The following is a 230,686-nucleotide window of genomic DNA, read 5'->3' as shown; positions in this document are numbered from 1 at the left end:
GGCACGTATTTGTTGGTGCAAACGTCCCATTCGGAGCAGTTCAGTTAGGCCCCACAAACATTTTTGAAGGTTGGGACTGGTGCAGTGGTTATCACTATTCCAGCAATACAATTGTAGGGTTTACCCATACACATTTGAGTGGTACCGGAATTGGTGATCTGAATGATGTACTGATTATGCCGGCTACAGGTAAAGTGCAATTGGATAAAGGGACTAAAACTGACCAGAAGAACGGCTATGTTTCTACTTTCTCTCATGCCAATGAGGTGGCTAAACCAGGATATTATAGTGTTATTCTGGATAAATATAAAATCAAAGCAGAGCTTACTGCTTCAGAAAGAGTTGGTTTTCACCGTTACACATTTCCTGCAAAACAAGATAATCCACATGTAATGCTGGATTTAAGTGATGGAATAGGGTGGGATAAACCAGTTGAAACCTATATCAAACAGGTAAACAGCACAACTCTGGTCGGTTATCGTTTATCTACAGGATGGGCTAAAGACCAGCGTTTATACTTTGCTGTTAAATTATCACAGCCTTTAAGCAGCATGTCACTTTATGACAGCACGCAGGTCGCTAAAGGTATCGAAGGAAAAGGCAGAAAAATGAAAGCTGTGTTGAATTTCAAAGCTATTGAGAAAAATGTCCTGCAAATGAAAGTGGGTATTTCTCCGGTTAGTTATGAAAATGCATTGGCAAATATAGCTGCTGAGATTCCAGCATGGGATTTCGCGAAAGTAGTAGCATCGGCCGATGCCAAATGGAATAAAGAACTGGCAAAAATTCAGATCGAAGGAAGTAAAGAGACTAAAAAGGTTTTTTATACTGCTTTGTACCATACGATGATTGCGCCTACACTATTTAATGATGCGAATGGTGATTACCGTGGAACAGATAAGAAAGTTTATCACAAGCCCGGATTTGATAACTATACCACCTTTTCACTGTGGGATACCTACCGTGCTTTTCATCCTTTATATACTATTATTCATCCGGATAAAGTATCAGACATTATCAGTTCATTCCTGGCAATTTATAAACAACAGGGCAAATTGCCTGTATGGCACTTAATGGGTAATGAAACGAATACGATGATTGGATACCATGCCGTACCGATTATTGTGGATGCTTATCTGAAAGGTTACAGAAAGTATGATGTAGAGCTTGCTTATGAAGCGATCAAACATTCTGCAATGCAAAAAGAAGACGGGATCGAATACGCGCAAAAATTGAAATATATCCCTGCTGATAAAGTAAATGAAGCTGTTGCAAAAGGGCTGGAATATGCGATTGATGACTGGTGTATTGCCCGTATGGCAAAAGCAATGCATAAAGAAGAAGATTATGTTTATTTCAGCAAAAGAGCGAAGTTATATGCAGAATATTTTGATCCGCAGGTAGAATTTATGCGTGGTAAACTTGCAGATGGCAGCTGGCGCAAACCTTTTGACCCGGTAGCTTCTAAACACCGTGAAGATGATTATACTGAAGGAAATGCCTGGCAGTATACCTGGTTGGTTCCACAAGATCCGGAAGGTTTAATTCACTTATTTGGCGGCGAAGCTGGTTTTACAAGAAAACTTGATTCTTTATTCAGCATCAGTTCAGTAGTAGAAGCAGGTGGTTCTCCGGATATCAGTGGTTTAATCGGTCAGTATGCACAAGGAAATGAACCTAATCACCATACACCCTATATGTATGCTTATGCTGGCAAACCATGGAAAACTGCACAGGTAGTACGTCAGATTACAGATTCATTGTACACTGCTAAACCTGATGGTCTTTGTGGTAACGAAGATTTAGGACAGATGTCTTCCTGGTATGTATTCTCGGCTCTAGGATTTTATCCTGTAAATCCAGCTAACGGAGCTTATGTATTTGGTTCTCCACTAGTAGATCATGCAATCATTAATCTTCCGGGAGCAAAGAAATTTGAACTTAAAGTGATTGGCAACAGTCCGAAAAATAAGTATATCCAGAAGGCTGTTTTAAATGGCAAGCCTTATACTAAGAATTTTCTCTTGCATGCAGCTATTGTTGCAGGAGGGGAACTCACCTTGTACATGGGCGATCAGCCTTCTGCTACATGGGGAGTGAGTTTGGCAGACCGGCCAAAATCTGCCGGAGCTGAATAAGCTATATATCATTTAATAAAAAAGGCGACCCTTTAAAAAGGTCGCCTTTTTTATTAAATGATACTATCTGGTTATTTTACCTCGTTATAGCTGATGTTTAGTTTCTCCAGTTCAGCAGCTGCAATATTGCCCTTTTCTATATAAATATTAAAGACAGCTTTATTTCTGAAGTCTTCTTCTCCCGGATAGTTAGGTACATTGTCCCATTGTTCGGCTACATCATTCAGTAAACCCAGCAAATTAGTCTTTCTGGCCGGGTTCTTTTCCTCACATAAGAAAAAGGAATAATTACGGACTACAATCGCAAACTGGGTTTCTTTCAGCCAGCTTAAATCATTAAGCAATTCTTCCAGTGAATCCAGGCTGCTGCTATAATAATCCGGGAAGTCAAGCTGTCTGGCTAATTCGTGAATAAATTCATCCACGGTAACAATTTCACGTCCGTTTATATTGACGATACGTGTGTTGTCTTTAATCAAATCCTTTTCTTTTCCAGCTTCAAAGAGGCAATATCCGTTCATGTCTTTAAAATTTTGTAAATGTTTTATAATGATCCCCGGTATAATAACGGATACCATCTGCTCCAATTATAATTCGTTCTGTCCCCCGGTTCTGTCCTTTGACTTTAGGGTTAACATCATACTCCTTATAAGCTATACCCTGAGGTAATAACCCTTCCCGGTTCTTAAAAACTGTTCCGCCAACATAACCTTGTGGAGCTTTGTTGTTTTTAGCTATATAAGCAGCAACGGTATAAGCCTTTTGCGGAACGCCCGCTACCTTGACATTATCCTCTGTATCTGCATCAGTTGAGGATGAACTATCAACGGCTGTTTTTTCCTGTTGGGCTGTTGCCTGATCAGTTACCGCATGAGATCCTTTGCAGGAAAAAAGCAGGAGACAACAAGTAATTAAAGCAAGTAGAATTCTCATAATTTAAACGGTCTCCTTAAATATCAGTGATTTATGTGATAAATTTATAAGATTCTGAAGAATTAATAAAATGATAATCCCAATAAAACATTTATAGCTGTGATACTTAATTTACATCAAACCAAAGTTTTGTAGTTAAAGCATCTGTTCCCTGGTGTGCCACTGCCGCTTTATAACCATCAGGGTTTAAAGACTGCTCATTGCCCGGATAAATAAACCTGACCGGTATCTTACCATTCAAAGCACCAGCAACCGGAGGCGTAAGAATTGGATAATCCAGTCTTCTCCATTCTGCGAAAGCTTCCAGCCCCTGACCAAACAAGGCAATCCACTTCTGGTTTCCAATTGATTTTTTATAATTTGAAGCATCATACTGAACATCTGCTCTTGCTTTATAAGTCGCAATATCCGTTGCCGGAATACCATATTGTAATAAAGAAGCCTCTACTGCCTGACTATAAAGTGCAGCTGCATTCTCACTTGTAAAACCTCTGGCAGCAGCTTCTGCGCGGTCAAATAATATTTCTGCATAACTGATAATTACAGCAGGCGCAGTTGGTGCAATAAAATAAGCACCAGGTTTTGAAGTACTGGTTAATCCCAGTGCCGCAGCATCGCCTGTAAGCAAGCCATTAGGTACGCCAGTATAAAGTTGTGTCTTTACTGCTTTACTTGCATATACAGGCAGGCGAGGGTCATTTAAAGCAGTTAACTGATCTACTATTGTTTTACTCACCCGGTAATCATCACGGGTATCAAACAGATTGCTGATTGGATTTTGATTTGGAGAAGCTTTATAGTTCAATTGTGCATTTTCAGCATTCGAACTGATATAAGTTCCGCCTTCTGCTTGAATATCTGCAATTACCTGTTTCGCTAAAGCTGGTTCACGGTCCGCAATACGTAAAGCGATTCTTAAACGCAGAGAGTTCGCGAATTTTTTCCAGTTGGCAATTGAATTGGCATAAATAACATCACCTGAAATTGCTTTTCCAGCAGGGTCCAAACTCGCTTGCGCAGCTTTCAAATCACTTAATATGCCCAGGTATACGTCTCTTTGCGCATCATATTTTGGTGTCAGAAATTGAGTGATATCACCAGCCTGTGAATAAGGAACGTCGCCATAAGCATCTGTTTCCAATGCGAATATCCATGATCTCAACACGAGCGCAACACCTTTGTAGTTGGTATTCCCTTGCGCATCTGCCAGTTTAATCAGCTGGTTCAGGTTCACAATTCCCTGGCGGTAACCAGTTGTCCATAAATCCTGAAAAGCGGTATTGCTGAAAATATATCTGTCCGGATCTGTATATTGAATTTTTGCCCAGTGCTGTACAAACAGTAAACTTGAATTCATATTATTGGTTGTGCCCCAATAAGTATCGGATGTGTTTTTAATGGCAGCCGTTAACAGGAATTCAGGTTGTGCATTCTGTGAGTTATTCGGGTCTATGTTTGTGTCTGTCAGATCTTTCTTGCAGGAAGCAGCGGTGATCAGTAATAAACCAGACAGTAAAAGGGGTATATATTTTGTTTTCATGGAAATTAGAATTTGAAATTAAGATTGAAACCGATAGTACGTACAGTTGGCAATCCAAGATCTTCAAGACCTTGACCATTACCTGTGTTAAACGCAGACTCAGGATCTATATTAGGTACATTCTTATGCAGGATGAATAAGTTTCTGCCAACTGCTGAGATCGTTGCGCTTTGCAGACCAATAGATTTTATCCATTGATCAGGTAAAGTATAACCTAATTTGATTTCCCTCAGTTTGATATAAGTAGCACTGTAAACAGACGCCTCATCGATGTTGTTCAAAGATTTATAATATTGACTGGCCGATATGATCGTATTGTTCTGAGAGGCATCTGCTAAAGAACCTTTGAAAATCATACCATCATCATAGATGGTTGCACCTGCCGGCGCACCAGTACCAGGGGTAATCTGTACCGCTTTACCGGCAGCATTCTTATAATAAGTTAATCCGCCGTTTTCAGCGCCACGACCCGGAAGGGTAGAAGCCAGTACGCCTGTATAAGTTCCGGTCGCATTGGTTCCTGAGTAAATTTTACCACCAACATGTGCATCAACCAAAACGCTTAAATTAATTCTTTTGTAAGTGAAACTATTGGTAATCCCGCCTAACCAGTCTGGAGTATATTTTCCAAGGTTCTTTTTAGAAGGGCTTGCCTGTGGTGTTCCATCTGCGCCAACAATAATATCTCCGGCAGCATTCCTGTCATAAGCAGTCCCGAAAATTGTACCATAAGGTTGTCCCACGGCAGCCAGAATCTGCACTGACCCGTCAACTCCCAACTGATAACTTTGTACACCCTGATAAAGATCTTTTACTTTACTGCGGTTCTTTGAATAGTTCACAGTGATATCCCAGGTAAAGTCTTTTGTTTTGACAGGTGTTACCCCAAGTTGCGCTTCAAGTCCTTTGTTGTTAATCGTACCCCCATTCACCAGTTTCTTAAGGAAACCTGTAGTCGGGCTTACATCCAGACTTAAGATCTGGTTGATACTGTTAGTATTGTATACACTGAAATCAAGACGAACTCTGTTTTTGAACAAGCCAACTTCAAAACCTGCTTCCGTAGACTTGGTTGTCTCTGGTTTCAGATTCGGATTCAAATCTGTATCACTCAGGTTTTGTTGTGGATTACTATCAAATGGAGCGGTGAAAGAATAATTATTAATCAATTGATAAGGGGAAGCATCTTTACCAACCTGCGACCAGCCACCACGAAGTTTGGCAAAGTTCAGCACATCACTTTTGATATCAAATGCTTCGGTAAGGATTAAACTCGCATTAACCGAAGGATAAAAATAAGAACGGTTTTGAGAAGGCAGAGTCGATGACCAGTCATTTCTGGCTGTAAGGTTCAAATAAGCATAATTTCTGAAGCCCAGTTGAGCAGAACCGAATGTACTGTATACACGTTGTTTACTGTAAATGTTAGAAGAAATTAGTGGATCACGTGAATTACTAAGCGTGTAAAGGTTATTAACAGCTAATTTAGGAGCTTTCTGATCATTGCTCTCAAAAGTAGTCGTTCTTATATTCCCACCCAATAAGAGATCAAGATTAAAATCAGCATTTAATTTTTTGGTGAAATCCAGTCTTCCTTCCGTGTTGTTCTCGTTGAAAGTATAGGCGTCTTCTTCATACGAACCAAATGGAGTACCGTTCGTTCCATAAGCGATTCTGATCTTTCTGCGATCGTTGTAATAATCATTACCTGTTCTGAAATTTGCAGATAAACCATCTATTATTTTATAGTTCAACTCTGCACTTCCGATCAGTCTGTTACGAACCTGGCCCACTGTGTTTTCGTAAGCAACGAAATATGGATTACTGTAATAGCTATTGTTCCAGTTGATATCTTTTCCATTCGCGTCTTTGTAGGTTTTTAATTGGTCTACATCAACCTGACGGCCAAACCAGGTGAACTGCAACATCGTGCTGCTTGCTCTTTTTCCACCTGAACCAGGAAGGTTTGCACTCGTATTTACATAATTAGCTGAGGCATTAAAAGTCAGCTTTGGCGTTATTTTATAAGTGGTATTCAGTAAGAATGAGTTTTTTGATTGAGAAGAATTTGGAATAACACCTTTCTGATCCAGGTTATTATAAGAGAAACGTAAATCATATTTATCTCCTGATCCTGAGATCGCAATTCCATTGTTCAAGGTGTAACCTGTGTTAAAGAAGTCACGTACATTGTTTGGATGTGCGATAAAAGGAACAGCTACTCCGTTAGAATTAAATTGAGGGATTAAACGACCGTCTAATCTTGGGCCCCAGCTTTCATCTACTCCATCATTCAGGCCTCCGCCTTTACCATCTACATAGCTGAATTGACCGTTAGCCCCTTGTCCGAATGAATTCTGATAAGATGGAATGGTTAACAAAGTAGAGAAAGTCGCATTGGAGTTCACACTGATTCCTAAACCCGGAGAGTTTTTACCTTTTTTAGTGGTAATCAAGACCACACCTGCCGCAGCACGGGAGCCGTAAAGTGCAGCTGCGTTAGGGCCTTTTAGTACACTCATCGATTCAATATCCTCCGAATTGATGTCTGAAATCGTATTAGCAAAATCCCGTGAGCCGCCTGATCCTAAATTTTGTGAGTTATCTACTGGTACTCCATCGATCACAAACAGTGGTTGATTGTTTCCTGAAATAGAAGTTTCTCCACGGATAATAATCCTGGAAGAACCCATATCTCCCTGGCTATTGGTAATCTGTACACCAGCTACCTTACCAGAGATAGAATTCAGCAGGTTAGTTTCTTTCGCTTCGGAGATATCTTTTGATTTTAACTCCTGCACCGAATAACCTAATGATTTTTTCTCCTTAGGAATATTCAAAGCCGTCACTACGACTTCACTTAATTCATTAGAAGATTCATCCAGTTGTATAGCTATTGGATTTGCTGAAGTTACTTTGAGTTCTTGTGTGGCATAACCAATAGAGATGATTTTTAAGATATCATTTGGTTTGGCGATGATGGAGAACTTACCATTTCCATCAGTTTGTGTACCCGCATTTGTTCCTTTAACAGAAATGCTTACGCCAGGTATAGGTTGCCCGTTAGATTTCTCGGTGACCACGCCGGTAATTTTAGCGGTTTGTGCCGCAGCAGTCTGTACGATTATAAAGGATAGCAGGATCCCAAATAAGTATTTGTAAGTTTTATACATATTAATGGTCTAGTTATATAATTGGTGTGTTTAATTCAATTTATTAACATAGCATTCTTTGAACAGCTCTATTTATCAGGAATAATTAAGGGAACAGATGACAGTAACCATTTTTTTGAAGGTATATCTGTCACTTATCTTTTCCGCTTAAAGTGGATAGGAGTTAGCACCTTTTACATATTTGGGATGTATAGGTTGCTAAGACTTCATAGGGCCTTTCCCTCGGTCTTTCTTGATAAGTAGAAATCAATGAACAGCTAATTGTCGGGCAAATATATAAATAAACTACTAAATCTATAGTATATATTTTATTACTAGGATATTCTGAGATTTAACAGACAATTCGTCAATTGTTTTGCTCAGATTGACGGCATATAAAAGGCCATTCCTTGTTTAAAGAATGGCCTTTTATTAGAAATTGGAAAATTTTATATCTTATAGTGTTTGTGAAAATTAACTGATCGCAGCAGCGATTATGTTTTCCTGGTAACCTGTTTCCAGGTTTGCGTTCAGTCCCATTGCTATGTTTTCTGCGCAGGGAAAGATCAATAATGGTAAATTGGTATTTGCCGCCATCTTTTGTGTGTTGCTTAAATTGAAAAGCTGTTCCAGAAAAGTTTTATGGCGATGTACCATCACGAACAGGTTACAAGTCACATTTTCTGCCAGCCATTTTAAACCAGTTTTAACAGGAGCATGTTCTACCGCCCGGTAATAAATTTTAGGATAGTTTATTTTATTGGCTACATCTTCCAGAAAACTGGTAACCAATTTTTTTGTATCGTTTTCAGGAGTATCCGGATGTTGTATATGTGCTAACGTGATCTCTGCATGAGATGGTTTTGCAAATGCTGTAAGTGCCTGAATAACCTCCAGATCGCTATCCTCCATATCCGTTGCGAAAACAAGCTTATCCAGCTTTTTAAAGGTTTGGTTTTCAGGTATGATCAGCACTGGCAGGGGTACAGCACCTATAATTTCGCGCATATGATTGCCCATAATTATGGAACCTAAACCTTTCCGGTGCGTACCCATCACCAAAAGCATCAGATCTCTGTCTGCTGATAATCTATTGATATATCTATATAAAGGCCCTTCCTGGCATTTGAAATCTATAACAGGTCTGAAAGCGTTAATTGGAAGTGTAGAGAGTTCTTCCTCTAATCTGGCGCCCAGTGCACGTAACTGCTCTTCACTGTCTTTCTGTAAAATATTGTAATCTTCCATAGACCAGTAAACCTGCCCACCTAAAGGTTCGGCCATGGGTACTAAAAAGGAATTATAAAGGGTAAGATTTGTCTGAAGATGTTGTGCAAGGCGTACAGCATAACGTGCTGCATTTTCTGCATTGGCGGAAAAATCGGTTAGTACAGTTATCGTTTTCATAGCAAAAGATATTTGTGTTTACTAAAGTAAAAGTGATGATAAACAGGGTGTTTACCTGTGATGCCCGTCATATTATCCGATGACATTCGTCACCAGAATCACAAATTTTCACCACTCATATTTTGAATTATAAAAATACTTGCTACATTTACGTAATCAGTTACGTAAATAGGTATACACAATGGAGTTTTTCAATCAGGTAGGTAAAAAAGCAATAGGGAGCAGGTTACGGATGTTGACAGAGAAGATCACAGAAGATGCAGCTCAGATTTATCAGTGTTATGATATCGATATGCAGCCCAAGTGGTTTCCGGTTTTTTATGTGCTTTCACAGGGAGAAGCGATGACTATTACTGCAATCGCTAAAGAAATTGGTCATTCCCATCCTTCGGTGAGTAAGATTATTGGAGAGATGGCAAAAAAAGGTTTGGTTGACGAGAAAAAAGACGAAACCGATGGTAGAAGGAACATGGTGAGCCTTTCCCCAAAAGGAGACGAAATCACCGTAAAAATACAAAATCAATATGCTGACCTGGATCAGGCAGTAGCAGATATAGCAGCACAATCCAGAAACGATTTATGGAAAGCTATGGAAGAGTGGGAATTTTTATTGGGACAGAAAACACTTTTACGTCGTGTGCAGGAGATTAAAAAAGAACGGGAAAGCAAAGAAGTTACTATCGTGAACTATGTGCCGGAATATCAGCAGGCCTTCAGGGCACTCAATGAACAATGGATCTCCAACTGGTTTAAAATGGAGCAGGCAGATTATAATGCGCTTGATGATCCGCAAGGTTATATCCTGGATAAAGGAGGCTATATACTGGTTGCGTTGTATCAAGGTGAGCCCGTAGGCGTTTGTGCACTCATTAAGATGAATGATCCGGACTATGATTACGAGCTGGCTAAAATGGCAGTATCTCCGGCTGTACAGGGAAAAAGTATTGGGTGGTTACTGGGAAGTGCCATCGCTCAGAAAGCAAAAGAATTAGGCGCTCAGAAAATATACCTGGAGAGTAATACAATCCTGAAACCTGCTATTAACTTATATCATAAGTTAGGTTTTGTAAAAGTAGCTGGCAGGATTACGCCTTATGAACGCTGTAATATTCAAATGGAACTTGTGCTGAGCTAGATTTTCTGCTGTGCTTTAATAGCCAGATAACGGTTAACCACATTGACCGTTAAATTTTCTGGTGAAGTCAGGATACTGAGAATACCATGTTTTGCCAATTCTTTGACCATAAGCCGCTTTTCGTAGACAAACTTTTCTGCGATGGTTTTAATATAGATGCCTTCTACATCCTTGGCGGGCAGATCACTCATTGATTTGACGGCTGTATTTTCGAAGAAGACAATCATCAGCAAATGAAATTTGGCGATATGTTTTAAAAAAGGAAGCTGTCTGTGTAAGGCAGACATGCTTTCGTAATTTGTGAAAAAGAGAATCAGGCTCCGCTGTTTGATTACACTGCGGATAGCCAGATGCAAGGCTTCAATATTGCTTTCCAGGTATTGCGTTTTTTCTTTGTACAAAACTTCCATTATTTTGCCCAGCTGGCCCGGCCTGCGGTCTGCGGGAACAACGCTCCCTACCTTTTCTGAAAGCGTAATCAGCCCTGCTTTATCCTCTTTTAACAGGGCCACATTAGACAGGACTAAACTTGCGTTAATTGCGTAATCCATTAAACTTAACCCGTCAAAAGGCATTTTCATTACTCTCGACTTATCAATGATACAGTAAATATGCTGCGCCTTTTCCTCCACAAAAGAATTCACCATCAGCTCACCCTTTCTGGCCGTCGCTTTCCAGTTCACCGTGCGATAATCATCGCCCTGCACATAGTTTTTTACCTGATCGAATTCCATGCTGTGTCCAACACGCCTGATTTTTTTAATCCCTATTTCCGTCAGCCTGTTAGATATGGCCATCAGCTCATATTTACGCAGCTGAAGAAAAGAAGGGTAAACAGGAACAGTATATGCAGTTCCGAAATTGAATCTGCGGGAAACCAAACCCAGTGGTGATTTGACATAGAGGCGCGTCTGCCCAAAGGTATATTCACCTCTTTTGACTGGTCTTAGTGCATAAGTAATTGTTTTCTGTTCCCCGGCTTTTAACCTGCTTGTAAACCATAAATCTCTTTTTTGAAACTGAAAAGGGATTTCATCAATAATTCCAATCGCTATAGGGAAGGTAAAAAAGCTTTCCACATAAATATGAAGCTCGTTGTCATCTCCATTACTTAGTCTTTCGGGAAGATCACGGCGTAAAAACACACCTTTACCGCTAAACAATAAGGCCAGGTCAATAAATACCAATAGCAGTAGTGCCCAAAAGCAGATATAAGGCAAGTCACCCAGCCAGGGCAAAAAGAAAGCGAACAGAAATAGGCTGATACAAAAGCCTAAGCCAGCAAACAGTCTTTTACCCAGAAAAAGGTCTTTGTAATATTTGATGAATAAGTGTTTCAATCTTTTTATGGTTTACCTTGGGATCTCTATTTTTTGAATAATCTGGGCAACGATATCACCAGGTGTTAAACCCTCCATTTCTTTATCAGGACTCAGCATAATCCGGTGTGCAAGTACAGGGGCTGCGACTTTAATGATATCTTCGGGGGTTACAAAATCACGGCCCTGCATTGCGGCAATGGCTTTTGCCCCATTGATTAATGCTAAAGAAGCGCGTGGTGAAGCACCCAGGTACAGCGACTTATTATTCCTGGTTTCATGAACAATCTTTGCCGCGTATTCAATTAATTTGGGTTCTACATGTAATGCTTTGATCAGCGCGCGGCAAGTCTTGATCTGTTCTATACTTAAAACGGCCTTAATCTCCTTTAGTTCATCTTCCAGTTTCTGCTGATGTTGTCTGGACAGAATAATGATCTCTTCTTCAAGCGTAGGATATTTAATCTCTATCTTAAATAAAAACCGGTCTAACTGCGCTTCGGGCAATCTGTAAGTTCCTTCATGTTCCACTGGATTTTGTGTAGCCAGTACCATAAAAGGTTCGTCCATTGCGTAGGTATGGCCATCTACAGTGACCTGACGTTCTTCCATGACTTCAAACAGTGCTGACTGTGTTTTTGCAGGTGCACGGTTGATCTCGTCAATCAGGATAATATTTCCGAAAACAGGGCCCTTTCTATACTCAAAAGATGCTGATCTGGGGTCGAATACAGAAGTCCCCAGCACATCCGAAGGCATGAGATCGGGTGTAAACTGAATTCTTGAAAAGACAGCGTCGATACTTTTTGCAATTAGTTTGGCACTGAGTGTTTTAGCAACTCCCGGAACGCCTTCCAGTAAAAGGTGCCCATCGGCCAGAATACCGGCAATCAGGAAGTCAATAGTATCTTTCTGGCCTACAATGATATGGCCAATTGATTCCCTGATCTGCTCTACTGCCAAATTAAGCTGTGTAAGGTCGGTTCTTTGATTAGCTGTTTCCGCTTCCATTGTTATTTCGCTTGATTATAAAATTTCTCTATTAATTTGTTTAGTTCAATCAGGAGTGTGTCGGTAACTTTACTTCCATGATGAATTGTATTGATGACTGTAAATAACTGCCTTGTTGTTTCCTCCTGTGCGCCCGATATCAGTATTAAAGAGGAAATAAACTCTTCGTCCGTTTTTAAAGTTTTCAGGCGGTAGGTTAAACGGATATATTCTAAAAAATAATTGATCTTCTTTTGTGCAATATCACTATTGTTGCGCTGCTGATAATATACTTTTCCAACGACCGTCACAAACTCAGCAGAGGAATTTTTTAAGGGCAGTAAAACAGGAATAATCCGCTGTCTGCGTTTCATCTCAAACAGGACAAAAACCAGTAAGCCGGTCAGTGCCAGGCAATAGGCCCAGCGTAATTGATCGTGTTTGAAAAAGACCCTTAAAATAGAGCCGTTTTCTATATTACCCTTTGTGCTGTTTTCATCCCAGATCAGCGTTTTACCGGTTTGCAGATAAGAAAGAGCTTTAGCAGCATAGGCTGCACCCGCAGGTTGAAGTAAACTATAATTAGTTAATAGCTGTGGATTAGGTAAGATGTATAATGCGCCTTTACCAAAAGTATATTTTATAAAATTTACCTCTCCATTGTTGTTCCTTCCCAAAACTGTACAGCGGGAAGTGTCAACATTTGTGAAATACTGGTCTCCTAATCCCTTGTCAAAAACATAACCGCTTTTTGCTTTCAGCGCCGGGTTTACAAAGTTGATGGAACCAGGTTTTACGGTGGCAGATAAAATCGTGCTTGTTTCTAGTTTAAGGGTGTCGCTCAGTACTTTTCCCAGGTTAAAAGCGGCAATGAATACCTGGTTTCCTGCATTCATAAATTTCACCAGCTCCTGATAGTCGGGTTTATCAAATTGCAGACTGCTGGCTATGAAAAGATAACTGGTCTTTTGATAATGCTGATCCTTTAAAGTATTATATACAGGCAGCCTGCTTGTTTTAAGTTGTGCACCCGGGAAAATAGTTTCCTTTTCCTGATTTAAAACATAAAGCCCGTAAGGTATTTTATCTTCTTTGAGATAGGTGGGGCTCCAGTCAGTTGGTTTTGGCTTATAATACTGTGCAACCAGGTATAAAATTAATACAGTGGCACTGCCGATCAGATATAATCTCATCCCTGTCATGACAGTGCTGTATTAAACTGGTCATAACTATTTCGTACTTGCTTAAAGTTTTCATGATCAATAAAGAATTCGCCGTACCAGATATATTCAAACTGCGTGGTCAGCAAGCTGAACTGCGCTCTTTGCTGCGGATCAGCAATTTCCCTGATATAAGTTTGATTGGTCTTTTCAGGCTGCCAGTTAATCAGGTTTCTGCTGTTCAGTTTTTTCAGGGAAAGTAAATACATCAATCTTACTGCAAGTCTGTAATTGGCACTTTGAATAGCTTGATCTATTTCTGTGTTAAAGTCTATCTCATGAATATTATCAGTGGACTCTGCATAAGGAATAGCTACCGCTTTCGATTTGCCTATAAAAAGTTTGAAATCGACACCTGTAAATTTAATGACCACAAAGACAATTAAAGCGATGAAAGCTGCGATTATAATATATCTGAAGAAGTTTACTGAATAGTTGATTCTTGCAACCCCCGAAAGCTTTCTCCAGAACCATGCCCAGAACCGATCCCATAAACTGGCATCAATTGGTGCTGGCTGGTCATATTTAAAATCCGTTTGCTGACTGTAAGACTTCAGCTTTTGCGCATCGAAACTTCTGAGTTGTATTTTACTGCTGTCACTCCTGAGCGGTTTTACTTTTGCCGGAACAGCCAGACTCACTTTCGCCGGAACAGCCAGGCTAGTCTTAACAGACTGCTTCGCCTGAACAGGAAAAAACTGTACAGTTAATACAAAGAGAAAAGCGACCAGGTATTTGAACATGTTAGTATTCTTCTTTGTTAGGGAAAGGATTTCCCTCTTGTCCCATCTTTTGAATACGGTCCATTAAACCCGTACTATTCTTGCGCTCAGAAAGATTAAAATAACAAAGAGAGATACCAATAATCGGAATAATCATAAAAACCTGGCAGAGATACTGAATGACAGTAGAAATAATAATTACAGTATTGCTTAGCCCTTTTGGCCCATTAGTCAGCGCGCTGACCATAGTTAAAATAATAGCAGGTAAAGAAGCCAGGGACGACGTCGCATAAGTAATTACCCAAAGGATAAGTAACGTGGCTGCGGTAATCCACCAGTTTTCTTTCAATAACCTGAAAGACTGATTAAAGGCATAGCCCAGACTTGCATTCTCAAAAATCATGATGGGGATCATCAGTGAGATGGCAGGAAACATGTAAAAACCAGGAATCAGACATAAAGAAAAACTAACAATCAGGAGAAGTCCAAGCAAGAAGCTACTGCCAAATACCCGGAGAAAGTAATACTTAAAATAACCCCATACTTCTTCTACTGTAGGCGCTGCATTCCCTTTCTCTATATATAAAGCTATAAAGCTTAAAATAGAAACGTTTAAAGCCGTGTAACCTAGTATTCCGATCAGCGCAACAAAGAAATAAGCAATAGAGAACAGGCCGGCCAGTTTGCCGTAAGTATTTGTTACATCCATATTTCTGATGGCACGCTGCATACCAATCTGCTGAAAGATGGCCGCAATCATTCCGGCTACAATGAATACACCGCAAAAATAGACGAACACTTTTAATAAAGGTTTGAAATTCTCTTTGAAGAATTTGATGGTATCGTTAATAATATCTCCAAATTCACGGAGCTTTTTGAATTCTACTTTTTCAGACATTTTGGGATGGATGATTGCGTTTGGAAAGAGTTAATGGGTATAAAATGACATACCAGATGATAAAAATAAGTGACAGGGCTAAAATACCTGTACTCATCCATACCGGCATTTCTGTATGGCGGGTAATAAAACCTTCAAAAAAGGCGGCAACTAACAGGATCGGGACAATGCCCAATGCGATTTTAGTACCATCTCTGGCACTTTGTTTAAAGGCTTGAAAGCGCGTATATGTTTTTGGGAAAAGCAGACCATGGCCAAGAACCAGGCCGGCGGCCCCTGCAATAATAATGGCCGAAATTTCTAAAGTACCATGAATCCAGATCACTAAGATGGATTCTATGCCCAGACCTCTGCTGAAAAAATAATATTCAAAAGAACCCAGCATGATCCCGTTTTGTAACAGGTAGAAAATCGGGCCGATGGATAAAAATATACCGCTTACAAACATCAATAGCGACACATAAATATTATTTGCTGCAATAGAGAAGAACATGGGGAATTCTGAAGTCTGCTTATATACACCAAAAGGATCGCCTTTGGTAATGTTCTCATTGGTCATATTTACATAGCTGTCACCGAGAATCAGCCTGACAAACTGGTCATCATATTTTGCTGACAGAACGCCTATGGACGCTGAAATTGTAAAAAACAGGAAAGCATATAACAATTGCATCCGGTAAGTATAAAACAGCAAAGGCAGTTCAAACTTCCAGAAATTAACAAACCTGTTTTTATCTTCTTTTTTATTCTTATAAATAGATTGGTGCAGCGTTGAAGCTAAACCATTCAGATAACTGGTCGTTTTAGATTTGGGATAGAATGTTTTAGCATAAGAGAGATCGTTTGTGATGTCTATAAAACGGTCTGCGATCTCGTCCGGGTGAGTCGCAGGTGAATGCTCATAGGCCTTCCACTTTTCGGAATTCTGTTTAACGAACAAGGCCTCCCTCATAGCGAATCTAATTTTCGGTTAAAATACTGACAAAAAGTGATTTTGCAATAATTAATTAAATATCAATATTATATTTGTTTTTTATGGAAACAATAAAGGTAAACACCACTCAGCATGTGGATATTGACTATCCTGTTGCTGGTTTAGGCGAACGTATAGCGGCAAGGATGATAGATTTTGGCGTGCTGTTCGCAGTGCTTTTATTGTTTATATTTTTTATTGGTGTCATTGCTATTCCTAAGTGGAATGTGGTATTTATCGGTCTGTATGTTCTTTATGGTATCGCCTTTGTTTTCTATCACCTGATCTTTGAGATTTTCTTTAACGGTCAGAGTCCCGGGAAAAAGTTAATGAAAATTAAAGTCATCAGCCTGGATGGCGGACAGGCCGGTATCGGCCAGTACTTTATCCGCTGGTTATTCAGACTGGTCGATTTTTGGCTGACCGGACAAATAGGAGGCTTGCTTTGTGTCACTTTATCTGAGCGTAAACAAAGGATCGGAGATCTGGTTGCAGCAACTACTGTGATTAAAACTATTGGGCGTACTACACTCGAACAAATTGCTTTTGCACCAGAAGCAGAGGAATATATACCTGTTTTTACCAACGTTCACCTGCTCAATGATCAGGAAGCTGAGCTGATCCATGAAGTGCTGACAACTTATTACCAGACCGCACATTATGAACTGGTTTATGCGATGGCAGATAAAATCAAAGCACGTTTAGGGGTGAGCTTACCCGCAGGGATGCATGAACTGGATTTCTTAAATACGATACTTAAAGACTATAACCAAGTGACTTCTGTTGCGCAGTAAATCCTGTTTAAAAAGAAACCCGGCCGGATTATAATCCGGCCGGGTTTCTTTTTAAACAGGTATTTCTGGTTACTTTTTACCGATATTGAAACGAAGATTAATTTCGAAATCCCCACCCGTATAACCTTTTAAAGCAGAAGTGGCTGTATTGTAATAGGCCATAATGTATAAGCTTTTCAGATAATTAATCCCAAAGCCTACTGTCGCATTTTCCGTACTGTGATACATGCCCATTACAGATAACTTATCATCAGCGAAATTGGCGTTTACACCCGCATCCCATAAATTTTTATAGTTCTTTATTCCTCTGTACACCGCTTTAGGCTCCAGATTGATGCCATCCAGACCACTGCCAAAAGCAAGCTTATAGCTGATCGCCGTATAAAAAGTCGGTTTGTCGGCATAATTTGTATCATCCTTTCTCAGTACAGATCTCATGTTGGGCAAAGTTGCCTCCACATTTAATCCGTTAGAAGTATAAGAAGCACCAAAATCTCCATCAAAATAGTATCCCCTGTCATTGAAGCGGGCTATAGAAGGATCATTACCATCACTGTTTTGTATACTGCCTCTATCGAACCGCTCGCGGCTGGTTCCGAACGAAACACCAAAATTCAATTGCTGGTCTTCTCCATTGACAGGTAAATGATAGGCAAAAGTCGCCACCGCTTTGGTGATTTGTATACCTCCGGCCTTCTCATTGTATACATTCACACCCAAACCAACTTTATCTAATTGCTGATCTAAAGTAATGCCCTGCGTTAGCGGTGCACCCGGTATATTAGACCATTGTTTGCGCAAGCTGGCATTGATATTCAGGCCGCTGTTAATCCCCGCCATAGATGGGTTCGCGAAGTACTTATTTTGGAAATATTGCGCATTAAGTGGTAGTATCTGACCCTTGGCAGTATTCAGGAACAGAACGGTAGTTCCGGCAAATAAGCAGATGGCAATACGGCTGATTTGCTTTATATATATAATTAATCTCATGTTTCTAGCGTAAATTAGTCTCTTAAAATATTGATATAACCTTTCAAAGTCCCTAAGCCAGGCCCCAGGTCCAGGATGTAGTAATAGGTACCTTCCGCTAGCGGACTACCATTCACCGTACCATCCCAATCATTCGCATAAGCGCTTTTAGTATAAAATACGCGGCCCGCTTTATCAAATAATTTAAGCGTGTTATTCGGGTAATAATCGATATTCTTAATCACGAACTTATCATTGATACCATCACCATTCGGGGTAACTAAAGTTCCGGCTTCCAGTTTATAATCATCCACAACAGTGATGTAAACAGACTGATCCGCAGTACAGCCACTGGCATTCGTAACTGTCACTTTATAAGTGCCGCTTTGTTTCGGCCTGATCGCTACTGTTGCCGTATACTGTCCGCTCAGGATTTCGCTGCCCGTCCAGCTATATTTCGCGCCTCCGGTTGCAGTAAGCTGCAATACGCTCCCTTTAGAAATGCTTTCTCCTTTGTCACTGATGATTTGTACAGCTGGTAAATCGTTGATTGTAATTACTGTATTTCCAGTTTGAACCTGTGTTCCATAAGTATCCGAAACACTTAACAGCGCATAGGTAAATACACCTGAATAGTTGGAAGGAGCCTCTACAGTTGCGATAGCTGAACTGGTCGTAATCGTTTTACTGCTTCCATTCAAATTATAAGTAAAAGTATATGGAGCAGTTCCGCCAGTCCCTGTAAAAGTGACTATTGGTGCTTTACCGTTGATACATACATTACCCGTACTTGTGATTTGAGCGGCTGGCAAAGTATGAACAGTAACCGTTGACGATAAATTTTGTACTTCGGCACTATTCGCATCGGTAATTTTGGTCAGTGTATAAACATAACTTCCTGCGGTTGCGGTTGGAACATTGAGTGTAGCCGTACTTCCGGTGGTAGTTACCGTCTGATCCGCTCCCGTATTGATATGGTAAGTAAATGTAAATGGCGCAGTCCCTTTCTGTGCAGTGAAAGTAACTACAGGTGATGGCGCATTAACACTGGTATGGATATCACCACTGATCTGAGCTGAAGGTCTGTCCAGAATCTTTAATGCGGCAGGCGTATAATTGATCAGGTAGTTGGAATCTAAAGCAAGTGTACCCTGTGTGATTGCATAATTTCCAGGAGTTTCTCCTGGTGCCCTGGTCAGACTTCCCGTAAAAGCAGCCGAATCCAGTAAAGTTGAAGTCGTGGTATAGGTGAATACAGGATCTGCCATACCTGTCAGTTTTTGTTTGCCTTCTGCTTTAACAAAGATGGATTTTGGAATGATCGTCAATACCTGGCTTGCTGTACCAGCACTAAAGTAAGCGTCACCTTTTTGATTTGCTGTCAGTGTAACTTTACCCGCACTATGGATTTGTATTTTGCCATCTGTGATGGTCGCCTTTTTAGGGTCGCTGGTTGTATAAGTTAGCTTAATAGCTGGGTTATCACTGCTTGCACCGATTTCCAGGTCAGGGTCTCCGTAAGTTGCGCTTCTTTCAGGAGCAAAAGTGATCGTCTGTGTTTTTTTAACATAACTGTCATCACGGCTATACCAGATTGGGGAAGTAATGATCCTGCTGCCATCAGCTTCTACAATATCTGCATAATAATAACCCGTTGCCAGATTTGCTAAAGCTTCATGCTTGAAACTTAAAGTTCCAGAACTGCTGCTGGTTACCTGAACAGGGTTCACACCCGTGCCCGGTGTACCATAAAATAATTTAATACTGGAAACAGGACTTGTAGTTGCTGTACTCACAGAAATCTCTGGTGTCCCTACACCTGTAAATACACTGCCTACCGGCTCTTTATTCAATAAGAAAGTGACTTTTGCAGCTGAATCTTCAGAAGCGTAAAAGCGCATTTTCTTCATGGCGTCCAGCAAATCATTTTCTGTTAATGCTGGTGCCAGTACAACTAATCTGGCGCGTGTATGGCGTCCAAAAGTCATATTGTGGTTATCATGATCTATAGTTGCACCCAAATGATATCCTCTGGCAAGCATCCTGTTATAATAACTCAGGTAGCTCATTGAACTGGCCGGGTCAGAATAAGTAAGGTTGGTTGAAAATGCAGGCCCGCTTTCTAAAGCAGCGCCTACAATTGCACTATCTGCACTCAGGTCATAAGTAGCTGAAATATTGTTGTAATCCGTTGTATTCGGGTGAGCAAGTGTTGCAATCGCATTCAGGCCATGACGGTTAATAACTTTAAATAAGCCATTATTACCTGTATAGGTGCTTTTAGGAACAAAGATCTGGTTCTCGCCAGCTTCCCATCCGATCAAAGAATCGATACCATAAACGATCACGTGGCCACCGCCACTAATTACACCCCATTCCATTCCATGCAGGGCAAGGAAAGTTGAAGTTGTTGCATTTTTGGCAGCTTCGATACCGGGCTTCCAATAAGCGAGTGACATGCCTGCTTGTGTATGGTTATGCTCAGAAATCCCTAAAAAGTCCATTTTCATGGAGTTCTTGGCAAATGCATAATCGTCTTCAGGTTTTTTAGTTTTGTCGTCTTTGTTTCCATCAGAATAACTGCTGTGACTATGCAGGTTTCCATAATAGAAATTTAAGTTGTCTGCATCTAAGACACCCGTTTTTTGCATGCCGGTAAGCGGAGCAGCCGTTAAATAAAGCGGGCCGCCACTGCAACTGCTGTTCAGGGCAAAAATGTAAAAATAATAAGTTGTGTTTTGGGCAAGTCCGCTTCTGATGAAACTATTGCCTGTCCCTCTTTTAATAACTGTCCCTCCGCCAAGCTGATCACCAATATTGTAAATAGTTTGATTCAGTGGATTGGCGGTCAAATTACTGCTGGTACTCATCACCACCAGATATTCGTCCGCCGCTGCTGCGGGCTGATAACTACCCTGGATAAAGTTATAATTAGAAGAAGTTACCGTAAAGTCCGAAGGCTGGCTAACTGGCGTTGCACAAACTGATAAGGTCGCTGTAGTCTGGTTTGCGGTCAGATAGTTTGTAAACAGATATTTTGGCCCACCTGTACAGGAAACATTGTTTAATGGGAAAATAAAATAATAGTATTTAGTAGAGCTGGTTAAGTTGAGGTCAGTTAAAGTTGTATTAACAATACGACCTGCAACCGTACCGCCGCCTATTGCAGTGCCCGGGTTGTAAACAGTTCCATCCTGTGGCATTGCTGTTAAAGTGCTGCTTGTGCTGCGGATAATCAGGTACTCATTTGCAGCTGTAGAAGCCGTAAAAGATAAAGTAATACTACTGGTATTGACCTTGCTGAAAGTTAAATCAGCCGCAGCTACAGTTGGTGCAGCACAAGGCGATAAGTTAGGTGGAAAATGTACCCCTAAACCATTAAGGTCATCATCATCACTCGCATTCTGAACAATAGCAAGTGGTAATCTTGTCCAGTCCTCAACGATAAAAGTTGGGCTGGGTGCTGTGACAGTGATATTTCTAACATAAGAGACATCTTTTGCATTTACACCCTGTCCAAATGCATCTATAATATTGTTGGACGCATCCAATAACGCTACACCATCATTTCCATTAAAATTAATGACAGCATTACTGGTTTGTGCTGCACTGGTTGCTGTTAAATAAGGGACTTCATTTCCATTACCGGTATTTCCGATCAATACAGAGCCCTGAGCGGGAATAATCACATTCAGATCCATTGTTTGGGATGGGGCAGGTGTGATATTAATATTTCCTGCATCGCCCGAAATATTATACAGCGCCAATTTTAACTGCGGGGAAGCAGTATTTACAGGTGCATTGCTCAGGTTAGTTAATTCGATCCATTTATTGACAGATGTACCTTCATAATATTGACTGATGATAACCGGGGCGCTGACCAGTGGCGTACCAATAGTTGTTGCAGTAAGTGTAGTTATCGTAGTTTGCAGGTTCGGGGTAGAAGCTGCATCTGCTGCAACTACATAAATCTTGTAAGCAGTAGATGAACTTAATCCAGCCAGGTTTGCTGAAACTTCAGTATTTGGTGTATTGGCAAAAGATCCGGCTTTGAAAGCAGGGCTTCCAGTACCGTCCAGGCCATTTTTAACCTGTACGGGAGTTAATGGTGCTGTTCCCGTAGCAGGAGTTACTACATAATATGTTGTTCCTGTTTCATTGATATTGCTGAGCAGCGTAATTGAATTGGCTGCAATATTACTCAGTTTCGGATAAGTTGCTGTAAAAACAGGAGGTGTTAAATCGGCAGTGCCTGTGGTGACATTCAGCGTAGTAAAAGTAGTCTGGATGTTTGGTGTGGTTGCGGCATCGGCCGATATCACATATATTTTATAAGCAGTAGCGGCATTTAAACCATTTAGTGTAACGACCGCATCTGAATTTGGTGTATTGATTAAAGATCCGGATTTAAATGCAGGGTTTCCGCTTCCATCTGTACCCGCTTTAATTTGAGCGGCCGTTAATGGTGCTGTTCCTGTAGCGGGGATTAAAACATAATAAGTAGTTCCATCTTCATTGATATTGCTTGACAGGTCAACAGCGGTTGAGGTAATTGCGCTGGTTTTAGGATAACCGGAAGCATTGACCGGAGGAGTGGTATCTGTACCGCCGCCAAGCGCAGTAATCGTACCTCCAATTTTTAATCCCTGGCTGGCGTCAGGGGAGAAGAAGCCCCATCCGCCTGTAGAGGTTTGTCCACTGGCAAAATAACGAAAAGTGACCGTCATTCCCGCAGGTACATTTTGCAATGCAGCAATGCCTGAGATATCGATAGTCGGATAAACTACCGGGGCAGCACCTGTTTTTGTAATGATAGTTGGTGAGCCAATCAAAGTGAATGTCGTGTTGTCCAGGCTATAGGCGAATTGATTGGACGCGCCTGCACCTGCAAAATAACCCGCAGTACCCTGATAGGCAGCATCTATGGTGGATAAAGACATCTTTTTACCGGCAGCAGCAGAGAGTGTAAACTCAAAATAGTTGGGGCTGGTAATTGAAATACCTGTATTTCCGAATTTAACTGTTCTGAAAGAGTTGGCACCTGCGCTGGCAACTGCTGCTGTAGAACGTGTCAATATTGGGGTAAAGGAAAGTCCGGGGTCAGCTACATTAGCTGTGGCAGTGTTTAAAGAACCAGGCCCTGTAAAGTTCCAGCTGACCAGCTGAGCGAACAGCTGGGCCGGGAGAAAAAGGCCTGAAAACAATAAGATTAAGAGTAGCGTTTTTTTCATATCTGAAATTTTTGTTTAACGGACAAAAATATAAGGATTAAAAAGCTCTCGTGTTAGGATAATATTAATTATTGTATTTGTGGAAAACTAACCTGCGGACATAAATTGAAATATAAAATCAGGGAGTAATTAGCTTATTAAAGAACCGTAACCATCTGCTTTGAACTAAGAAAATATCAAACCCAAAACTTGAAATTTAATCCCTGATCCACAAGTTTATGAATTGATCCGCATATAGCTTGAAATGCCTTGGAGATCCAGAATTGATAGGTAACAAAAAAGCCTTTCAGTATTACTGAAAGGCTTTTTGAAGTGGGAGATACTGGGTTCGAACCAGTGACCCCCTGCTTGTAAGGCAGGTGCTCTGAACCAGCTGAGCTAATCTCCCTTTGGTTCTTGCCATGTAACAGCCTGGCGGGCTTTTTTGGTGGGAGATACTGGGTTCGAACCAGTGACCCCCTGCTTGTAAGGCAGGTGCTCTGAACCAGCTGAGCTAATCTCCCCTTGGTTCTTCCCTCATTGTTTTCTGCTATTTGAATAACCTTCTTCGTTGTTGGGAGTGCAAATATACACCTCTAAACTAAAACTCCAAAACTTTTTTAATATTTTTAAGATAAGATCTCTTCCAATACCTGGTGAGATTTTATTTCGCCAAAAGAAGCGGTATGTAAGGTGTAGTATATCAGTATTTTATCGAGAACAAGTCTTCTTGTCGCGTTGTCTATTTTTATTTCATTTAATTTTTCAAAAGGAGTCGTGAACAAAGAAATAAATAATTCTGCCGCTGTTTTTTCTATAAAATAGGGGTGAACAGGAGGCAAAGACTTGAATTCACCTTCCTGCAAATCGAAATAACTCTGGTCACTTTTAGTCTCTGTGCTTGGTGCAAAACCTAAAAACCGGGATAACTTCAGTAAAAAAGCAAGATGGAAGTTCGCACTTGCCGCATCTGTTTCATCAAACCAGGAAACCGCATTGAAAATGTAATCAAAGATATTCTCATCCGCATGTTGCTGACGGATACTTTTATAAAGCACTTCGTTCAGGAACATCACGATCGTACTTTTGATAATATCATAAGGAATAGTCCGGAATACAGGAGAAGGCCTGAGTTCAGAAATCCGCTGAATACTGGAATTTGTTTTATGGTAAACTACCATATCGACCAGATGAAGTGCCTGTAGCATATTCATCCGGATCTTCGCCTTTGGCTTCTTTACCCCATTAACCATATAAGACTGAATGCCGAATTTAGCCGTAAATATTTGTACCACTACACTGCTTTCGCTGTATAAAGTTGTTTTTAAAACTATTCCACGGGTTTTGTGGAGCATATCAGATCAATTTTGGGATAAAAATAATAGCTGCTATAATTACAGAAATGAAAGCCGCAACAATGACAGCTCCCGCAGCCACATCCTTGACTTTTCCGGCCTGAACATTGAAATCCGGCGAAACCAGGTCAACCAATAACTCAATTGCTGTATTTAAAAGTTCGGCAACTAAAACAAGTCCTATCGCCAAAACAATCCATAGCCACTCATTGCCAGATAATTGCAAATACCACCCTGCAATTCCAACCAGTATCGTTGCTACCAGGTGAATTTGAAAGTTCATTTGCGTTTTTACCGTATAAGCGATTCCGGATAACGCATACCCAAAACTCTTGATTAATCTTCGCATAGTATCAGCTTATCATCAAACTTATAAAGAAAAACTAATATTTGACTTTAATACCCGCTTACATCGTTATTTTTACCTAATCAACACAATTTCTTATTCAAGAAACAGTTTATTTTCCTTTATTTGCTGATTCGATTTAGGAGATATTAAACAAGGCCTTTTCGCTTTAACTAATTCAGATATTTTAATCAAACATGGAAACCACTACTCCCGTTAAAAAAAATAGTTCTATTATCCCGCTTGTTACAATGACGCTCCTTTTCTTTATGTGGGGATTTATTACCTGCATGAATGATATTTTAATCCCGCACTTAAAAGTTCAGTTTAATTTAAACTTTCAACAGTCAATGCTGGTACAGTTCGCCTTTTTTGGTGCTTATTTTATCGGATCATTAATTTACTTCCTGATCTCCTACTTTAACGGAGATCCTGTTAACAAAGTCGGTTATAAAAAAGGAATTATTGCAGGAGTGCTGCTTTCTGCTGTCGGCTGCTGCTTATTTTATCCCGCCGCAACCCTTTCTATTTATGGCGTCTTTTTAGCTGCCTTATTTGTACTGGGCTTAGGGTTTACAATCTTGCAGATCACTGCAAATGCTTATGTAACTTTATTAGGGCCAGAAGAAAGTGCTTCCAGTCGTTTAAACCTGACTCAGGCCTTTAACTCATTCGGAACAACTATTGCCCCAATTCTTGGTGGCCATTTAATATTTACCCTGTTCCTGGAAAAAAATGGTACTGCATCGGCAGATTCTACCCGTATTCCTTACCTGATTTTTGCTGGTATCCTTGTCGTGCTTGCGCTGATCATCAGCCGGGTTAAATTGCCATCTTTCAGCAGCGAAGAATCTTCAGAAAGAGGCCTGGGCGCATTGAAATTCCCGCAATTAAAAATGGGGATATTTGGGATTTTCTGTTACGTAGGTGCCGAAGTAGGTATAGGAAGTTTGCTGATTGCTTTTATGGAGCAACCAGATGTAACCAACCTGACAGAAGTAGTCAGTAAAAATTACCTTGCCCTGTATTGGGGAGGAGCAATGATCGGAAGGTTCCTGGGCGCAATTTCTTTAAGTGAATTGCCACAAACCAAAAAGTTTATTTATATGGTTCTTGCCGCTGCTGCTGTCTATTTATTAGTCTTCAGTATCGTTGACCTGACCTTTGCACAAACCAGTTTCTTTATCGTCTTTATTGTATTGAATATTGTGGCTTTTGTGATCGGTAAATCTGCTCCTGCACGTACACTGGTAATCTTTGCAGCCGTGAATATCGCTTTATTACTTGTTTCTATTTTCAGCAAAGGCAACATGGCCTTATACCCTATTTTAGGAATCGGGTTATTTAACTCGATTATGTTCTCCAATATCTATACCCTGTCAATTTCGGGATTAGGAAAATACGTGAGTCAAGGGTCTTCTTTGCTGGTTATGGCGATTTTAGGAGGTGCTTTATTGCCACTGGTTCAAGGTAGTATTGCCGATTCAATGGGTATCCAAACCTCATTCATTCTACCAGCATTATGCTATTTATATATCCTGATTTTCGGATTATACTGCGCCAAACGTGGCCATGGTGCAGAAGGCGGTGTCGTCCGTACAAATCACTAATCAACTCATATTAAGCTTGAAACCGCCTGTTTTTTAGAGAAACAGGCGGTTTTTTTGTTTTTATTAACAATATGGTAATGCCAGGTTCAAGTTAAGCGCATAGGTGAAAGATACTTTTGCTGTCACTAATTGCACACACACATGAACAGAAGATCACTATTAAAAGGAGGTTTATTAGCCGGAATAGGCTTGCCTTTTTTATCACCAGCAGATTTGCTGGCCCAATCGAAACCATTTGCAAAAAAAGCGAAGAACATTATTATGCTGGTGAGCGATGGAATGAGTATCGGGACTTTAAACATGGCGGACCTTTATGCAAACCGCACCTTTGGTAAAAGCACAAACTGGATACAATTATATAAAGATTCAAAAGTTACCCGTGCCCTGATGGATACGGCCTCAGCAAGTTCACTGGTTACAGATTCTGCTGCTGCGAGCTCTTCGTGGGGCGGAGGGATGCGTGTTAAAAACGGATCTTTAAACGTGGGCCCGAAAGGAGAAATGCCACAGCCAATTTTACAGAAATTTAAACAGAGTGGTAAAAAAGTGGGCTGTGTAACTACCGTACCAATTACCCATGCTACACCCGCAGGATTCTGTGTCAATATAGACAGCCGTGACGGACAGGATGAAATCGCAGAAATGTATCTGAAACTAAAGTTCGATGTGATGCTGGGCGGTGGTGCAGAACACTTTGATGCGAAGAGAAAAGGTGGAAGTATCATTCCTCAGTTCCAGGCTCAGGGCTTTAAAGTTGCCCAAAACAGAGACGAGATGATGGGCCTTAAAAACTCAGGCCCGGTGCTCGGTATCTTTGCGCCAGATGGCTTGCCTTATGAATTAGACCGGAAAAACTCTCCGGAGCTGATGAAAAGTACACCTTCACTGGCCGAAATGATGAGCAAAGCTATTTCACTGATGAAAGATAACCCGAAAGGGTTTGCCTTGCAGGTAGAAGGTGGAAAAGTAGACTGGGCAGCACATGGTAATGATACAGGAGGTTTGATCTTTGACCAGCTGGCCTTTGATGAAGCCGTAGGCCAGGCAATTGAATTTGCAGAGAAAGATGGGGAAACACTGGTGATCATCACTACAGATCACGGTAACGCGAACCCCGGTTTATTCTATGGAGACAGTAATAAAGACTTTGACCGGATTCAGCATTTCAAACACAGTAACGAGTGGATTCTAAACCAGCTGAACAATTCATCAAGCGAGAAAAATGTTGCCGAATTAATTGAAGCAGGAACGGGTATCGGAGTTACCTCTGCCGAAGCGAAACAATTACTCGCACACTTCTCTGACATCATTCCCGGTCAGTTGTACAATGCCGCTAACCTGCCATTTAATGAACTGGCAAAGATCCAGGCAAAATATACACTGGTACAATGGGCAGGAATGAACCATACCGCAGACTATGTAGAACTGACCATGTTCGGCCCGGGAAGCGAATTATTAAAGCCGTTTATTAAAAACTATGAGCTGCATAATTTCATGTTAAACGCAGCTGCACTTTCTTCAGAATTCTTAGCGCCGGTAGTTAAATCTTAGCAGTTATTTCAGCTTTTCCGGAGTAAAATCCCCTATATGTATCAATTAACGCTTACCTTTGAGGTAAGCGTTAAATTATGTCCGTTGAAAAACTAGTACTGCATCCCCGAAATCTACACCGTTCAAGGTATGATTTTCCACAATTAATTAACAGTTGTCCGCAACTGGAGCAATTTGTCTTTATTAACCCTTATGGTGATCAATCTGTTGATTTCTCAAACCCTGAAGCGGTAAAAACTTTGAATAAAGCCTTATTGATCTATTTTTATGGATTATCAGATTGGGATATTCCTGAAAACTATTTATGTCCGCCAATTCCCGGCAGAGCAGATTATATCCATTACCTGGCAGATTTACTGGCGCTGGCTAACGGGAACGAGATCCCTAAAGGAAATTCAGTGAAAGTGCTGGATATCGGTGTCGGTGCAAACTGTGTTTATCCGATTATCGGACATCAGGAATACGGCTGGTCATTTGTTGGTTCAGATGTAGACAAGCGTGCAATCAGTTCGGCAGAGAATATTGCTGCAATTAACCCGCCGCTGGCTAAGGATTTAACTTTCAGATTGCAGAGCTCTGCTTCCAGTATATTCAAAGGGGTAGTTAAACCCGGAGAATTATTTGACCTGACTTTGTGCAACCCGCCTTTTCATGCTTCGGCAGAAGAAGCGCAGCTGGGCAGTCAGCGTAAAGTGCGTAACCTGGGCAAACAAAAAGGAAGAGAAGTTGTCCTTAATTTTGGTGGTCAGAGTTCGGAATTGTGGTGCAAAGGCGGCGAAGTAGAGTTTATCCGAAGGATGATTGAAGAAAGCGCGCAAATCGCTAAACAATGCGCCTGGTTTACTACTTTAGTGTCAAAAAGTGCACATTTATCAACTGTTTATTATGCACTGGATAAGGTTGGCGTTAAAGGCGTAAGGACTGTAGAAATGGCTCAGGGACAGAAACAAAGTCGTTTTGTAGCCTGGACTTTTTTAACAGCAGACGAGCAGTCGGAATGGAGTAAAAAGCGATGGAAAAAATAATTTAATATCTTAACTTTAAGCCATGATCTATAAACCCACTTATCAGGCAGCTCAAATTATCGCTCCTAAAGTTGAAGCCATCTTTGCGCAGCATCTGGCTGCGGCAAGGGAAAGTGGAGAGGAAGATCTTGCTCCTTTGCCCTCGGCAGAGATTGTTGAGGCGATTATTGATGCCACCTTTTGGGCGAGTATCCGTAAGGAAGAAGGTCATTCTCCAAAGATATCACTGGCTTTTCTGCCACCTGCACAAGGAGGGAGCCCATTGTTGTTTAAAAACCGTTTGCCACTTAACCCGACCATCTTAACCAAGATTGCTCCCGGTGTGGAACGCGCTGGTATTCATATCGGTGTATGGCAGGAAGATGGAGAACTTTATATCTGGGGGACAACGACCAGTATTCCTAATTTTTGTTTCGTATTAGATGTCTCTGAACCCGCACTGCTGGTGATTAAACACCGCAGGATTTATGGGTTCGGAAAATTTACCAATATAGCCGTACTCAAAGGCGACCAGATTAAGATTGTTGATGTGAACAGTGCAAGGCATCCGGATTGTCCGCCCATGTTATTGTCACTGCTGGATCTTACAGCCCCTTCTTACTGGAATGATACGGTAAATGTGCTGATTCAGCTGGCGGTATCTATGCGCTCTCATCAGCGTGGAGGAACTTTGCTGGTTGTGCCTAATGGGACTAAGAACTGGCTGCAATCGATTATCAAACCCATTCAGTATGCGATACAACCTGCATTTTGTGGATTATCTAATTTACTGAAGCAGGACCGGAAACAAGCGAGCCAGATCTTTTGGCAAACTGTGTTGAAGAGGGAAGTAGAACATCTGGCTGGTTTAACGGCTATAGATGGAGCAACTGTGATCAGTGCTGACTATGAACTTTTGGCATTTGGTGCAAAGATTGGCCGTGCAAAAGGTAAAGAGCTGATTGAAGAGTTATCATTTATAGAACCTATTGCTGGTGGTGGGGCGGTGGTGATGCACCCGGCCAAGGTAGGGGGGACACGTCACCTTTCTGCTGCACAGTTTATACAGGATCAGAATGATGCAATAGCGCTGGTAGCCTCACAGGATGGACATTTTACCATTTATTCCTGGTCACCAATACAGGAAAGAGTGATGGCACACCGGATTGATACGCTACTGTTGTAGGCATAAAAAAAGCGTTCATGTAAATGAACGCTAAAAAATTAATATATTATTTAGATTCTTATTTACGAGAATATAATTGCTCCGGCAATTACGCCAAGAAACAAAATTAACATCACTATTCTATCCAGAGTAATCCATTGTTGCCGGGTCACCGCTTTTTCTTGTTTCTCGCGCTCTGACCTGGCAAAGACTTGAGTAATCAGATTCAATTTTATTAGCATAACTGGAAGATTTAATGTTGCTTAACCTAAAACAAACCCTGCGCCAAAAAACAGAATTGTGTTAAAATGTTGATAATTATTTCTTTCTGTTGACAAGGCTTTTTTATTTTATAGCCAGGGGTTGTTTTTGTGAATGTATTGTTCATGCAACCATTTGTCTCTGTACTAATTAGCAAACATTCTCTGTCTTGAAATCTTTGGTTGGGATTTCGCCGTATATTTGAAATATCAATCTGCCCTTTTATGATCTCGCTACCGGTTATTATTTTTCTTATTGTCTTTTTAATTGGCTGTGCCATTGCCTATCCATATGTGTTTAAAGGAGCAGATCAGCCGGCTATGTCAACCTTTGATATACTCAAGCTCAACGCAATTCTTATCGTTGTAGGTACGGCTGCAACCCTATGGTATAGTGTAGGTGCAGAAATTATTGTAGCTGGTCTTTACTTCGTTGCCTGCGTGTTGATTGCTATCGCTTCCCGAAGATGGATCTGGTTAGCCGGCGGTGTAATTGGCCTGATCCCTGGTCTCATTACCTGGTGGTTTTTTATCAGTAATCTGGCTGGCGGACGCGTTTAGTCTCCCAAAACCATTCCTGAAAATTATTTACATTAAAATTATTCACCTTTAAATCAGGATGTTATACTCATTTTTGTATTTTATACAGTACTATGTATTGCATATTACTATATAAAACACATAACTTTGAATTATGATAGCAGAAAATACACAAACGCAAATGCGGAAGGGCATACTGGAATATTGTGTGCTCCTGATTATATCAAGAGGAGAAATTTATGCCTCTGATATCATCTCTGAACTAAAATCAGCTAAACTACTGGTAGTGGAGGGGACGCTTTATCCGTTATTGACCAGGTTGAAAAATAACGGGCTACTGAGTTATAACTGGGTAGAATCGACCTCAGGACCTCCCCGTAAATATTATACACTCACCCCTTTGGGCACTGCAATGCTGGCTCAACTGGATGGAACCTGGCAAGAGTTATCATTCGCTATTGCAAAATCAAAGAACCAAACTAACCCTTAAACCATGAAGAAGACACTCAACATAAATATTGGCAATTCTATCATTCACATCGAAGAAGATGCCTACGAACTGCTCACCACTTATCTGATTGAGGTTAAACAACATTTCGGAAAAAGTGTAGACGACTTTGAAATCGTTTCTGATATTGAGAACCGCATTGCAGAAATGTTTACGGAGATTCTGCATACGCAGCAGAAGCAAGTCATTGAACTGGAAGATGTGCAGGTAGTGATTGGTTTAATGGGATCTGTTAAAGATTTCGAAGAGCAGTCTGATGAAGAGCCAGCAGCAGAGTACAATAACGCCTATTCTTCCACATTTGCTGAACGTAAAATTTACAGAGATACTGAAGAGGCAATGGTTGCAGGAGTATGTTCTGGTTTGAGCCATTATCTGAATATGGATGTGAGTATTATCCGTATTGTGGCTGCTTTATCGGTAATGTTAGGGGGCTCAGGTTTGGTTGCTTATCTTGTTTTATGGGTTGCGATCCCTAAAGCTTCTACCCGGGCAGAACGTATGGCTATGAAAGGGGAGGCTGCAAACCTGCAAGGATTTAAAAGAAGTTTTGAAGAAGAGTTGTCCAGCTTAAAAGATAACCTGAAAAGCGCGAATGAGCACTTCCGCCCTTTCGTGAAACATTCCGGTAACTTTATCACAGAGTTCATCACTGTTTTAGGGACTTTTTTACAAGGCTCCGGAAAGATTATTTTTAAGTTCATTGCCATTATCCTGCTAATTATTGGTTCCATATTTTTACTGAGTGATTTTGTGGCACTGGCTTCGATTCTTGGCGTATGGTATTCAGGAGCAGCGCAGGTATTTCCTTTTAACATTGTCAACGGATCTTATCTGACTATTTTTACCGTAGCAGCTTTCTTCGCGATAGCCATTCCTTTATTGGGCATGATTTTGCTTTCAGTGCGAATTATATTTAACAGCCGTCCTATCCATCAGATGTTGGCTTACGGGTTGCTGTTAATCTGGTTATGTGCACTCTCAGTTGGCATTTTCTTTATCGCAAAAACCGGGACTGAATTTAAAGAGGAAGCAAACTTTACACAGACTTTACCGCTAAAGACTTACCCGGTTTATACGCTGGAAATTGATAAAACGATGTTTTTCAGCAAAGAAGATAGTTTACAATACCGTTTAAATTCATCTGATTTTATCGGAAAGATTATTCAGAAAGATCCTGAAAGATCTTCTGCTGCACCGAGAAATGTAACGATCAGAATAGAGAAAAGTGAAGGGAATGTACCGACACTGATCCAAAGCTACAGTTCACAGGGAAGAGATTTTGCTATGGCTTTAAGTCATGCAAAGAATATCCGTTACGATTTTGCACAGCAGGATTCCCTATTGAAATTTAGTCCGGAAGTACATTTGCAAAAAAAGGAATACTGGAGAGATCAGCGGGTTGAATTACTGATTAAACTGCCGGTAGGTACTAAACTCCGCATCAATAAAAACCTCGATCGCTATCTGAATGGCTATTCTCTTTGGGATTGTGACGAGGAAAATTTTGTAGATGACCGGTACGAAGGGGTGATGACTGAGGAAGGATTGAAGTGCCAGATGGAGAAAAAATAGGTCAATAATAAAGAGTTAGCTTCTGAATATTTTTTAGTAAATTTAATTAGCTAACTCTTAACATCTTATGAAAACCGTAAAACAACTACTCAGCACTAAATCAGCACAGATCTTTTCGGTTACGGCAGAAACATCTGTTCTGGATGCCCTGAGCGTAATGATGGAGAAAAACATCAGCGCGCTGCTTATTCTGGAAGGCACTCAGTTATCAGGAATATTTACTGAGCGGGACTACGCCAGGAAAATCGTTCTTCAGGGAAAAACTTCAGCAGATACACCTTTAAGCGAAGTTATGACCGGCAATCCGATTACAGTTGCCCCGGATGATAGTCTGGATCGTTGTATGGAGATTATGACGGATAAACACATCAGGCACTTACCAGTTCTGGCTGACCATCAGATTATTGGGATGGTTTCGATTGGCGATGTGGTTAAATTCATCATTGAGGATCAAAAGCAGACCATTTCCCAATTAGAAGGTTATATCAACAGCTAGAAATTCCAGCTGCTGATTTAACTTATACTATTTAACGGTATACCGGTATACATAACGACCAACATTACCATTGGCATCTACGCCCTCAATTACTGCTCTGTAGGTTCCTTTACCGTCTGCGTTATAAAACTCAAGTACGGTGTCACCAGTAGCATTGGTTACGATTTTAGGGTTCCAGTAAACAGTGGTCCTCAAATCGTTTCCTGTATAAGAGCTGGTTTGCGTCAGGTATTTAGGGGCATAAAACTCTCTCACTTTCGTATATCCTTTAGGGGTAAACTTAAGCATGTTGCTTTGTGGCATCATTTTCTTTAAGTCGGCAAGGCTCATATTTGACTTAGGAATCTTTTTTGTGTTTACGACCAATACGCCATTACAGTTGTAATTCTTGAAAACAAGCCCAAGCTGATCTTTTAAGAAAATTTCTATAGACTCTACATCTGCTGGCTGAACACTGCCCAGGTTGATCGCATCTACTGCATTTCCATTAATGAATACCTGTACTGGTGTGCTTTTATTACCCTGCATATAATCACGGGTAATGAAAAATCTGTCTGTATCGAAGGTAAGTCCCATGGCCATAGACTTAAGGCACGTTAAGAGGTCATTACAGCCACTTAATCTTTCTCCCTCAATCATATGATCTGGCATCAAACTTAATCCTGTTAAGGCAGTATAATCTGTATGACTTGGTTTTTTAACTGTTGCTCCGGTAATTTTGACTTCCTTAAGCGTACGCAGATTGCTGTATTGTTTTTTACTGTTATCAAGGTAAGCTGAAAGTGTACTGTCAATATTGATAACTTCAGTAGCCGGATAAGGATTGCTGGTCACCTCCGGGGATGGCGGATTATCCAGGACAATCATCATGTTACTTCCTGCTGCATTATATTTTGCATTAATCAGTAATTCTGCGCCATCTTCGAAAACCAGGTTAGGGAAGGCGAAAAGACCAGAGTTTGTAGTCAGTGTTTCTGAAGAAAGCGTTCTCCCGGGACTGGTTAAACGTAAGGCTCCTTTTCTGACCGGCATTCCAGTTCTGTCTCTCAGGATACCCGTGATACTCATTCCCTGTTCAGGAAGATAAGTGTTTGCAGGGAACCTGTTTGCCATGATTTCTTTGTAAGAGAAGCGGCGGTAACCCTGAGTCAGCATTAGAATATCAAGTTCTGCACGTTTCTTTTCATCAGTTTTTACGAAATAATAATTTGGGCGCTCTACAAAGCCCTGTAAATCTGAGGTCAGTAATAAGGAACTTAATATCGTAGTTTCTGTAGTTTCATCTACCGGAACTTTCTGCTGATCGGTTACACTGAGTGAGAAATTCCCTACTAAACGTTGTGTAGAATCTTTGGCAGAAACAGTCATTCTTACTTTTTGTCTGACTTTATAAGCAGGAAGATCTGATTTTAAAGTCAGGTTCATTGCATTTTTATGCAGTACAAAAGCTAAACGCTCACTGATTGGTTCTCCTGTTGCAGAGAAAAGTGTAAGCTGAACAATTCCCGAAGGAAATTTATCGGTTGGTATTTTTGCTGCGGTAACCTGTGTCTGTAATTTGGTTTGTGCTGCATAGTATACCTGACCAGCATTTTGTGCGATTAAATAAACACTTTTACCTTGATTTTGCTGGAAGTAGGTATCGCTGGCTACGATCTTGAAATTGATCACATCAGGATTCGCAGTATTTGCCTGTACCGAAATTCCGGATTCAACTGGTTTTGGCAGGTCAACCACTTTCTTAGAGCCATCACTGAAAGTAACAGTTGCTTTATAAGTTTTACCACCTTCTGCATTCAGGTAGAAAGCGCCCATTCCAAGGTGGCCAGAACTAAAAGCAGTAATCTGGTTCCCATCACTGTCTGCAATAGTTCCTTTGACTTCTATCCCCATTCCGTCTTGTTTAATGGCTTTAAAAGCGATTTGTGTCGGGATACCTTTCACAAGTTCCCCGCCTTCAGGGAAAAATTGGATATCTGTACTTGTTGCTTTTGGTTTAAGTACAAAAGAAGAGTTCAGCACTTCCTGGTTGCCCATGTTGAGCTCAGTAGTCAGATCGCCTTTAGTGATGAATTCATTCTTTTTAGGAGTAATACTTATTTTTAAAATACCGTTCTGGTCTGTGACTCCTCTGCCTTTACTCACCACCTCATAATTTGACATGACGCTCCAGTTGACTGGTTTATTGGCAAGGATAGCCTTGTCGAGATTCTTAAACTGAATCTGCGCATTGATGACCTGGCTTTTATCGGTTTGTACGTTATTGTAGGTTAAATGGGTAATCAATTTCTTGTCTATGGCTTCTCCGATCGGAATAGTCTTGGTGAAGAAATAATCCGGACTGGAGTTGAACATCCAGACGGTATAAGCTCTCACATAATAATTGCCTTGTTTAAAGTTCACCATGTCAAGCTCCAGACTTCCGTAAGCTACGCTGTTGGTGACTGGTAATTTGAGTGATTTGACCAGTGAATCCTGGCTGTTGATCACATCTACATAAACTACTTTACTCAATGGCGAAGGAATATTCTGTTCAAAAGTAAGATAGGCTTTGAAGAACATGGTATCTGCAACGCTGTAGTATGGTTTATCAAAGTGGAGATAGACTTTTTCTACAGGGTGCTGTTCTGCAATGATCTTTGATTTATTAAGAATATTGCTGAGCATAACGGTATCCTGTTGTGCTGATGCCTGGAATCCCAGTGTGAAGCAAAGTATAAATAATGCAAATGATATTTTAAAGTAGTTCATGAATAGCGGGTGATACAAGATTAATCTCGCTAATATATTGAATTATGCAGGAGCTTCCATAACCTTCAGGAACCTTTAACATATTTTGACATTTCCTCAGGGATAACTTGTGGGACAGGTAGTGGCCTGAGCAGGTTATCTATGAATCCACTTCAAGTACAACCTGGCTTCATAGTGAGTCCACCTATTTACGGGAAAAGGTGGACTCAATGTGGACTCACAGAGAAGTCAACCCTTACACTGACTTAAGTTATTATACCAGGAAACCAGTTTTTTATGCCAAAAAAAAGGAGCCTGGTTTCCCGGGCCCCTTTTTCATTGACTGCTTAAATTTAAACAGGTATTATTTTAGTTATATTCGATAACGAATTCATTTTTTGGTGTACGCACTTTTTTCAGGTTCACTAACCAGTCTTCGCTTTCGCTTCTGTAACCTAATGGTAACAACGTAACGCTGCGAAGGCCTCTTTGTCTTAAACCTAACAATTCGTCAAGTTCTGCTGGGTTAAATCCTTCCATTGGCGTTGCATCTACTTTTAACAAAGCAGCTTCTGCAAGTGCTACACCAAAACCAATATATGCCTGTCTTGCGGCATGGTTAAAGTTCACTTCTTCAGTTCTTGTGGTATAGTTTGAACTTAACTGAATTTCATAGTCTGAAGGTGTTTCATCAGGAAGACCACGTTCTGCATTATTACGGGCAAAAGAAGCTCTGATGTTTTGTTCCGTATAGTTTTCCCATGCTGCAAAAATAAGCAGGTGTGAAGAATCAACGATTTGAGATTGTCCAAAAGCAATAGTCTGGATTTTTGCCTTCAATTCCTGGTTTGTCACTACAATTACTTTAAATGGCTGAAGGCCAGATGAAGTTGGTGCAAGACGTGCAGCTTCAATAATTTGGTCAACCTCAGCTTGTGGGACCTTTTCTCCGTTCATTTTTTTTGTTGCGTACCGCCATTTAAGCGCATCTATTAAGCTCATAATTTTTTACTTTTAATTGTATATGTTTGTTCTAACATCTAATTAATAACAGTGTTAACAAATGTAAGCATGTTATTTAGGTTTGATCAAAACCTCCGTTGATTTTACTTTTGTGTGATATTGAATTAAATGAACGAAAAGAAATCTCCCTTAAGATTTGGATAAGTTTTGTTTTTTTAGTAAAATCGTTAATTGTTATGCTTGCATAAAATAAATGAGCAATCCGAATTTTTACATCAACAAGCAAAACGTCAATTTAATACCAACCAAATATGAAAAAGATTTTACTAAGTTTTTTACTGGCGGTGCCTATTCTGGGCTACTCGCAATCCTATCAGGTTAACCTTCAGGGACAAAAGCAGACCGCAATGGGCGGTGCAGGTACAGGAGTTGCTTTAGATGAAGCGGCTGTTTTTTTTAACCCTGGTGCAGTGTCTTTCCTTAAAAAGAATGGTGTACAGGCTGGTGGAAGTGCAATTTTCCTGAAAGCAGCTTTTAGAGAGAATGGCTCGAACATTACAGAATATACAAAAGAAAAATTAACAGTAGACCCATCGGTTTATGCGGTGTTCGGTAATCCGAATAACAGACTCCGTTTTGGACTGGGTGTTTATGTACCGTTTGGTGGTGCTGTACACTGGGACCCAAACTGGACTGGTAAATATACAGTGACTTCATTAGACCTTCAGGCTATTTACGTACAGCCTACTTTGAGTTACAAGATCACTGATCATATTGGTATCGGTGCTGGTTTTGTTTATACCAATGGAAAAGTTGATTTAAAAAGAGGTGTGCCACTTACTTTAAACGACGGTACTTCGGGTACTGCCCAGCTTAAAGGTCATTCCAATGATTTCGGCTGGAATGCAGGTATCTATGTAGAGACTGTGTCTGGCGTAACCATCGGGGTAACGCACCGTTCACAAGTAACTGCACAGGTAAAAGACGGAGATGCTATATTCAGGGTTCCACAAGCATTACAAGACGGGTTTCCTACTAAATTCAATGCGAGCCTGCCTTTACCAGCAACATCTTCTATTGGTTTAGGATTTTATCCATCTTCAAAAACAATTATTGCTGTGGATGCAAACTGGGTTCACTGGAGTAAATACAAAGTACTGGCCTTTGATTATAACAACAATTCAAGAATTCCAAACACGAGTTCTCCAAGAAATTACCATGATGGAGGTGCTTTACGTGTAGGTATTCAGAATATGGCTACCGAGCGTTTAGCTTTAAGATTAGGTGCGGCGTATGCATTTACACCTGTTGGAAAAGGATATGTAACACCAGAGGTTCCGGATGCTAACCGTATTCTGCTAAGTGCAGGTTTAGGTTACAAGGCATCTGAGCGTTTCAGTATTGATTTATCTTTCTTGTATGAAAATGTTAAATCAAGAAATGAAACGAATATAGAGACCAATTTAAGCGGGGATTTCAAAACCGTTGCTTATATCCCTGGCATTGCTTTATCTTATAAATGGTAATCACCTTTCAGCAAAACATTATGAACTCGAAATTTATATTCAAAAGTATTCTTGCAGTAGCTGTTGTTACAGCTGCATCCTGCAAGCCAGAATTAAAAACAATAACCCCCAGTAAAGGGAGTGCAGATTTTACAAGATATATTGCAGTCGGAAACTCTTTAACTTCGGGTTTCGCCGATGGCGGATTATACCTGGAAGGTCAGCAGAATGCATTTCCATTGATGATTGGTACGCAGATGCAAACCGTTGGTGGTGGTACTTTCAGCATGCCTTTTTTCAATGCAAACCAGGCTGATGGGTCAGGTTATAAAAAATTATCAAGCTTTACAGCTACCGGAGATCCGGTGATTACGGATGTACCTGCGCAGGCAGTGATCGGTTCGGCAAATGTTCCGGGTTTCGGAACAGTTCCTCTTTTTACAAAATATGCGGGTGATCTGAACAATTACGGTGTACCGGGAATCAGGTTAAACAATATTACGCTGACTTATTACGGAAATCTAAATCCTTATTTCGAGCGTTTGTTGCCAAATACTTCACCAGCGAATACAACGTCATATCTTAGTTTTGTGAATGCTAAGCCTTTTACTTTCTTTAGTATGTGGCTTGGTAACAATGACGTGTTGGGTTATGCAACTGGCGGGGCTGCTGTTGCAGCAGATTTTCCTACTGATAAAGCGTTGTTTACGCAATTGTATAATCTTGCTGCAAGCACAATGATTAAAGGTGGAGCTGGTGGTACTGGTGCGAAAGGTGTAGTCGCTACTATTCCTGATGTTTTAAGCACACCTTATTTCACTACAGTTACTTTAAAAGCATTGTTAACAGCTGTTCAGGCTTCTGCGCCTACTGTTCAGGCCATCTTTATTCAGCCTGGTACAGGAGCTCCGAGACCTGCTACGGCAGAAGATTATTTCCTGCTTCCTTTAAAAGCTGCAAATGTGATTGGAAAGCCTAATGCGGCTGGTTTGCCATATGGTTTACATCCTGGAAATCCGGTTGAAAGTAAATATGTACTGGATAAAGCAGAAGCTGCTGTGGTTGCTGATTATACAAATTCTTATAATGCAACGATCAAAAGTGTGGCAGCGGCAAATGGCCTTGCTTTAGTAGACGCCAATGCTTTGCTTAAAGTTTACGGGGCTGGTAAGGTAGTGAACGGTGCGGCAGTTAGTGCAGCATATATTACTGGAAATCTTTTCTCTTTAGATGGGATCCACCTTACTCCATTTGGTTATGCGATTGTAGCGAATGAGTTTATTAAATCTATCAATTCACAGTATGGCTCTAGTATCCCAACTGTAGATGTGACTAAATACAGAGGGGTTAAATTTCCTTAATTCCCTGGCAAAAACCTGTAAAAAAAAGCGGCCCTCCCAATTGGGAAGGCCGCTTTTTTGTTAATTATAAATCTCCTATTTTCTTGTTGTCTCCAAACTCACTGGCTGCACAGCCGTTTGTTCCGAAGGTATCATTGCCAATGCAGGCATTGTAGTTCCAGTAGTTGCGGTCTCTGTAAAGCGGTCCTGAACCAATTCCCCAATCTCCATTGAAACTGAACTCATCTTTGTCACAACCCATTCTCACGAGATTGTTTGCGGTCAGGACTTCGTCCTTAGTGCCACTAGGATTTCTGTAATCACCGTAGTAAGAACATTCAAATCCTATAATAGTCTTGTCTCTGGAATCATGGTACATACCGTGAGCTAATTTCCCTACGTAAGCTTCTACTCTTTTTCCTTCGGCCAGATTTCTGCCGTTCCTGGTAAACCATCCTGCATGCTGGAAGTAGGTAGTGGTGATTACGCGCTTGGTTTGTTTATCCACTTGAAGAACCATATGTTCCAGGTCATAATCGTGACCGCCTACATTTCCAATACATGGCCTTTGACGTTTGTATGCCCACCAGTATTCAATGAAAGTCCGGTTCGGATCAGAAGGGTGTGCTTGTACATCATAATAGGTTGGAAAATTCATACTTCTGGATTCCGGGTCTTTTTGAAAGACTAATTTCCCGCCGCATACGATGCTGGATGGTAATGTGTTTGCCCAGACATCCTCTACAGAGGTAGGATATTCGGGGGCTGCCCGGTCAAATTTAAGCAACGGAGCAAATTTTTTGGCCCAGCCGTCGGCCTCTACAGTATTTACCCTGGTAGGGCTTTCCTGGCAGCTGGCACAGAAGGAGGCCTGAGCTGCATTGACCCCGGTTTTCGAGGTTTTAGTTCCATTGCTGCCTGTTTCTGCCTGGTCAGACTTTTTACATTGCACCAGCAGGGTGACTAACATGACTAACAGAATTGAATAACTTTTTTTCATGGTTTTAGGTTTTATTTAAGGTAAGAAATTATACTGGAGTTAATAACCTGTATTTTGTTTTAAGTTTGGGTTAAGAATACGTTCTGAAGATGGAACAGGAAATATTCTTTTATAACTATTCTGATCTGTTTTATAGCCCCAGCTCCCTTCAAACTTGCCAAAGCGGATCAGGTCGTTTCTTCTCCAGGCTTCCCAATTCATTTCGCGCGCACGCTCTCTTAAGAGTTCATCCAGGGAGATTGTATTGAAATTCTCTGCTTTTCTTATCGTTCTAAGGTCATTGACAAGACTTAAAGCTGTTTGTCCGTTAGTTGGCGCAGCTCCTCTTAAGATGGCCTCAGCTTTCATTAACAAAATATCAGCATATCTGAATACAGGAACATCATTGCTTCCGTTATTAGTGGCCGCAGCGGCATCAGGTGCATATTTGTTATTGCGTATCCCTTTGGCACTGCCTAATACATCACTTCCGACATCAAAATTCTGAACATTGGTCAGGGTAACCTGTGGTGAAAATTCCAGCTGCCATTGAATTTGTGTCGCGCCGTCATCACCAGTATAACTCGCATCAAGCCCTTTTTTCGTCGTGCTGATTGTAATTGGTTTACCTGAATTATCAAATTGTTTACCGGTTAGCCAGACATTGTTCCTGACATCGGTTTTACTGTCAAAGTTGGCATAAAATTCAGGCAGTGTACTTGTTGGGCCGCTGATTCTCCAGGGCAGGCCATATTTGGCAGACAGGGCATAGTGCAGGTTATACCAGGTAAAGCGTTGTCCCTGGGCCTGAACATTATCATAAGGAACGGCGAAGATGAATTCGGTTGTTCCAGGGCCATTGTCAGCTTTGAATATACCTGCGTAATCAGCAGCCAGCGAGAATTTACCCGATTTGATCAGCAGATCGCACATTGCAACTGCATCGTTGTTCCGCTCTGTACCTGTATAGACTTCCGCGTTAAGATACAGCTTAGCTAAAAGTGCATAGGCAGCAAACTTGGTAGGACGGCCATAGGTGGATTTATCTGTAACCTCGCTTAAACGGGGAAGGGCTTCTTTAACTTCTTTCTCTATAAAGGCGAACACATCTTTACGGCTTTGTGTTTGTGGTAAATTTGGATCTCCGAATTTTGTGGTCAATGGGATATTGCCATATAAATCCATCATCAGGTAAAAGGAAAGGGCTCTTAAGGTCTTGATTTCTGCTGCAATATTTAATTTCGATTCGCTGTCAGGAGCTTGCTCAAATAAGGAAAGGATCTGATTACAGCTGCTGATCGTACTGAAACCCCAGCTCCATACGCCCGCAATTTGTGGGTTGTCGGGAGTCCAGGTATGGTAGTGGAGTTGCTGGTAACGGCCTCCGTCAAACCAGTTACTTCCACGGGTAGGCAGGATCGCTTCATCAGAACTCAGACTTTGCAGCTGCCAGTAAGTAGTGGCAAACTGGTCTCTGAATTTAGCATAGGCGCTTCCGGAAGCGAGCAGGAATTGTGCTTCGTTTTTGGGAAAGTTATCAGGAGTAAGTTCATTTTCAACAGGGACTTCAACTTTAGTACAGGCTGAAGACAGGATTGTAACGGTCAATACCGTTAGCATAGCTTTGATTAATTTCATCGGGATTATTATTTAGCCAGATTAAAAGGAAAGATTTGCGCCAAAAAGGAAAGACCGGGTGCGTGGATAATAATTTTTATTATCTATGCCAGGTGTCAGGCCGCCCATTCCAATTTCCGGGTCAATACCACTGTAGCCTGTAATGACTGCAATGTTATTTCCGGTCACATAAAACCGGAGTGACTGGATGCCTTTCAGCTTTGGCAGCGTATAACCCAGCGTCAGGTTATCAACACGCAGGTAAGAGGCATTTTCTATATACCTGTCCGAATAGCGGTAGGCATAGGCATTTGCCGGGCTTTCATTTGCGGAATAAACAGGCAGGTTATACGTTTTACCATCTGCCGGGCGGTTCAGATCGGCTAGGGTAGCGTTAAATACTTTGCCTCCTAACGAGCTTCTTAAAAAGATATTTAAGTCGAACTGTTTGTAGGTGAAAGTATTGCTCCAGCCCAGTAATAATTTTGGCTGTGCATTTCCTGCATAGTAGTAATCGGTATATTCTTTTGGAGCGGTTGTCAGACCTCCGTTTTTATCGTAGTATTGAGATATGCCTTTGTCGTCTTTTCCAGCATATTTAAAGGTAAAAAACTGACCTACCGGATAGCCTGGTTTCAGGATCTGAACTGTCGTACCCGACTGGCCTTGTCCGCCAGGATAGGCTTGAGGAATAGAGTCCAGTTTAAAGGTATTGTTTGATAATGATAATAGTTTGTTCGCATTGTGCGCCATGTTAAATGAACTTTGCCATTTAAAGTGATCTTTCTGAATGATCTTTGCATCAATGGTTAATTCTACTCCTTTATTACTGATCGAACCTACGTTTGCTGTGTAAAGGTTGCTGAAGTATTGAATAGAAGAAACCGGGTAATCCCAGATCAGGTCATTGGTCTTTTTATCATAATATTCGGCGGTTATACTTACTCTTCCTTTGGCGATAACTGCATCTATGCCGGCATTATACATGGCTGTCTTTTCCCACTTTAAATCGGGGTTGGCATTTTGATTGGCCCCAATAGAGTTGATGAAATTTCCATTGTAATAAAAGGTGCCGGAAGTTCCGTAACGGACTTTTGAAATTAACGGATTAAATCCTAATGAGTTTCCTGTAACACCGTAACCTGCTCTGAATTTCAGGTCTTGAAAAATCCGCTGATCTTTCATGAAGGATTCTTCTGAAATTCTCCAGGCTACAGAGGCAGCAGGAAATGTTCCCCACCGGTTATTGTTTCCAAATGCGGAGGAGGCATCTCTTCTGACAGAGAATTGAGCGATATATTTGCCTGCATAGCTATAGTTCAGGCGGCCGTAAAAAGAAATCAGTCTTAGTTTCTGATAAATATTATCTCCCCAGTCTGTTTTGAAATTACCGATCGGGCTGCCCAGACCAATATTGCTATAACCTAGCTGGTCTGTCGGAAAGTTTCTGTTGTTAGCCTGAAATCCATCGTTGTTCACGTCTTCCTGGATACTGTAACCGGCAAGTATATTCAGCGCGTGTTTGTTGAATTGTTTGTCGAAGGTTAAAAATGTTTCTCCTGTTTTACGTGTGCTTTCATAGGCAGAGCGATAGGCTTCTCCGTTAAGTCCTTGTTTTAAGGTGTAAGTACTGTTGTAGTAAGTTCCACGATTGTTCAATTCTTTTTGTGTACTTAAGCTTACATCGTATTTAAATCCATATGGGAGTTTTACGGATGCAGTAAAATTGAGCAGGGTAATGGTTGTTTTTAGTTTATCCGTTGCATTTTCAAGCAGGGAAACCGGGTTGTAGTATTGTACACGTTGCAGGTTTTCGGAGAATTTGCCATCCTGCATCACTGGTACGGTCGGTAAAAAACGAAGGGCATTGTAAAGAACAAGGTCTTGATTAGGGATCAGGTTTGAGTTGCTGTTAGAGTTACTCAGGTTTAGGCCTAATTTTAAATGATCGCCTAAAACACTTTGAGATAAGTTAAGGCGGCCGATCAACCGGTCGAGTGCGCTTCCTTTTAAAATCCCTTTGTCATTGAAATAATTTAAGCCGGCACTGTATTGTGTTTTGTTATAACCGCCGCTTAAAGAGATGTTATGGTTTTGCAAAATTCCGCTTCTGGTAATCTCTTTTTGCCAGTCTGTATTTGCGCCTTTAGCATCTAATGGGTCAAGACTGATTTTATTCTGATCCAGGTAAGTGGTCAGTTCTTGTGCATTCATCATTTTAACAGTTTTGGAGATATTGTCTACTCCTGCATATCCGCTGTAGTTGACAATTGGAGGACCTGATTTTCCACTTTTAGTGGTGATCATAATGACGCCGTTTGATGCTCTGGTTCCATAGATCGCAGTGGCTGAAGCATCTTTCAATACACTGATGTCTTCAATGTCATCTGGAGAGACTAACCTGAAGTCTGCTCCGGGAACGCCGTTGATAACATAAAAGGGTTCCTGAGCTGCGCCGACACGTAATGTGGAAGGGCCACGTAAGCTCATGGTAGGGGTTGCATTAGGGTCACCGGAACGGGTAATGTTCAGGCCTGCTACTTTTCCCTGTAGTAGTTGTGCGGGGTTACTCAGGCCTCCTTTGTTAAAGTCTTCCTGGGTTACTTTGGTAACTGATGTACTGAGTACTTTACGGGATTGTGTGCCATAACCGACTACGACAACTTCGTTTAATTCTTCTTGATTGACTGCCAGGGCTACATTGATTTGTGGCTGGTCTGCTGTTATTTCATAGGGTTTGTAGCCGATGTAGTTGAAAATAAGAAGATCTTGTGCTTCAGTAGTGATGGTGTATTTGCCATCGTTGTCTGTGATGGTTTTGCGTGGTTTGTTTTTTACGCTGACAGAGACTCCGGGAATAGTTTCTCCTGTGGTGGCATCTGTTACTTTGCCACTGACAGTAATTTGCTTTTTTGCAGTTTTAACGAAAATGGTTTTGTCATCGATTTCGAAAGTGAGCCCGGTTTGCTGTCCTATTTTACGCAATATGTTTTCCAGGGGCTGGTTTTTTTCTGCCATTGTAATAGGCAGGTTTAAGGTTTTATCGGATGCACTGTGTAAAAAATGGTAGCCTGTTTGTTTCTCAATCAGGGCTATAACTTCTTTTAGTGGTTTTCCGGAAACGTTAATGGTGCATAAGGGATCTGTTGTATGTGCTTGAATGGTGTGCATGGACAACAAAAAGAGACATAAAAAGCAGGTCAGGTATGGTTTGATTCTTTTCATTAATGGGTTTGTTTTGACATGAAATGGCCAGTGCAGATCCCGGGGTTTGGGATTGCCGTAAGGTTTTCATACTTTTGATTATTGAATAATTTAATTAAGTTCTTCGCAGGAACTGATTAAAAGAGCCTTGCGTCCCGATCTTATCGGTATGCAGGGCTTTTGTGTTTTTGTAGCTTTATTTAATCATGTTTTGTGGTTAGTTGCATTTTCCGGTTATATAAACTGTTTTTCCTTGTATTTCCCAGCTGATTCCTGAGATATAGCTGAGTTGTCTGAGGACCTGGGTCAGTGACATGCTGGCAAATGATCCTTTGAGTTTGCAGTCTGTTAATGCTGTGCTTTTAAGTTCGACTTTGACGTTATACCATCTGGATATTTTCTTTGCAGCTTCCGGCCAGCTTTCGTAGTTCAGGGTCAAAAGGTTGTCTTTCCATCCTGCTGCGTCGTCTTTAATGAAGGTGGTTATTGCTGATGTGCTGTCTTTTTTCGTGTAAATGAGCTGGTCCCCTGGTTTGAGGATTTGTCTTTTTCTGGTATCATTGTCTATGTCAACCTGTACTTTACCTTCTACTAAAGAAACTTTGGCCATTTCGTCGTCGGGATAGCCTGATATGTTAAATTTTGTACCGAGAACAAGGGTTTGGATGTGTCCGGTATGAACGATAAAGGGTTTCTGAGGGTTCTTTTCTACTTCAAACCAGGCTTCTCCTTTGAGTTGAAGTTCTCTGTTCCGGATTCCGTAGTTGGAGGGGATTTTTAGGGTAGATAGGGTGTTGAGTACAACGAGGGAGCCGTCTGGTAGTGTAATGTTCATTTTCTGTCCTGCCCCGGTGTGTTTTTCTATATAGGTAAGGGTGGTTGTTTTGTTGAATTCTGTGTGGAAAAAAAGAAGGCACAGGAAAAGGATTGCTGCGGCGGCTGATAGCCAGGCTAACTTTTTGTTGATTACTTTTTTTGTATTTGTTTTGATTTCAACTGCTTCTATGCGTTGGTGAAGGCGCTTTAATGCGTGTTTTGCTCTGGGCAGGTCGTGGTTTATTTTCCCTGCATTCCAGATTTCAGCTACTTCGTTAAAGCGTTCGGCAAATTCGCTGTCGTTTTGAACTTTGTGCAGCAGATAGTGTACGTCTTTGTCAGTTATTGAGCTTTCGAGGTATCCGATAATTAAGCTGTAATCGTGTTCGTCCATTTATCCCTTTTTTATGGGGGTCGCAAAATGGGGTGGTTTTGTTTACAGGTTTTTTCGATTTAATGTAATGGTAATATGGTTAATATTTATTTAACATATCTTTTCACGGATGTAGAGGATGGAGCGGTAAATCATAGTCCGGACTGTGGGCAGGGTTTTGTTGAGTGTTTCTGCGATTTCTTTGTCGGTGAGCTGGTGTTTCCATTTGAGCAGAAACACGATTTTTGTTTGTTCGGGCAGCGTAGTGATAATTTGTTCAATCATCTTTGTCCGGTCTTTGAGGAATAGTTTTTCGTCGGGTTGTGATAGGGTGGAGTCTGGTAGTTGGTCGGCGTAGTCTGTGGGTAGGTGGGTGATGTTTTTGTTGTTTCTGTAGTAGGTGTTGATTTTGTTTCTGAGTGCGGCGTAGAGGTAGGCTTTGAGGGAGGTAGTGATGGTGATGGTGGTGCGGCGGAGCCAAAGGTCAAGGAACAGGTCGGAAACGGCGTCTTCTGCGTCGTTTTCTTCGCAGCCGGTTGTTTTGCAGAACGAGATCAGGGGGTTGTAGTATTTGAGAAATAGCTGGTCAAAGGATTTTCTGCTCCCTTGTGCTATTTGCGCAAATAGTTCCTTGTCATCGTGGATGTGTTGCATGAGAACAATATTAGGATACTGTTTTCATGATTTTTAACGATGTGTGTTATCTTTTGATTAATTGTTAGGGAGGTGTTTTCACTGGACAGCTAAAAAAATAAAGCGCCTGTTTTCGTACTGGAATTCATGAAGAATGATTCATGTACTGAAAACAGGCGCTTTATTTTTTTTAGCTGTTTCAGCTAATTTTGGAGCCTTGTTTTGGAGAAGTCTCCTGTTTAACTAGTGTTTCAGCTTTGCTTTGAACACTTTTTCCAGTTTCTCTAGCTTTGGCAGAATGACTAATCTGCAATATGGCTGGTCAGCATTTTTATTGAAGTAATCCTGGTGATAGCCTTCTGCTTTATAAAAGGTTTCTGCTTTTGTGATTTCAGTTACTACTGGTTTGCCGTAAGCGTTTGTTTTATTGAGTTCTGCTTTATAGTGTTCTGCTGCTGTTTTTTGTTCGGGTGTGTGATAGAAGACTACTGAACGGTATTGTGTGCCGACATCTGCTCCCTGACGGTTTAAGGTTGTTGGGTCATGGCTTTTCCAGAATACTTCCAGCAGGTCGTCATAGGAGATTTTTGCCGGGTCATAGTTAAATTCAATAACTTCTGCGTGTCCGGTTGCGCCGGAACAAACTTCTTCGTAGGTTGGGTTAGGGTAGGAGCCTCCTTCAAAGCCGGATCTGACTGCGGTTACTCCATCGAGTTTTTGGAAGAGGGCTTCTGAACACCAGAAGCAGCCCATGCCGAAGGTGGCTTTTTGTAGTTTTTTCTGCTGTGCGTCTGCGCTGTTTATCGAGAAAAACAGGAGAGCTATGATTGCCAGATATTTCATTGTGTGTGTGTTTAGAATATAAATTTAATGGATTTATGATTAGAAATACGGGAGTGACAGGATTGTGGTTTTGTATCTATCCTAAATTGACAGTGTACTGATAAAATGGGGTTTATGTGAAGGGTGATTTGATAATTATGGTTAAAAAAACATGAGTTGATAACTATATGTTAATAAGTACAGGACTGACTGATATTCTTGATTAAAAGGGTTGGTGTTGGTAAATGTTAATAACTTAAATTGTTGTAAATTAGTATGATGCTGTGGTGTAATTCGTATTATCGGGTTTTATTAACAATTGTTTTATAGTTTTGAATCAAACATTAAAGAAATATTATGTCTACACCTTATATTCCAACCTTAGATCTTGGTTCTTATATCGACGGAACAGAACACGATCGTAAAAAATTTTCTGATGAACTGGGCAGGGCCTTCAATGATTCGGGATTTGTAACGATTACCAACCATGGCTTAAGCCAGGAATTGATTGATAAATTATATCAGAATATTCAAGGGGTTTTTCGTTTGCCTGCTGATCAGAAAGCTAAATACGAAAAGCCAGAGCTTGCTGGACAACGTGGTTATACGAGCCCGGGTAAAGAAACAGCCAAGGGTGCTAAAACAGCAGATCTTAAAGAGTTCTGGCAAATTGGTCAGACGGTAGTTGATGGTGACCCGATTAAATATGAGTATCCTGATAATGAGTATCTGGAAGAGATTCCTGGTTTCAATGAAGTAACAAACGAGGTTTATCAAAAGCTGGAAAGTAATGGGAAACACTTGTTAAGAGCAATCGCTACTTATTTAAGTTTACCAATTGATTATTTTGATAAACATGTACATAACGGAAATTCTATTCTGAGAGGTATTCATTACTTCCCGATCGAAAATCCTGATGCTTTACCTGATGATGCTGTCCGAGCTGGTGCACATGAGGATATTAACCTGATTACTTTACTGATCGGCGCAAGTGCTGATGGTTTAGAGGTATTAACACGCAGTAATGAGTGGTTGCCGATCAGAGCACATCATTCGGATATTGTTGTGAATGTAGGTGATATGTTACAACGTTTAACAAACAATAAGCTTCGTTCTACTACACACAGAGTGGTTAACCCTCCAAGAGAGTTAATGAAGACATCACGTTTTTCAGTACCGTTCTTTTTACACCCACGTTCTGATATGGACTTAACGAGTCTTGATTCTTGTGTGGATGAAGCGCATCCGAAACAATATACTGATATGACTGCCGGAGAGTATCTGGACGAACGTCTGAGAGAAATAGGCCTGAAGAAGTAAGAAATCTTAAGCATAAAAAAAGGGTTCATGAAAATGAACCCTTTTTTGTTATTCCGAGCCTTCTATCGGGATCGAACCAATGACCTACTGATTACAAGTCAGTTGCTCTACCAGCTGAGCTAAGAAGGCTTTAATGCCGGTTATTCGCTAACCGGGTGCAATTATAGAAAAATTGATCCTGAATACAAAATCTCTTCTCTAAAAAAATCGGTTTATTTTTATATCTCCCTGTTTTATAGGGATTTTATTTTTGCAGGTTTTTGGTTTATTTGTCCATTCCCTGGTCGATTGCTTTGTTAATGACGTCCTGAATACGGGAACGGATGCCCATGCTTACTAGTTTATTGGTGACTGAGGGGTTGACGCGGTTCGATAAAAACACGTAAACCAAACCTCTCGCAGGATCTACCCAGACTGCCGTACCCGTATAACCAGTGTGTCCGTAGGTTTGTGAAGAGGCTGTTGAGGAAGGATATTTCTTAGCCAGATTTGGGTCCCAGCGATCAAATCCCAGTCCTCTTCTGCTTACGTTTGATTGTTGTGCAGTGAAATTTTCTACGGTTCCCGGTTTGAAGTAGGTCTGGCCACCATAAGTTCCTTTGTTCAGAAACATCTGGTACATGATAGCCATATCATTGGTGCTGGCAAATAAGCCGGCATGTCCTGAAACTCCGCCTACGAGTGCTGCTCCCTGGTCATGAACGTAGCCTACCAACAGGGTTTTTCTGAAATAGGTGTCGTCTTCTGTCGGGATAATCTGATCTCTGCTAAATCTGTTTCTTGGCAGGAATCCGGCAGTTTGCATACCTAAGGGAGCGTAAAAGTTTTCTGAGGTGTAAATATTTAAGGGTTCTCCGCTAATGTGCTCCACAATGTCTTTCATCACATACATACTGATGTCACTATATACGTATTTACCTCTTGTCCTGATCGGGGCATTCAGCATTTGTGGCCACATGACGTCTTTGAAGTAGTTTTTTCTGATGAAATATCCATCGGCTACTTTAGTAGGATAAGCTGCGGATGAATCCGGACTGTGATCGGTTGCTTTGACGCCGTCATGAAAGGCAATGTAAGGGATAAAACCTGCCTGATGCAGCATCACGTCGCGCACCGGGATTTCATTCATTGCGGTTGGTCTTGCCAAAGCAATATAGGCGCCTATATTGGTGTCCAGTTTGAGTTTGTTTTGCTCTGCTAAACGCATGACCATTGGGGTGGTTGCTGTTATTTTAGTGATAGAAGCGAGGTCAAATATATCGGTAACTTTATCCGGTGGGCCGCCATAGGTATGCGTACCGTAGGCTTTGTTAAAGATAACTTTGCCATCTTTTGCCACCAATACAACCATGCCCGGTGCAGCTCTTGCGGCGATGGCTTCGGCAGTAATGTTATCAATTTCACGCAGGTTATCACTATTGACGCCGGCATCTTCGGGAACGGTATATTTTAAGCGGGTAACGACTGTTGTGTAGCCTGATCCGGCAAGGTATTTTCCTGAGATGTTACGGGTTAATTTATTGCTGGCTGCTATTCCTCCGAAAATCATCTGGGGAATTAGTGTAGCCGATTGTATGCTTTTGTCCTGTGTCCAAATGATTGGCGCACTCAGGGAGTCAAAGGGGACGAGGTTGGTTTGCTGACCGTACAGGGCAACAATAACAGATTTGGTTTTAGCCAGTGAGTTGATGAAATTAATATATTTTGGCTTCGTTGTTTCCAGATCCTGAATGGAAATGATAATGGTATTGAAGAATTTCAGGTCGTCCTCGAGCTTTAAGAGTTCGGGTGCATTTTCATATTTTGCAGCGCTGAAAGAAGTGACTTTTGCATATTTATTCAGCAGGCTGTCCGAAATATTCTGAAAATTGAAACCCAGGCTCACTGAGGCAATATTTTTCTTTTCTAAGGAAGTCAAAGGGATAATGTTCTGCTGATTGTTAAGCAAAACGGTATGCTGAAGGATGTTAGTGTTGACTTTTAACAGGTCTTCATTTCTTTGGTGATCTTGTGCACAGGCACTGAAGGTTGATATCGCAAGAAGACAAACGGTGATAGTTTGAACAAGATTGTTTTTGTACATAAAAAGCTTATAGTTCATTCAGAACGCTAAAGATATAAAAAGCTTGTACCGGGTTCGTCATTAAATGGTATTTATAATCAAAAGATTTATGTATAAGGCTTATTTTCGTTAAATTAGCGACCTTTACCAAGGAACTAAATGTCAGATATAATACAACTTTTACCCGAGAGTGTTGCGAATCAAATTGCTGCCGGAGAGGTAGTTCAGCGACCTGCATCGGCAGTGAAAGAGTTGATGGAAAATGCCATTGATGCGGGGGCGAATAAGATACAATTGATCTTGAAAGATGCCGGAAAGGTACTTATTCAGGTGATCGATAATGGATGTGGAATGAGCGTTTCTGATGCACGTATGTGTTTTGAGCGTCATGCAACTTCAAAAGTGCGCAAAGCGGAAGATTTGTTTGCTATTCGTACCATGGGTTTCCGTGGGGAAGCGATGGCATCTATTGCAGCAATTGCACAGGTTGAAATGAAAACCCGCCGTTATGAAGATGAACTGGGTACGCTGATCGAGATTGAGGGTGCAACGATAACTAAACAGGAACCTGTAGCTACGCCGCAGGGAACCAGTATATGTATCAAAAACTTATTTTTTAATACACCGGCAAGACGCAATTTTCTGAAGAGCAATCCTGCTGAAATGAGGCATATTATCGATGAATTCCAAAGGGTTTCATTGGCTAATCCTGCTATTTCTTTCAGTTTGCATCATGATGGAATGGAGATTTTCAGATTGCCTTCGTCAGCTTTAAAACAAAGAATAGTCCATCTGTTTGGAAATAATTATAACGAAAGACTGATTCCTGTAGAGGAGGACACCACCATTATCAACCTTAAAGGGTTTATTGGCAAGCCTCAGTTTGCAAAGAAAACACGTGGGGAACAGTTCTTTTTTGTGAACAACCGTTTCATCAGGGATAATTATCTGAACCATGCGCTTAATAAAGCTTATGAGGACTTGTTATCAGATGATAACTTCCCTTTTTATGTGCTTTTTATAGATATTGACCCGGCTAAGATTGATGTGAACGTACATCCTACTAAAACGGAGATTAAATACCTGGATGAGAAGTCTATTTATGCGATTATACATTCTGCGGTTAAACGTTCTTTAGGAAGGTTTAATATTAGCCCTACGATTGATTTTGATCAGGAAACGGCTTTCAGCGGAATGATCAGCCCTAAGAATCTGGATGAAATTATTCCGCCAAGTATTAGTTTTAATCCTGATTTTAATCCTTTCGCTGCTGACAAGAGTACGGATAAAGGTTCTGGTTCTTCTGGTTTCAGGGGAACGGAAACTGGTTTTAAAGGTACGGAGACGGGATTCAGAAATTCAGATGGCAGAGATCATCAGCCTGTAGCTAAGAATTGGGGTTCATTGTATGAGATTTCTAAGGATAAGCCCGCTGAGCAGGTTAAAATGGAATTGCCGGGAAATGGGCCGGATGATAAATATGCGCCGATACAGAAACAGCTGATGCAGCTGCATAATAAATATATTATTTCGCAGATTAAGTCAGGTTTAATGCTGATTGATCAGCAGGCTGCACACGAAAGGATATTGTATGAACGTTTTAGCGTCAATCTGGAAGATCGTAAAGGTGCTTCGCAGCAAAGTTTATTTCCACAGACAGTTACGTTAAGTCCGAATGATTATGAGTTAGCAAAGAGTTTGCTGGATGATATCAAGAGCCTGGGCTTTGAGGTCAGAGAATTTGGAAAGAATACTTTGGTCATTGAAGGGATTCCTGTTGATCTGGGAAGTAACCAGATTAATGAAACTCAGCTTTTTGAACATTTGATTGAAGGGTTTAAGAATTCTCAGCAGGAATTAAAGCTGGATAAAAGAGATGCGCTGGCAAGAAGTATGGCTAAAAACAGTGCGATTAAAAGTGGTGTTGTTTTAGGTCAGCAAGAGATGAATATGTTGATTGAACAGTTATTTGCATGTAAAGCGCCAAACTTTAGTATCAGTGGCAGACCTGTAATCCAGACGATGTCACTAACAGAAATTGATAGAAAATTTGATAAGTAATGATGAATAATATTCATATACCTCCAGTTGTTAAGAACCTGTTGATCATCAATGTGTTGTTTTTTGCAGCTAAATATGTTTTTGAATCTAAAGGAATTGACCTGGGTTATTACCTGGGTGCATTTTACTTTGATTCTCCGCTGTTCAAGATCTGGCAGCCGATCACGTATATGTTTATGCATGGGAACTTTACCCATATTTTATTCAATATGTTTGCGTTGTTCTCTTTTGGTTCGGTATTGGAAACCAGGTGGGGAACTAAACGGTTTATCAATTTTTACCTGATCACGGGTTTGGGTGCGCTTGCCTTACAATGGGGTGTACAGGCTTTTGAAATTTATCAAATGACAGGTTCTCCTGTTAATCCAGGGGCTGTAACGATTGACATTGTGAAGGGAATGGCTTCTTTAAATTTAAGGGGTTTAAGTCCTGAACAGGGACAAACTTTTTTAAGTATTTACTCTGGTCCTATGGTTGGGGCTTCGGGAGCTATATTTGGTTTGCTGGTTGCTTTTGGAATGCTTTATCCGAATGCTGAACTTTATATCATGTTTATTCCTGTGCCTGTGAAGGCTAAGTATATTATTCCGGTTTATATCCTGATAGAACTAAGTTTAGGGGTAGCTAGTGTTCAGGGAGACTCTGTTGCGCATTATGCACACCTTGGTGGCGCATTGCTGGGGTTTATACTCGTGAAGTTATGGAAAGAGAAAAATACATTTTACGACTATTATGACTAAGAAAAATCTGCTTGAGGATCTGAAATATAAAGTTTTCCAGTCTGGGAACCCGGTGTTTTTTTATATTGGGATCAATACGATTGTTTACGTCGCTGTAGCCCTTTTTGGGGTTACGTACTTTCTGGCCGGAAATACAAATGTCCGGTTTCTGGATTATGTGAGTGAATATGTTGCTTTTCCTGCGGCATTGCCTAAGCTTCCTTTCCGTTTTTATACGATACTGACTTATCAGTTTTTTCATAATGATATTTTTCACATCCTGTTTAATATGTTATGGTTGTTCTGGATGGGCAGGATCTTTTTAGATTTCCTGAAACCGCGTCAGTTCCATTTGGTATATCTTGCGGGTGGCGTAATGGGCGCAGTCATTTATGCACTTGCTTATAATATTTTCCCTGTTTTTGCACTTTATGTTCCTGGGGCTATAATTATCGGTTCATCAGCCTCAGTAATGGCTATTGCAGTAGCTACGGCGACTTTGGTTCCTGATTATTCAATGAACCTGATGTTTATCGGAAATGTGAAGCTGAAATATTTGCTGATGGCCTACATTGTGATTGACCTGATCAGCATTGCTTCTCAAAATCCGGGTGGCAGTTTTGCACATTTGGGTGGGGCACTGTTTGGTTTTGTTTATATTAAGCTTTTACAGGGCGGAAACGATTTAAGTGGCTGGTTTGAGCGTAAACCAACTTTAAAGGTGGTGAGAAATGACAAGCCTAATGCTGGTGCAAGGAATAAAAGTAATAAGGTCAACCAGAAAGAGGTTGATGCGGTCCTGGATAAAGTTTCCAAGTCAGGTTATGATAAGTTAAGCAGGGAAGAAAAGGAGATTTTATTCAAGGCGAGTAAGGATTAATGAAGAAAAAAAAGCTTACATTTTTAGGGAAGATCACTTTACTGGCTGGCGTAGTTACGGCTTTTGCTCTTTTATTAGGGATATTAGCTGGTAATCTTGATCCGCGTGAACATCAGCGTATTGCCTTTTTTGGCCTGGCTTATCCTTTCGTGCTGCTTTTAAATGTGTTGTTTATTATCTGGTGGGTGTTAAAGGGCAGAATAGTATTTGCTTTAGGTACTGCCGCTATCATCGCCATAGGCTGGCACCCGCTAATTGCTACAGTTGGTTTTATCGGGGAATCTGGTGATGGCCCGAAATCGGCTCCTGAACTGGTCAGAATGATGACTTACAATGTGCATAGTTTTAAACCTTATGGGGAAGAGAGCAATGAAGCTGTGAAGCAGCAGATGCTGGCAGTCGTCAAAGATGAAAATCCTGATATCATCTGTTTTCAGGAATATTATACCCGCCGTAAGGGAACATTCGCGATCACTGACAGCCTGAAACAGATCCTGAAAACTTCCAACTATTATTTTGTACCTTCTTCTGGTAATGATTATGAATCTGCGGGCCTGGCTATCTTTTCAAGATATCCGATCGTTAATAAGGGCAGTATCCTGTTCAGTACGAATCATGGGGGCAATGCAAGTATCTATGTGGATGTAATGGTCAACAAAGAGAAGGTAAGGGTTTATAATGTTCATTTGCAGTCCATCTCTTTTGATAAGCAGGATTATAATTACCTGGATAAAGTGACGCAGAAAATGGATACAGAGATTTTACCTGCAAAAAGGATCATGGGTATGCTGAAAACGGCATTTCTTAAAAGAAGCGGACAGGTTGATATTATGAAAGATCATATGAAATCCTGTAAAACACCTTTCCTGATTGCAGGGGATTTTAATGATACACCTGCTTCTTATGCGGTGACACAATTGACAAAATCGCTTCATAACAGCTTTGTGGAGCAGGGAACAGGACTTGGACGTACTTATAATGGAAAATTCCCTAATTTCCAGATAGACTATATCTCAGCAACAAAGACAATCAAGGTGATTAACCACCGGATTATACAAGCGAGATTATCTGATCATTTCCCTGTAAGAAGTGACTTAAGAATCAATTAATATACTCACAAATTTTTATCTTTGTTATCTTCAGTCCAGTATTTTCCCGGACTAAAATAAATATATATACTAATGGAGAACGGTTTACAGCTATACAATACCCTTACGCGCAAAAAAGAGAATTTTGAACCCTTAAACGGCCACCATGTTGGGATGTACGTTTGCGGGCCTACTGTTTACAGTGATGTGCATCTGGGTAATTGCCGTACTTTCATTTCTTTTGATTTAATCTTCAGGTATCTGAAGTATATGGGCTTCAAGGTTCGTTATGTTCGCAATATAACGGATGCCGGCCATTTGGAAGGTGATCGTGATGAGGGTGATGATAAGTTTGCAAAAAGAGCAAAGCTGGAGCAATTGGAACCGATGGAGATTGTGCAAAAATATACACTGGGTTTCCATGATGTATTACGCATGTTCAATACGCTTCCGCCCAGCATTGAGCCTACAGCAACTGGTCATATTATTGAACAGATTGAGATGATCAAAGATATCATTGCCAATGGTTATGCTTATGAAACTAATGGAACAGTATATTTTGATGTAGAGAAATATAGCCAGACTTATAATTATACGGTATTAACTAATCGTAATCTGGATGATATGATGGCTAATACCAGGGAATTGGGTGGGCAGGATGAGAAACGCGGCAGACTGGATTTTGCTTTGTGGATTAAGGCTAAGCCTGAAACATTGATGCGCTGGCAGTCTCCATGGGGTGTTGGTTTTCCAGGCTGGCATATTGAGTGCTCTGCGATGAGTGCAAAATATCTGGGTGAGGAATTTGATATTCATGGTGGTGGAATGGATTTAGCGGCTACGCACCATACCAACGAAATCGCACAGTCGGAGGCTTGTTATCATAAACATCCTGCAAAGTACTGGATGCATACAAATATGTTAACGGTGAATGGCGCAAGGATGTCTAAGACTGCTGGTAATGGTTTTATGCCTTTACAGTTGTTTTCTGGTGATCATCCTTTGTTATCAAAAGGGTACAGCCCGATGACGGTTAAGTTTTTTATGCTCCAGGCACATTATCGCAGCACACTGGATTTCTCAAATGATGCGTTGGATGCTTCGGAAAAAGGATTCAGACGGTTGATGAATTCTCTGAGTTTACTGGAGAAGCTGACGCCTGCTGCAACGGGAGATTTCGAAATCGAACCTATCAGATTGAATTGTGTAAAGGCAATGAATGATGATTTTAACAGCCCTGTAGTTATTGCAGAGTTGTTTGAGGCGGCAAGGATTATCAATACTGTTTATGATGGTAAGGGTAGTATTTCTGCTGCTGAACTGGATAAGCTGAAACAACTGATGCAGGATTTTGTCTATGATATCTTTGGGTTAAAGGATGAGGAAAGTTCAAATACGGAATTAAATGATGTATTGGATATGGTCATTGATATCAGAAAGAGTGCAAAAGAAAACAAGGATTATGCTACTTCTGATAAGATACGTATTGGTCTTCAGGATATTGGTATCCAATTAAAGGATAGCAAAGAGGGTACTACCTGGAATAAATTATAATTAAAAACACCTTATATTTAATACTATATATTAAACCATGATCAATAAAATAATCTGCACCCTATTGGCTGCAACTTTTACCTTGGGCGCATCTGCTCAGCATACTGATGGTACTACTAAATCACTGGTAAAAGCGGAAGAGGAATTCGCGGCCACTGCTGCAAAGGATGGGGTTAAGTCTGCTTTTGAGGCTTACAGTGCAAAAGGTGCTTTGGTATTCAGACCTAATCCGGTAGATGCAAAAACATTCTATGCGAACCAGCCTAATGATAAAAATCTGAGCTGGGCACCTGCTTATGCAAGGGTTTCCCGCAGTGGGGACTGGGGTTTTACTTCTGGCGGTTACACGGTAGATGGAGAAACTAAGGCTTATGGTGAGTATCTTTCTGTATGGAAAGCGATCAATGGTAAATGGGAACTTGCACTGGATTTGGGGGCGGAGCATCATAAGCCTTTACAGCCGGTTACTACTCATTTTGTAGAGCCGAAAGATTACTTTAAACCAAAGTTTGCGGGGCCAAAACAGTTAGCTGCCGGGAAAGATATAATTCTGACTACTGAGAAGACGTTGAACATGACTTTGAAGTCTTATGGGGTTGCTGCTTATGGTGGTTTCCTGAATCATGATGCAAGGGTTATCTTTCCGGGTTATGAACCTGTAATTGGAAAAGATAAGATCATCGCTTTTTATAATAGCATGATTGATAAAATGAGCTTAAGAACTGTTGGTGCTGATAAGGCAGCGGGTGGGGATTTAGCTTATACTTATGGTGTAGCAACGATTGATTACAGAACGGATTTAAGAGAGAGTTTTAATTATGTGTTCATTTATGAGCGTCAGCCTGATTTTAACTGGAATCTGATTCAGCAGATTTACGTTCCTGCGGAGCGCTAAGTTTCTTATTCTCAAATAAAAAGGGTTTCTTAGTGTCGGTCTTATGTTAGGCTGATATTAAGAAACCTTTTTTTATTGTGTATAAATTGGCTGTTTAACCGTTAAATGATTAAAGAAAAGAATTATGAAGAAATATTTACTATTTGGAGTCGCGGTATTGTGTTGTATACAGGGTTATAGTCAGACTTTTGATAAGCAGGGGCAAAGGGGGGCAAGGGGCTTAATGCCTGAGAATACTATTGGTGGTATGCTGCGTGCTCTGGATCTTGGGGTTACAACTTTAGGAATGAATGTAGTGATATCAAAAGATAAGCAGGTGGTGCTTTCTCATGAGCCTTATTTTAACAATGAGATCAGCCTTACGCCGGATGGAAAGGAGATTCCGCTGAAGGATGAGCAGAAGTATAATATGTATGAAATGGATTATGACCAGATCCGTAAGTATGATGTGGGGAGTAAGGTTCATAAGCGTTATCCTGGTCAGCAGAAGTATAAGGCTTATAAGCCGCTGCTGAGTGAGGTGATAGATTCGGTGGAGGCGTATGTAAAGTTGCATAAGTTGCCTAAGCCTGATTATGCGATTGAAATCAAAACTATCCGTAAGGGTGATTCAGTGTTCCATCCTGAACCGGCAGAGTTTTCACAGTTGGTGATGGATGTAGTGGTGAAGAAAAAAATGGTTAAAAGGGCAATTATCCAGGCTTTTGATATCAGATGTTTGCAGTATGTGCATGGGAAGTATCCAAAGGTGAGAACTGCATTGATGATTGATGAGAAGGAGGATTTTGAGAATAATATCAAGGATTTAGGTTTTAATCCGACTTTTTATAGTCCGTATGCGGTGTTGGTTGGGAAAGGGTTAGTGGACAGGTGCCATGAGGCGGGGATAAAGATTGTTCCGTGGACGGTGAATAGTTTGAAGGATATGGAGTATATGGTGGGGTTGGGTGTCGATGGTATCATCACTGATTATCCCAATTTATTCCAGCGATTGGAATTGCCTGTCAAGTAGTTTCTCCGGGTGAAGGGGGGATTTCCTGAGGGGATCAAAAAAACAGGGTGTGCTATTTTCAGACTGGCCGCCTCCTGAAGAGGAGCCGAAGGTCAGGAAAACAGCACACCCTGTTTTTTTGCCGCCTTGGGGATAACCGGTTGTAAACCGGATAGACTAGCTTGCCGGAAATCCGCAATCAATGAAAAATATGGATAACAGCTCTTTAGTTGGGGTGGGAGGTGAAAGAAAGAAAGACTATTTGGAGAAGCGGATTGGTAAAAGAGTTGGAGGAATAAAGGGAAAGACTAGTTGGTGAAGTGGATTGGTGAAAGAGTTGGAGGAATAAAAAGAAAAACTAGTTGGTGAAGTGGAGTGATGATATAAAAGGAAAATAAAGGGTAATTTTTTATCAATAGAAATGCCGGACCTGTTTTTTGACTGGCGTATTTCCTGAAGAAACTATTTGTGTATGAAATTATAGATAGAGCTTGTTATAGCAGGTTCTGAATGATTTTTTCTACGGACAGGCCTTCGGCTTCGGCACGGTAGTTTCTTACGATACGGTGGCGGAGAATGGCTTCTGCAACGGCTTGTACGTCTTCGATGTCTGGTGAGTATTTCCCTGAGATGGCGGCGTGGCATTTGGCACCGAGGATAAGAAATTGAGAGGCTCTCGGGCCTGCTCCCCAGTTTACGTACTGGTTAATTTCAGGGGTTGCCAATGAGTTTCCGGGACGGGTTTTTCCGGTTAGTTTTACCGCATATTCCAGTACGTTATCGGTTACGGGAATGGTACGGATCAATTGCTGAAAGTATTGGATCTGCTCGGCGTTGATTAGTTTTTTGAGGGTAACGGGGTTATTGCCGGTAGAGTTTTTGACGATAGTAAGTTCTTCCTGAAAGGTTGGGTAGGTAAGCAGCACGTTGAACATGAAACGGTCAAGCTGAGCTTCTGGAAGTGGATAGGTTCCTTCTTGTTCGATAGGGTTCTGGGTAGCAAGGACGAAAAAGGGTTTGGGTAAAATGTGCTTGTGGCCTGCTGCGGTAACGGATTTCTCCTGCATGGCTTCTAAAAGGGCAGCCTGGGTTTTTGGAGGGGTTCTGTTGATTTCGTCAGCGAGAACAATATTAGAGAAGACAGGGCCTTTAATGAATTTAAAGTTCCTGTCTTCTCCTAAGATTTCTGAGCCAATGATATCCCCTGGCATCAGATCGGGGGTAAATTGTATTCTGTTAAAGTTAAGGTCAAGCACATCTGCCACGGTTTGAACCAGTAGTGTCTTTGCAAGTCCGGGAACACCTACCAATAAGCAATGTCCATTGCTCAGGATAGAGATGAGTACCGATTTAACAGCTTCATCCTGTCCAATAACGACTTTACCAATTTCATTCTTTATGTCTTTGTAGAATTGGTGAAGGGCATCAACTGCCGCTTTGTCGTTAGTGTACTGCATAATTATTTTGTTTCTTCTGGTAATGGTTTAGTCCAGATTTTCAACTCATCACAGGTAGAGTAGTCAGGATCGATTCTAATATAAGTGCTTTTTCTTCTTTTTTCAAACCATTCACTCATTACACGATCCATTTTTTGTTGCTGGGCCTTTTCTTTGAACTTAGCGTAATCTTGTTCAAGGTTACCTTTGTGTGGCGCAATCTTAGATTTTAAAAGGATAATTTTGTAGCCTTCTTTTCCGTCAGCTGCTGTAAATGGTACTGGTCTTGAGATTTCACCAATTTTCATCGTATCTACGACAAGGAATACTTTTGGATCTAATTTGTCAGCAGGAATGAAGGTAGTCCTCGCTGTAACGTTATCTGCAAATAAAAGCATACCTCCGTTATATTTAGATTCTTTGTTGGAAGAGTAAAGGGACGCTGCTGCTGAGAAACTCAGTTTGTTAGCAATTACGTTGTTGTAAACACTGTCTGCATGTAGTTTCGCACGGTCTAAACTTTGTGGGGTAGTTTGCGGACGAATCAGAATGTGACGGGCGTGAACCTGCTCTCCTCTTCGTTCTACAACCTGCAAAACGTGGAATCCAAAGTCTGTTTCAAATACTGGTGAAAGTTCCCCTGGTTTTAGTTTAAACGCATAAGCTGTAAATTCTTTAGCCATCATGGTACGGTCAAAGAATCCTAAATCACCGCCTTCTGGTGCTGAACCCGGATCTTCTGAGTAAGTTTTTGCTAAAAATCCGAAGTCTTCTCCGCTTTTAACACGTAGTCTTATCGCATCAAGTTTATCAAAGAAACGTTGCTTTTCTGATTTTGTCAGTTCAGGGTTAATCACGATCTCTCCAACTTCATATTCAGCAGGGATATCCGGTAAGCTGTCTTTTTTGTAAGAATCGTAATATTTTCTCACTTCTACAGGTGTAATACTCACTTTCTCAGTGATCGTTCCCTGCATTTTATTCGCCTGAAGCTGATCTTTAACGTCAGGTCTCAGCTCATCTTTATATTGTAATACCGAACGGTTCAGGAATTCTTCCAGTTTATCCTGGCCGCCTGCACGCTGAATCTGGTAACGCATTCTTTTATCCAGCTCATCATCTACCTGTTTATCGTCCACCATCACGGAGTCAATATTTGCTTGTTGTTTTAATAGATGTTGAACCAGCATTTGTTGAAGGATGTAACACTTTACTTTCTCATCCACAGGATTCCCCGAGTTCAGGTACATGACGTATTGCTGGTTTAATTCCGACAACAGGATCACATCGCTTCCCAATACCGCAATCACCTTATCTACGCTTTTTGTCTGGGATTGTACGTTTAAAAACAAGAAGAGTAATCCGCTTGCCATCAATAAAATTTTCTTCATTATACTATTTTCAATTATATTCTATTTGCAAATTTACTATTATTCAATGATTTGTCTGTGCTATTCTGTGATCAGTTTACTTAAGGTACGCTGATCAATGGTTATTTTATATTTGTTGCGCAGCGCAGTAATCCATTTACATTCTAATTGCTTCTGATAGTCCTCTGCTACCTCACTTTTACTGTCTTCATAAGACATAGAAGGATAGGACTCAGCATGCGCATTGTAATATTCATGGATCTGCTTGTCATTATTCTCCACTCCATCCCAGATTTTCTTCTCGGAAATATTGAAAAGTAAAAGTGCTTCTTTAAATTCATTGATAACCAGGGAAAAGTCGGCTCCTTTTGCTTCTGGTGGTGCTGAAGCTAGTAAAGCCTTCTCGTAATTTTTGGTCTCAGCTATAAAAGTACTGTCTTTATCTAATCCGGCTTCCAGGGCATCCTGAACTTTCAGCTTAAAATCAATGTATATGTTTAAAAACGAAATTAAATCCGTTAATGTTGGCTTGGTATTCCCCGGACGATGTTTCTGATATACCCATACAAATTCTTTCTGGCTTACAGGGCTGCCGTTGATTACAGCTACGCTTTGTGCGACAGTACTGAAATAGAAAAAACAGAGAACAAGAATAAAACAGATTTTTCTCACAAAAGGTCTAAATGGTATTTTTAAGGTATAAAAGTAATAAATTAAGGCACTATAATAAGATATTTAACTAATTTTAACACAAAAAATATTTCCCAAAAAAGGTACAATTCATGGGTGAACAGTTAACTACCAGCGCAGAAGCACTCCGTTTATTTTTTACGGAAGACATTTACCTGGTCAATGGTGAGGATAAAATACTTTCTGCGGTACAACCTGAGCTTAAATCTGCTCCTGTTATTGAAGTTGTAATTCCGGTTGTGGAACAGGAAATCCCTGTAAGGAGTACTGTAGTGGCCGAAGTTAAAACTCCGGCAGCAGAAGCCGTCGTATTCAAATATCTGGGTAAGAACCAGAAAAATATCTTAATCCTGGTGAATGATGCCGGAAACGATGTGAGTACGGACAAAGGAAAAGAGTTGTTACGAAATATCGTAAAAGCACTTCTGCTGACTGCGAATGATTTTGCTTTACTAAACTATGCGGCTTATGCGGGCACTGGTTTTGAAGAGTTCAAAAGCTTCTTTAATAGTAAACTGGTCTTTGCTTTTGGAGTTACTCCTTCACATCTTGGTTTGGGGGAACAGCCTGTAAACGAAATTATCATGCATGGTGCTGCACAACTTATTTTTTCCGGAAATCTGGATCAGCTTGCTGATGATCAAATGGGGAAGAAAAATTTGTGGGGAAGCCTTAAGAAACTGTCGATATGATCAGACAATTAGTCTTTGCGACCAATAATCTAAATAAAACAAAAGAAGTCCGCTCTTTATTAGCGGACCAGTATGAAGTCCTGAACCTGCAAGATATTGGTTGTACAACCGATATTCCGGAAACAGCGGATACTTTTGCTGGCAATGCCGGTTTAAAAAGCCGCTTTGTCGTTGAAAATTATCAGCTGGATTGTTTTGCTGATGATAGCGGTCTGGAAGTAGAAGCGCTAAATAACGAACCAGGAATCTACTCTGCCCGGTATGCTGGCGAAAGAGGTGATGCTGCAAATCTGGATTTGGTTTTACAGAAAATGGAAGGACAGCAGAACCGTAATGCACGGTTTATCACGGTAATCTCTTTGATTCAAAATGGTAAAGAGTTTCTCTTCGAAGGAACAATTCAGGGGACACTAAGGGAAAGCCGCACGGGTGAAAATGGCTTCGGTTATGACCCGATTTTTCAGCCGGATGGATATCAGATAACTTTTGCTGAAATGGACATGGCAGAGAAAAATAAAATCAGTCACCGGGCAATTGCCATGCGCAAGCTTATTGCTTTTTTAAAAGAACAGGCTGTTTAGACAGAGTGTCTGCTTTTTTTAGTAATGATGGTACTATTTTTTGAATTGTATCTGCAATTTTTGGTGGTACCTTCTGTATAACTTCTAACGGATTAATCTTGTTTTTTAAGGAATCAGCCGCATTTTTCAGAATTTTAGGGTCAGTGTCTTTCGCTGCTTTCCTGATGATAGCACCAGCTCCACCAGGTAACTGATCCGTAAGCGCGTCAATAGCTGCATCCTTCAAGTCTTTTGTCGCTGGTTTCCCTGGTGTTTTTACACCTGGTTTAGCGCCTGCTTTGACTACTGGTTTAGTTGCTGCTTTTGGTTTAGCTACTATTTTTGGGTTGGTAATGTCTCTTTTTGAACGCGGCCTTAACTCGGGTTTCCAGATGAAGCCTGTTAAAATTACGTCCTGTTTAATATCAGCAACGGGTGTAGTGGCACCTTCGACATCTTTAATCGGGACTACATCTGAGATTTCATTTTTCCTGAAATTAACTTTAATCCGGCTGCTGATCGTCTGGTTCATTTTATCGTATTTCTTGCCATCATCAGTCTTTGTGAAATAAACGCTTTCTGCGTTACCATCCACATACATGCTGTTTAGTGCTCCGTCTTTAAAGAACCCAGTAATCATTTTACCTTTAATCTGATTGAATTTTGCAGAATCTACCGGGTCAACGTTTACTGCAAATGCATTGCTGATTATCTGAACAGAGTTTATCTTTTTATTTCTCAATTGCAGATAGATGGTGTCTCCGGTCTGCTGAGAGTTTTGCGACCAGATAATCGGATTTTTGTACCAGCGTAAAGTTGAATCCGCACTGGTATAAAACAGAGAGTCTGCTTTAGCCTGCATATTGGATTTGAAGACATTTACATGGTGATAGGCTTTGATACTTCGTGTAAGGACAGTATCTGCCGGGTTAAATGGCAGACTATCTTTAGTCGTTTTTTTAATCACTGGCTTTACTCCGGTTTTGAGTTTCGCGGTATCGGTCTTAATTTTTACGCCGTCTGATTTGAGTTTAGCAGTGTCAGTTTTGACTTTTGTAATGCCTGTTTTAATCTTTGAGGTATCAGTTGTTAATGCCGGGTCAGTTATTTTAACAGCGGGGGCAGGCTTTGGAGGAGATACCTTTTTCACAGTCGGATCAGCTTTTAAGCCTGATTTTAAACTATCTGCTTTTAACGTTTCCTTACTTAAAACCGGAATGCCATTTTTAATTACCGCATCAATTTTTGCAATAGCCGCCTTTTTCTGCAAGGTATCCAATGCCTTCAATTCTGCTGCTTTTCTGAATATAGAATCAATTTTTTGAATGGGGACTTTAGCCTTCAGCATACTATCCCTTTTTACACTATCCTTTGCAGTCAGAACAAGTTTTATAGGTGGTGCTTTAGGGTTTTTACCATTTCCAGCAACAGAAACACCAGGTTTTTTAGGGTCTGCGGGTTTAGCTTTTTTACTGCCTACTTTACTTCCTTCTCTGCTTTCTTCCCCTAATTCATTATCTTTTTTGATGACAGGGCCCTTGATCAGCTTTAAGGTTTTCTGCAAAACCATTTGTGTTTCCAGGGTATCAGCTCCCAGCCATAAGCTATCCGGACGCTTTACCTCTTTGACCAGAATAGAGTCACTCGTTCCCATACCTGCATAGGCATTTTTAGTAACTAAAGTCCGCTGATCTTTTTTATAATAATACCCCAGCTGACCGTGCATCAGCATTTTATCAATAGTATCTTTAAATACAATATTTCTTACTGCTTTACCATAACCAGCACGTCCATCATAATATAAACTATCTCCTTTGAGTGATTTACTGCCCGAAGTATACAGGTTGTTTTTTCCAAAATACGCATAAGTAGTTTTTGTATTGTAAGCGCCGTTTTCTGTATAAAGATTACCGCCGTCTTTCTCCCTGATATTGGTCGGGCCATAAAAATAAGCCCAGTTGGTTAGGGTGTTATACCTCAGTGTATCTGATTTGATCGTACTTTGTTCGGTCACAACCAATACATTGTAACGGAAATAAGCGTCCCTGCTATTGGCAAAATAGTAACCGTTTTTACTGGTAATGGTCGCATCTTTGTTTACAATTTTACCACCGCTCACATAGGTGCCCACTTTAGGTGCCATGGCGTAATCCAGTACATTGGTCGTTAAGACAGAAGTTCTGTCGAGCAAACGAACGTTGCTTGTTAAGTGAGCAAGTTTTGCATTTCCATCGTAAGTCAGGAAATCAGAATAAATATTGATCGTATCTGCCTGATTGATGTGTACGTTGTTAAATGCCTCGAAGTAATTCTTGGACGTATAAAAAACCGCACTATCGCAGGTAAGAATTGCATTGTCCTGTTTAAAGACTGGTTTTCTTAAATAGGTAATATCTGTTTTTGTAATAATCTTACTTCTTTCTGAACTTTGAAGGATGATTTTCGTTCTCTGTTGTGCGGTCTGCATCGCATTTTGCTGTGCCGAAAGTGACAATGGGAAAAAGAAAAACAGCAGGATCCCTGCAATCCTGAGGGTCAGATTACTATATATGGAGTTCATGATTGTATCATAAACGTTAAAAAGCGTATTTATTTTACTTGAAATGTGAATTTTTCGCACCTTACAAAGTTAGTTTTTTGATGGCCATTATCGTTGCCTGTTTAAAATTTATCTGATATTTAGTTTGTCTGCTGAATTTAAAGACCTCTTCCTGCTTCTTTTGGTAGCAAATCGTTATTTTTGACAGATGTTACTCTTGCACAATTTCCTGGATTATATCCGCCAGAATTCTTTATTCAATCCAGACCAGCGAATTCTTTTAGCGGTTAGCGGAGGAAAAGATTCTGTGCTCATGGCCCACCTTTTTAAGCAAGGTGGATTTAAGTTTGGAATTGCACATTGTAATTTTGGGCTGAGAGCAGAAGAGTCACAAAGAGATGAGCGTTTTGTCAGTGCACTCGCTTCCCAGCTTGAAGTACCTTTATATGTGACGCATTTTACCACTAAAGCGTATGCTGCTGAACATAAAATATCAACCCAGATGGCCGCGAGAGATTTAAGGTACCGCTGGTTTGAAGAATTAAGAACTCAGGAGAATTATAGCTATATCGCTGTTGCACATCATCAGGACGATGCGATAGAAACGGTATTGCTGAATTTAGTGAGAGGGACTGGTATTGCTGGTTTACATGGTATTTTACCTAAAAGGGATTTCCTGATCAGACCGCTGTTATTCTTATCCCGTGCCGGTATTGATGAGGCCATTCAGCGCAAAGGTTATGATTTTGTAGAAGATAGTTCCAATTCGGGTACTGCTTATGCCAGAAATAAACTAAGATTAGGGGTTGTACCACTGCTTAAGGAGATCAATCCTAATCTGGAACAGACTTTTGAACATAATATTCTTCGCTTCGCAGAGACGGAAATGGTTTTGCAGCAAACAGTTGCTCAGCTTAGAGTTACACTCTTTGAAGAAAAAAAAGAAGGTATTTACCTTTCGCTAGAGAAAATCAGAGCACTGAATCCTAAAAGACTTCTTTTGTTTGAGCTGTTAAAGGTTTATGGCTTTACTGAAACAGTGGTGGAAGACTTGCTTGGCTCTTTAAACAAACAAAGCGGAACTTCATTTTACAGCGCAAGTCATCGGCTCACCCTGAACCGGGAAAACCTGATGCTGACGGCGATTATAACAGAAGAGGTTTATACGAATAAAATGATACATCCTTCGGATACAGCAGTGGCTTTCGGCAACCAGGTTATTGAAATTTCCTATGCTGAGCTGATATCTTTTGACAATAATCCACAGAAAGCATTTATAGATGCAGACCGGCTGATTTTTCCGATCGTAGTCAGAGCATGGCAGGAAGGAGACCGTTTTATGCCGATCGGGATGAGAAATTATAAAAAGCTGAGCGATTTCTTTATTGATCAGAAGATACCTCTGCCCCAAAAAGATAGTATTCCAATCCTCATTAATGGGAATGGCGATGTGGTCTGGGTGGCAGGTCTGCGTCAGGACAATAGATATAAAGTAACAGCTACAACAAAAAAAGTCGCTATATTCGAACAGAAATTAAATTAAATGGGCAATAAGTACGCTTTTCTGGAGAAACAATATATAGGTCGTGATTACATCAGGATATGTATCCGTTTGTTAATGGCCGCTTTCTGTTTTGGTGCATATGTATATGAAAGAGATCGCGACAATACACAAGACTTATTTCTTGTAGTAGGTTTTGGGATCATAGGTATCTCTATAGTTTTATTATTTCTGATTCAGTATAAGACTATCATCCACAATAAGAGTATGATTATTGATGGTTTGTGGACTGCAAAAAAGGTGAAGATCGATTTAAATAGTATTACTGATGTAAGAAAAGATACTTACAGCAGCTATCTTTTTAATAACCCGGTATATAATCTGCACCGTAAGGGAAGTATCCGCTTTTACTCCTCGGGGAAAGATGCAGTGGTACTGACAGACCGTGATGGTCTGCAATATTTTATCGGCACCCAAAGACCAAATGAGATGCTTTTGGTGATTCAGGCCGAAATGAAGAAATAATCCCGTTGCACGGAACACGTTATTCTGTCACAAATCAAATAATTGCAATTGTTTAACACAAAGATCAGTTTTAGTGCTGTAATTTGCGGGTGAAACAGTTTAATTAAAACTGTTATAGATAATCTATAATTGATGAAGATAGGTATTGTTTGTTACCCTACATTTGGCGGTAGTGGTGTTGTCGCTACAGAATTGGGAAAGGCATTGGCCGATGAAGGACATCAGGTCCATTTCATCACCTATAGCCAGCCTGCAAGGTTAGACTTTTTCTCTGCTAACCTTTATTATCATGAAGTATCAGTCCGGGATTATCCATTGTTTGACTACGCGCCTTATGAGTCTGCACTGGCCAGTAAACTGGTAGACGTGGTAAGATTTGAGAAGCTGGATATTTTGCATGTACATTATGCAATTCCACATGCTTCTGCTGCCTTTATGGCGAAACAGATCCTGGAAACCTACGGTATTTATATTCCGTTTGTAACTACGCTCCACGGAACTGATATTACGTTAGTTGGAAAAGATCCGACTTATAAACCAGTAGTTACCTTCTCGATCAATAAATCTGATGGAGTTACTACGGTTTCAAATGACCTGAAAGAAGATACGAATAACCATTTTGATATCACCAATGAGATCAGAGTGATTCCTAACTTTATAGATTTCAGCAGATTCAGCCTGAAACCAAAAGATCATTTCAAAAAGGCTATTGCGCCTAACAATGAAAGAATCCTGATCCATACTTCGAATTTCCGAAAAGTGAAAAGAACGGCAGATGTAATCAGGATGTTCAGATTGATCCTGAATAAAATCCCTTCTAAGTTACTGATGGTAGGGGATGGGCCTGACCGTGCGAATAATGAACAGTTATGCCGCGATCTTGGTATTTGTGATCATGTACGGTTTTTAGGAAAACAGGATGCTGTAGAGGAAATCCTTTCGGTAGCCGACTTATTTCTGATGCCTTCTGAGACAGAAAGTTTTGGATTGGCTGCATTAGAGGCTATGGCTTGCAAGGTGCCTATTATTACTTCTAATGCTGGTGGTTTGCCGGAACTGAATGTAGATGGTTTCTGTGGTTATATGAGCAATGTGGGTGATGTGGATGATATGGCGAAAAAAGCCATTATGATCCTGGAGAATGATGAAGTGCTGAACACATTTAAAGAAAATGCGTTTAAAAGAGCACAGGATTTTGATCTGAAAAAAATATTACCATTGTATGTAGATTATTACAATGACATTATCGCTAAAAATCTTGCTTTACAGCCTGCTTAATAGCTGTGTTTAATTCTTATTCCAAAAAAAAGAGGCTTCATTTTGAAGCCTCTTTTTTTATATAAATTTTTGATTACATCTTACTGTCCAGTGCTGCTTTTTTCTTAGCTACGAACTCAAAACAAACAGGGGCACCGATATCAATTCTTTTTCCACTGTCTTTTAATGCGCCAGTAACTTTATCACGTTTAAAAATTACAACGTTATTGGTATACTGATGTCCAACTAATAACCAGTTACCGCTCGGGTCAATCACAAAAGCTCTCGGACCGTTGCCTAGAGTGCTTACCTGACCTTTATTGGTTAGCTGACCGTTACTTTCAACAGCGAAAGTAGTAATTGTATTGGCAGTACCTCTGTTACTTGCATATAAGAACTTTCCATCAGCTGTAAGCTGGATGTCAGAGCCTCCATTTTCGCCTTTAAAATCTTTAGCTACAATAGATACTTCCTGGATCTTTTTGAATACGCCGTCAGCATAGCTGAAAACGGTTACCTGGGCTATCATTTCCTGAATCAGGTAGGCAAACCTGCCATTACTGCTAAAGGTGATATGCCTTGGTCCGCTGCCAGGTTTGATACTGATACTGTCTTTTAAAACAAGAACATTATGTTCTGAATCTTTATCGTAAGCGTAAGTATAAACTTTATCTTTTCCTAAGTCGTTTGCGATCACATAACGGTGGTCAGGAGTAAAGCGTACCATGTGAACATGGGCGCTGCTTTGTCTGTCTTTGTTGATGCTTGATCCTATATGTTTAACAACCTGCTTAGCCGGGGTCAGTGCACCGTTTGCTTCTCTGCCAAAAACACCAATTGTGCCTCCGCTATAATTAGCAATCAATACATTTTTGTCATCTGCGATCAGATAACAAGGATCTGCCCCTTTTGAAGGTTGTTTATTGAGAAAACCTAACTTTCCTGCAACTGCATCAAAGCTAAATGCGCTCACCATACTTTTATCACCATCCTCATTCACCGCATAAACGAATTTACTATCCGGTGTAACGGTAAGGAAACTTGGATTAATCACGTTCTTCTCTACATACTTAAATTTAGCTGTAGCATCAGGTGTGTTAAAATCGTAAACATAAATTCCTTCACTTTTACCCGGAGCTGTATAAGTTCCGATGACTAAATGATAATCTGCCTGTTGTGCTTTAGCAGAGAAAAAAGAAACGGTAGCGGTTAACAGACAAAATAGTTTTCTCATAAATCAGGTTATAATTACTGGATCAGATGTTTGATCTGAATCAGTTCATGTTCTTCTAAAAAGCGCCATCTTCCACGTGGAAGATCTTTTTTGGTCAGGTTACCATAAACCACACGGTCTAATTTAACAACCTCATAACCCAGGTGTTCAAATATTCTGCGGACAATCCTGTTTTTACCACTGTGGATCTGGATGCCTACTTCACGTTTAGAACCTCCGGCTACGTAAGATACAGAATCTGGTTTAATAATACCATCTTCTAATTCTAAACCGAACTGAATTTTGTTCAGGTCACCCTGACTTAAACTTTTGCTTAATTCAACATGGTAGATTTTAGTAATCCCATTTTTTGGATGCGATAGCTTATCAGCTAAATCACCATCATTTGTCATTAATAAAAGACCTGTTGTATTGCGGTCTAAACGACCAACCGGATAAATACGTTCTCTGCTTGCTTTTTCTACTAAGGACATTACTGTACGGCGTTCCTGAGGATCGTCAGTGGTAGTAATATAATCTTTAGGTTTATTTAAGATCACGTAAACTTTCTTTTCACGTTTCAGCAATTCGCCGTTGTAACGTACTTCGTCTTTACCCGGATCTACTTTATGTCCCAGTTCAGAAACCGGTACACCGTTTACAGAAACCACACCAGCAGCAATCAGTTCATCTGCCTTACGGCGTGAACAGATACCTGAATTGGCAATGTAACGGTTCAAACGGATTTTTCCGTCATCTACTGTATTGTGACTGCTTTCCTTTCTGCTACGCATAACAGGCGCTTTTTCAGCAAAAGGTCTTGGCGCACCAGAATATGGTTTTGCCGGAGCACCTTCTTCTCTTTTTCTGAATGGTCTGCTATCTGTACTTCTGGAAGTGCTTTTTTTATCTTCGAAAGTTCTGAATGGTCTTTCACCATCAGTACCGAAATTGTCTTTCTTTATATAACTACGGCCTTCATTTCTTGGCATCTCTTTAGAAGAACCTTCTTTAAATGCACGTGGTTTGAATGTTTTGCCGCCAGCACCACCTCTTGACGAGAAGCTTTTTGCATCGCCGTCTCTACCTGCTCTTGGTCTTTCACCATCTCTTGGTGGTCTTGAGGAGAAGCTTTTTGCCTCACCGTCTCTGCCTGCTCTTGGTCTTTCACCATCTCTTGGTGGTCTTGATGAGAAGCTCTTTGCATCGCCATCTCTGCCTGCTCTTGGTCTTTCACCGTCTCTTGGAGGTCTTGAGGAGAAGCTCTTTGCTTCACCGTCTCTGCCTGCTCCTGGTCTGAAACTACGCTCACCGTCTCTTGGAGGTCTTGCTTTAAAATCATCACCATCTTTACTGGCTCTTGGTCTGTAGTTGTCTTTACCAGCACCAAATTTACTCTTGTCGTTCCCCTCTTTATCCCCAAACTTGCTTTTACCTTTGTAAGCACTATCTGCTCCACTACGGCCTTTACCTGTTGTGCTTCGGTTTCCCGGTTTGGACTTGTCATCCCGACTGTTCCTGTTGTTGTTATTTGTCATGATACGCTGTTAACCACATAATTAATGCGGGGTGCAAATTTAATAAAAATCGGGCAATTAGTCATTTATATTTTCAGGATGTCTATTAAAAATAAAATCGCGGCCTATTGGTGTTTAAACCTTGATTTTATTGCTTATTTCTGTAAAATGTTGATTATTAGATAAATATAAGGTACATTTGCAGGCGTTTTATAATTGTTCACCAAAAAAAGGAGGAAAATGATAAAGAAACACATAATAACATGTTCAATAATTTTAGGATTATTGGTTATGGCAAAAGTGTTTGCTTACAACATGCCCCAAGCATTTAAAAGTTCGAAAAAGGGACTTAACAACACGACAAAAAGCATTACCACTACTACCACCATTACTACAGAAGAGCCTGTAAATCAATTGGCTCAGCTGAATTTCGCAGAAGAAACTTTACCTCTGGGTGACATCAGGGTGCAGAAAAAAATGAAGAAGACTCTTGCGGGGTATAATTACAGCAGCTTACAGACCAATCGTCTGCACAGAATGGCCGCTGAATGGTTTCCGATTATCGAGCCGATTCTTGCAGCTTATGGGATTCCAAATGATTTTAAATACATGCCTCTTGTAGAATCAGGTTTACAGGGTGGAATGTCTCCAAAAGGAGCCAATGGATTCTGGCAATTTATGCCGGGTACAGCACGTACTTACGGACTAAAAGTAAACTCGGAAGTTGATGAACGTAAAAACCTACGTAAATCCACTATAGCAGCCTGCAAATACATCAAAGAATTGTATGGTGTTTTTGATAGCTGGACATTAGTAGCTGCGGCCTATAATGTGGGTGATAACCACATGAGAAAGCAGATCGACAGACAAAATCAGGACAATTATTTTAAAATGAAACTGAATCGTGAAACAGGTGGGTATGTTTACAAACTTATTTCAATGAAAGAAATCATCAGGGACCCTTCCCGGTATGGTTACAGCAGTTCTAAGGGCGTATTGGCTATGCATAACAATAGCAACAATACAAACAGAGAATAAAATAAGACTGAAATGAATTAAGAGCCGGCAATAGCCGGCTTTTTTTATGCGCTCTTTTCAGGCTATTGCTGTCTTGAAAAATTATTCAGCTAGTTTACGATTCTTTTACTTTCTTTTAATTTGGATCTGCTTTTGATATAATTCTAAACATATATATTTAGTGAGTTTAAAAATATGCTCCTAATGAAATTTGTTACACGAATAATCCTGATTGGTATTGGTCCCCATTCCAAGCGCGTATATCTCCCTGCAATCACCCAGCTGAAACAAAAATTTAAAGTTGAAATTTCACTGGCAATTGATGTTAAATCTGAAGCTAAAAAGATTACTCATTACTTTGAAAAACATGACTATAAAATCGACACTTTATTTATTGATCCGTTTACAGGACAATTTCCGGAAGCCCTAAAAGCTGATTTGAATCACTTTGTTGAAGTGCATGGAATAAATGCAGTGATTATTGCAACTGAGCCATCAGTTCATCACGCGTATGCGGAGTGGGCACTGAGTTTAAAATTGCATATCCTGATGGATAAGCCTGTCAGCACGAGGGAAAATGCAGTTTCTGAGCTTGAACAGGCCAATGGGATTCTGACCGATTATCAGCAGTTGCTACAACTTTACAACGACTTTCAACAAGAAAAATCTACTGTTTTTTCTATCAATGTTCAGCGAAGATATCATCCGGGTTTTCAGTATGTGATGGAGAGAATTAAAGAGGTGAGTGCAGCCACCAATTGCCCGGTTACAGCAATTCATTCGAGCCATAGCGATGGACAATGGCGCTTACCCTCAGAAATGGTATTGCAGGACTATCATTCTTATAATAAAGGTCACGGAAAAATGTCGCATAGCGGATATCATATATTTGATATTGTCAGCCAGCTTTACGATGCTCCCGGAATAGCGGAGAAAACCCCGGATCAGATGGAAGTGATCAGTTCATTGATTTTGCCTGAAGGATTTATTAAACAACTTAATGAGCAGGATTATGAAGCTAATTTTAAGGCTGATTATGAACAGGCGAAAGTGTATGATGATGCAGAGTTGATGAAGATATTTGAAGATTACGGAGAGATTGATGCAACTGTGCTGGTACGGCAGTTAAAAGATGGGGTCAATATGGCGAACATTACAATCAATCTGTTACATAATAGTTTTAGCAGAAGGAGTTGGGTAATTCCGGATGCAGACCTCTATAAAGGAAATGGGCGTGTAAAACATGAATATCACAATATTCAGCAAGGCCCCTTTCAAAATATCCAGATCCACTCTTACCAGGCAAAGGATAAACATCACCATAACAACAAAAAAGATTATAAACCAGGAGGGAATAATCATTTTGATATCTATATTTTCCGGAATATAGGTATGTTGGGTGGGAAACATCCTTTGGAAATTGTTACGATGAAAGACCTGTCAGCGTTGCACAAATTTGATGATTCTAAATTGTTAACTGAACAAGCTAAAACAGCTGTAATTGCAGAATTTCTTGGTTTTATTCAAGGTGATCTGGATAAAAAAGATTTAAAATCAAATATTGACAGTCATTTGAACAGTGTGAAAATGATGTCAGCGGCTTACGTGTCACATATCCAGCAGAAAGTCAATGGAAATCCTGTGGTGAAAATTTAGCCCTGTTTTTTCTGAGTGAAAATTGTGCTTTTGTAATTCATATTTAAAGTAACATTAACGTCAAATAATTGTTTGCTATCTGAGATCCCTTTTAATTTGAAAAGAACAGGGATTTCAAGGTTTACAATAAATTAAACGCGATAGGCTATTAAAAGAAAAATGGGTACTTTTGTGGCTGCAAATTTGCTTTCTTTATTTCAAAGATTTCAATCGCACTTTTTAGATATATATGAGCAAAAATACCATCGATCTGGGTGAACAAAAAGATGTTGAAGTATACGGTGCAAGGGTTCACAACCTTAAAAACATAGATATTTCTTTTCCGCGTAATCAACTGGTTGTGATAACCGGTTTGAGTGGCAGTGGTAAATCATCGCTGGCATTTGATACGATTTATGCCGAAGGACAACGTCGCTACATGGAAACTTTCAGCGCTTATTCCCGTCAATTTATGGGTGGCATGGAAAGACCTGATGTAGATAAAGTATCAGGACTGAGTCCTGTAATTGCCATTGAACAGAAAACTACCAGCAAAAATCCAAGATCTACTGTAGGTACAATTACAGAAATCTATGATTTCATGCGTTTGCTGTATGCCCGTACTGCCGATGCCTTCTCTTATAATACCGGAGAGAAGATGGAGCGGATGAGTGAGGATCAGATTCTGAATAATATTTATAATAAATATGACGGCGTAGCTGTTAATATCCTGGCTCCTGTAGTTAAAGGCCGTAAAGGACATTATCGTGAACTGTTCGAACAAATCCGTAAACAAGGGTATGTTAAAGTGCGTATTGATGGAGAGATACAGGATATGGCTCCAAAAATGCAGGTTGACAGGTACAAAATCCATGATATAGAGATTGTCGTAGACAGGTTGCTGGTAGACAGAAAAGATCATAAACGATTAATTGATTCTGTTCAGACTGCGATGCGTGTGGGTAAAGGGATTATTAAAATCAGCGACAAAGAGAATAATGTCTCTCATTTCAGCAAGTTTTTAATGTGCCCGACTACAGGGATTTCTTACGATGAACCACAGCCGAACAGTTTTTCTTTCAACTCACCTTATGGGGCCTGTGAAAGATGTGATGGTTTAGGGTATATCTTCGTGGTAGACAGAGAATCTGTTATGCCTAATCCGAAATTAAGTATCATGAGTGGTGGATTAGCTCCGCTTGGTGAATACCGCGATATCTGGATGTTCCAGGTGATTAAAGCACTGGCCAAAAAATATAACTTTTCTCTTTCCACTCCAATTGAGAAATTAGGAGAAGAAAATATTAATATTCTACTTAATGGCAGCCCTGATTTATTATCAGTAGCTGTTGAATATAATAAGTGGAATGTACAAAACTATCAGATTACGTTTGATGGGATTATCAAATTACTTGAAGAACAGAACGAGAAGAAAGGAGAGGGAGCTGTAGATGATATGGAGACCTTCCGTAAACTTAAAACCTGTCCTTCTTGTAATGGCGCAAGACTGAAAAAAGAAAGCCTGCACTTTAAAGTAGATGGCAAGAATATCTTTGAACTGGCAGAAATGGACATTAACAGTCTTAAAGGCTGGTTTAATGAGCTGGAGAGCCGTTTAAATGAAAGACAAAATACAATTGCTAAAGAGATCCTGAAAGAAATCAGAACCAGGCTGGGCTTTTTGACCGACGTGGGCCTGAATTATCTTTCACTGGACAGAACAGCAAGAACCTTGTCAGGAGGTGAAGCACAAAGGATCCGTCTGGCTACACAAATTGGTTCACAACTGATGAACGTGATGTATATTCTGGATGAACCAAGTATCGGTCTTCACCAGCGTGACAATGAGCGGTTAATTGGCGCACTGAAAAACCTGCGTGATCTTGGGAACACTGTTCTGGTTGTAGAACATGATAAAGATATGATCCTGGAAGCCGATTACGTGATTGACGTTGGTCCGGCAGCAGGTTTGCGCGGAGGGCAGATTGTTGCACAGGGAACACCAAAAGAAATTCTGAAATCAGGAACACTGACTGCTGCCTACTTGAATGGAAAGAAGGAAATTACCGTTCCTGCTAAAAGAAGAAAAGGAAACGGGCATAAACTATCTATCATTAAAGCCAGCGGCCATAACCTGAAAGAAGTTTCTGTAGACTTTCCGTTAGGCAAGTTTATTGCAGTTACCGGGGTTTCCGGAAGCGGTAAATCGAGTCTGATTACGGAGACTTTATACCCGATATTAAACCACCATTTCTTCAGGGCGAAAAAACATCCTTTGCCTTATGAAAAAATCAACGGGATCAAGGAAATAGATAAAGTTATTGAAATTGATCAGGCGCCGATTGGCAGAACACCAAGATCAAATCCATCTACTTATACCGGGGTTTTCTCTGACATCAGAAATCTATATGTACAACTGCCGGAAGCTAAAATAAGAGGTTATAAACCTGGTCGTTTCTCTTTCAATGTAAAGGGCGGAAGGTGTGAGACTTGTCAGGGTGCAGGGATGAAGGTTATTGAAATGAATTTCCTGCCTGATGTCCATGTGCCTTGTGAAGAATGTGGCGGAAGAAGATATAACAGAGAAACACTGGAAGTACGTTACCGTGGTAAATCAATCAGTGATGTACTGGATATGAGTATTGAAGATGCTTGCGCATTTTTTGAGAATATGCCAGTGATTTACCGTAAAATAAAGACTTTAAAAGACGTCGGACTAGGGTATATTACGTTAGGACAATCTTCCACTACTTTATCTGGTGGAGAGGCGCAGCGCGTCAAACTGGCTACTGAATTATCTAAAAAGGATACTGGAAAAACTTTCTATATCCTGGATGAGCCAACAACGGGCCTTCATTTTGAAGATATCAATGTACTGCTGGGGGTACTAAACGAGCTTGTAGATAAAGGAAATACAGTATTAGTGATTGAGCATAACCTGGATGTAGTCAAAGTGGCCGACTGGGTAATTGATTTGGGAGAAGAAGGCGGAGCTGGTGGTGGAAGAATTATTTTTGAAGGTACACCCGAAGGCCTGATTCAAAATCCGATCAGTCTGACAGGAAAGTTCCTGAAGAAAGAAATGAAACATTAACCTATAAATAGATATGCAGAAGCTAATTAATCAGGAGCAGATGCGTTCGGCAGACGCATTCACAATTAAGAACCTCGATATCTCTTCCATAGAATTGATGGAAGCTGCCTCTATGGCATTTGTAGCGGAGTTTGTACAAGAGATTAAGACTGTAGAAACTCCCATTAATATTTTATGTGGTAAAGGTAATAATGGTGCCGATGGATTAGCTATTGCCAGAATACTTCAGGATAAAGGATATAGTGCAGTTGCTGTTTACCTGGTTGATTTTTCTGATAAACAGACCACAGAATATCAAACGAACCTGAACCGGTTAAAAGATCTTTGGTTTCCTTTAACCACAGTTAAAACTGTTGCAGAACTCAAAAATATAAAAGGTGGGGTCATTATTGATGCTGTACTGGGATCGGGCTTAAATAAGCCATTAAGCGGCGCTTATGCAGAACTTGCAACATTCATTAATGGATTAAACTACCAGGTGATTGCAGTCGATATCCCTACGGGGTTTCCTGCTGAGGGTGCATTTGCCAAAACTGATATATTTATCAAAGCAGATCTGGTTATCTGTTTTCAGCGGCCAAAAATCAATTTCTTCTTTCCCGAATCGGTAGCGGCATTAAACCGTTTCCGTGTAGTGTCAATTGGCCTGGATGAAGAGTTTATTGAAAAGCAAGTTTCTCCTTATCAGCTTTTGGAGCAGCGTGATATCAAGGAACTGATTCAACCCCGGAAATCTTTTACCCATAAAGGAACTTATGGGCATGCCTTGCTTATTGCTGGTCAAAAGGAAACCATGGGTGCAGCAATTCTTGCAGCTAAAGGATGTTTATATGGTGGAGCAGGCTTAACAACACTTTCCATTCCTGAAAGCGGTCTGATAGCTCTGAATACAGCGCTTCCTGAAGTGATGTATCTGGACCGGAAGGAACTGGCAGCATCTGCATTGGAGAAATTCAAAATCATCGCTGTAGGGCCGGGTTTAGGTACAGACGCCACCATTATTGATTTATTGAAAAACCTGTTGAAGCTAAAAGTTCCATTGGTTATAGATGCTGATGCCTTACATCTTTTGGGGAATGACGAAAGTTTAATGAAGCAATTGACCGAAGGTTCAATCCTGACACCTCATATGAAGGAATTTGATCATCTTTTCGGGGCTCATGAATCCTGGTGGGCACGTTTAGAAACTGCGAGAGAAAAAGCGGTGGAGTTAAAATGCGTGATCGTCCTTAAAAATCAATATACTTTTATCATCGATCAGCAGGGAAAAGTCATGATTAATTCAACTGGCAATCCTGCAATGGCACAAGGAGGGATGGGAGATGTATTAACAGGCTTAATTGCCTCGCTGGCTGCACAAGGTTATGAAGCTCGTCAAACCGCTTATGCAGCATGTTATATACATGGAATGTCTGGAGATCAACTTGCTGCTGACCAGGTTTCTGTAAAAGCCTCAGCAATTGCTGAGCATCTTCCTGCGGTAGTAAAAGGATTAACTAGATAGATACACCACCCATTGCAATCATCTTTTCCATAGTCGGACTTGGACTGCCACCACGTTTTTCAAGCGTAACAGCGAAAGCCTGTGCATGACCAACTTCTTTCATGGTCAGCAATAGTTTTCCAGGACCAGATTTGGCATCAAATACACCCAGATCTACCGGTTTTCCATCTACAATAGCCCATAATTGATACTGATGTGCAGCATCATTTTGAGGAAGTGCCATTTTGGTGTTGTCCACCATTACATGCTGTCCTTTTTTGTGCCAGTAAACCATCATGTTCGCTTGCGGGGAAATTTTTGTTCCGGCAAGTTTTACGGATGTCCAGCTTGGGTCAGCAGAAATAGCAGCAATTTCCTGTAAATCTTTGTTCTCATCTTTCATGAAACTTACAGTACTGGCAAACTTCTCCTTATCAATGTTCATCGCAATGATCTGCTGATTAGCAACGTTTAACTTATCATGTGTTGCATAAAGCGCAGCAACACTCACTACTAACAGCCCAATGCAGGCTACTAATGAATATCTTAAAGTTCTGATCGTCGATGCCGCATGGTCTGCCGGTAAAGGCACAATTTTAGCTTCGTGAGCTGGTGTTGAAGTTGTTTTCCCTGAAACGGGTACCTCATTAACCGGTATGCCTATTTTTTCGAAAATCTGTTTATCCAATCCGCTGGTGGGTTCAATAGCATGTTTGATTGCATATTGTTCCATAGCAATTTCAATAGCGGTAATCTCCTCTTTTATCGCAGGATACTTTGCCGCCATTCCCTCTACTTCACGCTGTTCCTGAGCATTGAGATGCCCGAGAACGTAAAGTTCAAGTATGCCTGTTTCGATATATGCTTTTGCCTCTTCCACTTTAATTAAAATGCTTTCTTAATTCCATAATAGCCATCCTGATCCGGGTCTTAACCGTACCTAATGGTAAATTCAGTTCTTCTGCTGCCTCTACATGGGTATAACCTTTAAAATAAACCATGTCTAATACACTATTAAATTCTGGTTTAAGTGCAGTAACCATGTCTTTGATTCCCAGTGTGTCCGCGTTGAAAGTTACCTTTCTTTGCAGGTCAATGAAATCTACGTTATTTTCAAGGTCTTGGTTTTTACTGGCATTTTTAAAGTCCTTGGATCTTATTTTATCTATTGCCAGATTACGGGCAATATTAATCATCCAGGTAAATAAGCGGCCTTTGCTACTGTCGTAGCTCTCTGCCGAATGCCAGATCTTAATGAAAGTGTCTTGTAATAAATCTTCAGCTATTTCCGAATGTTGTACAATTCTGAAAATTACCCCCAGCAATGCCGCTGAATACATATCGTATAAAGCCTGAATAGCGATAGTCTCCTGACCTTTCAGTGCACGCACCAGGTCTTCTTCTGTAAGGGATATTTTTTTATTCGGTGCCAAGGTTTGCTAATATACAGAATGTTTAACAAGTTCAAAGGTCTTTTTGTTTGAACTTGTTAGCTACGAATTAAAAATCAAAAAGGTGTTTTTCTGCATGGTAAGAGGAACGTACCAACGGACCGCTTTCTACATACCTTAAACCTTTTTGCATTCCAATTTCTTTGTATTTAGCAAATTGATCAGGATGAATCCAGTCCACAACCGGATGGTGGTTACGTGTAGGTTGTAAATACTGGCCCAAGGTCAGAATATGTACCCCATTAGCCACTAAATCATCCATTGCTTCCAGTACATCATCTTCCGTTTCTCCTAAGCCAAGCATGATTCCTGTTTTAGTTCTCAAACCGAATTCTGAGATCCTTTTCAGACACTCCAGACTTCTGTCATATTTAGCCTGAACACGTACTTGTTTAGTTAAACGGCGTACTGTTTCGATGTTATGAGACATCACTTCAGGACGTTCTTCCAGTACACGGTAAAGGTTGTCCCAAATACCTCTGAAATCAGGGATAAGCGTTTCTAAAGTTGTCGAAGGACTTTCTCTGCGGATAGCCTGTAAGGTTTCTGCCCAGATAATAGATCCGCCATCTTTTAAATCATCGCGGTCTACTGAAGTAATCACACAATGTTTAACCTGCATTAATTTTACTGAATTTGCCACCCGGTTAGGCTCATCGGTATCCACGGCTTTTGGTCTGCCTGTTGCCACTGCACAAAAAGAGCAGGAGCGGGTACAGATGTTACCGAGAATCATGAACGTTGCCGTACCAGCGCCCCAGCATTCGCCCATATTCGGACAATTGCCACTTTCGCAAATGGTATGTAATTTATGGGTATCTACAAGACTGCGCACCTGCGCATACTCTTTACCTACAGGAAGCTTAACTCTAAGCCAATCTGGTTTACGTTGTACTGGGTTTGCTGAAACAACCGGAAGTTCGATCATGCAGCAAAGTTAAGCAATAGGTTTGAATTGTTATAAACATGAAATGTATGTAAGGTGTAATGTTATGCTTAAAAACGATTAAATTATGACAAACCAGAGGAAATACACGTGGAAAGATTATTGATTTGATAAATAATTTATGTTAATCTTGTAAAGCGGGCTTAATCAGAATTTAAGCTGACCTAAAAAACAACCTGATATGGCAACTTCAAAAATAACTTATAACGGAGGATTGAGAACTACCTCTGTTCACTTACGTTCGGGCAATGAAATCATTACCGATGCACCTGTAGACAATAAAGGTAAAGGGGAAGCATTTTCACCAACAGATTTGCTGGCTACTTCACTAGGAAACTGCATGATCACTATTGTAGGGATTGCAGCAGCAGAACATGGCTTTAATATTGATGGGGCCACTTGTGAAATCACGAAAATTATGGCAGAAGGCCCAAGAAGAGTAGCGGAAATTATAGCTGTTCTCCAGTTCCCTGCAAATAACTATTCTGATAAAGACAAAAAGATTATTGAAAGGTCTGCAAATACCTGTCCGGTATTTTACAGCCTTCATCCTGACTTAAAGAAAACTATTTCTTTTAATTATTAATCAGTTCGGCTACTTCATCGGCCGAGATGTCACTATGAGAGGCATCTAATACACAATCGCCGTCCTTGATCAATAAGATCTGAGGAGACTCATGGTGAACTTGAAATGTTTCAGCTATCTGTGCAGAAATTGCACGATGGCTGATCAGGTCAAGGAAATATAGATTTGTTCCTTCAGGGATAATTTCCCAATCCAGTTCAAAACGCTTTTTTGCCATCATACTCACTGAACAACGGGTGCTGTGTTTAAAGATTAAACTATAGCCTTCCTGCTTTTTTATGCCACTGATCTGATCTGGATCAGTTATGTTCTTCCACTCCATTTAATTTCTATTTTAAATTATGTCCGGCTTACTTTCTCCGGTTGCCTTTCGGATACGAACTGTATGCCGGGCAGATACGGTTAGAGCAAGACTCTAAAACTGTTATTGCAAAGAATACTCCCAGCAACACTATAGCTATCTTTTTCATGAGCGTAGATTTTGTTTTTCTTCTGCTAATCTACACTATTCCAGAAAAAAAAGCAATTCCTTATTAAGCTGTATGCAGTAAGTGTGCCATTTTTATTGCTGTAATAGCAGCCTCATCACCTTTGTTACCATGTTTGCCACCAGATCTGTCCACTGCCTGTTGTAAATCATTGGTTGTCAAGACACCGAAAATAACTGGTTTACTATATTTAATTCCTACTTGTGTTACCCCATTAGCTACTGCATCACAGATAAAATCAAAATGCCTGGTTTCCCCTTGTATGATACATCCAAGGCAGATCACTGCATCAAGATCGGTATGTTTTTTTAATAAAATTTCTGCTGCACCTGTCAACTCGAAACTTCCTGGAACAGCAAAAGAAGTGATGTTCTCTTCTTTAACGCCATGTTTTAAAAGTGTTTCTAAAGCACCTTTATAAAGACTGCCTGTTACATCTGCATTCCATTCAGCAACTGCAATAGCGATTTTATAAGCTGCGCCATCAGGAACAGTAGTATGAGAAAAGTCAGATAGGTTTTTTAATTGTGTTGCCATGTTGCAAAGATAAGTATTAAAACAAAAAAAAGGCCCGCATAAAATGCAGGCCTTTGTCAAATAGTTGCAAATTTTATTTTCCTTGTGCAGCAGTAACACGCGCAATGTACTCATCAATCATGGCAGCTTCCTGGCTTGCAGGGAACTCATTTTTGATTTTGTTGTAAGCGTCTTCTGCGTTTTTATAGTCTTTTTGTGATTCGTAAACCAATCCTAATTTTTTAAGGAACAATGGAGAAGTAAACTTGTTGCTTGATTTATCAGCCGCTTTTTTGTAATAAGTAATCGCCTGACTATAGTCTTTCAGCTCACTGTAAGCGTCACCTAACATTCCTAATGCCAGTGGATCTGCAACAGGGCTTCCTGTTTCTGAATATTTACCTAAAACTTCAGTTGCTTTTTTATACTCCCCTTTACGTAAATAAATTCCACCAAGGTAGAGGTTTGCTAAGTTTGCTGATTTAGTATTGTTATACTCTTCAGCGATTTTTTCAAATCCAGGGTAACCTGCATCTCCGCTGATCGCTTTGTTAGCCAGAGAATCTACCCCAACATATTGTTCTGCTTTGTACATTTTTGCAGAAGCCTCTTCAGCTCTGTCCTTTAAATATACATTCTGATACCAAAAGTATATGATCACTAATACGATTACCGCTGCGGCAATGAATAAAAGGCTTTTAGAGTTTTCCTCTAAGAATGAACCTTTTTTAACGTTATGATTTACTTCTTTTTCTGTTGTGGACATTTTATTTAAAAAAATTAAGGATTGCAAAAATACATTTTTCGGTTAAAGTATCAACCTCTTTTTCAGTATTTAAATAAAAATTTTGATACTCAGTGTTTTTCGAACCTCCTGAATTAGATGTGAATAGGATAATGATGAAACAAATCTGTAGATCAGCTTCTTTTAACAAAGCTAAACGGTAACTTTGCAGACTCATACTATGTGGTTAAAAAACATTACTCTGCTCAACTTCAAGAATTATTCTGATGCTGATTTACGGTTTTCAAAAACGGTAAACGCGTTTATCGGGAATAATGGCGCCGGGAAGACCAATTTGCTGGATGCTATCCACTATCTGTGCCTTTGCAAGAGCTATTTCAATCCGATTGACAGTCAGCAGATCAAAACTGCTGAAGAACTTTTTATGATCCAGGGGGATTTTGACCGCCAGGAAAAAAATGAAAAGATAACCTGCGGCGTCAAGAAAAATCAGAAAAAGCAATTTAAGCGGAATAAAAAAGAATACGATAAGCTGGCCAGTCATATCGGACTGTTTCCATTGGTGATGATTTCGCCCTATGATGTCACGATTATTATGGATGGGAGTGAGGAACGCCGTAAGTTTATGGACAATGTGATTTCTCAGACTGATTCACAGTATCTGGACGAGCTGATGTTATATAACAGGCACCTGCTCAACAGAAATGCGTTATTGAAACAGATCGCAACTACACGCCGTTATGATCCTGCTCTGCTCGAAATATTTAATGAACAATTGATTGGCTGCGGAGAGAAGATTTTTGCAAAGCGCCAGCAGTTTATGGTAGATTATATAGAACTGTTCAATAAATACTATCAATATCTGACTGAGGATGCAGAACAGGTCTGCTTAACTTATCAATCTCAGCTGAATGATACTCCTTTTGAAACCTTATTGCTGCAATCTGTAGAAAAAGATAAAGTACTCGAAAGAACAACGACCGGAATTCATAAAGATGATCTGATTTTCACGATCCGGGATATGCCTTTAAAGAAGTTTGGCTCACAAGGACAGCAGAAATCTTTCCTGATCGCATTAAAACTCGCACAGTATGCTTATGTAGAAAAATATAAAGGCTTCAAACCTTTATTGTTATTAGATGATATTTTTGATAAGCTCGATGAACGCCGGATGCATAAGCTGATGGAAATGGTTTCTCATCATGACTTCGGACAGATTTTTATTACCGATACCGGAAAAGAAAGAGTGCTGAATATTTTCGATAAGATCAAAGTTCCCGTAACTTTATTCGAAGTAATTAACGGAGGTATACAACATGCGTAAACCTAATGACATGACCTTAAAAGATGCCATTTCAAAAATGCTGTCTGTTTACAGGTTAAAAGGGAAATTTGATGAAACAGGCGTTGTCGCCATGTGGCCGGAAATTATGGGAACTGCTATCGGAAACCGGACAACACAAATCTATATCGCCCATAAAAAGCTATTTGTTCGTATTGAGTCTTCTGTGATCAAAAACGAGCTATTAATGGTAAGAACCGGCATCATCCAGAAACTGAATGAACGTGCCGGTTCAGAGGTCATCAATGAAATTATATTCCTGTAGGATTAGCCTTTACTTCCGCCACCAAATATTTTGCTGACTACCCATATAATAAGGGCAAGCACTACAACAACTACAATTATACCGGACCAGACTCCGGCCTTGAATATCCCCTCTATAAGTTGACAGCTACTTAAAGTTGTCATAATCAGAGCTACAAATGCGAGTGGTAAATATCTTTTAATTTCCATAGTGTGTTAATTTATTTACTCACAACAAATCGCCTATGAAATGGTTTTTAAAAATATTATTTACCGTTTATTTTTAATAATTCAACTTCAAAAATCAGCATACTGTAAGGAGGGATGTCTTTTCCCATCGCGCGTTCGCCGTAAGCTAATTGATAAGGAATGAAGAATTTATATTTTGAACCCGGAGACATCAGTTGTAAACCTTCGGTCCATCCTGGAATCACTCTGTTAACTGCAATAGAAAGCGGTTCTTTTCTATCATAAGAACTGTCAAATTGTTTTCCGTCCAGTAAAGTGCCTTTATAATTCACCAATACATTATCCGTAGCAGTAGGTTTTGGCCCTTCGCCAGGAGTAATTACAATATACTGTAAGCCACTTGCCGTATTTTTAACATTGATTTGTTTCAGATTGCCTTCCAGGAAGTTTTTTTCCTTAGCGATCTGTGGTGCATATTTTTCCATGGTAATTGTTTTAAATAGATCTCCGATTGCTTTTTGTGAAGCCTGCTCATTTAATAACGGCGTTTGTCCCTGAAAAGCATCTTTCAACCCTTTAATCAGTAAATCATAGTTCAGTGCTTTCAAACCATTGGTTTTTAAGCCGGAGCCCATGGAAATACCGAAAGCATAACTTGCTGAATCTGCAAGGCTGGTCATTCTGGCAGGAGCAGCGGTTGATTTTACAAGTGCTTTTTTTGTTGCAGGTTTACGTTTAGTCTGTGCAGTTACCGCATAACCGCAAAAAGGAATCAAAAGGGTAATGATTAATTTCTTCATGTTTTAGAATTGGTTCAATGTTGTCGTAACGAAAATAAGCACCCCATAAGAGTGCTTATTTTATAATTTTATTCAGCAAAAACTAGAAACGTTCAGCAGCAGTGAAGAAGAAATCTCCTTCGATTGCAGCGTTCTCGTCCGAATCAGATCCGTGAACAGCATTCGCATCGATAGATTTAGCATATTTTTGACGGATAGTACCTTCCGCTGCATCAGCAGGGTTTGTAGCACCGATTAATTTTCTGAAGTCTTCAATAGCATTATCTTTTTCAAGAATGGCAGCTACGATAGGTCCAGAAGACATAAAGCTAACTAAATCACCATAAAATGGACGATCTTTGTGTACTTCATAGAATTTACCAGCAGTTTCTGCCGTTAAATGAGTGTATTTTAAAGCAATGATTTTAAAACCAGCAGCAGTAATGTCATTGATAATTGCTCCGATATGTCCATTTGCAACTGCATCTGGCTTAATCATTGTAAATGTTCTGTTTGTAGTCATCTTTGTGTTATTTATTTTGCAAAATTACATTTTCTATAGTTAATATTAAACACCTAATTAAAAGAAGCTACCAGAAAATTGTTCAGGCACATCTGATTAAAATTAAACAGCTTCCTATTCATTAAATTATTAGATTTGCAGCGAAAATTATGCTATCCCTTTCCCAACTCAAAACATTGCTGGCAACGCCGCAGAAAATTGTAATTACTACACACCATAAACCTGATGGCGATGCTATGGGCTCTTCTTTGGGCTTATACGCATATTTGATCCAGAAAGGGCACCATGTCAAAGTAATTACCCCAACAGATTATCCGTATTTCTTACACTGGTTACCAAATAACTCTGATGTAATGATTTATACAGAAGCCAAAGAAGAAGCAGAGCAATTAGTTGCTGATGCTGCGCTGGTATTCTGTCTGGACTTCAATACCCTGAGCCGTATCAACGAGCTTGGAGAAGTAATCCGGAATTCATCTGCCTACAAAATTATGATCGATCATCACCTTGATCCTGAAGATTTTGACGATTACAGACATTGGAGTATCAATGCTTGTGCAGCGGCCCAGCTGGTTTACGACTTTATTGTCAATGAACTGAAAGATGGTGAACTGATGAATAAAGACATTGCGACCTGTTTATATACCGGTATTATGACCGACTCAGGTTCATTCCGTTTCCCTTCTGCAACTTCTACAGTTTACCGTATTGGTGCTGATCTGATTGATGCGGGAGCAGAGCACTGGCGTATTCACCAGTTAGTTTATGACAATGCTACAGAAAACCGTTTGCGTTTCCTGGGGAACTGTCTGACTAATAAACTGGAAATCATCAGGGAATTTAATACTGCTATTATTTCAGTTACTGCCGAAGAACTTAAACGCTTCAGCATCGTTACTGGTGATACAGAGGGAATTGTAAACTATGCACTTTCCATCAATGGAATTAAATTAGCAGCTTTTATCATTGAAAGGACAGATAAAGTTAAATTATCTTTGCGCTCAACGGGTGATTTTCCTGCGAATGAGATTTGTAAGAAGTTTTTCAATGGTGGCGGGCATAGAAATGCAGCTGGCGGATACTCTGATTTGAACCTTGAAGATACGATTGCATACTTTAAATCTATTTTACCGGAGTATAAAACACAATTATTGCAGTAATTAATTTAAAGTTTGCTTAAACTTGCTTTTTGTAAGCGTCTGTTTAAATTTAGACTCTAAAAGAAAAAACAAACAAATAAAATGGAACGTAAAGCATAGATTGTATAAATTGCAGGATAGCTGAAGCGTGCTTCATGAAATTAAAATAAAACACAATAAATCTAAAATGAAAAAAACATTAGTAATTCTTTTTGCCGCTACACTTGGTTTAGCAGCTTGTAACAACTTCAAAAAAGGTCCGGGAGGCCTGATGTACACGATCCACAAGACTGAAGGAAAAGACAAAATCGTTGAAGGTGATATTATCAAAATCAATGCAATCCAGAAAACTGAGAAAGATTCAGTAACCAGCAGTACTTATGATATTCAGCAACCAGCTGTATTCCCTGTATCTAAAAAACAATGGGCAGGAGATATCTCTGACGCTTTAATGTTATTAGCAGAAGGCGATAGTGCTACTTTCAAAATTGACCTGGATTCAATGGCTAAATATTCAAACCAGCCAAAACCAGCTACTCAAAAAGACAAATACATGGTTTTCACTGTGAAAATCGAAAAAGTAATGCACAAAGCTAAAGGTGAAGCGGATTCAACTTTCCAGAAAAAAGCGACTGAGTTTTTCCAGAAAGATTTCCAGGCTACTGTTGCTAAACATAAAGCTGCTGAAGCTGGTAAAATCAAAAACTTTATCGAAGACAATAAACTAAAAGTACAAACTACTGCTTCTGGTTTACAATATGTAATTACAGCTCCCGGTGATGCACAAAGAGCTACACCTACAGATACTTTAATGGTAAATTACACTGGTAAATTACTAACTAAAAAATCTGATGGTAAAGAAAGCATTTTTGATACAAGTATCGAAAAAGTGGCTAAAGAATCAGGTAAATTCAATGCAATGGCACAATATGGCCCGCGTCCATTTACTATTGGAAGAGCAATTCCAGGATTTGACGAAGGTTTGAAGTTAATTGGTAAAGGTGGAAAAATCACTTTAATCATTCCTTCAAAATTAGCTTACGGTGAAGGTGGAATGCCACAAGGCGGTATCACCCCATTCTCTCCATTGGCTTTTGATGTTGAAATTACTGACATCAAAAAACCTACAGGTGCACCAGCTGCTGCTGCGCCGGTTATGGCTCCTGCTGCTAAAAAATAATTTTGATTTTAATCAAACGTATAAACCCTGTCCGGTAATCCGGACAGGGTTTTTTTATTAACTTTGTTTTATGTTTTTAACCGATACGCATACGCATTTGTATTACGAAACGGAGGAGGAAAAACAGGCGCTGCTTTTTCAGCGCTGTTTCGAAAATAAAATAGACCGTTTATTCCTTCCTAATGTTGATATCTCTTCCATCGCAAAGATCGATGACCTGGTCAGAAAGTATCCTGATAATTGTTTTGCAATGGCAGGCCTGCATCCTTGCGAGGTCAAAGAAGGCTATCAGGAAGTACTAAAAGAAATTCATCAAAGCATTGAAGGCAGAAAGATTTACGCTATTGGCGAGATCGGTATTGACCTTTACTGGGATAAAACTACGCTTGCAATGCAACAGGATGCCTTTTATGAACAAATCAGATGGGCTAAGGAATTAAAGCTTCCGATTGTGATTCATTGCCGCGAAGCTTTTGATGAAGTATTTGAAGTACTGGAAGCGGAAAAAGGAGAAGATCTTAGAGGAATCCTTCATTGTTTTACCGGTAACCTGGAGCAAGCACAAAGAACTATTGAATTAGGCTTCTACTTAGGGATAGGTGGTGTGGTTACTTATAAAAAGGCTGGCCTGGACGAAGTACTTTCACATATAGACCTGGAACACCTGGTACTGGAAACAGATTCACCATATCTTGCGCCTGTACCTTACAGAGGTAAACCTAACGAAAGCAGTTACCTGGTACACATTGCACAGAAGGTTGCTGACATTTATCATATCCCTGTGGAAAAAGTAGCAGAAGTAACTACAGCTAATTCTATAAAAATATTTAACGTCTAGCTTTACATGACAAAAATTCTCATTATCTATACAGGTGGAACTATCGGTATGGTCAACAACCCGCTAACGGGTTCATTAATTCCTTTTGATTTTGAACAGATCCAGCAGAATGTACCTGAACTGGCCCGTTTGAATTATCATTTGTCGGTACACTCTTTTAATCCCATTCTGGATTCTTCCAACATGGACCCGGTTATCTGGGCAGAGCTGGCCAGAATTATAGAAGACACCTATGACGATTATGATGGATTTGTTGTGTTGCACGGTTCTGATACGATGGCTTATACGGCTTCTGCACTGAGCTTTATGCTGAAGAACCTGGCCAAACCAGTGGTACTGACTGGTTCGCAGCTGCCTATTGGAGAAATCCGGACAGATGCCAAAGAGAATTTAATCACTGCCCTTGAAATTGTTGCTACTAAAATTAACGGCGTAGCAATGGTGCCAGAAGTTTGTATTTATTTCGATTATCAGCTGTTCCGCGGAAACCGCTCCATCAAGTATAATTCAGAGAAGTTTGAAGCTTTTCAATCTCCAAACTATCACATTCTGGCAGAAGCGGGAGTAAGCCTTTCTTTCTATACGAATTATATTCACGATCTTCCGCAAGAACCTTTAGTGGTACAATCTAACTTCAATGCTAATATCGGGGTGCTGAAGTTGTATCCGGGTATTACCCCGCAGGCTGTTCAGGCGATTACCACGTCATCAGTAGATGCAATTGTCCTGGAAACCTTTGGTTCGGGTAATACCACGACTGCAAAATGGTTTATTGACAGCTTGCAAGCTGCCATAGATCAGGGTAAACTGATTGTTGACATTTCGCAATGTCAGGGAGGATCAGTTGAACTGGGTAAATATGAAACAAGTAAAAAATTACAGCAAATGGGCATTATCAGCGGATTTGATATGACATTTGAGGCGACAGTAACCAAGCTAATGTATTTGATGGGTCAAAATCTTACAAATACTGAAATTGCCGGGCTAATGGAGCAATCTTTGCGCGGTGAGTTAACAGCGTAATATAAAAACATATTCTAGATGAAGATAGAGCAAATTTATACGGGCTGTCTGGCCGAGGCAGCTTATTATATTGAGAGCAATGGAGAGGCGGCAATTATTGATCCTTTAAGGGAAGTTCAGCCTTATCTTAAAAAAGCTAAGCTGGCTGGTGCAACCATCAAATATATCTTTGAAACACATTTTCATGCTGATTTCGTTTCCGGGCACGTTGATCTTGCCCAGCATTCAGGTGCGAAAATTATTTACGGACCTACTGCACAAACAACTTTTGATTCTCATATTGCACAGGATGGAGAAACGTTTAAAATCGGGGATTTAACAATTACGACTTTACATACGCCGGGCCATACCCCTGAATCTACAACCTATTTACTGAGTGATAAAGATGGCAAGCCTTACTGTATTTTTACAGGGGATACACTTTTTATCGGAGACGTAGGCAGACCAGACCTGGTACAAAAAGGAGCACAAACAGCCGAAGAGATGGCTGGAATCTTATATGATTCTTTACAATCGAAAATTCTTTCTTTACCGGATGATGTGCTGGTTTACCCGGCCCATGGTGCAGGTTCTGCCTGTGGTAAACATATGAGTAAAGAAACATTTGATACTTTAGGGCATCAGAAAGAAGTTAATTACGCGCTTAAAACAGCTAACCGCGAAGATTTTATTCAACAAGTAACGGAAGGTACTTTACCTCCGCCACAATATTTTGCGAAGAATGCAGCCATCAATAAAAATGGCTATGAAAGTTTCGCCCAGGTGAAAGAAAAGGGATTAATCCCAATGGAACCGGAAGAATTTGAAGCTACTGTAAATCACATGGGCGCATTAATCCTGGATACCAGGGACCCGCAGGACTTTGCCCGGTCTTTTATCCCATCGTCAATTAACATTGGGCTGAACGGACAGTTTGCCCCCTGGGTAGGTGCATTGATTACGGATTTGAAGCAACCTTTACTGCTCATTGTAGAAGAAGGAAAAGCGGAAGAGGCGATTACCCGTCTGGCCAGAGTCGGCTATGACCATACTATTGGTTATCTGGAAGGTGGTATTGCTGCATGGATAAAAGCGGGTAAGGATGTAGAAACTATTGGTTCAGTATCTGTGTCTGAATTTGAAGAAATGATGCACGCTCATCCGGATTTGAAAGTACTGGATGTCCGTAAGCCCGGAGAATATGAAGCCGGACATTTAGAGTGTACTTTAACCCGTCCGCTGGATTATATCAATGACTGGACGAATGAAATCAATCCTTCAGCAACTTATTATATCCACTGCGCAGGAGGTTACCGGTCAATGATTGCCGCGTCTATCCTTAAAGCAAGAGGGGTAGAGAACGTAATTGATATCAAAGGCGGTTATGCTGCCATCCGTTCCACAGGTCTGAAACGCACAGATAACGCTGCGTCAGCCAAAGAACTTAAATCCTGATTTGTTAATGGAAGAATATGATGTGCTGATCATTGGTGCTGGCCCGATTGGTATGGCTTGTGGAATAGCAGCCCAAAAGGCAGGACTTAAATATATTATTGTAGAAAAGGGTGCGCTGGTGAACAGCTTGTATAATTACCCTGTTTTTATGACTTTTTTCTCTACTTCTCAAAAGTTAGAGATTGGAGAAGTGCCGTTTGTGAGTATCAACCCTAAGCCGAACCGGAATGAGGCGGTAGAATATTATCGCCGGGTAGCAGAGAAATTTGATTTACAAATTAATCTTTTTGAAAAAGTACAGGAAGTTAGTAAAATAGCAACCGGTGAATTTGAGGTTCAGACTTCTAAAAGGTCCTATAAAGCTAAAAATGTGATTATATCCACAGGATTTTATGATGTGCCTCTTTTAATGGATATTCCTGGAGAGAGTTTGCCTAAAGTTGCACATTACTATAAAGATCCGCATTTATATGCTTTCCAGAACGTCGTGGTGATTGGTGCAAATAATTCTGGTATAGATGCTGCGCTGGAAACTTACCGGAAGGGCGCGAAGGTTACGCTGGTTATCCGTAATTCTGAAATTGGCTCTTATGTCAAATACTGGGTGCGCCCGGATATCGAGAACAGGATTAAAGAAGGAGAGATCAAAGCTTATTTCAATTCAGAAGTAATTGCGATTACTGAAGATAGCGTGACTATCAAAACTCCTGAAGAAACGATCACTATAGCCAATGACTGGGTGATTGCGATGACTGGTTATCAGCCTGATTTTGGGATGCTGAAAAAACTGGGCGTAAAACTGGATGGTGAATCAGGTACAGCTCCGGCTTATAATCCGGAAACTATGGAAACAAACTTGCCGGGTCTATATCTTGCAGGGGTAGTTTGCGGAGGGATGGACACGCATAAATGGTTTATTGAAAATTCCAGGATTCATGCAGAACAGATCTTTCAGCACATTACTTTAAAGCACTAGACTTAATAATTCAATTTTAAAATTTCATTCAAGCAGAATTAACTGAATTTAGTTAAGTTTGCAAATATTTCAAACCTGAATGCCGGGAATAAATCAGATTAAGAAACCCATAGCCGCAGATATAGCAGTCTTTGAAGAAAAGTTCAAGGCCTCCATGCACAGTGATGCTCCATTATTGGATCGGATCACACACTATATCGTCAAGAGAAAAGGTAAGCAGATCAGACCTATGTTTGTTTTCTTTGCCGCTAAACTTTGCGGGGGGATTATTGAATCCACACATCGTGGTGCTGCCCTGGTTGAGTTATTACATACCGCAACACTTGTTCATGATGATGTAGTCGATAATGCTTATGAGCGCAGGGGCTTCTTTTCTATCAATGCTTTGTGGAAAAATAAGATTGCGGTGCTGGTTGGTGATTATTTGCTGGCCAAAGGGCTTTTGCTTTCTGTAAATAACAATGAATTCCGTCTTTTGCAAATCGTTTCTGAAGCGGTTAAGCAGATGAGTGAGGGAGAGTTGTTACAAATTGAGAAGGTGCGCAGGATGGACATCGGGGAAGAACTTTATTTTGATGTTATCCGTCAGAAGACCGCCTCACTGATTGCTTCTTGTTGTGCTTGTGGTGCTGCATCAGCTGGTGCGGACGATGAGACGATTGAAAAGATGCGTTTATTCGGAGAGAAGGTTGGTATTGCTTTCCAGATTAAGGATGATACTTTCGATTTTGGAACGGACGATGTGGGTAAACCTTTAGGGATAGATATTAAGGAAAAGAAAGTTACACTTCCTTTAATTTATGCTTTAAATCGTGCAGACAAGGCGGAGAAAAAGAAAATGATTAACCTGGTGAAGAATCACAATGATGAGCCTGCTAAAATACAGCAGATCATTGATTTTGTGAATGAAAAGCAGGGGGTACATTATGCCAATGAAAAAATGGCACAGTATCAGCAGGAAGCGTTTGATATCCTATATACTTTTGAAGAGAGTGAAGCCAGAACAGGGCTTGAACAATTAGTTCGTTATACAACGGAACGTAAAAAGTAACAATTCCCATACAGTATCTTTTTGTCGTTATATATTTTAATTAAAAGCTTATTTTAATCGAAATATATTTCCATGAAGATACTTTTCTCTCTCTTTTTCGCCGGGCTGGCAGTTTCTGCACATGCTCAGGATAATTTCGGTAAAGCTTTTAGTCAGATTAATACAGATGTACAGGAACATTCGAAGGCTTATAGCACTTTGAAGTCTGCTACAGAAACTATTGGTCACCGTTTAACTGGTTCTGCAAATGGGGCCAAAGCGGAAGCTTATGCTTTTAATTTATTTAAATCTTACGGATATGATGTGCGTTATCAGCCTTTCGAAGTAGAGAGCTGGAGCAGAATCAGCAATGAAACTAAAGTAGGTGATGGGACTGGTTCGTTAAAGGTTATTCCTTCTGTGGCTTTGGCACATTCTCCGGTAAAGTCTGCTGTTTCGGCTGGTCTGGTTGATTTGGGTAATGGTTTGGAGAGTGATTATACGAAGGATGCTGGTTTAGTGAAAGGTAAGATTGCTTTGGTTTACCTGGGGGTATTACCGGGATCTCCTGCGGGTACTGCTTCTTTACACCGTTCTGAGAAGACGGCGCTTGCGATTAGTCATGGTGCTGTTGGGATTATCATTATTAACGGGGTTAAGGGCGGTGTGTTGTTGACGGGAACGGCTTCGGTAACGGGCAAGTTAATTTCTATTCCTGCGGTTTGTATTGGGTTAGAGGATGGAATGCGTTTAAAGGAGGAGTTGAAATCCAGGCCTCAGTTTGCGAGTTTGACTATGACGAATTTCTCGGGTATGATTAAAGCGAGAAATGTAATTGCCACTTTAAAGGGTGATTCTTTGCCGGATGAAAAGATTTTAGTTGGCGGGCATCTGGATAGCTGGGATCTGGCTACTGGTGCAATTGATAATGGAATTGGTTCTTTTGCGGTAATGGATATGGCAAGGTCTTTTAAGGCGCTGAAGTTGAAGACGAAGAGAACGGTAGAGTTTATTTTGTTTATGGGGGAAGAGCAGGGGCTGTTAGGCTCTAAGGCTTATATCGCACAGGCAGAGAAGAAGGGTGAGCTGGGTAAGGTGAAGTTTATGTTGAATTATGATATGACAAACGATCCTAAGGGTTTTGCAACAAGCAGGGCTGAGATGAAGGGGTTGTTTACGAGTTGGGGTGAGGAGATTGTGAAGATTGATACGGGTTTCAAGAATGTATTTGTTTTTGGGGCGTGGTTGCATAGTGATCACCAGCCATTCATGTTGGAAGGGATCCCTACTGGTGGTGGTGCTGGTGGGGAACTGCCTAATCATTCGGGACAGTTTTATCATTCTGATGGGGATAGTTTCAAGTTGGTTGATGAGCAGGGTTTGAAGAATACGGTCAGGTATAGTGCAATGTTGACTTATGGGTTGGCTAATACGAAGGTGCTTCCGGTTGGAAAACAGTCTGATGAGGATTTGAAAGGGTTTTTGAGACAGAATAAGTTAGAGGAGCCGCTAAAGATTGCTGGGGAGTGGAAGTGGGATAAATAAGTCGTTCCTCCGATCCGAAAAAAAAGCAATATAACCATGTTCGGCCGACATTGCCTTCGCCCGAAGAGGGCTCGGAATGAATGTCCTCACATTGGTATATTGCTTTTTTTTCTGGTATCTCCATATTTGTAGTGGGGGGTGGCAGGATGGTTAGGTAGGATTCTAGGTAGGGATAGTTATGGTAGGATTGCCTGTAGGGATAGTTATTCAGGATGGCCAGGATAGATAATAGGAATACCTGACCGGCTGGAAAGATTAGCGGAATATGGTATTTGATAGGAACTGCCTGCTCACTACGATCAGGCTGTGATACTGTTCTGGTAATTTAATTTGTGAATCTTCCGCAATACACGCTTTTAGAAACTTCGTCACTCATGATGTCTTTAAAAGCGATGAATACTTCATAAGTGTTATCTTTGATATAACCGGGTTTCATGGGAAAATTGTGGCTGAGTTCATCTCTTTGTGCACCGCTGTAATTAGCATGCACACGCCCGAATTTTTTGTTGTATAATAAAATGATAGTACGGTCGTTTGGATTACCTGTAGCTGTAATATCCTGATCCCAGGTGAAGTTAAAGGCGTTTTCAGATACGTTGACCTTTACGTTTTCGGGTTTCAGCAGTGCTCCGTCTGCGACTAACACAGCGTTCCAGTTTATTTCCTGGTTCGGGAATTCTCCCTTAATTGCATGCAGCAGATTAACAGATTTGGCGGCATTGTTTGCAGTAATGTTCCGCTCTTCTGCTATATGTTTGAATCCTGTTCTCAGGAATGGCTTAACATTTTTTAAAAAGGGGGTTAATACCTTCATTTTGCCGTTTTGTGCCTGCTGAGGGATAGTCCTAACCTTTTTTTTATGTTGCTTTGCAGGTAATGTGCGGGCACATATCTTATTCTTCCATTCATAAATCACAATATTTCCTATTCTTCCTCTGATACCTGCTAATAAAGAGCCTTCCTGTAAAATTGCCATAATCTTGTTTGGTTAGTTTCAACAATATACGTAAATATTAAACAATAGTGTAGTAAATAATTTTTGTTTAAAAAATAATTCACCTTTAGTTTAGTTGTTATTCGATAGCGATTGGGTGAAGTTTGAAGGGCCTGTGAAAGCTCTCCGAATGACGTCTGAACAAGGTAGGTCTAGTGCATTGATTGTCAATGAGTTGCAACAGGTGTATTCAGGCTCTTTTTTTGACTTATTTCTGGTAGCTATATCGTCAGATAATGGACTGGTGCGCTGTCCTCTGAAAAGAGAGGACTCAGGTAGGGCAACTCTATTTAAATTAGGAGAGGTTACTGATTTTCGGTTATATTTACGCTGTAAAAAATAATTGCAAAAGCGTAGATGCGTAATATCAATATCAAAGAACTGGCGAAAGCGCTTAATTTATCGACTTCAACTGTTTCCAGGGCTTTTCGGGATAATAGTGATATTAGCAAAGAAACGAAGGATAAGATTCTGACTGCGGCTAAAGAGCTGAATTATCAGCCGAATCATTATGCAAGCAATTTAAGGGAACAGCGCAGTAAAACGATCGCAGTTATTGTTCCCGAATTAGCCAATCATTTCTTTTCACAGGTAATTCATGGGATTGAAGGCGTAGCCAGAGCTAAGGGGTACCATATTCTGATCTATGCTACAGATGATGATTATGAGAAAGAAGTATCTTTTATCAGGCATTTACACAATGGGCGCGCAGATGGGATTATTATGTCGGTATCGGGAGAGGCGAATGATCATAATTATCTGAATGAGCTGAATCAGCAGCGGTTACCACTGGTTTTCTTTGACCGGGTTTATGAAGATATTATTACACCAAGGGTGATCACCAATGACTATGACAGTAGCTTTTCGGCGGTTCAGCATTTAATTAAGCAGGGCTGTGAACGGATCGCGTGCCTGGTTATCAATAAGAACTTATCGATTGGTAAAACCAGGATGCAGGGTTATCTGGATGCACTTGAAAAATATAATATCCCTTTTGATGACAGGCTGATCGTGGATTGCACGAATAGTTATAAACGGAATAATGTAATTCTGAAGGATATGTTCAAAAGGCTGAAGCCGGATGGGGTCTTTACTTCGGTTGAGCGTCTGGCATTTGCCACTTATTATGCTTGTCATGATCTGGAAATTACTATCCCTGATCAGGTGAAAGTGGTGGGTTTTTCAAGCCTGGAAATAGCGCCGTTGCTTAACCCTTCTTTAACGACGGTGACTCAGCCGGCTACAACGATAGGGGTGGAGGCAGCATCGCTTTTATTCAAGATGCTGGAACACCCGGAGTCGGTAAATGTCAATGAAAAAATAGTACTTGACTCTAAATTAATGAAGCGGAATTCTACCGCTGTTCTGCCGTTAAAAAAACGTTAAATTTCTATTACTAAATCGAGACTTTTTAAGCAGAAATTTCCTGGGTTCTCCGGAAATACGCAGAATTTAAGTTTTTTTTCCTGTCGCCATTGTTAATAAGGTTCCTTTACTTCGGGAACGTTCCCGGTATCGTTCCCGGAAATTCATCTGAAAAAGACTTAGTGTAAAAAAAACACTTTTATTAGGTTTGAATCAGAGCTAAATTGTTGATTTACAGTTTTTTGATTTAGTGTTTTGGAGGTGTGCGTTGGAAAAACACGTAGAATTTATTAAGGTATTTTGGTCTTTTTGTAATATTAAATATTGTGTTAAAAAATTATTTGATATTAAATTTTGAAATATGATCCTCGAATGTAAATTTACGATGTGTGTGATACACAGTCTATATTATCCAAATATATAACCTAAATAAGTTATTAAATATGAAAGTATTTTACGTGATGAGGTACTGTTTGCTATTGGTTTTAACTATATCAGCATTGGCAGTACAAGCACAAACCGGTGCAATAACTGGTAAAATTATTGATGAAACCGGTCTTGGACTTCCGGGAGCTTCGGTACTGGTTAAAGGCCAGGGCAGAAGCGCTAGTACGGATGCCAATGGTAACTTCAAAATCGTTGGTGTACCTAATGGTCCGGTTACCTTAACGGCAAGCTATATTGGCTACAGCTCTCTTGATCTTAACGTTACAGTAAAGGGAAATACAGTAGCAAATTTCTCGCTGAAGCCAGATGCACAGAACTTAAATGAAGTAGTCGTAATCGGTTATGGTACTTCACAGAAAAAAGACCTGACGGGATCAATTACTACAGTAAGCTCCAAAGACTTCCAGGCAGGTAACATTACTTCTCCTGAGCAGTTAATTGCAGGTAAAGTTGCTGGTGTATCTATTGTATCCAATGGAGGACAGCCAGGATCAGGAAGTGTGATCCGTATTCGTGGCGGCGCTTCTCTGACTGCAAGTAATGATCCTTTGATCGTTATTGACGGTGTTCCTTTTGGAAACAATCTGACCGTTGGTGCGGTAAGTGGTAATGTGATAGCAGGTGTTAGTAATCCTTTAAGCTTAATTAACCCAAATGACATTGAAACTTTTACCGTATTGAAGGATGCGAACGCAACTGCAATTTACGGATCAAGAGCTTCAAACGGAGTTATTCTGATCACCACTAAAAAAGGTAAATCTGGTGAACTTTCAATTGATTTCAGTACTGTGAACTCTTATGCAACTGTGGCAAAAAAGGTCAGCGTATTAAGTGCGGATCAGATTCGTGATTATGTAAACGCGAATGGTACTGCTGCTCAGAAAGCATTGTTGGGAACAGCTAATACAGACTGGCAGAATGTAATTTATAACAATGCATTCACAACAGATAATAATTTAAGTATTTCCGGAAGCTTTAAAAAAGTCCCTTACAGGATTTCTGGTGGTTACCTTGATCAGAAAGGTTTATTACGTACCGATCGTATGACAAGGGCTACTGCCGGAATTACATTAAATCCTACTTTCTTTGATAATCATCTGAAAGTTGATTTAAACTTAAAAGGATCGTTAAGTGAAACACGTTTTGCAAATACAGATGCGGTATCTAATGCAATTTCGTTTGACCCTACACAACCAGTATATGCAAACAATGCGTATGGTGGCTATTATGAATGGATCGGTTCTACTGGACAATTGAATCCTAATGCACCTAAAAATCCACTGGGATTAATTGAAGAAAAACAGAATAATGGTAAAGCGGACAGAAGTTTTGGTAATTTAAGACTGGACTATTCTTTTCATTTCTTACCTGAATTGCATTTCAACGTAAATGGTGGATACGATGTTTCTAAAGGGTACGGAACGGTAAGGGTCCCTGCCTATGCTGCACAAAGTAATGCAACTTTAGGAACAGCTACACAATATGAGGCTGTTCAACATAACAAAGTAGCTGAAGCTTTCTTTAGTTATGTTAAAGATTTGAAAGACATCAGAAGTAATATTAATGCAACTGCGGGATATGGCTTCTACGAGAATTCTACTACGACCTATAATTTTACTGACTATAACGCAGTTGGGAATGTACAAAAAGTACCTGTATTTCCTTTTGACAGACAGCAAAATCGATTATTATCATATTATGGACGTTTAGTATACACTTTTGATGATAAGTATATTTTGTCAGGAACAATGCGTGCGGATGGGTCTTCGAAATTTAGTGAAGCAGGAAGATGGGGATATTTTCCATCAGCAGGATTTACCTGGAGAGCAATTGATGAGTCATTCCTGAAAGACAGTAAAGTGTTTTCTGATTTGAAACTTCGTTTAAGTTACGGGGTGACTGGTCAGCAGGATGGTTTTGGTAATTATACTTATCTGCCTAATTACTATACCAGTGTAAATGAAGCGCAGTACCAGATAGGAAACCAGTTTTACCATATGTTCACGCCGATACAATATGATAAAGACCTGAAATGGGAAACGTCTACGACTTATAACGCTGGGATTGATTATGGATTATTTGGCGGAAGAGTTTATGGTAGTGTAGACGTGTACTACAAAAAGACTAAGGATTTATTAAGTCTGGTGCCTATTGCGGTTGGAACGAACTTTAGCAATCAATTGGTAACTAATGTAGGTAACATGGAAAATAAAGGTATTGAAGCTAGTATCAACGTTGGTATTATTAAAACGGATGATGTGAAGTGGGATATGGGCTTTAACTTTACTTACAATAAAAATAAAGTAACCAATTTAAGCTTAAATCCGGATCCTAACTTTAAGGTGGGTGCCGGAGATATTACAGGCGCAACTGGTACTACGCTGAAATGGAATGCTGCTAATTACAATCCTGGTTCTTTCTTTGTTTATAAGCAGGTTTACAATGCGCAGGGAAAACCTATTGAAGGCGTGTATGCTGACCTGAACAATGATGGTATCGTGAATGATCAGGATAGGTACTTTGACAAATCTCCTGTACCTAAATTTATTTTAGGCTTCACAACTTCATTCAGTTATAAAAAATTAACATTGAGTACAGTGTTACGTGGTAATATCGGTAACTATATCTATGATAATGTTTCTTCTAATCTTGGTGTGAATAGGAATGTGTTGAGCCCTAGTGGATTAATTAATAATGCAAGCAGCACATTTTTCGATACGAACTTTACAAATAACCAATACCTGAGTGATTATTATATTCACAATGCTTCTTTCCTGAAAATGGATAATGCTGGTCTTGCTTATAATTTTGGCCGCTTGTCACCAAATTCTAAAGCAAATCTGCGTATTACCGCAAACGTTCAGAATGTATTTATAATCTCTAAGTATAAAGGGATTGATCCGGAGAGCACTACTGGTATAGATTATAATTTATATCCAAGACCAAGAACGTATAGTTTAGGTCTTAACGTAGGGTTTTAAGCACATAACAGATAAAATAAAATTTCATACTCATGAAAAATCTATTTAAAATATTTGCGGCAACTGCCGTATTACTGGCTACCTTTTCGTCTTGTAAAAAAGACCTGAACTTAAAGCCAACTAATGATATCATCTCGGATGTAGCTTATTCTACTCCGGATGGGTACAAACAGGTTCTGGCTAAGATCTACGGAAGTTTTGCGACCACTGGTGGTGGCGGTTCAGGAAGCAGTGACCTTGGTGGTATTGACGCTGGTGCCTCAGATTTTATTCGTTTATACTGGAATGCCCAGGAACTAACTTCCGATGAGGGAATTTGTGTTTGGAATGATCCTGGAGTTTATGACTTAAATTTTCAGACTTACACTTCAGATAATGTGATCCTTCGTGGTTTATATACAAGAAGTTTATACCAGATCACTGTAATCAATGAGTTTTTACGTGAAAGTACACCTGATAAACTGGCTTCCCGTAATATCACTGGCGCAGATGCCACGAATATTACAGCTTACAGAGCAGAAGCAAGATTTTTACGTGCTTACCAATACTGGGTATTAATGGATCTTTATGGTAATCCTCCATTTATTACAGAAGCAAATGAGATTGGTAAAGTTGCCCCTCAGCAAATCAAACGTGCAGATTTATTTAAATATGTGGAAAGTGAATTGTTAGCGATAGAATCTGAGTTACCAGCTACTAGTGACTATGGAAGAGTAACAAAAGGAGCGGACCAGATATTATTGTCCCGCGTTTATCTGAATGCTTCAGTTTATACAGGAACAGCTAAAAATACAGAGGCTGCTGCTTATGCGAGTAAAGTAATCGGAGCTGGATATTCATTAAATCCTGTATACAAAAATCTATTTCTTGCTGATAATAATCTGAATAATCCTGAAGTGATCTTGTCTATCAACTATGATGGTTTGCTGACTCAGAATTTTGGAGGGACAACTTTCCTGACCAATGCTTCTATCAATGGTGATATGAACCCTGCGAATTTTGGTGTTCCAAGTGGTGGCTGGGGTGGTATTCGTACGCGCTCAACGTTACCTGCTATATTTGGTATTACTGGTGCTTTTACTACTAATCCGGATTCCAGAGCGATGTTTTTTGGTGATAAAGTTGCGAATGATGACGTGGGTGTGTTTACTGATGGTTTACGTGCTATAAAGTTCAGAAACGTGAACAAGGCAAATGTTACTGCGCCTTCAAACAACGGGACTTTCTGTTCTATAGATTTTCCTTTATTCCGTTTACCTGAAGCTTACCTGAATTATGCTGAAGCTGTTTTACGTGGTGGTAGTGGTTCATTGAGCCAGGCTGTTACTTACGTTAACCTTTTACGTCACCGTGCTTATGGTAATGATTCAGGAAACGTATCCTCATTGACTTTGGATAATATCTTAGCTGAAAGAGCTAAAGAGTTTTTCTGGGAAGGTTACAGACGTACAGATCTGGTACGTTTTGGCAAATTTACTGATGCTTCTTATCTATGGCCTTATAAAGGGGGTGTTAAAGCTGGACGTGGTACAGAATCAACACGTAGTATTTTCCCATTGCCATCGGCAGATTTAATCTCCAATCCTAATCTGACTCAAAATCCTGGTTATTAATTTAAAATCTATTATAGAGATGAAATCATTATTTATCAAAAGCATGGTCTATAGTTTGTTCCTGCTTTTATTTGTGTCATGTAAAAAGGATGAAACTAAAGTGGTGGCCAGTACTGGTACTGCACCAGTTTTAACGTCTTCACAAAATAACCTGGTCTTGACGGTGGCCAATTCTGCGCAACCAGCGACGGTATTGAACTGGACTGCCTCTTCATTTGGTTACAATGCGGGTGTATCTTACACCGTGCAGCTGGATAGTGCAGGAAAGAATTTCGCAAAACCAGTAGAGATTGCTTTAGCGCAGGTTCTGACTAAAACATTTACTGTTGTAGAATTGAATACTATATTAGTTCAAATGGGTTTTAAGCCTGATGTGGCCGGTAAACTTGAAATCCGGATTAAAGCGAGTATTGGTGATGCTTATGCACCTGCTTATTCTGGTATTACTCCGGTTGTGGTTACGCCATACCAGGTTATCAAGTTAACCCCGGTATTATACGTGATCGGTGCTTATTCCAACTGGTCGGGTGCAACAGCAGTAACGATCGCTTCTGTTAAAGACGATCAGCAATATGAAGGCTATATCAATCTGCCAGATGCCAGCAATGAGTTTAAATTTACTTCTGCTCCTGATTTTAACCACATCAATTATGGTACTTTAAGCCCTGGTACGTTTATCGCAGGGTCAGGTGATAATCTTAAAGTTGCAGGTGCTGGTTATTATTTACTGAAAGCGGATACTAAAGGATTAACCTGGACAGCTACCAAAACGGTTTGGGCAGTTATTGGCGATGCAACCGGATCATGGGACAATGAAACCCCGATGACTTACGATGCAGCAAATAAAGTCTGGACGGTAACCAAAGTTTTATCGGCCGGTGAACTTAAGTTCAGGGCCAATGGTAACTATACGATTAATTTCGGTGATAACAAGCCTGCCGATGGCCATTTAAAATATGGAGGTGATAACATTCCTGTAGCTGCTGCGGGTAATTATAAGATCACTCTGAACTTGAGTGTGCCGGGTAGTTATACGTACACAATTATTAAACAATAAAAATACCGGAATGCCCTGATGATGATTCAGGGCATTTCATTCGTTAATCCCGTTTTACAAATTCGATCCTCAACTCTTAAAAATGAAGAAACTATTAATTGTACTATTTGTTCTGTTTACTGCAAATGCATGGGCACAGGTAAAACTGGACCATGTAGAACCAATGTTCTGGTGGGCAGGAATGAAAAACCCAAAGCTCCAGCTCTTGGTTCATGGCAAAAATATAACTGACTATAAAGTACAGTTGAATTATCCCGGGGTAAAATTAATAGAAGTGCATCAGGTAGAGAACCCGAATTATCTGTTTATTGATCTGGAGATTACTGCGGAAGCTAAGGCAGGTAAATTTCCAATCTCTTTTATGGATAAAGGAAAGAAAGTATCGGAGTATAGTTATGAACTGAAAAACAGAGATCAGTCTGCTTCAAGAATTCAGGGGGTCACCAATAAAGACTTTATTTATTTGCTGATGCCTGACCGCTTCTCCAATGGAGATCCATCAAATGACGTAGTTAAAGGGCTCGCAGAAACCAAGATGAACCGTGATTCTATGTACTACCGTCATGGAGGAGATATCCAGGGGGTGATCAATCACCTGGATTATTTAAAAGCAACAGGAGTGACCACGATCTGGATGACACCAGAAATAGAAAATGATATGGCCTCAGCGTCTTATCATGGTTATGCCGTAACTGATCATTATAAAATTGATCCGCGTTACGGAACAAATGCCTTGTATAAAACTTATGTGGACAAGGTACATGCTAAAGGCATGAAAGTTATTAAAGATATTGTGCATAATCATATTGGAACAGGACACTGGATCTTTAAAGATATGCCAATGAAAGACTGGGTGAATCAATGGCCGGCTTATACACAAACGAGCTACCGCGATGAACCGGTCATGGATCCGCATGCTTCAGCAGCAGATAGAAAAAAACAACTGGACGGCTGGTTTGTACCCAGTATGCCTGATTTGAATGAAAGAAACCCTTATGTACAGAATTACCTTACTCAAAACCATATCTGGTGGATAGAGTATGCTGGAATTGATGGGTTAAGGCTGGATACTTATGCTTATAATGATCCGGAATATATGGCTGACTGGGCTTTAAAATTGAAAGCTGAATTTCCTTCTTTATCTATTTTCGGCGAGACTCTGGTAAATTCAGTAGCCTCACAAGCTTATTTCACGCAAGGAAATACAGTGAACAGAGGTTTTGATACGCATTTACCGGGTGTAACTGATAATATGATGAAAAGTGCTGTTTATGAAGCTTTAAATAGCAAAAATGGCTGGACAGATGGTATCTTCAGATTATATAATGTGATTTCACAAGATTTCCTGTATCAGGATCCAACGCGCAACGTTATCTATTGGGATAACCATGATATGAGCCGTTTTTATTCGATGATCCAGGAAGATATGAACAAGTATAAATCGGGTATGGCGGTTTTATTGACGATGCGCGGTATTCCTCAACTGTATTATGGAACAGAAATTCTGATGAAGAATTTTTCTGATCCTGATGGTTTGGTCCGTTCAGATTTCCCGGGTGGATGGAAAGGGGATACCAAAGATAAGTTTACGGCTGCCGGACGTACGCCACAAGAAAATGAAGCCTGGAATTATGTAAGTAAACTGGCTGTTTACCGTACGAAGAGTGAAGCACTGCAAACTGGAAAAATGATGCAATTTGTTCCTGAAGATGGTCTGTATGTTTATTTCAGGTATATTACTGAAGGAAAGCAAGGTAAAGACGTGATGGTGATCTTAAATAGTGAAGATAAAGCCAAAATACTGGATACTTCAAGGTTTGCAGAAAGAATGAAAAATACAAGCTCGGCGATCAACGTGATCAGCGGAGAGAAAATAAATACGGTGAAGAACATCAGTGTCCCTGCTAAAACAACACTGGTACTAGAATTGAATTAATATGAAAGATACAACTATAGCGTGCATTTTTGATTTGGATGGCGTATTGGTAGATACGGCTGTTTATCATTATCAGGCATGGAAAAAACTGGCTAACTCATTGGGTTTTGATTTTACTGAGGCGCAAAATGAACAGCTGAAAGGCGTAAACAGAATGCGTTCTCTGGATATGATTTTAAACTGGGGAGGAGTAACCAAAACTACTGCTGAGAAAGAAGAACTGGCGACTTTGAAAAATAGCTGGTATGTTGCAATGATCAGTAAGATGTCTGTTTCGGAGGTCTTGCCAGGCTCATTAGACTTGTTAAAAGCATTAAAGGCGCAGGGTATTAAAATCGCATTGGGGTCGGCAAGTAAAAATTCAGGCTTAATCCTGGAAAGAACGGAGCTGGCACATTTCTTTGATGCTATTGTAGATGGCAATGCCGTAACCACTTCAAAACCTGATCCTGAAGTTTTCATTAAAGGAGCGGAATTATTGAATGCAGCAGCAGCTGATTGTATCGTTTTTGAAGATGCAGCAGCAGGTGTGCAGGCAGCAATCGCAGCGAAAATGGCTGTAATAGGTATTGGAACGGAAGAGAATTTGCCGGGTGCCGACGAGTTCCATAAAGACCTTTCAACGGTTACCGTTGAAGAACTGATTAATCTGGTTAAAGAAAAGCATAGCGTAAAAGGGTAAACATGAAGAATTACATACAAGCAGAAGAGTGGAATATCATAGAGAGTGGTTTTGATCCTCATTTGAATAAGATATCGGAAAGTATATTTAGCCTTGGTAATGGCCGCATGGGGCAGCGCGCAAATTTTGAAGAAACTTACAGTGGCGATTCTTTACAAGGGAATTACGTTGCAGGCGTTTATTATCCGGATAAAACCCGCGTTGGCTGGTGGAAAAACGGATATCCTGAATATTTTGCCAAAGTACTGAATGCAGCAGACTGGATGGGGTTAGCGTTGAAGCTGGATGGAGAAGTTTTAGATTTAAGCTTATGTAAAGTAACGGCATTCCAGAGAGTGCTGAATATGAAAGAAGGTTATCTGGAACGTACATTCACTGCTGAACTGGCTTCAGGAAAACAAGTGCAGGTAAAAGCTAAGCGGTTCTTTAGTATCGCTAATGATGAGCTGGCAGCTTTACACTATCAATTAACACCTCTTAATTTTTCGGGGAAACTGGATTTGATATCTTTTATAGATGGAGATGTGAAAAACCAGGATTCTAATTACGAAGAGAAATTTTGGGATGAGGTAAGCCGCGCACAAGACGAAAGCGGATCTTATTTGACACTGCGTACTAAAAAAACAGCTTTTGATGTAATCACAGGCGTTAAAACTGTAGTGCTAAAAAATAGTAAAACGGTTAATCTTGCTATAGATGAGCAATCCCGTGAAAAATATCTTTCAGAAAGCGGATCAGTAGAGCTAAGCTTAAACGAAGGAATTGATATTTATAAAATAGCAACTAACCTGTCGTCACAAAATTATGCGACTGCTGATTTATTAGCGCAGGCTAAAGCAGTAGTTGAGGCTGGGGTAGTGAAAGGCTTTGACGAATTGTTAAAGGAACAAGCTGCTGCATGGGCAACAAAATGGCAGGAAGGTGATATTATTATCGAAGGGGATGTGGCTGCACAGCAAGCAATCCGTTTCAATATCTTCCAGCTAAATCAGACTTATACAGGAAAAGATGCGAGGTTAAATATTGGCCCGAAAGGCTTTACTGGTGAAAAATACGGAGGCTCGACTTATTGGGATACAGAAGCTTATTGTATTCCTTTCTACTTATCGACCGCGCCACAGGAGGTTTCTAAAAATCTGCTGGTTTATCGTTATAAACATTTGGAGAAAGCGATTGAGAATGCAGAGAAGTTAGGCTTTAATAAAGGAGCTGCTTTGTATCCGATGGTGACTATGAATGGTGAGGAGTGTCACAACGAGTGGGAAATTACTTTCGAAGAGATCCATAGGAACGGAGCAATTGCTTTTGCAATTTTCAACTATATCAGGTACACAGGTGATGCTTCTTATTTGAAAGAATATGGTCTGGAAGTGCTGATCGGTATAGCCCGTTTCTGGAAACAAAGGGTAAACTGGAGTGCAGATAAAAAGCAATATGTGATGTTGGGTGTAACCGGGCCTAATGAGTATGAAAACAATATCAATAACAACTGGTATACAAATACATTAGCTGGCTGGTGTTTAAAATATGCTATGGAGGCTGCTGAAATCGTGAAGGAAAAAGATCCGGAGCAATACCAGCGCATTGTGGCTAAGACATCCTTAGCAGAAGAGAAAGAATTTGCGGACTGGAAGGAAATTTCGGCAAACATTTATCTTCCCTATGATGAAGAACAGGGGGTATTCCTTCAGCAGGACGGATATCTGGACAAAGAACAGATTCTGGTGAAAGATCTTCCGGCATCAGAGCGTCCGTTAAATCAGAAATGGAGCTGGGACAGAATTTTGCGTTCATGTTATATTAAGCAGGCAGATGTTTTACAGGGGATGTATTTCTTTGAAGATGACTATGACCTGGAATCGTTAAGAAGGAATTTTGATTTTTATGAGTCGCGTACCGTTCATGAAAGTTCTTTGTCGCCTTGTGTCCATAGTATTTTAGCAGCGAAACTGAATGATGGAGACAGAGCATATGAGTTTTACTTGCGTACCTCACGTTTAGACCTGGATGATTATAACAATGATACGGAAGACGGTCTGCACATTACTTCTATGGCAGGAACATGGATGAGTATTGTAGAAGGTTTTGGCGGAATGCGCGTGAAAAACGATACGCTTTGCTTTAACCCTTTCCTTCCTGAACAATGGACTTCATTCGCATTTACAATTGGTTTCCGCGGAAATCAGTTCAATGTGAAAGTCACTAAAGACGAAATCATTATCAATACGACCTGCAAGGAGTTGCTGCACATCAATATATTTAATAAGTTACAACCTGTTCAGGCAGGTGAAACCGTAATTAACTACAGAGGACTATTGGTATGAAAAGCCATTACCGGACTTTAACTGTAGTTGTTTTATTGTTTTCAGGATTTATAAATAGAAGTATGGCGCAACAGCAGGAAAAAATAATGATCTATCAGCTTTTGCCAAGGTTATTTGGCAATAAGCAGCAAAGTAATGTTCCTTATGGAACTATTGAGCAAAATGGCAGTGGTAAGTTTAATGACATCACTGCACAGGCATTGGATGGAATTAAGGAACTCGGGACTACTTATGTTTGGTATACCGGGGTAATTTCCCATGCTACGTTAACGGATTACAGTCAGGCTGGATTACCTGCAAATAATGCAAGGGTAGTTAAAGGCAGGGCTGGTTCCCCTTATGCGGTCAGAGATTATTATGATGTAGATCCTGATTTATCCGTAGATGTTAACCACAGGATGGCTGAATTTGAGGCACTCATTAAAAGGACCCATGAAAAAGGGCTTAAAGTAATTATTGACTTTGTGCCTAACCATGTTGCCCGTCAGTATCAGTCAAAAATGAAGCCTGCCGGAGTTAAAGATTTTGGGGAAGGTGATGATGTGCATGTGGCTTTCAGCCCGGCTAATGATTATTATTATGTACCCGGACAGGATTTTGTTGTTCCGGCTCCTAAATCTGCTCAGCAAATGCCTCTTTCTGTTTTGCAGCAAGCACATTATGCAGAATCACCTGCAAAAGCTACAGGAAATAATGTTTTTTCAGCAAGCCCTTCGGTTGATGATTGGTATGAAACGATCAAATTGAACTATGGCGTAGATCAGCAGAACGGGGCAAAGCAATATTTTACACCAACGCCTGCGGTCTGGACTAAGATGAGAGATATCCTGGTTTTCTGGACAGCAAAAGGTGTAGATGGTTTCCGTTGTGATATGGCAGAAATGGTTCCGCTTGCTTTTTGGAACTGGGTAATCCCAGAAGTGAAAAAAGTAAAGCCTGAACTTGTTTTTATTGGAGAAGCTTACGATCCTGCTACTTACAAATCATTCCTGACTACAGGTAAATTTGATTATTTATATGATAAGGTTGGTTTGTATGACGGGTTAAAAAAACTGATCAGAAGTGAAGACCAGGCAGATGTGAATGACATTAGAAAAGTATGGCAGCAGGAAAGTGCTGGCTTTAGAGATCAAATGCTGCGTTTCCTGGAAAACCATGATGAGGAGCGGATTGCTTCTGCTGGTTTTGCCGGACAGGCGGAATTAGCACTGCCTGCGATGGTCGTTTCAGCTACTTTATCTGGTGGGCCTGTCATGACGTATTTTGGTCAGGAAGTGGGTGAACCCGGAAGAGGGGCAGAAGGCTTTGGCGGAGAAGATAACCGGACTACTATTTTTGATTACTGGGGAATTCCGGAACATCAGAAGTGGATGAATGACGGTGCTTTTGATGGTGCAAAATTAGGTGATCAGCAAAAGGAGCTTCGTAATTATTATAAAAGACTGCTTCAGTTTTCAGGTAAATCTGAGGCTGTTGCGAAAGGCCAGTTGTGGGAAATCCCGGTTGGTGGTAATATGAATAAAAGAATGTATGGTTATGTGCGTTATACAGCAAATCAGCGTTTACTGATCCTGGTAAATTTTGACCGTCATTACAGAATGGAAAGCCAGGTGCAGATTCCGGCAGAGATTTTACAAAACCGTCCTTTGACCACTGCCACAGATCAATTATCGGACTTGAAATTAACTGATCTTAAAGATAACACAATACCGATCTGGGTATTACCAATGCAAGCACAAATAATAGCATTCTAAACAATCTCTCAACCTTCAAACCAAATAGATCCTTATGGAACAAAATAAAGCCGTTGCCTCCAAACCAAGATTATCTAATACACAGATATTTAATATGAGTGTTGGATTTTTCGGGATACAGTTTGGTTTCGCCCTGCAAAATGGAAATGCTTCCAGAATCCTGCAAACTTTTGGTGCAGATGTGGAGCATCTTTCACTTTTCTGGCTGGCAGCACCTTTAACCGGGATGATTGTACAACCAATCATCGGCTATTATAGTGATAAGACCTGGAATCGTTTTGGCAGAAGAAGACCTTATTTCCTGATCGGAGCTATTCTAACAGCTATCGCATTAATCCTGATGCCTAATTCGGGGGCGATGGCCAGTTTCCTTCCGCCTATTATCATCGGGGCAGGAATGCTGATGATTATGGATGCTTCTATCAATGTCGCAATGGAACCTTTCAGGGCATTGGTTGCTGATAAATTACCAGAGAGTCAAAGAAGCTTTGGATTCTCTATGCAAACCTTTTTAATCGGGGCAGGGGCTATCTCTGGTTCGTGGCTGCCTTATATCTTTTCTGAATATCTGGGTGCTTCGAAAGTTGCAGCAGCAGGACAGGTTCCTCACAATGTGATTTACTCTTTTTATGCTGGAGCCGCGATTTTAATACTGACGATCCTGTGGACAGTTTTGACTACTAAAGAATATCCGCCAGAAGAAATGGCTTTATACCATGCTGCGGAGCCGGAGATAGAGGAGCAAAAGGGATTACTATCTATCCTGACAGATTTTTCTAATATGCCGTTAACGATGAAACAGCTTGGACTCGTTCAGTTTTTCTCCTGGTTTGCTTTATTCTCGATGTGGGTATTTACAACGCCTGCTATCGCACAACATATTTATAAGGTGCTTCCCGGAGATACATCTTCGGTGAAATTCGCGGATGCAGGAAACTGGGTTGGTATTCTTTTTGGAGTTTACAATGGGGTTTCTGCTATTTATGCTTTAATTCTGCCGGCAATTGCCAGGGCAACAAGCCGTAAAATGGCACATGCTTTTTCTTTACTGGCAGGAGGGGCAGGTCTGCTTTCTATTTATTTCATCACCAATCCGGATCATCTGATTTATTCTATGATTGGAATTGGTTTGGCCTGGGGAAGTATACTTTCGATGCCTTATGCGATTTTGTCGAGTGCAATACCACCACGCAAAATGGGTGTTTACATGGGGATATTTAATTTCTTTATTACCATGCCGCAAATTGTCAACGGTATTTTCGGCGGATTGATTGTGAAGCAGTTTTACAATGGGGAGGCTATTTATGCGATTGTAATCGCAGGAATATTCATGATTCTGGGTGCGATCTCAGTTTTATATATCCGCGGGAGTAAAGAGAAGTAACTTTTTTAAGTTATTACCAATTATTCTGATCTTATTTTGATATTTAAGGGACCTAAACCATCCCTTTAAAATGAAACTATTTTACACGTTAATCCTGGCTGGATGGTGTGTTTGTCAGACGGCAAATGCGCAAAAAATGCAGCCTGTCAAATCAATTCCTGAGACTAAGAAGAGTGATACTTCAATCAACACTGAAGTCAATTCCCGAAAAATTGTAACCGAAAGTACGGTAGTTACCCAACACCAGGTGACTATTAAGGGTCAGCGCATCCCTTATAAAGCTGTAACTGGTACTTTGCCGGTTTGGGATGAAACAGGCAAAGCTATTGCAGGTCTGTTTTATACTTATTATGAGCGGTCTGATGTCAAAGACCGGACTAACAGGCCGCTGGTTATCTCCTTTAATGGTGGCCCGGGTTCCGCGTCGGTATGGATGCATATTGCTTATACAGGCCCTGTATTGTTAAACATTGATGACGAAGGCTATCCTGTTCAGCCTTATGGCTACAAAGAAAATAAGTCTTCGATCCTGGATGTTGCCGACATTGTTTATATCGATCCGGTGAATACTGGATATTCCAGAGCAATTAATAAAGATATACCGGGCAGTAAATTCTTTGGGGTAAACGCAGATATTAAATACCTTGCTGAATGGATCAATACCTTTGTCACCCGAAACAACCGCTGGGGGTCTCCTAAGTTTCTGATCGGGGAGAGTTACGGCACCACCCGGGTTTCGGGACTGGCACTGGAACTTCAAAATTCACAATGGATGTACTTGAATGGGGTAGTACTGGTTTCACCAACTACTTTAGGGATAGAAAGAGGAGATGCACTATCTGCTGCTTTACGTTTACCTTATTTCGCTGCTACGGCCTGGTATCATAAAGCCTTAAAATCAGATTTACAAGCAAAAACCTTAAGTACCTTATTACCGGAAGTGGAGCAGTTTACGATGAATGAACTGATTCCGGCCCTGGCGAAAGGAAGTCAGCTTGGAGAGGAACAGAAAAAACTGATGGCTGCGAAGATGGCTGCTTTTTCGGGCCTGAGTGAAAAAACGATTCTCCAGCATAACCTGGATGTCCCACCAGGTTTCTTTTGGAAGGAACTACTCCGTGATCAGGGTTTTACGATAGGCCGTCTGGATTCCAGATATCGTGGAATGGATAAGCAGGATGCTGGAGAAGATCCCGATTATAATGCAGAACTAAGTTCCTGGTTGCATTCTTTTACTCCTGCAATCAATATGTATATCCGCAACGAGCTCAACTATAAAACTGATTTAAAGTATAATATGTTTGGCTCAGTTTATCCCTGGGATAATACAGGAAATCGTACAGCAGAGAATTTGCGGGATGCAATGGCACAAAATCCTTCGCTGCATTTAATGGTACAGTCTGGTTATTTTGATGGGGCATGTGATTATTTTAATGCAAAATATAATATGTGGCAAATGGATCCGGGAGGTAAATTGAAAGACAGAATGAGTTGGAAAGGTTATGAAAGCGGCCATATGATGTATTTAAGAAGCGCTGATCTGGAAAAAGGAAATAACGATCTGAGGGATTTTATCAGTAAATCTTTACCTAAAGCCGGAGTAGCTTCAAAATTTTAGACTCTTTGTAAGAGCCTGTTTAAATTTAGATGATAAATTTAAACAGACTCAAAATAAAATACCTATTTTTACCGCCCACTTATGGAACAGATAAAAACGTCATTTGATTTTGAAAAACCTATTGCTGAACTGATGCAGCAAATTGAAAAGGTTAAACAGGTTGCTGATAAAACAAAAGTAGATATGTCTGCTACACTGATTGAGCTTGAAGATAAGCTGTCTAAAACGCAGAACGCACTTTATGCAAGTCTTACAGGCTGGCAGGAAGTACAATTATCACGTCATCCGGAAAGGCCTCAAACGCTGGATTACATCGGAATGATCTGTGATGATTTTATCGAATTGCACGGTGACCGTACAGTAAAGGATGATAAAGCGATTATTGGTGGTTTTGCTACTATAGGTGGCGAAACAGTCATGGTTATCGGTCATCAGAAAGGTAAAAATACTAAAGAACGTCAGTACCGCAATTTCGGAATGGCAAATCCTGAGGGGTACCGTAAAGCATTAAGGTTAATGCGCCTTGCAGAGAAATTCAATAAGCCAGTTATTTCTTTCATTGATACGATGGGTGCTTACCCGGGTATTGAGGCCGAAGAACGTGGACAGGGAGAAGCTATTGCCAGAAACCTGATGGAAATGTCTGTATTGAAAGTGCCTATCATCTGTTTGATTATTGGTGAAGGTGCATCTGGTGGTGCATTGGGTATCGGTATCGGTGATAAAGTATACATGCTGGAGCATACCTGGTATTCGGTAATTTCTCCGGAATCATGTTCCTCAATTTTGTGGCGCAGCTGGGATTTCAAAGAGAAAGCAGCAGAATGCCTGAAGCTGACTTCAAAAGATATGTTAAAAAACAAACTGATCGACGGTGTGATTCAAGAACCGCTGGGAGGTGCACATCAGGATCCGGCAGCTATGGGCGAAACGATTAAAGTTCAGATCCTGAAAGATATCAAAGCATTAGGAAAAGAAAAAACTGAAAAGATGATCGCTAACAGAATTGATAAGTTCTGTGCAATGGGCGTAGTCGTAGAGTAAAGTCAATCCTCCTGTTTAAAGGAAAGGAAAAGGCTCAGCTACTTAATCAAATGGCTGAGCCTTTTTTGTGGTTAAAGACTTTCTATTTCCTCAATTGAAAGTGCAGTAAACCTGGCAATTTTAATAAGCTCAAAATTATCTTCTTTCATTTTCCTTGCAATGACCAGCGCAGTTTCATGTTTTCCCTGCTCCATTCCCCGCTCTATCCCTTCTTCTTTTCCCTTTTCTATTCCTTCTCTCATTCCTCTGCGTTCGGCAGATTTAAGCCGGCTATAATCGTCTTCTTCCCGTTGTAAAATCGAGTCGTATACAAATTGTTGTTCTGGTGATAGTTTCTTCATTTCGGCGATATTAAATATTTTTTCAAAAACCCGTTTATCCAGATATTTAGGAATCTGATCCAGGCTGTGCATGTGTTTAAGCAGATAAACCCATTTGTCCAGCTCAGTTTCCAGTTCATCTTCTTTCTTTCCAAATTTAGGCAGTTCCAAAAACTTAAATCCCAGTCCATTGTGGAATATTTTACCTGTACCGGTATTGACCAGGGAAATGCTTTGCAAATAATGGTCACTCAGACAATTCTTCATGTTAAAATCAAGGATCGCAATCAGGAAAACTTCTTTCATCTTAACTTCCCAGTGACGATTACTCTTTAGCTTTTGCTGGTGAATTAGCCGGCTCAGTTAAAAAATACAACGGTCCTCGAAATTATCATGATCTGCCCGCTGCATTTCTACAATGAACTGCTCTCCATTGTCACCAGTGCACAGCAAATCGAAACTGACCTTTTTATGTTCCCTTTCATCCCCGGCAATTTCAGTTGGGTTGTAGATAATATCGGTAATGTGTTTTTCCCCTTCAAACAAGGCGTTTAAAAAAGCAATCATGATCTCTTTGTTAGGTTCACTGCCAAAAAGATGTTTGAATCCAAAATCTGATAATGGATCAATGTATTTATTTGTACTTGCTGACATAATTCTTAATGATTTAGGGCAAGTTAACTGTGTTTTGTTTTTAAAAGGTAATAAATATCTCTATTGTTAATAAATAGTTTAATTAAGTAATCTTAGCCCGAATAAAAAAGGGTTGTACCACTATTATGATACAACCCTTTTTTTATTGATAAGCTATTGCTATTATTCTTCCGGAGCTTGTGGCGCAGGTGCTTGTTGTTCTTCCTGAGCTTGCTGTGCAAAGTAAACTGAGAACCTTGACTCAAGGCCCTGGAACTGCTGTGCAAGTTTCTGAGAAAGCTTCGTTTGCTTTTTCTCTGCCGTAGTTTTAACCATCTGGTTAAGGAACTGCAAACCTAACTGAACATTCTGTCCGCCAACGAACCTGTTTTTGCTTTTGGATACATCTGCCAGATAAGTCAGTTCTTTCTGGATATAATCAGCAGATTTTTCAATCAGCATATTTGCCTTGTTCGTATCCCCCAAAGTGTACAGGTTTTCTGCAAGGAAATAAACACCCATCATAGAACGCATACCGTAGAAACGCTCAGGCATTACTTCGAAATAACGGGCAACTACTTTTTTCGCATCAGCGATTTTTCCTTCTTTAATCAATCCGGAAATTGTAGTGTTGAACACATTATTGAAGATGGAGATATCATCCGATGATTGCGGATCAAGGTAGCTCGCATTTTTAACATTACCCCATTTGAATTTGGTGTACATGTTATGGTAAAGGATATCAGTATTCACTAAATCCCCTCTGCTTGATGCTGAATCCGTTTTAAGCGGTAATAAGCGCATCGCAAGACCTTCTGTATATAAGTAGTTGTCTAAACCGTTAAATTGGTCTGAAGGAACTGTACTTGCAAAATAGATAGGTCTTTTCCAGTTGTTATGTACCAGGATGTCCAGCATAGCCAGTGTACCTTTAGTGACATAACTCTTATTGAATTTCCATTCCATCACAGGGGTGATTTTTGAAGCATCCGATGCTTTAACCGTTCCTGTTTTAATTACATCTTCAGGGTTGATGGTCAGCTTGAAATTTTTAGTCGGGATGAAATTTTCTTTAGTTCCGTTTTGCAATGGAATCTTATCATCATCATCATCTGATAACAAGACATCAAGAATATTTTTCAATTCTACTGAACCTGCAAGTTTATAATCCTGATAGTACATTACATCTCTGACGCCTTGTACATACTGAGAAGGTTTCATACTGATCGGAAGCGGAGCAGATTCATTTTGCTTACGTTTCATACCGTCAATATACCAGTCTGTATCAAATAAACTCAGGTTAACCAGTCTTACATCCGGTCTCACATTTTCAACTTCCTGGATATACCAAAGCGGATAAGTATCATTATCACCGTAAGTAAACAGGATTGCATTTGGTGCACATGATTCCAGATAATCCACTGCAATATCGTGTGCAACCATTTTCTCTGAACGGTTATGTGCTTTCCACCCTTGCGCACCCATAATTACCGGGCCTGCAAATAAAGAAATCGTTGTCGCTGCAATAGCCCCGTTTTTCGGTGTAAATTTACTGAATACCCATTCCCTTAAGGCGAGTACCCCAAAACCGACCCAGATGGCAAAGGCATAGAAAGATCCTGCATAAGCATAATCACGCTCTCTTGGCTCTAATGGTTTCTGGTTCAGATATAATACAATGGCAAGACCTGTAAAGAAAAATAACAGACCAACAATACCAGCATCTTTTTCATTGCGTTTGAAGTGCCATACTGCACCTAATAAGCCTAAGATCAATGGAAGGAAGAAAAAGCGGGTATAAGCACTGCTTTCTACAATAGAAGGAGGCAGGTGGCTCTGGTCACCCAGCATCATCGCATCAATAGGTTTAATACCACTTAAAAATTGTCCCTGGTAAATACCGGCACCCTGGTCATCATTCTGACGACCAACAAAGTTCCACATGAAATAACGCATGTACATATTACCGATCTGGTATTTAAACAAGTAAGAAACGTTGTCGAAAATACCAGCGAAATGTGAATCGTCAAAGCCCATTAAGCTTTTATATTCCTGTACGTGCCTTGGATCATCACTGTACATCCTCGGGAAAGGGGTTGTTCTGTCATACTCGTAGTCAGTCTTTTTACCAGCAACTTCGTATTTAGTGTCTCCTTTTCTGTAAATGTTTTTACCTTCTTTCAAGCTAACCTTTTCAGAGTTATAGTTAGGACCAAATAACAATGGTCTGTCTCCATATTGCTCTCTGTTTAAATAACTTAAAAATGAGAAGGCATTGTCAGGGTTACTATTGTTCAGGTTAGGGCTGGCTTTAGCTCTGATAATAATCATTGCGAAAGAACAGTAACCGAAAATAATCAGTGCTGTGGAAAGTAAAGCAAGGTTTAAGAACTTGTTGCGGTGTTTAATGGAATACATAATTCCCCAGGTCAGCGCGCCGATTAAAATGGCAGCGAAAAAAACCACACCTGTTCCAAATCCCATTCCTAAAGTGTTGACGAAGAATAAATCGAAGTAAGCACCGAAAGAAACCACATACTGGATGATACCATATTGAACAAAGGCAAGGATCAGTACCCCTACAATAAAGGTTTTGATGATACCGAAGTTTGTTGGTTTTGGCGTTTTCTTAAAATAATATACAAAAGCTATCGCCGGGATAGTCAATAAGTTCAATAAGTGAATACCGATGGATAAACCCATGATATAGGCAATAAATAGTAACCACCTGTCTGCACGGGGCTCATCAGCATGTGCTTCCCATTTCAGGATACCCCAGAATACAATTGCTGTAAACAGAGAAGAAAGCGCATAAACTTCCGATTCTACTGCGGAGAACCAGAAACTGTCTGAGAAAGTATAAGCCATTGCACCTACAACTCCTGCACCCATTACGGTGATCAGGTTTCCGATAGTCAGGTCTGCTTCAGTTTTAATGACCATCTTTTTAGCCAGGGCAGTAATTGTCCAGAATAAAAATAAGATCGTAGCCGCACTTGCAAGGGCAGAACCCACATTCATGAAATAAGCTATTTTATGAATATCGCCAAATGCAAAGATCGAGAAGAAGCGTTGAATCATTAAGAACAAAGGCGCACCTGGTTGGTGAACAACCTGCATTTTAAGTGCAGAGGCTATAAACTCTCCACAGTCCCAGAAACTTACAGAAGGTTCTAAGGTGAGTATATAGGTGAGGGCCGCCAGGATAAAGCACATCCATCCTGTAAGGTTATTAATTTTAGTATAATTCATTTCTTTCTTAAATATAAAATTTGGCTTTTAAAAATGCAGCCGAAAATAATCAAATAGATTGATAATAGTACATATATACAACTACATTAACAAATTTTAATGTGTTAAGGGTGTTTAAAGGCTGTTTTCAAAAATATTTTATTTTTTTTTACGGAAGATTTGCATTTATCAAAAAGGTACGTATATTTGCATTCCCAAACGAAACAACTCATGGTTATTTCTACGGAAGATTGCCCGATAGTATAAAGGTAGTACAACGGTTTTTGGTACCGTTTGTCTAGGTTCGAATCCTGGTCGGGCAACTAAACAATATATCGGATTGTGAGTAATCACAATCCGATTTTTTCGTAACCCAGCATTGATACCCGTCTAATCATGCCCTTGCAATTTAATCCCGTTAAACTTTTCGCCGGAACCGGTACAAAAGCATTAGCACACAAAATTGCCGAAAGTTACGGCAAACCACTCGGTAATGTAACCTTAAGCAGGTTTAGCGATGGTGAGTTTCAGCCTTCTTATGATGAAACAGTAAGAGGATGTGATGTATTCCTGATCCAATCTACCTACCAGCCTTCTGATAATTTAATGGAACTTTTGTTGATGATTGATGCCGCAAAGAGAGCTTCTGCGCATTATATCACAGCTGTTGTTCCTTATTACGGTTTGGCCAGACAGGATAGAAAAGATAAACCAAGAGTTGCCATAGGGGCAAAGTTAGTAGCTAATTTGTTGAAATCTGCTGGTATCCACCGTATTATGACGATGGACCTGCACGCAGCACAGATACAAGGCTTCTTTGATATTCCTGTAGATCACTTAGATGGTTCAGTAATCTTCGTTCCTTATATCAAAAGTTTAGGACTGGAAAATCTGACTATTGCTTCTCCGGATATGGGTGGATCATACAGAGCACGTACTTTTGCGAAATTCTTTAATGCGGAGGTTGTGATTTGTGATAAACGCCGTAAACGTGCCAATGAAATTGAGTCTATGTCGATTATTGGAGATGTAACGGGAATGGATATTGTTTTAATTGACGATATTTGTGATACAGCAGGGACATTGGCTAAAGCTGCGGCTTTAATCATGGAAAAAGGTGCAAAAAGTGTAAGAGCAGTTTGTACACACCCGGTATTATCTGGTAAAGCTTATGAGACAGTAGAAAACTCTATGCTTACCGAATTGATTGTAACGGATACTATTCCTTTAAAACAGGAAAGTCCAAAAATAAGAGTACTGAGTACAGCAAGTTTATTTGCAAAGGCAATTGCCAATGTAAATGAGCATGGATCAATCAGTGATCTGTTTAGAGTTTAATATTAGAAACAAACAAATAAATAAATATATATAATGAAAATAATCGCAATTAGCGGTTCTCCAAGAGAGAACGTAGGGAAACGCGATGCTAAAGAGCTTCGCTATGAAGGTAAAGTTCCTGCAGTATTGTATGGTGGTAAAGAACAAGCACATTTTGCTGTAGTTATTACAGAATTAAAAGATGCTATTTACACTCCTGAAGCAAACTTTTTAGAAATTGATATCAATGGTACAAAAACCAAAGCAATCATAAAAGAGTTACAATTTCACCCATTAACAGACGTATTATTACACGTAGATTTTCTTCAGTTATTTGATGACAAAGAAATCGTTATGGAAATTCCTGTAAGATTAGAAGGAACTTCTCCAGGTGTTAAAATGGGTGGTAAATTAGTTCAGAAATTACGTAAACTTCGTGTTAAATCTTTCCCGAAAGATATGCCACAGGTTGTTGACGTTAGCATTGCTAAATTAGAAGTAGGTAATTTATTCCGTGTACGTGACCTTGCAAAAGCAGCATACACTATTACTAACACTCCAGAAGATACAATCGTTTCTGTTGGTATGTCAAGAGCTCTTAAACAAGCTGAACAACAAGCAGGTAAAAAATAAGCTGAACTATAGCTTAACAGAGAGCAGCACTGAATTTTCAGTGCTGCTTTTTTTGTGCCTTAAATCCCCGTCAGTAGCAGGTTTCATAGAAACTGTTATCTTTGCGGGAAAGAAACAGTGATACATGAAATATTTGATAGTTGGCCTGGGAAATATAGGAGCGGAGTACGTAGGTACCAGACATAATATAGGATTTGAAATTGCAGATGAACTGGTTAAACAGCTTGGAGGTTCCTTTTCTAATATACGGTTAGCCTATTATTCAGAAGTATCCTGGAAGGGCAGAAAACTGCATGTAATCAAACCTACTACTTACATGAATTTAAGTGGGAGAGCAGTCAACTACTGGATGCAGGAATTAAATATCCCACTGGAAAATGTGCTGGTTATTGTAGATGATATTGCACTGCCGTTAGGCAAGCTGAGACTTAAATTAAAAGGAAGCAGTGCGGGACATAACGGACTGAAAAGTATAGAGGCCAGTTGCGGAAGCCAGGATTATCCAAGGTTACGTTTTGGCGTAAGTGATAACTTTGCCAAAGGCAGACAAGCTGATTACGTACTGGATGGATTTGATAAAGATGAATTGCCGGAATTGCCTGCGCTGGTTGAAAAAAGTGTAGCACTGATCCAGAGTTTTGTAACTGTCGGACCAGCGCATACGATGACTGCTTTTAATAAATAATTAAAAGCGTTTAAAGCATTAATGCCTTTTTATCTACAAAGTGGGTGATCTTTTCATGTAACAAGCGGAGTTCAAAAGGTTTGCTTATTACATCATTTGCACCCGCATCAATGGCTGCCTTTTTATCATTTTCCATAACTGCTGCGGAGAAAGTAATAATAGGGATATCTTTTTTACCCGGTATGTAATCAGTTCTGATTAGTTTAGTAGCCTCCAGCCCGCTCATCACCGGCATAAAGGTATCCATCAGAATCAGATCATAATTGTTATCTCTGAGTTTATCCAGTGCTTCCTGTCCATTTTCAGCGAAATCAGTAATCACGTCCCAGTCTTTCATAATTTTAACGATCAGGAATTTATTGATCGGGTTATCTTCAGCAACCAGGATCCTTACATTGGTAAAAGGTAAAAGTTTATCCAGCTGTTTCTCTTTTGGCTCCGGCAGGTCCTGCAAGACTTCATACCAGTTGACAAAACAGAAAGTACTTCCCTGTCCTTCACAACTATCAACAGTCAATACGCCACCTTTCAGCCGGGCCAGGTTCTTAACAATAGAAAGACCTAAACCTGTACCTCCAAAGTTCATCGTTGTACTTTCATCTGCCTGTTCAAAGGTTTCGAAGATCTTCTCAATTTTATCCGTAGGGATGCCAATTCCTGTATCAGTAACGGAAAATCTGATTTGCAGGTTATTTCCTTTGCGGTCCATTATTTCTACTTTCAGCGTTACACTGCCTTTGTTGGTAAATTTGATCGCATTGCCAATCAGGTTCATCAGAATCTGGTTGAGCCTTAAAGAATCGGCGGATACATTTTTAGGCAGATCCGGATCGAAGGACGTAATCAGTTCCAGATCTTTTTCTTTCGCCCTTATACTTAAGAGATTGATCACCGCATGGCAAACTTCTGACAGGTCGGTTGCAGTCCGGTTGATCTTGAACATTCCGGCATCAATCTTTGATAAATCAAGAATATCATTAATGACACCCAATAATGAATTGGAAGAGATTTGCAGCAGTGAAATCATTTCGTTCTGCTCAGGAGTAAGTGTTGTTTTCTCCAGCAAATTAGCCAGACCAATAATACCATTGATAGGTGTACGGATTTCATGACTCATATTGGCCAGGAAATTCTCTTTTATTTTCTTTCCCTGCTCAGCAAGTTCTTTGGCTTTAATCAGCTCTTTTTGATAAGCTTCAAGTTCTTTATTCTTTTTAACAATATCCCTTTGTGTTCTTACAAATTGTAAAAAGGAATCTACTTTTGCAGAGGTCACGTAAGGATTTAACGGTTTATACAGGTAATCAACTGCTCCGGCATTCAACCCTTTTACTGCATATTTGGCATCCGTTGAAATAGCTGTAACAAAAATGACAAGGATATCTTTTGTTCTGGGATTACTTTTCAGGATTTCTACCAGCTCAAAACCATCCATCTCAGGCATCTGTACATCCACTAAAGCAATAGCAATGTCCATTTCCCAGGCAAGCCTTAAGGCTTCGTTAGGCAGGGTGGTGGAAATCAGATTTACATCATCTCTTTCCAACAAGGCTTCCAATGCTATTATGTTCTCTGGTCTGTCATCAACAATAAGAATATTAATCTTTTCCATAATTTTTAAGGGAGTATCTTTCTGAAAAGACTTATGCTATTTTTTGGTAAATGTTATTTTTTTTATCCACGACCTTAAAACGGCCAATTTCTGAACTTCTTAATGTTTCTTTGGAGCCTAAACAAAGAAAGCCAAAGTTAGCCAAACTATTGTAAAAAAGGTCAATCACCTTTTTTTGAAGAGTAGTATTGAAGTAAATCAGCACATTGCGGCATGATATCAGCTGAAATTCATTAAAGACCCCGTCGGAAGCCAGATTATGTGCTGAAAATAACATATTCTTTTTCAAAGAATGATTAATTGATGCTGCCCCGTAACGTGCCGTATAATAATCTGCAAGGGTATGTAACGCACCGGTTTTCTGATAGTTCTCTGAATAATGCTTCATCTTCTGCAAGTCGTATATCCCATTTTTAGCAAACTCTAAAACATCAGCATTGATGTCAGTTCCGTAGAAAAAACTCCGTTCATAGAGATGCTGTTCAGCAAACAGAATCGCAAATGAATAAAGTTCTTCTCCCGTTGAACAACCCGCATTCCATACTTTTATCCTTTGATAAGATCTCAGATAGGGAATGACATGTTCAGCAACAGATTTATAAAAAACCGGATCTCTGAACATTTCGGTTACGTTCACCGTAACTTCAATCAGAAAATATTCAAAGTAGTCATGGTCATTAGTCAATAAGGTACGTAATTCAAACAAACTTAGTTGTTGTAACTGCATAATTCTTGTCACTCTTCGTTTGAGTGAGGCGGCAGAGTAATCACTAAAGTCAAATCCATGAATATTGTAGATGAAACTAGTGAGGCTTTCCAGCTCTTCATAGCTAATTACATCTTCCGGGTTTTCTTCTGACGCACTCATCTTAACTTAACCAAACTCTTAACATGGATAATAACTGATCAATATCAACAGGTTTAGCTATATAATCATTAGCTCCGGCTTCAATACATTTTTCCCGGTCATTCTTCATCGCCTTAGCGGTTAACGCTATAATTGGTAGTTTCTTATATTCCCGCTTTTCCCTGATCGTTCGCATGGCTTCATAACCATCCATCTCAGGCATCATAATGTCCATTAATACCAGGTCAATATTTGCAGTCTCTTCGAGTTTTTCAATGGCTTCCCTGCCATTGTTGGCAATCACAATATTGATGTCGTAAACCTGCAAAGCACTGGATAATGCAAAGATATTTCGCATATCATCATCCGTGATCAAGATCGTTTTGTCTTTCAATACCTTCTCTATCGTAGAAACCGTTTTGTTTTTCACAGACCCTTTAGCAGAAGTTTGGAATTTGTCCTGTTTTTTTAATTTGTTCATGAACAGACTTACCTCGTCAATCAATCTGTCATTAGATTTGTTTGACTTCAATACCATGGCCTCAGAGTATCTCATGATATGTGCAATCTTATCCTGATCGAGTTCCATTGCTGTGTTGATAATAACAGGAATATGGGTGAACCTATCCTGTGTTTTAATCTGATCGAGTAAATCGAAACCAGATGCATCAGGAAGATTTAAGTCGAGGATAATACAATCAAATGTCTGGTTTTCCAGCATGTCCAAAGCTTCCTGGCCAGTAAAAGCCTGCGCGACTTCAATCCCTTTTTCTACCAGCTGCTCTTTAACAGCAAGACTTTGCAGTTCATGATCTTCAATAATCAATACAGTCTGGAAGTTATATAGAATGTGGCCTGAATTTAAAACTGAGAAAGCATGGTCTAACTGATCTTGCTCAATTGGTTTTTTCAGGAAGCCAATTGCTCCTTCTTTTAAAGCTTTTTCTCCTTTAACTTCACCAGCCGACATCATATGAATCGGGATATGTTTGGTTTGCGGATTATCTTTTAATCTTTTCAGGATACTCCATCCGTCCATTACCGGGAGCATGACATCCAGAATAATCGCATCCGGAAGGTCTTTTACTGCCATTTCCAGCCCTACATCACCACTATGCGCCAATAAAGGTTCGAAACCCTTTTCAATTGCATAATCTTTCAAAACATCAGCGAACACCAAATCATCTTCCACGATTAATAAGGTTTGTTTTCTGTTCTTATTTACAGGCGCCAAAATTGGTTCTTCCGAAATAAACGGCAAAACAACCGGTTCAGGATGGGGAGCAGTTTCCTGTTCAGGAGACTGATGTACTACTGGCAGATAAAGTGTAAAACAACTTCCGATGCCCGCTCCGCTATTCACCTGGATCTCTCCACCTAAAATATTGGCAAGTTCTTTACTAATAGAAAGCCCAAGACCCGTACCTCCATACTTTCTGCTGGTTGTACCATCGGCCTGTTTGAAGGCTTCAAATATTAGTTTTTGCTTGTCTTGCGGAATCCCTATTCCAGAATCTTTAACACTGAAAGAGATAATCTGCTGTTTACTATTTTTAAGATTCTCCGAGTAATATTTAAGTTGCTGATCTGCTATATCAATTTCCAGTTTAATTTCTCCGTTTTCCGGGGTGAATTTAAAGGCATTTGATAAGAGGTTCTTGATGATCTGTTCTGCTCTTGATAAATCAGTCAGGATGCGTTCTGGAAGGCCCTGACCAAGAATAATCTGGTAATCTATCTTTTTGCTTCTGGCAATTTCCATAAATAGAGACTCCATGTTTTGCTTAACCTCCTGAGGTCTGACTGGTTCAATATCCAGATCAACCTTTCCGGATTCAATTTTAGACAGGTCAAGGATGTCATTGATTAAAGTCAGCAGGTCACTTCCTGCATTATGGATAACCCCGGCATATTTAAGCTGTTCTTCATTTAAGTTTTCGGGCCTGTTTTCTTTTAAAATTCTTGCCAGGATCAGGATACTGTTTAGCGGAGTTCTTAATTCATGGCTCATATTAGCCAGGAATTCTGATTTATACTTGCTGGATACTTCGAGTTCCTCAGCTTTTAAACTCATGGCTTCTCTAGCCTCATTGACAGAGATATTCCGTTCTTCGAGCAAGCTGGCTTTTTCTTCCAGTTCGGCATTGGTTTGACGAAGTTCTTCCTGTTGTACTCTAAGCTCTTCTTCGGAAGCCTGCAATTCTTCAGATTTATGGATCAGCTCTTCATTGGTGGTGCGCAATTCTTCCTGCTGGCTTTCCAATTCTTCTGCCTGTTGCTGGGTCTGCATAAACAAATCACGTAATTGTGCCCTTGCTACTGCACTATTAATTCCAACCCCTATACTCTCGGTAATGGTACTTAAGAAAAGGTTCACAATTTCATCAGGTTCGGCAGAAAGCCCCAATTCGATTACTGCAATAGTCTCTTCTTCAAAAAGAACAGGGATAATGACAATAGTTTTTGGCGCAGTGTCGCCCAAACCAGAAGATATTTTCAGATAATCTGAGGGAACATCGTTGAGTTGTTTGCTGCGTTTTTCTAACGCAACCTGGCCAACTAGACCTTCACCAAGTTCAATCTCCCTGATTTTACCTTTTTTCACCTGGTAAGCATAAGCTCCACTCAGCTGTAAAGTTTGTCTATTAGGATTGAAAAGGTATAGCGCACCTACAGAGGCAGCTAAATAAGTACACAATTCAGTAATAATATGTGTGGACAGCTCATCGGTTTCCTGTTCTCCACGCATAGATTCGTTAATTGCGGATGCACCGGATAATAGCCAGTTCTTTTGTTTGTTTTCTTCTGAAAGCGTCTCTAGCTGTGCATTGTTTTCTCTAATAGTAATTTCTGTTAACTTTTGTTCATCAAACGTTCTTTTGATGAAGCTGAACAGGTATAAAATCAAACCGAAAATAATCACTGAACTCGCTACTACGATAATGGTAGATTGCGTAGCACTTTTTACCCTTTTTGCTGTTCTTACACTAAGCAGTGCTTCTTCTGCATGGATAGCCGCATTATTGACCCGGAGCATATTTGTTTTAAATGCTTTCCCTTTGTCGGTCATGATCATCTGTACAGCAGCTTCTTTACCTTTGGTGTTATTGGTCAGAAGGATATCTTCCATATCCTTGATTTTTTGTGCGGAATAAAATTCAAGCGAGTCAAGCCGCTGCTGCTGACTCAGATTATCAACGGTCAGCCGCTGCATTTCCTTAACTTTTGGCAGAATCTGGTGGATATTTTTAGTATAAGTTTCCAGATATTGACTACGCTGGGTAATGATATAACCTCTTAAAGAAGTCTCAGAATTCAGGACTTTCAATTCAATATCCTGGGCAACATCAATTACATCATAAGTATGGTTTTCCCATTTCGCGTCTTCATTCATCAGCTCGATGCTGTAATAAGAAGTAACCGCAGAAAGCAGAACAAATAGCAGGGAAATAACAAAGCCTGTCAATACCTGCTGTTTAAACGTTAATTTGAACATATGTAGTTAAAAAATCAGATAATTAAAATGTTTAGTGTTCATGGTTTATGTTTAATCTGAAAAAGATAAACAAGTACTGAAACTATTAAAATGCAAGACAATTATACTGATAAATACGCATCCCCGGGAGTAAGGCCGAAAATTGACTGGTAATTTTAAGCAGGCGTTAAAAATTTACACAAATTCTTAGAGTTCCAGCAAACATTGGGCATAAGTAGGGCCGATGGGAATGATTTTTTCGCCGATCCAGATCTGATTTCTGTCAAATTTAGTCACCGCATTTTTAGCAACTATAAATGCGCGGTGTGTCCGGATGAATTTCTGTGCAGGGAGCAGTGCCTGCATTTCACTGATTGGCATTCTCGTACTCAGCGAGGGATTATTCAGGAGGTTAATTTGTGTGTAATTACCCGCGGCTTCAATAAAAACAATATCATCAATAGCGACTTTAATCTGCTCATACCCATCTTTAATAAAGATATAGACAGGCTGACTGGCGACAACAGCTTTTTTGCGTAAACTATGCAGTTCTTCGGCTTTATTGCAAGCTTTTAAAAAACGGGCTAACGAGAAAGGTTTAAGCAGATAATCCAGTGCGTTCAATTCAAATCCCTTCACCGCATGTTCTGCATAAGCAGTGGTGAAAATGACCAGCGGAGGGTTGCTCAGGCTGTTCAGAAAATCGATTCCATTGATATCCGGCATTTTAATATCCAGAAAAATCAGGTCTACCACATTTTGCTGCAAATATGCGATAGCATCAAAAGCATTGGTAAATACCGCCTGAAGTGTAATAAAAGAAACTTTGGAGGCATGGGACTTTACTATATCCAACGCTATGGGCTCGTCATCTATCGCTATGGCAATCATTTTTTAATTTAGATTCAGCGTTAAATGTACGAAAAACTCTTTTGCACTTTCTCTGATGATCAGTTCATGTTTTTTCGGGTACAATAAACTTAAGCGCTGTTTTACATTTTCCAGGCCTATGCCACTATTGATTTTCTCAGGATCACCGTCAGCCTTCAGGTGGATACTGTTATTGACATCAAAATAGAGCATATTTGCTTTGGTTTGTAAGGTCACTTTGATATGTGAAGGAGATTGTAAGCTAATCCCATGCTTAAAAGCATTTTCAACAAATGGGATTAATAACATCGGTGAAATCTTAAGATCCATTAATTGTTCCTCAATTTCCGTTTTGATATTAATATCTACTGTAGTAGAAGTTCTCAGCTTCTGTAATTCTATATAGTTATTCAGATAATCTATATCTCTGATCAGGGAGATTTTGTCCTGCATATTTTCATGCAGCATAAAACGCATCATATCCCCTAATTTTTGTATCCCTTCTCCGGTACGTTCCGCTTTCTCCTGCAAAGCAGTTCCATATAAGGTATTGAGTGCATTAAAGAGAAAATGAGGATTGATTTGTGATTTAAGGAATCCAAGATTGGCATCTGATTTTCCGAGCTCTTTTTTAAGCGCAAAGATCTGTTCTTCTGTTGCATTTCTCGTTTTATAGACATACCAGGCCAATGGCGTACTGATTGCGAGTTGCGCCATCAAATGAAAAGCATTTACGATCGGGAACATTTCGCCCTCTCCTGTAATCACCACAGCTATTAAGCCAAGGGGAATACAAAAAATCAACGCTAATAACATGTTTTTACCTATGTAATTGCGGAATTTCTTTCCCTGAGCCAGTGTATTTGGGATTAGATAATAAATACCATAGATAGTCAGGAAAGAACATGAGGCGACTACTAAAGTCCAGGCAAGAATTACCCTGAAGTCTACACCTATAGCCAGCCAGACCAATATACCCAGGAACCAGAAGGCCGAAGCAAATGCAATTTCCAGTTTCATTGATTTATTACTTTCTTCTTCCTTGTTCTCAATCAGATAAATGATTAGTTTCTTGATGGCCACATAAATAGCGGTAAGTACAATCATCCAGCCCGCATAAGTAAAACCCTGAAAGAAAATATAGTTATAAGCTTCATCCAGCTCATCATATTGAACGAGCATATAGGCATGACTATAAGTCTGTGCAATGCTCAATACCAGCCCGGAGAATAAGAAAACGCCGAATAAAATAGAAAGATTGATCCCTGTGTTTTTTCTTTGATATAAAGGAGGCAGGCAGCAGAAATTAAGCAGCAGAAAACTGAAATAAAGAATAGAATACTTAAACAACCCTGGCAGAAAATAGTTGGAAAGATAACTGAAACTGATTTTGGCCTGTTCAAAATTATAGGGCGTATAGTGATTATTATTTGAACCGTTTGAAATGAGCATCATGATGGCAAAGCCATACATAATACTTACGGTCCAGAATTCTATTTTGCTGAGGTCTTTAATATCGATTTTCATTAGCTTATAATTTTGTGAAGCGTTGGAATCATGGCCATTTTATCCTGTTTCCTCTACAATACTACAAAGGGTTTTTCTTTATGCCGTCAAAATGTGATGAATGCCTCAAAAAATGTGACGAATAGGGAAATATAGGTATCTTTACGTTTATTTTATGCAGATGATAGTTTACGGAATTCCGAATTGTAATACAGTTAAAAAAGCAAGAACGTGGTTGACAGACAATGGCATTGACTACGAGTTTCATGATTTCAAAAAGCAGGGGATTACTGCGGAGAAACTTCAGCAGTGGTGCGCGGCCTTTGGCTGGGAAGTAGTTTTAAACAAAAAAGGAACTACCTGGAAAAAGCTGACCCCTGATCAGCAAGCAGCGGTTAAAGATGAAAAATCAGCCATTGCAGTTTTATTAAACCATACCAGTATGATTAAACGCCCTGTGGTAGAGCAGCAGGGAAAAGCAATCCTGATCAGCTTCGATGAAGAATTATATAGCAAATTATTGAAATAGGGAAACCATTACCTGTTAATTTTTGTTAAAAAATAAGGTGAAACGTTAAACTAAATTATATTTGGGGTTATCACCTGTAAACCACGTTTTTTCTGGATTTTCCGAAAAGGGGAACAACAGCAAAACGAAAAAGAAATACCATGAAAACTTTTAAACAACTGATCGTCGTATTGTTTCTGACAATACCACTATATACATTTGCGCAGACCGGAATTACCGGAGGTGTATTTGACTATGACAACAAGAGCTTCCCGTTACAAAAAGTAACGGTAAAGAATCTGAACACACATGAAACAACATCGACCGGTGCTGCCGGGCAGTTCATGATTAAAGCAAAAAAAGGCGACTTACTGGAATTCTCTTTGCCGGGTTTTCATACCGATACTTTGTATCTGACTAATATGTTGTCCAAAACTATTTATCTTCCTGCCGCCTCTACTACTTTAAAACAAGTAGATATCCAGAGTGCGAAACTTTCTAAAGATCTGAACCTGAAAAATCCCAATGCAAAAGGTTTTGAGCGTGTGCATGGAATTGCGCCGACACAGAACGTTCAGCGTGCAGGCGGAATTGGCCTGGCCTTTGGTTCTGGAAAAGTGAGAAGGGAAAAAGCAAAAGAAAGGGCACTGGAAGAACGGGGCGCTTATGAAGCTGAAATCAGTCAGTACTTTAATGAAGAGCATGTCAATAGTTTAATTAAGCTACAGGGACAAGAGCTTAAAGAGTTTATTGAGCTTTACAGACCTACAGTGGAAAGGGTTAAGGCTGATGATCCTTTCAATTATGATTACTATATTGCTGTGGCTTATCAGACCTGGTTAAAATTACCTCCGGAACAAAGGAAATTACCAAATATGAAGAAGTTAACAGGGCAATAACCCCTTTTTGCAATCATAAAACCCGATATAATGAATTATCAATTTATCCAGAGAACACTCCTTTTTGTAGTGTTTTTTGCTTTTAGTATCAATTCGCAGGCACAAAAAACAGCTGCTGACAGTAATTATGATCCACATCTGGCTTTTGGCCCCTCGTTTTATACACAGAATGGGAACGAATTCCGCTCAGCAAGTGGATATCCAGGCGCTAAATACTGGCAAAACCGTGCAGATTATAACATTTCTGCTACATTGGATGATCAGAAAAATACAGTAACAGGTACAGTAACGATTACTTATAAGAATAACAGCCCGGATCAGTTGCCTTATATCTGGCTGCAATTAGATCAGAACCTTTTTGAAGAAAATTCCAGAGGTAACGGCGTAATCAAAGCTGGTAGCCGATATGGTGCAAGAGGCGAAAAGGTAAATGGCGGGTACAAGATTACCGGCCTTGCGGTTTCTCAGAAAACACAAGGCGTAAAGTTTACCTCTATCGTGGAAGATACCAGGATGCAGATTCGTCTGGATAAACCTTTGGCGGGAAATGGGGAGACGATTACTATTAAAATGAATTACTCCTTTGTGATTCCAATAAACGGATCAGACCGGATGGGACACCTGACCACACAAAATGGAGAGATCTATTCTATCGCACAGTGGTTTCCAAGATTGTGTGTCTATGATGATGTGTTAGGTTGGAATACGCTGCCTTACTGGGGAGCAGGAGAGTTTTACTGTGAATATGGAGATGTCAACTATAGCATTACGGCACCTGCCAGTCATATCTTAATGGGTTCAGGAGAATTGTTAAATCCTGAAGAAGTATTTACAGCGGTGCAATTAAAGAGATGGAATGCGGCAAAATTAAGTGATCAGACGGTAGCCATCCGTACAGCTGATGAAGTGACTGATCCTAAATCGCGTCCTGCAAAAACTCAGTTGACCTGGAAATATAGAATGTCAAATACAAGAGATGTGGCTTTTGCTTCTTCGAAAGCTTTTGTACTGGATGCAGCGAAGATTAATTTGCCAAGTGGTAAAAAATCCCTGGCAGTTTCTGCACAGCCCATAGAGAGTAATGGAAAAGATGGTTATGGAAGAGGAGTAGAATATGTGAAAGCATGTATTGAGCATTATTCTGACAAATGGTTTGAATATCCTTATCCAATGGCAGTAAATATTGCTTCTAATATTAGTGGTATGGAGTATCCGGGAATTGTTTTCTGTGGCTGGAAGGCTAAGAATGAAGAAACCTGGGGTGTAGTAGATCATGAATTTGGACATAGCTGGTTCCCGATGATTGTGGGAAGCAATGAGCGTAAATATGGCTGGATGGATGAAGGTTTCAATACTTTCATCAACGGGTTATCTTCTGAAGCTTTTAACAAAGGTGAATATAAAAGTTCAAGACAGAACATACAGGCGGCAGCTAAGGCGATGGCAAAACCGGACAAAGAATTTATTCTGTTAACTCCGGATGCAATGGGGGAAACCAACATTGGCCAGAACTTGTATTTTAAACCAGCAATGGGGCTTCAGCTCTTAAGAAATGAGGTATTAGGAGCTGATCGTTTTGATTATGCATTTAGAAATTATATCAAAGCCTGGGCTTTTAAACACCCTACACCAACAGACTTTTTCAGGTCTATGGAAAATGGGGCAGGAGAGGATCTTTCCTGGTTTTGGAAAGGCTGGTTCCTGGAGAACTGGATCATGGACCAGGCGATTACCAGTGTAACACCAGTTAAAAATGGGGGTCAGCTGGAAAGCTATAATATCGTGATTACTAACCTGGAACAATTGCCAATGCCTATTATCTTACAAGTAAAAGATAAGAATGGCAAGGTAGGGAACATTAAAGTACCTGTAGATGTCTGGATGCGGAATAAGAGCTGGACAATTAATTATCCTACTACTGTAGAGTTGTTGTCTGCTGAATTAGATCCGGAAAAAGTTTTACCGGATGTCGATGTGACCAACAATACCTGGTTTAAATAACAGGGCAGAGAAAAACAAACGGGCAAACTTTACTTAAAGTTTGCCCGTTTGTTTTTTCAGCAAGTCTATCATCGGCTGATATTCCTGATTGATGGCATAATCGAGTGCAGACTTTCCACGGTTATCCCTGAGATTACGGTCAGCTCCTTTTTCTAAAAGATAATCTGCAATTTTCAATTGTCCAAAAGTAGCAGCAAACACGAGTGCTGTGGCATGATTTGAATTTAAGGTATTGATTGCAGCATGGTATTGATACAGCAAATCAACAAGGTTTAAATAGCCTTTAAAACAGGCACCCATCATGGCAGTATTGCCAGACTTATCTTTTGCATCGGGAGAAGCTCCGTTCTGAAGCAGAAACCTGGCAGCCTCTTCATTTTCATAATAAACGGCAATGATCAACGGAGTAGAACCCCGCTGATCTGTTGTGTCAATTTTATTGCCTGTTTTTAGGAATTTAGCCAGGCTTACGGTGTCATTCGTACGTGCAGCCTCAAAAATATCCTGTGCCAGGCCTGCACGGGCAATGCAGAGTAAAAACAGCGACACCAATATCTTTTTCTTCATTACTTTGAACTCAAACTAGCTTCTGCTTCTGCTCTGGTTACTTTCAATAGTGCAGCCAATCTTTTACCAAAGTCTGTGTCTGCTCTATAAAAATTACTAACCATTCTTACAATAATATCCCGTTTGGTCACCTGTACTAAATCATCGTATAGGTTTTTCACCAGATTTACTTTCTGGGCTTCAGACAAGCTGCGGTAAAACTCACCAGCTTGCTTAAAATCATCGGGCTTATCTATTTTGTGTTGTACAGTAGTCGCATCCTTGTATGTATTGGAAGCGTATTTATAAGTATTATCATCTTTGTAACCGCTTTCAATTGTACTTGGCTGATAGTTTATATCTGTTGCTTTTTGCCTGTTGCTCAATGCACCATCCTGGTTATGAGAATTCACTTTTACTTTAGGCGCATTGACAGGGAGTGATTGAAAGTTAGCCCCTATACGGTAACGTTGCGTATCGAAGTAAGAGAAAAGACGTCCTTGTAACAGTTTATCTTCCGAAGGCTCAATTCCAGGCACAAGTGTTGCCGGGGAAAATGCAGACTCTTCTACTTCCTCAAAAAAATTATCCGGCCATTTATTCAAAATCATCTTGCCAACTAATACGAGTTTCGCATCTTTTTCCGGCCATACTTTGGTCGGATCTAAAGGATTATAGTCCAGTTTATCAAAATCCTGTGGCTTCAGCATTTGTACGTACAACTCCCAGGCAGGGAAATTGCCTTTGGTAATCTGTGCATACAAGTCATGTGTAGCGCTCTGGAAATCGGTTGCCTGTATGGCGGCAGCCTCTTCCGAAGTCAATCCTTTGACCCCTTGCATCGTTTTCCAGGTATACTTTACATAAGTAATCTCCCCCTTTGCATTTACCCATTTAAATGCGTGGACGCTTGAACCATCCATCTGACGGTAATTAGCCGGAATACCGAGTTCAGTATATAAGCGGGTAAGCATATGCGTAGATTCCGGAACCTGGGAGAAAAAGTCGAAGTAACGGGTTGGGTCCTGTCTGTTGGTAATAGGTGATGGTTTCAAAGAATGAACCATATCTGGAAACTTCATGGCATCACGAATAAAAAAGATAGGAAGATCATTACCTACGATATCGTAATTTCCATTGTCTGTATAAAATTTAACGGCAAAACCGCGCGGGTCTCTTAAAGTTTCAGGAGAACCTTTACTATTAATTACCGTCGAGAACCTGGTGAAAACTGGCGTTGTTTTACCTTTTTCAGCAAAAAGTGTGGCTTTTGTATAAGCAGAGAAATCTCCGGCACTTATAAATTCTCCAAAAGCACCAGCACCTCTTGGATGTACTACACGCTCAGGAATACGCTCTCTGTCAAAAGCTGCAAGTTTTTCTATTAAGTGAATGTCTTCCAATAAAACCGGGCCATTGTTGCCTAATGTTTTAGAGTTTTGATTATCTCCGACAGGAGCTCCTGTATTTGTTGTTAAGGATTTAACTTGTGCAAATGAAGTTGCTGTTACTAAAGAAAGTAATAAGAATGAAGAGTAATTTATTCGCATATAATTTTTTTATAAGCCAAAGGTATCTGCGGTTGACAGCTCAAACAAATCATTAGTTTTGATATTGATATAGAAAAAAAAGATATTGTTTTCGCCTGAATATGACTATTATTCCAAGGTTTCCAGCTATGCTTTTGCTCAGAACTTATCACCTGATAAGGTTTAAAGCTGTTTCTTGGAAGTTTCGCTAAAATCTTAATAGGAAATACGATTTCACTAATTCTTTCGTTACGCGAAGTTTTATTTGTTATTTATAATTATTATAAATACGTTTACCCTTGTTAATTTTAATTGTTCTAAATAAGAATAGTTTATTGATTGACGAATTCTTAACCCTACATCTGCTACTACATGAAAACAACAAGTACTATTTTCGACTTAACTGAGCTGCGTACACAGGCAGAACAAGTTAATTTTAAATCACTGATTAATTGCTGCTGCCGGGAGTTTGACAATTGGAGCCGCTATGAAGGTATTCCAAAATATGATGTGGCGCTGGCCGATTATATGAGATCAAGTGGTTACACCTCATTTCTAAGATTTGATTTTACAGGTATAGGCATAGAAGTTTTCGTACCTCTTGCTTATTTTTCTGAGAGTGGGGTTCACTCTTTCTTTTATCCGATTGTAGAACGCAATTGTCAAACAGATGTAATTCGGGCCATAGATCCGAAGCGGTTTGTAGAATTGATTGCGGCGTTTGCTAAGGATGCCTATCCTGATGTCGATCCGGAGATTACCTTGGGGCGGCTTGAAAATAGTATTCACAATTTAAGGGGTTATCTTTTCGATTTCCAGTCGAATAACCGCAAAGCTAACCAGCCTGAAATGTCGTTTATTGAGGCAGAACAGTCCTTGATATTGGGGCACAGCGTACATCCGCTGCCAAAAAGCAGAGAAGGGTTTACGGAAGCAGAGCTGGCTAAGTATTCTCCGGAAACCGGTGGAAAGTTTCAGTTAAGTTACTTCCTGATTCATCCGGACTATGTCATTGAAAAGAGTTCTGAAGCGGTACTGACTACGGTGCAGCTCAGAAATGGCCTGCTGGCCGGTGATGACGAAACTTTAAAGAATATATTGACGCAGTACCCAGACTGGAAAGTTGTTCCGGTACATCCATGGGAGTCTGAATATTTATTAACACTGTCGGAAGTAAAGGAAATGCAGGCGGCAGGACTTTTACATCGTCTGGGTTCATTCGGCCCCTTGTTTACAGCAACTTCATCGGTTCGTACCGTGTACAATGAAGAGAGCGAATGGATGTATAAATTCTCTTTGCATGTTAAAATCACCAATTCTTTCCGCGTCAATTATCCGCATGAGCTACACCGTGGATATGATGCGAGTGTTTTATTAAAAACAGCCTGGGGTCAGGGGATTGGGAAAGATTTTCCGGAGATAAACTTGATGACAGACCCTGCATTTATTATGGTGAGTTACCAGGGACAGGTGATTGATGGCTTTAGCACAAGTATCCGTCAAAATCCTTTCCGCGGAGCAGCTTCGAAAAAGAATGTAGGCATGGTTGCTTCTTTAACTCAGGATGGTGTATTAGGACAAGCGCCAAGAATGCTGAATTTGATCACAGAAGCCGCAAGCCGCCAGGGAAAACCCGTTCAGGAAGTTGCGATTGCCTGGTTTACGCAGTATTTGAAAATTACCATTAAACCGTTAGTCGGTGTCTTTAATAAATATGGGCTGGGCGGGGAGTATCATCAGCAGAATATGCTGGTTGAGTTTGACGCTCAGCTTTTCCCGGCCAGATTGCACTTCAGGGATAATCAGGGCTATTTTTTCCGCCAGGGTAAAGTAGAAGAACTTTATACCGTCATTCCTGATTTTGGGATTGACAGCAGATCTTTTATCGGAGAGCCAAGATTGATTAATTTCCATAGCTATTACCTGCTGGTGAATCATCTGTTAGGTATTGTAAATGCTTTAGGCAGAAGCGGACTGGCAGATGAGCAGGTGTTAATCAGCTTGTTATATGATGCCTATTGGGCAGAAGAAGAAGCCGATACCACAGGTTTAGTTGCGCATCTGCTGAATAGTACCATATTAACTATCAAAGGGAATTTGCTGACCAATCTGAATAATATGGATGAGGCCAGTGCGCCCAGAACACATCCCGCTGTTTATAAAGAATTTCCTAATCCGCTGAATAAAAAGGTGTTTTCTAAAGAACTGATCAATCCAAAAGGGAAAGATGTTGTTTTTAGCCGTTACTTTCCGAAAGAGGATGTTGAAATCACTATCCGTCCTTTAGACCTGGACCGTGATCTGGAAATGCTGCATGAGTGGTTCCACCGTGAACATGCATTAAAGATCTGGAAAATGAACTGGCCAATCCGTGAACTGGAAACATTTTACCGCACTTTACTGGCTGGAAATGTAGTGAACAGCTATATCGGGGAAGCTAATGGTGTACCTACTTTCAACTTTGAAGTTTATTGGGCCTGCCGCGATTTAGTAGGTAAATACTATGATGCTTTACCAACTGATTACGGTACACACCAGTTTATCGCACCCGTTGATCCTAAATTGAAATTTGCTTCTCCATCTACGCAATCCATACTGGATTATGTTTTTGCAGAACCAAAGGTCGGGAAAATGGTTGGAGAGGGTTCTGTAGATTCTATGGCTTCGATTATGAATAAGGCACATGTTGGGTTCAAAATTGAAAAGGTAATCGAATTGCCAGACAAGAAAGCCAACCTGAATTTCTGTTATCGGGAATGGTACTGGGCAAAATTCCCGGCAGCCAAAGATTTTCGAAACGAACTGGTCCCAGCACTTAAGCCTAAAACATCTTAGAAATGACAACGACAAATTTACTGAAGAGCGTAATGCCTCTTCATCTTCCGATATGGGAAAAAGTGAATACGGATCTTTTTGCCAAAACATTAACAGAATTGATGCATGAGCAGATTGCGCTTCCACAAATTATCAGTGAAGAGCAGGACGGACTGATTCACTTCAGGCTGAATACTGATCATGAAAATATCTATTATACTTTTTCAGCTTACCCCCGGCTGCTGGATTACTGGCATATCCTTAAACCTTCGATCCTGAAGCATGTAAATGGGCTGGCAAAACCAGCAACAGATGTGCCGGCTTTTTTTACCGAAGTACAGCAGACCTTTGGTCTTAACTCTTTTACACTTGCACATTACATAGAAGAAATCCTGCATACTTTATACGCAGATGCTTTTATTCAGTCCAGAGGACGGATGGCAGCGGGTACTTTAGCTGAGGCAGATTATCAGACCATTGAGCATCAGATGGAGGGGCACCCCTGGATTATTGTCAATAAGGGAAGGCTTGATTTTAATCAAGAAGATTACCTTAACTATGCACCGGAAGCAAACCAGGATATCAGGTTGATGTGGATTGCGGTACATAGAAGCCGTGCTGCCTTTAAAGCGGTAGAGGAGATCGATGAGCAAGAGTTTTTTGAAGCTGAATTAGGCAAAGAGAAAATCAATACATTTAACAACTATTTATCCGCAAAGGGGTTAGTACCTTCAGATTATCTGCTGATGCCAGCACATGAGTGGCAGTGGAATAATAAACTGCTGATCTTATTTGCGGCTGATATTGCCAGTCAGTTGTTAGTTCCTTTAGCATTTGGGGATGACCTTTATTCCCCTCAGCAAAGTATCCGTACATTTTTTAACCTGAGCCACCCTGATAAACATTATGTAAAGACGGCTATTTCTATCCTGAACACCGGAACAGTAAGAGGTTTGCCGCCAAAGCAACTCGCTATTGCACCACGTTTAACGGCATGGCTTAAAAGTATCTTATTAACTGATACATATTTGCAGGAGCTGGGTTTAGTGCTTTTAGGCGAAGTGGCTACCATTGGTTACTTACATCCTAACTATACCGGGATTATAGATCCGCCATTTCAATACAATGAATACCTGGGCGTATTGTGGAGAGAAAGTCCCGGGAAATTCTTAAAGCCGGGAGAAAAGTTAATGACCATGGCTTCGCTTTTATATATAGATGATGCCGGAAAAAGCTTTGTACAGGAGCTGATTGAAAGATCGAGGCTTACGGCTGAAGAATGGTTAATGACCTATCTGAATGCTTACCTGAAACCGTTGCTGCATATCTATTATCAACATGCCGTTTGTGTAAACCCGCATGGGGAAAACGTAATACTGATTATGGAAAACTATGTGCCTGTCCGTATTGTGCTCAAAGATTTTGCGGGTGATATCTTGCTCAATGAAGAAGCTCAGGCAAAATTGCCGAAAGACTTCTCTGAAAATATGATTCTTTCTTCCAACCCTGAAAATGTACCCCTGGTGATTTTGATCGGGGTGTTTGAAGCATATTTCAGGTATTTAGGGGATATCTTCCACACTACGGCCGGTTATCCGGAAAAATCATTCTGGAAATGTGTCTATGAGGTGATTCAAACTTACCAGGAGGCACATCCGGAGCTAAATGCAAAATTTGAAAGATATAATCTGTTTGTGCCACATTTTAAGCGTTTAAATATCAATAGTCAGCGCTTGTTCAATGGTTATAAAGAGACTACAGGCTTCGCAAGATCATTTAAAAGCGGACAGTTAAGCAATCCGCTGACCTTGTTCAGAACTGCTGAAACCGAAGCATTAAAAGAAAATTAATGAAGACACTTATTTTGCAAACGCGGTCAGTACTGCTTTTGCTTCGTCAGGCGTTACAAGGCACAGAGAAGAAATTCACTACCGGTGGTATTAACCGGGCCATTGTACTGTTATCTGTACCAATGGTACTGGAACTGACCATGGAGTCTCTTTTTGTTTTCGTTAATATCTTTTTTGTCAGCAAGCTTGGTGCGGGTGCGATTCTGATTGTGGGCATCACGCAGTCTATTACTGCGGTCGCTTATTCTGTAGCCATGGGCCTGAGTATCGCCGCATCCACTATTATTGCCAGGCGTATTGGAGAAGCTAAATTCGAAAGTGCCGGTTCTGCTGCTATGCAGGCCATTTATGTAGGGGTGAGTATTGGGGGAACCATTGCACTTTTATTATGTATTTTCTCTACACAGGTATTACGCGCAGTAGGTGCTGCGGATGCTTTGATTGTACAGGGACATGTCTTTACTCAGCTGATGCTGGGCAGTGTCTTTTTACTGATCCTGAGAATGCTGTTAAACGGGATTTTCAGGGGTGCAGGTGATGCAGCTATGGCGATGCGTAATTTATGGGTTTCCAATCTGATTAATATTATACTCTGCCCGGTTCTGATTTTTGGCCTGGGTTTTATTCCTGCTTTTGGCTTAACCGGAGTTGCGCTTGCTACCGTAATTGCCAGGGTGATCGGTGTTATTTATCAATTTTGGTATTTGATTAAAGGGAAAACTATCATTGTAATCAAAAAAGCGCAGCTTGCTTTTGCACCGGAAATTGTAAAAAGCATTTTGCGTTTAGGCTTTGCAGGGACTTTTCAATACCTGATCCCTTCTTCGAGCTGGCTGATCATGACTAAAATCATTACCCATTTCGGAGCCGATGCTTTTGCAGGTTATATTATTGCGCAGCGGGTAGCTTCAGTAGCTACAATGCCGGCCTGGGGTATTGGAAATGCGGCGGGTGTTTTAACCGGACAAAATATGGGTGCCAATCAACCTGAACGTGCAGAACAGACCGTATGGAGAGCAGGTTGGTTTAATATGTGCTTTTTAAGTCTGGTTGCTGTATTCTGGCTGTTTTTTGCGAAGGATGTGATTGGCATTTTTACGCATGTGCCGGGTATCCTTCAAAATGGGGTCATGTATATTCAATACCTGTCTATTGCTTATGTCTTGCTGGGGTATACAATGGTTATTTCCAGAGCATTGAATGCTGCGGGAAATGTGAAGCAGTTAACCATGCTTTATGTCCTGATGTTTTATATCACTCAGCTTCCTTTGGCCTGGTTCCTTGGAATTAGTATGGACTGGGGAACTAAAGGTGTCTTTATTGCGATTCTCACTTCCGAACTGGTACTGGCCATTGCTTGTATTGTCATCTTTAGAAGAGGTGACTGGAAGAAAACAAAAGTCTAAGAAATGGGAAGCTTTGCTTCATCCTAACTAAAAAAAACAAATACCATGAACATGTCACCAAAATTACAAGAAGTTTTTGCTACTGCCTTAGCAATCCCTTCAGATCAGATCACAGCTGATTTAGCTTATCAGAGTATCCCTGAATGGGATTCCATGTCGCATATGATATTGATAGCAGAACTGGAATCCAGCTATGCTATTGCAATTGAAACAGAAGATCTGCTGGAAATGAACAGCATACCTAATGTGATCTCCGGCTTGCAAAAGTACGGGGTCGAAATCTGACTAAACCGCTCTTTTTGACTAAGATATAAACAGCATGAGACTTTACGATTTAATTTTAAGCAATAAAAACCTGGTTTATGTTGATGCCTTAACGGATACGTCGTATGGGGTCAATGAATTTCATCAATCAATCACAATTGATGACCGGAAAGCTGTGGTTTTCTTATATACTGATAATATGATAGGCTCGGTAGAAGTGTTTTTAAACTTCTTACAGAGCCGTTTTACGGTTACCCTGCTAAGCCCGCAACTGGATATTCAGTTTAAACTGGAATTAGAAGAGGCTTATCAGCCTTATTATATCTATGATCCTTCCAGAGCAGCAATAGCTGGCTTTGAAGCTTATAAAGCTTCTTCCAGAATTCAGCTGTTTAAAAACCTGACTGAGCCTGATTATCCTGTCCATGAGGAAATCAAGTTATTATTGAGTACTTCGGGAACTACGGGTTCTCCAAAGTTTGTGAAGCTATCAGATGAAAATCTGGTACAAAATGCCTATTCCATTTTGGAATTCCTTCCGATCAAAGCAACTGATGTGACGCCGCTTAATGTGCCGGTTATTTTTGTCTATGGGTTATCCATTTTTACCAGCAATTGTATTGCGGGTGGAAAAATGATTTGTACGAACCGGGATATCTTACAAAAGGAATTCTGGGCAGATTTTGATAAGTATGAGTGCACTTCTATCGGAGGTGTCCCTTATGTTTATGAGATGTTGAACAGGATTGGTTTTTTCAAAAAAGAGTATCCTTCGTTAAGGTATATGACACAAACAGGGGGGATTCTGAACCACACCCTGGTTCAGGTACTGGCTGAACATGGTAAAAGGCAGCAAACGCAGTTTTTCGTCATGTATGGCCAGACTGAAGCTGCGGGAAGAATGGCTTACCTGCCACCAGAAGATCTGTTTACTAAAAATACTTCTATAGGAATACCTATTAAAAATGGGAGTTTCGAGATTGATCCGGATAGCAATGAGCTGATTTACCTTGGTCCTAACATTTTTGGAGGTTATGCCCGAAAACTGGAAGATCTGATTACATTTCAACAAGCTGAACGCCTGCAAACGGGCGATGTCGGGCGGAAAGATGAAGATGGTTATTATTATATTATCGGAAGGATCAAAAGGATTGTGAAATTATTTGGTACCCGGATGAACCTGGATGAAGTAGAACTGATCCTTAAAAATGCATTGGGCGGAGAAACTTTTGTATGTATGGGGATTGAGGATAAATCAATCCTGGTATTGCATTTAAACGAAGAACTAGCCACTGAACAGGTTAAACAAATACTCAAAGAAAAGTTAAATGTACACCCAAGTATGGTCAAAGTGAAATTTGTGGAGTCGGTCCCTTTAACGCCGAATGGCAAGATCGATTACGGCACAGCAATTCAGCTGATAAACTAAGGATTTCCCTGACGGGAGGCCGGCGGACGGCTAACGGTCAGGGGATCATTAAAACTAATACTGGTTGTGTCACCAGAAGCTTCTGTTTCATAAATCTGGAGGTCGAAGTAACGGGCGGCAGCAATCAGGTGATCAAAAATATCGGCCATGATATATTCATAGTCAGCCCATTTTGTGGTGCTGGTAAAAGCGTAAAGCTCGATAGGCAATCCATTTGGTGTAGGCGCAAGATGCCTGACCATCATGGTCATCTTTTTATGTGTTCCCGAGTGGTTGTTCAGGTAGTTGTCAATATATTTCCGGTACAGCCCGGCATTAGTCAGATTTCTGCCGTTAATTAAAAGAGATTTGTCAATCCCTAAACGTTCGTTGTTTTTATCGATGTCTTTTTGGCGGTGTTCGATATAACTGGTAAGGGATTGTATTTTCTTGAATTCTTCAACTTCAGCAGGGGTAATAAACCTGATGGTAGCTTGCTTGATCAGGATCGCCCTTTTGATTCTCCTTCCACCTGCTTCACTCATCCCGCGCCAGTTCTGAAAAGAATCTGAAATCAGGGAATAGGTAGGGATAGTAGTGATCGTTTTATCAAAGTTCTGCACTTTTACAGTCGTCAGGTTAATCGCAACCACATCTCCGTCTGCCCCATATTTAGTCATGGTAATCCAGTCGCCAATTCTGACCGTATCGTTGGCTGTAACCTGGATGCTGGCTACAAAACCCATAATCGTGTCTTTAAACATCAATAGCAGCACAGCTGATATAGCACCCATTGCAGTGAAAAAGGCAATTGGGGATTGTCCGGTCAGGTGAGAGAAAATCACTACTGCACCAATCAGGTAAAGGATCATCCGCACTACCTGGATATAACTGTCTATGGGTTTTTCACGGAAAGTTGATTTCGTCCGCAGGTCGTCACCACTGGCTTTGATCAGTGTCATCGCTATCCAGATCACAATAAATACCATGTAAACATCAGTAATGGCATTCATGGGTTTGATCATGTCCGGGAAATCCAGAAAGAGGATCGGAATGAGTGCATTAACCAGGACCAAGGGTGCGCATTGCGCCAGGAAATGGGGGAACCTGTTGTTGAGCAGATGATGAAAGAACTTAAATTTTGAGCGTTTGCTGGCACGGATCAAAATGATCCTCAATATCCTTCTCACCGTATGGTGAAAGATATATACAATAATGAGCAGTGCAAACATCAGCAGAAAAAGATTGACAAAAGCTGCCAGATCTTCGGGCACTCCCCATTTGACCAGCAGGTTATAAGTCCATCGGCTGCTCGTATTTAAAGTATGTGCAAATTTAAATCCTCTCATTCATGTTCCTCAGCAAGGCTTGGAAGCCTTATTTTTAGCGTGCTTTAAAAAAGCTTTCTTTTAATTTTTGTGCATCAATTAATGGTTCTGGTTCGTCGAGTCTGATTAACCAGCCTTTTTGTTTCAGTAATGCGATCTCTACTTTTGCTACGGAAAGGTCTTTTCCTTTGATGTTCTCGCGATAGATCAGTGGAGCAGGAGGTTCAACGTTAGCGCCAGTGGAGAACAAAACTTCGATATTGAATTTTGGCCATAACTGGATATCGCCAAGGTTGGCAGAAAAGATCTTTTTAGTACTGTGTGCAGGAATTACGGCTGCAAATTCACCTTTGAAATTTCCACCTTTTTCTGTGGTTAAAGTAGCGAGTAACTGGAAAGAGGTTTCGTTGACCAGGTTGAAGTGTGCAACTGCTGTACTGTGCTGATCAGTGATCAAGCCCAGGTAAACGCCTTCTTTGATAAATTCTGCAACTGGAACAACGGTAGCCTGACGGTTAGTCACAACAGTATTCTCGTCTGGAATTTCACCGTGTACCAAAGTTACTTTAGAGGCTTGTACAGGAATTTCGAAATCATTGGAGTCTGTAACACCGATCGTGTCTTTGTCAATGATGCGGGTAATGTACCCTTCTATATTTTCGTCTACGAAACGTACGAAATCACCTAAGTTGAAGTTCATATGATTGTTTTATTAATGGAATAGTTATGCTATTCATACAAACCTAAGGAATTATATAGAATAAATGGGAGGGAAGGGGATTGAATTGTCTTATACTGCTTTTCCTCTCATTTTGCAGTGGCGGAGGGTAGTATATGGGACAAGTTTTTTATCTTTGGCCATCGAAAGAAATTTTATGGCAGAAGAGAAACAGGTTAATAACCCATTACATGGGAAAACATTGGAGTTTATTCTTAAACAGCTGGTGTGGCATTATGGATGGCCGGAAATGGGGGCAATGATAAAAATTGCTTGTTTTAACAATGATCCGAGCTTGAAGTCGAGTCTGACCTTTTTGAGGAAGACAGAGTGGGCGCGTAAAAAAGTAGAGAAACTTTATCTGGATACTTTTCATTAAAAGCTTTGCCTGAGTTGTAAAGAAATTTTCCTTCCCCTGCGGGTAAACTACACATTCTGTAACCCGTAAATACCCTGTAAGTCTGTGTTTTCGTTTTTTTATGTTTCAAATGGATTAAATTATAGTTAACCCCTTGATTTATAAATTGTATTGTCTTACCTTTGCAGTCCCTTATTGAGGGGTAAAGTTTTTAATAACAATATAGAAAAAAACAAAAAACAATGCCAACCATTCAACAATTAGTTAGAAAAGGTAGAGTAGCACTGGAGTTCAAGAGTAAGTCTCCTGCGTTGGACAGCTGTCCACAGCGAAGAGGTGTATGTACACGTGTATATACCACTACCCCTAAAAAACCAAACTCAGCAATGCGTAAAGTTGCACGTGTACGTTTGACCAATGGAAAAGAAGTTAACGCTTATATTCCTGGAGAAGGTCACAACTTACAGGAGCACTCCATTGTATTGATCCGTGGTGGTCGTGTTAAAGATTTACCAGGTGTACGTTATCACATCATCCGTGGAGCATTAGATACTTCAGGAGTTGCTGGTCGTAACCAACGTCGTTCAAAATACGGTACTAAACGTCCTAAACCAGGTCAGGTAGCTGCCGCACCAACAAAAGGTAAAAAGAAATAATTAGGAGGAACAGAAAATGAGAAAGTCAAAACCAAAAAAGAGAATTATCCTTCCTGATCCGAAATTTAACGATGTTCAGGTGACGAGATTTGTAAATAATATGATGTACGATGGAAAAAAATCTATCGCTTACTCTATTTTTTATGATGCAGTAGAATTAGCTGAGAAAAAAGCTGGTGAAAATGGATTAGAAGTATGGAAACGTGCTTTAACAAATGTAATGCCTGCTGTAGAGGTTAAGTCACGCCGTGTTGGTGGTGCTAACTTCCAGGTTCCTACTGAAGTTCGTCCGGACCGTAAAATTGCTTTAGGCATGAAATGGTTAATTTCTTATGCACGCAGACGTGGTGAAAAAACCATGAAAGAAAAATTAGCAGGAGAAATCGTTTCAGCTGCTAAAGGTGAAGGTGCTGCTGTTAAAAAGAAAGAAGATACGCATAAAATGGCTGAAGCCAACAAAGCGTTCTCACATTTCCGTTTTTAATTACTGAAAACATAAGATGTCAAGAGATTTAAAATTCACAAGAAACATTGGTATTGCTGCGCACATTGATGCTGGTAAAACCACTACTACAGAGCGTATCCTTTATTATGCTGGTGTTAGTCACAAAATTGGTGAAGTGCACGAAGGTGCTGCAACAATGGACTGGATGGCACAGGAACAGGAACGTGGTATCACTATTACTTCTGCTGCTACTACTGTTGGTTGGAAATATAGAGGACAAGATTACCATATTAACATCATTGATACACCGGGTCACGTGGATTTTACCGTTGAGGTAAACCGTTCACTTCGTGTATTGGATGGATTGGTATTCTTATTTTCTGCGGTTGATGGTGTTGAGCCTCAATCTGAAACTAACTGGCGTTTGGCTAACAACTACAACGTTGCCCGTATTGGCTTCGTAAACAAGATGGACCGTAATGGTGCAGATTTCTTGAAAGTTGTTGGACAGGTTAAAAGCATGTTAGGCAGTAATGCAGTTCCTTTACAATTACCTATCGGTGCTGAAGAAGGCTTTAAAGGGGTTGTTGATTTAATCAATAACCGTGGTATCGTTTGGAATGAGCATGATAAAGGGATGACCTTTACTGAAGTGCCAATTCCAGAAGATATGCTGGATGAAGTTGCTGAATGGAGAGAAAAATTATTAGAATCTGTTGCTGAGTATGATGAGACTTTGATGGAGAAATTCTTCGAAGCTCCTGAAACTATCACTGAACGTGAAGTTTTAGATGCATTACGCCAGGCAGTATTGGATGCTAAAATTGTACCTATGGTTTGTGGTTCATCTTTCAAAAATAAAGGTGTTCAGACCATGCTTGATTACGTGATGGAATTATTGCCTTCACCAATGGATCAGGAAGGTGTAGTTGGAACTAATCCAAATACAGGTGAAGAAGTTTTACGTAAACCAAGTGAGGCAGAGCCTTTTGCAGCTTTAGCATTTAAAATTGCAACAGATCCTTTCGTAGGTCGTTTATGTTTTATCCGTGTTTACTCGGGTAACTTAGAGGCTGGTTCATATGTATATAACGCACGTTCTGAGAACAAAGAGCGTATCTCCCGTATCTTCCAAATGCATGCAAACAAGCAAAACCCTATTCCAAATGTTGGAGCTGGTGATATTGCTGCGGTTGTAGGCTTTAAAGATATCAAAACAGGTGATACACTTTGTGATGAGAAAAACCCAATCATTCTGGAGTCAATGAACTTCCCTGAGCCGGTTATCGGATTAGCTATTGAGCCTAAAACTCAGGCTGATGTTGATAAATTAGGTATCGGACTTTCTAAATTAGCTGAAGAAGATCCTACGTTCAGAGTACAAACTGATGAGGATTCTGGTCAGACAATTATCTCTGGTATGGGTGAGCTTCACTTAGATATCCTGATTGACCGCTTAAAACGTGAGTTTAAAGTAGAGGTTAACCAGGGAGCGCCACAGGTTTCTTACAAAGAAGCAATCACTGGTACTGTTCAACACCGTGAGACGTATAAAAAACAATCTGGTGGTCGTGGTAAATTCGCGGACATTCAAATCGTTATTTCGCCAATCGATGCTGACTTTGAAAAAGGTGGTTTACAATTTGTAAACGAAATTACTGGTGGTTCTATTCCCCGTGAATTTATTCCTTCAGTTGAGAAAGGATTTGCTGCTTCAATGTCTAACGGAGTTTTAGCTGGATACCCACTTCCGGATATGAAAGTTCGTTTAATTGATGGTTCATTCCACGCAGTCGATTCAGATGCTTTATCTTTCGAACTTGCTGCTAAAATGGCATATCGTGAAGCATTACCTAAATGTAGCCCGGTATTGATGGAGCCAATCATGAAAATCGAAATCTTAACCCCTGAAGAAAACATGGGTGATGTTATCGGTGACATGAACCGTCGTCGTGGTCAATTATTAGGTATGGATACACGTAATGGTTCTCAGGTAATTAAAGCAACTGTACCACTTTCTGAAATGTTCGGTTATGTAACTCAGTTACGTACAATCACTTCAGGCCGTGCAACGTCTACTATGGAGTTCGATCACTACGAACCAGCTCCAAGAAACGTAATGGAAGAAGTAATTGCTAAATCAAAAGGCAGAATCAAATCTGCTGATTAATAAAAAATAAATCAGCTGCCTGTTATTAATAGCTCTAACAGGCGGCTTTAAATAAAAATAAGATGAGCCAAAGAATCAGAATTAAATTAAAATCTTACGATTACAACTTAGTAGATAAATCTGCTGAGAAAATCGTTAAGACTGTAAAACCTACGGGTGCAGTTGTTAGTGGACCAATTCCATTGCCAACAGAAAAGAAAATCTTCACTGTTTTACGTTCACCACACGTGAACAAAAAAGCACGTGAGCAGTTTCAATTATGTGCATACAAACGTTTGTTAGATATTTATAGCTCTAACTCTAAAACTGTTGATGCGTTGATGAAACTTGAATTACCTAGCGGTGTTGAAGTAGAAATCAAAGTTTAATGCTTTTTTAGCTTACAAAGAAAAAGGCCTTCGGAATTTCCGGAGGCCTTTTTCTTTGTAAGCAGGTTTTTCTTGCTGGTTTATTATGAAAAACAACCTTTCCATTTTGGAAGACTTTTTTATTGTTAATAAGATATAATTGAGTTGTTTTATGTGTTAATTTATTGTTTATTAGTGTTTTATGGCTTTGTCTTTATTTGTGGCATTCGCTTGGAAGAGGTGGTAAATATTAAAATTAACACACCATATTCATAATGAAAAAACTACTACTGGCAATCATCGCGATGACAGCTCTTGCGTTCAATGGATACGCACAACAAGATACCTTAAAAGTAAAAAAAGATACAGTGGCCCGTTCACTGCCTTCACCTATTGATTCACCTCCTTTTCCAAGTTCGGAGTGGGATGGGGCTCCTTTAATTGGTGTGAATTCTGAAGCACCAAATTATCCTTTACAAAAGCTACTGGGCCTGAAGGGGCGTTTCAAAATATATGGCTGGCTAGATTTTGGTGGAAATATAAGTTCATCGAAACATTCAAATGCACCTGAATCTTATGATATCGTACCTAACGGTGTTGGACTGGATCAGGCCATCATCAAAATAGAAAGACAGCCTAATACGGTACAGATAAAACATTTCGATTACGGATTTTTATTTACTAATATATTCGGAACTGATTACCGGTATACCACAGGTAAAGGTTACTTCAGTGATCAGCTGCTGAAACATAACAATAAGTATGGCTATGACCCTGCCGAGATTTACGGATTACTTTACTTTCCTAAAGTTGCGGATGGGCTGATCTTAAAGATTGGTCGTTTTATTTCTCCTGCTGATATTGAAGCACAATGGGCACCTGATAATTATTTATATTCCCATTCATTGATGTTCACGGTCGATCCCTATACTTTCACAGGGGTACAAGCTACGTTTAAATTAGGGGCGCACTGGCAGTTAATGGCAGGAGCACATGCTGGTAATGATATGGCTCCATGGAGTAACTCTGCTAGTTTAAATGGATTGCTGATGGCACGTTGGGTATCTGCTGATAATAATAACTCTCTTTTTGGAGGGATCAATTCACTAGGATCAGGAAAGTATAAAAATAACCATGATAACCTGCAAATGTTGGTTGCAACATGGGGACATCGTTTCAATGGAACTGTGCATATGATGACCGAAGTTTATTACATGTGGCAAAAAGATGCGCTGGTTGGTGGTACGGTGATAGACGGACCTCCGCAAGATTTTTATACTGGAGTTGGTGCAGGAAATCTGATACCGGGAACTTCAAAAGCTGTTGGTGCGGTCAATTATTTCCAGATTAAATTTTCTGCCAAAGATTACCTTTCAGTCCGCAATGGTTATTTGAGTGATCCACAAGGAAACAGAACAGGTTATGCTACTCAATATTCAGATCATACAATTGGCTTTGTACACCACTTTAATAGTTTGATTATGATTCGTCCTGAAATCAGGTATGAACATGCTTATAAAGATGGGATAACGCCTTATGATAATGGAGTTAAAAAAGATCAGTATACTGCTGCAATGGATATAATTGCAAGATTTTAAGTGTTGTAAATTTCAGTTTAATAAAAATGCCGCTGGTTTCCAGCGGCATTTTTTGTGTTAAAGCAGGTTCGGGTATTAAAGGCCCCGGCCTCTGTATTCATCCAGTTTATTACGTTCATCCTGTAATTCTCTGGCTAATTTCTTTTCTTTTTCATTGGCTTTCACTTTATAAGCCTGGTATTCTTGTGAAATTTCTTCATACAAGCCGGTTCTGTATTTGGCTTCATGTGTGTTTTTAGCAGATCTGATGGTCACAAAAGCAAAGCCTAATGCAAGGACGATAATCAGTGTCCATACGATCGTATTATAAGTTCCCTTAGCGAAAGAAATACCTAAAAAGTTGATCTCATTCACTTTTGAATTTGAAGTGGCCAGAGAGTTCTCATTTCCTTTAATCTGGTTATTCAGTTCAGTAATTGTTTTAGCCTGTTCTGCTACCTTTGCATTTGTTGTTTTATAAGTATTGCGTTCTTTCCGGATAGAATCAGTTACACTTTTATAAAAAGAAGAAAGTCTGTATGGGTTGATCAATTTATAAGTGCTGACCGTTTTTGATTTTGCAAGCATCAATTCATACTGACCTCTTAGGCTTGGGTCTGCTTTTGCACTATCAACAGGTAGTTTTACCTGTGCATTGGTCTGCATAAATGATAGGTTAATCATCACAAGGGTAAGGAGCGGGAATAGGAATTTGTTCATTTGGAATAGATTATTTATAATTTAACAATGAGATTTTAATTTTATTGTGTTTTGATTGTAGATAGTATATTTGTCTCAATGTCGGTATTACTATTTACAATTATTGTTTTGGCTGGTGCTTTTTTAGCGGGACTGGTTGGTTCTTTAACAGGCTTAGGCGGTGGGGTCATCATAATTCCCCTATTAACACTGGTTTTAGGAGTTGATATCCACTATGCAATCGGTGCTTCTATCGTTTCGGTTATTGCTACTTCTTCCGGTTCAGCGGCGGCCTATGTCAAAGAAGGAATTACCAATATCCGGATTGGGATGTTCCTGGAAATTGCAACGACAATCAGTGCAGTTATAGGGGCAGTAATTACGGTTTATATCAACCCCGGCTATATTGCAGTAATTTTCGGTTGTATACTCCTTTTTTCTGCGGCAATGATGGTACGTAAAAAGGTAGATCATTCGGATGACAGAACAACGGGTTTGTTAGCTAATTTCTTTAAGTTAAACGGAAGTTATCCTACGGCCGGTGGAACGGTTAAGTATGGCGTACATAATGTAGTAGGCGGCTTTATTATGATGTTTGTGGCAGGAATTATTTCCGGATTACTTGGAATTGGCTCAGGGGCTTTAAAAGTAGTGGCTATGGATAATATCATGCGTTTACCTTTTAAAGTGTCTACAACGACCAGTAATTTCATGATGGGGGTTACTGCTGCTGCGAGTGCAATCGTCTATTTACACCGCGGACAAATTGACCCGGGAATAGCAATGCCGGTTACATTAGGCGTGTTAACGGGAGCTACAGTAGGCTCTAAACTATTAGTAAAAACAAATACTGACAAACTTAAAGTTATATTTGCCGTCGTAGTCACTTTCCTGGCGCTGCAAATGATTTATAATGGATTAGCGGGAAAACTGTAATGAAGCAAACGGGTAAACATTATTTCGCGGATAAAGATATACAAGTCATTCTGGGCACTTTGCTCCGGGTAGGGGTGATCGCTTCGATGCTGGTGGTTTTTATCGGAGGAGTGATTTATCTGAGCGGATATAGCCGTGAAATCATTGATTACAGCGTTTTTAATCCTTCGAAAGCAAAATATTCTTCAATTCTGGCTATCTTTCAGGGCTTAAGTGCTTTAGATGGAAGAGCTATCATACAATTCGGAACTTTACTCCTGATTTTTACCCCGGTTACACGTGTCGTTTTTTCGATTTTCGGCTTCCTGATTGAGCGCGATTATTTGTATGTGCTGATTGGCGTGTTTGTATTGTGTGTAATTCTGATCAGTTTGAGTAACAAGCTGGTAGGATAAATAATGGCTTAACTGCGTTTTATCCGATCTCTCCAAAAATAATAGCATTTATTTACAAAATAAATTCGCTAACTATTTGATCATTAAGATTTATTTCTTATTTTTGCCCTCCCTTAATAGGGATGTGTATCCACCTTGAACGAAGCCCTACTGCTTCGATGGGTGTTAAATTTAAAAAAGAAAATGTCAGGTATTATTGGAAAAAAAGTAGGAATGACCAGCATTTTCGACGCCGATGGAAAAAACATTCCATGTACGGTGATCGAAGCTGGGCCTTGTGTTGTAACACAGGTTAAGACCGCAGAGAAAGACGGTTACGTTTCAGTTCAGTTAGGCTTCGATGAAGCTAAAGAAAAGAACACCACCAAGCCTTTAAAAGGCCACTTTGCGAAAGCAAGCACAACTCCAAAACGTAAGTTGGTAGAATTTGAACCGTTTGAGGAATCGTTGAATTTAGGCGATACTGTTACGGTTAACATTTTTGCTGAAGGCGATTTTGTTGATGTAGTTGGTACTTCGAAAGGTAAAGGTTTTCAAGGTGTTGTGAAACGCCATGGATTTGCGGGTGTGGGTGGACAAACTCACGGTCAGCATAACAGAATGCGTGCGCCAGGTTCATTGGGTGCAGCTTCGTATCCAGCACGTGTATTTAAAGGTATGCGTATGGCAGGTAGAATGGGTGGAGATAGAGTGAAGGTTCAGAACTTACAGGTTTTGAAAGTTTATGCAGATCAAAATCTTGTTGTAGTTAGTGGTTCCATTCCAGGAGCTAAAGGTTCTTACGTAATCTTAGACAAGTAAGCAGATGGAATTAAATGTAGTAAACATTTCAGGAAAAGAGACAGGTGCCAAGGTGCAACTTCCTGAGTCGGTATTTGGTGTAACACCTAGCGATCATGCAATTTATTTAGATGTTAAACAGTATTTGGCTAATCAACGTCAGGGTACTCACAAGTCTAAACAACGTAATGAAATCGCTGGTTCAACACGTAAATTGTATAAACAAAAAGGAACTGGTGGTGCTCGTGCGGGTAGTATCAAATCTCCATTGTTTAATGGTGGTGGTCGTGTATTCGGTCCTCAACCACGTGATTACAGTTTTAAACTGAACAAAAAATTAAAATCACTGGCACGTAAATCTGCGTTGTCATATAAAGCTCAGGATTCAAACATCCTTGTTTTAGAAGATTTTACTTTTGATTCAATCAAAACTAAAAATTACATCGCTTTAGTTAATGCGTTAAGCTTAACTGGTGAGAAAACTTTATTGGTTTTACCTGTTCAGGATAACAATATTTATTTATCAAGCAGAAACATCCAGAAAGTAAAAGTAATTACTGTAGATCAGATCAATACATATGATGTATTAAACTGTGGTAAACTTTTATTAACTGCAAACACTGTTAAAACATTGGAGGAGGCATTTGCCAAGTAATATGGAATTTTTAAAAAAACCAATACTAACCGAAAAAGCGTCTGCACTTACAGAAAAGTCAAGCCGTTTTACTTTCCAGGTTGAACACAAAGCAAACAAATTGCAAATTAAACAAGCTATCGAAAAAATGTATGGTGTTAACATCCTTGCAATCAATACTATGATTGTAAACGGAAAGTTAAAATCAAGAAATACAAAAGGTGGTTTAGTTACGGGTCGTAGCCCGAAATACAAAAAAGCGATTGTTACTCTGGCAGCAGGTGAAACAATTGATTATTACGCGAACATTTAATAAGAATTGAATATTTTATAACTATGGGCTTAAGAAAATTTAAACCAGTCACTCCGGGTACCCGCTTTAGAGTTGGGGCCAGTTTTTCGGAGATTACAGCAACCAAGCCCGAAAAATCATTGGTTGTTTCTTCTAAGAAATCGGGAGGACGTAACAATACAGGAAAGATGACTATGCGCTACATGGGTGGTGGTCACAAAAAATCTTACCGTTTAATTGATTTTAAACGTGATAAGTTTGATATTCCTGCAACAGTTGCTACTGTTGAATACGATCCAAACCGTACTGCACGTATCGCATTATTACATTATGCTGATGGTGAGAAGCGTTACATTATTTCACCAGAAGGCTTACAAGTTGGGCAAAAAGTATTATCAGGTGATACAGCGACTCCAGAAGTTGGAAACGCTTTAAAATTATCAAATATCCCTTTGGGATCAATTGTACACAACGTGGAGATTCATCCAGGTCGTGGTGCTCAATTGGCTCGTAGTGCTGGTGCTTATGCACAATTAGCTGCGCGTGATGGTAAATATGCTACATTGAAAATGCCATCAGGTGAGACAAGATTAATCTTGACTACTTGTTTAGCAACAATCGGATCTGTTTCAAATTCAGATCACGCAAATGAAGTATTAGGTAAAGCAGGTCGTAAACGTTGGTTAGGACGTCGTCCTAGAACACGTCCGGTTGCGATGAACCCTGTCGATCACCCAATGGGTGGTGGTGAAGGTCGTTCATCAGGTGGTCAGCCAAGATCAAGGAATGGTATGTATTCTAAAGGCTTCAAGACCCGTCAACTTAAAAAATACTCAAATCGTTTCATCATAGAGAAAAGGAAGAAATAATGGCTCGTTCGATTAAAAAAGGACCTTATATTGACCATAACGTAGAGAAGAAAGTAGTATCTATGAATGATTCAGGCAAAAAGTCTGTCATTAAAACTTGGTCACGCAGATCAATGATCTCACCAGATTTTGTGGGTCATACATTTGCAGTGCATAACGGTAATAAATTTATACCGGTATACGTAACAGAAAACATGGTTGGTCACAAGCTGGGAGAGTTTGCTCCAACCAGAACATTTAGGGGTCACTCTGAAAAGAAAAAATAATTAAGAGATGGAAGCAGTAGCGAAATTAAACAATTGTCCAACCTCACCACGTAAGATGCGTTTGGTTGTAGATCTTATCAGAGGTGAGCGTGTTGAGAAAGCATTACATATTTTAAAATTTACCAATAAAGAAGCGGCAATACGAGTTGAAAAACTTTTGTTATCAGCAATCAAAAACTGGGAAACTAAAAATGAAGGTTCTCGCCCTGAAGAAAACCAATTATACGTGAAAACGATAATGGTTGGTGGCGGCCGTCAGTTGAAAAGACTGAGACCAGCACCTCAAGGTCGTGGTTACAGAATACGTAAGCGTTCTAACCATGTAACTTTGATAGTAGATAGTAAAAACGTTGAAACTCAAACTAATTAGTAGAAATGGGACAAAAAGCACATCCAATAGGAAACAGGTTAGGAATCATCAGAGGTTGGGATTCTAACTGGTTCGGTGGCAACAACTATGCTGACAAATTAGTTGAGGACGAAAAAATAAGAAAATATCTTTCTGTGCGTATCGCAAAAGGAGGAGTAGCTAAAGTAGTTATCGAACGTACGTTAAAACGTATCACTGTAACTATCCACACTGCCCGTCCAGGTATCGTGATCGGTAAAGCAGGAGCTGAGGTTGATAAGATCAAAGAAGAGTTAAAGAAACTGACTAAAAAGGAAATTCAAATTAACATTTTTGAGATCAAACGTCCTGAGCTTGATGCACAACTGGTAGCAGAAGGTGTAGCAAAACAATTAGAGGCAAGAATCTCTTTCCGTAGAGCCATGAAGTCAACTATCGCATCAACAATGCGTATGGGTGCTGAAGGTATCAAAATAATGACTTCAGGTCGTTTAGGCGGAGCAGAGATGGCTCGTAACGAGCAGTATAAAGAAGGAAGAATTCCTTTGCATACTTTCCGTGCTGATATTGACTATGCATTAGCTGAAGCATTAACTACCTATGGTAAGATTGGTGTTAAAGTATGGATCTGTAAAGGCGAAGTTTATGGTAAACGTGATCTTTCTCCAAACATTGGTGCAGTAAGTAACGCTCCTGGTAAAGGTGGCAGACCTGAAGGTGCTTTTGGTGCAGGTGGCAGAGACAGAGATAACCGTGGCGGTGGTGACAGAAGAAACGACAACAAAGGTGGTCGTGGAAGAGGTCCGGGTCAGGGTGGTCCAGGTCAAGGCGGTCCAGGTAGAGATAATAGAGGCGGAAATACTCCTAACAGAGGTCCTCGTAAATAATTAGTTAACAGATCGTTTTACGATAATATTAAGATAAAATGTTACAGCCAAAAAGAACGAAGTTCAGAAAGATGCAAAAGGGCAGAATGAAGGGTTTAGCTACACGTGGAGCTGAATTATCATTCGGGTCTTTCGGGATTAAATCTTTAGAGGCGACCTGGATTACAAGTCGTCAGATAGAGGCAGCCCGTATTGCGGTAACTCGTTTCATGAAACGTGAAGGCCAAGTGTGGATTAGAATTTTCCCGGACAAACCGGTTACTAAGAAACCAGCTGAAGTACGTATGGGTAAAGGTAAAGGTGCTCCAGAGTACTGGGTAGCTGTTGTTAGACCAGGACGCATCATTTTTGAAGCTGAAGGTGTATCGTTAGAAGTTGCTAAAGAAGCAATGAGATTAGCTGCTCAAAAATTACCTATCCAAACAAAGTTTGTAGTACGTAGAGATTACGTAGAAGCATAAAAAGAGTTTTGGGGTCAATGTTGTAAGTAACTTGTTTTTATAACCGCTAGACCCAGAACATAAAAATTAATAAAATGAAGAACTCAGAAATCACAGGGCTTTCAAAAGAAGAACTAGTAGTCAGGATTGCAGAAGAAAAAGAAAACTTAGTTAAGTTAAAATTTGCACATACAATTTCGGCTATAGAGAATCCTACCCGTATCACTAAGGTAAGAAAAGACATCGCCCGATTAAATACTGAAATGACTAAGCGTAATGCTGAGTCAGCTAGTGAAACTAAATAACTTTAGAGTCGAAATGGAAAGACAATTAAGAAAAACAAGAACCGGGTTGGTGGTAAGCAACAAAATGGATAAATCTGTTGTTGTAGCGGTAGAACGTAAAGTGAAACACCCGATCTATGGTAAGTTTGTTAAGAAAACTACCAAATTTATGGCTCATGACGAGAAAAACGATTGTGGTATTGGTGATACAGTACTTATCATGGAGACTCGTCCGCTGAGTAAAAACAAGAACTGGAGATTAGTGGAAATTTTAGAGAGGGCTAAATAACATGGTACAACAGGAATCAAGATTAAACGTAGCCGACAATAGCGGCGCAAAACAAGTATTGGTTATCCGTGTACTTGGTGGAACCGGAAAGAGATACGCTTCTATTGGTGACAAAATCGTTGTTACCGTTAAAAGTGCATTGCCTTCAGGTAACATTAAAAAAGGAACCGTTTCTAAAGCAGTTGTTGTAAGAACAAAGAAAGAGATCAGACGTAAAGATGGTTCTTACATCCGTTTCGACGATAATGCAGCAGTCTTATTAAATGCACAAGATGAGCCGCGTGGAACACGTATTTTTGGCCCGGTAGCGAGAGAACTGCGTGAGAAACAATTCATGAAGATTGTATCATTAGCACCGGAGGTATTATAAAATGAAAAATAAAGTAACTGTTCAACCAAAAATTAAAATCCGTAAAGGAGATTTAGTAAAGGTTATCGCTGGTGATTCAAGAGGCCAGGAAGGTAAAGTGCTTTCAGTATTAATTACTAAAAGCAGGATACTGATAGAAGGTGTTAACCTTGTGTCTAAACATACAAAACCAAATGCTGCTAATCCTAACGGAGGTATCATTAAAAAAGAGGCTGCTCTTCATATTTCTAACGTTGCGTTAATTGATCCTAAATCAGGAAAAACTACGCGTGTTGGCAGAAAGCTTAACGCTGCTGGGAAATTAGTTAGGGTATCTAAAAAATCAGGAGAGGAGATCAAATAATGACTTACATACCAAGATTAAAGACTAAATATAAAGAGGAAATTGTATCTGCTCTTAAAGAGAAGTTCAATTACAAAAGCGTAATGCAGGTTCCTAAGTTAGAGAAGATAGCTGTCAACCAAGGTGTTGGTCGTTTCTCTGTAACTGACAAAAAGATTATGGACAGTTCTATTTTAGAAATGAGCACAATCACAGGTCAGCAGGCAGTTGGAGCGAAATCTAAAAAAGATATCTCAAACTTTAAATTACGTAAAGGTATGCCAGTAGGTGTACGTGTAACTTTACGTGACAATAACATGTTTGAGTTTTTAGATCGTTTAATTTCCGTAGCTTTACCACGTATCCGTGATTTCAAAGGTATCAACGATAAAGGATTTGATGGAAAAGGTAATTACACATTAGGTATTACTGAACAAATCATTTTCCCTGAGATCAACATCGACAAAATCTCTAAGATTTTAGGTATGGATATTACCTTTGTAACTTCAGCAACAACTGATGTTGAAGCATTGGAACTTTTAAAGCAATTTGGATTACCGTTTAAAAACCAAACCCTTAATACAGATCAATAATGGCAAAAGAAGGTGTAAAAGCTCGCGAAATTAAGCGCCAGAGATTGGTAGCTAAGTATGCTGACAAACGTGCAGAATTAAAAGCTGCAGGTGATTTCGAAGGATTAGATAAGTTACCAAAAAACTCATCACCAGTACGTTTACACAACCGTTGTAAATTAACTGGCCGTCCACGTGGTTACATGCGTACTTTCGGTATATCAAGGGTTACATTCCGTGATATGGCATTAGCAGGAAAAATTCCTGGAGTTACCAAAGCAAGCTGGTAAAATCGTTTTACGTTAGAGAGTTTTACGCATCATGCGTTTAACTTCTAACGTTATACGTTTAAATAGAAAAATTAACCGATGGAAGGTCGCTCCGAATAGTTCGGAAAGGAAACCACTATCACAAATCAATAAAAATGAATACAGATCCAATAGCAGATTATCTTACAAGAGTAAGAAATGCCATTAAGGCAAATCACAGAATTGTAGAAATTCCTGCATCAAATCTTAAAAAGGAAATTACTAAAGTACTTTTTGACAAAGGTTACATTGCCAACTACAAGTTCGAGGAAACTACTGTACAAGGAACGATTAAAATCGCTTTGAAATACAATCCAATAACTAAAATACCTGCTATCCGCACTTTAGCGCGTATCAGCAAACCAGGTTTAAGGCAGTATGCAGGCGTTGATAATATGCCAAGAGTATTGAACGGTTTAGGTATCGCTATCTTGTCTACTTCTAAAGGAGTTATGACAGATAAAGAAGCGGCCAGACTAAACATTGGTGGCGAAGTTTTGTGTCACGTTTATTAATTAAAGGAGGATAGCAAAATGTCAAGAATAGGAAAAGCCCCAATTAATGTACCTGCTGGAGTAACAATTACAGTTGATAAAGATAATTTAGTAACTGTAAAAGGCCCAAAAGGTGAATTACAACAAGCAGTTGATGCAGACATCACTGTTTCTCAGGAAGACGGTGTAGTTACTGTAACTCGCCCGACTGAACAAAAAAGACACAAAGCATTGCATGGTTTATACCGTTCATTGTTAAACAATATGGTTATTGGTGTAACAGAAGGTTATAAAATCTCTCAGGAATTAGTTGGTGTGGGTTACCGCGCAACTAACACAGGTAATACACTTGATCTTGTTTTAGGTTTCTCTCACCATTATGTATTCCAATTACCGGAAGAGATTAAAGTTACTACGACTTCAGAAAAAGGTCAGACTCCTAAAATCATTTTAGAAAGTATTGACAAACAACTGATCGGTCAAGTAGCAGCGAAAATACGCTCGTTACGTGCACCAGAGCCATATAAAGGTAAAGGTATCAAGTTTGTAGGCGAAGTGTTAAGAAGAAAAGCAGGTAAATCAGCTTCTAAAAAATAATCATCATGGCAGGGAAAAAATTATCTCGTAGAGATCGTATAAAAAAAGGAATCAGAAAAAGACTTACCGGTTCTGAAAGCCGTCCACGTTTATCAGTTTATAGAAGCAATAAAGGAATTTATGCTCAAATCATTAACGACGTAACTGGAAGCACAATCGTATCAGCATCATCATTATCTAAAGATTTTTCTAGTAATGGTAACAAATCAGAGCAATCTGTAGCTGTAGGTAAATTAGTAGCTGAAAAAGCAATCGCAGCTGGCATTAAAGAAGTTGTTTTCGATAGAAATGGCTATTTATACCATGGTCGCGTAAAATCGTTGGCAGAAGGTGCCCGTGAAGCTGGTTTAGTATTTTAATCTGAAAATAGATAAGAATGTCAACTATCAATATAAAAAGAGTTAAGACTAGCGAGGTCGAATTAAAAGACCGTTTAGTTAGTATACAACGTGTTGCCAAAGTAACCAAAGGTGGACGTACTTTCAGTTTCTCAGCTATCGTAGTTGTTGGAGATGAAAACGGAATCGTAGGTTATGGTTTAGGTAAAGCAAAAGAGGTAACTGAAGCAATTGCTAAAGGTATCGATGATGCTAAAAAGAACTTGGTAAAAGTTCCTTTATTAAACGGTACTGTTCCTCACGAACAAATCGGTAAATTCTCAGGTGGTTTTGTATTAATCAAACCAGCAGCAGTAGGTACAGGTGTTATCGCGGGTGGTGCAATGCGTGCTGTTTTAGAGAGTGCTGGTGTACACAACGTATTAGCAAAATCAAAAGGTTCATCAAATCCTCACAACGTGGTAAAAGCAACAGTAGATGCTTTAACAAAAATGCGTGATGCTTATACCATCGCTCAGCAACGTGGTGTTGATTTAAACAAAGTTTTTAACGGATAAGAACATGGCTAAGATCAAAATAACCCAGGTAAAAAGTATCATTGACAGAAGCGAGCGTCAAAAAAGAACTATGCAGGCATTAGGTTTAAAAAAAATGAACCAGTCTGTTGAAGTTGAAGCTAACGCTGCTATCATTGGGATGGTAAGAAAAGTGAATCACTTAGTAGCTATCGAAAGTATATAATTCGCAGAGGTTGTAAATTAGTTTAATTTTGCTAATTTGCAACCTTTGTATATGTTTAACCGTTGCCCTGATTAGTGAAAGCGAAGGGCAGCACAATAAGTTTCAAAATGAACTTAAGTAATTTAAAACCTGCATCAGGTTCTACTAAAAATAGTAAAAGAATAGGTCGTGGTACTGGTTCTGGTCGTGGTGGTACTTCCACTCGTGGTCATAAAGGTGCTGGATCACGTTCTGGTCACAAAACTAAAATCGGTTTTGAAGGTGGTCAAATGCCATTACAACGTCGTGTACCTAAGGTTGGTTTCAAACCAATTAACCGTGTTGAATATGTAGGCGTTAACTTAGACGTATTACAAGGTTTAGCAGAAAGGTTCAGCTTAACTACTATTGATTTCGCTACTTTGCAAGATCATGGTTTAGCGCACAAAAACGATCTTATCAAGATCTTGGGTCGTGGTGAAGTAAAATCTAAAATCGAAGTTAAAGCACATGCTTTTTCTGCAACTGCACAGAAAGCTATTGAAGCTGTTGGAGGCTCAATAGAAAAATTGTAATTAATTATAATTAATGAAGAAGCTCTTTACTACTTTAAGTAATATTTGGAAAATTCAAGAATTAAAAGAGCGTATCGTATTTACGCTCGTAATTCTTTTGGTCTACAGGTTCGTTTCTCACGTGGTTTTACCAGGTGTGGATGCAACAGCTTTAGGCGATAATCAGAAATCTGGTATCCTTGGTCTGCTTGATATGTTTGCCGGAGGTTCATTCTCCCGCGTATCTGTTCTTGCACTTGGGGTAATGCCTTACATTTCTGCATCAATTGTAGTTCAGTTATTAGGTATCGCTGTTCCTTCTTTCCAGAAAATGCAAAAAGAAGGAGAGAGTGGCAGAAATAAACTAAATCAGATTACCCGTTACTTAACTGTAGCTATTACAGCTGTTCAGGCTGTTGGTTATGTAAAGACTCAGGTTCCACCAGAAGCAATTCTGATTGACCACACTTTATTCTTCGTGCTTGCAACATTTGTTTTATCTGCCGGTACTTTGTTTGTAATGTGGTTAGGGGAAAAAATTACTGATAAAGGTATAGGAAATGGTATTTCACTAATCATCATGGTTGGTATTATCGCACGTCTTCCGATAGCTTTACAACAGGAGATCAGTTCAAGATTTGTTGGAGATGGTGGCTTAATCGCGCTTGTTCTGGAAATTGTAGCACTGTTTGCTGTGGTAATGTTCACTATCCTTATTGTTCAGGGTGTCCGTAAGGTTCCTGTTCAATATGCAAAACGTATTGTTGGTAACAGACAATTCGGTGGCGTAAGACAATATATTCCATTGAAAGTGAATGCTGCTGGTGTAATGCCAATCATCTTTGCTCAGGCATTGATGTTTATCCCAACTACAGTAACTCAGTTCTTTCCTAAGTTACAGAATACCTGGTTAATCCAGTTTAGTGATCCTACTTCACTGGCTTATAGCTTAACGTTTGCATTTTTAATCATTGCTTTCACATTCTTCTATACTGCGATTACTGTTAATCCTGTACAGATGTCTGATGATATGAAGAAAAATGGCGGTTTCATTCCTGGTATCAAACCAGGGTTGTCAACTTCATCTTATATTGATGATGTAATTTCTAAGATCACCTTTCCAGGTTCTGTATTCTTAGCTATTATCGCTATCCTTCCATCGATTGCAGTAAAATTCGGTATCAAATCTGAGTTTGCGCATTTCTATGGTGGTACATCGCTGCTGATTTTAGTAGGTGTTGTATTGGATACTTTGCAACAGATTGAAAGTTATTTATTAATGCGTCATTATGATGGATTAATGAAAACAGGAAGAGTAACAGGTCGTACAGGTGTAGCCGCTGCAAATACAAGCAGTAGCAATGCTGTAATTTAATATTGAATGTCTAAGGTTTATTATAAGTCTCCCGAAGAAGTAGAGCTGATCAGGGAAAGCTCATTACTGGTGTCTAAGACGCTTGCAGAAGTCGCAAAAATCATCGCACCAGGAGTTACAACGATGCAGTTAAATAAACTCGCGGAGACTTATATACAAGATAACGGAGCAATCCCTGCATTTCTAAACTATAACGGATTTCCATATTCACTTTGTATTTCTCCAAATGAGCAGGTTGTTCATGGATTTCCAGGTGACTATGTGATACAGGAAGGCGATTTAATTTCTGTCGATTGTGGTGTTATTAAAAACAACTTCTTTGGTGACTCGGCTTATACTTTCTCTATCGGAGAAATTAGCCCTGAGCGTCAGAAGCTGGTTGATATCACTCAGGAATGTTTAAAACGTGCCATTGATAAAGCTGTTGTCGGATCCCGTATCGGTGATGTAGGATTTGCAGTTCAGTCTTTAGCAGAGGAGAACGGTTTTGGTGTAGTGAGAGAGCTTGTTGGTCACGGTGTTGGCGTTAAATTACATGAGAAGCCCGAAGTACCAAACTATGGTAAACGGGGCACAGGGATGAAATTAGAGGAAGGAATGGTAATTGCCATAGAGCCAATGATTAACGCCGGTACTGCTAATGTAAAGTTTTGGTCTGATGGATGGACTGTTACAAGTCGTGATAATTCACCGTCGGCACATTTTGAGCACACAATTGCTGTTAAAAAGGGCAAGGCAGACGTTTTATCGACCTTTTCATTTATTGAAGAAGTTTTAAAAGAAAAAAGGTAAATAATTAAATATTTTTATTTAATTTTGCAACCCTGTTTAATAGCAGCTAATCAAGTAAAAATCAATATTATATGGCTAAACAAGCCTCGATTGAACAAGACGGTGTAATAAGAGAAGCATTATCAAATGCCATGTTCCGCGTAGAGCTGGAGAATGGGCACGAGATTATCGCTCATATCTCAGGTAAAATGAGGATGCACTACATTAAGATATTACCTGGGGACAAAGTAAAATTAGAGATGTCGCCTTACGATTTATCAAAGGGCAGGATTACTTATAGATATAAATAAAATGAAAGTTAGGTCATCAATTAAAAAACGCAGCGCTGATTGCAAGATTATTCGTCGTAAAGGTAAACTTTACGTAATCAACAAGAAAAATCCTAAGTACAAGCAGCGTCAAGGTTAAGAAAAAATTATTGAGGTATGATTAGATTGAATGTACAGGTTACTCAATCTGTCGTCAATTAATCAAACATTTAGTACAAATATGGCAAGGATATCAGGTATAGATTTACCAAGAAACAAAAGAGGCGAAATTGGACTAACTTACATCTTCGGTGTAGGCAGATCAACTGCTCAGCGTATATTAACTGAGGCAGGTATCGATTTTAGCAAAAAAGTACAAGACTGGTCTGATGAAGAGTTATCAGCGATACGTACAATCATTAACGACGGAATTAAAGTAGAAGGTGCTTTACGTTCTGAAGTTCAGTTAAACATCAAACGTTTAATGGATATTGGTTGTTACCGCGGATTACGTCACAGAAAAGGTTTACCGGTACGTGGACAACGTACTAAGAACAATTCTCGTACTCGTAAAGGCAAGAGAAAAACAGTTGCTAACAAGAAAAAAGCTACTAAATAAAATTAGTAACGAATAATAATTATGGCTAAGAGTAAAAAAGTAACCAAAAAGCGTATTGTTGTTATTGAACCAGTTGGTCAAGCACATATCAATGCGACTTTTAATAATATCATTGTTACCCTGACAAATAACAACGGTCAAACTATTTCATGGTCTTCAGCTGGTAAAATGGGCTTCAAGGGTTCTAAAAAGAACACTCCATACGCTGCCGGACAAGCTGCATCTGATTGTGGTAAAGTAGCTTTTGATTTAGGTCTGCGTAAAGTAGAAGTATTTGTTAAAGGTCCAGGTTCAGGTCGTGAGTCTGCAATTAGAACATTGCAAATCTCTGGTATCGAAGTTACCTCAATCAAAGATATTACACCGCTTCCACACAATGGATGTCGTCCTCCTAAGAAGAGAAGAGTTTAATTTATTAATTTTTAAAGCTAAGAGTCTACAGTTTAAGGCTGTATGATACTTTAAAACAAAAAGAAATGGCAAGATATACAGGACCAAAATCCAAAATCGCGCGTAAATTCAGAGAACCAATTTTTGGTCCTGATAAAGTATTAGATAGAAAAAACTATCCTCCTGGACAGCACGGTGCGTCTAAAAGAAGAGGTAAACAATCTGAATATTCAGTACAGTTAATGGAGAAACAAAAAGTTAAATACACTTATGGTGTATTAGAACGTCAGTTCCGTAACTTGTTTACTAAAGCATCTTCCCGTCAGGGCATTACAGGTGATAACTTATTACAATTATTAGAAGCTCGTTTAGATAATACAGTTTATAGATTAGGTATTGCAACTACTCGTTCTGCTGCTCGTCAGTTAGTTAGCCATAAACACGTAACAGTGAACGGTGAAGTAGTAAATATCCCTTCTTATCAATTGAAAGCTGGTGACGTTGTTGCAGTTCGTGAGAAATCTAAAACTCTTGAAAGCATCACTAATTCAGTAGCAGGAAGAGTAATCAATAAGTTTAATTGGTTAGATTGGAATGCATCGGAATTAAGCGGTAAGTTCTTAACTTATCCAAATCGCGACGAGATTCCAGAAAATATCAAAGAAAACCTTATTATAGAGTTGTACTCTAAGTAATAAATTTAGTTAAAGCCTTTTATACAGGCTTTAACTATTTTACGTTACATAATTTTAATAACGATCTAAAAACATTATAAATGGCAATTTTAGCATTTCAGAAACCCGATAAGGTCATCATGCAGAAATCAACGGATTTCGATGGTATATTTGAATTTCGTCCTTTAGAACCCGGTTTCGGTGTAACAATTGGTAATGCCTTAAGAAGAATTTTACTTTCTTCTTTAGAGGGGTATGCCATTACAAGTATTCGTTTTTCTGGCGTATCACATGAATTTTCTACAATGAAAGGTGTTGTAGAAGATTTAACTGAAATTATCCTTAATTTGAAACAAGTTCGTTTTAAAAAAGCTGGTGATTCAGGTGAATCTGAAAAAGTCTTTATTGTAGTTAATGGCCAGGATCAATTTCTAGCAGGCGACATAACTAAGTTCTCTAACAACTTCGAAGTCCTTAACCCGGAATTCGTAATTTGTAACATGGAGAAATCAGTTACTTTAGAGGTAGAATTAACTATCAATAAAGGACGTGGTTATGTTCCGGCTGAAGAAAATAAAATTAATGATGCTGTAGTTGGCGTAATCGCGATCGATTCGATCTTTACTCCAATGAAAAATGTAAAATACACGATTGAAAACTATCGTGTTGAACAAAAAACAGATTATGAAAAATTAATTTTAGATATTTCTACTGATGGATCTATTCATCCTGAAGAAGCATTAAAAGAAGCAGCTAAAATTCTAATTCAGCATTTCATGTTGTTCTCTGATGAGAACTTAGTATTAGAATCTCAGGCTAAAGAAGAAACTAAAGAAGTTGATGAGGAAATTTTACATATGCGTAAAATCCTTAAAACTGAATTAGTTGATCTTGATTTATCAGTTCGTGCATTAAACTGCCTGAAAGCAGCGGACATCCGTACATTAGCTGATTTAGTTTCTTATGATGTAGCTGATATGTTAAAATTCAGAAACTTCGGTAAGAAATCATTAACTGAAATCCAGGAATTAGTAAAATCTAAAAGCTTATCATTCGGTATGAATTTAGGTAAATACAAACTGGACGAAGAATAACAACAGACAAATAACAATATTGTTAATAGTGTGTAATTCCCTCTTTAATTCAGAAGAGACGGTGCGCACTGAATAAAAAAAAAATGAGACACGGTAAAAAACACAATCACTTAGGCAGAACTAAGTCCCATCGTAAAGCGATGTTGGCTAACATGGCCTCATCATTGATCAAACACAAAAGAATCTCTACTACTTTAGCAAAAGCAAAAGCTTTGCGTATGTATGTTGAGCCTTTGATCACTAAATCTAAAAACGATACTACACACTCTCGTCGTACTGTTTTTAGTTATTTACAGGACAAAGATTCAGTTACTGAATTGTTCCGTGATGTAGCTGCAAAAGTTGCTAACCGTCCAGGTGGTTATACCAGAATTATCAAGTTAAACAATCGTTTAGGTGATAATGCTGAGATGGCATTCATCGAGCTTGTTGATTACAACGAAGTTTACGGTAAAGAAGTTGCTACTGAAGAGAAGAAAACAACACGTCGTGGCAGAAGTAAAGCTACTACTAAAAAAGCTGATGCTACTGAAGCTCCTGCTAAAGCAGAAGTTGCAGCTGATGAAGCTGTTGTTGAAGCTCCGGCAGCTGAAGAAACAAAAGAAGATAAAGGAGAATAATATTCTTCCTCATCAAAATACAGAAAGCCCTGTTCTTAGTTGGACAGGGCTTTTCTTATATATATGACCATCATCAATCTATAATTTTATGTCCAATCAATCCATCCTTCAGGAATTCCATAAACAGTTGGCGGATAGTATCCCGGCTAATGTATTTATAAAGATTTCCCTTGGCAATTACCAGGGCAATGACAAGGAATTAAAGAATGTATATGTACGCCGGATAAAGATTAAAAAAGTAGAAATGCTTTCTTTTACTTACCGGAATAAAACAAGGGATATTGTAAAGAACTTTTCGATTGAGGACGGCCTGACCAGAATTAGTCATTTCATCAGCAATGATTTTAGAATCTGTACTTTTTTTAGCACAGACAAAGAGGTAATTGTTGAACATGATAAAAAAGGAGTAATCACGATTAGAGAAAGATTAATCAAAACTGCGGCTCCGGTTGTACTGTCTCATGATAAAGAGAAAAAAAGGTTGATTCAGCCTGCCGGCAAAAATTATTTGCAGGAATTAAATATCACTGATGCTACCGGGACTGTTTATAAAAATGCACAGGACAAGTATAAGCAGATTAATCAGTACGTGGCTTTATTAGACCCACTGATCAGGAATTTGCCTGCTGGCAAGTTTAAAAAGGTGGTCGACATGGGCTCGGGTAAAGGTTATCTTACTTTTGCTTTATATGATTACCTGGTTAATGTGTTAAAAATTGAAGCGAGTGTTACTGGTGTGGAATATCGTCAGGACCTTGTGGATTTATGTAATAAAATAGCTTCGAAGTCAAACTTAAAGGGACTGGATTTTATTCAGGGTACTATAGAAGATTATGCTTCGGAAGAGATCAACTTGTTAATTGCTTTACATGCCTGCGATACGGCCACTGATGATGCGATATACAAGGGGATCAAAGGGAATGCGGAACTTATTGTGGTTGCACCTTGCTGCCATAAGCAGATCAGAAAACAGATAGAAAAAGGGAAGGCTGTAAATGAGCTGGACTTCTTAACGAAGTATGGCATCTTTTTAGAACGTCAGGCAGAAATGGTAACTGATGGAATCAGGGCATTGATACTTGAATATTTTGGGTACAAAACAAAGGTATTTGAATTTATTTCGGATGCACATACCCCAAAAAATGTACTGGTTGTGGGGGTAAAAACCAAAGAACAAGCAGTAGATAAAGAAGAGATTCTGGAGAAGATTAAACGGACAAAAGAATATTTTGGCATTGAGTATCATCATCTTGAAACTCTAGTCAAGTTTTGATGGATTTGCAGCCATGAAAAATGTCAATTATGACAACCTGTCAGAATTGTAAAAGGTTTTCATTTACATTTTAACCAAAATCTAAAAAGCAGTGCCTGTTTAACTGACAAATGCCAATTGGCACATTGCTTGTTAAATAGAATTAGGAAATAAGAATTCATAACATAAACAAAGATAAAATAGCATGTCAAAAATTATTGGTATAGACTTAGGAACAACAAACTCTTGCGTAGCCGTAATGGAAGGTAACGAACCTGTAGTTATAGCCAACAGTGAGGGGAAACGTACAACGCCATCCATTGTTGCTTTTGCAGAAAATGGTGAACGTAAAGTAGGTGATTCTGCAAAACGCCAGGCAATCACTAACCCAACAAAAACAATTTATTCAATTAAGCGTTTCATGGGCAGCAGCTTTGCTGAGGTTGCTAAAGAAACTGGTCGCGTACCTTACAAAGTTGTTAAGGGTGACAACAATACTCCACGTGTTGAAATTGATGACCGTAAATACACTCCACAGGAAATTTCTGCAATGATCTTGCAAAAAATGAAAAAAACTGCGGAAGACTTTTTAGGTCATGAAGTAACAGAAGCAGTTATTACTGTTCCTGCTTATTTCAACGATGCTCAACGTCAGGCAACTAAAGAAGCTGGTGAAATCGCTGGTTTAACAGTTAAACGTATCATCAACGAGCCAACTGCTGCTGCTTTAGCTTACGGTTTGGACAAAGCACATAAAGACATGAAAATTGTTGTGTTTGACTGTGGTGGTGGTACACATGACGTTTCTGTATTAGAATTAGGTGATGGTGTATTTGAAGTAAAATCTACTGACGGTGATACTCACTTAGGTGGTGATGACTTTGACCACATTATCATTGACTGGTTAGCTGCTGAATTCAAAGCTGAAAATGGTATGGACCTTAATCAGGATCCAATGGCATTACAACGTTTGAAAGAAGCTGCTGAGAAAGCTAAAATTGAGCTTTCAAGCACTACTTCTACAGAAGTTAACTTACCATATATCACTGCTGATGCAAGCGGACCAAAACACTTAGTGAGAACTTTAAGCCGTGCTAAATTTGAGCAATTGGCTGCTGATCTGATCAAACGTACTATCGAGCCTTGTAAATCTGCATTGAAAAATGCTGGTTTAAAAACTTCTGATATCGATGAAATCATTTTAGTAGGTGGTTCTACCCGTATTCCTGCTATTCAGGAAGCAGTAAAAGCATTCTTCGGTAAAGATCCTTCTAAAGGTGTAAACCCTGATGAGGTTGTAGCTATCGGTGCTGCAATTCAAGGTGGTGTTTTAACTGGTGAGGTTAAAGATGTATTGTTATTAGACGTAACTCCTCTTTCTTTAGGTATTGAGACTATGGGTGGTGTAATGACTAAATTAATTGAAGCGAATACTACTATTCCTTCTAAAAAAGCAGAAACTTTCTCTACAGCTGCTGATAACCAGCCTTCGGTAGAAATCCACATCTTACAAGGTGAGCGTCCAATGGCTGCTCAGAACCGTACGATTGGTCGTTTTATCTTAGACGGTATACCTCCATCTCCACGTGGTGTTCCTCAGGTTGAAGTTGCTTTTGACATTGATGCGAATGGTATCTTACACGTAAGTGCAAAAGATAAAGCTACTGGTAAAGAGCAAAAAATTCGTATTGAGGCTTCATCAGGTTTAACTGAAGAAGAAATCAAAAGAATGAGAGAAGAAGCTGAGCAAAATGCTGATGCTGATAAAATTGCTAAAGAAGAAGCTGATAAAATCAACAGTGCTGATGCTTTAATTTTCTCTACTGAGAAACAATTGAAAGAATTCGGTGATAAAATCTCTGCTGATAAAAAAGCTCCGATTGAAGCTGGTTTAGCTAAATTACAAGCGGCACATGCTGCAAGAAGTTTCGCTGATATTGATGCTGCTCAGGCAGAATTACAAGCAGCATGGAATGAAGCATCTGAAGAGATGTACAAAGCTGGTCAGGACGGTGGTGCACCTGCTGAAGGTGGTGCTCAGTCAAACGGTCAAACAGCTGATGCTGCTGACAACGTTACTGATGTTGACTTCGAAGAAGTAAAAGACGATAAGAAATAATCGAATCGTAAGTATATAAAAAAGAGGGTAACCGAAAGGTTATCCTCTTTTTTTATGTTTGATACAAAAAGAAACCCCTTAAATTAATTTTTAAGGGGTTTTAATAGGTTTATTATTAGAAAGTGGAGTGCTTTGTTATTTCCACAGGTTTTCAGGATATACACCGTCTTTAACCAATTGGTCTATAGATGCCTGTACAATTGGTTTATCTTCTTTGTAAGTTACACCAAACCATTTGCTGTCTGTAGGCACGACTTTGAAATCTGCTGTCTCTGAGCTTAACAGGCTATCGGCTACTAATGGAATAAAAAATTCTGCTTTAGGGTTGTCTTTGTTTGCATGTGCGAAGTCTCTGAAAAGCTCTTCAGATATTTTAAACATTTCTGGTGTAAAACCCCAGAAGTTCATGGATACACGGGTATCCAATGATAAAGGATATTGTTTTTCATCTTCTTCGTAAACGATAGCTTCTCCTTCACGAAGTACTTTGGTACGCTCTATGATTTCTTCCAGGTAACCGTCTGCACTCACTTTACACACACCACGTGATACTGATCCGTAATCTGATAAAGTTTTACCGATTTCATAACCAATCATAGAATAGTTGCTGCCAGTAACTTCAGTAGTTAAAAATTTAACCATTTTCTCATAAGCATCCAATCCGTAAAAATCATCTGCATTAATTACACAGAATGGCTCTTTTATTGCGTGTCTTGCTGCAAGAACAGCGTGAGCGGTTCCCCATGGTTTACTTCTTTCTATTTCAATATCAATTCCATATTGTTTAAGATCAAAATTCTGGAATACATAATCCGTTTCTATTTTACCTTCAAGCTTAGCATCAAAGATAGCTTTGAAGTTTTCTACATATTCTTCTTTGATGATAAACACTACTTTCCCAAAGCCGGCTTTGATAGCATCATAGATAGAATAGTCGATTATGGTCTCTCCGTTCGGACCAAAACCATCAATTTGTTTCATGCTGCCATAGCGACTTGCCATACCGGCTGCGAGTATTAATAACGTAGGTTTCATTGATTCTTATTTTTTAGTTCAAAAAGGCTTGCTTTATAAATAGCTGCCATAAAAAAGCGTGTCTGAAAGATCAAACACGCTTAATAGGCGGTGAAGATAAATCTTATTTATTGTATTTAAAATCGTGGTCTTTCTTTATGTTCAATAAAGAATGGTAGATCAGGCTGATTACGTTATCTACATCTTCTTTATGGATCATTTCGACTGTCGTATGCATATAACGCAATGGCAGTGAAATTAGTGCCGAAGGCACGCCACCATTTGAATAAGCAAAAGCATCAGTGTCAGTTCCTGTAGAACGTGATGAAGCCTGGCGCTGGAAAGGAATGTCATTTTTCTCAGCTGTTTCAATCAATAATTTATTCAGGTTTGTTTGTACCGCTGGTGCATAAGATACAACCGGTCCTTTACCACAAGCCAGGTCTCCCTGAGTTATTTTATTGATCATTGGTGTAGAAGTGTCATGCGTAACATCGGTAACGATAGCTACATGAGGTTTAATGCGGTGCGCGATCATTTCTGCACCTCTTAAACCTATTTCTTCCTGTACAGAGTTTACAATGTATAAGGCGAAAGGTAATTTCTGCTTGTTTTCTTTTAATAAACGCGCTACCTCAGCAATCATAAAGCCACCTGCACGGTTATCTAAAGCACGGCCTACATAGTAACGGTCATTCAATACCATGAATTCATCTTCATAAGTAATTACACAACCTACATGTACACCTAATGCTTCAACTTCTTCTTTAGTAGTGCAACCACAATCCAGAAAAATATTCTTTAAAGCAGGTGCTTCTTCTTTTTCTCCTGCACCACGTGTGTGGATTGCAGGCCATCCGAATACTGCTTTGACTAATCCATTATCAGTATGGATATTTACGCGCTTAGAAGGCGCGATTTGATGGTCAGAACCACCATTTCTGATCACATAAATTAATCCATCACTGGTAATATAGTTTACAAACCATGAAATTTCATCAGCATGTGCTTCAATCACTACTCTGTATTCTGCTTTTGGATTGATTACACCTACAGCAGTTCCGTAGTTATCGATAAAACTTTCATCGATATAAGGTTTCAGGTAATCTAACCAAAGTTTCTGACCAGGGTATTCAAATCCCGTAGGGGATGGGTTATTAATATATTCTTCAAAAAACTGGAGTGATTTCTTAGTTACTACAGCTACATGTTTCTGCTTCTCGTCTTTCTTTTTAGCCATCTTTATATATTTATGATCAACTTTAACTTATTTGAATTTGTTCTCTTTATAACGGAATATTTCCGTGTTTTTTACGTGGATTATTCACAACTTTATTTTCCAGCATTTTAAATGCCCTGATTAATTTGGTACGGGTTTGTGCAGGTTCAATAACTTCATCTATAAAACCGCGTTCTGCCGCCCGGTAGGGATTGGCGAAGATTTCAGCATATAGCTTTTCTTTTTCCAGTAGTTTAGCGGCAGGATCAGCTGCATTGGTTATTTCTTTCTTAAAAATAATTTCTGCTGCACCCTTAGCGCCCATTACAGCAATCTCTGCGGTTGGCCATGCATAATTCATGTCTGCACCAATGTGTTTGGAATTCATCACATCGTAGGCACCACCATATGCCTTTCTGATAATTACAGTAATTCTTGGTACCGTAGCCTCGCTGAATGCATAAAGTAATTTTGCGCCGTTCTTGATAATACCATTCCATTCCTGATCTGTACCGGGAAGGAATCCGGGAACGTCTTCCAGCACCAGTAATGGAATGTTAAAGCAATCACAGAACCTGACAAAACGTGCTGCTTTGACTGAAGCATTGTTATCTAGTACCCCGGCAAGGTAAGCTGGCTGATTCGCTACAATTCCAATACTCCTTCCCGCAAGGCGGGCAAAACCAACGACAATGTTTTCTGCATAATCTTTATGTACTTCGAGGAAACTACCGGAATCGCTCAGCTGATCAATTACACCCCTAACGTCATAAGGTTGATTTGCATTGTCAGGAATAATTTTATTTAAGGATGGTCTGGCTTCATCCTGGTCTGATTGATAGGCTAAAATTGAAGGGGTTTCCTCACAATTTTGTGGCATATAACTCAGTAATTGTTTAATATGATTAATGGCGTCAAGCTCATTTACACAAGAAAAATGAGTAACTCCTGATTTGGTAGCATGTGTACTTGCACCGCCCAGCTCTTCTGAGCTGACTTCTTCATGCGTAACTGTCTTAACCACGTTAGGACCAGTAACAAACATATAAGAGGTGTTTTCTACCATCAGTGTAAAGTCGGTAATTGCAGGAGAGTAAACTGCACCTCCTGCACATGGGCCCATAATTGCTGAAAGTTGAGGAATTACCCCGGATGCTTGTACATTGCGGTAAAAGATATCTGCATATCCACCTAATGATACTACACCTTCCTGTATACGGGCGCCACCACTATCATTTAATCCGATCAGGGGAGCTCCGGTTTTGAGCGCCATCTCCATAATCTTACATATTTTTTCTGCGTGAGTTTCAGAAAGGGAGCCTCCGAAGATGGTAAAGTCCTGAGAAAAAATATAAACAAGCCTGCCATTGATATTTCCATAACCGGTCACTACACCATCACCAGGATATTTTTCTGTCTCCATACCAAAGTCTGTACTTCGGTGGGTGACAAACATCCCGATCTCTTCAAAAGAACCTTCGTCCATTAGAAAATGGATGCGTTCTCTGGCTGTCAGTTTACCTTTTTTATGTTGACTATCTATTCTTTGAAGGCCTCCGCCTGCATGTGCCTGTTCTATTTTATCCTGTAGTAACTTTATCTTATTATCCATGGAATTAAACTCAGTTTTTATAAATGTATAGGAACGTTTTTAAATTTATAAATTAAAATTGTTTATCACTTATTTTCTGTTCAAACAAGACGGATTTTAAAAGGTGCCGGATTACCAGCGGTATTGTAAACGGGTGGTAAAGACATCGTCTCTGACATCTTTAGTATAATTTGTCAATTGAGTAGGAGAGTTGATTACCCGTTCGTTATAAACTGTCAGTTTTAAACGTGAACTGAATAAATAAGTCATCCCATAACCCAGGGTACTAAATTTAATATCACCCGCAGTTGTATTGTTATCCAGGCCAATTTGATCTTCATGGATCTTACTGTTCGGATCATAAACGTCGTAGGCAAGCAAGGCACTAAACTTGCTTTTTAAAATCTGCTGGGTAAACCAGATGTAATAACCTGAAAAATTACGCAGATATAGGTCAGTAGCTGGCTGAGTAGAAAAGCTCTGACTGGCCAGTGTACCGCTAACTGAACTTGAAGCGGCTACTCCTGGTTGTACACCAGCAACATATTCAGCTTTTAAACTGGTTGTTCCAAAGGTGTTATCATATTGGATCTGCACATTTCCACCATAATAATTCCTTTTCAAATTGGCACCTTTGTAAGATGGATCTGTATTTTTAGTAAACCCATTTCCATTATTTGTATAGTAACTCTCGGTACCATTGCGTACTGAGCCTTTATAAATTGATCCGCCAAAACCGATGTGGAGTTTCTTATTGGCCAGACTGTCAAATTTAAACGAAAGATTACCGATCACATCTTTTTTTGAATCATAATCCCTTGCAAAAAGTCCGCTTCCATTAACCACAGCAACGTCTATGTTCAGAAAACGAAGCTCTTTAATGGGTTGATACGATAACATCGCACCAATATCACGTTCGCGTGGCATAATAGTCTGAAAAACCCTGGCGCGTTCAGGAAAATCCCGGTAACCGGAAGAGTAAACAATCGAATAACCGAAAGGTCTGTTAAAAAGACCTGCGGTTAATTGAAACCGTTTATTGTCAGGTTGATGAAGTTGAATAAAGGCATCCATTAATTGCACGCCGTTTTGTGTTGCATCAATCTGAAAGACTATACTGGAATATTTATCTACCCGGTCAATTTTAAGACGGCCTCTGCGGATGATAAAACGATTATCAGAGTTTTCAGCAAAATCTCCGCCCGAAAAAGATGAAATCCCCGGGGATTGTGCTTTTTGAAACTGCGTTTGTAGATAACCAGTAATTTTAATATCATGGATATCATAAGAAGAAGGCGCATTATTACTTTGACTGAAGACTAACAGCGGATAAAACAAAACCAGGGTTAGCAGGGATCTTTTCATAGGTATGGTATTGTGATCAGGTTTAGGAACTGCGAAAGTACATTTAATGCTAAATTAATCCACAGGTAATCTTGGGAATTTTGAAAATGAAACAGGCTCCTGAAAACTTAATTACATTTTTTTTACATATTTTTTCTGTAAAAAGTGCTCCTGGGTATTACATTTGGAAAGTAAAAAAAGCTGAATACACACAGAATGTCCTTTTATAAATATCGATTACATATTGTTATAGCCTTTATAAGCATCTTCACCGTGAAGATGGTTATTTCTGCTGCGCCAGTATTTGTCGGTCATATGGATAAGAATACCATTAAAAGTGTTATTCTTCAATTAGAGCAGGAACATAGTTCTGATTGTGATTCAGGAAAATCTTTACTCAAATTCATCGACTATAAACCAATTGATTTTCATAACACCTATACCTATGTGCCTTTATTGGTAGATTTCGGAATCAGGAACTGTTATATTGATCACTTCAAGCGGTATGTAGATCCCTATCATCCATCGGTACCCACTCCGCCGCCTAACTTTTGCTAATTCTTATTGATTAAACGGTTAAACCCATTGGGATTAAGCGTAGTTAAATAATTATAAGTAATAATTAGCATTAATGTTATGCAGAATGGAAACTCAATCTCCTCAAAGGCTGGATTGAAGAAATATATCTTAAAAAAGAATTTAAAGCGCGATTTCCCGGCTAGTATAGTCGTGTTTTTAGTGGCCCTGCCGTTGTGTCTGGGAATAGCCCTGGCTTCGGGCGCCCCATTATTCGCCGGTTTGATCACTGGTGTTATTGGAGGAATAGTTGTTGCCAGTTTCAGTGGATCTCAGTTAAGTGTGAGTGGCCCTGCTGCTGGTTTGACGGTAATTGTATTGGGGGCTATAGCTCACCTGGGCAGTTACCAGACATTTTTACTGGCAGTGATGCTGGCGGGATTGATGCAGATTGTGCTGGGTATGGTCAAAGCAGGTACAATTGGCAACTATTTTCCTTCGAGTGTAATTGAAGGGATGCTTGCTGCAATTGGACTAATCCTGATTTTAAAGCAACTGCCACATGCATTAGGTGTAGATAAAGATTTTCTGGATGAAAGCTTAAGTAGTGGTCCGATGTTTAATATTGTAGGACAGGCGCTAAAAATGCTCAATCCGGCTGCAATAATCATCACTGTGCTTTCCATTGCTATCCTGATCTTCTGGCCAAAATTCAAAAAGCTGAGTGCTGTACCGGCTCCGTTACTGGTTGTTATACTAGGTATAGGATTAACTTTGTTTTTTCAGCAAACACAATTCGCGTTAAAAGCTGAACAGATGGTTAATATTCCTGTTGTGAGCGGATGGGGCGAGTTCTCGAACCTGTTCACGATGCCGGATTTTTCTGCCATTACCAATAAAGAAGTCTGGATTGTTGCCTTAACGATAGCAGTTGTGGCAAGTTTAGAAACGTTGCTGAGTATCGAGGCTGTAGATAAGATTGATCCTGTAAAAAGAGTTTCACCAACCAACAGAGAGCTGATTGCACAGGGACTGGGAAATATGACGAGTGGTTTGCTTGGCGGTTTACCTATGACTTCTGTAATTGTAAGAAGTTCTGCAAACGTAAATGCCGGTGGAAAGACTAAAATGTCTGCCATTTTACATGGTTGCTGGTTACTATTGTCTTTCCTGTTTATTCCGGGATTGATCAATATGGTTCCACTAGCCTGTTTGGCAGCGATCCTGTTAGTGACTGGTTACAAACTGACAAGAATCAGTTTATTCAAACATATGTATCATAAAGGCTGGGATCAATTTGTTCCATTTGTGATTACTGTGGTTGCTGTTTTATTAACTGACTTATTAAAAGGTGTGGCCATCGGCATGTTGTTGTCTGTGTTTTATTTACTGCGGACCAATATGCGTAACCCATTCTTTTACAAAATCCATGAAGAAGGGAACAAAAAGAACCTGAGAATCAAATTGTCTGAGGAAGTATCATTTCTGAACAAAGCGGCGATACAGGTTGTATTGACAAAAATCCCTCAGGAAACCAATGTAATTATTGATGGAAGCAACTCCAGATATATCCATCCGGATGTATTGGAAACCATTTACAATTTCAAACATAATGCTTATACAAAGGGGATTATAGTTACCTTAGTTGAGATAAAAGAGCATTATATAGTACCAAAGATAACTGACAAAATTATTGAAGATATTCATAAAATATAAATATTATGTGTGCAAAATTAGAATCCCACAATCACGATATCACTTACGAAGGATTATTACAAGGTAATAAAGACTGGGTAGCGAAAACTTTAGCGGAAGACCCTACCTTTTTTGACCGTTTATCTGCTGGACAGAAGCCACCAATTTTATGGATTGGCTGTTCAGATAGCAGAGTACCAGCCAACCAGATTACCAATACCAATCCTGGTGACATCTTTGTTCACCGCAACATTGCAAATGTTGTGGTACATACAGATATGAATATGTTAAGTGTACTGGATTATGCGGTAAACGTATTAGAAGTAGAACACGTCATTGTTTGCGGACACTACGGATGTGGTGGTGTTGCAGCAGCGTTGAGCAACAAGCAATTCGGAATTATTGATAACTGGTTAAGAAATATAAAAGATACTTACCGTTTGCATTATCATGAACTGGACAGGATATCAGATGATAAAAAACGTACAGACAGACTGGTAGAACTGAATGTTATAGAAGGTGTATTTAACCTGACTAAAACATCTATTGTTCAAAACAGATGGGGAAATGGAAAGAAATTAGGTATCCATGGTTGGGTTTACAGTTTGGAAACAGGATTAATCAAAGATCTGGGAGTAACCACAGAATCTAATGATCATATTTCCTCTGTATTTAAGATGGATGGTCTGACTAAACCTAAAGTTGAAGCTCCGGCCAAAACAGCTGTTGATCAGAAATAATTTACTACAAATTATAATGTTATAAAAAAAGCCGGTATTAACCGGCTTTTTTTATGTTTTGATTAGCCCATAAATGGGTAACGGTAATCCTTTGGTGGATCGAATGTTTCTTTGATTGTACGTGGAGAAACCCAGCGCAATAAGTTAATCATTGAACCCGCTTTATCATTTGTACCTGAACCTCTGGCACCGCCAAATGGTTGCTGACCAACTACAGCACCAGTACATTTATCATTGATATAGAAATTACCAGCCGCGTTACGTAAAGCATAAGATGCTTTATCGATAGCATAACGGTCCTGAGCAATCACAGCACCAGTTAAAGCATACCCCGAAGTTGTATCGATTAACGCTAATACCTGGTCAAAATCTGCATCATCATATACATATACAGTCAATACAGGACCGAACAATTCTTCGCTCATGGTCGTGTATTTAGGATCATCAACAACTAAAACTGTCGGCTCAATAAAGTAACCTTTAGATTTATCGTAATTTCCACCAGCAATGATTTCTACGCCTTTGTCAGCTTTTGCCTGATCAATATATTTCGCCAGTTTAGTGAAAGAACGATCGTCAATCACTGCATTTACGAAATTGCTGAAATCTTCAGTTCCACCCATTTTGAAGGTAGCAAGATCACGCAACATCAATTCTTTAATTTTTGGCCATAAACTTTTCGCGATGTAAGTTCTCGAAGCAGCAGAACATTTTTGTCCCTGGTATTCAAAAGCACCACGTAAAATAGCCGTACTTGAAACCTCAGCATCAGCAGAAGCATGAACCAGGATAAAATCTTTACCACCAGTTTCACCTACAATACGAGGGTATGTTTTGTATTTATGAATGTTTGTACCAATAGTTTTCCAGATGTTCTGGAATACAGCAGTAGAACCTGTAAAGTGAATACCAGCAAAATCAGGGCTGTTAAAGATTACTTCTCCAGCTTCAGGGCCATCTACATAAACCAAGTTGATTACGCCATCAGGTAAACCTGCTTCTCTGAAAATCTCCATCAATAAATTCGCTGCATAAACCTGAGTATCGGCAGGTTTCCAAACGACAACATTACCCATTAATGCTGCTGATGTTGGCAGGTTTGCCGCGATAGCAGTAAAGTTGAAAGGAGTTAAAGCGAAAACAAACCCTTCTAAAGGACGTTGTTCAACTCTGTTCCAAACACCTTTTGGAGAAACCGGAGGTTGTTGTTTATAAATGTCAGCCATATAACTTACGTTGAAACGTAAGAAATCTATCAGCTCACAAGCTGCATCAATTTCTGCCTGGTAAGCATTTTTTGATTGACCAAGCATTGTTGCTGCATTTAATTTATAACGATACGGACCCGAGATTAACTCAGCGATCTTTAAAAATATAGCTGCACGTTGTTCCCATGGCAGGTTTTCCCATTGAGGCTTTGCAGCTAATGCCGCATCAATTGCCTGTTGTACATGAGTTTTGTCGCCTATGCTATATTGTGCTAAAACGTGTTGGTGATCGTGCGGTGGAGTAACTGTTCCTTTTTTATCAGTGTGGACTGCTTTGCCCCCGATATACATTGGGATGTCACCTTTTTTTGAACGTGCTTCAGCTAAAGCAGCTTTCAATAATTCACGTTCTTTACTTCCTGGTGCGTAACCTAAAATAGGTTCGTTCTCAGGTGTTGGTACGTTAAAAAATCCTTTGAGCATGATATAATATTGTTGTTTGCACAAAGATAGTTTTTTATTTTATTGCCTGTCAATCCATTCTACTATATGATATTCTGCTAACAGACCACATGGCGCAGGAAAATAATTCTTATTTTTGAAGAGCGGTTTCAATTTAGCTGAAATTTCAGACCGCTTCTGAATCTATAGCATGATAAAATACATCCGGTTATTATTACTTCCCTTTTCTGTTTTATACGGTATCGTGGTTATTTTTAGAAACAAGCTCTATGATTGGGGGCTGTTCAAATCTACCCGGTTCGATATTCCTGTGATTTGTGTAGGCAACTTGGTTGTGGGTGGCTCAGGAAAAAGTCCGGTAACCGAATATCTGGTGCACTTAATGGCCGGTTATAAAATTGCCATTTTAAGCAGAGGTTACGGAAGAGAGACGAAAGGATTTATATACGCAGATCAGACTGCTACTGCAAAGTCGATAGGGGATGAGCCCTTGCAATTTTATCATAAATTTCCACAAGTGACCGTAGCCGTATGCGAAGACCGGGTAAAAGGAATCACACAATTGAAAGACGCACATGATGTGATTATACTGGATGATGCCTTTCAGCACAGAAGACTGAACCCCGGATTCAGTATCCTGCTCTTTGAATTTCAAAAATTACTGACCACACAATTTTTATTACCAGCGGGTAATATGCGGGAACCTTTCTGGGGTTATAAACGTGCAGATATTTTATTGGTGACTAAATCACCTCTGGATATTACTGTTCAGCAGAAGAAGCAATGTGCTGCTCACTTTGATAAAACATCTGCTGCTCAGCTTTTTTTCTCTGCTATAAATTATAAAAGCCTGACAGGTCTTTTCACCGGTACATTACTAAATGTAGAATCGCTGAAAGATAAAAAGATCTTCTTATTGACTGGTATCGCCAATCCAAAGCCATTATTTGATTACCTTTCAGGTTTTTCTGCTGTGATTGAACATCATGATTACCCGGATCATCACGCATTCAGTTTAGGGAATTTGCGTAAATTGGCAGAGGCATTTCATCAGGATTCTGCGAAAGAAAAAATTATTATCACAACAGAAAAGGATGCGCAACGTTTATTTGATGTTACAATCAAAGAATTACTATTAAATTTGCCTGTATTTTATTTGCCTATTCATATAGATATTGAGGCAGCCTGCAAAAAAACATTTGACCAAAAGATCCTAAAATATGTTTCAGACACTACACGAAACCGTTGAGTACATTAAACTAAAATGCAATAATTTCCAGCCGGAAATAGGAATAATACTAGGTACCGGATTAGGTGGCCTGGTGAATGAGATCGATGTAGAATTCAGTCTGATGTATTCCAATATTCCTAATTTTCCGATTTCTACTTTAGAATTCCATTCTGGAAAACTGATTTTTGGAAAACTGAACGGTAAAAAGGTAGTTGCTATGCAAGGCAGATTACACTATTACGAAGGATATTCCATGCAGCAGATTACTTTTCCGATCAGAGTCATGAAAGCCCTTGGTATTCAGCACCTGTTTATCTCTAATGCTGCTGGTTCGCTGAACGCTGACTTTAAGAAAGGTGATTTGATGATTATCAATGATCATATCAATTTGCAACCTGAAAGCCCGTTACGTGGAAGAAATGATAATGATATGGGACCAAGGTTTCCTGACATGAGCCAGCCTTATCAAAAAGACTTTATCAAGCGCGCGATGGACATTGCAGCAGCAGAAAAAATCACTTGTCACCAGGGTGTTTATGTCTCTGTAACAGGGCCAAACCTGGAAACAAAAGCAGAATATAAGTATTTACGTATTATAGGTGGTGATGCAGTAGGGATGAGCACAGTTCCTGAAGTTATTGTTGCCAATCATATGAGCATTCCTGTTTTTGCAATTTCGGTATTGACAGATGAAGGTTTTGGTGATGTTTTAGTTCCGGTAAGTTTGGAAGAAATACTGGAAACAGCACGCGCAGCTGAACCTAAAATGACGAAAATATTAAGCCAGCTAATTCTTTCTTTATAATGTATAAAACCATTGTTTTATTTCTTTTAAGCTGTGTCTTGTTTGGGGCAAAGCAATCTTTTGCTCAGGACCTTAAGACTTCAGTGAATCAAAATAAAGAATTAGATTCCTTAAGAAGTAAGCTGGAAAATAGTAAAGACTCTGTTATTTTTACCTCGAGGTTTATCCGTTATACTACGCTTAAGCTAACTAAAGATAGTATTCAAACGCTTGCGCTGGATACAAGTTTAAGAGGGATGCAGAATTTCAGCCCGATTGCTCAGCCCAGAAGGCCGACAATCAATACTGGAAATATTGGTCTTGCCGCTAAAGATCTTTTATTTGAGCCGATCAAAACGATTGGCTTTAATCCGGGATTCCATTCACTCGATTGGTATGCGCTGGGGAACGATGATATTAGATATTATCAGGCACGTACCCCTTTTAGTAATATTTATTTTGCCGGACAATATAGTGGGGAGGCAGAGCAGCTTTTTAGGGTGATGCACTCTCAGAACATTAAAAAGAATTTTAACGTTGGGGCGAGTTATAACAGGATAGGTGCTAATGGTTTATATCAAAGGCAAAGAGGGGATGTACTGAATGGTACATTTTTTAGCTGGTATACTTCGCCAAACAAAAGATACGCACTGTATGCAAATGCTATCTTTAATACGCTGAAGGCTTATGAAAACGGATCGATTATCAATGATAATATTTTTGGAAGTAATAACCTTTCCATAGACCGGATGTCTCAGTCGGTGCGGCTGAATTCTGCCAGGCAAATTTACAGGAAGAACACTTTCTTTCTGAGACAAACCTATTTTGTTGGCCGTATTGATAGTCTGGATCAGGAAATCTCTAAAAAAGTACTCCCTACCAATAAGATTACTTATACGATCAAATATGATAAGGATTCTTATGCTTTTCAGAAGAATGAGGCTGATGACCATACTGTTTTACCTTCAGGTATGCGCGATCTTTCCTATACCAATGATAGTACTACTGTAAAACATATACAAAATGAGTTTATATACAGTTTCTTTCTGCGTGGAAAATCCAGTTCTGTCATCAAGAATGAATTGAAACTGGATGCCGGTATCCGTCATGATTTTTATAACTACTCTCAAATAGTGGGTGTGCTCCCGCAGACGAATACTTATAATTATACAAATGCTGCCGGGGTAGTTACTTCAGAGACAATTACGGTTAACAATAAGTATTTTTCTAATTACGCGAAGACATTCCAGAATGTAACGCTTTTGGGGGCTGCGGGCTATAGGTTCAGTAACCGGATAGATCTGAACTTTGACGTACAGCAAATCTTCCAGGGCAGACAAGCCGGAGACTTTATGTATGAAGCTAAAAGTAATTTGCTGGTTAGCAATAACCTGGGCAGGATAGTTTTGGGAGGTTATATTCAGAATAAATCACCAGAAGAAATTTACGATACCCATTATGGAAACCACTTTGGCTGGACCAATGCAACTGTGGACCCAAAACTCGCTGAACTTAAGGCCGCCAATCCTTTAGTATCACCTAATATTGTGATGCTGGCCAGTCCATTTAACAGAACGAAAACAGTGAACCTGTCTTTTAAATATATCAATGATAAGCTGGGGCTGGATGCCGGTGCAGAATATTATATGATTAATAACTATCTGTATTTTGTACAGAAAAATACTACTGTTGACTCACTGACTATTCTGCCAGCACAAGAATCAGGGAGCATTAGCGTATTAAAAGTAACGGTCGGAAAGAAATTCAAGTTCGGCAGGTTCAACCTGGATAGTTACATTGTTTATCAGAAAACAAGTAAACCTGATATTATGCCAACACCTGAATTTTATACTTATAATAGTTTGTATATGAAGGCGAAGGTATTCAAAGTTTTAAATACAGAGTTTGGAGTGGACGTAAAGTACAATACAAAATATGTGAATTATTCTTATTCCCCATCCGTGAGCCAGTTTTATATTCGTCAATCTGCTCCCGATGCTGCTATTCCCTACAAACCAGTCAAATTTGATAGTTATCCGATTGTTGATGTTTGGGTAAGGGCAAGTTTAAGAAAAGCTAATATCTTTGTTAAATACGCCTATCTTAACCAGGGAATCCAGTCTAAAGGATATTATACGGTGAACAGATACCCGATGCAAGACCGGGCACTTCAGGTAGGTCTGAGCTGGAACTTCTACGATTAAGGATCAGGTTTTCTGATGCTTTTTCTTTGCCGCAGGAAACAGGACATTATTTAAAATCAAACGATATCCCGGTGAATTGGGATGCAGGTTTAAGTCTGTGGGTGGATCACCCACAGCATGCTGATAGTCTTCAGGATCATGTCCTCCATAAAAAGTAAACTGTCCCTTTCCAATATCACCATGCAGGTAACGGACTTCTGCTGCCCCCTTATTTTCTCCCAGAACAGTAATGTTTGGTTTGATCAGGCTCTTTCTGAAAGCTGTGGTCTGACCCATGAAGCCTTTAATTACGCGGTCATGATCCTGGGTCAGCATGGTTGGTACCAGGTCTGACTTCGCTGAAAATTCAAATAAGGTGAAATAATCATTTTGCTGATTCAGGCTTCTGGTTTGTGTGACATCAATATCAGAAAACTCATAATTTGCAGGATTTGGGTCCAACCTGAAATCTTTAAAAGCCAATGTCTTATTGTAATCCAGTTTAGACTGTGCATTCGGGTCTTCTGCATCCCCATCAAACATGCTGGCACAAATATCTACCCCTTCTGCCGACAGGGCGATATCAAAACTATCCGTAGCCGAGCACATGGCAAAAAGAAAACCTCCGCCCGCACAAAATTCAGTCATCTTTTTTGCTACTGCCAGTTTCATCAGCGATACTTTGCTGAACCCGTTTCTTTTGGCTGTTGCTTCCTGAGTTCTGACATCTTCTTTGTACCAGGCTGCGTTCTGGAAGGCACTCCAAAAACGGCCGTACTGCCCGGTAAAATCTTCATGGTGCAGGTGCAGCCAGTCGTAACCTGTTAACTTATCTTTTAATACTTCGTCATCATATACAATATCATATGGGATCTCTGCATAAGTGAGCACCATGGTTACAGCATCATCCCATGGCAACTTGCTTTTGGGAGAGTAGACAGCAATTTTTGGCGCTTTTTCCAGCTTAACCATTTCCATATTTACAGCAGGATCGCTGATTTCGTTGAGTATGGCAGTTACTTTGCCATCGGCGATGACCTGGTAAGAAACTCCCCTGGTTTTACATTCGTCCTCTATCAGCTTGCTATATTTAATCAGAAAACTGCCGCCCCTGTAATTCAATAACCAGCTTACATCTGCCTGCTGCTTAATACTCCAGTAGGCAATACCATAAGCTTTGAGATGATTTTTCTGATCTTCGTCCATGTTAATCAGAATTGATGAAGCTTTCATTGCCAACGTTAAAGTGAGCAATAACAGCAAAAGGAAACTCTTTTTTAAAATCATAAGTTAGCAGGCCAGGTACTAATCTAAACTTTAGATAGCTGATTTAAAATTTTTACTACTATTAAACGTTAAAATGAATCATTATATATACATTTATAGGTTGGATAGGTTTTTGAACCTTTAGTTTATCTAGTCGTTTCAATTTACTAAATTTGACCATTACAAAAAAGAATATGAGCAAAGCAATAATAAAAACAGAAAAAGGCGACATGACTGTCGAGTTTTATGACACAGATGCCCCTAACACAGTTGCGAACTTTAAAAAACTAGCAAATGAAGGGTTTTATGATGGAATCACTTTTCACCGTGTAATTCCTGATTTCGTAGTACAGGCAGGATGTCCGAATTCCAAAGATGCAGCTACAGCTCATTTAGCTGGAACTGGTGGCCCTGGTTACAAAATTGACTGTGAACTTGATGGTGGAAATCAACATCACGAGCGCGGTGTATTATCTATGGCACATGCTGGCAGAAACACTGGTGGTTCACAATTCTTCATTTGTCACAGCAGATCAAACACTGCACATTTAGATAGAAACCATACTTGCTTTGGTAAAGTGGTTGAAAATGTAGACATTGTTGATGATATCAAACAAGGAGATAAGATTTTAGGTATAGAAGTGATAGAAGATTAAGATATGAATTTAAGAGGAATTGTAGCCGTATCCGGCAGACCAGGTTTATTTAAACTTGTTGGACAAAATAAAGCAGGTTATGTACTGGAAGGCTTAGATGCTCAGAAAGTTAAAATTGTAACTAGTATCTCTTCTACTAAACTGGCTTCATTAGAAGATATCACTATCTATGGTGAAGATGAAGATTTGAAGTTAGTTGATGTTTTAGCAAATATTGCTGCATTAAAAGGTGAAGTTGCTGACGCTAAAGCTGATGCTGCTGTTTTAAGAGCATTATTCGTTGAGGTTGCACCTACACACGATCAGGAAAAAGTTTATACTTCAGATATGAAGAAAATCGTTACCTGGTACCACTTATTAAAGGATCTTCCTTTATTCACAGAAGCGGCTCCCGGAGCTGTTGAAGGTGCTGAAGCGGTTAAAGCAGCAGATGACAAGAAAGTTAAGGCTACGCCTAAACCTTCGAATGCTAAAGCTCCCGTTAAAACATCTCAGCCAGCTAAAAAAGCTAGCATGACAAGCAAAAAAGGAGTTTAAGGACTCCATACTATAAAAAAACCGGATGTTTAACATCCGGTTTTTTTATGCGCAGAATTTCTCTGCACAAGTTAAATATCGTTTACAAGTAATAGACGATCAGCAGAAATGCAAGTATCGAGATAATGATGGCTATGGTGAAGCCCCATCGGTTGCCATTGCCTCTGCTTCTGAATCTGTATTTTCTTTTAAAATCTCCTGGTTGCATAAAATTCCTTTCTTAGTTTAATAGCTTATGATGATGATGCACAAAATGAAATATTCCATAAAGCATTTCAGGATTTCTATTCATGATGGTAAGGTTCGCCCTTTAAGATACTAAATGCTCTGTACAGCTGCTCCACAAAAAATAAGCGGACCATTTGGTGTGAAAACGTCATATCTGACAAAGAGATACTTCCATTTGCTCTCTTATATACACTTTCGTCAAAACCATAAGGGCCGCCAATCACAAATATCATATGCTGAACACTTCCGATCATTTGTTTGTTTAAATAATTTGAGAACTGAACAGAAGTGTATTTCTTCCCTTTCTCATCCATCAGGATAACAGTGTCCAGGTTGCTGATTTGTTTCAGGATCAGTTCGGCCTCTTTTGTCTTTTGTTGTGCTTCTGTTAAATTCTTGGTATTCTTCACATCAGGAATCACGACCAGGCTGAAACCAATATAATGCTTTAACCGGTTAAGGTATTTTTCAATACCCTCGATCAGATATTTATCCTCTGTTTTTCCGACAACGAGTAAAGTTATTTTCATTCAAAATTAATGTGCTAATGTAGTAATCCCTATATTAGAAGCGCTTCTAATATAGACAGGATTCAAAGATATGGTAAAATCTAAAGATAGTATTTTAAAGGACTATCAAAATAACGTTGCAACTCAGGAAGAACAGATTACTCAAATTAATAAAGCACTCAATAACATCTCGTTATCCAGGTTAGGTCTGTTTATCATCGAAATTCTTTTAGTGAGTATAACAATCTATTTTGGCTATCACTGGCTGATTGGTATCCTGATGTGTATTCCTGTGTTGTGTTTTATGGTTATTGTAAAGCGTCAGGCTGCTAAAGAACAGGAGCTGAATTACGCAGAGAAAATGCTTTTCGTATTTCAGAATGAAGTTAATCTCATCCTGACAGGTAAAAATAAATATAAAGAAGGCAAGCATTTTGAAGATGAATATCACCCTTATGCTTCGGATCTTGACATTTACGGACATTCTTCTTTATATGCATTTATTAACCGTTCAAACACGGTAAATGGGATGAAATTGCTGGCAGATAGTTTGAACAAACCTGCCACGCCAGCAATTATTATGGATCGCCAGGAAGCAATCATTGAATTAACCAGGCATATTGACCAGACTTTCCATTTCAGGGCAGGGCTTCAGAATCATAAACCGGAACAGCTGGAAATTATCAGTCATAAACTGGAGCACCAGATGCCGGATCAATTGAAATTTACACATAGTCCTTTATTGAGGCTATATACAATGATAGTACCTTTTATCTCTGCCGGATTAATCATTCTCGGTTCTTTATATGGTGGCTTCTACTGGGAAGGATTAGGACTTTATGCCTTTGTTAACGTTGTTTTATGTTTTTACTTTAGTAAAAAGATTAACCTTGTTCATTCCGGATTCAGCGGGAGCGCAAGTTTGCTCAATGCGATCTCAGGAACTGTAAAATGGACGGAAGAACTCAAATGGGAAAGTAAATACATTAAAGGTTTTTTTACGGAGCTTACCGTAACCGTACCTTTGAGTGTACAGATCAAAAAACTATCAGGCATTATCAATTCATTTGATGTCCGGTTAAATATGGTTGTCGGGACTATCTTTAATGTATTCCTTTTATGGGATTTCAGATGTGCGATCCAGCTGGACAAATGGTTTGTGAACTCTTCAGATCAATTGATCAAAGGATTGTATACCATCAGCCAGTTTGAAGAATTGATTTCCTTCGCTACCTTCAACTATAACGAACCAGAGCTTACTTTCCCGGTTATCTCAGACACTTTTCATTTCGAAGCCAAAGATCTGGGCCATCCGCTGATTGCAGAAAGCAAACGGATAGTGAATACCTATAATTTTGATAGTAAGCCAACCGTTGATATCGTGACCGGGTCAAATATGGCAGGTAAGAGCACGTTTCTGCGGACAGCCGGTATCAATATGGTATTAGCCTTTTCCGGTGCCCCTGTGTGCGCTAAATACATGAAGGTATCCATTTTTGAAATCTTAACCTATATGCGGATTAAGGATTCACTGAATGACCAGACTTCAACCTTTAAAGCCGAACTGAACAGGTTGAAAATGATTCTGGAAGGAGTAAGCACCTTAGCACATCCATTAGTACTGATCGACGAGATGCTGAGGGGAACAAACAGCAAGGATAAATACCTGGGGTCGAAAGTTTTTATTCAGCAGATGATCCTTAGAAAAACACCAACACTATTTGCTACACATGATCTTCAATTATCAGAAATGATTGAAAAGTATTCAGGACTGGTAAGAAACTATCATTTTGATATCCAGCTGGCAGAAGGAGAAATGAATTTTGATTATAAATTAAAAGAAGGCGCTTGTAAAACATTTAATGCGGCATTACTTCTGAAGGAAATAGGATTGAGCTTCAATCCTGAGGAAGCAGAGGCTTAAAACCTGACCGGAAAATTTAATCAGCTTATAACTTTACTGTAAACATAACATGAAGTTAACATCAAATTCTCATATTGCCTGTTATAGAATTCAGATATGATTAAAGCATCCGATTTTGGTGATGATTTTTCGTGGGGCGTGGCTACTGCCGCTTTACAGATTGAAGGCGCCGCAGACATGTATGGTAAAGGCCCTTCTATATGGGATACTTTTTCCAAAAGATCCGGTAAAATCAAGAAAGGGCATAATCCAGCTATGGCTTGTGATTTTTATCACCGCTATAATGAAGATATTGCACTGGTTAAATTGCTTGGATTCTCGGTATTCCGTTTTTCTATCTCCTGGCCAAGGATTCTTCCTTTTGGCAAAGGAATCGTTAACGAAGAAGGGATCAGGTTCTACCATAATGTAATAGATGAATGTCTGGAGCAAGGGATTACGCCTTACATTACGCTTTACCATTGGGATTTACCGGAAGCTTTAGAAGAAGAGGGCGGATGGACAGCTTTTAGCATCAATATGGCATTTAATGCTTTTGTTACGTTATGTGCCCGGACTTACGGAGATAAAGTAAAAAACTGGATTGTACTGAATGAACCTTTCGGCTTTACTTCGCTGGGCTATATGCTCGGAGTACATGCACCTGGAAAAACGGGGCTCACTAACTTTTTCTCTGCCGTACATCATACTGCCATTGCGCAGGCAGACGGAGGACGCATCTTACGCGCAGAAGTAGCTGGTGCAAATATCGGAACTACCTATTCCTGCTCAGAGATTATCCCCTATACACAAAGTGATTCCGATATTCTGGCAGCCTCCAGGGTAGATTGCCTGATGAACCGTTTATTTATAGAACCCGCATTAGGAATGGGTTATCCGGGACAGGATTGGGAGGTGATGGAGAAATTTGCCATCTCACATTCTACGTGGCGGCATACCGAACGTCTCACGTTTGACTTCGATTTTATTGGATTACAAAACTATTTTCCGCTCACGATTAAATACAATGCGTTTATCCCGGTTGTACAAGCATGGGAGGTCAAAGCGAAAAACAGGAAAAAACCACATACTGCTATGGGCTGGGAAATTAATGGTGATAGTTTCTATAATATCATTAAACAGTTTGCCTCCTATCCTTCAGTCAAAAACCTGGTGATTACAGAAAATGGCGCGGCCTTTAATGATAAGCTAACAGGCGGTGCAATAGATGATACTGACAGGATCGAATACTTCCGGTTATATCTGCTGGCTGTACTCAGAGCTAAAAAAGAGGGGATAAACATTACCGGTTATATGGCCTGGACACTGCTCGACAACTTTGAATGGGCAGAAGGCTTTAACGCCAGGTTCGGTTTAGTCCATAATGATTTTAAAACGCAACAAAGAACGATCAAATCATCAGGGTACTGGTGGCAGGAATTTCTGAAAAAATAAAGACATAAAAAAACTCCCGCCTAAAGACGGGAGTTTTTTTATGAAGTATATTATTGAGCTACTTGCTTACGAATAATATTCAATGCACCACCGGCTTTGAACCAGTCGATCTGCTGTGCATTATAACTGTGGTTAACTTTGAAATCTTCTTTCGTGCCATCTGCATGGTTTAACACAAGAGTTAAAGGTACATCAGGAGTGAAAGTTGTTAAGCCTACGATATCAATTACATCATCCTCACGGATTTTATCATAATCTTCCTTGTTTGCGAATGTTAAACCTAACATTCCTTGTTTTTTTAAGTTAGTTTCATGAATACGTGCAAAAGATTTAACCAATACAGCACGAACACCAAGGTGACGGGGCTCCATTGCCGCATGCTCACGTGAAGAACCTTCACCGTAGTTTTCATCACCAACTACGATAGTTCCAATATGATCTGCTTTATAAGCACGTTGTGTTGCAGGAACAGGACCATATTCACCAGTTAACAGATTTTTAACGGTATCAGTTTTATCGTTGAAATAATTCACTGCACCGATCAGCATGTTATTAGAAATATTGTCCAGGTGGCCACGGAATTTCAACCATGGACCAGCCATAGAAATATGGTCAGTTGTACATTTTCCTTTTGCTTTGATCAGTAATCTTAAACCTGTAAGGTCTGTACCTTCCCATGGAGTAAAAGGATCAAGCAATTGCAACCTGTGAGAAGTTGGAGAAACTAAAATCTGAACACCACTTCCATCAGCTGCTGGTTCCTGATAACCTGCGTCATCAACAGCAAAACCTCTTGGAGGCAATTCAAATCCTGTAGGCTCATCCAATTTTACCTGCTCACCATTTGCATTGGTTAAAGTATCAGTCAATGGGTTGAAGCTTAAGTCACCAGCAATAGCTAAAGCTGTTACCAATTCCGGAGAACCAACAAAAGCAAAAGTATTCGGGTTACCATCAGCACGTTTCGCGAAGTTACGGTTGAAAGAATGAACGATTGTGTTTTTCTCTTGTTTCTCCGAACCTACTCTGTCCCACATTCCAATACAAGGTCCGCAAGCATTTGTAAATACTTTAGCACCTATTTGTTTGAACACATCCATAAATCCATCACGTTGTATCGTGAAACGGATTTGCTCAGATCCAGGGTTGATACAATATTCAGATTTAGCTGTTAAGCCTTTTTCTGCAACTTGTCTCGCTACACTCACCGCTCTTGAAATATCTTCGTATGAAGAGTTTGTACAAGACCCGATCAAACCTACGTCGATTTTCATCGGCCATCCGTTAGCTAAAGCAACCTCTTTCATTTTAGAAATAGGGGTCGCTAAATCCGGAGTAAACGGACCGTTCAGATAAGGCTCCAATGTAGATAAGTCAATTTCAATTACCTGGTCAAAATATTTAGCAGGATCAGCATAAACTTCAGCATCACCAGTTAAGTGTTCTTTAACAGCGTTGGCAGCATCAGCAACATCAGCTCTGTCTGTAGCACGTAAATAACGTTCCATGCTCTCATCATAACCGAAAGTTGAAGTCGTTGCACCGATTTCAGCACCCATATTACAAATGGTACCTTTACCAGTACAGCTCATATTCGTTGCACCTTCACCAAAATATTCAACAATAGCACCAGTACCACCTTTTACAGTCAGGATACCAGCTACTTTTAAGATTACATCTTTAGGTGAAGACCAGCCGCTTAATTTACCGGTTAATTTTACACCAATTAATTTAGGGAATTTAAGCTCCCAAGGCAAACCTGCCATTACATCACAAGCATCAGCACCACCAACACCAATCGCAACCATTCCTAAACCACCAGCATTCACGGTGTGAGAATCTGTTCCGATCATCATTCCACCTGGAAATGCATAGTTTTCCAATACAACCTGGTGAATGATACCTGCACCTGGTTTCCAGAAACCAATGCCGTATTTATTGGATACTGAAGCAAGGAAATCAAAAACTTCTTTACTTTCTGTATTCGCCGCAGGAAGATCCTGCTCTGCACCTAATTTTGCAGTAATCAAGTGATCACAGTGTACCGTTGAAGGCACAGCAACTTTCGGTCTGCCAGCCTGCATAAATTGCAATAATGCCATTTGGGCAGTTGCATCCTGCATAGCTACACGGTCAGGAGCAAAATCTACATAGTCAGTACCTCTTACGTAAGAAGTATTTGTTTTTTCATCCCAAAGGTGAGTATATAAGATTTTTTCTGAGAGTGTTAAAGGTCTGCCTACTAATTTACGGGCCGCCTCAACTCGGGGACCAAAGTTTGCATACACCTTTTTGATCATTTCTATATCAAAAGCCATTGATAATATGTGTTAAAAGGTAATATAATTTAAATTATTTGTAGCGAATTTACAAAAAAAAACAGGCTGAGGCTAACCTATGTAAGTTCATTATATTATTTATACATGTTCTAAATAAAATAACTGCTTCTTCCTGGAACTCAATCCGCTGAAGGTTGTCCGTAAACGTACGTTATCGTCCGTTTACGGACAACCACTATAAGAGCCGGGCTTCAAATAGCTGTCTGGAAGTCTTTTTACCAGTCTGTTACTTTTGGCCTGAACTTCGTAATGCTTGCAGAAAATTAAAGCGTATGGAACTCATAACCCCGAGCGGTTAAAAATTTTAAGGTGGCCGGTAAGGCAAACTTTAGCCTGTCAAAAGCTTTCAGGCTGTCATGGAATACGATTATAGACCCGTTTCTTGTGTTTTTAATCACATTTTCATAACATTTTTCGGGAGAAAGGTCCACATCAAAGTCTCCGCTCAGCACATCCCACATGATGATATTAAGCTGTGGGTTAATTTTGCGCAATGCTTTGATCTGAGATTTTTTTATTCTCCCGTAAGGTGGACGGAACAAGTCTGTATCCGTGAGCTGCTGACAAGATTTGAAATTTTGAATATAAGTGTTATCCTCAGTTTTCCAGCCTTTTAAGTGGTTAAAAGTATGGTTTCCTATCGCGTGGCCTTCACTTTTAACTTGTTCAAAAATTTCGGCATGTTTGTTTATATTGTCACCGATACAAAAGAAAGTCGCCTTGCAATTGAAACTTTTTAAAGTATTTAAAACAAAGTCTGTAACAACAGGTATGGGTCCGTCGTCAAAGGTTAAATAGACGACTTTGTCAGCCCGGCTTTTGTTCCAGACTAAGGATGGATAATACCATTTTAATAAAAGAGGTGATTTAACCAGATACATCGATCAAATGTAAGAAATTACAGCTGGTTGTAAAGAAATTGATAAAATCGATAAGTTGTTTATTTAAGAAAAATACAAAACCAATGAAAATGTTTACTACTAATACGCTGTCAAAATTAACCTTCGCTGTTACTTTTAGTTTGGTCACGATAGGTATGTCTGCTAACCTGCATGCGCAGGAAACGCTGACCATTCAGGATGCGATTGATCGTATGCTGGAAAATAACCTGAATATTAAGCAGTCGTCATTGAATGTGTCTACGGCAGCAGTAAATCTGGAACAGTCAAAAGCGGCCCTTTATCCTAGCCTGAACGGAACTGTAAATAATACACTGAATTACGGAAGGAGTCTGAACCCTGCAACAAATCAGTTAATCACCCAGAATTTTTATTCCGGAGACGGAAGCCTGAGTGCACAGGTAGATGTATTTGCCGGATTCAGTAAAGTGAACCAGATCCGTCAGAATAAAATTTTACTGGAGGCTGGTAACAGTAATCTTGATAAAATTAAGAATGACCTTGTTTTACAGGTAGTCACTTCCTATTTTCAGGTTGTATTTAATACCGACTTATTAAAAGCTTCTAAAGAACAACTATTAGTTGCACAGGAAACACAAAGACGTGAGCAATCTTTACTGGAGGCAGGAAATAAAACACTGGCAGATATTTCGCAGGCAAAAGCGCAGACTGCTACAGCCGAACTGAATGTGACCAATGCACAAAACCAGTTGACTATTTCTTACCTGACACTTTCTCAATTGATGGAAATGCGTCCCGATTCTCAAAATTATACAGTTGTTAAGCCAACGATCAGAGATATCGCAGAAGCACAGAAAATTTATGACGTCAATGATGTCTATAATACTTCCGTATCATTTTTTCCGGATATCAAATTGGCAGAATTAAACAGACGCGCTGCTGAAAAAGCAGTCGATGTAGCTAAAGGATCTTATTATCCGAAACTTACAGTAGGAGCAGGCCTTGGATCAAGATATTCTTACACCATAGGTACTAAAACAATTGGTCTTCCTTCCGATCCGCATTTAAACGATCAGATCAGCAATAACTTTTATCAGAATGTTGGTTTTTCGCTGTCCATTCCTATCTTCAATGGCTATACCGTGAGATCAAATGTAAAAAGAGCAAAAATCTCTTATGAAACCAGTAAAATCAGTGAGCAGCTGGCTAAGAACAATCTGAATAAAGTGATTGCTCAGGCAGTGGCCGATTTAAGAGCTGCGGACAGCAGATATAAATCAAACGAAAATACTTTCAATGCCCAAAAAGATGCTTTTAACGTAATTGAACAACGTTATGCAGTAGGTTTAGTAAATTCATTAGATTACAATACTTCAAGAACAAACAGAAATAAAGCAGAAGTTGATTTCATTCAGTCGAAATATGACTTGCTGTTTAAATCAAAAGTTATAGATTATTACTTAGGCAAACAGATAACCTTTTAAGCTCAATCCATAAATTAAAATAGAAATGAAACTAAAATACATACTCATCGCCGTAGGAGCACTTATTGTGTTATTGATTGTCGGTAAAGTGACCGGCGTAATAGGCGGTGATCAGGCTGAAAAAGTTACGATAGAAAAAACAAAGACCAGGAACATTATTGAAACTGTTACTGCAAGTGGTAAAATCAAACCAGAAACAGAGGTTAAAGTGAGTTCTGAGGTATCGGGTGAGGTTGTAGAATTACGTGTTAAAGAAGGTGATATTGTTAAAAAAGGCCAGCTTTTGTTTAGAATCAGACCAGACGTTTTGAAATCTGGTTTGGACAGAGCCAGTGCAACTTATAGTGCGCAGAAAGCATCTGTGGGATCAGCAGCGCAGCAGTTGAAACAAGCTGAAGCTAACTTTGTCAATCAGGAGGCAATCTATAAACGTAACGTAGAGCTGTTCAAAAAGAAAGTGATTTCAGTTTCAGAATATGATGCGGCTAAGGCAGCTTACGTAACAGGTAAAACGAATTTGGATGGTGCAAAACAATCCCTGATTGCTGCGAAGTATAATCTTGCACAAACAGGTGCGGGTGTACAGGAAGCCAGTGCCAACCTGGCAAAAGCTACCGTGTTTTCACCAGTTGACGGCGTAATCTCTAAATTATCTGTAGAACTTGGAGACCGGGTTTTAGGAACAGCTCAGTTTGCAGGTACCGAATTGATGCGTATTTCTAACCTGAACACGATGGAAGTAAACGTTGATGTCAATGAAAATGATATTAACCGCGTAAATGTAGGTGACAATGCTGCAATTCAGGTAGATGCATTCGATGATAAAAAATTTAAAGGTGTGGTTACTGAAATAGCCAGTTCTTCTAAAGATATTGCTGTAGCAGCAACAACTGTTGACCAGGTGACTAACTTTGTGGTCAAAGTTCGTATCTCAGCAGATTCTTATACTGGAATTAAAGGCGGGGCAAAAGATCTTCCTTCCCCATTCAGACCAGGTTTATCAGCAACAGTTGATATTGAAAGTTCTTCTGTGAAAAGTTTATCAGTTCCGATTATGGCTGTATTTGTTGAAGGACTTAAAAAGGATGCTGGTAAAGAGGATAAAGGAGACAAAGAAGAAGACCCTGCTGCTGGTAAACAGAAAAGCAAATTAAACGATAAGGCTATTAAACAGTACGTATATACGTATGCTGATGGTAAAGTGAAAAAAGTTGAGGTGACAACAGGTATTCAGGATGACAAATATATCCAGATTAAAAGCGGATTGAAAGAAGGAACTGAAATTGTAAGTGGCCCATATTCAACCGTTCAGAATAAGTTGAAGGACGGCATGAAAGTAGAAAAAGACATTAAAGATCAGTCAGTTTCTAAGTCTGAGAAAAAGTAAGACAGGCTGTTCGCAATAAATTAAGTAATTTGTCCCGGTTTAAAACATTAAGCCGGGATTTTTTATTTATATATGATGATACCAAGAGTCGCAATGATTGGTGGCGGTAGTTGGGCAACTGCGGTCATAAAAATGCTTTCAGATAATCTTACTGAAAAAGAGATCTACTGGTGGCTGCGTGATACTGCATCAATTGCACACCTGAAGCAATACAAACACAATCCAAAATACCTGAGCTCTGTCGAGCTGAGAATACCAGAAGATAATATCTCTAATGATATCTGTGAAATTATTAAACAAGCAGATTATATCGTTCTGAATGTTCCGGCAGCCTTTCTTAAAGAATCCCTGCGTGGGGTTACGCCGGAAATGCTGGCTGGTAAAAAAATAGTTTCAGCAATTAAAGGAATTGTACCTGATGAAAATCAGATTATCGGTGAATTTATGCATGAAAAATTCCACGTTCCTTTGGATGATATTCTGGTGATCAGCGGGCCATGTCATGCTGAAGAGGTCGCGCTGGAAAAACTATCCTACCTGACTATAGCATCCATTAACCTGGAAACTGCCGGTAAATTCTCCAGATTATTAAATACAAGATATATCAAGACCAATATATCAGATGATATTTTCGGAACTGAATATGCTGCTGTATTAAAAAATATTTATGCAGTAGCCAGTGGAATCTGTCATGGAATAGGATATGGCGATAATTTTCAGGCCGTTTTAATTTCTAATGCGATCCGTGAAATCAACCGGTTTGTCGAAGCCGTACATCCAATTAACCGTGACATCAAAGAATCAGCTTACCTTGGAGATTTGCTGGTCACTGCCTATTCCCAATTTAGCCGTAACCGGACTTTTGGAAATATGATAGGGAAAGGATACACCGTTAAATCTGCCCAATTAGAGATGAATATGATTGCTGAAGGATATTACGCGGCAAGCTGTATGCATGTAATCAACAAAAAATATAAAGTGGAAATGCCAATTTGCCGGGCAGTGTACGCTGTCCTTTATGAGCGTCATTCTCCACAAATTGAAATGGCTTTATTAACTGAACAATTAAATTAAAACAATATAATTATCAGATTGTTATAGAAATTATACCTGTACATTTTCGGCCACCTGAAAGGGAAGTTGAATAGCTACAAATGGAAACTTAAAACAATCTATAATATGAACAAGAAATATCTAGCGGGTTTATTAACCCTGGCATTAGCGGGTACAGTCTCTCTTTCTACTCAGGCGCAGGAAAAAAAGAAAACAGTTGGCGAGAAGATCGAAAACACAGCTTCATCAGTTGGTAACAAAACAGCAGAAGTAGCAGTAAAAGGCGTTTCAAAAGTAGGCGATAAAACCTATAAAGGTAAAGTTGCACCAGATGGTTCAGATGTTTATATCAACGGAAAAAACCGTAAATATTACATCAATAAAAAAGGAGCTAAAGTTTATCTTAAAGCTTCCCAAATCAAAGACAAACCAGCTGGCAAATAAGTCAGACCTTAAAATAATTTCAATCCGGATCAGACGATCCGGATTTTTTTTTGCCTCTTTTTTATCAACCATGCGTTAAATAACTTATTATTCTTATTAAAGTATACTAAATGAGTAGTTTTTAATCTGAATAAGAATATATTTGGAAATCACTGATAGTAAGCGCTATTGTTAACTATCAATCCTAAACCTAAACGAACGCATATGAAAATTAAATTTTACTCAATTATTTTGATCCTTACCGCATTTGCACTGACCACGCAAGCACAGACTATACGCGGAACAATAAGCGACACCTCCCAAACTATTATAGGTGCTACAGTCTCGGTAGTGGGGACTGGTCAGAAAGCAGGTACAAATGCTACAGGAAAATATCAGCTTAAACTGGCAAAAGCAGGTACCTATACAGTGGTTGTTTCTTATATCGGTTATCAAACGCAGCAAAAGAAAATTACTATTGCAGACAATGAAACCAAAGACCTGGACTTCCAGTTACTATCGGATCATAATAACCTGGAAAATGTAGTGGTGCTGGGTTCCAGAAGTGCACCACGATCCAATTTAGATACCCCGGTTCCGGTTGATGTAGTAGATATTAAAAAAATCACTCAAAATATTCCGCAGGTTTCACTGAATCAGATCCTGAATTTCGTGGCCCCTTCCTTCACCTCCAATGTAATGAGCCTCACTGACGGGACAGATCACATTGACCCTGCATCCCTGCGTGGACTGGGCCCCGATCAGGTATTGGTTTTAATTAACGGAAAAAGAAGACATACCACTGCACTTGTTAATATTAATGGTAGTTTAGGAAAAGGATCAGTAGGTACAGATTTGAATGCCATTCCTACATCGGCCATTAAAAGAGTAGAAATTCTGCGTGACGGTGCTGCGGCACAATATGGATCTGATGCCATCGCAGGAGTAATCAATATCATCTTAAATGATGACGTTAATAAATTAACAGCCAACGTTTCTGGCGGTGGTTATACCGGTAAACATTCTGACGGTCTGGATGGACAAACTGTACAGGCTAACGTGAACTACGGTGTTAAACTAAGCGATAAAGGCGGCTTCTTAAACCTTGCCGGCTCATTTGATTACAGAGACTTTGCTTCGCGTACCACTCCATACCGCGGGGTTATTTATTCAGATTATAACAATCCCGGTTTATATCCAACACCTACAGGCATTGACATTACTGATGCTGAATTAGCCAGAAGAGGGCAGACCAGATCTGATTTTGTGCCAAACATAGGGCAGTCAAAAAACAGGGGAGGCGCTTTATTTTTTAACTCCGTAATTCCTGTTGCACAGGATGCCGAAATTTATGCCTTTGGAGGTGTAAACTATAGAAATGGTATTTCCAATGCCTTTTACCGTACCCCACGTCAACTTAACCAAAACAATGCAGTCATTTATCCAAATGGGTTTTTACCAGAAATTATAACCAATAGTCTGGATCAATCTTTTGCGGGAGGGATCAGGGGAAAATTAGGGGCATGGAAAACGGATTTCAGTAATACGATTGGTCGTAACGTGATTGACTTTAAAACGGCTAATACAGTAAATGCCTCTATGCTGACTGCTTCACCAACATCATTTGAATCTGGTGGTTATGAATTTGTTCAAAACACAACTAATTTAGACTTTACCCGTTTCTTTGAAAGCCCGTTAAAAGGTATCAACGTAGCTTTTGGATTTGAAAACAGGTACGAAAACTATAAAATTAAGCCAGGAGAAGAAGCTTCCTGGAGAAATTACGGCAATGCACTGCAAGTAGGTGTAGATGGTGCAGGCAAGCCAATCCTTATTCCAGATGCGAACGGTAATATCTCTACCCGTTTTGCACCTAATGGCGCTGCTTATGCTGGTGGAGCACAAGGTTTTCCCGGCATCAGTACGGCAAACCTGACTAATGAGTCCCGTAACTCATTTGCAGCCTATGGAGACGTAGAACTAAACTTCACAGAGAAACTATTACTGGATGCAGCAGCCCGGTTTGAGAATTACTCAGACTTCGGCTCCACATTAAATGGTAAACTGGCGGCGAGATACAAATTCTCTGATAAATTTCTGTTCCGTGCTGCGGCGAGTACAGGATTCAGAGCACCCTCACTTCACCAGAAATACTTTAGCTCTACTTCATCAGTTTATATCGACGGAAACATTGTAGAGTCAGGAACTTTTGCGAATGATAGCCGTATTGCACAATTGCTGGGTATCCCAAAACTAAAACAAGAAACCTCTAAAAGCTTAAGTGCTGGTTTCACTTCTAACCTTGGAAAACTAAAAATCACCGTTGATGGCTATTTTATCAGGATTAATGACCGTGTAATTTATACCGGACAGTTCACTGGTAACAATTCGCCAACCGCCTCCCCACAGGATAAAGAAATTTATGACCTGTTACGCCTGGCGAATGCAACAACGGCCAGATTCTTTGCAAACGCGGTAAATACAGAGACCAAAGGATTAGACGTGGTGTTCTCTTACAACACCCGTTTAGGCGCAGGTAACCTTAGAACAGACTGGGCTACAACCTTCACTAAAACCGCTATAGTTGGCCCTGTTCATGCCTCTCCACTACTGGTAGGAAAAGAAAGCACCTATCTGGATGATGCGAGCCGTATTCTGATTGAGAAAGTTACCCCACGTGTAAAATCTAATATCACTTTTGACTATACGATCAACAAATGGAATGTCTTTTTGCGGAATGTATACTTTGGAAAAGTTTCTCAGCCAACCAATGTAGTGGCTAACAGACAAGAACTTACAGGCAGGGTAATTACAGATATAGGCGCGGGTTACAACCTGACTAAAAACCTTAAACTCACAGTAGGGGCGAATAACCTCTTTGACGTTTACCCTCAGGAATTATTGCTGGGTTCTCAGGGTACTTCAGGTATCTTATATCCTAACCAGGCTCCTCAATTCGGGTTCCTTGGCAGATATGTATTTACAAGGCTCTCCCTTAACTTTTAATTCCAATATAATTCTTTAAATTTAATGCGTTTTCCTGCCGGTGAGCCTGTAGTCAGTTTAAACAGGCTACGTGTTCACCGGCAGGATTTTTTTATAATTTATGCTAACCATGAAATCAAAAACATCATTATCAAACCTGCTGCTGGCCCCTCTTTGCCTGGGACTGATAGTTTCCTTTACAGCAAACGCAAGCGGGCAGGAATTAAACCAATTCAAACACGCTGCGGTAGTTACAGCGCATCCCGAAGCCTCTAAGGTTGGCGTTGCGATCATTAAGCGCGGTGGAAATGCAATTGACGCAGCAATAGCCGTACAATTCGCTTTAGCTGTAGTTTATCCGGATGCCGGAAATATCGGTGGAGGTGGTTTCCTGGTTTACAGAGGAAAAGGCGGAGATTCAGATGCACTTGATTATAGAGAAAAAGCTCCTGAAAAAGCTTCCAGAGATATGTATCTCGATGCTCAGGGTAACGCAATTACAGATAAAAGCTTATACGGTGCATTAGCTACAGGAATTCCAGGAACTGTTGACGGGATGGTCAAAGCATACAATAAATATGGTAAACTAAGCTGGAAGAAAGATATTCAGCCTGCAATTGACCTGGCACAGAATGGATTCCAGATTACTGCTCAGCAAGCCTCAGAATTAAACGGCCTTAAAGAAGGATTCTTAAAATACAACAAAAAACCAGTAGCCTTTGTTAAAGACGGTTTATGGAAAGCCGGTGACTTATTAAGACAACCACAGCTGGCAAAAACCTTAAAACTGATCAGAGATAACGGTAGAAAAGGCTTTTACGAAGGACCAGTTGCAGCGGCAATTGTGGCCTCTATGCAAAACACCAAAGGTATAATCACTACAAAAGACCTCAAAGATTACCAGTCCGTATGGAGAAAAACCGTAACAGGTAAATACAAAAACTATACAGTGATCTCTATGCCTCCACCATCCAGCGGTGGTATTTCATTAATTACGATGTTAAAACAAGTAAGTGATTATCCCTTAAATAAATGGGGCTTTCAAAGAGATTCTACCGTTCAGCTAATGGTCGAAGTAGAACGCAGAGCCTATGCAGACCGCGCAACTTATTTAGGTGACCCTGACTTCTTTAAAGTCCCACAAACAGCCCTTTTAAGTACCACTTATATCAATTCCAGAACTAAAGGAATTGACTTTAACAAAGCTACCCCAAGCTCCGAGGTTAAACCCGGTACATTACCCGTAAAAGAAAGCGAAGAAACCACCCATTACTCCATCGTAGACAGCGAAGGGAACGCAGTATCTGCAACAACAACCCTAAACGGATCTTACGGCTCATTAGTTGTCGTAGACGGTGGTGGTTTTATCCTGAACAATGAAATGGATGATTTCTCTGTAAAACCAGGCACTCCAAACATGTATGGCTTAGTTGGCGGAGAAGCGAACTCAATTGTTCCCGGTAAAAGAATGCTAAGCTCAATGACCCCTACAATCGTTGAAGAAGACGGGAAACTAAAAATGGTAGTGGGTACACCCGGCGGATCAACCATTATCACTTCAGTTTTCCAGACGATCCTGAATGTACTTGAATTCGGCAAAACCATGCAACAAGCAGTTGCAGCCCCAAGATTCCATCACCAATGGCTACCTGATGAAGTTTTCGTAGAGCAAGGCGCTATCGATGACGCCACAAGAATTAAATTAGAATACAAAGGCTATAAAATAACAGAACGTAAGCCTATGGGCCGCGTAGATGCCATCCTGATTAAATCAGACGGAACCCTGGAAACAGGAGCAGACCCAAGAGGCACCGATAAAGGCCTCGGCTACTAGTCGTCAACCTGAATTAATAAATAACCCCGCTATTCGCAAGAATAGTGGGGTTCCTCATTTAAAAGCAATCCTGCATAACTATCCTCTTTCACCTCCAAACCCTTCACCTAAACAACAAATAAAGAGTTTCGCCGGTATAATCCAATTCCGAAGCTGCAAGAAGTAACAGGAGAGTCCTAATCACCCTTATCCCAACTCAAACAATTAATTAACCATGCCCATATTACCGTATCTTTTTTTCTAAGCAACTAGGTTTATCGGTGAGAAATAAAAAAAAGTCTATGCTAACATGCCGGCACTGCGTTATCTTGCCCCTTCAGGCAAGTAGCGCCGCCGGCATGTAGCAAAGCTTTTTTTATTTCCCTCCTGACAAAACCCCGTTCAAAAGAAAACAGCCCGATAAATCGGGCTGCTTAATTTTATATTTGGGTTGAGATTAAGATCTGCGTCTTCTTTCGCCCGTTCCGCTTCCACCTTCGCGTGGTTTACCAGAGAAATCTCTGAAACCTCCAGCGCTGCTTCCACCTTCACGTCTTCCGCTTCCACCAGAATTACCGCCACCGTAGCTTTTTCTTTCGCCACCGCCATAACTCTTTCTTTCACCACCACCATAGCTTTTTCTTTCTCCGCCGCCAGAACTTCTTCTGTCGCCACCGCCGCTATAGCTTCTTCTTTCTCCGCCACCAGATCTTCTTTCGCCACCTTCAGGAGCGTCGCCAGATTTTTCAATTCTAACACTTCTGTTATTGAATTGGATGTCTTTGAAATTTGCGAACAATGAATCAACAATAGCATTTTCAACTTCAAAGAATGAATACACACCTTTAAGGTCAATTTTACCAATGTTTTTTCCACTGATTTTACCATTGTTACAAACAAAAGATAATAAGTCACCTCTTGTGAATTCATCTACCGAACCTACGTTGATAAACAAACGGGTAAAATCACTGTTTCTAGCACCTCTTGCACCGCGCTCAGAACGTTCACCACGCTCATCGTTAGCAGCTGCATTTAAATCCGGTGCATTTTTGTAATACTCTAAAAAGCGGTTAAACTCTAAAGATGCAAAACGTTTGATCACTTCTTCTTTGCTTAATTCAGCAAATTCATCCATGATTCTTGGGATGTACTGCTCAATTTGTGCTTCATTTACTTCAACATTGTGAACTTTGTGAACCAATGAGAAAAGTTGTTTTTCGCAAACATCAAATCCTGTAGGTAATTCAGCTTTAGTAAATGCTTTACCGATGATTCTTTCAATCTGACGGATTTTTCCAGTTTCCTTAGAATTGATGATACAGATAGAAATACCAGATTTACCAGCTCTTCCTGTACGACCACTTCTGTGGGTATAACTTTCAATTTCATCAGGTAATGAATAGTTAACAACGTGAGTTACGTTATTTACATCGATACCACGTGCTGCAACATCAGTAGCAATTAATAACTGCATGTTACGGTCACGGAAGCGCTGCATAACTTTATCACGTTGTTGTTGTGATAAGTCACCATGCAAAGCATCAGCATTGTAACCGTCCTTGATCAGGTTCTCAGCAACATCCTGCGTATCCATTTTGGTTTTACAGAAAACTACTGCGAAAATTTCAGGGTTGAAATCTACAATACGTTTTAAGGCAGCATATTTATCTCTGGCACGTACTACATAGTACTCATGCTCAATATTTACGTTACCAGTGTTTTTGGTTCCCATAGTCAACTCAGTAGGGTTGTCCATGTAGTTTTTAGCTATTCTTCTAACCTCAGGAGGCATAGTAGCTGAAAACAACCAGGTTTTTTTGTCGTCAGGTGTAGTAGACAAGATATCATTAATGTCTTCCTGGAAGCCCATGTTCAGCATTTCGTCAGCCTCATCAAGAACTACATATTTCACACTACTGAAATCTATAGCCTTACGACCGATAATGTCTAACATACGACCCGGTGTAGCTACAACTACTTGTACACCGTTTCTGATTTCACGCAATTGCTGCACAATGTTCGCGCCACCGTAAACGGCAACAACACTAGCACCAGGCGTATTTTTTGAGTAATTTTTGATGTCGCTGGCAATTTGCAAGCAAAGCTCCCGGGTAGGGCATAGAATTAAAGCCTGAGGCTTATTCATCTTGAAGTCAATCAGTTCAATTAGCGGCAAACCAAATGCTGCTGTTTTTCCTGTTCCTGTTTGGGCCAAACCAACAAAATCATTATTGCCCTCTAACAGCACAGGAATAGCTTGCTCCTGAATAGGTGTTGGATTTTCGAAACCTAAATCCTTTACGGCATTAACAACGTCATCACTTATCCCCAATAATTTAAATGGGTTTATCATTTTAACTTTATTTATTAAGCCGCAAAGGTAAGCTTAATTTTCGGTATTTGTTTGGTACATAACCAAATAATAATTATAAGTCTAACATTTTGATTGTTAATGGTTAGGTTATTTGACCTTTAAGTAAAAAAATAACCTATCAAAAGACTATCTTAATCTATCCGCAGAGCGTATTAATTGATCATCCTTATTAATCCCTCTGATAGCAAGGGCACAAAAAATCAGGGAAAGAACAGGTAAATAAGCGCCTGCACTTAAAGTAAATCCTTCTGAAATCCTTGGAATATGCAGCGCATAATTGGTTGCCCATGCGGCTAAAGCCAGAATTAAAACTATAGTCAGCAGGATAATCCGTTTCTGTAGCGTTCTGTTTTTGAAAGTGAAGATGTTTGCCAGGCAAAGCAGGCCTATAGCAATTGTTGCACCGAAAAGCGCAGTGAAGGATTCAGTTTTCTGGCTGATATTATTTACTTTTTCATAAATACCACCAATCTGGAAAGTTAAATCTCCCGGAGCACCATGTATGATTAAAACAGGAAGAATTACTAACAAAAACAACGTAAGCGCTGCTAAAAATAACCAGATGGATTGAACCCTTTGTATCATATCAATTTAATAATTTCCAACAAATATATTAAAAGACATTAAACGTCTGTCTTGTTAAGCGGAAAAAAGTATTTTTGCATTACATTGAATATACAACGTTTTTTTATAGAATTAGCCTACGATGGAACAGCTTACCATGGATGGCAGACGCAGCCAAACGCGATCACTGTTCAGCAGGAACTGGACAGGGCATTAACCGTTTTCTTCAGGCAACCTGTTGAAACACTGGGCTGTGGCAGAACAGATGCCGGAGTTCACGCCAGTAAATTCTTTGCACACGCAGATTTGCAAAATGTAACAGAAGAAGCAGCTGCGAATGCCGTGGGAAGCGTAAATTCCCTTTTACCTTATCCCATTGCTATCAAAAGAATTTTTAAAGTATCAGAAACTGCACACGCACGTTTTGATGCCACAGCGAGATCTTACGAGTATCATTTTCATTTCCATAAAGACCCCTTTAAATTAAACCGTTCCTGGTTGTATAAAGGTAAACTGGATATTGAAGCCATGAATATTGCCGCTGCCCAGCTCCTGAACTATACAGATTTTACCAGCTTTAGCAAATCCAATACCTCTACGGCTACAAATAATTGTAAAATTACCGAGGCTTACTTCCGTGAAACCGATGGTGGTCTTATATTTACGATCTCAGCTGATCGTTTCCTGAGAAATATGGTGCGTGCCATTGTAGGTACGTTAATCCTGATCGGAAAAAAAGAAATCAGTCTGGCACAGCTGGAAGAAATTATAGGAAGTAAAAACCGGAGTAATGCCGGGCAGTCAGTACCTGCCTGTGGCCTTTACCTGGTCAATGTCATTTATCCTTTTGTAAACTAATTATGTCGAAAATCACAGGTGATGCGTTAAACGTTGGCTTATTGAGAAGAGTTTTTCAGTACGTCAAACCCTACCGCAGCATATTTATCTGGTCAGTTATTTTAACGATACTACTTGCACTGATTGCACCAGTAAGACCTTTCCTGATCAAATACACCCTGGATAACTATATCCTGAAAGGGGAGCACAACGGCCTGGTGATGATGACCATGCTCATGCTCTTTTTGCTGGTTGTACAAAGTATTATTCAATACAGCCACACGCTATTGACCAATACCCTGGGGCAGTCGGCTATCCGTGACCTGAGAATCAATGTATTTAATCATATCACTAAACTCAGGCTGCAATACTTTGATAAAACGCCGATCGGACAATTGATAACCCGTACAGTCTCAGATCTGGAAACTATCTCTGATATCTTTTCAGAAGGTCTGATTGTAATCATCGGTGATATCCTTCAGGTCATTGCCATTATTGCGGTCATGTTTTATGCAGACTGGGAATTAACGGTGATTGTGCTTTTACCGATGCCCCTGCTGATCATGGCGACTTCAATTTTCCAGAAATCTATTAAATCAGCCTTCCAGGAAATCAGAACCGAAGTATCCAATTTAAATACCTACCTGCAAGAACATATCACTGGTATTTCTATCATTCAATACTTTGCCAGAGAAGACCAGGAGTTTCGTAAATTCAAGAAAATCAATGCACGTTACCGCGATGCAAATATTCGTTCCAACTGGTATTACTCCATCTTCTTTCCAGTTGTAGAAATTATCTCTGCCATGTCACTAGGTCTTTTGGTGTGGTATGGTGCAAAAAGCATTCTGGCCAAACCCCTTGATGTTACACCCGGTACAATTGCCGAGTTTATCCTGTACATCAGTATGCTGTTCAGACCAATCCGTGAACTTGCTGATAAATTCAATACCCTGCAAATGGGAATGGTAGGGGCAGAGCGTGTATTTAAAGTGTTAGATACTAAAGAACTGACTACAAACAATGGTACTTACAAGCCGGAAAAGATGGCCGGTAATATTAAGTTCGATAAAGTCTGGTTTGCCTATAACGATGAAAATTACGTCTTAAAAAATATCTCTTTCGAAGTAAAGGCAGGGCAGACTGTGGCAATGGTTGGTGCAACGGGGGCAGGTAAATCGTCCACTATCAATATCCTGAACCGTTTCTACGAAATCCAGAAAGGAGAAATCAAAGTTGATGGTGTAAGTATCAATGACTATGAGCTAAACTATCTAAGGAATAATATTGCTACTGTACTACAGGACGTTTTCTTATTTTCTGATACAATTTTTAATAATATCACGCTAAATAACCCTGCCATAACTATGGAGGAAGTGGTTGATGCGGCTCAAAAAGTAGGTGCACACGATTTCATTGAGAGACTTCCCGGAGGTTATCAGTATAACGTAATGGAACGCGGAGCCACACTTTCTGCCGGACAAGCACAGCTAATTTCTTTTATCAGGGCATTAGTCTATAATCCTTCTATTCTTGTGCTTGATGAAGCGACTTCGTCTGTAGATACAGAAACTGAAATGCTGATTCAGACTGCAATTGATAAGCTGATGAAGGGCCGTACTTCCATTGTGATTGCACACCGTTTGTCAACTATACAGAAAGCTGATCAGATTATCGTACTGGATAAAGGAGAGATTAAAGAAATCGGTAACCACCAGGAGTTACTGAAACTTGACGGTTATTACAAAAAGCTGTACGATTTGCAGTTTCACTCCGTTGGTATCGCTAAATAAGGTTTTCCAACGGATCTTAAAAAAAGGGAAAGGCATATTGCTTGCTGCCGCTATGAATTATAGCGAAGGCAAGGAATATGCCTTTCCCTCTTTTTTAAGATAGTGATTGTCTAACCCTTACGGCGCTCCATTCTTTGTTGGTGTTCATGTTTGGTGGCCATGTTATTATTTAATAAAGAGGCCGGATTTTGTTTGATAAATATCAATATAGCCCTGATTTTCAGGTTTATAATAAATTTATGCACTAGCCTGACAGACAATTAGTTTGATTGTAAAACAATTACTTTTTAACAAGGTAACTGGTAGAGTCTGGTTGCAGTTTGATGCGCACTTCAAACGGGGTTGATACGGGGTTGAAACGCTTCGACCCGTATCAACTACGCTTGAAGTACGCATCAAACTGCTGAAGAATATAGCCAGTAACGTCCTTAAAACCAGCGTTAAAAGAATGCAGACCAGTACCTGAATAGTCCAGAAATACGCCTGAACTGCTGTAAACAGGCAAAAGACAAAGTATTTTATGATTACAGGACTATAAAAGATGTTTTTTGTTAAATTATTTTTGCAACAACAATCCAACTCCCCCCTACAGTTAAGTGAGAAAAACAATAAAAAACCGACAACGTGTTTCCCGGCCTCGGATCCCCTCTTCGGGGAACGTAAGGCGGAAAATACGTTGTCGGTTTTTATTGTTTCCCCTCTCACGCACTCTCCCACACATTTCTTTTCATTATAATTCCAAATGCATTTGCCATTCCATTCAATAATCTTAGATTTGCATAAAAAAATATAGATACATGAGTGTTTTAGTAAATAAAGATTCAAAAGTAATTGTACAAGGTTTTACCGGAAATGAAGGTACTTACCATGCTTCACAAATGATAGAATACGGAACTGACGTAGTTGGCGGGGTTACACCTGGTAAAGGCGGACAAACTCATTTAGACAGACCGGTTTTTAACACGGTTAAAGATGCGGTTGATCAAGCTGGAGCTAATGTATCTATTATCTTTGTTCCACCTGCTTTTGCCGCAGATGCCATTATGGAAGCTGCTGAAGCTGGAATAAAAGTTATTGTATGTATTACTGAAGGTATCCCTACAAAGGATATGATTCAGGTTAAAGAATATATTACTGGAAGAGATTGCCGTTTAATCGGTCCTAACTGCCCGGGTGTTATTACTGCTGATGAAGCTAAAGTTGGTATCATGCCAGGTTTTATCTTCAAAAAAGGTACAGTAGGTGTTGTTTCTAAATCAGGAACATTAACTTATGAAGCAGTTGACCAGGTAGTGAAAGCAGGTTTAGGTATCACTACAGCAATCGGTATTGGTGGAGATCCAATTATCGGTACAACTACTAAAGAAGCTGTTGAATTGTTAATGAATGATCCTGAAACTGAAGGTATCATCATGATCGGTGAAATTGGTGGTGGTATGGAAGCTGAAGCTGCGCTTTGGATCAAAGAACATGGTACAAAACCAGTAGTAGGATTTATCGCCGGCCAGACTGCTCCTGCGGGACGTAAAATGGGCCATGCTGGTGCTATCGTTGGTGGTGTTGATGATACTGCTGCTGCTAAAATGAAAATTATGGCAGAATGCGGAATCCGTGTAGTAGAAAGTCCTGCTGAAATCGGTGAAGCTATGGCAGAATTATTGAAAAAATAATCCTTCTTAAATTCATATAAAAGAGGTTCGTGTCAAAACGAGCCTCTTTTTTTTTATCACGTATTTGTCAGCTTGCATTATTTGTGTGCTAAAAACTGAAGGGGGCCGTTAAACGTATATAGAAATATGAAAACGATCATTAGTAAATCGATATTAATAGCCGGGCTTGTTTGCATTTGCAGCTTGATGGCCTGTGCGCAGAAACAACAAAAAGAATCACCTTCAAAAACCACCGGAAAAATGGAATGGAATAAATTAACCGCAGAAGAAGAAGATGTAATTGTGCACAAAGGCACAGAATATCCAGGAACTGGAACATTATTGAAAAACACAGCTAAAGGTACTTATACCTGCAAACGGTGCAATGCAGCCCTTTACCGTTCGGAATCAAAATTTGAATCCTCATGCGGCTGGCCGAGCTTTGATGACGAGATTAAAGGCGCAGTAATCAGGATCCCTGACGCAGATGGATCACGTACCGAAATCGTCTGTGCAAACTGTAAAGCACACCTTGGACACGTGTTCCTGGGTGAAGGATTTACAGCAAAAAATACAAGAAACTGTGTGAACTCAATTTCAATGAATTTTGTTCCCGATAAATAGCTTTTAAAGGTATTTAAACCCTGAAAATACCCGTTTTAATTTACGTAAATGCCCGATGATCAGATCATTGGGCATTTTTAGTTTGGTGGTATATACTTTTTTTACTTACCTTTGAAAGTTCACCAACAAAATTAAATATGAGATATTGTTTGCTTTTATTGAGTATATTCTTGTTCTTGCAAGTTGACGCACAGGGAGATACTACAGCACTGGACAGTACAGCTTTAGACGGTTCAACGCTAATAAAAACAGGAATGGCAACCTATTATCATAGGAAGTTTGAAGGCAAAAGAACTACCAGCGGAGCCAAATACCGGCGAAGCAAATTAACAGCCGCTCACCGTTCACTTCCCTTTGGTACGATCGTAACTGTCACCAACGTCGCGACGGGAAAATCAGTAGATGTGGAAATCAATGACAGAGGCCCTTTTACAAAAAGATATATTATTGATGTTTCAGAACAAGCTGCCAAAGACCTCGGTTTTTTTAGAAAAGGACAGTCCAAAGTGAAAATCAGCTACGATAAATCCTCTTAAATCCTGAATATCAGGTAGCAATAGTCAGAATTGCAAATGTTATCAACAGTTTTTTCTGGTTTCTTTGATAACAACAGAAAACAATAACAACTTTACAAAGTAAATTAACTGTAATTTTTGTCCCGCAGTGTGGATAACTACGCCCTCTTGTTAAGAACTATTGCTAACGTTTAAAAGCCTCAAAGTATATATTTGTTTAAACAAAAATTCTGACATTATTATCAATAATTTGTTAGGTAAAGGTTTAGTAGTTAATATTTTATGATTAAATATTAAGCCTGATTTTAGGTAAAACTTTTGATTTATTGAAGCCGGTCTGCTGAAAAGACTATTGAAGAGGACTAATACCTATTGACAATCGTTTATTACCCTTATAATATACCCATGGAAGAAGAAGTATTACTGAAAGAGAACAAAGATCGCTTTGTACTTTTGCCGATTAAATATCCGGCAATCTGGGAAATGTACAAAAAGAGTGAAGCTAGTTTTTGGACGGCCGAAGAGATTGATCTATCTGATGATCAGAAACACTGGGATAATCTTAATGATGGAGAGCGCCATTTCATCTCTCATATCCTGGCATTTTTCTCAGCCAGTGACGGAATTGTGAATGAGAACCTTGCAGTCAACTTTATGAGTGAAGTCCAGTTGCCAGAAGCACGTTGCTTTTATGGTTTCCAGATTATGATGGAAAACATCCACTCTGAAACTTATGCTTTATTGATTGATACTTATATCAAGGATGAAGCAGAAAAAGACAGACTGTTCCACGCTATTGACACTGTACCTTGTGTAAAAAGAAAAGCAGAATGGGCATTGCGCTGGATCGACGGAGGAAACTTCGCGGAACGTCTGGTAGCTTTTGCAGCTGTAGAAGGTATTTTCTTCAGCGGAAGTTTCTGTTCAATTTTCTGGTTGAAGAAACGTGGTTTAATGCCCGGATTGACCTTCAGCAATGAGCTGATCTCAAGAGACGAAGGTATGCACTGTGAATTTGCCTGCCTGCTTTACAAAATGCTGAAAAATAAACTTTCTCAGGAAGCAGTTCATGGTATCATCAAAGATGCCGTTGAAATAGAAAAAGAATTTGTGACAGATGCACTGCCAGTTGCACTGATCGGTATGAATGCCAAACTAATGTCTCAGTATATCGAATTTGTGGCCGACAGATGGTCGAGCGAACTGGGATATGACAAAATATATAACGCTACTAATCCGTTTGACTTCATGGAGATGATCTCCTTGCAGGGAAAAACCAACTTCTTTGAGAAACGTGTTGGGGATTACCAGAAAAGTGGGGTGTTGACGTCTTCAGAAGACAAAGCTTCGGCTTTCTCTCTGGATGATGATTTTTAATAAAAGAATATAAACTGTTGCCTATGTTCGGAATTGCTTTGAACAACGAGAATAAGCAGCATAAAACCTAAGAAAATATGTTTGTAGAAAAAAGAGATGGTCGCAAAGAAGCGGTGCGGTTTGATAAGATCACTGCCCGGATCGAAAAGTTATGTTATGGCTTTAATGTGGAACTTGTTGATCCTATAGATGTAGCCAAGAAAGTAATTGAAGGATTGTATGACGGTGTTACAACCTCAGAATTAGATAATCTTGCTGCTGAGACTGCTGCCTCTTTAACCACAAAACACCCGGACTATGCTTTATTAGCTTCTAGAATAGCCGTATCAAATTTGCATAAGAATACCACGAAGTCGTTTTCAAAGACGATGGAGATGTTATATAGATATATAGACCCTAAAACTGAAAAATCAGCTTCTTTAATCGCTGAAGATGTTTGGGAAGTTATTCAGGAAAATGCTGATTTATTAGACAGCACAATCATCTATGACCGTGACTTTGGTTTCGATTACTTTGGTTTCAAGACCCTTGAAAAATCGTACCTGCTAAAAATTAATGGTGAAATCGTAGAACGTCCGCAGCATTTATTTATGCGTGTTTCTGTAGGAATTCACAAAGGTGATATTGATAGTGTAATTGCTACCTATAACCTGATGAGTGAGCGTTGGTTTACCCATGCTACACCAACGTTGTTTAATGCAGCAACACCAAAACCTCAAATGTCATCTTGCTTCTTATTATCTATGCAGGATGATAGTATCGAAGGAATTTATGATACTTTAAAACAAACTGCCAAAATCTCACAGAGTGCAGGTGGTATTGGATTGAGTATTCACAACGTAAGAGCTACAGGTTCTTATATCAGCGGAACAAACGGAACCAGTAATGGTATCGTACCCATGTTAAAAGTATTCAATGATACTGCACGTTATGTAGATCAGGGTGGAGGTAAACGTAAGGGTGCTTTCGCAATCTATTTAGAGCCCTGGCATGCTGACGTATTCGCTTTCCTTGATTTGCGTAAAAATCACGGTAAAGAAGAAATGCGCGCACGTGACTTGTTCTATGCACTTTGGGTTTGCGATTTATTTATGCAGCGTGTTGAAGAAAACGGCGAATGGAGCCTTTTCTGTCCACATGAAGCACCAGGATTGGCAGAATGCTGGGGAGAAGAATTTAACGCGTTATATACACGTTACGAAAAAGAAGGCCGTGCCCGTAAAACGATCAAAGCACAGGAATTATGGTTCGCTATCCTGGATTCACAAATTGAAACCGGTACACCATACTTGTTGTACAAAGATGCTGCGAACGGTAAATCTAATCAGCAGAACTTAGGGACTATCAAAAGTTCTAACTTATGTACAGAGATCATCGAGTATACCTCTAAAGATGAAGTTGCAGTATGTAACTTAGCTTCACTGGCCTTACCGAGATATGTTATCAATGGAGAATTTGACCACCAGAAATTATATGATGTAACTTATCAGGCTACTTTAAACCTGAATAAGATCATTGATTATAACTTTTATCCGGTAGAAGAAGCGAGAAACTCTAATATGCGCCACAGACCAGTTGGTTTAGGTGTACAAGGGCTTGCAGATGCATTTATCTTAATGCGTTTACCTTTTGAAAGCGAAGGCGCAAGAGAACTGAACAAAGAAATTTTTGAAACTATTTACTTTGCTGCAATGACTGCTTCGCATGATCTTGCTGTTAAAGACGGAGCTTACGAAACTTTCAAAGGTTCTCCTTTATCAAAAGGTAAATTCCAGTTTGATCTTTGGAACGTAACACCATCGAGTAACCGTTGGGATTGGGAATCATTGCGTAAAAAAGTAGTTAAAGACGGTGTACGTAACTCTTTATTGGTTGCACCAATGCCTACAGCTTCGACTTCTCAGATTTTAGGGAACAATGAATGTTTTGAACCTTATACTTCAAACATCTATACAAGACGTGTATTGAGCGGTGAATTCATCGTGGTTAACAAACACTTACTTAAAGATTTAGTTGCTTTAGGTTTATGGACGCCAGCAATGAAAGACAGAATTATTTTAGCTAACGGTTCTATCCAGGACATCGCTGAAATACCTGATTATATCAAAGAATTGTATAAAACAGTTTGGGAAATTAAAATGCGTAGTATCATTGATATGGCTGCCGATCGTGGTGCTTATATCTGCCAGTCGCAATCCCTTAACTTGTTTATCAACGCTCCTAATACTTCTAAACTGACTTCAATGCACTTCTATGCATGGAAGAAAGGTTTGAAAACAGGAATGTATTACCTGCGTACTCAGGCTGCATCACAAGCGGTGAAATTCACTGTAGAAAACCAGGCTGGTAAAAACATGGAACCTGTAATTCCTGAACATATTGAGCAGGTGGTTGAAGAAATCACTGATGGCCCGGTCTGTTCTATGGAAGAAGGCTGTATCAGCTGCTCAGGATAATCTAAATCTCATAAAATGAAAGGCATAAAGTACGGTAAGTCAAATTACCGTACTTTTGTTGTATAAGACCCTTTTTAATGGCTAAACACGAAATTATACCATGCGAACGTTGCGGTGTGCCGATTGAGTGCAAGGCTAACTCTTACACTAAATGTCAGTGCAGTGTGGTGTACCTTGACCTGAATGAAGTGCAGTATATCAGTGAGCATTATGATAGTTGTCTTTGTGCTAAATGCCTGTTTGAATTACAGCAGGAATACAGGGATTCCCTGAATCAAACGGCTGCCTCTTAAAAAAAATATTTAGCTTTCTTTTAAACGTAACAATACCAGTTGATTGCTGTCCTACTATCCTAAAGACTGGATATGCTTAGCTTCGTAAATTATCAAAAATCATATCATAACTTCCCGGCTTTAAAAATAGATGACTATAGTATGGATCCGGGTATCTACTGGATCCAGGGGGCAAATGGTTCCGGGAAAAGTACGCTGCTGAAAACAATTGCAGGTATCCTTGATTTTAAGGGCGATATTATCCTGAAATCTCCTGCTGGTAATCTGGCTAATCCGGTCAGCGTGAAAAAGCAGACTCTTGCTTTTCGTAAACTGGTAAATTTCGCAGAAGCAGAGCCCATATTTCCTGAGTTCTTAACAGGTAAAGAAATGGTTAGCTTGTTTGCTGCTGCAAAAGGTGGTGATGCGCAGCAAGCAGCTTATTATATAGAAAGCATGAAAATGACCTCCTATATTAACCGGCACCTGGGAACCTATTCCAGTGGTATGCTGAAGAAACTATCCCTTATTCTTGCTTTTTTAGGCAAACCAGAAATTATTTTACTGGATGAACCTTTAATTACTGTTGATGTAGAATCACTGGAGATCCTTTACCGGTGGATCGCAGAAAAACATGAAAAGGATAAAACGAGTTTCCTGCTGGCATCACATCAGCCATTTGAAAGCGCAGTCTTGCCATTAATTAAAAAGATCTTAATCGAAAATCAGCATTTAACACGCTTATAAGATGTCCGGATCACTCACGCAGGTACTGCTTAAAATATTTGCCTACCGTTTTTACAGGGAACAATCAGGGCTGTTACTTTTCCTTTTCGTCACGATTATCAGTTATTGTTTTTTTATAAATACTGCTGGTGTTTATCAAATGGAGGAGTCTACATTTTATCATTTGATGTTAATGATGACTTTCATTATTACTCCTGTCATGATGCTGCTGGTTTTCGCCTGCTGGCTGATCTATTCTATCAAAAGCTGGCAATACGTAGCCGCACAATTACAATTGGAAAATAATCAGTTTTTATTTTACGGGATGACTTCCTTCAGTAAGCTGGAACAGTTCAAAAGCTGGTTCTGTGTACAGCTGGTGATCTCTCTGCCATTTTTAGGCTACTGGCTTTTTGCTACTATTCTGGGTGTAATCTATGATGCGAATATGATCCCTGCAATTACCCTGGTCTACATTCTGTTCATGGCCTTGATCAGTGCATTGCTTTATATATACCTGGTTAACCGCATTAACAAAACCAGGAAAACTTCTTTGCTCCTCAGACTGAGCAGCGGGATCAGCAAACCTTTTTCAAGCTTATTTATGTATCATCTTTTTGACCGGACAAAGCTGATCTATCTGCTCACTAAAATTGCCTCATTGTTAGTGATGACCGGCGTACTTTATATTTTTGCAGCCAACAAACAAGACTTGCGCGTACCCTATATTATTATACTCGCTATTGTTACTTTGCACAGCGTACTGATTTATCAGGAACATCGTTTTAAAGAAACTTACCTCAGTTTTGCGAGGAACCTTCCTTACAGCAGGTTCAAGTTGTTTTTAAACTTCTCTTTCATCTACTTCTTAATTATTCTGCCGGAGTGTATCTGGTGTTTCTCTCAATTTCCTTTTTTAACAGCAGTAGAAATGTTATTGTCCGGATTAAGTACAGCGCTGCTTTTCCGGAGTATTTTATATTTGATGGGCTTAAGAATGTACAGATACCTGTTATGGGTATTCGGCCTATTTATTTTATCTTTTTATATCATCATGTTCGGTATGCCCAGATTATCTTTTGCTGCAAGTCTGATTATTTCTTATCTGCTTTTTTATCAATATTATTATAAGCCGAAAACACTGATAAAATTCTGATTTTTAGCCTTTAATCTTAGCTGAGATACGCTTTTCAGAATAATGAAGTACAGAATTTTTTTTCTGCTAACTTTGTGGTCACAAAAATTCAAAGAATGGCTAAAGTACAAGTTGGATTGGTGCAGATGACCTGCACCAGTAGCAAACAAGAAAATTTAGATAAAGCAATTGCAAAGATCCGTGAAGTAGCGGCTCAGGGCGCCCAGGTGGTTTGCTTGCAGGAGCTTTTTACCTCACTATATTTCTGTGATGTTGAAGAGTATGAGAACTTCAAATTAGCAGAAACTATCCCTGGCCCGTCTACCGATGTTTTATCGGCCGTTGCCAAAGAATTAAATGTAGTTATTGTTGCTTCTCTGTTTGAAAAAAGAGCGGAAGGTTTATATCATAATACTACTGCTGTTCTGGATGCAGATGGTTCCTATTTAGGTAAATATCGTAAAATGCATATCCCGGATGATCCTGGGTTTTATGAGAAATTCTATTTCACTCCTGGTGACTTAGGTTATAAAGTATTCAAAACCAAATATGCAAAAATTGGTGTCCTGATCTGCTGGGATCAATGGTATCCTGAAGCTGCAAGAATCACTGCGCTGATGGGGGCTGATTTCTTGGTTTACCCAACTGCAATAGGATGGGCAACCACACAGGATGAGGAAACGAATAAAGAACAATACAATGCATGGCAGACCATTCAGCGTTCGCACGCTATCGCAAATGGTGTACCTGTAGTCAGTATCAACCGTGTTGGTGAAGAAGCTGGTGTTTCTTTCTGGGGAGGGTCATTTGTGTCCAATCCTTTCGGTTCTCTTTTATACCAGGCTACACACGATCAGGAAGAACTGAAAGTGGTAGAACTAGACTTGTCCAAGTCTGACCGTTACAGAACACACTGGCCATTTTTACGTGACAGAAGAATTGATACTTATTCACCAATTACCAAAAGATATATAGATGACGAGTCTATTTGATAACTCTCCGAAGAAAGCCGGATATAGCTTTCCTGCTGAATGGGCAAAACATGAGGCTACCTGGTTAACATGGCCGCATAAAGAAGCTTCATGGCCGGGTAAGATTGATATGATTTACGCACCATACTGTGAGTTTATCAAAATCGTGGCTCAGGGAGAAAAAGTAAGAATCAATGTAAATGATGAAGCAACCAAAGCTTTCGCAATTTCAAAATTGCAGGAGGCGGGTGCAGATTTGACGCAGATAGAATTTTATTTTAATCCGAGCAATGATGCCTGGTGCCGTGATCATGGCCCTGCTTTTTTGTTGAATCCAAAAGCAGAACAGCAAAAGGTAGTAATTGACTGGGGTTATAATGCCTGGGGTGGAAAATATCCTCCGTATGAGTTAGATGATGTTATACCTACCCGTATTGCAGATCATTTCAGTTTGCCGGTATTTAATCCGGGTATAGTTATGGAAGGCGGATCTGTAGAATTTAACGGTGCAGGAACGATTTTAACTTCCAGAGCTTGTTTGTTAAATCCAAACAGAAATCCGCATTTGAATCAAGAGCAGATTGAAGAGTATCTGAAAGAATGTTATGGTGCAGAACAGATTTTATGGGTTGGAGATGGAATTGTAGGTGATGATACTGATGGTCACATTGATGATATAACCCGTTTTGTGAATGCGAATACGGTATTAACTGTTGTGGAATCAAATCCATTAGATGAGAATTATATCCTTTTAAAAGAAAATCTGGAAGAGTTGAAGACCATGCGTTTATTGAATGGTGAGCCTTTAAACATCATCCAGTTGCCAATGCCATCACCAGTTATCCATGAGGATACACGTTTGCCTGCTTCCTATGCTAATTTTTACATTGCAAATGCTGCGGTAATTGTACCTACTTTCAGAGATGTGAATGATGAGATTGCACTGGATATTATCAGAGGTGCTTTCCCTGACCGCAAAGTAGTTGGGATTGATTCTACAGATATTATCTGGGGACTGGGTAGTTTCCATTGCCTGAGTCAACAGGAACCAGCAATATAAAAAGATTAAATATTATAAAAAACAATATATAACCACTACATGAAACTATTAGAAGGAAAAACAGCATTAATTACTGGTGCTTCAAAAGGAATAGGCCGCAAAATAGCGGAGAAGTTTGCAGAACAGGGTGCGAATGTTGCTTTCACTTATCTGTCTTCAGTAGAAAAAGGAGAAGCATTAGAGCAGGAACTACAATCTTTCGGTACTAAAATCAAAGGATACCGTTCTGATGCCTCTAAATTTGATGAAGCAGAAAAACTAATTAGTGATATCGTTGCTGAATTTGGTACAATTGATATCGTTGTTAACAATGCAGGAATTACTAAAGATGGTTTATTAATGCGTATGAGCGAAGAGAACTGGGATGACGTAATTAATGTAAACCTGAAATCTGTGTTCAATGTGACTAAAGCAGCATCAAAAGTGATGATGAAGGCCCGTAAAGGATCTTTCATTAACCTGAGCTCGGTAGTAGGTGTTCAGGGAAATGCTGGTCAGGCTAATTATGCAGCTTCTAAAGCTGGTATTATTGGTTTTTCTAAATCAGTGGCTAAAGAATTAGGCTCCAGAAATATCCGTACCAACGTGGTCGCTCCAGGATTTATCCGTACAGAGATGACTGATGTACTGGATCCTAAAGTTGTTAAAGGCTGGGAAGAAGGTATTCCTTTGAAACGTGCAGGTGAACCTGAGGATGTAGCGAATGTTTGTGTATTCCTTGCTTCTGATATGAGTGCCTATGTAACCGGACAGGTATTGTCTGTTTGCGGTGGTATGTTATAAGCGTCAGCTAATTCATTAAATTTTATTTAAAAGGGTAAAAATGTTTCTGTTACAGGAAATGGTCTTACCCTTTTTTATGAGTGAAAACATCATAAGACAGGCAGATAAATCTGATTTTTCTAAAGAATTATGCATTCGGTTTTTAAAAAATCAGCATCTTTAGGCTGATCTATGAGCGATACTTTCAATTTCTATAGCTTTCTTGCGTTTACTGGTTGTCTGGCAGCTGGTTTGTTTTTCGCATGGCTGCTCTATGGAAAGAATTCAAATTTAACCCGCCCGGTCAACATAGGTTTAGCAGTAATCAGGACGGTAACGCTTACTTTGATCTTATGGTTATTGTTTTCTCCATTGCTTAAACAGACAAGTTATACGCTGGAAAAGCCAATTGTGATTATCGCACAGGATAACTCAGAATCTATTATGGCTTTTAAACCAGCAGGATTTGATAGTGTAAAGTATAGAAAGTCACTTCAGCAGCTTCAGGCTGAACTTTCAGAGAAATATGAGGTTAGAGCCTATAGCTTTAGCGATCGTGTGGTTAGCGGGCTTGATTTTAGCTATAAAGGTAAACTTACCAACGCTGCACAGCTGATCAGTAAACTCAATGATGAACTGCTCAATAAAAACGTCGGAGCAGTGATTATAGCTACTGATGGGATTTTTAATCGCGGGGGTAATCCGGCGCAGGAACTGGCTTTACTGAAAGCCCCGGTTTATACGATCGCTTTGGGAGATACTATTCCTAAAAAAGATATATCGATCAATGCTGTTAATGTGAATGACCTGGTTTACCTGGATAATGATTTCAGGATGGAGATACAGGTACAGGCATTTCAATGTGATGGTCTTCCAATTCAGCTAACGGTGCTGGAAGACGGGAAAAAGGTATACGAAAAGGCTGTTCAGGTAACTTCACCTCAATTTTCTAAAAACATTCCGGTTAATTTAAAGGCCTCAAAAATTGGCCAGCATAAATATACCATTTCAGTAGCCCCAGTGGCTAAGGAGATTTCCACTAAAAATAATGTTTATCAAACTTTAGTAGATGTTATTGATGAGCGTCAAAAGATATTAATTGCTGCGGCAGGCCCGCATCCGGATCTGGCAGCTTTGAAGCAGGCAATCGGCTTAAATAAACATCATGAGGTTTCGGTGGTCTTGAATGATGCGCTGCTGAAGATTGATCCGAAGACCTATGGGTTAATCATTCTTTATCAATTGCCCGATAATCAATTTGATGCTGGCAGTTTTCTGGCGAAAATAAAGACAGAGAAAGTTCCGCTCTGGTATGTGGTGGGGATGCAAAGTAATCCGGGCAGGTTTAACCAGGTACAGCAGCAGGTTAGCTTTTCTGGAAATTCAGTCCCTCAATATCAATATAGTGCTATTGATCAAAACCTTTCCGTTTTTGATTTAGATCCTGTCTCGCGTAAAGTCATTGAAAATTTTGATCCTTTACAGTCACCGTCTGGTGTGTTTAAGATTTTAGGAACGCAGCAGGTTGTACTGGATCAGCGGAATGGAAAAGCGAAAACTGATCGTCCGCAGTTATTTTTCATGAATGATAACGGTCGTAAGGTGGGGTATCTGATTGGAGAAGGATTATGGAAGTGGAAGCTGTCAGAAGCCCGTGAAAACCCGCAGACCCCGGTATTCAATGACCTGATGGGGAAGATAGTGCAGTATCTTTCTGTGAAGGATGACAAAAGGAAATTTAAAGTCAGGCCGGTTAAAAATACTTTTGAAGAGAATGATCGGGTATTACTGAATGCGTTGTTATATAATGATAGTTATCAGCCAGTAAATACACCTGATGTCAATTTGTTATTAAAAGATGAAAAGGGCAAGACTTATAATTTTACTTTTTCCAGGTATGAATCTTCTTATCAGCTGGATGCCGGTGTATTGCCTCCGGGTAATTACAGTTATACAGCCAGTACAACATTGGGTAATCAGCATTACCAGGATAAAGGCTCCTTTTTCGTCAACACTTTAACTGCCGAATTTCAGCAGACCCTGGCAAATCATCAATTATTGTATCAGTTAGCTACCCAGACCAACGGAAAATTGTATCTTCCAGACCAGCTTTCAAAAATTAAGGATGACTTGCTTCAAAGTAACCAGTTGAAAACGCTGAGTTATGAAGATCGCAAGTATGAGGAATTGATTAATTTAAAAAGCTTATTTGTGCTGATTATGGCCATGCTCAGCATAGAATGGTTTGTACGTAAAAGAAATTCGGCGCTGTAATAAAGGTTAATTTATGGAATTCACTACCTCTCAGGTTATAGAAATTTTAGGAACCATCGCTTTTGCGATCTCTGGTTCATTTTCTGCTATACAGCGGCGGCTTGATCCTTTTGGGGTATTGATTATTGCTTTTGTAACTTCTATTGGTGGTGGTACGGTCAGGGATTTACTTTTGGGCGATACCCCGGTTAAATGGATGCGAGATGTAAACTACTGTTTGCTGATCCTGGTCACTTCATTGCTAACCATAGTTTTAAAAAGACATCGGAAGCGGTTTACGGTGACACTGTTTCTGTTTGACTCGATGGGACTGGGGTTATTTACTATTCTTGGGATTCAAAAAGGGATAGCTTTTGGTTTGAGTCCGGGGATTTGTATTGCACTGGGTACAATCACAGGTTGTTTTGGCGGAGTAATCAGGGATACTTTGCTGAATACTATTCCGCTGATCTTTAAAAAAGAGATTTATGCTACGGCCTGTATTCTGGGAGGGATCTTATACTTCACCTTATTGTTTTTTAATCTTAAAGCTGATGTGGCGAAAGTATTGGTTATCGGATTTATTTTTGCACTCAGAGTGGTGGTAGTCCGCTATAAGCTTTCGCTGCCGAGATTTGGCTATTAGTCTTTAGGGGTTGCTTTAATGATCACAAAAACATCTTCATTGTCTTTTTTCATGAAGTATTTCTCTCTTGCAAATTTTTCAGCAGTGTTCAGATTGGTGTTCAGTTCGTTAAGATCTTTTTTCACCTGAGCAGTTTGCTTTTCATAGAAATCTTTTTCTTCCTGTAACTTATGTACTTCTGTGCGGTACTCGTATTGAGAGAGCATATCATTCTTATCAAAGAATAACATCCATACTGCGAATGCTGCGGTAGAGAGAAAGTACTTGTTGCGAAAGATTTCCAGTAATCTGTTCATATAAACAAAGATATAAATTATAAAATAAAAAAAGCATAGCCGTTTCCGACTATGCTTTCTATGCTAAAACTGGAAACCCAGCTTATTTTTTCAAGAATTTGAAATCTTTACCAATAAAACGTGCAGCAGAACCTAATTCTTCTTCAATACGTAATAATTGGTTGTATTTAGCTATCCTGTCAGAACGTGAAGCTGAACCAGTTTTGATCTGACCACAGTTTAAAGCAACTGCTAGGTCAGCGATGGTTGTATCTTCAGTTTCTCCTGAACGGTGACTCATTACCGACGTGTAACCACTGTTTTGTGCCAATGATACTGCGTTGATAGTTTCAGTCAAAGTACCGATCTGGTTTACTTTTACCAAGATAGAGTTCGCGATGCTTTTATCGATTCCTTGTTGTAAACGTTTAACGTTAGTTACAAACAAATCATCACCCACTAACTGTACTTTGTTACCGATAGCTAAAGTTAAAGCTTCCCATGCATTCCAGTCATCTTCATCTAAACCGTCTTCAATAGAGATGATAGGGTATTTATTAGCCCAGTCTACCCAATACTTAACCATTTCGTCAGAAGTTAATTTCTCACCAGATGATTTATGGAAGTTGTAAGTTTTAGTTTTTGAATCATACATTTCAGATGCAGCCGCATCCATAGCAATCCAGATATCTTTACCAGGAGTGAAACCAGCAGTTTCAATCGCTGTTAAAACAGTTTCAATAGCCTCAACATTTGAACCGATGTTTGGTGCAAAACCACCTTCATCACCAACATTTGTTGAATAACCTTTTTTCTTTAATACGTCTTTCAGGTGGTGAAATACCTGAGTTCCCATTTGTAGTGCTTCAGAGAAACTTCTGGCTCCCAATGGCATAATCATGAACTCCTGGAAGTCGATTTTGTTATCCGCATGTGCACCACCGTTTAAGATGTTCATCATTGGAATAGGTAATGTATTTGCATTTACACCACCGATATAACGGTATAATGGCTGTCTGCTTTCTGCTGCCGCTGCTTTAGCTACTGCTAAAGAAACACCTAAGATTGCATTAGCTCCTAAATTTCCTTTGTTTTCTGAACCATCAAGGTCAATCATTGCCTTGTCAATCAGATTTTGCTCAAAAACGTCGATACCCTGAAGTTCTTTAGCTATTTTCTTGTTCACATTCTCAACGGCTTTTAATACACCTTTGCCCATGTAAACTTTTTTATCTCCGTCTCTTAGCTCAACAGCCTCATGTTTACCAGTACTTGCACCAGATGGTACAGCAGCACGGCCCATTTGGCCATTTTCAGTGATTACTTCTACTTCAACAGTAGGGTTACCTCTAGAATCGAGGATTTGCCTTGCATGAACATCAATAATTAAACTCATTTTAGTTGTTTTAAGTGTTTTTATCTCCTTAGTGTAAATAATACAATTACCAGGTGATGATCAAAGTTAAAATAAAATTATAAATTATCAGGATTGATTTTCCTATAATTTTATTCCCACTTGAATACCTTCACCGCTACCGCGTATATTCCTATTCCCCAGATCACCATGATTAAAATCTGTTGTTTCACATCCCATAGCCCGGCGCCTTCAAAAGCAACCTGTCTCATCGCGTCATTCAAATAGGTGAGCGGTAAGGCCCTGCTAATTGGTTGCAGCCAGTTTGGGAAATTCTCTATAGAGAAGAACGTACCAGATAATAAAAATTGTGGTAAGGTAATAATATTTGAGATAGGAGGGATCGTGCTTTCACTTTTTGCGATACCAGAAACGACAAAACCGAAGCCCATAAACACAATGACACCGATAGTGGAAAGCAGCAGCATATTAATCACCGTCGTGACCCCGTGGATGAGCGTAAAATGGAAAAAGAAATGGCCGATCAGAATGATAAATAACGCACCAATTAAGGCGAAACCTATCCTGGCGAGGCCTTCACCAAGGATAATGCTCGATCTTTTTACCGGAGTGGCAAAAAAACGTTTGATCACCAGGGTTTGTCTTAAGCTGAAGAAAACGAAAGCTGTTCCAAAAACGCCGGTACTCAATAACGAGAAACCAAGCTGTCCCGGCAGGATAAAATCTATCGTGCGGTAAGTTCTGCCATGAACAGTACTTTCTTTCAATTCTGCTACCGATGGCTTCAAATCTTTCGTATTTAAAGTATACATCAGGTTGTTCAGTATCGACTTCAGGATGTTTCCTTTATCCATCGATGCAGAAGTATATTTTACGTTTGCTAAATAAGCAGGTTGTTCCACGATGTTTTTATGGACATCAATTACACCAGCAATCGTTCCTTTTTCTAACCGCTGCTGAAGCTCAACTTCGCTTTGATCAGTAATCAAATGGATTACAGAAGTATGTTGCAGGGCGATGATTACCGGATTTTGCATATCCGAGCCTGGTGCTACGGCAAGATCTAATTTAACGCCGCCGCCGCCAAGGAAACCAAATACCAGGATAAAAATCAATGGAAAGGCAAGGGTGAAAACTACAGCCGACGGGCTGCGGGTAATAGATCTGAAACTTGCTTTGGCAAGGGCCAGTGTCGCTTTAGTATTATTGTATGGTTTATTCATTTTTGAGCTCATTTAGCCTTCACGCCATTCCTGGCCTGTAAGATTGATAAATACATCTTCGAGGTTAGCTTTTTTAACTTCTTTTTTTCTTTCGAATCCGCTGTTGATTAATTGATCAATCAGGTTATCCGGGGTATCAAGCGCAATGATTTCTCCATGCTCTACAAAAGCTACACGGTCGCAAAGTTGTTCTGCTTCATCCATATAATGGGTGGTTAGCACTACGGTAGTTCCATTGTTCCTGATATCAATAATCAGATCCCATAAATTACGGCGCGCCTGAGGATCCAGTCCGGTTGTCGGTTCATCCAGAAAAATGATCTTAGGAGAATTTAATAAAGTGGTAGCGATAGAAAAGCGTTGTTTCTGTCCTCCGGAGAGGGCTTTGAATTTTGCTTTTGCTTTATCCTGAAGATTTACTTTCTCCAGCATCTCCATGGGTTTGATGTTTACGCCATACAGACCAGCAAAAAGTTCCATAAGCTCCACCAGATTCAGGTTTGGGTAATAACCCGCAGCCTGTAATTGTACGCCAATGATTCTTTTGATCTCATTGGCATCTTTATCTACAGAAAATCCATCTACTGTAATTTCTCCGGAAGTTTTTTCCCGCAGCGTCTCGATAATTTCCAATGTAGTTGTTTTTCCTGCACCGTTAGGGCCAAGCAGTCCGAAAATCTCATTTTCATAGACATCGAAACTAATCCCTTTGACTGCTTTGAAGTCAGCATAGTTTTTTACCAGATTACGGACACTGATAATGGTATTCGTTTTATCCATGAGATAAATGTAACAAGGTTTAATGTAAAAAGGATTGATGTGACTCAATCCTTTCTTAAAATGTCGGTAAAATGATGGTTAGAACCGGTGATTACCAGTCTACCAGCTTAATTCGCCTTTGATCAGCTTCACAAAGTCATCAAACAGATAACGTGAATCATGCGGGCCAGGTGAAGATTCAGGGTGATACTGTACCGAGAATGCTTTTTTGCCTTTCACACGAATTCCTTCGATCGACTGATCATTTAAGTTGATATGTGTAATTTCCACTTTGTCAGAACTTCTTACTTCTTCCGGGATTACACCGAAACCATGATTTTGAGAAGTTACTTCGCAGTGGTTTTTAATAATATTTTTTACCGGGTGATTTAATCCCCTGTGGCCGTTAAACATTTTCATAGTACCAATTCCGTTAGCTTGTGCTAATAACTGGTGACCTAAACAGATACCGAAAAGTGGTTTGTCTGAAGCCAGGATCTGTTTAACAGTTTCAATGGCATAAGGCATTGCCGATGGATCGCCAGGGCCATTAGACACGAA

Annotated in this window: 201 protein-coding genes, 4 tRNA genes, 1 pseudogene and 1 riboswitch (2 of these 207 running past the window's edge); of the genes and pseudogenes, 135 read left to right on the top strand and 71 right to left on the bottom strand. The window is 39.8% G+C overall.

Going from position 1 to position 230,686, the window contains the following annotated elements:
- Nucleotides 1-2,138 carry the 3' portion of a GH92 family glycosyl hydrolase gene (locus tag HDE70_RS21785; protein ID WP_221270561.1) on the top strand. The gene continues 118 nt to the left of window position 1, outside the view, so the window shows 2,138 of its 2,256 coding nt (coding positions 119-2,256); its start codon lies off the left edge, out of view; its stop codon occupies nucleotides 2,136-2,138.
- Nucleotides 2,139-2,209: 71 nt separating this feature from the next.
- On the opposite strand, the gene HDE70_RS21780 is transcribed toward HDE70_RS21785, so the two are convergent.
- From HDE70_RS21780 to HDE70_RS21760, 5 genes are all read right to left on the bottom strand, one after another.
- A complete protein-coding gene (locus HDE70_RS21780; protein WP_183866038.1) occupies nucleotides 2,210-2,659 on the bottom strand; it encodes a barstar family protein in 450 nt (149 codons plus the stop codon).
- 4 nt (nucleotides 2,660-2,663) lie between these two features.
- A complete protein-coding gene (locus HDE70_RS21775) occupies nucleotides 2,664-3,071 on the bottom strand; it encodes a ribonuclease domain-containing protein (RefSeq protein WP_183866037.1) in 408 nt (135 codons plus the stop codon).
- Nucleotides 3,072-3,177: 106 nt separating this feature from the next.
- On the bottom strand, nucleotides 3,178-4,611 hold the full coding sequence (locus HDE70_RS21770) for a SusD/RagB family nutrient-binding outer membrane lipoprotein (protein WP_183891821.1): 1,434 nt from the start codon (nucleotides 4,609-4,611) through the stop codon (nucleotides 3,178-3,180).
- A gap of 5 nt (nucleotides 4,612-4,616) precedes the next feature.
- Entirely contained in the window at nucleotides 4,617-7,784 is a 3,168-nt protein-coding gene (locus tag HDE70_RS21765) for a SusC/RagA family TonB-linked outer membrane protein (RefSeq protein ID WP_183891820.1), read from the bottom strand.
- A 131-nt stretch (nucleotides 7,785-7,915) separates the two neighbouring features.
- A riboswitch (SAM riboswitch) is annotated at nucleotides 7,916-8,026 on the bottom strand.
- A gap of 211 nt (nucleotides 8,027-8,237) precedes the next feature.
- The gene (locus tag HDE70_RS21760; protein ID WP_183891819.1) at nucleotides 8,238-9,170 is read right to left on the bottom strand and encodes a universal stress protein; all 933 of its coding nucleotides are present in this window, start codon (nucleotides 9,168-9,170) and stop codon (nucleotides 8,238-8,240) included.
- A gap of 181 nt (nucleotides 9,171-9,351) precedes the next feature.
- On the opposite strand from HDE70_RS21760, the gene HDE70_RS21755 reads away from it, so the two are divergent.
- Nucleotides 9,352-10,305, top strand: a complete 954-nt coding sequence (locus tag HDE70_RS21755) for a GNAT family N-acetyltransferase (protein ID WP_183866033.1) — start codon at nucleotides 9,352-9,354, stop codon at nucleotides 10,303-10,305.
- On the opposite strand, the gene HDE70_RS21750 is transcribed toward HDE70_RS21755, so the two are convergent.
- Genes HDE70_RS21750 through HDE70_RS21725 form a run of 6 tightly spaced genes read right to left on the bottom strand, consistent with a single transcriptional unit; the run spans nucleotide 10,302 to nucleotide 16,406 of the window.
- The gene (locus HDE70_RS21750; RefSeq protein ID WP_183891818.1) at nucleotides 10,302-11,645 is read right to left on the bottom strand and encodes a DUF58 domain-containing protein; all 1,344 of its coding nucleotides are present in this window, start codon (nucleotides 11,643-11,645) and stop codon (nucleotides 10,302-10,304) included. The two genes, HDE70_RS21755 and HDE70_RS21750, sit on opposite strands and share 4 nt — an antisense overlap.
- A 12-nt stretch (nucleotides 11,646-11,657) precedes the next feature.
- Entirely contained in the window at nucleotides 11,658-12,635 is a 978-nt protein-coding gene (locus HDE70_RS21745; protein ID WP_183891817.1) for an AAA family ATPase, read from the bottom strand.
- A gap of 2 nt (nucleotides 12,636-12,637) precedes the next feature.
- Nucleotides 12,638-13,816: a DUF4350 domain-containing protein gene (locus HDE70_RS21740; protein WP_183891816.1), complete on the bottom strand. Its 1,179-nt coding sequence runs from the start codon at nucleotides 13,814-13,816 to the stop codon at nucleotides 12,638-12,640.
- Entirely contained in the window at nucleotides 13,813-14,577 is a 765-nt protein-coding gene (locus tag HDE70_RS21735) for a DUF4129 domain-containing protein (protein ID WP_183891815.1), read from the bottom strand. Before HDE70_RS21735 ends, HDE70_RS21740 begins: the two co-directional genes overlap by 4 nt.
- A 1-nt stretch (nucleotide 14,578) precedes the next feature.
- Nucleotides 14,579-15,454 (bottom strand): hypothetical protein, encoded by an 876-nt coding sequence (locus tag HDE70_RS21730; protein WP_183891814.1) that lies wholly within the window; start codon nucleotides 15,452-15,454, stop codon nucleotides 14,579-14,581.
- Entirely contained in the window at nucleotides 15,447-16,406 is a 960-nt protein-coding gene (locus tag HDE70_RS21725; RefSeq protein ID WP_183891813.1) for a stage II sporulation protein M, read from the bottom strand. Before HDE70_RS21725 ends, HDE70_RS21730 begins: the two co-directional genes overlap by 8 nt.
- 83 nt (nucleotides 16,407-16,489) lie before the next feature.
- Between HDE70_RS21725 and HDE70_RS21720 the strand changes: the two genes are divergently transcribed.
- Nucleotides 16,490-17,221: an RDD family protein gene (locus HDE70_RS21720; RefSeq protein ID WP_183891812.1), complete on the top strand. Its 732-nt coding sequence runs from the start codon at nucleotides 16,490-16,492 to the stop codon at nucleotides 17,219-17,221.
- A gap of 69 nt (nucleotides 17,222-17,290) precedes the next feature.
- Here the strand turns inward: HDE70_RS21720 and HDE70_RS21715 are convergent, their stop codons facing one another.
- From HDE70_RS21715 to HDE70_RS21690, 6 genes are all read right to left on the bottom strand, one after another.
- Entirely contained in the window at nucleotides 17,291-18,211 is a 921-nt protein-coding gene (locus HDE70_RS21715; protein ID WP_183891811.1) for a PorP/SprF family type IX secretion system membrane protein, read from the bottom strand.
- Nucleotides 18,212-18,225: 14 nt separating this feature from the next.
- The gene (locus tag HDE70_RS21710; protein WP_183891810.1) at nucleotides 18,226-23,421 is read right to left on the bottom strand and encodes a CehA/McbA family metallohydrolase; all 5,196 of its coding nucleotides are present in this window, start codon (nucleotides 23,419-23,421) and stop codon (nucleotides 18,226-18,228) included.
- A gap of 313 nt (nucleotides 23,422-23,734) precedes the next feature.
- Nucleotides 23,735-23,809: transfer RNA gene (locus HDE70_RS21705), tRNA-Val, on the bottom strand.
- Between the two features lie 37 nt (nucleotides 23,810-23,846).
- Nucleotides 23,847-23,924, bottom strand: a tRNA-Val gene (locus tag HDE70_RS21700).
- A gap of 105 nt (nucleotides 23,925-24,029) precedes the next feature.
- Nucleotides 24,030-24,755 (bottom strand): DNA repair protein RecO, encoded by a 726-nt coding sequence (gene recO, locus HDE70_RS21695; RefSeq protein ID WP_183891809.1) that lies wholly within the window; start codon nucleotides 24,753-24,755, stop codon nucleotides 24,030-24,032.
- Between the two features lies 1 nt (nucleotide 24,756).
- A complete protein-coding gene (locus tag HDE70_RS21690) occupies nucleotides 24,757-25,104 on the bottom strand; it encodes a diacylglycerol kinase family protein (protein WP_183891808.1) in 348 nt (115 codons plus the stop codon).
- 194 nt (nucleotides 25,105-25,298) lie between these two features.
- On the opposite strand from HDE70_RS21690, the gene HDE70_RS21685 reads away from it, so the two are divergent.
- The 4 genes from HDE70_RS21685 (at nucleotide 25,299) to HDE70_RS21670 (ending at nucleotide 30,452) form a co-directional block, all read left to right on the top strand.
- Nucleotides 25,299-26,711, top strand: a complete 1,413-nt coding sequence (locus HDE70_RS21685; protein ID WP_183891807.1) for a sugar MFS transporter — start codon at nucleotides 25,299-25,301, stop codon at nucleotides 26,709-26,711.
- Between the two features lie 141 nt (nucleotides 26,712-26,852).
- Nucleotides 26,853-28,262, top strand: coding sequence for an alkaline phosphatase (locus HDE70_RS21680; protein ID WP_183891806.1), 1,410 nt, complete (start codon nucleotides 26,853-26,855; stop codon nucleotides 28,260-28,262).
- A gap of 77 nt (nucleotides 28,263-28,339) precedes the next feature.
- Nucleotides 28,340-29,287, top strand: a complete 948-nt coding sequence (gene rlmF / locus HDE70_RS21675; protein WP_183891805.1) for a 23S rRNA (adenine(1618)-N(6))-methyltransferase RlmF — start codon at nucleotides 28,340-28,342, stop codon at nucleotides 29,285-29,287.
- Nucleotides 29,288-29,309: 22 nt separating this feature from the next.
- Nucleotides 29,310-30,452: a putative sensor domain DACNV-containing protein gene (locus HDE70_RS21670; RefSeq protein ID WP_183866018.1), complete on the top strand. Its 1,143-nt coding sequence runs from the start codon at nucleotides 29,310-29,312 to the stop codon at nucleotides 30,450-30,452.
- Nucleotides 30,453-30,514: 62 nt separating this feature from the next.
- Here HDE70_RS21670 and HDE70_RS21665 read toward each other — a convergent pair whose 3' ends face one another.
- Nucleotides 30,515-30,673 carry a hypothetical protein gene (locus HDE70_RS21665; RefSeq protein WP_183866017.1) on the bottom strand — a complete coding sequence of 53 codons (159 nt, stop codon included), beginning with the start codon at nucleotides 30,671-30,673 and terminating at the stop codon, nucleotides 30,515-30,517.
- A gap of 243 nt (nucleotides 30,674-30,916) precedes the next feature.
- On the opposite strand from HDE70_RS21665, the gene HDE70_RS21660 reads away from it, so the two are divergent.
- The 4 genes from HDE70_RS21660 to HDE70_RS21645 all read left to right on the top strand — a co-directional run bounded on the left by HDE70_RS21660 (nucleotide 30,917) and on the right by HDE70_RS21645 (nucleotide 33,810).
- Nucleotides 30,917-31,252 (top strand): hypothetical protein, encoded by a 336-nt coding sequence (locus HDE70_RS21660; RefSeq protein WP_183891804.1) that lies wholly within the window; start codon nucleotides 30,917-30,919, stop codon nucleotides 31,250-31,252.
- Between the two features lie 133 nt (nucleotides 31,253-31,385).
- A complete protein-coding gene (locus HDE70_RS21655) occupies nucleotides 31,386-31,721 on the top strand; it encodes a PadR family transcriptional regulator (RefSeq protein ID WP_183891803.1) in 336 nt (111 codons plus the stop codon).
- Nucleotides 31,722-31,724: 3 nt separating this feature from the next.
- Nucleotides 31,725-33,314 carry a PspC domain-containing protein gene (locus tag HDE70_RS21650; RefSeq protein ID WP_183891802.1) on the top strand — a complete coding sequence of 530 codons (1,590 nt, stop codon included), beginning with the start codon at nucleotides 31,725-31,727 and terminating at the stop codon, nucleotides 33,312-33,314.
- Between the two features lie 67 nt (nucleotides 33,315-33,381).
- The gene (locus tag HDE70_RS21645) at nucleotides 33,382-33,810 is read left to right on the top strand and encodes a CBS domain-containing protein (protein WP_183891801.1); all 429 of its coding nucleotides are present in this window, start codon (nucleotides 33,382-33,384) and stop codon (nucleotides 33,808-33,810) included.
- 27 nt (nucleotides 33,811-33,837) lie between these two features.
- Here HDE70_RS21645 and HDE70_RS21640 read toward each other — a convergent pair whose 3' ends face one another.
- Both HDE70_RS21640 and HDE70_RS21635 read right to left on the bottom strand, forming a co-directional pair.
- A complete protein-coding gene (locus tag HDE70_RS21640; protein WP_183891800.1) occupies nucleotides 33,838-36,561 on the bottom strand; it encodes a carboxypeptidase regulatory-like domain-containing protein in 2,724 nt (907 codons plus the stop codon).
- A 348-nt stretch (nucleotides 36,562-36,909) separates the two neighbouring features.
- Nucleotides 36,910-37,542, bottom strand: coding sequence for an NAD(P)H-dependent oxidoreductase (locus HDE70_RS21635; RefSeq protein ID WP_183891799.1), 633 nt, complete (start codon nucleotides 37,540-37,542; stop codon nucleotides 36,910-36,912).
- Nucleotides 37,543-37,814: 272 nt separating this feature from the next.
- On the opposite strand from HDE70_RS21635, the gene HDE70_RS21630 reads away from it, so the two are divergent.
- Both HDE70_RS21630 and HDE70_RS21625 read left to right on the top strand, forming a co-directional pair.
- Nucleotides 37,815-39,029, top strand: a complete 1,215-nt coding sequence (locus tag HDE70_RS21630) for an OmpP1/FadL family transporter (RefSeq protein ID WP_183866010.1) — start codon at nucleotides 37,815-37,817, stop codon at nucleotides 39,027-39,029.
- Nucleotides 39,030-39,049: 20 nt separating this feature from the next.
- The gene (locus HDE70_RS21625) at nucleotides 39,050-40,369 is read left to right on the top strand and encodes an SGNH/GDSL hydrolase family protein (RefSeq protein WP_183891798.1); all 1,320 of its coding nucleotides are present in this window, start codon (nucleotides 39,050-39,052) and stop codon (nucleotides 40,367-40,369) included.
- A 64-nt stretch (nucleotides 40,370-40,433) separates the two neighbouring features.
- On the opposite strand, the gene HDE70_RS21620 is transcribed toward HDE70_RS21625, so the two are convergent.
- The 6 genes from HDE70_RS21620 to msrA all read right to left on the bottom strand — a co-directional run bounded on the left by HDE70_RS21620 (nucleotide 40,434) and on the right by msrA (nucleotide 48,813).
- The gene (locus HDE70_RS21620; protein WP_183891797.1) at nucleotides 40,434-41,348 is read right to left on the bottom strand and encodes a hypothetical protein; all 915 of its coding nucleotides are present in this window, start codon (nucleotides 41,346-41,348) and stop codon (nucleotides 40,434-40,436) included.
- A gap of 39 nt (nucleotides 41,349-41,387) precedes the next feature.
- Nucleotides 41,388-42,965: a RagB/SusD family nutrient uptake outer membrane protein gene (locus HDE70_RS21615; RefSeq protein ID WP_183891796.1), complete on the bottom strand. Its 1,578-nt coding sequence runs from the start codon at nucleotides 42,963-42,965 to the stop codon at nucleotides 41,388-41,390.
- Nucleotides 42,966-42,986: 21 nt separating this feature from the next.
- Entirely contained in the window at nucleotides 42,987-46,169 is a 3,183-nt protein-coding gene (locus tag HDE70_RS21610; RefSeq protein ID WP_183891795.1) for a TonB-dependent receptor, read from the bottom strand.
- A gap of 196 nt (nucleotides 46,170-46,365) precedes the next feature.
- On the bottom strand, nucleotides 46,366-47,358 hold the full coding sequence (locus HDE70_RS21605; protein ID WP_183891794.1) for a FecR family protein: 993 nt from the start codon (nucleotides 47,356-47,358) through the stop codon (nucleotides 46,366-46,368).
- A gap of 90 nt (nucleotides 47,359-47,448) precedes the next feature.
- Complete coding sequence (locus HDE70_RS21600) at nucleotides 47,449-47,991, bottom strand: RNA polymerase sigma factor (protein ID WP_183891793.1); 543 nt, start codon at nucleotides 47,989-47,991, stop codon at nucleotides 47,449-47,451.
- A 222-nt stretch (nucleotides 47,992-48,213) separates the two neighbouring features.
- Nucleotides 48,214-48,813, bottom strand: a complete 600-nt coding sequence (msrA, locus tag HDE70_RS21595) for a peptide-methionine (S)-S-oxide reductase MsrA (RefSeq protein ID WP_183866003.1) — start codon at nucleotides 48,811-48,813, stop codon at nucleotides 48,214-48,216.
- Between the two features lie 336 nt (nucleotides 48,814-49,149).
- On the opposite strand from msrA, the gene HDE70_RS21590 reads away from it, so the two are divergent.
- The gene (locus tag HDE70_RS21590) at nucleotides 49,150-50,112 is read left to right on the top strand and encodes an isopenicillin N synthase family dioxygenase (protein WP_183866002.1); all 963 of its coding nucleotides are present in this window, start codon (nucleotides 49,150-49,152) and stop codon (nucleotides 50,110-50,112) included.
- Between the two features lie 56 nt (nucleotides 50,113-50,168).
- Here HDE70_RS21590 and HDE70_RS21585 read toward each other — a convergent pair.
- Together HDE70_RS21585 and HDE70_RS21580 are read right to left on the bottom strand one after the other, a co-directional pair.
- A tRNA-Thr gene (locus HDE70_RS21585) sits at nucleotides 50,169-50,241 on the bottom strand.
- Nucleotides 50,242-50,377: 136 nt separating this feature from the next.
- On the bottom strand, nucleotides 50,378-52,195 hold the full coding sequence (locus tag HDE70_RS21580) for a serine hydrolase domain-containing protein (protein WP_183891792.1): 1,818 nt from the start codon (nucleotides 52,193-52,195) through the stop codon (nucleotides 50,378-50,380).
- A 138-nt stretch (nucleotides 52,196-52,333) separates the two neighbouring features.
- Between HDE70_RS21580 and mutL the strand changes: the two genes are divergently transcribed.
- The 7 genes from mutL to HDE70_RS21545 all read left to right on the top strand — a co-directional run bounded on the left by mutL (nucleotide 52,334) and on the right by HDE70_RS21545 (nucleotide 60,383).
- On the top strand, nucleotides 52,334-54,235 hold the full coding sequence (mutL, locus tag HDE70_RS21575; RefSeq protein ID WP_183891791.1) for a DNA mismatch repair endonuclease MutL: 1,902 nt from the start codon (nucleotides 52,334-52,336) through the stop codon (nucleotides 54,233-54,235).
- A 2-nt stretch (nucleotides 54,236-54,237) separates the two neighbouring features.
- Nucleotides 54,238-54,975: a rhomboid family intramembrane serine protease gene (locus HDE70_RS21570; RefSeq protein ID WP_183891885.1), complete on the top strand. Its 738-nt coding sequence runs from the start codon at nucleotides 54,238-54,240 to the stop codon at nucleotides 54,973-54,975.
- Nucleotides 54,968-55,834: a rhomboid family intramembrane serine protease gene (locus HDE70_RS21565; protein ID WP_183891790.1), complete on the top strand. Its 867-nt coding sequence runs from the start codon at nucleotides 54,968-54,970 to the stop codon at nucleotides 55,832-55,834. The genes HDE70_RS21570 and HDE70_RS21565 overlap by 8 nt, the downstream gene beginning before the upstream one ends.
- On the top strand, nucleotides 55,834-56,943 hold the full coding sequence (locus tag HDE70_RS21560) for an endonuclease/exonuclease/phosphatase family protein (protein WP_183891789.1): 1,110 nt from the start codon (nucleotides 55,834-55,836) through the stop codon (nucleotides 56,941-56,943). The genes HDE70_RS21565 and HDE70_RS21560 overlap by 1 nt, the downstream gene beginning before the upstream one ends.
- 72 nt (nucleotides 56,944-57,015) lie before the next feature.
- Nucleotides 57,016-58,476, top strand: a complete 1,461-nt coding sequence (cysS, locus tag HDE70_RS21555) for a cysteine--tRNA ligase (RefSeq protein ID WP_183891788.1) — start codon at nucleotides 57,016-57,018, stop codon at nucleotides 58,474-58,476.
- A 37-nt stretch (nucleotides 58,477-58,513) separates the two neighbouring features.
- On the top strand, nucleotides 58,514-59,371 hold the full coding sequence (locus tag HDE70_RS21550) for a nuclear transport factor 2 family protein (RefSeq protein WP_183891787.1): 858 nt from the start codon (nucleotides 58,514-58,516) through the stop codon (nucleotides 59,369-59,371).
- A gap of 124 nt (nucleotides 59,372-59,495) precedes the next feature.
- Nucleotides 59,496-60,383: a glycerophosphodiester phosphodiesterase family protein gene (locus tag HDE70_RS21545; RefSeq protein ID WP_183891786.1), complete on the top strand. Its 888-nt coding sequence runs from the start codon at nucleotides 59,496-59,498 to the stop codon at nucleotides 60,381-60,383.
- Between the two features lie 473 nt (nucleotides 60,384-60,856).
- Here the strand turns inward: HDE70_RS21545 and HDE70_RS21540 are convergent, their stop codons facing one another.
- Genes HDE70_RS21540 through HDE70_RS21530 form a run of 3 tightly spaced genes read right to left on the bottom strand, consistent with a single transcriptional unit; the run spans nucleotide 60,857 to nucleotide 63,840 of the window.
- Nucleotides 60,857-61,819 (bottom strand): AAA family ATPase, encoded by a 963-nt coding sequence (locus HDE70_RS21540; RefSeq protein WP_183865994.1) that lies wholly within the window; start codon nucleotides 61,817-61,819, stop codon nucleotides 60,857-60,859.
- A 2-nt stretch (nucleotides 61,820-61,821) separates the two neighbouring features.
- Complete coding sequence (locus tag HDE70_RS21535; RefSeq protein WP_183865993.1) at nucleotides 61,822-63,189, bottom strand: peptidylprolyl isomerase; 1,368 nt, start codon at nucleotides 63,187-63,189, stop codon at nucleotides 61,822-61,824.
- A gap of 60 nt (nucleotides 63,190-63,249) precedes the next feature.
- Nucleotides 63,250-63,840: a hypothetical protein gene (locus HDE70_RS21530; RefSeq protein ID WP_183865992.1), complete on the bottom strand. Its 591-nt coding sequence runs from the start codon at nucleotides 63,838-63,840 to the stop codon at nucleotides 63,250-63,252.
- 110 nt (nucleotides 63,841-63,950) lie between these two features.
- Between HDE70_RS21530 and HDE70_RS21525 the strand changes: the two genes are divergently transcribed.
- Together HDE70_RS21525 and HDE70_RS21520 are read left to right on the top strand one after the other, a co-directional pair.
- Nucleotides 63,951-64,550, top strand: a complete 600-nt coding sequence (locus HDE70_RS21525; RefSeq protein ID WP_183891785.1) for a hypothetical protein — start codon at nucleotides 63,951-63,953, stop codon at nucleotides 64,548-64,550.
- Complete coding sequence (locus HDE70_RS21520) at nucleotides 64,547-65,131, top strand: non-canonical purine NTP diphosphatase (protein ID WP_183891784.1); 585 nt, start codon at nucleotides 64,547-64,549, stop codon at nucleotides 65,129-65,131. Before HDE70_RS21525 ends, HDE70_RS21520 begins: the two co-directional genes overlap by 4 nt.
- On the opposite strand, the gene HDE70_RS21515 is transcribed toward HDE70_RS21520, so the two are convergent.
- Nucleotides 65,100-67,670 carry an OstA-like protein gene (locus tag HDE70_RS21515; RefSeq protein WP_260161763.1) on the bottom strand — a complete coding sequence of 857 codons (2,571 nt, stop codon included), beginning with the start codon at nucleotides 67,668-67,670 and terminating at the stop codon, nucleotides 65,100-65,102. The genes HDE70_RS21520 and HDE70_RS21515 overlap by 32 nt on opposite strands.
- Nucleotides 67,671-67,857: 187 nt before the next feature.
- Between HDE70_RS21515 and tilS the strand changes: the two genes are divergently transcribed.
- The 3 genes from tilS to bshA all read left to right on the top strand — a co-directional run bounded on the left by tilS (nucleotide 67,858) and on the right by bshA (nucleotide 70,953).
- The gene (tilS, locus tag HDE70_RS21510; protein WP_183891783.1) at nucleotides 67,858-69,192 is read left to right on the top strand and encodes a tRNA lysidine(34) synthetase TilS; all 1,335 of its coding nucleotides are present in this window, start codon (nucleotides 67,858-67,860) and stop codon (nucleotides 69,190-69,192) included.
- Nucleotides 69,193-69,675 (top strand): hypothetical protein, encoded by a 483-nt coding sequence (locus tag HDE70_RS21505; RefSeq protein WP_183865988.1) that lies wholly within the window; start codon nucleotides 69,193-69,195, stop codon nucleotides 69,673-69,675. It begins immediately after the preceding gene.
- 132 nt (nucleotides 69,676-69,807) lie between these two features.
- Nucleotides 69,808-70,953: an N-acetyl-alpha-D-glucosaminyl L-malate synthase BshA gene (gene bshA, locus HDE70_RS21500; RefSeq protein ID WP_183865987.1), complete on the top strand. Its 1,146-nt coding sequence runs from the start codon at nucleotides 69,808-69,810 to the stop codon at nucleotides 70,951-70,953.
- 73 nt (nucleotides 70,954-71,026) lie between these two features.
- Here the strand turns inward: bshA and HDE70_RS21495 are convergent, their stop codons facing one another.
- Entirely contained in the window at nucleotides 71,027-72,166 is a 1,140-nt protein-coding gene (locus HDE70_RS21495) for a lactonase family protein (RefSeq protein WP_183891782.1), read from the bottom strand.
- 14 nt (nucleotides 72,167-72,180) lie between these two features.
- Complete coding sequence (locus tag HDE70_RS21490) at nucleotides 72,181-73,683, bottom strand: pseudouridine synthase (RefSeq protein WP_183891781.1); 1,503 nt, start codon at nucleotides 73,681-73,683, stop codon at nucleotides 72,181-72,183.
- A gap of 294 nt (nucleotides 73,684-73,977) precedes the next feature.
- On the opposite strand from HDE70_RS21490, the gene HDE70_RS21485 reads away from it, so the two are divergent.
- From HDE70_RS21485 to HDE70_RS21470, 4 genes are all read left to right on the top strand, one after another.
- Nucleotides 73,978-74,700, top strand: coding sequence for a lytic transglycosylase domain-containing protein (locus HDE70_RS21485; protein ID WP_260161760.1), 723 nt, complete (start codon nucleotides 73,978-73,980; stop codon nucleotides 74,698-74,700).
- Nucleotides 74,701-74,883: 183 nt separating this feature from the next.
- Nucleotides 74,884-76,335 (top strand): Gfo/Idh/MocA family oxidoreductase, encoded by a 1,452-nt coding sequence (locus HDE70_RS21480; RefSeq protein ID WP_183891780.1) that lies wholly within the window; start codon nucleotides 74,884-74,886, stop codon nucleotides 76,333-76,335.
- Between the two features lie 229 nt (nucleotides 76,336-76,564).
- Nucleotides 76,565-79,408: an excinuclease ABC subunit UvrA gene (gene uvrA / locus HDE70_RS21475; RefSeq protein WP_183891779.1), complete on the top strand. Its 2,844-nt coding sequence runs from the start codon at nucleotides 76,565-76,567 to the stop codon at nucleotides 79,406-79,408.
- Between the two features lie 13 nt (nucleotides 79,409-79,421).
- Nucleotides 79,422-80,912, top strand: a complete 1,491-nt coding sequence (locus HDE70_RS21470) for an NAD(P)H-hydrate dehydratase (protein WP_260161757.1) — start codon at nucleotides 79,422-79,424, stop codon at nucleotides 80,910-80,912.
- Here HDE70_RS21470 and HDE70_RS21465 read toward each other — a convergent pair.
- The 3 genes from HDE70_RS21465 to lipA form a co-directional block, all read right to left on the bottom strand.
- The gene (locus HDE70_RS21465) at nucleotides 80,905-81,771 is read right to left on the bottom strand and encodes an anti-sigma factor domain-containing protein (RefSeq protein ID WP_183891778.1); all 867 of its coding nucleotides are present in this window, start codon (nucleotides 81,769-81,771) and stop codon (nucleotides 80,905-80,907) included. The genes HDE70_RS21470 and HDE70_RS21465 overlap by 8 nt on opposite strands.
- Nucleotide 81,772: 1 nt before the next feature.
- Nucleotides 81,773-82,324: an RNA polymerase sigma factor gene (locus HDE70_RS21460; RefSeq protein WP_183865980.1), complete on the bottom strand. Its 552-nt coding sequence runs from the start codon at nucleotides 82,322-82,324 to the stop codon at nucleotides 81,773-81,775.
- A 67-nt stretch (nucleotides 82,325-82,391) separates the two neighbouring features.
- Nucleotides 82,392-83,270, bottom strand: a complete 879-nt coding sequence (gene lipA, locus HDE70_RS21455; protein ID WP_068403659.1) for a lipoyl synthase — start codon at nucleotides 83,268-83,270, stop codon at nucleotides 82,392-82,394.
- Between the two features lie 199 nt (nucleotides 83,271-83,469).
- On the opposite strand from lipA, the gene HDE70_RS21450 reads away from it, so the two are divergent.
- A complete protein-coding gene (locus tag HDE70_RS21450; protein WP_068403657.1) occupies nucleotides 83,470-83,874 on the top strand; it encodes an OsmC family protein in 405 nt (134 codons plus the stop codon).
- Here HDE70_RS21450 and ytxJ read toward each other — a convergent pair.
- The 3 genes from ytxJ to HDE70_RS21435 form a co-directional block, all read right to left on the bottom strand.
- On the bottom strand, nucleotides 83,864-84,196 hold the full coding sequence (gene ytxJ, locus HDE70_RS21445) for a bacillithiol system redox-active protein YtxJ (RefSeq protein ID WP_183865979.1): 333 nt from the start codon (nucleotides 84,194-84,196) through the stop codon (nucleotides 83,864-83,866). The two genes, HDE70_RS21450 and ytxJ, sit on opposite strands and share 11 nt — an antisense overlap.
- Before the next feature lie 211 nt (nucleotides 84,197-84,407).
- Nucleotides 84,408-84,899 carry a 6,7-dimethyl-8-ribityllumazine synthase gene (gene ribH, locus HDE70_RS21440; RefSeq protein ID WP_183865978.1) on the bottom strand — a complete coding sequence of 164 codons (492 nt, stop codon included), beginning with the start codon at nucleotides 84,897-84,899 and terminating at the stop codon, nucleotides 84,408-84,410.
- 73 nt (nucleotides 84,900-84,972) lie between these two features.
- Nucleotides 84,973-85,644, bottom strand: coding sequence for a tetratricopeptide repeat protein (locus HDE70_RS21435; RefSeq protein ID WP_183865977.1), 672 nt, complete (start codon nucleotides 85,642-85,644; stop codon nucleotides 84,973-84,975).
- Between the two features lie 199 nt (nucleotides 85,645-85,843).
- Between HDE70_RS21435 and recF the strand changes: the two genes are divergently transcribed.
- Nucleotides 85,844-86,947, top strand: coding sequence for a DNA replication/repair protein RecF (recF, locus tag HDE70_RS21430; RefSeq protein ID WP_183866291.1), 1,104 nt, complete (start codon nucleotides 85,844-85,846; stop codon nucleotides 86,945-86,947).
- Nucleotides 86,940-87,230, top strand: a complete 291-nt coding sequence (locus HDE70_RS21425) for a DUF721 domain-containing protein (RefSeq protein WP_183865976.1) — start codon at nucleotides 86,940-86,942, stop codon at nucleotides 87,228-87,230. Before recF ends, HDE70_RS21425 begins: the two co-directional genes overlap by 8 nt.
- A gap of 244 nt (nucleotides 87,231-87,474) precedes the next feature.
- Here HDE70_RS21425 and HDE70_RS21420 read toward each other — a convergent pair whose 3' ends face one another.
- The gene (locus HDE70_RS21420; protein WP_183865975.1) at nucleotides 87,475-88,197 is read right to left on the bottom strand and encodes an FKBP-type peptidyl-prolyl cis-trans isomerase; all 723 of its coding nucleotides are present in this window, start codon (nucleotides 88,195-88,197) and stop codon (nucleotides 87,475-87,477) included.
- Nucleotides 88,198-88,279: 82 nt separating this feature from the next.
- Entirely contained in the window at nucleotides 88,280-88,699 is a 420-nt protein-coding gene (locus HDE70_RS21415; RefSeq protein ID WP_183865974.1) for a nucleoside-diphosphate kinase, read from the bottom strand.
- 149 nt (nucleotides 88,700-88,848) lie between these two features.
- Here HDE70_RS21415 and HDE70_RS21410 point away from each other — a divergent pair, with 149 nt between their 5' ends.
- From HDE70_RS21410 to HDE70_RS21375, 8 genes are all read left to right on the top strand, one after another.
- A complete protein-coding gene (locus HDE70_RS21410; protein ID WP_183891777.1) occupies nucleotides 88,849-89,859 on the top strand; it encodes a DHH family phosphoesterase in 1,011 nt (336 codons plus the stop codon).
- Between the two features lie 166 nt (nucleotides 89,860-90,025).
- Nucleotides 90,026-91,018 (top strand): FKBP-type peptidyl-prolyl cis-trans isomerase, encoded by a 993-nt coding sequence (locus tag HDE70_RS21405; RefSeq protein ID WP_183865972.1) that lies wholly within the window; start codon nucleotides 90,026-90,028, stop codon nucleotides 91,016-91,018.
- 70 nt (nucleotides 91,019-91,088) lie between these two features.
- The gene (locus tag HDE70_RS21400; protein ID WP_183891776.1) at nucleotides 91,089-91,856 is read left to right on the top strand and encodes a TatD family hydrolase; all 768 of its coding nucleotides are present in this window, start codon (nucleotides 91,089-91,091) and stop codon (nucleotides 91,854-91,856) included.
- A gap of 6 nt (nucleotides 91,857-91,862) precedes the next feature.
- A complete protein-coding gene (locus tag HDE70_RS21395) occupies nucleotides 91,863-92,879 on the top strand; it encodes an asparaginase (RefSeq protein WP_183891775.1) in 1,017 nt (338 codons plus the stop codon).
- 18 nt (nucleotides 92,880-92,897) lie between these two features.
- The gene (locus tag HDE70_RS21390; RefSeq protein WP_183865969.1) at nucleotides 92,898-94,313 is read left to right on the top strand and encodes an MBL fold metallo-hydrolase; all 1,416 of its coding nucleotides are present in this window, start codon (nucleotides 92,898-92,900) and stop codon (nucleotides 94,311-94,313) included.
- A 7-nt stretch (nucleotides 94,314-94,320) separates the two neighbouring features.
- Nucleotides 94,321-95,289: a YpdA family putative bacillithiol disulfide reductase gene (locus tag HDE70_RS21385; RefSeq protein WP_183891774.1), complete on the top strand. Its 969-nt coding sequence runs from the start codon at nucleotides 94,321-94,323 to the stop codon at nucleotides 95,287-95,289.
- Between the two features lie 79 nt (nucleotides 95,290-95,368).
- Nucleotides 95,369-96,340 (top strand): polyprenyl synthetase family protein, encoded by a 972-nt coding sequence (locus tag HDE70_RS21380; RefSeq protein ID WP_183891773.1) that lies wholly within the window; start codon nucleotides 95,369-95,371, stop codon nucleotides 96,338-96,340.
- A gap of 72 nt (nucleotides 96,341-96,412) precedes the next feature.
- Nucleotides 96,413-97,864: a M20/M25/M40 family metallo-hydrolase gene (locus HDE70_RS21375; protein ID WP_183865966.1), complete on the top strand. Its 1,452-nt coding sequence runs from the start codon at nucleotides 96,413-96,415 to the stop codon at nucleotides 97,862-97,864.
- A 325-nt stretch (nucleotides 97,865-98,189) separates the two neighbouring features.
- On the opposite strand, the gene HDE70_RS21370 is transcribed toward HDE70_RS21375, so the two are convergent.
- Complete coding sequence (locus HDE70_RS21370; protein ID WP_183891772.1) at nucleotides 98,190-98,840, bottom strand: DUF6266 family protein; 651 nt, start codon at nucleotides 98,838-98,840, stop codon at nucleotides 98,190-98,192.
- Nucleotides 98,841-99,215: 375 nt separating this feature from the next.
- Here HDE70_RS21370 and HDE70_RS21365 point away from each other — a divergent pair, with 375 nt between their 5' ends.
- The 11 genes from HDE70_RS21365 (at nucleotide 99,216) to HDE70_RS21315 (ending at nucleotide 117,063) form a co-directional block, all read left to right on the top strand.
- Entirely contained in the window at nucleotides 99,216-100,244 is a 1,029-nt protein-coding gene (locus HDE70_RS21365) for a LacI family DNA-binding transcriptional regulator (protein WP_183865963.1), read from the top strand.
- A gap of 422 nt (nucleotides 100,245-100,666) precedes the next feature.
- On the top strand, nucleotides 100,667-103,651 hold the full coding sequence (locus HDE70_RS21360) for a SusC/RagA family TonB-linked outer membrane protein (RefSeq protein WP_183891771.1): 2,985 nt from the start codon (nucleotides 100,667-100,669) through the stop codon (nucleotides 103,649-103,651).
- Nucleotides 103,652-103,683: 32 nt separating this feature from the next.
- Nucleotides 103,684-105,264 (top strand): RagB/SusD family nutrient uptake outer membrane protein, encoded by a 1,581-nt coding sequence (locus HDE70_RS21355; protein WP_183865961.1) that lies wholly within the window; start codon nucleotides 103,684-103,686, stop codon nucleotides 105,262-105,264.
- A gap of 19 nt (nucleotides 105,265-105,283) precedes the next feature.
- Complete coding sequence (locus HDE70_RS21350; protein WP_183891770.1) at nucleotides 105,284-106,321, top strand: SusE domain-containing protein; 1,038 nt, start codon at nucleotides 105,284-105,286, stop codon at nucleotides 106,319-106,321.
- A gap of 82 nt (nucleotides 106,322-106,403) precedes the next feature.
- A complete protein-coding gene (locus tag HDE70_RS21345) occupies nucleotides 106,404-108,257 on the top strand; it encodes a glycoside hydrolase family 13 protein (RefSeq protein WP_183891769.1) in 1,854 nt (617 codons plus the stop codon).
- A gap of 1 nt (nucleotide 108,258) precedes the next feature.
- Nucleotides 108,259-108,939, top strand: coding sequence for a beta-phosphoglucomutase (pgmB, locus tag HDE70_RS21340; protein ID WP_111633961.1), 681 nt, complete (start codon nucleotides 108,259-108,261; stop codon nucleotides 108,937-108,939).
- A gap of 2 nt (nucleotides 108,940-108,941) precedes the next feature.
- Complete coding sequence (locus tag HDE70_RS21335) at nucleotides 108,942-111,263, top strand: glycoside hydrolase family 65 protein (protein WP_183891768.1); 2,322 nt, start codon at nucleotides 108,942-108,944, stop codon at nucleotides 111,261-111,263.
- Entirely contained in the window at nucleotides 111,260-113,017 is a 1,758-nt protein-coding gene (locus HDE70_RS21330) for an alpha-amylase family protein (protein ID WP_183891767.1), read from the top strand. The genes HDE70_RS21335 and HDE70_RS21330 overlap by 4 nt, the downstream gene beginning before the upstream one ends.
- A 34-nt stretch (nucleotides 113,018-113,051) precedes the next feature.
- Nucleotides 113,052-114,401 carry an MFS transporter gene (locus HDE70_RS21325; protein WP_221270560.1) on the top strand — a complete coding sequence of 450 codons (1,350 nt, stop codon included), beginning with the start codon at nucleotides 113,052-113,054 and terminating at the stop codon, nucleotides 114,399-114,401.
- A gap of 70 nt (nucleotides 114,402-114,471) precedes the next feature.
- On the top strand, nucleotides 114,472-116,019 hold the full coding sequence (locus HDE70_RS21320; protein ID WP_221302116.1) for a S10 family peptidase: 1,548 nt from the start codon (nucleotides 114,472-114,474) through the stop codon (nucleotides 116,017-116,019).
- A gap of 81 nt (nucleotides 116,020-116,100) precedes the next feature.
- Entirely contained in the window at nucleotides 116,101-117,063 is a 963-nt protein-coding gene (locus tag HDE70_RS21315; protein ID WP_183865955.1) for an acetyl-CoA carboxylase carboxyltransferase subunit alpha, read from the top strand.
- A gap of 71 nt (nucleotides 117,064-117,134) precedes the next feature.
- Here the strand turns inward: HDE70_RS21315 and HDE70_RS21310 are convergent.
- A pseudogene (locus tag HDE70_RS21310) lies at nucleotides 117,135-118,037 on the bottom strand (Rpn family recombination-promoting nuclease/putative transposase).
- Nucleotides 118,038-118,199: 162 nt separating this feature from the next.
- Complete coding sequence (locus tag HDE70_RS21305) at nucleotides 118,200-121,268, bottom strand: protein O-mannosyl-transferase family (protein WP_183865953.1); 3,069 nt, start codon at nucleotides 121,266-121,268, stop codon at nucleotides 118,200-118,202.
- Nucleotides 121,269-121,499: 231 nt separating this feature from the next.
- Between HDE70_RS21305 and HDE70_RS21300 the strand changes: the two genes are divergently transcribed.
- The 4 genes from HDE70_RS21300 (at nucleotide 121,500) to pth (ending at nucleotide 123,882) form a co-directional block, all read left to right on the top strand.
- Nucleotides 121,500-121,570: transfer RNA gene (locus HDE70_RS21300), tRNA-Gln, on the top strand.
- 73 nt (nucleotides 121,571-121,643) lie between these two features.
- Nucleotides 121,644-122,585, top strand: a complete 942-nt coding sequence (locus HDE70_RS21295) for a ribose-phosphate pyrophosphokinase (RefSeq protein ID WP_068403583.1) — start codon at nucleotides 121,644-121,646, stop codon at nucleotides 122,583-122,585.
- 33 nt (nucleotides 122,586-122,618) lie between these two features.
- Nucleotides 122,619-123,197 carry a 50S ribosomal protein L25/general stress protein Ctc gene (locus HDE70_RS21290; protein WP_068403580.1) on the top strand — a complete coding sequence of 193 codons (579 nt, stop codon included), beginning with the start codon at nucleotides 122,619-122,621 and terminating at the stop codon, nucleotides 123,195-123,197.
- 124 nt (nucleotides 123,198-123,321) lie between these two features.
- Entirely contained in the window at nucleotides 123,322-123,882 is a 561-nt protein-coding gene (gene pth / locus HDE70_RS21285; protein ID WP_183865952.1) for an aminoacyl-tRNA hydrolase, read from the top strand.
- 10 nt (nucleotides 123,883-123,892) lie between these two features.
- On the opposite strand, the gene HDE70_RS21280 is transcribed toward pth, so the two are convergent.
- The 5 genes from HDE70_RS21280 to HDE70_RS21260 form a co-directional block, all read right to left on the bottom strand.
- On the bottom strand, nucleotides 123,893-125,494 hold the full coding sequence (locus tag HDE70_RS21280) for a response regulator (protein ID WP_183865951.1): 1,602 nt from the start codon (nucleotides 125,492-125,494) through the stop codon (nucleotides 123,893-123,895).
- Between the two features lie 31 nt (nucleotides 125,495-125,525).
- Nucleotides 125,526-126,362: a CheR family methyltransferase gene (locus HDE70_RS21275; protein ID WP_183865950.1), complete on the bottom strand. Its 837-nt coding sequence runs from the start codon at nucleotides 126,360-126,362 to the stop codon at nucleotides 125,526-125,528.
- Nucleotide 126,363: 1 nt separating this feature from the next.
- Nucleotides 126,364-129,837: a response regulator gene (locus HDE70_RS21270; RefSeq protein WP_183865949.1), complete on the bottom strand. Its 3,474-nt coding sequence runs from the start codon at nucleotides 129,835-129,837 to the stop codon at nucleotides 126,364-126,366.
- 186 nt (nucleotides 129,838-130,023) lie between these two features.
- Complete coding sequence (locus HDE70_RS21265) at nucleotides 130,024-130,707, bottom strand: LytR/AlgR family response regulator transcription factor (RefSeq protein WP_183891766.1); 684 nt, start codon at nucleotides 130,705-130,707, stop codon at nucleotides 130,024-130,026.
- Between the two features lie 3 nt (nucleotides 130,708-130,710).
- Nucleotides 130,711-132,213 carry a sensor histidine kinase gene (locus HDE70_RS21260; RefSeq protein ID WP_221302115.1) on the bottom strand — a complete coding sequence of 501 codons (1,503 nt, stop codon included), beginning with the start codon at nucleotides 132,211-132,213 and terminating at the stop codon, nucleotides 130,711-130,713.
- A 154-nt stretch (nucleotides 132,214-132,367) separates the two neighbouring features.
- Between HDE70_RS21260 and HDE70_RS21255 the strand changes: the two genes are divergently transcribed.
- The 3 genes from HDE70_RS21255 (at nucleotide 132,368) to HDE70_RS21245 (ending at nucleotide 135,600) form a co-directional block, all read left to right on the top strand.
- On the top strand, nucleotides 132,368-132,721 hold the full coding sequence (locus tag HDE70_RS21255) for an ArsC family reductase (RefSeq protein WP_311676425.1): 354 nt from the start codon (nucleotides 132,368-132,370) through the stop codon (nucleotides 132,719-132,721).
- Between the two features lie 140 nt (nucleotides 132,722-132,861).
- Complete coding sequence (locus tag HDE70_RS21250; RefSeq protein WP_183865947.1) at nucleotides 132,862-133,599, top strand: hypothetical protein; 738 nt, start codon at nucleotides 132,862-132,864, stop codon at nucleotides 133,597-133,599.
- A gap of 30 nt (nucleotides 133,600-133,629) precedes the next feature.
- On the top strand, nucleotides 133,630-135,600 hold the full coding sequence (locus tag HDE70_RS21245) for a M1 family metallopeptidase (protein ID WP_183891765.1): 1,971 nt from the start codon (nucleotides 133,630-133,632) through the stop codon (nucleotides 135,598-135,600).
- Between the two features lie 33 nt (nucleotides 135,601-135,633).
- Here the strand turns inward: HDE70_RS21245 and HDE70_RS21240 are convergent, their stop codons facing one another.
- Both HDE70_RS21240 and HDE70_RS21235 read right to left on the bottom strand, forming a co-directional pair.
- Nucleotides 135,634-136,167, bottom strand: coding sequence for an ankyrin repeat domain-containing protein (locus HDE70_RS21240; protein ID WP_183891764.1), 534 nt, complete (start codon nucleotides 136,165-136,167; stop codon nucleotides 135,634-135,636).
- Complete coding sequence (locus HDE70_RS21235) at nucleotides 136,167-137,696, bottom strand: catalase (RefSeq protein WP_183865944.1); 1,530 nt, start codon at nucleotides 137,694-137,696, stop codon at nucleotides 136,167-136,169. The genes HDE70_RS21240 and HDE70_RS21235 overlap by 1 nt, the downstream gene beginning before the upstream one ends.
- A 351-nt stretch (nucleotides 137,697-138,047) precedes the next feature.
- On the opposite strand from HDE70_RS21235, the gene HDE70_RS21230 reads away from it, so the two are divergent.
- The 5 genes from HDE70_RS21230 to HDE70_RS21210 are packed head-to-tail and all read left to right on the top strand — an operon-like array spanning nucleotide 138,048 to nucleotide 145,438.
- The gene (locus tag HDE70_RS21230; protein WP_183891763.1) at nucleotides 138,048-140,510 is read left to right on the top strand and encodes a GNAT family N-acetyltransferase; all 2,463 of its coding nucleotides are present in this window, start codon (nucleotides 138,048-138,050) and stop codon (nucleotides 140,508-140,510) included.
- 2 nt (nucleotides 140,511-140,512) lie between these two features.
- Complete coding sequence (locus HDE70_RS21225) at nucleotides 140,513-142,339, top strand: IucA/IucC family protein (protein WP_183891762.1); 1,827 nt, start codon at nucleotides 140,513-140,515, stop codon at nucleotides 142,337-142,339.
- Nucleotides 142,339-143,745: an MATE family efflux transporter gene (locus HDE70_RS21220; RefSeq protein ID WP_183891761.1), complete on the top strand. Its 1,407-nt coding sequence runs from the start codon at nucleotides 142,339-142,341 to the stop codon at nucleotides 143,743-143,745. The genes HDE70_RS21225 and HDE70_RS21220 overlap by 1 nt, the downstream gene beginning before the upstream one ends.
- Before the next feature lie 45 nt (nucleotides 143,746-143,790).
- Nucleotides 143,791-144,030, top strand: a complete 240-nt coding sequence (locus HDE70_RS21215; RefSeq protein WP_183865940.1) for an acyl carrier protein — start codon at nucleotides 143,791-143,793, stop codon at nucleotides 144,028-144,030.
- Between the two features lie 34 nt (nucleotides 144,031-144,064).
- On the top strand, nucleotides 144,065-145,438 hold the full coding sequence (locus HDE70_RS21210) for an AMP-binding protein (protein WP_183891760.1): 1,374 nt from the start codon (nucleotides 144,065-144,067) through the stop codon (nucleotides 145,436-145,438).
- Here HDE70_RS21210 and HDE70_RS21205 read toward each other — a convergent pair.
- A complete protein-coding gene (locus HDE70_RS21205; RefSeq protein WP_183891759.1) occupies nucleotides 145,435-146,766 on the bottom strand; it encodes a mechanosensitive ion channel family protein in 1,332 nt (443 codons plus the stop codon). The two genes, HDE70_RS21210 and HDE70_RS21205, sit on opposite strands and share 4 nt — an antisense overlap.
- Nucleotides 146,767-146,800: 34 nt before the next feature.
- Entirely contained in the window at nucleotides 146,801-147,445 is a 645-nt protein-coding gene (locus HDE70_RS21200) for a hypothetical protein (protein ID WP_183891758.1), read from the bottom strand.
- A gap of 175 nt (nucleotides 147,446-147,620) precedes the next feature.
- Here HDE70_RS21200 and HDE70_RS21195 point away from each other — a divergent pair, with 175 nt between their 5' ends.
- From HDE70_RS21195 to HDE70_RS21170, 6 genes are all read left to right on the top strand, one after another.
- The gene (locus tag HDE70_RS21195) at nucleotides 147,621-147,842 is read left to right on the top strand and encodes a VF530 family DNA-binding protein (RefSeq protein WP_068403525.1); all 222 of its coding nucleotides are present in this window, start codon (nucleotides 147,621-147,623) and stop codon (nucleotides 147,840-147,842) included.
- A gap of 221 nt (nucleotides 147,843-148,063) precedes the next feature.
- Nucleotides 148,064-148,477: a 30S ribosomal protein S12 gene (gene rpsL, locus HDE70_RS21190; RefSeq protein WP_008244597.1), complete on the top strand. Its 414-nt coding sequence runs from the start codon at nucleotides 148,064-148,066 to the stop codon at nucleotides 148,475-148,477.
- Nucleotides 148,478-148,493: 16 nt separating this feature from the next.
- Complete coding sequence (gene rpsG, locus HDE70_RS21185; RefSeq protein ID WP_041878496.1) at nucleotides 148,494-148,961, top strand: 30S ribosomal protein S7; 468 nt, start codon at nucleotides 148,494-148,496, stop codon at nucleotides 148,959-148,961.
- Between the two features lie 16 nt (nucleotides 148,962-148,977).
- Complete coding sequence (gene fusA / locus HDE70_RS21180) at nucleotides 148,978-151,092, top strand: elongation factor G (RefSeq protein ID WP_183865936.1); 2,115 nt, start codon at nucleotides 148,978-148,980, stop codon at nucleotides 151,090-151,092.
- A gap of 62 nt (nucleotides 151,093-151,154) precedes the next feature.
- A complete protein-coding gene (rpsJ, locus tag HDE70_RS21175) occupies nucleotides 151,155-151,460 on the top strand; it encodes a 30S ribosomal protein S10 (protein ID WP_008244591.1) in 306 nt (101 codons plus the stop codon).
- A 254-nt stretch (nucleotides 151,461-151,714) separates the two neighbouring features.
- Complete coding sequence (locus HDE70_RS21170; protein ID WP_183891757.1) at nucleotides 151,715-153,037, top strand: outer membrane beta-barrel protein; 1,323 nt, start codon at nucleotides 151,715-151,717, stop codon at nucleotides 153,035-153,037.
- A 75-nt stretch (nucleotides 153,038-153,112) separates the two neighbouring features.
- Here HDE70_RS21170 and HDE70_RS21165 read toward each other — a convergent pair whose 3' ends face one another.
- Nucleotides 153,113-153,736, bottom strand: coding sequence for a hypothetical protein (locus HDE70_RS21165; RefSeq protein ID WP_183891756.1), 624 nt, complete (start codon nucleotides 153,734-153,736; stop codon nucleotides 153,113-153,115).
- Between the two features lie 78 nt (nucleotides 153,737-153,814).
- Between HDE70_RS21165 and HDE70_RS21160 the strand changes: the two genes are divergently transcribed.
- From HDE70_RS21160 to dnaK, 33 genes are all read left to right on the top strand, one after another.
- Nucleotides 153,815-154,651 carry a sulfite exporter TauE/SafE family protein gene (locus tag HDE70_RS21160; protein ID WP_183891755.1) on the top strand — a complete coding sequence of 279 codons (837 nt, stop codon included), beginning with the start codon at nucleotides 153,815-153,817 and terminating at the stop codon, nucleotides 154,649-154,651.
- Nucleotides 154,651-155,046, top strand: coding sequence for a DUF1634 domain-containing protein (locus HDE70_RS21155; protein ID WP_183891754.1), 396 nt, complete (start codon nucleotides 154,651-154,653; stop codon nucleotides 155,044-155,046). The genes HDE70_RS21160 and HDE70_RS21155 overlap by 1 nt, the downstream gene beginning before the upstream one ends.
- A gap of 183 nt (nucleotides 155,047-155,229) precedes the next feature.
- Nucleotides 155,230-155,847, top strand: coding sequence for a 50S ribosomal protein L3 (gene rplC, locus HDE70_RS21150; RefSeq protein ID WP_111633989.1), 618 nt, complete (start codon nucleotides 155,230-155,232; stop codon nucleotides 155,845-155,847).
- A gap of 4 nt (nucleotides 155,848-155,851) precedes the next feature.
- Complete coding sequence (gene rplD, locus HDE70_RS21145; RefSeq protein WP_068403503.1) at nucleotides 155,852-156,481, top strand: 50S ribosomal protein L4; 630 nt, start codon at nucleotides 155,852-155,854, stop codon at nucleotides 156,479-156,481.
- 1 nt (nucleotide 156,482) lies between these two features.
- Complete coding sequence (gene rplW / locus HDE70_RS21140; protein WP_068403500.1) at nucleotides 156,483-156,773, top strand: 50S ribosomal protein L23; 291 nt, start codon at nucleotides 156,483-156,485, stop codon at nucleotides 156,771-156,773.
- Between the two features lie 23 nt (nucleotides 156,774-156,796).
- Nucleotides 156,797-157,621 carry a 50S ribosomal protein L2 gene (rplB, locus tag HDE70_RS21135; RefSeq protein WP_068403499.1) on the top strand — a complete coding sequence of 275 codons (825 nt, stop codon included), beginning with the start codon at nucleotides 156,797-156,799 and terminating at the stop codon, nucleotides 157,619-157,621.
- Nucleotides 157,621-157,887, top strand: a complete 267-nt coding sequence (gene rpsS / locus HDE70_RS21130; RefSeq protein ID WP_008244581.1) for a 30S ribosomal protein S19 — start codon at nucleotides 157,621-157,623, stop codon at nucleotides 157,885-157,887. The genes rplB and rpsS overlap by 1 nt, the downstream gene beginning before the upstream one ends.
- A 7-nt stretch (nucleotides 157,888-157,894) precedes the next feature.
- Nucleotides 157,895-158,257 (top strand): 50S ribosomal protein L22, encoded by a 363-nt coding sequence (gene rplV, locus HDE70_RS21125; protein ID WP_037442604.1) that lies wholly within the window; start codon nucleotides 157,895-157,897, stop codon nucleotides 158,255-158,257.
- Between the two features lie 5 nt (nucleotides 158,258-158,262).
- On the top strand, nucleotides 158,263-159,123 hold the full coding sequence (gene rpsC / locus HDE70_RS21120; RefSeq protein ID WP_041878513.1) for a 30S ribosomal protein S3: 861 nt from the start codon (nucleotides 158,263-158,265) through the stop codon (nucleotides 159,121-159,123).
- Nucleotides 159,124-159,161: 38 nt separating this feature from the next.
- Nucleotides 159,162-159,584 (top strand): 50S ribosomal protein L16, encoded by a 423-nt coding sequence (gene rplP, locus HDE70_RS21115; RefSeq protein ID WP_068403497.1) that lies wholly within the window; start codon nucleotides 159,162-159,164, stop codon nucleotides 159,582-159,584.
- Between the two features lie 74 nt (nucleotides 159,585-159,658).
- Nucleotides 159,659-159,868, top strand: a complete 210-nt coding sequence (gene rpmC / locus HDE70_RS21110) for a 50S ribosomal protein L29 (protein ID WP_068403496.1) — start codon at nucleotides 159,659-159,661, stop codon at nucleotides 159,866-159,868.
- 13 nt (nucleotides 159,869-159,881) lie between these two features.
- Nucleotides 159,882-160,136 carry a 30S ribosomal protein S17 gene (rpsQ, locus tag HDE70_RS21105; RefSeq protein ID WP_037442595.1) on the top strand — a complete coding sequence of 85 codons (255 nt, stop codon included), beginning with the start codon at nucleotides 159,882-159,884 and terminating at the stop codon, nucleotides 160,134-160,136.
- 1 nt (nucleotide 160,137) lies between these two features.
- Nucleotides 160,138-160,506, top strand: coding sequence for a 50S ribosomal protein L14 (rplN, locus tag HDE70_RS21100; protein WP_041878524.1), 369 nt, complete (start codon nucleotides 160,138-160,140; stop codon nucleotides 160,504-160,506).
- 1 nt (nucleotide 160,507) lies between these two features.
- Complete coding sequence (gene rplX, locus HDE70_RS21095; RefSeq protein WP_111633990.1) at nucleotides 160,508-160,849, top strand: 50S ribosomal protein L24; 342 nt, start codon at nucleotides 160,508-160,510, stop codon at nucleotides 160,847-160,849.
- Nucleotides 160,849-161,421 carry a 50S ribosomal protein L5 gene (rplE, locus tag HDE70_RS21090; protein ID WP_221270557.1) on the top strand — a complete coding sequence of 191 codons (573 nt, stop codon included), beginning with the start codon at nucleotides 160,849-160,851 and terminating at the stop codon, nucleotides 161,419-161,421. The genes rplX and rplE overlap by 1 nt, the downstream gene beginning before the upstream one ends.
- Nucleotides 161,421-161,690, top strand: coding sequence for a 30S ribosomal protein S14 (gene rpsN, locus HDE70_RS21085; protein ID WP_041878530.1), 270 nt, complete (start codon nucleotides 161,421-161,423; stop codon nucleotides 161,688-161,690). Before rplE ends, rpsN begins: the two co-directional genes overlap by 1 nt.
- A 134-nt stretch (nucleotides 161,691-161,824) precedes the next feature.
- The gene (gene rpsH / locus HDE70_RS21080; RefSeq protein WP_090555652.1) at nucleotides 161,825-162,223 is read left to right on the top strand and encodes a 30S ribosomal protein S8; all 399 of its coding nucleotides are present in this window, start codon (nucleotides 161,825-161,827) and stop codon (nucleotides 162,221-162,223) included.
- A gap of 18 nt (nucleotides 162,224-162,241) precedes the next feature.
- On the top strand, nucleotides 162,242-162,799 hold the full coding sequence (gene rplF, locus HDE70_RS21075) for a 50S ribosomal protein L6 (RefSeq protein ID WP_183865929.1): 558 nt from the start codon (nucleotides 162,242-162,244) through the stop codon (nucleotides 162,797-162,799).
- A gap of 5 nt (nucleotides 162,800-162,804) precedes the next feature.
- Nucleotides 162,805-163,158, top strand: a complete 354-nt coding sequence (rplR, locus tag HDE70_RS21070; RefSeq protein ID WP_068403486.1) for a 50S ribosomal protein L18 — start codon at nucleotides 162,805-162,807, stop codon at nucleotides 163,156-163,158.
- A gap of 17 nt (nucleotides 163,159-163,175) precedes the next feature.
- Nucleotides 163,176-163,694 (top strand): 30S ribosomal protein S5, encoded by a 519-nt coding sequence (gene rpsE / locus HDE70_RS21065; protein ID WP_068403483.1) that lies wholly within the window; start codon nucleotides 163,176-163,178, stop codon nucleotides 163,692-163,694.
- Between the two features lie 4 nt (nucleotides 163,695-163,698).
- Nucleotides 163,699-163,878, top strand: a complete 180-nt coding sequence (rpmD, locus tag HDE70_RS21060) for a 50S ribosomal protein L30 (protein WP_183881223.1) — start codon at nucleotides 163,699-163,701, stop codon at nucleotides 163,876-163,878.
- A gap of 107 nt (nucleotides 163,879-163,985) precedes the next feature.
- Nucleotides 163,986-164,432, top strand: coding sequence for a 50S ribosomal protein L15 (rplO, locus tag HDE70_RS21055; protein WP_068407681.1), 447 nt, complete (start codon nucleotides 163,986-163,988; stop codon nucleotides 164,430-164,432).
- 13 nt (nucleotides 164,433-164,445) lie between these two features.
- Nucleotides 164,446-165,786: a preprotein translocase subunit SecY gene (gene secY / locus HDE70_RS21050; RefSeq protein ID WP_183865928.1), complete on the top strand. Its 1,341-nt coding sequence runs from the start codon at nucleotides 164,446-164,448 to the stop codon at nucleotides 165,784-165,786.
- A 6-nt stretch (nucleotides 165,787-165,792) separates the two neighbouring features.
- A complete protein-coding gene (map, locus tag HDE70_RS21045; protein WP_111633994.1) occupies nucleotides 165,793-166,578 on the top strand; it encodes a type I methionyl aminopeptidase in 786 nt (261 codons plus the stop codon).
- Between the two features lie 71 nt (nucleotides 166,579-166,649).
- Nucleotides 166,650-166,868, top strand: a complete 219-nt coding sequence (gene infA, locus HDE70_RS21040) for a translation initiation factor IF-1 (protein ID WP_008244555.1) — start codon at nucleotides 166,650-166,652, stop codon at nucleotides 166,866-166,868.
- A 1-nt stretch (nucleotide 166,869) separates the two neighbouring features.
- Nucleotides 166,870-166,986, top strand: coding sequence for a 50S ribosomal protein L36 (rpmJ, locus tag HDE70_RS21035; protein WP_010599887.1), 117 nt, complete (start codon nucleotides 166,870-166,872; stop codon nucleotides 166,984-166,986).
- Between the two features lie 81 nt (nucleotides 166,987-167,067).
- A complete protein-coding gene (gene rpsM, locus HDE70_RS21030; RefSeq protein ID WP_068403475.1) occupies nucleotides 167,068-167,445 on the top strand; it encodes a 30S ribosomal protein S13 in 378 nt (125 codons plus the stop codon).
- 21 nt (nucleotides 167,446-167,466) lie between these two features.
- Nucleotides 167,467-167,856: a 30S ribosomal protein S11 gene (rpsK, locus tag HDE70_RS21025; RefSeq protein WP_041878538.1), complete on the top strand. Its 390-nt coding sequence runs from the start codon at nucleotides 167,467-167,469 to the stop codon at nucleotides 167,854-167,856.
- 65 nt (nucleotides 167,857-167,921) lie between these two features.
- Nucleotides 167,922-168,530: a 30S ribosomal protein S4 gene (gene rpsD, locus HDE70_RS21020; RefSeq protein ID WP_041878578.1), complete on the top strand. Its 609-nt coding sequence runs from the start codon at nucleotides 167,922-167,924 to the stop codon at nucleotides 168,528-168,530.
- 80 nt (nucleotides 168,531-168,610) lie between these two features.
- On the top strand, nucleotides 168,611-169,603 hold the full coding sequence (locus tag HDE70_RS21015; protein WP_068403471.1) for a DNA-directed RNA polymerase subunit alpha: 993 nt from the start codon (nucleotides 168,611-168,613) through the stop codon (nucleotides 169,601-169,603).
- An 83-nt stretch (nucleotides 169,604-169,686) separates the two neighbouring features.
- Complete coding sequence (gene rplQ / locus HDE70_RS21010) at nucleotides 169,687-170,223, top strand: 50S ribosomal protein L17 (RefSeq protein WP_183891753.1); 537 nt, start codon at nucleotides 169,687-169,689, stop codon at nucleotides 170,221-170,223.
- Between the two features lie 88 nt (nucleotides 170,224-170,311).
- Nucleotides 170,312-171,496 (top strand): class I SAM-dependent methyltransferase, encoded by a 1,185-nt coding sequence (locus HDE70_RS21005; protein ID WP_183891752.1) that lies wholly within the window; start codon nucleotides 170,312-170,314, stop codon nucleotides 171,494-171,496.
- Between the two features lie 184 nt (nucleotides 171,497-171,680).
- The gene (gene dnaK, locus HDE70_RS21000; protein WP_183865925.1) at nucleotides 171,681-173,594 is read left to right on the top strand and encodes a molecular chaperone DnaK; all 1,914 of its coding nucleotides are present in this window, start codon (nucleotides 171,681-171,683) and stop codon (nucleotides 173,592-173,594) included.
- A 135-nt stretch (nucleotides 173,595-173,729) separates the two neighbouring features.
- Here the strand turns inward: dnaK and HDE70_RS20995 are convergent, their stop codons facing one another.
- The 4 genes from HDE70_RS20995 to HDE70_RS20980 form a co-directional block, all read right to left on the bottom strand.
- Nucleotides 173,730-174,629, bottom strand: a complete 900-nt coding sequence (locus HDE70_RS20995) for an NDP-sugar synthase (RefSeq protein WP_183891751.1) — start codon at nucleotides 174,627-174,629, stop codon at nucleotides 173,730-173,732.
- 103 nt (nucleotides 174,630-174,732) lie between these two features.
- On the bottom strand, nucleotides 174,733-175,848 hold the full coding sequence (locus HDE70_RS20990) for a M42 family metallopeptidase (RefSeq protein WP_183865923.1): 1,116 nt from the start codon (nucleotides 175,846-175,848) through the stop codon (nucleotides 174,733-174,735).
- 46 nt (nucleotides 175,849-175,894) lie between these two features.
- The gene (locus HDE70_RS20985) at nucleotides 175,895-177,439 is read right to left on the bottom strand and encodes an acyl-CoA carboxylase subunit beta (protein WP_183891750.1); all 1,545 of its coding nucleotides are present in this window, start codon (nucleotides 177,437-177,439) and stop codon (nucleotides 175,895-175,897) included.
- Nucleotides 177,440-177,550: 111 nt separating this feature from the next.
- Nucleotides 177,551-178,783 (bottom strand): porin, encoded by a 1,233-nt coding sequence (locus HDE70_RS20980; protein WP_183891749.1) that lies wholly within the window; start codon nucleotides 178,781-178,783, stop codon nucleotides 177,551-177,553.
- Nucleotides 178,784-179,041: 258 nt separating this feature from the next.
- Between HDE70_RS20980 and HDE70_RS20975 the strand changes: the two genes are divergently transcribed.
- From HDE70_RS20975 to can, 3 genes are all read left to right on the top strand, one after another.
- On the top strand, nucleotides 179,042-179,320 hold the full coding sequence (locus tag HDE70_RS20975) for a hypothetical protein (RefSeq protein ID WP_260161879.1): 279 nt from the start codon (nucleotides 179,042-179,044) through the stop codon (nucleotides 179,318-179,320).
- A 78-nt stretch (nucleotides 179,321-179,398) separates the two neighbouring features.
- Entirely contained in the window at nucleotides 179,399-180,994 is a 1,596-nt protein-coding gene (locus HDE70_RS20970) for a SulP family inorganic anion transporter (protein ID WP_183865919.1), read from the top strand.
- 5 nt (nucleotides 180,995-180,999) lie between these two features.
- Nucleotides 181,000-181,713, top strand: coding sequence for a carbonate dehydratase (gene can, locus HDE70_RS20965; protein ID WP_183865918.1), 714 nt, complete (start codon nucleotides 181,000-181,002; stop codon nucleotides 181,711-181,713).
- 62 nt (nucleotides 181,714-181,775) lie between these two features.
- On the opposite strand, the gene pruA is transcribed toward can, so the two are convergent.
- Nucleotides 181,776-183,404: an L-glutamate gamma-semialdehyde dehydrogenase gene (pruA, locus tag HDE70_RS20960; protein WP_183865917.1), complete on the bottom strand. Its 1,629-nt coding sequence runs from the start codon at nucleotides 183,402-183,404 to the stop codon at nucleotides 181,776-181,778.
- 169 nt (nucleotides 183,405-183,573) lie between these two features.
- On the opposite strand from pruA, the gene lpxK reads away from it, so the two are divergent.
- From lpxK to HDE70_RS20945, 3 genes are read left to right on the top strand one after another with little or no spacing between them, the layout of a single operon-like run.
- Nucleotides 183,574-184,632 (top strand): tetraacyldisaccharide 4'-kinase, encoded by a 1,059-nt coding sequence (gene lpxK, locus HDE70_RS20955; RefSeq protein WP_183891748.1) that lies wholly within the window; start codon nucleotides 183,574-183,576, stop codon nucleotides 184,630-184,632.
- Nucleotides 184,604-185,419 (top strand): purine-nucleoside phosphorylase, encoded by an 816-nt coding sequence (locus HDE70_RS20950; RefSeq protein WP_183891747.1) that lies wholly within the window; start codon nucleotides 184,604-184,606, stop codon nucleotides 185,417-185,419. The genes lpxK and HDE70_RS20950 overlap by 29 nt, the downstream gene beginning before the upstream one ends.
- Entirely contained in the window at nucleotides 185,419-187,602 is a 2,184-nt protein-coding gene (locus HDE70_RS20945; protein WP_183891746.1) for a putative porin, read from the top strand. Before HDE70_RS20950 ends, HDE70_RS20945 begins: the two co-directional genes overlap by 1 nt.
- Nucleotides 187,603-187,605: 3 nt before the next feature.
- Here HDE70_RS20945 and HDE70_RS20940 read toward each other — a convergent pair whose 3' ends face one another.
- Nucleotides 187,606-188,814, bottom strand: a complete 1,209-nt coding sequence (locus tag HDE70_RS20940) for an asparagine synthetase B (protein ID WP_221302114.1) — start codon at nucleotides 188,812-188,814, stop codon at nucleotides 187,606-187,608.
- Nucleotides 188,815-189,041: 227 nt separating this feature from the next.
- Here HDE70_RS20940 and HDE70_RS20935 point away from each other — a divergent pair, with 227 nt between their 5' ends.
- The 3 genes from HDE70_RS20935 to HDE70_RS20925 are packed head-to-tail and all read left to right on the top strand — an operon-like array spanning nucleotide 189,042 to nucleotide 190,269.
- Nucleotides 189,042-189,503 (top strand): peptidylprolyl isomerase, encoded by a 462-nt coding sequence (locus HDE70_RS20935; RefSeq protein WP_183865912.1) that lies wholly within the window; start codon nucleotides 189,042-189,044, stop codon nucleotides 189,501-189,503.
- A gap of 3 nt (nucleotides 189,504-189,506) precedes the next feature.
- The gene (locus tag HDE70_RS20930) at nucleotides 189,507-190,040 is read left to right on the top strand and encodes a DUF5606 domain-containing protein (RefSeq protein WP_183865911.1); all 534 of its coding nucleotides are present in this window, start codon (nucleotides 189,507-189,509) and stop codon (nucleotides 190,038-190,040) included.
- A 25-nt stretch (nucleotides 190,041-190,065) separates the two neighbouring features.
- Entirely contained in the window at nucleotides 190,066-190,269 is a 204-nt protein-coding gene (locus tag HDE70_RS20925) for a hypothetical protein (RefSeq protein ID WP_183865910.1), read from the top strand.
- Nucleotides 190,270-190,324: 55 nt separating this feature from the next.
- Here HDE70_RS20925 and rlmH read toward each other — a convergent pair whose 3' ends face one another.
- A complete protein-coding gene (gene rlmH / locus HDE70_RS20920; protein ID WP_111635304.1) occupies nucleotides 190,325-190,798 on the bottom strand; it encodes a 23S rRNA (pseudouridine(1915)-N(3))-methyltransferase RlmH in 474 nt (157 codons plus the stop codon).
- A gap of 70 nt (nucleotides 190,799-190,868) precedes the next feature.
- Between rlmH and HDE70_RS20915 the strand changes: the two genes are divergently transcribed.
- Nucleotides 190,869-192,701: a MutS-related protein gene (locus HDE70_RS20915; RefSeq protein WP_183891744.1), complete on the top strand. Its 1,833-nt coding sequence runs from the start codon at nucleotides 190,869-190,871 to the stop codon at nucleotides 192,699-192,701.
- A gap of 96 nt (nucleotides 192,702-192,797) precedes the next feature.
- A complete protein-coding gene (locus tag HDE70_RS20910) occupies nucleotides 192,798-194,135 on the top strand; it encodes a GH1 family beta-glucosidase (protein WP_183891743.1) in 1,338 nt (445 codons plus the stop codon).
- Nucleotides 194,136-194,185: 50 nt separating this feature from the next.
- On the opposite strand, the gene HDE70_RS20905 is transcribed toward HDE70_RS20910, so the two are convergent.
- Nucleotides 194,186-196,453 carry an aconitate hydratase gene (locus HDE70_RS20905; protein WP_183865907.1) on the bottom strand — a complete coding sequence of 756 codons (2,268 nt, stop codon included), beginning with the start codon at nucleotides 196,451-196,453 and terminating at the stop codon, nucleotides 194,186-194,188.
- A 284-nt stretch (nucleotides 196,454-196,737) separates the two neighbouring features.
- Nucleotides 196,738-197,355 (bottom strand): polysaccharide deacetylase family protein, encoded by a 618-nt coding sequence (locus HDE70_RS20900; protein WP_183891742.1) that lies wholly within the window; start codon nucleotides 197,353-197,355, stop codon nucleotides 196,738-196,740.
- Between the two features lie 89 nt (nucleotides 197,356-197,444).
- Between HDE70_RS20900 and HDE70_RS20895 the strand changes: the two genes are divergently transcribed.
- The 6 genes from HDE70_RS20895 (at nucleotide 197,445) to ggt (ending at nucleotide 206,500) form a co-directional block, all read left to right on the top strand.
- The gene (locus HDE70_RS20895; protein ID WP_260161611.1) at nucleotides 197,445-198,818 is read left to right on the top strand and encodes a TolC family protein; all 1,374 of its coding nucleotides are present in this window, start codon (nucleotides 197,445-197,447) and stop codon (nucleotides 198,816-198,818) included.
- Between the two features lie 25 nt (nucleotides 198,819-198,843).
- The gene (locus HDE70_RS20890; protein ID WP_183891741.1) at nucleotides 198,844-200,205 is read left to right on the top strand and encodes an efflux RND transporter periplasmic adaptor subunit; all 1,362 of its coding nucleotides are present in this window, start codon (nucleotides 198,844-198,846) and stop codon (nucleotides 200,203-200,205) included.
- 72 nt (nucleotides 200,206-200,277) lie between these two features.
- Nucleotides 200,278-201,279 (top strand): NAD(P)H-dependent glycerol-3-phosphate dehydrogenase, encoded by a 1,002-nt coding sequence (locus tag HDE70_RS20885; RefSeq protein ID WP_183865903.1) that lies wholly within the window; start codon nucleotides 200,278-200,280, stop codon nucleotides 201,277-201,279.
- 105 nt (nucleotides 201,280-201,384) lie between these two features.
- Complete coding sequence (locus HDE70_RS20880) at nucleotides 201,385-201,702, top strand: hypothetical protein (RefSeq protein ID WP_183865902.1); 318 nt, start codon at nucleotides 201,385-201,387, stop codon at nucleotides 201,700-201,702.
- Nucleotides 201,703-201,906: 204 nt separating this feature from the next.
- Nucleotides 201,907-204,687 (top strand): TonB-dependent receptor, encoded by a 2,781-nt coding sequence (locus HDE70_RS20875; protein WP_183891740.1) that lies wholly within the window; start codon nucleotides 201,907-201,909, stop codon nucleotides 204,685-204,687.
- 109 nt (nucleotides 204,688-204,796) lie between these two features.
- Nucleotides 204,797-206,500: a gamma-glutamyltransferase gene (gene ggt / locus HDE70_RS20870; RefSeq protein WP_183891739.1), complete on the top strand. Its 1,704-nt coding sequence runs from the start codon at nucleotides 204,797-204,799 to the stop codon at nucleotides 206,498-206,500.
- 436 nt (nucleotides 206,501-206,936) lie between these two features.
- Here the strand turns inward: ggt and HDE70_RS20865 are convergent, their stop codons facing one another.
- Both HDE70_RS20865 and HDE70_RS20860 read right to left on the bottom strand, forming a co-directional pair.
- Nucleotides 206,937-208,832, bottom strand: coding sequence for a DEAD/DEAH box helicase (locus tag HDE70_RS20865; RefSeq protein ID WP_183865899.1), 1,896 nt, complete (start codon nucleotides 208,830-208,832; stop codon nucleotides 206,937-206,939).
- A gap of 147 nt (nucleotides 208,833-208,979) precedes the next feature.
- Nucleotides 208,980-209,438, bottom strand: a complete 459-nt coding sequence (locus tag HDE70_RS20860; protein ID WP_183891738.1) for a DUF4293 domain-containing protein — start codon at nucleotides 209,436-209,438, stop codon at nucleotides 208,980-208,982.
- Between the two features lie 51 nt (nucleotides 209,439-209,489).
- On the opposite strand from HDE70_RS20860, the gene truA reads away from it, so the two are divergent.
- The 15 genes from truA to HDE70_RS20785 all read left to right on the top strand — a co-directional run bounded on the left by truA (nucleotide 209,490) and on the right by HDE70_RS20785 (nucleotide 226,493).
- Complete coding sequence (gene truA, locus HDE70_RS20855) at nucleotides 209,490-210,275, top strand: tRNA pseudouridine(38-40) synthase TruA (protein WP_260161606.1); 786 nt, start codon at nucleotides 209,490-209,492, stop codon at nucleotides 210,273-210,275.
- Between the two features lie 2 nt (nucleotides 210,276-210,277).
- Nucleotides 210,278-212,047, top strand: coding sequence for an ABC transporter ATP-binding protein (locus HDE70_RS20850; protein WP_183865897.1), 1,770 nt, complete (start codon nucleotides 210,278-210,280; stop codon nucleotides 212,045-212,047).
- 797 nt (nucleotides 212,048-212,844) lie between these two features.
- The gene (gene sucD, locus HDE70_RS20845) at nucleotides 212,845-213,717 is read left to right on the top strand and encodes a succinate--CoA ligase subunit alpha (protein ID WP_068403412.1); all 873 of its coding nucleotides are present in this window, start codon (nucleotides 212,845-212,847) and stop codon (nucleotides 213,715-213,717) included.
- A gap of 126 nt (nucleotides 213,718-213,843) precedes the next feature.
- Nucleotides 213,844-214,320 (top strand): methionine-R-sulfoxide reductase, encoded by a 477-nt coding sequence (locus tag HDE70_RS20840; RefSeq protein ID WP_183865896.1) that lies wholly within the window; start codon nucleotides 213,844-213,846, stop codon nucleotides 214,318-214,320.
- A gap of 137 nt (nucleotides 214,321-214,457) precedes the next feature.
- Nucleotides 214,458-214,856 (top strand): septal ring lytic transglycosylase RlpA family protein, encoded by a 399-nt coding sequence (locus HDE70_RS20835; RefSeq protein ID WP_183865895.1) that lies wholly within the window; start codon nucleotides 214,458-214,460, stop codon nucleotides 214,854-214,856.
- 384 nt (nucleotides 214,857-215,240) lie between these two features.
- Entirely contained in the window at nucleotides 215,241-216,212 is a 972-nt protein-coding gene (locus HDE70_RS20830) for a ribonucleoside-diphosphate reductase small subunit (RefSeq protein WP_221270555.1), read from the top strand.
- A 77-nt stretch (nucleotides 216,213-216,289) separates the two neighbouring features.
- Nucleotides 216,290-218,668: a ribonucleoside-diphosphate reductase subunit alpha gene (locus HDE70_RS20825; RefSeq protein ID WP_183865894.1), complete on the top strand. Its 2,379-nt coding sequence runs from the start codon at nucleotides 216,290-216,292 to the stop codon at nucleotides 218,666-218,668.
- A gap of 77 nt (nucleotides 218,669-218,745) precedes the next feature.
- Nucleotides 218,746-218,961 (top strand): cysteine-rich CWC family protein, encoded by a 216-nt coding sequence (locus HDE70_RS20820; RefSeq protein ID WP_183865893.1) that lies wholly within the window; start codon nucleotides 218,746-218,748, stop codon nucleotides 218,959-218,961.
- A 72-nt stretch (nucleotides 218,962-219,033) separates the two neighbouring features.
- Nucleotides 219,034-219,687 (top strand): ATP-binding cassette domain-containing protein, encoded by a 654-nt coding sequence (locus HDE70_RS20815; RefSeq protein ID WP_183891737.1) that lies wholly within the window; start codon nucleotides 219,034-219,036, stop codon nucleotides 219,685-219,687.
- Nucleotide 219,688: 1 nt separating this feature from the next.
- Nucleotides 219,689-220,822 carry a hypothetical protein gene (locus HDE70_RS20810; RefSeq protein WP_183891736.1) on the top strand — a complete coding sequence of 378 codons (1,134 nt, stop codon included), beginning with the start codon at nucleotides 219,689-219,691 and terminating at the stop codon, nucleotides 220,820-220,822.
- A gap of 95 nt (nucleotides 220,823-220,917) precedes the next feature.
- Nucleotides 220,918-221,793 (top strand): carbon-nitrogen hydrolase, encoded by an 876-nt coding sequence (locus HDE70_RS20805; protein ID WP_183865890.1) that lies wholly within the window; start codon nucleotides 220,918-220,920, stop codon nucleotides 221,791-221,793.
- A complete protein-coding gene (locus HDE70_RS20800) occupies nucleotides 221,777-222,832 on the top strand; it encodes an agmatine/peptidylarginine deiminase (protein WP_183891735.1) in 1,056 nt (351 codons plus the stop codon). The genes HDE70_RS20805 and HDE70_RS20800 overlap by 17 nt, the downstream gene beginning before the upstream one ends.
- Before the next feature lie 39 nt (nucleotides 222,833-222,871).
- Nucleotides 222,872-223,615, top strand: a complete 744-nt coding sequence (fabG, locus tag HDE70_RS20795) for a 3-oxoacyl-[acyl-carrier-protein] reductase (protein ID WP_183865888.1) — start codon at nucleotides 222,872-222,874, stop codon at nucleotides 223,613-223,615.
- Between the two features lie 171 nt (nucleotides 223,616-223,786).
- Nucleotides 223,787-225,868, top strand: coding sequence for a hypothetical protein (locus HDE70_RS20790; protein WP_183891734.1), 2,082 nt, complete (start codon nucleotides 223,787-223,789; stop codon nucleotides 225,866-225,868).
- Between the two features lie 13 nt (nucleotides 225,869-225,881).
- The gene (locus HDE70_RS20785; protein WP_068403394.1) at nucleotides 225,882-226,493 is read left to right on the top strand and encodes a trimeric intracellular cation channel family protein; all 612 of its coding nucleotides are present in this window, start codon (nucleotides 225,882-225,884) and stop codon (nucleotides 226,491-226,493) included.
- Here HDE70_RS20785 and HDE70_RS20780 read toward each other — a convergent pair.
- The 5 genes from HDE70_RS20780 to carA form a co-directional block, all read right to left on the bottom strand.
- The gene (locus HDE70_RS20780) at nucleotides 226,490-226,789 is read right to left on the bottom strand and encodes an FtsB family cell division protein (protein WP_183865886.1); all 300 of its coding nucleotides are present in this window, start codon (nucleotides 226,787-226,789) and stop codon (nucleotides 226,490-226,492) included. The two genes, HDE70_RS20785 and HDE70_RS20780, sit on opposite strands and share 4 nt — an antisense overlap.
- A gap of 82 nt (nucleotides 226,790-226,871) precedes the next feature.
- The gene (eno, locus tag HDE70_RS20775) at nucleotides 226,872-228,164 is read right to left on the bottom strand and encodes a phosphopyruvate hydratase (protein ID WP_183865884.1); all 1,293 of its coding nucleotides are present in this window, start codon (nucleotides 228,162-228,164) and stop codon (nucleotides 226,872-226,874) included.
- A 110-nt stretch (nucleotides 228,165-228,274) separates the two neighbouring features.
- A complete protein-coding gene (locus HDE70_RS20770) occupies nucleotides 228,275-229,366 on the bottom strand; it encodes an ABC transporter permease (protein WP_183891733.1) in 1,092 nt (363 codons plus the stop codon).
- 12 nt (nucleotides 229,367-229,378) lie between these two features.
- Entirely contained in the window at nucleotides 229,379-230,146 is a 768-nt protein-coding gene (locus tag HDE70_RS20765; protein ID WP_183865882.1) for an ABC transporter ATP-binding protein, read from the bottom strand.
- A gap of 99 nt (nucleotides 230,147-230,245) precedes the next feature.
- On the bottom strand, nucleotides 230,246-230,686 hold the 3' end of the coding sequence (carA, locus tag HDE70_RS20760; RefSeq protein ID WP_183865881.1) for a glutamine-hydrolyzing carbamoyl-phosphate synthase small subunit. Its footprint extends 672 nt past the window's final position; the window shows 441 of its 1,113 coding nt (coding positions 673-1,113); its start codon lies off the right edge, out of view; its stop codon occupies nucleotides 230,246-230,248.

This window comes from Pedobacter cryoconitis, from assembly GCF_014200595.1.
Taxonomy (GTDB): Bacteria; Bacteroidota; Bacteroidia; order Sphingobacteriales; family Sphingobacteriaceae; genus Pedobacter; species Pedobacter cryoconitis_C.
Note: the sequence above shows the minus strand (reverse complement) of the source record. Positions and strands in the feature narration are given on the sequence as shown.

Excerpts from the sequence above, each read along its gene's own strand:
- HDE70_RS21260 (WP_221302115.1), bottom strand. The coding sequence starts at position 132,213 with ATGAAAATCGATATTAAAGACCTCAGCAAAATAGAATTCTGGACCGTA.
- rpsG (WP_041878496.1), top strand. The coding sequence starts at position 148,494 with ATGAGAAAGTCAAAACCAAAAAAGAGAATTATCCTTCCTGATCCGAAA.
- HDE70_RS21685 (WP_183891807.1), top strand. The coding sequence starts at position 25,299 with ATGGAAACCACTACTCCCGTTAAAAAAAATAGTTCTATTATCCCGCTT.
- HDE70_RS21250 (WP_183865947.1), top strand. The coding sequence starts at position 132,862 with ATGAAAACTTTTAAACAACTGATCGTCGTATTGTTTCTGACAATACCA.
- HDE70_RS21015 (WP_068403471.1), top strand. The coding sequence starts at position 168,611 with ATGGCAATTTTAGCATTTCAGAAACCCGATAAGGTCATCATGCAGAAA.
- HDE70_RS21560 (WP_183891789.1), top strand. The coding sequence starts at position 55,834 with ATGAAGAAAAAAAAGCTTACATTTTTAGGGAAGATCACTTTACTGGCT.
- HDE70_RS20890 (WP_183891741.1), top strand. The coding sequence starts at position 198,844 with ATGAAACTAAAATACATACTCATCGCCGTAGGAGCACTTATTGTGTTA.
- rplN (WP_041878524.1), top strand. The coding sequence starts at position 160,138 with ATGGTACAACAGGAATCAAGATTAAACGTAGCCGACAATAGCGGCGCA.
- HDE70_RS20815 (WP_183891737.1), top strand. The coding sequence starts at position 219,034 with ATGCTTAGCTTCGTAAATTATCAAAAATCATATCATAACTTCCCGGCT.
- rlmF (WP_183891805.1), top strand. The coding sequence starts at position 28,340 with ATGTCCGTTGAAAAACTAGTACTGCATCCCCGAAATCTACACCGTTCA.
- HDE70_RS20945 (WP_183891746.1), top strand. The coding sequence starts at position 185,419 with ATGTATAAAACCATTGTTTTATTTCTTTTAAGCTGTGTCTTGTTTGGG.
- HDE70_RS21630 (WP_183866010.1), top strand. The coding sequence starts at position 37,815 with ATGAAAAAGATTTTACTAAGTTTTTTACTGGCGGTGCCTATTCTGGGC.
- pruA (WP_183865917.1), bottom strand. The coding sequence starts at position 183,404 with ATGCTCAAAGGATTTTTTAACGTACCAACACCTGAGAACGAACCTATT.
- rpsC (WP_041878513.1), top strand. The coding sequence starts at position 158,263 with ATGGGACAAAAAGCACATCCAATAGGAAACAGGTTAGGAATCATCAGA.
- HDE70_RS21375 (WP_183865966.1), top strand. The coding sequence starts at position 96,413 with ATGAAGATACTTTTCTCTCTCTTTTTCGCCGGGCTGGCAGTTTCTGCA.
- bshA (WP_183865987.1), top strand. The coding sequence starts at position 69,808 with ATGAAGATAGGTATTGTTTGTTACCCTACATTTGGCGGTAGTGGTGTT.
- sucD (WP_068403412.1), top strand. The coding sequence starts at position 212,845 with ATGAGTGTTTTAGTAAATAAAGATTCAAAAGTAATTGTACAAGGTTTT.
- HDE70_RS21780 (WP_183866038.1), bottom strand. The coding sequence starts at position 2,659 with ATGAACGGATATTGCCTCTTTGAAGCTGGAAAAGAAAAGGATTTGATT.
- HDE70_RS21235 (WP_183865944.1), bottom strand. The coding sequence starts at position 137,696 with ATGCGAATAAATTACTCTTCATTCTTATTACTTTCTTTAGTAACAGCA.
- HDE70_RS21485 (WP_260161760.1), top strand. The coding sequence starts at position 73,978 with ATGCCCCAAGCATTTAAAAGTTCGAAAAAGGGACTTAACAACACGACA.
- HDE70_RS21425 (WP_183865976.1), top strand. The coding sequence starts at position 86,940 with ATGCGTAAACCTAATGACATGACCTTAAAAGATGCCATTTCAAAAATG.
- HDE70_RS21470 (WP_260161757.1), top strand. The coding sequence starts at position 79,422 with ATGCAGAAGCTAATTAATCAGGAGCAGATGCGTTCGGCAGACGCATTC.
- infA (WP_008244555.1), top strand. The coding sequence starts at position 166,650 with ATGGCTAAACAAGCCTCGATTGAACAAGACGGTGTAATAAGAGAAGCA.
- HDE70_RS21225 (WP_183891762.1), top strand. The coding sequence starts at position 140,513 with ATGACAACGACAAATTTACTGAAGAGCGTAATGCCTCTTCATCTTCCG.
- HDE70_RS21760 (WP_183891819.1), bottom strand. The coding sequence starts at position 9,170 with ATGAAAACGATAACTGTACTAACCGATTTTTCCGCCAATGCAGAAAAT.
- HDE70_RS21380 (WP_183891773.1), top strand. The coding sequence starts at position 95,369 with ATGCCGGGAATAAATCAGATTAAGAAACCCATAGCCGCAGATATAGCA.
- HDE70_RS21165 (WP_183891756.1), bottom strand. The coding sequence starts at position 153,736 with ATGAACAAATTCCTATTCCCGCTCCTTACCCTTGTGATGATTAACCTA.
- rpsQ (WP_037442595.1), top strand. The coding sequence starts at position 159,882 with ATGGAAAGACAATTAAGAAAAACAAGAACCGGGTTGGTGGTAAGCAAC.
- HDE70_RS21435 (WP_183865977.1), bottom strand. The coding sequence starts at position 85,644 with ATGTCCACAACAGAAAAAGAAGTAAATCATAACGTTAAAAAAGGTTCA.
- map (WP_111633994.1), top strand. The coding sequence starts at position 165,793 with ATGTCTAAGGTTTATTATAAGTCTCCCGAAGAAGTAGAGCTGATCAGG.
- HDE70_RS21410 (WP_183891777.1), top strand. The coding sequence starts at position 88,849 with ATGCTATCCCTTTCCCAACTCAAAACATTGCTGGCAACGCCGCAGAAA.
- rplW (WP_068403500.1), top strand. The coding sequence starts at position 156,483 with ATGGAATTTTTAAAAAAACCAATACTAACCGAAAAAGCGTCTGCACTT.
- HDE70_RS21665 (WP_183866017.1), bottom strand. The coding sequence starts at position 30,673 with ATGCTAATAAAATTGAATCTGATTACTCAAGTCTTTGCCAGGTCAGAG.
- HDE70_RS21775 (WP_183866037.1), bottom strand. The coding sequence starts at position 3,071 with ATGAGAATTCTACTTGCTTTAATTACTTGTTGTCTCCTGCTTTTTTCC.
- HDE70_RS21390 (WP_183865969.1), top strand. The coding sequence starts at position 92,898 with ATGAAGATAGAGCAAATTTATACGGGCTGTCTGGCCGAGGCAGCTTAT.
- HDE70_RS21680 (WP_183891806.1), top strand. The coding sequence starts at position 26,853 with ATGAACAGAAGATCACTATTAAAAGGAGGTTTATTAGCCGGAATAGGC.
- HDE70_RS20765 (WP_183865882.1), bottom strand. The coding sequence starts at position 230,146 with ATGGATAAAACGAATACCATTATCAGTGTCCGTAATCTGGTAAAAAAC.
- HDE70_RS20835 (WP_183865895.1), top strand. The coding sequence starts at position 214,458 with ATGAGATATTGTTTGCTTTTATTGAGTATATTCTTGTTCTTGCAAGTT.
- HDE70_RS21365 (WP_183865963.1), top strand. The coding sequence starts at position 99,216 with ATGCGTAATATCAATATCAAAGAACTGGCGAAAGCGCTTAATTTATCG.
- HDE70_RS21360 (WP_183891771.1), top strand. The coding sequence starts at position 100,667 with ATGAAAGTATTTTACGTGATGAGGTACTGTTTGCTATTGGTTTTAACT.
- HDE70_RS21620 (WP_183891797.1), bottom strand. The coding sequence starts at position 41,348 with ATGAAAAAAAGTTATTCAATTCTGTTAGTCATGTTAGTCACCCTGCTG.
- HDE70_RS21615 (WP_183891796.1), bottom strand. The coding sequence starts at position 42,965 with ATGAAATTAATCAAAGCTATGCTAACGGTATTGACCGTTACAATCCTG.
- rpsD (WP_041878578.1), top strand. The coding sequence starts at position 167,922 with ATGGCAAGATATACAGGACCAAAATCCAAAATCGCGCGTAAATTCAGA.
- HDE70_RS21345 (WP_183891769.1), top strand. The coding sequence starts at position 106,404 with ATGAAGAAACTATTAATTGTACTATTTGTTCTGTTTACTGCAAATGCA.
- HDE70_RS21655 (WP_183891803.1), top strand. The coding sequence starts at position 31,386 with ATGATAGCAGAAAATACACAAACGCAAATGCGGAAGGGCATACTGGAA.
- HDE70_RS21690 (WP_183891808.1), bottom strand. The coding sequence starts at position 25,104 with ATGCGAAGATTAATCAAGAGTTTTGGGTATGCGTTATCCGGAATCGCT.
- HDE70_RS20915 (WP_183891744.1), top strand. The coding sequence starts at position 190,869 with ATGGTAAAATCTAAAGATAGTATTTTAAAGGACTATCAAAATAACGTT.
- fusA (WP_183865936.1), top strand. The coding sequence starts at position 148,978 with ATGTCAAGAGATTTAAAATTCACAAGAAACATTGGTATTGCTGCGCAC.
- pgmB (WP_111633961.1), top strand. The coding sequence starts at position 108,259 with ATGAAAGATACAACTATAGCGTGCATTTTTGATTTGGATGGCGTATTG.
- HDE70_RS21200 (WP_183891758.1), bottom strand. The coding sequence starts at position 147,445 with ATGAACTTCAACTTAGGTGATTTCGTACGTTTCGTAGACGAAAATATA.
- HDE70_RS21385 (WP_183891774.1), top strand. The coding sequence starts at position 94,321 with ATGGAAGAATATGATGTGCTGATCATTGGTGCTGGCCCGATTGGTATG.
- HDE70_RS20800 (WP_183891735.1), top strand. The coding sequence starts at position 221,777 with ATGACGAGTCTATTTGATAACTCTCCGAAGAAAGCCGGATATAGCTTT.
- HDE70_RS21730 (WP_183891814.1), bottom strand. The coding sequence starts at position 15,454 with ATGTCTGAAAAAGTAGAATTCAAAAAGCTCCGTGAATTTGGAGATATT.
- HDE70_RS21505 (WP_183865988.1), top strand. The coding sequence starts at position 69,193 with ATGGGCAATAAGTACGCTTTTCTGGAGAAACAATATATAGGTCGTGAT.
- HDE70_RS21640 (WP_183891800.1), bottom strand. The coding sequence starts at position 36,561 with ATGAACTACTTTAAAATATCATTTGCATTATTTATACTTTGCTTCACA.
- HDE70_RS20990 (WP_183865923.1), bottom strand. The coding sequence starts at position 175,848 with ATGGCTAAAAAGAAAGACGAGAAGCAGAAACATGTAGCTGTAGTAACT.
- HDE70_RS21210 (WP_183891760.1), top strand. The coding sequence starts at position 144,065 with ATGAGACTTTACGATTTAATTTTAAGCAATAAAAACCTGGTTTATGTT.
- HDE70_RS20825 (WP_183865894.1), top strand. The coding sequence starts at position 216,290 with ATGTTTGTAGAAAAAAGAGATGGTCGCAAAGAAGCGGTGCGGTTTGAT.
- HDE70_RS20840 (WP_183865896.1), top strand. The coding sequence starts at position 213,844 with ATGAAAACGATCATTAGTAAATCGATATTAATAGCCGGGCTTGTTTGC.
- HDE70_RS20950 (WP_183891747.1), top strand. The coding sequence starts at position 184,604 with ATGTTTCAGACACTACACGAAACCGTTGAGTACATTAAACTAAAATGC.
- HDE70_RS21735 (WP_183891815.1), bottom strand. The coding sequence starts at position 14,577 with ATGTTCAAATACCTGGTCGCTTTTCTCTTTGTATTAACTGTACAGTTT.
- HDE70_RS20830 (WP_221270555.1), top strand. The coding sequence starts at position 215,241 with ATGGAAGAAGAAGTATTACTGAAAGAGAACAAAGATCGCTTTGTACTT.
- HDE70_RS20910 (WP_183891743.1), top strand. The coding sequence starts at position 192,798 with ATGATTAAAGCATCCGATTTTGGTGATGATTTTTCGTGGGGCGTGGCT.
- HDE70_RS21770 (WP_183891821.1), bottom strand. The coding sequence starts at position 4,611 with ATGAAAACAAAATATATACCCCTTTTACTGTCTGGTTTATTACTGATC.
- rplE (WP_221270557.1), top strand. The coding sequence starts at position 160,849 with ATGACTTACATACCAAGATTAAAGACTAAATATAAAGAGGAAATTGTA.
- HDE70_RS20940 (WP_221302114.1), bottom strand. The coding sequence starts at position 188,814 with ATGAAAGCTTCATCAATTCTGATTAACATGGACGAAGATCAGAAAAAT.
- HDE70_RS20900 (WP_183891742.1), bottom strand. The coding sequence starts at position 197,355 with ATGTATCTGGTTAAATCACCTCTTTTATTAAAATGGTATTATCCATCC.
- HDE70_RS21590 (WP_183866002.1), top strand. The coding sequence starts at position 49,150 with ATGTCTACACCTTATATTCCAACCTTAGATCTTGGTTCTTATATCGAC.
- rpsS (WP_008244581.1), top strand. The coding sequence starts at position 157,621 with ATGGCTCGTTCGATTAAAAAAGGACCTTATATTGACCATAACGTAGAG.
- HDE70_RS21280 (WP_183865951.1), bottom strand. The coding sequence starts at position 125,494 with ATGGAAAAGATTAATATTCTTATTGTTGATGACAGACCAGAGAACATA.
- msrA (WP_183866003.1), bottom strand. The coding sequence starts at position 48,813 with ATGAAATATCTGGCAATCATAGCTCTCCTGTTTTTCTCGATAAACAGC.
- HDE70_RS21495 (WP_183891782.1), bottom strand. The coding sequence starts at position 72,166 with ATGAGAAAACTATTTTGTCTGTTAACCGCTACCGTTTCTTTTTTCTCT.
- HDE70_RS21715 (WP_183891811.1), bottom strand. The coding sequence starts at position 18,211 with ATGAGATTAATTATATATATAAAGCAAATCAGCCGTATTGCCATCTGC.
- eno (WP_183865884.1), bottom strand. The coding sequence starts at position 228,164 with ATGAGTTTAATTATTGATGTTCATGCAAGGCAAATCCTCGATTCTAGA.
- HDE70_RS21605 (WP_183891794.1), bottom strand. The coding sequence starts at position 47,358 with ATGGACGAACACGATTACAGCTTAATTATCGGATACCTCGAAAGCTCA.
- uvrA (WP_183891779.1), top strand. The coding sequence starts at position 76,565 with ATGAGCAAAAATACCATCGATCTGGGTGAACAAAAAGATGTTGAAGTA.
- HDE70_RS21725 (WP_183891813.1), bottom strand. The coding sequence starts at position 16,406 with ATGAGGGAGGCCTTGTTCGTTAAACAGAATTCCGAAAAGTGGAAGGCC.
- rpsE (WP_068403483.1), top strand. The coding sequence starts at position 163,176 with ATGTCAACTATCAATATAAAAAGAGTTAAGACTAGCGAGGTCGAATTA.
- rpsJ (WP_008244591.1), top strand. The coding sequence starts at position 151,155 with ATGAGCCAAAGAATCAGAATTAAATTAAAATCTTACGATTACAACTTA.
- HDE70_RS21625 (WP_183891798.1), top strand. The coding sequence starts at position 39,050 with ATGAACTCGAAATTTATATTCAAAAGTATTCTTGCAGTAGCTGTTGTT.
- HDE70_RS20995 (WP_183891751.1), bottom strand. The coding sequence starts at position 174,629 with ATGAAACCTACGTTATTAATACTCGCAGCCGGTATGGCAAGTCGCTAT.
- HDE70_RS21400 (WP_183891776.1), top strand. The coding sequence starts at position 91,089 with ATGTTTTTAACCGATACGCATACGCATTTGTATTACGAAACGGAGGAG.
- HDE70_RS21635 (WP_183891799.1), bottom strand. The coding sequence starts at position 37,542 with ATGAGCTTAATAGATGCGCTTAAATGGCGGTACGCAACAAAAAAAATG.
- rpmC (WP_068403496.1), top strand. The coding sequence starts at position 159,659 with ATGAAGAACTCAGAAATCACAGGGCTTTCAAAAGAAGAACTAGTAGTC.
- rpsH (WP_090555652.1), top strand. The coding sequence starts at position 161,825 with ATGAATACAGATCCAATAGCAGATTATCTTACAAGAGTAAGAAATGCC.
- HDE70_RS21490 (WP_183891781.1), bottom strand. The coding sequence starts at position 73,683 with ATGACAAATAACAACAACAGGAACAGTCGGGATGACAAGTCCAAACCG.
- HDE70_RS21650 (WP_183891802.1), top strand. The coding sequence starts at position 31,725 with ATGAAGAAGACACTCAACATAAATATTGGCAATTCTATCATTCACATC.
- HDE70_RS20805 (WP_183865890.1), top strand. The coding sequence starts at position 220,918 with ATGGCTAAAGTACAAGTTGGATTGGTGCAGATGACCTGCACCAGTAGC.
- HDE70_RS21350 (WP_183891770.1), top strand. The coding sequence starts at position 105,284 with ATGAAATCATTATTTATCAAAAGCATGGTCTATAGTTTGTTCCTGCTT.
- HDE70_RS21540 (WP_183865994.1), bottom strand. The coding sequence starts at position 61,819 with ATGCAGTACACTAACGACAAAGCGGCAGTTGATGCCCTTCACCAATTC.
- rlmH (WP_111635304.1), bottom strand. The coding sequence starts at position 190,798 with ATGAAAATAACTTTACTCGTTGTCGGAAAAACAGAGGATAAATATCTG.
- rpmJ (WP_010599887.1), top strand. The coding sequence starts at position 166,870 with ATGAAAGTTAGGTCATCAATTAAAAAACGCAGCGCTGATTGCAAGATT.
- HDE70_RS21580 (WP_183891792.1), bottom strand. The coding sequence starts at position 52,195 with ATGTACAAAAACAATCTTGTTCAAACTATCACCGTTTGTCTTCTTGCG.
- HDE70_RS20790 (WP_183891734.1), top strand. The coding sequence starts at position 223,787 with ATGAGCGATACTTTCAATTTCTATAGCTTTCTTGCGTTTACTGGTTGT.
- HDE70_RS20985 (WP_183891750.1), bottom strand. The coding sequence starts at position 177,439 with ATGGATAATAAGATAAAGTTACTACAGGATAAAATAGAACAGGCACAT.
- HDE70_RS21240 (WP_183891764.1), bottom strand. The coding sequence starts at position 136,167 with ATGAAGAAAAAGATATTGGTGTCGCTGTTTTTACTCTGCATTGCCCGT.
- HDE70_RS21325 (WP_221270560.1), top strand. The coding sequence starts at position 113,052 with ATGGAACAAAATAAAGCCGTTGCCTCCAAACCAAGATTATCTAATACA.
- HDE70_RS21535 (WP_183865993.1), bottom strand. The coding sequence starts at position 63,189 with ATGAAGAAAATTTTATTGATGGCAAGCGGATTACTCTTCTTGTTTTTA.
- rplO (WP_068407681.1), top strand. The coding sequence starts at position 163,986 with ATGAACTTAAGTAATTTAAAACCTGCATCAGGTTCTACTAAAAATAGT.
- HDE70_RS21355 (WP_183865961.1), top strand. The coding sequence starts at position 103,684 with ATGAAAAATCTATTTAAAATATTTGCGGCAACTGCCGTATTACTGGCT.
- HDE70_RS21335 (WP_183891768.1), top strand. The coding sequence starts at position 108,942 with ATGAAGAATTACATACAAGCAGAAGAGTGGAATATCATAGAGAGTGGT.
- rplF (WP_183865929.1), top strand. The coding sequence starts at position 162,242 with ATGTCAAGAATAGGAAAAGCCCCAATTAATGTACCTGCTGGAGTAACA.
- HDE70_RS20780 (WP_183865886.1), bottom strand. The coding sequence starts at position 226,789 with ATGAACAGATTACTGGAAATCTTTCGCAACAAGTACTTTCTCTCTACC.
- lpxK (WP_183891748.1), top strand. The coding sequence starts at position 183,574 with ATGATAAAATACATCCGGTTATTATTACTTCCCTTTTCTGTTTTATAC.
- HDE70_RS21645 (WP_183891801.1), top strand. The coding sequence starts at position 33,382 with ATGAAAACCGTAAAACAACTACTCAGCACTAAATCAGCACAGATCTTT.
- HDE70_RS21740 (WP_183891816.1), bottom strand. The coding sequence starts at position 13,816 with ATGACAGGGATGAGATTATATCTGATCGGCAGTGCCACTGTATTAATT.
- HDE70_RS21600 (WP_183891793.1), bottom strand. The coding sequence starts at position 47,991 with ATGCAACACATCCACGATGACAAGGAACTATTTGCGCAAATAGCACAA.
- HDE70_RS21330 (WP_183891767.1), top strand. The coding sequence starts at position 111,260 with ATGAAAAGCCATTACCGGACTTTAACTGTAGTTGTTTTATTGTTTTCA.
- fabG (WP_183865888.1), top strand. The coding sequence starts at position 222,872 with ATGAAACTATTAGAAGGAAAAACAGCATTAATTACTGGTGCTTCAAAA.
- HDE70_RS21660 (WP_183891804.1), top strand. The coding sequence starts at position 30,917 with ATGATCTCGCTACCGGTTATTATTTTTCTTATTGTCTTTTTAATTGGC.
- HDE70_RS21525 (WP_183891785.1), top strand. The coding sequence starts at position 63,951 with ATGGGTGAACAGTTAACTACCAGCGCAGAAGCACTCCGTTTATTTTTT.
- HDE70_RS21415 (WP_183865974.1), bottom strand. The coding sequence starts at position 88,699 with ATGACTACAAACAGAACATTTACAATGATTAAGCCAGATGCAGTTGCA.
- HDE70_RS21520 (WP_183891784.1), top strand. The coding sequence starts at position 64,547 with ATGATCAGACAATTAGTCTTTGCGACCAATAATCTAAATAAAACAAAA.
- cysS (WP_183891788.1), top strand. The coding sequence starts at position 57,016 with ATGGAGAACGGTTTACAGCTATACAATACCCTTACGCGCAAAAAAGAG.
- HDE70_RS21420 (WP_183865975.1), bottom strand. The coding sequence starts at position 88,197 with ATGAAGAAATTAATCATTACCCTTTTGATTCCTTTTTGCGGTTATGCG.
- HDE70_RS20970 (WP_183865919.1), top strand. The coding sequence starts at position 179,399 with ATGCAGAATGGAAACTCAATCTCCTCAAAGGCTGGATTGAAGAAATAT.
- HDE70_RS20875 (WP_183891740.1), top strand. The coding sequence starts at position 201,907 with ATGAAAATTAAATTTTACTCAATTATTTTGATCCTTACCGCATTTGCA.
- HDE70_RS20810 (WP_183891736.1), top strand. The coding sequence starts at position 219,689 with ATGTCCGGATCACTCACGCAGGTACTGCTTAAAATATTTGCCTACCGT.
- HDE70_RS21230 (WP_183891763.1), top strand. The coding sequence starts at position 138,048 with ATGAAAACAACAAGTACTATTTTCGACTTAACTGAGCTGCGTACACAG.
- HDE70_RS20935 (WP_183865912.1), top strand. The coding sequence starts at position 189,042 with ATGAGCAAAGCAATAATAAAAACAGAAAAAGGCGACATGACTGTCGAG.
- HDE70_RS21320 (WP_221302116.1), top strand. The coding sequence starts at position 114,472 with ATGAAACTATTTTACACGTTAATCCTGGCTGGATGGTGTGTTTGTCAG.
- HDE70_RS20885 (WP_183865903.1), top strand. The coding sequence starts at position 200,278 with ATGATGATACCAAGAGTCGCAATGATTGGTGGCGGTAGTTGGGCAACT.
- HDE70_RS21515 (WP_260161763.1), bottom strand. The coding sequence starts at position 67,670 with ATGAACTCCATATATAGTAATCTGACCCTCAGGATTGCAGGGATCCTG.
- rplC (WP_111633989.1), top strand. The coding sequence starts at position 155,230 with ATGTCAGGTATTATTGGAAAAAAAGTAGGAATGACCAGCATTTTCGAC.
- HDE70_RS21370 (WP_183891772.1), bottom strand. The coding sequence starts at position 98,840 with ATGGCAATTTTACAGGAAGGCTCTTTATTAGCAGGTATCAGAGGAAGA.
- HDE70_RS21755 (WP_183866033.1), top strand. The coding sequence starts at position 9,352 with ATGGAGTTTTTCAATCAGGTAGGTAAAAAAGCAATAGGGAGCAGGTTA.
- rpmD (WP_183881223.1), top strand. The coding sequence starts at position 163,699 with ATGGCTAAGATCAAAATAACCCAGGTAAAAAGTATCATTGACAGAAGC.
- dnaK (WP_183865925.1), top strand. The coding sequence starts at position 171,681 with ATGTCAAAAATTATTGGTATAGACTTAGGAACAACAAACTCTTGCGTA.
- recO (WP_183891809.1), bottom strand. The coding sequence starts at position 24,755 with ATGCTCCACAAAACCCGTGGAATAGTTTTAAAAACAACTTTATACAGC.
- HDE70_RS20860 (WP_183891738.1), bottom strand. The coding sequence starts at position 209,438 with ATGATACAAAGGGTTCAATCCATCTGGTTATTTTTAGCAGCGCTTACG.
- HDE70_RS21245 (WP_183891765.1), top strand. The coding sequence starts at position 133,630 with ATGAATTATCAATTTATCCAGAGAACACTCCTTTTTGTAGTGTTTTTT.
- HDE70_RS21315 (WP_183865955.1), top strand. The coding sequence starts at position 116,101 with ATGGAACAGATAAAAACGTCATTTGATTTTGAAAAACCTATTGCTGAA.
- HDE70_RS21275 (WP_183865950.1), bottom strand. The coding sequence starts at position 126,362 with ATGAGTGCGTCAGAAGAAAACCCGGAAGATGTAATTAGCTATGAAGAG.
- HDE70_RS20880 (WP_183865902.1), top strand. The coding sequence starts at position 201,385 with ATGAACAAGAAATATCTAGCGGGTTTATTAACCCTGGCATTAGCGGGT.
- can (WP_183865918.1), top strand. The coding sequence starts at position 181,000 with ATGTGTGCAAAATTAGAATCCCACAATCACGATATCACTTACGAAGGA.
- secY (WP_183865928.1), top strand. The coding sequence starts at position 164,446 with ATGAAGAAGCTCTTTACTACTTTAAGTAATATTTGGAAAATTCAAGAA.
- rplX (WP_111633990.1), top strand. The coding sequence starts at position 160,508 with ATGAAAAATAAAGTAACTGTTCAACCAAAAATTAAAATCCGTAAAGGA.
- HDE70_RS20930 (WP_183865911.1), top strand. The coding sequence starts at position 189,507 with ATGAATTTAAGAGGAATTGTAGCCGTATCCGGCAGACCAGGTTTATTT.
- tilS (WP_183891783.1), top strand. The coding sequence starts at position 67,858 with ATGTTACTCTTGCACAATTTCCTGGATTATATCCGCCAGAATTCTTTA.
- HDE70_RS21195 (WP_068403525.1), top strand. The coding sequence starts at position 147,621 with ATGGCAGAAGAGAAACAGGTTAATAACCCATTACATGGGAAAACATTG.
- HDE70_RS20850 (WP_183865897.1), top strand. The coding sequence starts at position 210,278 with ATGTCGAAAATCACAGGTGATGCGTTAAACGTTGGCTTATTGAGAAGA.
- HDE70_RS20905 (WP_183865907.1), bottom strand. The coding sequence starts at position 196,453 with ATGGCTTTTGATATAGAAATGATCAAAAAGGTGTATGCAAACTTTGGT.
- HDE70_RS21265 (WP_183891766.1), bottom strand. The coding sequence starts at position 130,707 with ATGATTGCCATAGCGATAGATGACGAGCCCATAGCGTTGGATATAGTA.
- rpsN (WP_041878530.1), top strand. The coding sequence starts at position 161,421 with ATGGCAAAAGAAGGTGTAAAAGCTCGCGAAATTAAGCGCCAGAGATTG.
- HDE70_RS21405 (WP_183865972.1), top strand. The coding sequence starts at position 90,026 with ATGAAAAAAACATTAGTAATTCTTTTTGCCGCTACACTTGGTTTAGCA.
- HDE70_RS20895 (WP_260161611.1), top strand. The coding sequence starts at position 197,445 with ATGTTTACTACTAATACGCTGTCAAAATTAACCTTCGCTGTTACTTTT.
- HDE70_RS21155 (WP_183891754.1), top strand. The coding sequence starts at position 154,651 with ATGAAGCAAACGGGTAAACATTATTTCGCGGATAAAGATATACAAGTC.
- HDE70_RS21545 (WP_183891786.1), top strand. The coding sequence starts at position 59,496 with ATGAAGAAATATTTACTATTTGGAGTCGCGGTATTGTGTTGTATACAG.
- HDE70_RS21565 (WP_183891790.1), top strand. The coding sequence starts at position 54,968 with ATGACTAAGAAAAATCTGCTTGAGGATCTGAAATATAAAGTTTTCCAG.
- HDE70_RS21480 (WP_183891780.1), top strand. The coding sequence starts at position 74,884 with ATGAAATTTGTTACACGAATAATCCTGATTGGTATTGGTCCCCATTCC.
- pth (WP_183865952.1), top strand. The coding sequence starts at position 123,322 with ATGAAATATTTGATAGTTGGCCTGGGAAATATAGGAGCGGAGTACGTA.
- HDE70_RS21710 (WP_183891810.1), bottom strand. The coding sequence starts at position 23,421 with ATGAAAAAAACGCTACTCTTAATCTTATTGTTTTCAGGCCTTTTTCTC.
- HDE70_RS20865 (WP_183865899.1), bottom strand. The coding sequence starts at position 208,832 with ATGATAAACCCATTTAAATTATTGGGGATAAGTGATGACGTTGTTAAT.
- rplV (WP_037442604.1), top strand. The coding sequence starts at position 157,895 with ATGGAAGCAGTAGCGAAATTAAACAATTGTCCAACCTCACCACGTAAG.
- HDE70_RS21290 (WP_068403580.1), top strand. The coding sequence starts at position 122,619 with ATGAAAATAATCGCAATTAGCGGTTCTCCAAGAGAGAACGTAGGGAAA.
- ribH (WP_183865978.1), bottom strand. The coding sequence starts at position 84,899 with ATGGCAACACAATTAAAAAACCTATCTGACTTTTCTCATACTACTGTT.
- rplR (WP_068403486.1), top strand. The coding sequence starts at position 162,805 with ATGGCAGGGAAAAAATTATCTCGTAGAGATCGTATAAAAAAAGGAATC.
- HDE70_RS21220 (WP_183891761.1), top strand. The coding sequence starts at position 142,339 with ATGAAGACACTTATTTTGCAAACGCGGTCAGTACTGCTTTTGCTTCGT.
- HDE70_RS21550 (WP_183891787.1), top strand. The coding sequence starts at position 58,514 with ATGATCAATAAAATAATCTGCACCCTATTGGCTGCAACTTTTACCTTG.
- HDE70_RS21205 (WP_183891759.1), bottom strand. The coding sequence starts at position 146,766 with ATGAGAGGATTTAAATTTGCACATACTTTAAATACGAGCAGCCGATGG.
- lipA (WP_068403659.1), bottom strand. The coding sequence starts at position 83,270 with ATGATCGAACTTCCGGTTGTTTCAGCAAACCCAGTACAACGTAAACCA.
- rplD (WP_068403503.1), top strand. The coding sequence starts at position 155,852 with ATGGAATTAAATGTAGTAAACATTTCAGGAAAAGAGACAGGTGCCAAG.
- HDE70_RS20925 (WP_183865910.1), top strand. The coding sequence starts at position 190,066 with ATGTTTAACATCCGGTTTTTTTATGCGCAGAATTTCTCTGCACAAGTT.
- HDE70_RS21255 (WP_311676425.1), top strand. The coding sequence starts at position 132,368 with ATGCAGATGATAGTTTACGGAATTCCGAATTGTAATACAGTTAAAAAA.
- ggt (WP_183891739.1), top strand. The coding sequence starts at position 204,797 with ATGAAATCAAAAACATCATTATCAAACCTGCTGCTGGCCCCTCTTTGC.
- HDE70_RS21610 (WP_183891795.1), bottom strand. The coding sequence starts at position 46,169 with ATGAAAAGAATCAAACCATACCTGACCTGCTTTTTATGTCTCTTTTTG.
- HDE70_RS21570 (WP_183891885.1), top strand. The coding sequence starts at position 54,238 with ATGAATAATATTCATATACCTCCAGTTGTTAAGAACCTGTTGATCATC.
- recF (WP_183866291.1), top strand. The coding sequence starts at position 85,844 with ATGTGGTTAAAAAACATTACTCTGCTCAACTTCAAGAATTATTCTGAT.
- rpsK (WP_041878538.1), top strand. The coding sequence starts at position 167,467 with ATGGCTAAGAGTAAAAAAGTAACCAAAAAGCGTATTGTTGTTATTGAA.
- rpsL (WP_008244597.1), top strand. The coding sequence starts at position 148,064 with ATGCCAACCATTCAACAATTAGTTAGAAAAGGTAGAGTAGCACTGGAG.
- ytxJ (WP_183865979.1), bottom strand. The coding sequence starts at position 84,196 with ATGGAGTGGAAGAACATAACTGATCCAGATCAGATCAGTGGCATAAAA.
- HDE70_RS21270 (WP_183865949.1), bottom strand. The coding sequence starts at position 129,837 with ATGTTCAAATTAACGTTTAAACAGCAGGTATTGACAGGCTTTGTTATT.
- HDE70_RS21295 (WP_068403583.1), top strand. The coding sequence starts at position 121,644 with ATGCCCTTGCAATTTAATCCCGTTAAACTTTTCGCCGGAACCGGTACA.
- HDE70_RS20770 (WP_183891733.1), bottom strand. The coding sequence starts at position 229,366 with ATGAATAAACCATACAATAATACTAAAGCGACACTGGCCCTTGCCAAA.
- rplP (WP_068403497.1), top strand. The coding sequence starts at position 159,162 with ATGTTACAGCCAAAAAGAACGAAGTTCAGAAAGATGCAAAAGGGCAGA.
- mutL (WP_183891791.1), top strand. The coding sequence starts at position 52,334 with ATGTCAGATATAATACAACTTTTACCCGAGAGTGTTGCGAATCAAATT.
- HDE70_RS21215 (WP_183865940.1), top strand. The coding sequence starts at position 143,791 with ATGAACATGTCACCAAAATTACAAGAAGTTTTTGCTACTGCCTTAGCA.
- HDE70_RS21160 (WP_183891755.1), top strand. The coding sequence starts at position 153,815 with ATGTCGGTATTACTATTTACAATTATTGTTTTGGCTGGTGCTTTTTTA.
- HDE70_RS21720 (WP_183891812.1), top strand. The coding sequence starts at position 16,490 with ATGGAAACAATAAAGGTAAACACCACTCAGCATGTGGATATTGACTAT.
- HDE70_RS20820 (WP_183865893.1), top strand. The coding sequence starts at position 218,746 with ATGGCTAAACACGAAATTATACCATGCGAACGTTGCGGTGTGCCGATT.
- rplQ (WP_183891753.1), top strand. The coding sequence starts at position 169,687 with ATGAGACACGGTAAAAAACACAATCACTTAGGCAGAACTAAGTCCCAT.
- HDE70_RS21670 (WP_183866018.1), top strand. The coding sequence starts at position 29,310 with ATGATCTATAAACCCACTTATCAGGCAGCTCAAATTATCGCTCCTAAA.
- HDE70_RS21745 (WP_183891817.1), bottom strand. The coding sequence starts at position 12,635 with ATGGAAGCGGAAACAGCTAATCAAAGAACCGACCTTACACAGCTTAAT.
- HDE70_RS21005 (WP_183891752.1), top strand. The coding sequence starts at position 170,312 with ATGTCCAATCAATCCATCCTTCAGGAATTCCATAAACAGTTGGCGGAT.
- rplB (WP_068403499.1), top strand. The coding sequence starts at position 156,797 with ATGGGCTTAAGAAAATTTAAACCAGTCACTCCGGGTACCCGCTTTAGA.
- HDE70_RS21395 (WP_183891775.1), top strand. The coding sequence starts at position 91,863 with ATGACAAAAATTCTCATTATCTATACAGGTGGAACTATCGGTATGGTC.
- HDE70_RS21450 (WP_068403657.1), top strand. The coding sequence starts at position 83,470 with ATGGCAACTTCAAAAATAACTTATAACGGAGGATTGAGAACTACCTCT.
- HDE70_RS21170 (WP_183891757.1), top strand. The coding sequence starts at position 151,715 with ATGAAAAAACTACTACTGGCAATCATCGCGATGACAGCTCTTGCGTTC.
- HDE70_RS21305 (WP_183865953.1), bottom strand. The coding sequence starts at position 121,268 with ATGAATTATACTAAAATTAATAACCTTACAGGATGGATGTGCTTTATC.
- HDE70_RS20980 (WP_183891749.1), bottom strand. The coding sequence starts at position 178,783 with ATGAAAAGATCCCTGCTAACCCTGGTTTTGTTTTATCCGCTGTTAGTC.
- rpsM (WP_068403475.1), top strand. The coding sequence starts at position 167,068 with ATGGCAAGGATATCAGGTATAGATTTACCAAGAAACAAAAGAGGCGAA.
- HDE70_RS20785 (WP_068403394.1), top strand. The coding sequence starts at position 225,882 with ATGGAATTCACTACCTCTCAGGTTATAGAAATTTTAGGAACCATCGCT.
- HDE70_RS21765 (WP_183891820.1), bottom strand. The coding sequence starts at position 7,784 with ATGTATAAAACTTACAAATACTTATTTGGGATCCTGCTATCCTTTATA.
- HDE70_RS20975 (WP_260161879.1), top strand. The coding sequence starts at position 179,042 with ATGGTTATTTCTGCTGCGCCAGTATTTGTCGGTCATATGGATAAGAAT.